The 227639-nt window shown below is 44.9% G+C and carries 252 protein-coding genes, 2 tRNA genes, 3 pseudogenes, 1 CRISPR repeat array and 1 riboswitch (2 of these 259 only partly in view); of the genes and pseudogenes, 195 read left to right on the top strand and 62 right to left on the bottom strand.

Annotation, left to right across the window (positions count from 1 at the left end):
• The 26 genes from DWV34_RS02405 to DWV34_RS02280 all read right to left on the bottom strand — a co-directional run.
• Positions 1–115 carry the 5' end (the start) of a head-tail connector protein gene (locus tag DWV34_RS02405; protein ID WP_118475229.1) on the bottom strand. It extends 221 nt beyond the left edge of the window, so the window shows 115 of its 336 coding nt (coding positions 1–115); it begins with the start codon at positions 113–115; its stop codon lies beyond the left edge, outside the window.
• A 19-nt stretch (positions 116–134) separates the two neighbouring features.
• Positions 135–1370: a phage major capsid protein gene (locus DWV34_RS02400; protein ID WP_009242871.1), complete on the bottom strand. Its 1236-nt coding sequence runs from the start codon at positions 1368–1370 to the stop codon at positions 135–137.
• 15 nt (positions 1371–1385) lie between these two features.
• A complete protein-coding gene (locus DWV34_RS02395; protein WP_031475236.1) occupies positions 1386–2114 on the bottom strand; it encodes a head maturation protease, ClpP-related in 729 nt (242 codons plus the stop codon).
• A complete protein-coding gene (locus tag DWV34_RS02390) occupies positions 2111–3439 on the bottom strand; it encodes a phage portal protein (RefSeq protein WP_118475433.1) in 1329 nt (442 codons plus the stop codon). Before DWV34_RS02390 ends, DWV34_RS02395 begins: the two co-directional genes overlap by 4 nt.
• A 16-nt stretch (positions 3440–3455) precedes the next feature.
• Entirely contained in the window at positions 3456–5057 is a 1602-nt protein-coding gene (locus tag DWV34_RS02385) for a terminase large subunit (RefSeq protein ID WP_118475227.1), read from the bottom strand.
• A gap of 123 nt (positions 5058–5180) precedes the next feature.
• Positions 5181–5429: a DUF7678 domain-containing protein gene (locus tag DWV34_RS02380; protein ID WP_031475233.1), complete on the bottom strand. Its 249-nt coding sequence runs from the start codon at positions 5427–5429 to the stop codon at positions 5181–5183.
• Between the two features lie 4 nt (positions 5430–5433).
• Positions 5434–5799: a DUF7698 family protein gene (locus DWV34_RS02375; protein ID WP_118475225.1), complete on the bottom strand. Its 366-nt coding sequence runs from the start codon at positions 5797–5799 to the stop codon at positions 5434–5436.
• Between the two features lie 131 nt (positions 5800–5930).
• Positions 5931–6107, bottom strand: coding sequence for a DUF5049 domain-containing protein (locus DWV34_RS02370; protein ID WP_118475223.1), 177 nt, complete (start codon positions 6105–6107; stop codon positions 5931–5933).
• 1 nt (position 6108) lies between these two features.
• Positions 6109–6333, bottom strand: coding sequence for a DUF4314 domain-containing protein (locus tag DWV34_RS02365; protein ID WP_118475221.1), 225 nt, complete (start codon positions 6331–6333; stop codon positions 6109–6111).
• Entirely contained in the window at positions 6324–6992 is a 669-nt protein-coding gene (locus tag DWV34_RS02360) for a virulence protein (protein WP_118475219.1), read from the bottom strand. The genes DWV34_RS02365 and DWV34_RS02360 overlap by 10 nt, the downstream gene beginning before the upstream one ends.
• Positions 6993–7138: 146 nt before the next feature.
• Positions 7139–8404: a site-specific DNA-methyltransferase gene (locus tag DWV34_RS02355; RefSeq protein ID WP_118475217.1), complete on the bottom strand. Its 1266-nt coding sequence runs from the start codon at positions 8402–8404 to the stop codon at positions 7139–7141.
• Positions 8405–8986: a P27 family phage terminase small subunit gene (locus DWV34_RS02350; RefSeq protein ID WP_118475215.1), complete on the bottom strand. Its 582-nt coding sequence runs from the start codon at positions 8984–8986 to the stop codon at positions 8405–8407.
• Positions 8987–9102: 116 nt separating this feature from the next.
• Positions 9103–9450: an HNH endonuclease gene (locus tag DWV34_RS02345; RefSeq protein ID WP_118475213.1), complete on the bottom strand. Its 348-nt coding sequence runs from the start codon at positions 9448–9450 to the stop codon at positions 9103–9105.
• A 162-nt stretch (positions 9451–9612) separates the two neighbouring features.
• Complete coding sequence (locus DWV34_RS02340) at positions 9613–10041, bottom strand: RNA polymerase subunit sigma-70 (protein WP_118475211.1); 429 nt, start codon at positions 10039–10041, stop codon at positions 9613–9615.
• Positions 10038–10262, bottom strand: coding sequence for a hypothetical protein (locus DWV34_RS02335; RefSeq protein ID WP_118475210.1), 225 nt, complete (start codon positions 10260–10262; stop codon positions 10038–10040). Before DWV34_RS02335 ends, DWV34_RS02340 begins: the two co-directional genes overlap by 4 nt.
• Positions 10262–11614 (bottom strand): DEAD/DEAH box helicase, encoded by a 1353-nt coding sequence (locus DWV34_RS02330; protein WP_118475208.1) that lies wholly within the window; start codon positions 11612–11614, stop codon positions 10262–10264. The genes DWV34_RS02335 and DWV34_RS02330 overlap by 1 nt, the downstream gene beginning before the upstream one ends.
• Positions 11595–11876 (bottom strand): VRR-NUC domain-containing protein, encoded by a 282-nt coding sequence (locus DWV34_RS02325; RefSeq protein ID WP_118475206.1) that lies wholly within the window; start codon positions 11874–11876, stop codon positions 11595–11597. Before DWV34_RS02325 ends, DWV34_RS02330 begins: the two co-directional genes overlap by 20 nt.
• Before the next feature lie 141 nt (positions 11877–12017).
• Positions 12018–14291 carry a phage/plasmid primase, P4 family gene (locus DWV34_RS02320; protein WP_118475204.1) on the bottom strand — a complete coding sequence of 758 codons (2274 nt, stop codon included), beginning with the start codon at positions 14289–14291 and terminating at the stop codon, positions 12018–12020.
• Complete coding sequence (locus DWV34_RS02315) at positions 14291–14620, bottom strand: hypothetical protein (protein ID WP_118475202.1); 330 nt, start codon at positions 14618–14620, stop codon at positions 14291–14293. Before DWV34_RS02315 ends, DWV34_RS02320 begins: the two co-directional genes overlap by 1 nt.
• Positions 14621–14624: 4 nt before the next feature.
• The gene (locus DWV34_RS02310) at positions 14625–15047 is read right to left on the bottom strand and encodes a DUF7768 domain-containing protein (protein WP_118475200.1); all 423 of its coding nucleotides are present in this window, start codon (positions 15045–15047) and stop codon (positions 14625–14627) included.
• Positions 15048–15133: 86 nt separating this feature from the next.
• Positions 15134–17122 (bottom strand): DNA polymerase, encoded by a 1989-nt coding sequence (locus DWV34_RS02305; RefSeq protein ID WP_118475198.1) that lies wholly within the window; start codon positions 17120–17122, stop codon positions 15134–15136.
• Positions 17123–17186: 64 nt separating this feature from the next.
• Entirely contained in the window at positions 17187–17429 is a 243-nt protein-coding gene (locus DWV34_RS02300) for a hypothetical protein (RefSeq protein WP_075714378.1), read from the bottom strand.
• 13 nt (positions 17430–17442) lie between these two features.
• Positions 17443–18015, bottom strand: coding sequence for a DUF2815 family protein (locus DWV34_RS02295; protein WP_075714380.1), 573 nt, complete (start codon positions 18013–18015; stop codon positions 17443–17445).
• A complete protein-coding gene (locus tag DWV34_RS02290) occupies positions 18008–19147 on the bottom strand; it encodes a DUF2800 domain-containing protein (RefSeq protein ID WP_118475196.1) in 1140 nt (379 codons plus the stop codon). Before DWV34_RS02290 ends, DWV34_RS02295 begins: the two co-directional genes overlap by 8 nt.
• The gene (locus tag DWV34_RS02285; protein ID WP_118475194.1) at positions 19137–19472 is read right to left on the bottom strand and encodes a DNA ligase; all 336 of its coding nucleotides are present in this window, start codon (positions 19470–19472) and stop codon (positions 19137–19139) included. The genes DWV34_RS02290 and DWV34_RS02285 overlap by 11 nt, the downstream gene beginning before the upstream one ends.
• A gap of 297 nt (positions 19473–19769) precedes the next feature.
• A complete protein-coding gene (locus DWV34_RS02280) occupies positions 19770–20276 on the bottom strand; it encodes a sigma-70 family RNA polymerase sigma factor (RefSeq protein WP_118475192.1) in 507 nt (168 codons plus the stop codon).
• Between the two features lie 340 nt (positions 20277–20616).
• Between DWV34_RS02280 and DWV34_RS02275 the strand changes: the two genes are divergently transcribed.
• The 5 genes from DWV34_RS02275 (at position 20617) to DWV34_RS17515 (ending at position 26587) form a co-directional block, all read left to right on the top strand.
• Positions 20617–21507 (top strand): hypothetical protein, encoded by an 891-nt coding sequence (locus DWV34_RS02275; RefSeq protein ID WP_147342247.1) that lies wholly within the window; start codon positions 20617–20619, stop codon positions 21505–21507.
• The gene (locus DWV34_RS02270) at positions 21500–22150 is read left to right on the top strand and encodes a hypothetical protein (RefSeq protein WP_118475188.1); all 651 of its coding nucleotides are present in this window, start codon (positions 21500–21502) and stop codon (positions 22148–22150) included. The genes DWV34_RS02275 and DWV34_RS02270 overlap by 8 nt, the downstream gene beginning before the upstream one ends.
• Positions 22151–22163: 13 nt before the next feature.
• Positions 22164–22388 (top strand): helix-turn-helix domain-containing protein, encoded by a 225-nt coding sequence (locus DWV34_RS02265; protein WP_118475186.1) that lies wholly within the window; start codon positions 22164–22166, stop codon positions 22386–22388.
• Positions 22358–24712, top strand: a complete 2355-nt coding sequence (locus DWV34_RS02260; protein WP_118475183.1) for an AAA family ATPase — start codon at positions 22358–22360, stop codon at positions 24710–24712. The genes DWV34_RS02265 and DWV34_RS02260 overlap by 31 nt, the downstream gene beginning before the upstream one ends.
• Before the next feature lie 63 nt (positions 24713–24775).
• Positions 24776–26587, top strand: a complete 1812-nt coding sequence (locus DWV34_RS17515; protein ID WP_118475181.1) for an N-6 DNA methylase — start codon at positions 24776–24778, stop codon at positions 26585–26587.
• Positions 26588–26643: 56 nt separating this feature from the next.
• Here the strand turns inward: DWV34_RS17515 and DWV34_RS02250 are convergent, their stop codons facing one another.
• Positions 26644–27282 (bottom strand): Crp/Fnr family transcriptional regulator, encoded by a 639-nt coding sequence (locus DWV34_RS02250; protein WP_118475179.1) that lies wholly within the window; start codon positions 27280–27282, stop codon positions 26644–26646.
• A 108-nt stretch (positions 27283–27390) separates the two neighbouring features.
• On the opposite strand from DWV34_RS02250, the gene DWV34_RS02245 reads away from it, so the two are divergent.
• The 13 genes from DWV34_RS02245 (at position 27391) to DWV34_RS17955 (ending at position 35664) form a co-directional block, all read left to right on the top strand.
• On the top strand, positions 27391–27705 hold the full coding sequence (locus tag DWV34_RS02245; protein ID WP_118475177.1) for a cupin domain-containing protein: 315 nt from the start codon (positions 27391–27393) through the stop codon (positions 27703–27705).
• Between the two features lie 20 nt (positions 27706–27725).
• Positions 27726–28208 carry a permease gene (locus tag DWV34_RS02240; RefSeq protein ID WP_118475175.1) on the top strand — a complete coding sequence of 161 codons (483 nt, stop codon included), beginning with the start codon at positions 27726–27728 and terminating at the stop codon, positions 28206–28208.
• A complete protein-coding gene (locus DWV34_RS02235) occupies positions 28208–28924 on the top strand; it encodes a permease (RefSeq protein WP_238483818.1) in 717 nt (238 codons plus the stop codon). Before DWV34_RS02240 ends, DWV34_RS02235 begins: the two co-directional genes overlap by 1 nt.
• A 252-nt stretch (positions 28925–29176) precedes the next feature.
• A complete protein-coding gene (locus DWV34_RS02230) occupies positions 29177–29449 on the top strand; it encodes a DUF5320 domain-containing protein (RefSeq protein ID WP_118475171.1) in 273 nt (90 codons plus the stop codon).
• Between the two features lie 63 nt (positions 29450–29512).
• Complete coding sequence (locus DWV34_RS02225) at positions 29513–29890, top strand: DUF134 domain-containing protein (protein WP_118475169.1); 378 nt, start codon at positions 29513–29515, stop codon at positions 29888–29890.
• Positions 29890–30291: an iron-sulfur cluster assembly scaffold protein gene (locus tag DWV34_RS02220; protein ID WP_330416949.1), complete on the top strand. Its 402-nt coding sequence runs from the start codon at positions 29890–29892 to the stop codon at positions 30289–30291. The genes DWV34_RS02225 and DWV34_RS02220 overlap by 1 nt, the downstream gene beginning before the upstream one ends.
• Positions 30266–30634 carry a NifB/NifX family molybdenum-iron cluster-binding protein gene (locus DWV34_RS02215; protein ID WP_118475165.1) on the top strand — a complete coding sequence of 123 codons (369 nt, stop codon included), beginning with the start codon at positions 30266–30268 and terminating at the stop codon, positions 30632–30634. The genes DWV34_RS02220 and DWV34_RS02215 overlap by 26 nt, the downstream gene beginning before the upstream one ends.
• A gap of 1 nt (position 30635) precedes the next feature.
• Complete coding sequence (locus tag DWV34_RS02210; protein WP_118475163.1) at positions 30636–31496, top strand: nucleotide-binding protein; 861 nt, start codon at positions 30636–30638, stop codon at positions 31494–31496.
• Entirely contained in the window at positions 31474–32358 is an 885-nt protein-coding gene (locus DWV34_RS02205; RefSeq protein ID WP_118475161.1) for an ATP-binding protein, read from the top strand. The genes DWV34_RS02210 and DWV34_RS02205 overlap by 23 nt, the downstream gene beginning before the upstream one ends.
• Positions 32355–33176, top strand: a complete 822-nt coding sequence (locus DWV34_RS02200; protein ID WP_118475159.1) for an MBL fold metallo-hydrolase — start codon at positions 32355–32357, stop codon at positions 33174–33176. The genes DWV34_RS02205 and DWV34_RS02200 overlap by 4 nt, the downstream gene beginning before the upstream one ends.
• Before the next feature lie 37 nt (positions 33177–33213).
• Positions 33214–33939, top strand: a complete 726-nt coding sequence (locus DWV34_RS02195) for a ZIP family metal transporter (RefSeq protein ID WP_199485871.1) — start codon at positions 33214–33216, stop codon at positions 33937–33939.
• Between the two features lie 55 nt (positions 33940–33994).
• Positions 33995–34843 carry an Mrp/NBP35 family ATP-binding protein gene (locus DWV34_RS02190; RefSeq protein WP_118475155.1) on the top strand — a complete coding sequence of 283 codons (849 nt, stop codon included), beginning with the start codon at positions 33995–33997 and terminating at the stop codon, positions 34841–34843.
• Entirely contained in the window at positions 34840–35664 is an 825-nt protein-coding gene (locus DWV34_RS17955; RefSeq protein WP_330416943.1) for a C-GCAxxG-C-C family (seleno)protein, read from the top strand. Before DWV34_RS02190 ends, DWV34_RS17955 begins: the two co-directional genes overlap by 4 nt.
• A gap of 96 nt (positions 35665–35760) precedes the next feature.
• On the opposite strand, the gene lgt is transcribed toward DWV34_RS17955, so the two are convergent.
• Positions 35761–36567 carry a prolipoprotein diacylglyceryl transferase gene (gene lgt / locus DWV34_RS02175; protein WP_118475153.1) on the bottom strand — a complete coding sequence of 269 codons (807 nt, stop codon included), beginning with the start codon at positions 36565–36567 and terminating at the stop codon, positions 35761–35763.
• A gap of 464 nt (positions 36568–37031) precedes the next feature.
• Between lgt and DWV34_RS02165 the strand changes: the two genes are divergently transcribed.
• The 14 genes from DWV34_RS02165 to DWV34_RS02095 all read left to right on the top strand — a co-directional run bounded on the left by DWV34_RS02165 (position 37032) and on the right by DWV34_RS02095 (position 46795).
• Positions 37032–37865 carry a GIY-YIG nuclease family protein gene (locus tag DWV34_RS02165; protein ID WP_009291065.1) on the top strand — a complete coding sequence of 278 codons (834 nt, stop codon included), beginning with the start codon at positions 37032–37034 and terminating at the stop codon, positions 37863–37865.
• Between the two features lie 41 nt (positions 37866–37906).
• Positions 37907–38098, top strand: a complete 192-nt coding sequence (rhuM, locus tag DWV34_RS02160; protein WP_009291066.1) for a RhuM family protein — start codon at positions 37907–37909, stop codon at positions 38096–38098.
• Positions 38099–38404: 306 nt separating this feature from the next.
• Entirely contained in the window at positions 38405–38851 is a 447-nt protein-coding gene (locus DWV34_RS02150) for a GNAT family N-acetyltransferase (RefSeq protein ID WP_009291067.1), read from the top strand.
• A gap of 11 nt (positions 38852–38862) precedes the next feature.
• Positions 38863–39348: a GNAT family N-acetyltransferase gene (locus DWV34_RS02145; protein WP_009291068.1), complete on the top strand. Its 486-nt coding sequence runs from the start codon at positions 38863–38865 to the stop codon at positions 39346–39348.
• Positions 39349–39471: 123 nt separating this feature from the next.
• Positions 39472–40239 (top strand): GNAT family N-acetyltransferase, encoded by a 768-nt coding sequence (locus DWV34_RS02140; protein WP_009291069.1) that lies wholly within the window; start codon positions 39472–39474, stop codon positions 40237–40239.
• Entirely contained in the window at positions 40240–40740 is a 501-nt protein-coding gene (locus DWV34_RS02135; protein WP_009291070.1) for a GNAT family N-acetyltransferase, read from the top strand. It begins immediately after the preceding gene.
• Between the two features lie 5 nt (positions 40741–40745).
• The gene (locus tag DWV34_RS02130; protein ID WP_009291071.1) at positions 40746–41387 is read left to right on the top strand and encodes an HNH endonuclease; all 642 of its coding nucleotides are present in this window, start codon (positions 40746–40748) and stop codon (positions 41385–41387) included.
• Positions 41388–41402: 15 nt separating this feature from the next.
• A complete protein-coding gene (locus tag DWV34_RS02125; protein ID WP_009291072.1) occupies positions 41403–41963 on the top strand; it encodes a DUF3795 domain-containing protein in 561 nt (186 codons plus the stop codon).
• 175 nt (positions 41964–42138) lie between these two features.
• Entirely contained in the window at positions 42139–42681 is a 543-nt protein-coding gene (locus DWV34_RS02120; RefSeq protein WP_118475151.1) for a dihydrofolate reductase family protein, read from the top strand.
• Between the two features lie 14 nt (positions 42682–42695).
• Entirely contained in the window at positions 42696–43490 is a 795-nt protein-coding gene (locus DWV34_RS02115; RefSeq protein WP_118475149.1) for a class I SAM-dependent methyltransferase, read from the top strand.
• A gap of 12 nt (positions 43491–43502) precedes the next feature.
• Positions 43503–43928, top strand: a complete 426-nt coding sequence (locus tag DWV34_RS02110; RefSeq protein ID WP_009291075.1) for a GNAT family N-acetyltransferase — start codon at positions 43503–43505, stop codon at positions 43926–43928.
• Positions 43929–43952: 24 nt separating this feature from the next.
• Positions 43953–44135 (top strand): DUF6440 family protein, encoded by a 183-nt coding sequence (locus tag DWV34_RS02105; RefSeq protein WP_009291076.1) that lies wholly within the window; start codon positions 43953–43955, stop codon positions 44133–44135.
• Positions 44136–44215: 80 nt separating this feature from the next.
• Complete coding sequence (locus DWV34_RS02100) at positions 44216–44851, top strand: endonuclease III domain-containing protein (RefSeq protein ID WP_009291077.1); 636 nt, start codon at positions 44216–44218, stop codon at positions 44849–44851.
• A 33-nt stretch (positions 44852–44884) separates the two neighbouring features.
• A complete protein-coding gene (locus DWV34_RS02095) occupies positions 44885–46795 on the top strand; it encodes a sensor domain-containing diguanylate cyclase (RefSeq protein ID WP_118475147.1) in 1911 nt (636 codons plus the stop codon).
• Between the two features lie 47 nt (positions 46796–46842).
• Here DWV34_RS02095 and DWV34_RS02090 read toward each other — a convergent pair whose 3' ends face one another.
• The 3 genes from DWV34_RS02090 to DWV34_RS02080 form a co-directional block, all read right to left on the bottom strand.
• On the bottom strand, positions 46843–48924 hold the full coding sequence (locus tag DWV34_RS02090; protein WP_022261218.1) for a right-handed parallel beta-helix repeat-containing protein: 2082 nt from the start codon (positions 48922–48924) through the stop codon (positions 46843–46845).
• A 153-nt stretch (positions 48925–49077) separates the two neighbouring features.
• On the bottom strand, positions 49078–49338 hold the full coding sequence (locus tag DWV34_RS02085; RefSeq protein ID WP_009291083.1) for a spore coat protein: 261 nt from the start codon (positions 49336–49338) through the stop codon (positions 49078–49080).
• A 12-nt stretch (positions 49339–49350) separates the two neighbouring features.
• Entirely contained in the window at positions 49351–49536 is a 186-nt protein-coding gene (locus DWV34_RS02080) for a hypothetical protein (protein ID WP_006567906.1), read from the bottom strand.
• A gap of 142 nt (positions 49537–49678) precedes the next feature.
• On the opposite strand from DWV34_RS02080, the gene DWV34_RS02075 reads away from it, so the two are divergent.
• The 7 genes from DWV34_RS02075 (at position 49679) to DWV34_RS02045 (ending at position 54250) form a co-directional block, all read left to right on the top strand.
• Positions 49679–50212, top strand: coding sequence for a GNAT family N-acetyltransferase (locus DWV34_RS02075; protein WP_009291084.1), 534 nt, complete (start codon positions 49679–49681; stop codon positions 50210–50212).
• 110 nt (positions 50213–50322) lie between these two features.
• Positions 50323–50934, top strand: a complete 612-nt coding sequence (locus DWV34_RS02070; protein ID WP_022261217.1) for a recombinase family protein — start codon at positions 50323–50325, stop codon at positions 50932–50934.
• 213 nt (positions 50935–51147) lie between these two features.
• Entirely contained in the window at positions 51148–51396 is a 249-nt protein-coding gene (locus DWV34_RS02065) for a hypothetical protein (RefSeq protein WP_009291086.1), read from the top strand.
• A gap of 53 nt (positions 51397–51449) precedes the next feature.
• A complete protein-coding gene (locus DWV34_RS02060; RefSeq protein WP_022261216.1) occupies positions 51450–52028 on the top strand; it encodes a hypothetical protein in 579 nt (192 codons plus the stop codon).
• Between the two features lie 107 nt (positions 52029–52135).
• Positions 52136–52483: an MmcQ/YjbR family DNA-binding protein gene (locus DWV34_RS02055; protein ID WP_009291088.1), complete on the top strand. Its 348-nt coding sequence runs from the start codon at positions 52136–52138 to the stop codon at positions 52481–52483.
• Complete coding sequence (locus DWV34_RS02050) at positions 52480–53205, top strand: nitroreductase family protein (protein ID WP_009291089.1); 726 nt, start codon at positions 52480–52482, stop codon at positions 53203–53205. Before DWV34_RS02055 ends, DWV34_RS02050 begins: the two co-directional genes overlap by 4 nt.
• 25 nt (positions 53206–53230) lie before the next feature.
• A complete protein-coding gene (locus DWV34_RS02045; protein WP_009291090.1) occupies positions 53231–54250 on the top strand; it encodes an NUDIX domain-containing protein in 1020 nt (339 codons plus the stop codon).
• A 52-nt stretch (positions 54251–54302) separates the two neighbouring features.
• Here the strand turns inward: DWV34_RS02045 and DWV34_RS02040 are convergent, their stop codons facing one another.
• The 4 genes from DWV34_RS02040 to DWV34_RS02025 are packed head-to-tail and all read right to left on the bottom strand — an operon-like array spanning position 54303 to position 57365.
• Entirely contained in the window at positions 54303–54878 is a 576-nt protein-coding gene (locus DWV34_RS02040) for a TlpA family protein disulfide reductase (protein WP_009291091.1), read from the bottom strand.
• A gap of 9 nt (positions 54879–54887) precedes the next feature.
• A complete protein-coding gene (locus DWV34_RS02035) occupies positions 54888–55559 on the bottom strand; it encodes a cytochrome c biogenesis CcdA family protein (protein WP_022261215.1) in 672 nt (223 codons plus the stop codon).
• Between the two features lie 8 nt (positions 55560–55567).
• Complete coding sequence (locus DWV34_RS02030) at positions 55568–56932, bottom strand: FAD-dependent oxidoreductase (protein WP_187115067.1); 1365 nt, start codon at positions 56930–56932, stop codon at positions 55568–55570.
• Positions 56919–57365 carry an RrF2 family transcriptional regulator gene (locus DWV34_RS02025; RefSeq protein ID WP_009291094.1) on the bottom strand — a complete coding sequence of 149 codons (447 nt, stop codon included), beginning with the start codon at positions 57363–57365 and terminating at the stop codon, positions 56919–56921. Before DWV34_RS02025 ends, DWV34_RS02030 begins: the two co-directional genes overlap by 14 nt.
• A 178-nt stretch (positions 57366–57543) precedes the next feature.
• On the opposite strand from DWV34_RS02025, the gene DWV34_RS02020 reads away from it, so the two are divergent.
• From DWV34_RS02020 to fucO, 3 genes are all read left to right on the top strand, one after another.
• Positions 57544–58506 carry a DUF1848 domain-containing protein gene (locus tag DWV34_RS02020; RefSeq protein ID WP_022261214.1) on the top strand — a complete coding sequence of 321 codons (963 nt, stop codon included), beginning with the start codon at positions 57544–57546 and terminating at the stop codon, positions 58504–58506.
• A 5-nt stretch (positions 58507–58511) separates the two neighbouring features.
• Positions 58512–59066, top strand: a complete 555-nt coding sequence (locus DWV34_RS02015; protein ID WP_006567893.1) for a TetR/AcrR family transcriptional regulator — start codon at positions 58512–58514, stop codon at positions 59064–59066.
• A gap of 126 nt (positions 59067–59192) precedes the next feature.
• Positions 59193–60341, top strand: coding sequence for a lactaldehyde reductase (fucO, locus tag DWV34_RS02010; RefSeq protein WP_006567892.1), 1149 nt, complete (start codon positions 59193–59195; stop codon positions 60339–60341).
• 65 nt (positions 60342–60406) lie between these two features.
• On the opposite strand, the gene DWV34_RS02005 is transcribed toward fucO, so the two are convergent.
• Positions 60407–61453, bottom strand: a complete 1047-nt coding sequence (locus tag DWV34_RS02005; protein WP_118475143.1) for a phosphatidylinositol-specific phospholipase C/glycerophosphodiester phosphodiesterase family protein — start codon at positions 61451–61453, stop codon at positions 60407–60409.
• A gap of 228 nt (positions 61454–61681) precedes the next feature.
• Here DWV34_RS02005 and DWV34_RS02000 point away from each other — a divergent pair, with 228 nt between their 5' ends.
• Positions 61682–62764, top strand: coding sequence for a glycerol dehydrogenase (locus DWV34_RS02000; RefSeq protein ID WP_006567890.1), 1083 nt, complete (start codon positions 61682–61684; stop codon positions 62762–62764).
• On the opposite strand, the gene DWV34_RS01995 is transcribed toward DWV34_RS02000, so the two are convergent.
• Positions 62761–63390: a TIGR01906 family membrane protein gene (locus DWV34_RS01995; RefSeq protein ID WP_009291097.1), complete on the bottom strand. Its 630-nt coding sequence runs from the start codon at positions 63388–63390 to the stop codon at positions 62761–62763. The genes DWV34_RS02000 and DWV34_RS01995 overlap by 4 nt on opposite strands.
• A 45-nt stretch (positions 63391–63435) precedes the next feature.
• Here DWV34_RS01995 and yaaA point away from each other — a divergent pair, with 45 nt between their 5' ends.
• On the top strand, positions 63436–64185 hold the full coding sequence (yaaA, locus tag DWV34_RS01990; protein ID WP_009291098.1) for a peroxide stress protein YaaA: 750 nt from the start codon (positions 63436–63438) through the stop codon (positions 64183–64185).
• On the opposite strand, the gene DWV34_RS01985 is transcribed toward yaaA, so the two are convergent.
• Positions 64182–64658 carry a TspO/MBR family protein gene (locus DWV34_RS01985; RefSeq protein WP_009291099.1) on the bottom strand — a complete coding sequence of 159 codons (477 nt, stop codon included), beginning with the start codon at positions 64656–64658 and terminating at the stop codon, positions 64182–64184. The genes yaaA and DWV34_RS01985 overlap by 4 nt on opposite strands.
• 94 nt (positions 64659–64752) lie before the next feature.
• On the opposite strand from DWV34_RS01985, the gene DWV34_RS01980 reads away from it, so the two are divergent.
• The 3 genes from DWV34_RS01980 to DWV34_RS17335 all read left to right on the top strand — a co-directional run bounded on the left by DWV34_RS01980 (position 64753) and on the right by DWV34_RS17335 (position 66846).
• On the top strand, positions 64753–65346 hold the full coding sequence (locus DWV34_RS01980; protein ID WP_118475141.1) for a hypothetical protein: 594 nt from the start codon (positions 64753–64755) through the stop codon (positions 65344–65346).
• A 152-nt stretch (positions 65347–65498) separates the two neighbouring features.
• Complete coding sequence (locus DWV34_RS01975) at positions 65499–66086, top strand: amino acid permease (RefSeq protein ID WP_009291101.1); 588 nt, start codon at positions 65499–65501, stop codon at positions 66084–66086.
• Positions 66087–66105: 19 nt separating this feature from the next.
• Complete coding sequence (locus DWV34_RS17335) at positions 66106–66846, top strand: helix-turn-helix domain-containing protein (RefSeq protein ID WP_022261212.1); 741 nt, start codon at positions 66106–66108, stop codon at positions 66844–66846.
• A gap of 54 nt (positions 66847–66900) precedes the next feature.
• Here DWV34_RS17335 and DWV34_RS01970 read toward each other — a convergent pair whose 3' ends face one another.
• Entirely contained in the window at positions 66901–67476 is a 576-nt protein-coding gene (locus DWV34_RS01970; RefSeq protein WP_009291103.1) for a xanthine phosphoribosyltransferase, read from the bottom strand.
• A 165-nt stretch (positions 67477–67641) separates the two neighbouring features.
• On the opposite strand from DWV34_RS01970, the gene guaA reads away from it, so the two are divergent.
• Positions 67642–69183, top strand: coding sequence for a glutamine-hydrolyzing GMP synthase (guaA, locus tag DWV34_RS01965; RefSeq protein ID WP_118475139.1), 1542 nt, complete (start codon positions 67642–67644; stop codon positions 69181–69183).
• Between the two features lie 225 nt (positions 69184–69408).
• Here the strand turns inward: guaA and DWV34_RS01960 are convergent, their stop codons facing one another.
• A complete protein-coding gene (locus DWV34_RS01960; RefSeq protein ID WP_024739121.1) occupies positions 69409–69942 on the bottom strand; it encodes a helix-turn-helix domain-containing protein in 534 nt (177 codons plus the stop codon).
• Between the two features lie 180 nt (positions 69943–70122).
• On the opposite strand from DWV34_RS01960, the gene DWV34_RS01955 reads away from it, so the two are divergent.
• The 8 genes and pseudogenes from DWV34_RS01955 (at position 70123) to DWV34_RS01920 (ending at position 75541) form a co-directional block, all read left to right on the top strand.
• Positions 70123–70311, top strand: a complete 189-nt coding sequence (locus tag DWV34_RS01955; RefSeq protein ID WP_024739120.1) for a transcriptional regulator — start codon at positions 70123–70125, stop codon at positions 70309–70311.
• Positions 70311–71402, top strand: a pseudogene (locus DWV34_RS01950) (tyrosine-type recombinase/integrase). Before DWV34_RS01955 ends, DWV34_RS01950 begins: the two are co-directional and overlap by 1 nt.
• Positions 71392–71727: a plasmid mobilization protein gene (locus tag DWV34_RS01945; RefSeq protein ID WP_118475137.1), complete on the top strand. Its 336-nt coding sequence runs from the start codon at positions 71392–71394 to the stop codon at positions 71725–71727. Before DWV34_RS01950 ends, DWV34_RS01945 begins: the two are co-directional and overlap by 11 nt.
• Positions 71717–72859 carry a helicase RepA family protein gene (locus DWV34_RS01940; protein ID WP_118475134.1) on the top strand — a complete coding sequence of 381 codons (1143 nt, stop codon included), beginning with the start codon at positions 71717–71719 and terminating at the stop codon, positions 72857–72859. Before DWV34_RS01945 ends, DWV34_RS01940 begins: the two co-directional genes overlap by 11 nt.
• Positions 72860–72956: 97 nt before the next feature.
• Positions 72957–73190, top strand: a complete 234-nt coding sequence (locus DWV34_RS01935) for a complexin-2 (protein ID WP_187115066.1) — start codon at positions 72957–72959, stop codon at positions 73188–73190.
• A gap of 76 nt (positions 73191–73266) precedes the next feature.
• Positions 73267–73527: a hypothetical protein gene (locus tag DWV34_RS01930; protein WP_118475426.1), complete on the top strand. Its 261-nt coding sequence runs from the start codon at positions 73267–73269 to the stop codon at positions 73525–73527.
• Positions 73528–73715: 188 nt separating this feature from the next.
• Entirely contained in the window at positions 73716–75146 is a 1431-nt protein-coding gene (locus DWV34_RS01925) for a MobA/MobL family protein (RefSeq protein WP_118475132.1), read from the top strand.
• A 17-nt stretch (positions 75147–75163) separates the two neighbouring features.
• Positions 75164–75541 carry a TnpV protein gene (locus tag DWV34_RS01920; RefSeq protein WP_118475130.1) on the top strand — a complete coding sequence of 126 codons (378 nt, stop codon included), beginning with the start codon at positions 75164–75166 and terminating at the stop codon, positions 75539–75541.
• 153 nt (positions 75542–75694) lie between these two features.
• Here DWV34_RS01920 and hcp read toward each other — a convergent pair whose 3' ends face one another.
• From hcp to DWV34_RS01900, 4 genes are all read right to left on the bottom strand, one after another.
• Complete coding sequence (hcp, locus tag DWV34_RS01915) at positions 75695–77335, bottom strand: hydroxylamine reductase (RefSeq protein ID WP_118475128.1); 1641 nt, start codon at positions 77333–77335, stop codon at positions 75695–75697.
• Positions 77336–77414: 79 nt separating this feature from the next.
• Positions 77415–77528, bottom strand: a complete 114-nt coding sequence (locus tag DWV34_RS18175) for a 4Fe-4S domain-containing protein (protein WP_330416940.1) — start codon at positions 77526–77528, stop codon at positions 77415–77417.
• 110 nt (positions 77529–77638) lie between these two features.
• Positions 77639–77971 (bottom strand): cupin domain-containing protein, encoded by a 333-nt coding sequence (locus tag DWV34_RS01905; RefSeq protein WP_009242442.1) that lies wholly within the window; start codon positions 77969–77971, stop codon positions 77639–77641.
• A gap of 13 nt (positions 77972–77984) precedes the next feature.
• Complete coding sequence (locus tag DWV34_RS01900) at positions 77985–78695, bottom strand: ATP-binding protein (RefSeq protein ID WP_118475126.1); 711 nt, start codon at positions 78693–78695, stop codon at positions 77985–77987.
• Positions 78696–78786: 91 nt separating this feature from the next.
• Between DWV34_RS01900 and DWV34_RS01895 the strand changes: the two genes are divergently transcribed.
• The 6 genes from DWV34_RS01895 to DWV34_RS01870 all read left to right on the top strand — a co-directional run bounded on the left by DWV34_RS01895 (position 78787) and on the right by DWV34_RS01870 (position 83936).
• Positions 78787–79434 carry a Crp/Fnr family transcriptional regulator gene (locus DWV34_RS01895; RefSeq protein ID WP_118475124.1) on the top strand — a complete coding sequence of 216 codons (648 nt, stop codon included), beginning with the start codon at positions 78787–78789 and terminating at the stop codon, positions 79432–79434.
• 341 nt (positions 79435–79775) lie between these two features.
• Positions 79776–80480 carry a BglII/BstYI family type II restriction endonuclease gene (locus DWV34_RS01890; RefSeq protein WP_118475122.1) on the top strand — a complete coding sequence of 235 codons (705 nt, stop codon included), beginning with the start codon at positions 79776–79778 and terminating at the stop codon, positions 80478–80480.
• Entirely contained in the window at positions 80443–81093 is a 651-nt protein-coding gene (locus DWV34_RS01885) for an MT-A70 family methyltransferase (protein WP_118475120.1), read from the top strand. The genes DWV34_RS01890 and DWV34_RS01885 overlap by 38 nt, the downstream gene beginning before the upstream one ends.
• A 429-nt stretch (positions 81094–81522) precedes the next feature.
• Positions 81523–81846: a helix-turn-helix domain-containing protein gene (locus DWV34_RS01880; protein WP_227051769.1), complete on the top strand. Its 324-nt coding sequence runs from the start codon at positions 81523–81525 to the stop codon at positions 81844–81846.
• 257 nt (positions 81847–82103) lie between these two features.
• Positions 82104–82481 (top strand): TnpV protein, encoded by a 378-nt coding sequence (locus DWV34_RS01875; protein ID WP_118475424.1) that lies wholly within the window; start codon positions 82104–82106, stop codon positions 82479–82481.
• A gap of 90 nt (positions 82482–82571) precedes the next feature.
• Positions 82572–83936: a KAP family P-loop NTPase fold protein gene (locus tag DWV34_RS01870; RefSeq protein ID WP_227051765.1), complete on the top strand. Its 1365-nt coding sequence runs from the start codon at positions 82572–82574 to the stop codon at positions 83934–83936.
• Positions 83937–84095: 159 nt separating this feature from the next.
• On the opposite strand, the gene DWV34_RS01865 is transcribed toward DWV34_RS01870, so the two are convergent.
• The gene (locus DWV34_RS01865) at positions 84096–84902 is read right to left on the bottom strand and encodes a helix-turn-helix domain-containing protein (protein ID WP_118475118.1); all 807 of its coding nucleotides are present in this window, start codon (positions 84900–84902) and stop codon (positions 84096–84098) included.
• A 277-nt stretch (positions 84903–85179) separates the two neighbouring features.
• On the opposite strand from DWV34_RS01865, the gene DWV34_RS01855 reads away from it, so the two are divergent.
• The 4 genes from DWV34_RS01855 to DWV34_RS01840 all read left to right on the top strand — a co-directional run bounded on the left by DWV34_RS01855 (position 85180) and on the right by DWV34_RS01840 (position 91057).
• The gene (locus DWV34_RS01855) at positions 85180–86202 is read left to right on the top strand and encodes a Gfo/Idh/MocA family protein (protein WP_118475116.1); all 1023 of its coding nucleotides are present in this window, start codon (positions 85180–85182) and stop codon (positions 86200–86202) included.
• A gap of 17 nt (positions 86203–86219) precedes the next feature.
• Positions 86220–86975 (top strand): glucosamine-6-phosphate deaminase, encoded by a 756-nt coding sequence (nagB, locus tag DWV34_RS01850; protein WP_118475114.1) that lies wholly within the window; start codon positions 86220–86222, stop codon positions 86973–86975.
• A gap of 146 nt (positions 86976–87121) precedes the next feature.
• On the top strand, positions 87122–90436 hold the full coding sequence (locus tag DWV34_RS01845) for a DEAD/DEAH box helicase (protein ID WP_118475112.1): 3315 nt from the start codon (positions 87122–87124) through the stop codon (positions 90434–90436).
• Positions 90437–90457: 21 nt separating this feature from the next.
• On the top strand, positions 90458–91057 hold the full coding sequence (locus DWV34_RS01840; RefSeq protein ID WP_009291122.1) for a class I SAM-dependent methyltransferase: 600 nt from the start codon (positions 90458–90460) through the stop codon (positions 91055–91057).
• Between the two features lie 274 nt (positions 91058–91331).
• Positions 91332–92088: a CRISPR direct-repeat array (repeat unit 31 nt; unit sequence GGTAATAATAGATCCACATTGGAATTTAGAG).
• An 890-nt stretch (positions 92089–92978) separates the two neighbouring features.
• On the opposite strand, the gene DWV34_RS01835 is transcribed toward DWV34_RS01840, so the two are convergent.
• Complete coding sequence (locus DWV34_RS01835; RefSeq protein WP_006567711.1) at positions 92979–94385, bottom strand: amidophosphoribosyltransferase; 1407 nt, start codon at positions 94383–94385, stop codon at positions 92979–92981.
• 162 nt (positions 94386–94547) lie between these two features.
• Positions 94548–94661: riboswitch (TPP riboswitch) on the top strand.
• A gap of 74 nt (positions 94662–94735) precedes the next feature.
• Here DWV34_RS01835 and DWV34_RS01830 point away from each other — a divergent pair.
• The 15 genes from DWV34_RS01830 (at position 94736) to DWV34_RS01760 (ending at position 107761) form a co-directional block, all read left to right on the top strand.
• Positions 94736–95032 (top strand): thiamine-binding protein, encoded by a 297-nt coding sequence (locus DWV34_RS01830; protein ID WP_006567710.1) that lies wholly within the window; start codon positions 94736–94738, stop codon positions 95030–95032.
• The gene (locus tag DWV34_RS01825; RefSeq protein ID WP_009291123.1) at positions 95001–95765 is read left to right on the top strand and encodes an ABC transporter permease; all 765 of its coding nucleotides are present in this window, start codon (positions 95001–95003) and stop codon (positions 95763–95765) included. The genes DWV34_RS01830 and DWV34_RS01825 overlap by 32 nt, the downstream gene beginning before the upstream one ends.
• Positions 95766–95793: 28 nt before the next feature.
• Positions 95794–96792, top strand: a complete 999-nt coding sequence (locus DWV34_RS01820; RefSeq protein WP_009291124.1) for an ABC transporter substrate-binding protein — start codon at positions 95794–95796, stop codon at positions 96790–96792.
• Positions 96793–96797: 5 nt separating this feature from the next.
• Positions 96798–97532, top strand: a complete 735-nt coding sequence (locus DWV34_RS01815; RefSeq protein ID WP_009291125.1) for an ABC transporter ATP-binding protein — start codon at positions 96798–96800, stop codon at positions 97530–97532.
• A gap of 290 nt (positions 97533–97822) precedes the next feature.
• Complete coding sequence (locus DWV34_RS01810) at positions 97823–98083, top strand: HPr family phosphocarrier protein (RefSeq protein ID WP_009291126.1); 261 nt, start codon at positions 97823–97825, stop codon at positions 98081–98083.
• Between the two features lie 6 nt (positions 98084–98089).
• A complete protein-coding gene (locus tag DWV34_RS01805; RefSeq protein ID WP_006567705.1) occupies positions 98090–100144 on the top strand; it encodes a BglG family transcription antiterminator in 2055 nt (684 codons plus the stop codon).
• Complete coding sequence (locus tag DWV34_RS01800) at positions 100141–100866, top strand: phosphoenolpyruvate-utilizing N-terminal domain-containing protein (RefSeq protein WP_022261250.1); 726 nt, start codon at positions 100141–100143, stop codon at positions 100864–100866. Before DWV34_RS01805 ends, DWV34_RS01800 begins: the two co-directional genes overlap by 4 nt.
• 12 nt (positions 100867–100878) lie before the next feature.
• Positions 100879–101286, top strand: a complete 408-nt coding sequence (locus tag DWV34_RS01795) for a hypothetical protein (protein ID WP_006567703.1) — start codon at positions 100879–100881, stop codon at positions 101284–101286.
• Between the two features lie 152 nt (positions 101287–101438).
• Complete coding sequence (locus DWV34_RS01790; RefSeq protein WP_006567702.1) at positions 101439–101894, top strand: PTS sugar transporter subunit IIA; 456 nt, start codon at positions 101439–101441, stop codon at positions 101892–101894.
• 15 nt (positions 101895–101909) lie between these two features.
• Positions 101910–102209 (top strand): PTS sugar transporter subunit IIB, encoded by a 300-nt coding sequence (locus tag DWV34_RS01785; protein ID WP_009291130.1) that lies wholly within the window; start codon positions 101910–101912, stop codon positions 102207–102209.
• Positions 102210–102250: 41 nt separating this feature from the next.
• Complete coding sequence (locus DWV34_RS01780; protein WP_009291131.1) at positions 102251–103678, top strand: PTS transporter subunit IIC; 1428 nt, start codon at positions 102251–102253, stop codon at positions 103676–103678.
• A gap of 40 nt (positions 103679–103718) precedes the next feature.
• On the top strand, positions 103719–104774 hold the full coding sequence (locus DWV34_RS01775; protein WP_118475108.1) for a 2-hydroxyacid dehydrogenase: 1056 nt from the start codon (positions 103719–103721) through the stop codon (positions 104772–104774).
• A gap of 13 nt (positions 104775–104787) precedes the next feature.
• Positions 104788–105468: an L-fuculose-phosphate aldolase gene (locus DWV34_RS01770; protein WP_006567698.1), complete on the top strand. Its 681-nt coding sequence runs from the start codon at positions 104788–104790 to the stop codon at positions 105466–105468.
• A 70-nt stretch (positions 105469–105538) separates the two neighbouring features.
• The gene (locus tag DWV34_RS01765; RefSeq protein ID WP_009291133.1) at positions 105539–106567 is read left to right on the top strand and encodes a zinc-dependent alcohol dehydrogenase; all 1029 of its coding nucleotides are present in this window, start codon (positions 105539–105541) and stop codon (positions 106565–106567) included.
• A 21-nt stretch (positions 106568–106588) separates the two neighbouring features.
• Entirely contained in the window at positions 106589–107761 is a 1173-nt protein-coding gene (locus tag DWV34_RS01760) for an iron-containing alcohol dehydrogenase (RefSeq protein ID WP_006567696.1), read from the top strand.
• A 195-nt stretch (positions 107762–107956) separates the two neighbouring features.
• Here DWV34_RS01760 and DWV34_RS01755 read toward each other — a convergent pair whose 3' ends face one another.
• On the bottom strand, positions 107957–109363 hold the full coding sequence (locus DWV34_RS01755) for an MATE family efflux transporter (protein WP_022261251.1): 1407 nt from the start codon (positions 109361–109363) through the stop codon (positions 107957–107959).
• A 122-nt stretch (positions 109364–109485) separates the two neighbouring features.
• On the opposite strand from DWV34_RS01755, the gene DWV34_RS01750 reads away from it, so the two are divergent.
• The 42 genes and pseudogenes from DWV34_RS01750 to DWV34_RS01545 all read left to right on the top strand — a co-directional run bounded on the left by DWV34_RS01750 (position 109486) and on the right by DWV34_RS01545 (position 148758).
• Positions 109486–110010 carry a PadR family transcriptional regulator gene (locus DWV34_RS01750; RefSeq protein ID WP_006567694.1) on the top strand — a complete coding sequence of 175 codons (525 nt, stop codon included), beginning with the start codon at positions 109486–109488 and terminating at the stop codon, positions 110008–110010.
• A 30-nt stretch (positions 110011–110040) separates the two neighbouring features.
• Entirely contained in the window at positions 110041–110310 is a 270-nt protein-coding gene (locus DWV34_RS01745; RefSeq protein ID WP_009291135.1) for a DUF3795 domain-containing protein, read from the top strand.
• 202 nt (positions 110311–110512) lie between these two features.
• Positions 110513–111358, top strand: a complete 846-nt coding sequence (locus tag DWV34_RS01740; protein WP_006567692.1) for a class II fructose-bisphosphate aldolase — start codon at positions 110513–110515, stop codon at positions 111356–111358.
• 14 nt (positions 111359–111372) lie between these two features.
• Positions 111373–112377 carry a zinc-dependent alcohol dehydrogenase family protein gene (locus tag DWV34_RS01735; RefSeq protein WP_009291136.1) on the top strand — a complete coding sequence of 335 codons (1005 nt, stop codon included), beginning with the start codon at positions 111373–111375 and terminating at the stop codon, positions 112375–112377.
• Positions 112378–112398: 21 nt separating this feature from the next.
• Positions 112399–114033 (top strand): PTS system mannose/fructose/sorbose family transporter subunit IID, encoded by a 1635-nt coding sequence (locus DWV34_RS01730; protein WP_006567690.1) that lies wholly within the window; start codon positions 112399–112401, stop codon positions 114031–114033.
• A 12-nt stretch (positions 114034–114045) separates the two neighbouring features.
• Complete coding sequence (locus DWV34_RS01725; RefSeq protein WP_009291137.1) at positions 114046–114480, top strand: PTS sugar transporter subunit IIA; 435 nt, start codon at positions 114046–114048, stop codon at positions 114478–114480.
• On the top strand, positions 114452–114928 hold the full coding sequence (locus DWV34_RS01720; RefSeq protein ID WP_006567688.1) for a PTS sugar transporter subunit IIB: 477 nt from the start codon (positions 114452–114454) through the stop codon (positions 114926–114928). Before DWV34_RS01725 ends, DWV34_RS01720 begins: the two co-directional genes overlap by 29 nt.
• A 14-nt stretch (positions 114929–114942) precedes the next feature.
• Positions 114943–115725, top strand: coding sequence for an SDR family NAD(P)-dependent oxidoreductase (locus DWV34_RS01715; RefSeq protein WP_006567687.1), 783 nt, complete (start codon positions 114943–114945; stop codon positions 115723–115725).
• A 33-nt stretch (positions 115726–115758) separates the two neighbouring features.
• Positions 115759–116493 (top strand): GntR family transcriptional regulator, encoded by a 735-nt coding sequence (locus DWV34_RS01710; protein ID WP_006567686.1) that lies wholly within the window; start codon positions 115759–115761, stop codon positions 116491–116493.
• A gap of 49 nt (positions 116494–116542) precedes the next feature.
• Complete coding sequence (locus DWV34_RS01705) at positions 116543–117154, top strand: AAA family ATPase (protein WP_006567685.1); 612 nt, start codon at positions 116543–116545, stop codon at positions 117152–117154.
• A 600-nt stretch (positions 117155–117754) separates the two neighbouring features.
• Positions 117755–118573, top strand: coding sequence for a DNA-3-methyladenine glycosylase family protein (locus DWV34_RS01700; protein ID WP_006567684.1), 819 nt, complete (start codon positions 117755–117757; stop codon positions 118571–118573).
• Positions 118574–118882: 309 nt separating this feature from the next.
• Positions 118883–119575 carry a cyclase family protein gene (locus tag DWV34_RS01695; protein WP_006567683.1) on the top strand — a complete coding sequence of 231 codons (693 nt, stop codon included), beginning with the start codon at positions 118883–118885 and terminating at the stop codon, positions 119573–119575.
• 14 nt (positions 119576–119589) lie between these two features.
• A complete protein-coding gene (gene garR / locus DWV34_RS01690) occupies positions 119590–120489 on the top strand; it encodes a 2-hydroxy-3-oxopropionate reductase (protein ID WP_227032204.1) in 900 nt (299 codons plus the stop codon).
• 13 nt (positions 120490–120502) lie between these two features.
• Positions 120503–121933, top strand: coding sequence for a four-carbon acid sugar kinase family protein (locus DWV34_RS01685; protein WP_022261253.1), 1431 nt, complete (start codon positions 120503–120505; stop codon positions 121931–121933).
• Positions 121934–121962: 29 nt separating this feature from the next.
• The gene (locus tag DWV34_RS01680; RefSeq protein WP_118475104.1) at positions 121963–122676 is read left to right on the top strand and encodes an MIP/aquaporin family protein; all 714 of its coding nucleotides are present in this window, start codon (positions 121963–121965) and stop codon (positions 122674–122676) included.
• Positions 122677–122843: 167 nt separating this feature from the next.
• A complete protein-coding gene (locus DWV34_RS01675) occupies positions 122844–123518 on the top strand; it encodes a GntR family transcriptional regulator (protein ID WP_006567679.1) in 675 nt (224 codons plus the stop codon).
• Between the two features lie 116 nt (positions 123519–123634).
• Positions 123635–124222, top strand: a complete 588-nt coding sequence (locus DWV34_RS01670; RefSeq protein ID WP_006567678.1) for a sce7726 family protein — start codon at positions 123635–123637, stop codon at positions 124220–124222.
• A 214-nt stretch (positions 124223–124436) separates the two neighbouring features.
• Positions 124437–125546: an iron-containing alcohol dehydrogenase family protein gene (locus DWV34_RS01665; protein WP_182483062.1), complete on the top strand. Its 1110-nt coding sequence runs from the start codon at positions 124437–124439 to the stop codon at positions 125544–125546.
• A 196-nt stretch (positions 125547–125742) separates the two neighbouring features.
• Positions 125743–126537, top strand: coding sequence for a CheR family methyltransferase (locus DWV34_RS01660; RefSeq protein ID WP_006567676.1), 795 nt, complete (start codon positions 125743–125745; stop codon positions 126535–126537).
• Positions 126538–126786: 249 nt separating this feature from the next.
• Positions 126787–129453 carry a translation factor GTPase family protein gene (locus DWV34_RS01650; protein WP_006567674.1) on the top strand — a complete coding sequence of 889 codons (2667 nt, stop codon included), beginning with the start codon at positions 126787–126789 and terminating at the stop codon, positions 129451–129453.
• 23 nt (positions 129454–129476) lie between these two features.
• Positions 129477–130010 carry a DUF6933 domain-containing protein gene (locus tag DWV34_RS01645; RefSeq protein ID WP_006567673.1) on the top strand — a complete coding sequence of 178 codons (534 nt, stop codon included), beginning with the start codon at positions 129477–129479 and terminating at the stop codon, positions 130008–130010.
• Positions 130007–130864, top strand: a complete 858-nt coding sequence (locus DWV34_RS01640; RefSeq protein WP_006567672.1) for a S66 family peptidase — start codon at positions 130007–130009, stop codon at positions 130862–130864. Before DWV34_RS01645 ends, DWV34_RS01640 begins: the two co-directional genes overlap by 4 nt.
• A 94-nt stretch (positions 130865–130958) precedes the next feature.
• Positions 130959–132047 (top strand): radical SAM/SPASM domain-containing protein, encoded by a 1089-nt coding sequence (locus tag DWV34_RS01635; RefSeq protein ID WP_009289395.1) that lies wholly within the window; start codon positions 130959–130961, stop codon positions 132045–132047.
• Positions 132047–132658: a TetR/AcrR family transcriptional regulator gene (locus DWV34_RS01630; protein ID WP_022261255.1), complete on the top strand. Its 612-nt coding sequence runs from the start codon at positions 132047–132049 to the stop codon at positions 132656–132658. The genes DWV34_RS01635 and DWV34_RS01630 overlap by 1 nt, the downstream gene beginning before the upstream one ends.
• A gap of 29 nt (positions 132659–132687) precedes the next feature.
• Entirely contained in the window at positions 132688–133185 is a 498-nt protein-coding gene (locus DWV34_RS01625; protein ID WP_227032209.1) for a flavodoxin family protein, read from the top strand.
• Position 133186: 1 nt separating this feature from the next.
• Positions 133187–133822: an NAD(P)H-dependent oxidoreductase gene (locus tag DWV34_RS01620; RefSeq protein WP_009289393.1), complete on the top strand. Its 636-nt coding sequence runs from the start codon at positions 133187–133189 to the stop codon at positions 133820–133822.
• 22 nt (positions 133823–133844) lie between these two features.
• Positions 133845–134315, top strand: coding sequence for a pyridoxamine 5'-phosphate oxidase family protein (locus DWV34_RS01615; protein ID WP_006567667.1), 471 nt, complete (start codon positions 133845–133847; stop codon positions 134313–134315).
• 110 nt (positions 134316–134425) lie between these two features.
• A complete protein-coding gene (locus tag DWV34_RS01610; protein ID WP_006567666.1) occupies positions 134426–134794 on the top strand; it encodes a nucleotide pyrophosphohydrolase in 369 nt (122 codons plus the stop codon).
• A gap of 10 nt (positions 134795–134804) precedes the next feature.
• Entirely contained in the window at positions 134805–136655 is a 1851-nt protein-coding gene (gene recQ, locus DWV34_RS01605; RefSeq protein ID WP_009289392.1) for a DNA helicase RecQ, read from the top strand.
• A 30-nt stretch (positions 136656–136685) separates the two neighbouring features.
• Positions 136686–137147 (top strand): peptide deformylase, encoded by a 462-nt coding sequence (gene def, locus DWV34_RS01600; RefSeq protein WP_009289391.1) that lies wholly within the window; start codon positions 136686–136688, stop codon positions 137145–137147.
• Positions 137140–137724 carry a GDSL-type esterase/lipase family protein gene (locus DWV34_RS01595; protein ID WP_009289390.1) on the top strand — a complete coding sequence of 195 codons (585 nt, stop codon included), beginning with the start codon at positions 137140–137142 and terminating at the stop codon, positions 137722–137724. The genes def and DWV34_RS01595 overlap by 8 nt, the downstream gene beginning before the upstream one ends.
• A gap of 42 nt (positions 137725–137766) precedes the next feature.
• Positions 137767–138438, top strand: coding sequence for a FadR/GntR family transcriptional regulator (locus tag DWV34_RS01590; RefSeq protein ID WP_022261257.1), 672 nt, complete (start codon positions 137767–137769; stop codon positions 138436–138438).
• A gap of 326 nt (positions 138439–138764) precedes the next feature.
• On the top strand, positions 138765–140423 hold the full coding sequence (ilvD, locus tag DWV34_RS01585) for a dihydroxy-acid dehydratase (RefSeq protein WP_039930278.1): 1659 nt from the start codon (positions 138765–138767) through the stop codon (positions 140421–140423).
• A 262-nt stretch (positions 140424–140685) separates the two neighbouring features.
• Entirely contained in the window at positions 140686–141162 is a 477-nt protein-coding gene (locus DWV34_RS17510) for a zinc-dependent alcohol dehydrogenase (protein WP_009289387.1), read from the top strand.
• On the top strand, positions 141163–141507 hold the full coding sequence (locus tag DWV34_RS17505; RefSeq protein ID WP_022261258.1) for a zinc-binding dehydrogenase: 345 nt from the start codon (positions 141163–141165) through the stop codon (positions 141505–141507). It begins immediately after the preceding gene.
• A gap of 24 nt (positions 141508–141531) precedes the next feature.
• Complete coding sequence (locus tag DWV34_RS01575; protein WP_022261259.1) at positions 141532–142686, top strand: pyridoxal phosphate-dependent aminotransferase; 1155 nt, start codon at positions 141532–141534, stop codon at positions 142684–142686.
• A gap of 23 nt (positions 142687–142709) precedes the next feature.
• The gene (locus tag DWV34_RS01570; protein ID WP_006567658.1) at positions 142710–144089 is read left to right on the top strand and encodes an APC family permease; all 1380 of its coding nucleotides are present in this window, start codon (positions 142710–142712) and stop codon (positions 144087–144089) included.
• 64 nt (positions 144090–144153) lie between these two features.
• Positions 144154–144915: an IclR family transcriptional regulator gene (locus DWV34_RS01565; protein ID WP_006567657.1), complete on the top strand. Its 762-nt coding sequence runs from the start codon at positions 144154–144156 to the stop codon at positions 144913–144915.
• Between the two features lie 102 nt (positions 144916–145017).
• Positions 145018–145781, top strand: a pseudogene (locus DWV34_RS01560) (SDR family oxidoreductase).
• Between the two features lie 13 nt (positions 145782–145794).
• Positions 145795–146763, top strand: coding sequence for a C-terminal binding protein (locus DWV34_RS01555; protein ID WP_009289382.1), 969 nt, complete (start codon positions 145795–145797; stop codon positions 146761–146763).
• Positions 146756–147718, top strand: a complete 963-nt coding sequence (gene eda / locus DWV34_RS01550; protein ID WP_118475100.1) for a bifunctional 4-hydroxy-2-oxoglutarate aldolase/2-dehydro-3-deoxy-phosphogluconate aldolase — start codon at positions 146756–146758, stop codon at positions 147716–147718. The genes DWV34_RS01555 and eda overlap by 8 nt, the downstream gene beginning before the upstream one ends.
• A gap of 11 nt (positions 147719–147729) precedes the next feature.
• On the top strand, positions 147730–148758 hold the full coding sequence (locus DWV34_RS01545) for a sugar kinase (RefSeq protein ID WP_006567653.1): 1029 nt from the start codon (positions 147730–147732) through the stop codon (positions 148756–148758).
• Between the two features lie 66 nt (positions 148759–148824).
• On the opposite strand, the gene DWV34_RS01540 is transcribed toward DWV34_RS01545, so the two are convergent.
• A complete protein-coding gene (locus DWV34_RS01540; protein WP_009289380.1) occupies positions 148825–150573 on the bottom strand; it encodes an ABC transporter ATP-binding protein in 1749 nt (582 codons plus the stop codon).
• 160 nt (positions 150574–150733) lie between these two features.
• Between DWV34_RS01540 and DWV34_RS01535 the strand changes: the two genes are divergently transcribed.
• On the top strand, positions 150734–150943 hold the full coding sequence (locus tag DWV34_RS01535) for a helix-turn-helix transcriptional regulator (protein ID WP_006567651.1): 210 nt from the start codon (positions 150734–150736) through the stop codon (positions 150941–150943).
• Positions 150940–151419, top strand: coding sequence for a hypothetical protein (locus tag DWV34_RS01530; protein ID WP_009289379.1), 480 nt, complete (start codon positions 150940–150942; stop codon positions 151417–151419). The genes DWV34_RS01535 and DWV34_RS01530 overlap by 4 nt, the downstream gene beginning before the upstream one ends.
• A 68-nt stretch (positions 151420–151487) precedes the next feature.
• Here the strand turns inward: DWV34_RS01530 and DWV34_RS01525 are convergent, their stop codons facing one another.
• Together DWV34_RS01525 and DWV34_RS01515 are read right to left on the bottom strand one after the other, a co-directional pair.
• Complete coding sequence (locus tag DWV34_RS01525) at positions 151488–152840, bottom strand: MATE family efflux transporter (RefSeq protein ID WP_009289378.1); 1353 nt, start codon at positions 152838–152840, stop codon at positions 151488–151490.
• A 341-nt stretch (positions 152841–153181) separates the two neighbouring features.
• Complete coding sequence (locus tag DWV34_RS01515) at positions 153182–154879, bottom strand: ABC-ATPase domain-containing protein (protein ID WP_009289377.1); 1698 nt, start codon at positions 154877–154879, stop codon at positions 153182–153184.
• A 317-nt stretch (positions 154880–155196) separates the two neighbouring features.
• On the opposite strand from DWV34_RS01515, the gene DWV34_RS01510 reads away from it, so the two are divergent.
• From DWV34_RS01510 to DWV34_RS01425, 18 genes are all read left to right on the top strand, one after another.
• Positions 155197–156027: a 4Fe-4S binding protein gene (locus DWV34_RS01510; RefSeq protein ID WP_009289376.1), complete on the top strand. Its 831-nt coding sequence runs from the start codon at positions 155197–155199 to the stop codon at positions 156025–156027.
• Positions 156028–156047: 20 nt separating this feature from the next.
• Positions 156048–156647: an HAD family hydrolase gene (locus DWV34_RS01505; protein ID WP_009289375.1), complete on the top strand. Its 600-nt coding sequence runs from the start codon at positions 156048–156050 to the stop codon at positions 156645–156647.
• Between the two features lie 79 nt (positions 156648–156726).
• Entirely contained in the window at positions 156727–158946 is a 2220-nt protein-coding gene (locus DWV34_RS01500) for a bifunctional diguanylate cyclase/phosphodiesterase (RefSeq protein WP_009289374.1), read from the top strand.
• A gap of 84 nt (positions 158947–159030) precedes the next feature.
• A tRNA-Pro gene (locus DWV34_RS01495) sits at positions 159031–159104 on the top strand.
• A 191-nt stretch (positions 159105–159295) separates the two neighbouring features.
• Positions 159296–160492 carry a dicarboxylate/amino acid:cation symporter gene (locus tag DWV34_RS01490; protein WP_006567643.1) on the top strand — a complete coding sequence of 399 codons (1197 nt, stop codon included), beginning with the start codon at positions 159296–159298 and terminating at the stop codon, positions 160490–160492.
• Positions 160493–160495: 3 nt separating this feature from the next.
• A complete protein-coding gene (locus DWV34_RS01485) occupies positions 160496–161836 on the top strand; it encodes an MATE family efflux transporter (RefSeq protein WP_118475096.1) in 1341 nt (446 codons plus the stop codon).
• Between the two features lie 344 nt (positions 161837–162180).
• A complete protein-coding gene (gene aroF / locus DWV34_RS01480; RefSeq protein WP_118475094.1) occupies positions 162181–163188 on the top strand; it encodes a 3-deoxy-7-phosphoheptulonate synthase in 1008 nt (335 codons plus the stop codon).
• A 65-nt stretch (positions 163189–163253) separates the two neighbouring features.
• The gene (gene pth / locus DWV34_RS01475) at positions 163254–163826 is read left to right on the top strand and encodes an aminoacyl-tRNA hydrolase (RefSeq protein ID WP_118475092.1); all 573 of its coding nucleotides are present in this window, start codon (positions 163254–163256) and stop codon (positions 163824–163826) included.
• A 26-nt stretch (positions 163827–163852) separates the two neighbouring features.
• On the top strand, positions 163853–167380 hold the full coding sequence (gene mfd, locus DWV34_RS01470) for a transcription-repair coupling factor (protein ID WP_006567638.1): 3528 nt from the start codon (positions 163853–163855) through the stop codon (positions 167378–167380).
• A 47-nt stretch (positions 167381–167427) separates the two neighbouring features.
• Positions 167428–168540: a peptidylprolyl isomerase gene (locus DWV34_RS01465; protein ID WP_006567637.1), complete on the top strand. Its 1113-nt coding sequence runs from the start codon at positions 167428–167430 to the stop codon at positions 168538–168540.
• A 73-nt stretch (positions 168541–168613) separates the two neighbouring features.
• A complete protein-coding gene (locus DWV34_RS01460; protein WP_006567636.1) occupies positions 168614–168802 on the top strand; it encodes a DUF951 domain-containing protein in 189 nt (62 codons plus the stop codon).
• 100 nt (positions 168803–168902) lie between these two features.
• Positions 168903–169190 (top strand): 30S ribosomal protein S6, encoded by a 288-nt coding sequence (rpsF, locus tag DWV34_RS01455; RefSeq protein WP_022261262.1) that lies wholly within the window; start codon positions 168903–168905, stop codon positions 169188–169190.
• A 27-nt stretch (positions 169191–169217) separates the two neighbouring features.
• A complete protein-coding gene (locus tag DWV34_RS01450) occupies positions 169218–169670 on the top strand; it encodes a single-stranded DNA-binding protein (protein ID WP_009289372.1) in 453 nt (150 codons plus the stop codon).
• A 16-nt stretch (positions 169671–169686) separates the two neighbouring features.
• A complete protein-coding gene (gene rpsR / locus DWV34_RS01445; protein ID WP_006567633.1) occupies positions 169687–169941 on the top strand; it encodes a 30S ribosomal protein S18 in 255 nt (84 codons plus the stop codon).
• A 113-nt stretch (positions 169942–170054) separates the two neighbouring features.
• Positions 170055–172121, top strand: coding sequence for a DHH family phosphoesterase (locus tag DWV34_RS01440; protein ID WP_009289371.1), 2067 nt, complete (start codon positions 170055–170057; stop codon positions 172119–172121).
• Position 172122: 1 nt separating this feature from the next.
• Complete coding sequence (gene rplI, locus DWV34_RS01435; RefSeq protein WP_009289370.1) at positions 172123–172569, top strand: 50S ribosomal protein L9; 447 nt, start codon at positions 172123–172125, stop codon at positions 172567–172569.
• Positions 172570–172574: 5 nt separating this feature from the next.
• Positions 172575–173915, top strand: coding sequence for a replicative DNA helicase (dnaB, locus tag DWV34_RS01430; protein ID WP_006567630.1), 1341 nt, complete (start codon positions 172575–172577; stop codon positions 173913–173915).
• Between the two features lie 101 nt (positions 173916–174016).
• Positions 174017–174556, top strand: coding sequence for a MerR family transcriptional regulator (locus tag DWV34_RS01425; RefSeq protein ID WP_006567629.1), 540 nt, complete (start codon positions 174017–174019; stop codon positions 174554–174556).
• Positions 174557–174612: 56 nt separating this feature from the next.
• Here the strand turns inward: DWV34_RS01425 and DWV34_RS01420 are convergent, their stop codons facing one another.
• Positions 174613–174783 (bottom strand): DUF362 domain-containing protein, encoded by a 171-nt coding sequence (locus DWV34_RS01420; protein ID WP_006567628.1) that lies wholly within the window; start codon positions 174781–174783, stop codon positions 174613–174615.
• A gap of 208 nt (positions 174784–174991) precedes the next feature.
• Here DWV34_RS01420 and DWV34_RS01415 point away from each other — a divergent pair, with 208 nt between their 5' ends.
• From DWV34_RS01415 to DWV34_RS01370, 10 genes are all read left to right on the top strand, one after another.
• Positions 174992–175201 (top strand): DUF1858 domain-containing protein, encoded by a 210-nt coding sequence (locus DWV34_RS01415; protein WP_006567627.1) that lies wholly within the window; start codon positions 174992–174994, stop codon positions 175199–175201.
• Positions 175202–175441: 240 nt separating this feature from the next.
• Complete coding sequence (locus tag DWV34_RS01410) at positions 175442–175906, top strand: PTS sugar transporter subunit IIA (RefSeq protein WP_009289369.1); 465 nt, start codon at positions 175442–175444, stop codon at positions 175904–175906.
• A 57-nt stretch (positions 175907–175963) separates the two neighbouring features.
• Positions 175964–176239 carry a PTS sugar transporter subunit IIB gene (locus DWV34_RS01405; RefSeq protein ID WP_006567625.1) on the top strand — a complete coding sequence of 92 codons (276 nt, stop codon included), beginning with the start codon at positions 175964–175966 and terminating at the stop codon, positions 176237–176239.
• A 52-nt stretch (positions 176240–176291) separates the two neighbouring features.
• Entirely contained in the window at positions 176292–177665 is a 1374-nt protein-coding gene (locus tag DWV34_RS01400) for a PTS galactitol transporter subunit IIC (RefSeq protein ID WP_009289368.1), read from the top strand.
• Between the two features lie 30 nt (positions 177666–177695).
• Complete coding sequence (locus tag DWV34_RS01395; RefSeq protein ID WP_009289367.1) at positions 177696–178700, top strand: dihydroxyacetone kinase subunit DhaK; 1005 nt, start codon at positions 177696–177698, stop codon at positions 178698–178700.
• Positions 178701–178727: 27 nt separating this feature from the next.
• Positions 178728–180806, top strand: a complete 2079-nt coding sequence (locus tag DWV34_RS01390) for a BglG family transcription antiterminator (RefSeq protein WP_009289366.1) — start codon at positions 178728–178730, stop codon at positions 180804–180806.
• Entirely contained in the window at positions 180800–181468 is a 669-nt protein-coding gene (locus DWV34_RS01385; RefSeq protein ID WP_009289365.1) for a class II aldolase/adducin family protein, read from the top strand. The genes DWV34_RS01390 and DWV34_RS01385 overlap by 7 nt, the downstream gene beginning before the upstream one ends.
• Positions 181469–181480: 12 nt before the next feature.
• The gene (locus DWV34_RS01380) at positions 181481–182488 is read left to right on the top strand and encodes a dihydroxyacetone kinase subunit DhaK (RefSeq protein ID WP_009289364.1); all 1008 of its coding nucleotides are present in this window, start codon (positions 181481–181483) and stop codon (positions 182486–182488) included.
• A 20-nt stretch (positions 182489–182508) separates the two neighbouring features.
• Positions 182509–183132 (top strand): dihydroxyacetone kinase family protein, encoded by a 624-nt coding sequence (locus tag DWV34_RS01375; protein WP_009289363.1) that lies wholly within the window; start codon positions 182509–182511, stop codon positions 183130–183132.
• A gap of 269 nt (positions 183133–183401) precedes the next feature.
• Complete coding sequence (locus tag DWV34_RS01370) at positions 183402–183701, top strand: Abi family protein (RefSeq protein WP_009289362.1); 300 nt, start codon at positions 183402–183404, stop codon at positions 183699–183701.
• A gap of 227 nt (positions 183702–183928) precedes the next feature.
• Here DWV34_RS01370 and DWV34_RS01365 read toward each other — a convergent pair whose 3' ends face one another.
• The 3 genes from DWV34_RS01365 to DWV34_RS01355 all read right to left on the bottom strand — a co-directional run bounded on the left by DWV34_RS01365 (position 183929) and on the right by DWV34_RS01355 (position 187302).
• Positions 183929–185332: an MFS transporter gene (locus tag DWV34_RS01365; protein ID WP_009289361.1), complete on the bottom strand. Its 1404-nt coding sequence runs from the start codon at positions 185330–185332 to the stop codon at positions 183929–183931.
• Positions 185333–185380: 48 nt separating this feature from the next.
• Positions 185381–186394 (bottom strand): inositol 2-dehydrogenase, encoded by a 1014-nt coding sequence (gene iolG / locus DWV34_RS01360; RefSeq protein WP_009289360.1) that lies wholly within the window; start codon positions 186392–186394, stop codon positions 185381–185383.
• Between the two features lie 212 nt (positions 186395–186606).
• A complete protein-coding gene (locus tag DWV34_RS01355; RefSeq protein ID WP_022261265.1) occupies positions 186607–187302 on the bottom strand; it encodes an adaptor protein MecA in 696 nt (231 codons plus the stop codon).
• 260 nt (positions 187303–187562) lie between these two features.
• On the opposite strand from DWV34_RS01355, the gene DWV34_RS01350 reads away from it, so the two are divergent.
• Positions 187563–187760: a hypothetical protein gene (locus tag DWV34_RS01350; protein WP_022261266.1), complete on the top strand. Its 198-nt coding sequence runs from the start codon at positions 187563–187565 to the stop codon at positions 187758–187760.
• Positions 187761–187805: 45 nt separating this feature from the next.
• Here DWV34_RS01350 and DWV34_RS01345 read toward each other — a convergent pair whose 3' ends face one another.
• Together DWV34_RS01345 and DWV34_RS01340 are read right to left on the bottom strand one after the other, a co-directional pair.
• Positions 187806–188492 carry an N-acetylmuramoyl-L-alanine amidase gene (locus DWV34_RS01345; RefSeq protein ID WP_006567613.1) on the bottom strand — a complete coding sequence of 229 codons (687 nt, stop codon included), beginning with the start codon at positions 188490–188492 and terminating at the stop codon, positions 187806–187808.
• Positions 188493–188655: 163 nt separating this feature from the next.
• A complete protein-coding gene (locus tag DWV34_RS01340) occupies positions 188656–190107 on the bottom strand; it encodes an alanine/glycine:cation symporter family protein (RefSeq protein ID WP_006567611.1) in 1452 nt (483 codons plus the stop codon).
• Between the two features lie 140 nt (positions 190108–190247).
• Between DWV34_RS01340 and DWV34_RS01335 the strand changes: the two genes are divergently transcribed.
• From DWV34_RS01335 to DWV34_RS01270, 15 genes and pseudogenes are all read left to right on the top strand, one after another.
• On the top strand, positions 190248–191303 hold the full coding sequence (locus DWV34_RS01335; RefSeq protein ID WP_009289358.1) for an L-threonylcarbamoyladenylate synthase: 1056 nt from the start codon (positions 190248–190250) through the stop codon (positions 191301–191303).
• A 12-nt stretch (positions 191304–191315) separates the two neighbouring features.
• A pseudogene (locus tag DWV34_RS18170) lies at positions 191316–191726 on the top strand (arsenate reductase/protein-tyrosine-phosphatase family protein); the annotation flags it as partial.
• Positions 191727–191768: 42 nt separating this feature from the next.
• Positions 191769–192197 (top strand): ribose 5-phosphate isomerase B, encoded by a 429-nt coding sequence (gene rpiB / locus DWV34_RS18165; RefSeq protein ID WP_039930273.1) that lies wholly within the window; start codon positions 191769–191771, stop codon positions 192195–192197.
• Between the two features lie 519 nt (positions 192198–192716).
• Positions 192717–192953 (top strand): AtpZ/AtpI family protein, encoded by a 237-nt coding sequence (locus DWV34_RS01325; RefSeq protein ID WP_006567607.1) that lies wholly within the window; start codon positions 192717–192719, stop codon positions 192951–192953.
• Entirely contained in the window at positions 192937–193368 is a 432-nt protein-coding gene (locus tag DWV34_RS01320) for a hypothetical protein (RefSeq protein WP_009289356.1), read from the top strand. The genes DWV34_RS01325 and DWV34_RS01320 overlap by 17 nt, the downstream gene beginning before the upstream one ends.
• 15 nt (positions 193369–193383) lie before the next feature.
• Positions 193384–194112 carry a F0F1 ATP synthase subunit A gene (atpB, locus tag DWV34_RS01315; RefSeq protein WP_009289355.1) on the top strand — a complete coding sequence of 243 codons (729 nt, stop codon included), beginning with the start codon at positions 193384–193386 and terminating at the stop codon, positions 194110–194112.
• A 61-nt stretch (positions 194113–194173) separates the two neighbouring features.
• Complete coding sequence (gene atpE / locus DWV34_RS01310; protein ID WP_006567604.1) at positions 194174–194437, top strand: ATP synthase F0 subunit C; 264 nt, start codon at positions 194174–194176, stop codon at positions 194435–194437.
• Between the two features lie 76 nt (positions 194438–194513).
• On the top strand, positions 194514–195029 hold the full coding sequence (atpF, locus tag DWV34_RS01305) for a F0F1 ATP synthase subunit B (RefSeq protein ID WP_009289354.1): 516 nt from the start codon (positions 194514–194516) through the stop codon (positions 195027–195029).
• Positions 195017–195562: an ATP synthase F1 subunit delta gene (gene atpH / locus DWV34_RS01300; protein ID WP_009289353.1), complete on the top strand. Its 546-nt coding sequence runs from the start codon at positions 195017–195019 to the stop codon at positions 195560–195562. Before atpF ends, atpH begins: the two co-directional genes overlap by 13 nt.
• A gap of 27 nt (positions 195563–195589) precedes the next feature.
• A complete protein-coding gene (atpA, locus tag DWV34_RS01295) occupies positions 195590–197101 on the top strand; it encodes a F0F1 ATP synthase subunit alpha (protein ID WP_006567601.1) in 1512 nt (503 codons plus the stop codon).
• Between the two features lie 14 nt (positions 197102–197115).
• Entirely contained in the window at positions 197116–197973 is an 858-nt protein-coding gene (atpG, locus tag DWV34_RS01290; RefSeq protein ID WP_009289352.1) for an ATP synthase F1 subunit gamma, read from the top strand.
• 19 nt (positions 197974–197992) lie between these two features.
• Positions 197993–199390 (top strand): F0F1 ATP synthase subunit beta, encoded by a 1398-nt coding sequence (gene atpD, locus DWV34_RS01285; RefSeq protein ID WP_006567599.1) that lies wholly within the window; start codon positions 197993–197995, stop codon positions 199388–199390.
• Between the two features lie 12 nt (positions 199391–199402).
• The gene (gene atpC / locus DWV34_RS01280) at positions 199403–199810 is read left to right on the top strand and encodes an ATP synthase F1 subunit epsilon (protein WP_006567598.1); all 408 of its coding nucleotides are present in this window, start codon (positions 199403–199405) and stop codon (positions 199808–199810) included.
• An 85-nt stretch (positions 199811–199895) separates the two neighbouring features.
• Positions 199896–200273, top strand: a complete 378-nt coding sequence (locus tag DWV34_RS01275; protein ID WP_009289351.1) for a hypothetical protein — start codon at positions 199896–199898, stop codon at positions 200271–200273.
• Between the two features lie 234 nt (positions 200274–200507).
• A complete protein-coding gene (locus DWV34_RS01270; protein WP_147342246.1) occupies positions 200508–201044 on the top strand; it encodes a GGDEF domain-containing protein in 537 nt (178 codons plus the stop codon).
• A gap of 69 nt (positions 201045–201113) precedes the next feature.
• Here the strand turns inward: DWV34_RS01270 and DWV34_RS01265 are convergent, their stop codons facing one another.
• Positions 201114–201557: a CYTH domain-containing protein gene (locus tag DWV34_RS01265; protein WP_009289349.1), complete on the bottom strand. Its 444-nt coding sequence runs from the start codon at positions 201555–201557 to the stop codon at positions 201114–201116.
• Between the two features lie 126 nt (positions 201558–201683).
• Here DWV34_RS01265 and trmB point away from each other — a divergent pair, with 126 nt between their 5' ends.
• From trmB to DWV34_RS17330, 10 genes are all read left to right on the top strand, one after another.
• Positions 201684–202319 (top strand): tRNA (guanosine(46)-N7)-methyltransferase TrmB, encoded by a 636-nt coding sequence (gene trmB / locus DWV34_RS01260; protein WP_006567595.1) that lies wholly within the window; start codon positions 201684–201686, stop codon positions 202317–202319.
• Between the two features lie 188 nt (positions 202320–202507).
• Positions 202508–202825 (top strand): thioredoxin, encoded by a 318-nt coding sequence (trxA, locus tag DWV34_RS01255; protein ID WP_022261269.1) that lies wholly within the window; start codon positions 202508–202510, stop codon positions 202823–202825.
• A 149-nt stretch (positions 202826–202974) separates the two neighbouring features.
• Positions 202975–204756 carry an ABC-F family ATP-binding cassette domain-containing protein gene (locus DWV34_RS01250; RefSeq protein ID WP_006567593.1) on the top strand — a complete coding sequence of 594 codons (1782 nt, stop codon included), beginning with the start codon at positions 202975–202977 and terminating at the stop codon, positions 204754–204756.
• 13 nt (positions 204757–204769) lie between these two features.
• Positions 204770–205708 (top strand): substrate-binding domain-containing protein, encoded by a 939-nt coding sequence (locus tag DWV34_RS01245; RefSeq protein WP_118475088.1) that lies wholly within the window; start codon positions 204770–204772, stop codon positions 205706–205708.
• 224 nt (positions 205709–205932) lie between these two features.
• A complete protein-coding gene (locus tag DWV34_RS01240) occupies positions 205933–206952 on the top strand; it encodes a Gfo/Idh/MocA family protein (RefSeq protein WP_006567591.1) in 1020 nt (339 codons plus the stop codon).
• Between the two features lie 84 nt (positions 206953–207036).
• Entirely contained in the window at positions 207037–208770 is a 1734-nt protein-coding gene (locus tag DWV34_RS01235; protein ID WP_009289346.1) for a cache domain-containing sensor histidine kinase, read from the top strand.
• 14 nt (positions 208771–208784) lie between these two features.
• Positions 208785–210362 carry a response regulator gene (locus tag DWV34_RS01230; protein ID WP_009289345.1) on the top strand — a complete coding sequence of 526 codons (1578 nt, stop codon included), beginning with the start codon at positions 208785–208787 and terminating at the stop codon, positions 210360–210362.
• A 131-nt stretch (positions 210363–210493) separates the two neighbouring features.
• Positions 210494–211393 carry a myo-inosose-2 dehydratase gene (gene iolE, locus DWV34_RS01225; RefSeq protein ID WP_009289344.1) on the top strand — a complete coding sequence of 300 codons (900 nt, stop codon included), beginning with the start codon at positions 210494–210496 and terminating at the stop codon, positions 211391–211393.
• A 127-nt stretch (positions 211394–211520) separates the two neighbouring features.
• A complete protein-coding gene (locus tag DWV34_RS01220; RefSeq protein ID WP_009289343.1) occupies positions 211521–211799 on the top strand; it encodes a hypothetical protein in 279 nt (92 codons plus the stop codon).
• Positions 211800–211943: 144 nt separating this feature from the next.
• The gene (locus tag DWV34_RS17330; protein WP_022261270.1) at positions 211944–212441 is read left to right on the top strand and encodes a hypothetical protein; all 498 of its coding nucleotides are present in this window, start codon (positions 211944–211946) and stop codon (positions 212439–212441) included.
• A gap of 175 nt (positions 212442–212616) precedes the next feature.
• Here DWV34_RS17330 and DWV34_RS01215 read toward each other — a convergent pair whose 3' ends face one another.
• Both DWV34_RS01215 and DWV34_RS01210 read right to left on the bottom strand, forming a co-directional pair.
• Positions 212617–213096 carry a C-GCAxxG-C-C family protein gene (locus tag DWV34_RS01215; RefSeq protein ID WP_009289341.1) on the bottom strand — a complete coding sequence of 160 codons (480 nt, stop codon included), beginning with the start codon at positions 213094–213096 and terminating at the stop codon, positions 212617–212619.
• A gap of 100 nt (positions 213097–213196) precedes the next feature.
• A tRNA-Lys gene (locus tag DWV34_RS01210) sits at positions 213197–213269 on the bottom strand.
• A 248-nt stretch (positions 213270–213517) separates the two neighbouring features.
• On the opposite strand from DWV34_RS01210, the gene DWV34_RS01205 reads away from it, so the two are divergent.
• The 5 genes from DWV34_RS01205 to DWV34_RS01185 all read left to right on the top strand — a co-directional run bounded on the left by DWV34_RS01205 (position 213518) and on the right by DWV34_RS01185 (position 218081).
• Positions 213518–214681, top strand: coding sequence for an AI-2E family transporter (locus tag DWV34_RS01205; protein WP_006567583.1), 1164 nt, complete (start codon positions 213518–213520; stop codon positions 214679–214681).
• Positions 214682–214692: 11 nt separating this feature from the next.
• Positions 214693–215511 carry a carbon-nitrogen hydrolase family protein gene (locus DWV34_RS01200; RefSeq protein ID WP_006567582.1) on the top strand — a complete coding sequence of 273 codons (819 nt, stop codon included), beginning with the start codon at positions 214693–214695 and terminating at the stop codon, positions 215509–215511.
• Positions 215508–216410, top strand: coding sequence for a LytTR family transcriptional regulator DNA-binding domain-containing protein (locus tag DWV34_RS01195; RefSeq protein WP_118475086.1), 903 nt, complete (start codon positions 215508–215510; stop codon positions 216408–216410). The genes DWV34_RS01200 and DWV34_RS01195 overlap by 4 nt, the downstream gene beginning before the upstream one ends.
• A gap of 97 nt (positions 216411–216507) precedes the next feature.
• Positions 216508–217353, top strand: a complete 846-nt coding sequence (locus DWV34_RS01190) for an ABC transporter ATP-binding protein (protein WP_009289337.1) — start codon at positions 216508–216510, stop codon at positions 217351–217353.
• A complete protein-coding gene (locus DWV34_RS01185) occupies positions 217350–218081 on the top strand; it encodes an ABC transporter permease (protein ID WP_006567579.1) in 732 nt (243 codons plus the stop codon). The genes DWV34_RS01190 and DWV34_RS01185 overlap by 4 nt, the downstream gene beginning before the upstream one ends.
• A 502-nt stretch (positions 218082–218583) precedes the next feature.
• On the opposite strand, the gene DWV34_RS01175 is transcribed toward DWV34_RS01185, so the two are convergent.
• The gene (locus DWV34_RS01175; RefSeq protein ID WP_009289335.1) at positions 218584–218994 is read right to left on the bottom strand and encodes a secondary thiamine-phosphate synthase enzyme YjbQ; all 411 of its coding nucleotides are present in this window, start codon (positions 218992–218994) and stop codon (positions 218584–218586) included.
• A 218-nt stretch (positions 218995–219212) separates the two neighbouring features.
• Between DWV34_RS01175 and DWV34_RS01170 the strand changes: the two genes are divergently transcribed.
• The 4 genes from DWV34_RS01170 to DWV34_RS01155 all read left to right on the top strand — a co-directional run bounded on the left by DWV34_RS01170 (position 219213) and on the right by DWV34_RS01155 (position 222960).
• Positions 219213–220436 carry an InlB B-repeat-containing protein gene (locus tag DWV34_RS01170; protein WP_158565665.1) on the top strand — a complete coding sequence of 408 codons (1224 nt, stop codon included), beginning with the start codon at positions 219213–219215 and terminating at the stop codon, positions 220434–220436.
• Between the two features lie 90 nt (positions 220437–220526).
• Positions 220527–221246 carry a class B sortase gene (srtB, locus tag DWV34_RS01165; RefSeq protein WP_006567575.1) on the top strand — a complete coding sequence of 240 codons (720 nt, stop codon included), beginning with the start codon at positions 220527–220529 and terminating at the stop codon, positions 221244–221246.
• 11 nt (positions 221247–221257) lie between these two features.
• Positions 221258–222022, top strand: a complete 765-nt coding sequence (locus tag DWV34_RS01160; protein ID WP_006567574.1) for a glycoside hydrolase family 25 protein — start codon at positions 221258–221260, stop codon at positions 222020–222022.
• Positions 222019–222960 carry a ketopantoate reductase family protein gene (locus DWV34_RS01155; protein ID WP_006567573.1) on the top strand — a complete coding sequence of 314 codons (942 nt, stop codon included), beginning with the start codon at positions 222019–222021 and terminating at the stop codon, positions 222958–222960. Before DWV34_RS01160 ends, DWV34_RS01155 begins: the two co-directional genes overlap by 4 nt.
• Here the strand turns inward: DWV34_RS01155 and DWV34_RS01150 are convergent.
• Together DWV34_RS01150 and DWV34_RS01145 are read right to left on the bottom strand one after the other, a co-directional pair.
• Positions 222951–223868: a CPBP family intramembrane glutamic endopeptidase gene (locus DWV34_RS01150; protein WP_006567572.1), complete on the bottom strand. Its 918-nt coding sequence runs from the start codon at positions 223866–223868 to the stop codon at positions 222951–222953. The two genes, DWV34_RS01155 and DWV34_RS01150, sit on opposite strands and share 10 nt — an antisense overlap.
• Positions 223869–223891: 23 nt before the next feature.
• On the bottom strand, positions 223892–224728 hold the full coding sequence (locus DWV34_RS01145) for a CvfB family protein (RefSeq protein WP_009289331.1): 837 nt from the start codon (positions 224726–224728) through the stop codon (positions 223892–223894).
• Positions 224729–224823: 95 nt separating this feature from the next.
• On the opposite strand from DWV34_RS01145, the gene DWV34_RS01140 reads away from it, so the two are divergent.
• The 7 genes from DWV34_RS01140 to DWV34_RS01110 all read left to right on the top strand — a co-directional run.
• Complete coding sequence (locus DWV34_RS01140; RefSeq protein WP_006567570.1) at positions 224824–225252, top strand: MazG family protein; 429 nt, start codon at positions 224824–224826, stop codon at positions 225250–225252.
• Positions 225253–225353: 101 nt separating this feature from the next.
• Positions 225354–225632, top strand: a complete 279-nt coding sequence (locus DWV34_RS01135; protein ID WP_006567569.1) for an HU family DNA-binding protein — start codon at positions 225354–225356, stop codon at positions 225630–225632.
• Between the two features lie 73 nt (positions 225633–225705).
• Positions 225706–225945, top strand: a complete 240-nt coding sequence (locus DWV34_RS01130) for an RNA-binding S4 domain-containing protein (protein ID WP_009289330.1) — start codon at positions 225706–225708, stop codon at positions 225943–225945.
• A 64-nt stretch (positions 225946–226009) separates the two neighbouring features.
• Positions 226010–226300, top strand: a complete 291-nt coding sequence (yabP, locus tag DWV34_RS01125; protein WP_009289329.1) for a sporulation protein YabP — start codon at positions 226010–226012, stop codon at positions 226298–226300.
• Positions 226300–226779 (top strand): spore cortex biosynthesis protein YabQ, encoded by a 480-nt coding sequence (gene yabQ / locus DWV34_RS01120; protein WP_006567566.1) that lies wholly within the window; start codon positions 226300–226302, stop codon positions 226777–226779. Before yabP ends, yabQ begins: the two co-directional genes overlap by 1 nt.
• On the top strand, positions 226754–227056 hold the full coding sequence (locus DWV34_RS01115; protein ID WP_006567565.1) for an FtsB family cell division protein: 303 nt from the start codon (positions 226754–226756) through the stop codon (positions 227054–227056). The genes yabQ and DWV34_RS01115 overlap by 26 nt, the downstream gene beginning before the upstream one ends.
• Positions 227057–227185: 129 nt before the next feature.
• Positions 227186–227639, top strand: the start of a protein-coding gene (locus DWV34_RS01110; protein ID WP_118475084.1) for a BglG family transcription antiterminator. It continues 1538 nt past the right edge of the window; the window shows 454 of its 1992 coding nt (coding positions 1–454); its start codon is at positions 227186–227188; its stop codon lies beyond the right edge, outside the window.

Raw genomic sequence — 227639 nt, 5'->3', positions numbered from 1 at the left:
CAATATCAATACATAAGCGAATTGCGGAGGCCAAGAGGATACCGACCGTGGCATCCTCATCCGACGAATCTACGCGCAGATAGGCCTTCGCATCTTCAGTTGAAATCAAAGCCACGGTCGTTCACCTCCCTGTCTTAAGAACCGGAAGTTGCCTTCATGTCGAGAATCTTGATGCCTTCGGAAAGGATCAGCTTGCCGTCAACACGCTCCGTGCAGGTAAAGCCGACCTGACCGTTGGTAGCGTAAAGCTCGTTGAGACGCTTGATCGTGCGACCGGCTCTATCAGCGATCCAGTAGCAGGAGAAGTCGCCGAATGCGATGGCTCTTGCGCCTGCGGCCATTGTAGGTACCTTCGGAGAGGTGTAGAGCGGATAGCCAAGCAGTCTGTCGGGCTCTCCGGCAGTAAGTGCAGGCTGCCATACATAGACGCCGTTCAGATCCTTGAGCTTTCTGATAGCTGCGACAGTGGCATCGTTCATGAGGAACTTCGCCTTGCTGCGATAAGGAGCCTTGAGAGAGTACACAAGGCTGATCAGCTCATCGGCGGTAATTGCCGTAGCGGAAGCTGCGGTAACGCCAGAAGGAGCACCACCAGCGGCAGAAGGGATGAACAGGCCAGTAGGTCTGTCGATAGCCGTCTGGCCGGTCTGCACAGCACCGTTGATGAAGGCATCCTCTTCAGCTTCACCGAAGGCGCGACCGAATTCCTCAGAGATGTAGCCCTCAATATCAAAGAAGCTGTCGGAAAGCAGCTCGTCGGACACCTTGATGAGGTCAGTCAGCTTGAAAGCGTCAATGCTGGTCTGAGCGAAGGTCGGATTGCTCTCGGTGTAGGCACCGTTCTCGGCAGTCCACGCCGCCTGCGTGTGGCCATTTGCCACAGGGATCTTGCGTTCGTTCTGTGTGGTAATGACCTTGCAGCCGATAGTACGCATGATGTTGTTTTCATTAAGCGCCTGAACAAGGGTGTGCTCGAATTCAATCGGAACAAGGTATCCGCCGTTTGCATCGGTTCCTTCCTCAAGTACATCGCGGATTGCAGGATTGCCGGGATGACGGATGTTGTCCCAGAAGGCCTTCTTGTAGGCTGCAGAAGCTCTGCCGGGCTTATCCTCCGGTTCATCCTTTACACCGGGCTTTCCGGTGAGCGGAGTAGAAGTCGGTGCACTCATCATCTTGTCGATCTGCTCCTGACGCTGCAGGCGCTCGATATCCTTGGTGAGGTCGGTGACTTCCTTTTCCATCTTGTCGTAGGTTGCGGCATCCTCCGCAGAAACCATGCCGCCGTTCTGAGAGTGGCTATTAAGAAACGCCTTAGCGGCCTCCCATGCCTTCGCTCTCTTGTCCATGAGTTCCATAATCTGAGTCATAGTAAAATTCCTCCTTTAATGTGCGAGAAGCGAAAGGCGCTTCTCAAGATCGGTTACTGGTACCATGTGTTTATTTGCTTCCGGCTTCTTCTTAGGAATCAGTCGGGAAAGCAGCGAATCAGTGACAGCCTTGCGGGAGAAAAGCATCTCCGCGTCAGCCGTATCCTCCGGGACAGATTTCTCACCATCCCTGAACAGAATCTCGTCAGCAAAGCCGAGCTTCACGGCCTCCTTGGCGTTCATCCATGTCTCAGCATCCATGAGCTGTGAAATCTTGTGGCGGGAAAGCCCGGACTTGATTTCGTAGGCATTCATAATGGATTCCTTGACTTCGTTTAACATGTCGATGGCTTTCTGCATTTCCTCGGTATCACCGATGGCGATGGTCGCAGGGTTGTGTACCATCATCATGGCCACGGGGCTCATGCAGACCTTTGTTCCGGCCATAGCAATAACAGATGCCGCCGAAGCAGCAAGAGCGTCAATCTTGACCGTCACATCATGCGGGTAATCCATCAGCATGTTGTAGATCTGCGCAGCAGCAAAAACATCACCGCCCGGAGAGTTGATCCAGAGGGTGATGTTTCCATCGCCTGCATGCAGTTCATCACTAAATAGCTTGGGTGTTACTTCGTCGCCGAACCATGTCTCATCGGAAATTTCCCCGTCGAGGTAGAGTGTTCGGTCGGAGCCAAAACTGTCCGGCTCCTCGTTTCGCACCCAGTTCCAAAACTTTCTGGTCATAGTGCCTCCTTCTTTCTGAACCGGGTGCGCCCGTCTTCGGGTTCCGGTTCGGTTTGTGTTTCCTTCGTTTCATCAGCTTCCTCCTGCGTCTGTGCCGAGACCGCAAAAATGCCTGCGTCCTTGAGCTTGGTCATATTGCCATTGATCAGGTACAGGTCGCCGCCTTCCTCCTCCGGAATACGGTCGAGGTTTTCAAGCTCCCTAATATCGTTAGCGGACATCCAGCCATTCTGACGTCCGACCGCATAACCGTTCATGCGGCTCTGGTAGTCGCCTCTGAGAAGCCCGTCCACATTGAACTTAAAGAAGTATTCCTTCTTTTCATCCAGAGAGAGCAGGGCTCTCTGCATGGACTGTTCCCAGCGGCATACCCACGGGTCGAGCGTGTATTTTACGAATTCCAGCGACTGTTGCTCGATATTTGAGAAGCTCGATTTCTCAAGGTCGCCGATCATGTGAGGCGGGATGCGGAAGATACGTGCGATCTCATTGATCTGGAACTTCCTTGTCTCCAAAAACTGCGCCTGTTCCGGTGAGATGGAGATAGGCGTATATTTCATACCTTCCTCCAGCACGGCTACCTTGTTAGCATTAGAGCTGCCGCCGAAGGCAGAGTTCCAGCTTTCTCTAACACGCTCCGGATCTTTAACCACACCGGGATGCTCCAAGATGCCGCCGGGAGTCGCACCGTTTGCAAAAAACTTAGCTCCGTATTCTTCGCAGGCTATTGCCATGCCGATGGCATTCTTAGCCATTGCAATCGGGCTGTAGCCCACAAGACCGTCAAAGCCAAGGCCGGGAACATGCAGTACGTCGGACGGCTGGAGCCTCACACGACTGCCGTTCATCGTGTGCGCTTCGTCCTGCGATGTTTGGTATTCGTAATAAAGCTCTCCGTTTTCATCACGGTTGACCGTCATACGATTTGGCATCAAAGGATAGAGCGCGACCACTTCACCTTTGCCGTTCCGAATGATCTGCGCGTAGGCGTTTCCCCACAGGAGTAGATGCGTCATCAATGTTTCCCGGAATACAAAGGATGTCATTTCCGGATTTGGCTCATCGTGAAGCAGGAAGTATAGCGGATGATTTATCGCTTTTTCCTTGCTGCCGCCTTCGCCGTATCGATAGAGGTGTATCGGCAGGCCTGCAATTGCCTCGGACAGAATCCTCACGCAGGAGTAGACCGCCGTCATCTGCATGGCGGAGCGCTCCGTTACAGCCTTGCCGGAGGTCGTCCCGCCGAAGAAGAAGCGGTAGGAGCTTCCGGTTGTTGAATTGGTAGGCTTATCTCTTGAACGAAACAGTCCTGAAAATATGCTCATATTGATCACCTGCCTTTCAGATAAATAAAATGCCTCTGTCGTCATAGACAGAAGCACCGTTGTCATTGCCGCAGCGGATCGCACGGTCAAGCGCCATGATGGTGGCGATGGCTCCGTCGATCTTCTCTGTAGATTTTTCCTTGTCAGCCTTGATATTTCCGGCTGGGTCAGTACGGATGAAGATGTTATCCATATTCCAGCGGAGAACAGGATGACCGCCGTGGGCGAGCTTTTGCTCAAGTGTCAGCTTCATGAGCTCCTTTGTGGGAGGACTCATATCCTTAAAGCCCTGTCCGAAGGGCACGACTGTAAAGCCCATGTTCTCCAAGTTCTGAACCATCTGGACTGCTCCCCAGCGGTCGAATGCGATCTCACGGATATTGAAGTGCTCGCCGAGGCGTTCGATGAATTTCTCGATATAACCATAATGGATGACGTTGCCTTCGGTAGTCTGCAGCACGCCTTCCTTCTCCCAAGTATCGTAGGGCACATGATCGCGTCTAACGCGAAGATCCAGCGTATCCTCTGGCACCCAGAAGTACGGGAGGATCACATACTTGTCGTCTTCATCCCGTGGCGGGAATACCAGCACAAAAGATGTAATATCCGTAGTGGAGGACAGGTCAAGACCGCCATAGCAGACACGGCCTTCGAGGTCATCCTCATTGACTGGAAAGGCACAGGCGTCCCATTTATCCATTGGCATCCAGCGGACAGCCTGCTTTACCCATTGATTAAGGCGCAGCTGCCTGAAGGAATTCTCTTCACCGGGGTTTTGCTTTGCCGATTCGCAGGCCGCTTCCACCTTGTCAATGCCGACCGTGATACCGAGAGAGGGGTTTGCCTTTTTCCACACTTCCGGATCAGTCCAGTCCTCGTCAGGTTCCGCACCGTAAATGACCGGATAGAAGGTTGGATCGACCTTCCTGCCGTCGAGGATGTCCTGCGCTTTCTGGTGGACTTCATAGCAGATGGTGTTTGTATCATTTCCGGCTGTGGTAATCAGGAAATACAGCGGCTGCATTCTGGCATCGCCGGAGCCCTTTGTCATTACATCAAAGAGTTTCCGGTTCGGTTGGGTGTGCAGCTCATCGAATACCACGCCGTGGATATTAAAGCCGTGCTTACTGTAGGCCTCAGCGGAGAGCACCTGATAGAGGCTGTTGGTAGGCTCATAGATGATCCGTTTCTGGGAGGCCAGTATTTTGACGCGCCGATTAAGCGCCGGGCACATCCTTACCATATCCGCAGCAACATCAAAAACGATGGTGGCCTGCTGTCTATCGGCAGCGCAGCCGTAGACTTCGGCGCGTTCCTCACCGTCACCGCAGCAAAGAAGCAGGGCGACCGCGGCAGCCAGCTCTGACTTTCCCATCTTCTTTGGAATTTCGATGTAGGCCGTATTGAACTGACGGTAACCGTTCGGCTTCAGGACACCGAACAGGTCGCGGATGATTCGTTCCTGCCAGTCGATGAGCTCGAAGGGTTTTCCTGCCCATGTGCCTTTGGTGTGGGTGAGCTGCTCGATGAACATCACAGCGAAGTCCGCCATCTGCTTGCTGTAGTGAGAAGTCTCTGCCATGAAGCGGGTCGGCTTATAGTTTTTCAGTTTTCGCATTGGCACGATGGCCGCCTCCTTTCAGGGCAAAATAAAAGACCGCCATAGCGATCCGGTATCAGTACGAGAGAAAGAGCCTTCTGGCTCAGTCTCCCGGAATATTCATATTCAGGGTTTTAATGCTTAGTTGTGGTTCTCCAGCAGGATGCAAAGCGCCATCTCTGCTTCCTTACAGGTGGGATGAATGTCCCAGCCTCTGTCGTAGTTGCAAACGGTCTCGCCGTCAATCTTGATCATGAGCTTGCTGATCCTGCCGCCGTTGATGCCGTAGGTCTCGCTTGGCTCATCGTAGTGCTTTACCCAGTAGTGACACTTGGTGTATTTTTCCTTGTCCTTGGCATCCGGGATGCCAATAACTCCTTCGCTCCACATTTCCTTACGCCTCCTTTACCGTCATCTTGAAGGCCGGGATGAGGGCGTGTTCGTCGCTTCCGAAGTGGGTGTAGCGCTCCTTGACCTTTACAATTCCGTCCAGTGTGCAGCCGAGCTCCTCAAACTTTGCAATGGTCTCGATAAGGCTTGAGAATGTGGAGCTGATGGTGAATTCCTTTACTCCGAGCCTCTGGCAATCTGCAAGGATCGCTTCGATGTCGTAATCCCAGATGACTTCGGCGAAGTTCGGCAGGTCGTTTCCGGCTTCCTTACTGTAAAGGTAGGCCTGTCCCAGTGTCCGCTGGCATCCGATCTCTTCCCAGCGCATTCCGGGCTTCGCGTTTTCTATGGCTTCGATTGTGTACTTCATGGTGGTTCCTCCTTGTGGTTGTTTTCCCTTTTGGTATGTACATATATCACTCTGAACGCCTGTAATAGCAAGCTATTTATCGAAATATATGTGACAATCCTGCGGGAACATTTGAGGCCTAATTGTGTAGTTTATGCCTCGCCGGACATGATGAATTTCACGTATTCAGACCGGTGATCCTCAAGGTATAAAACCAGCTCGTAGAAGTCTCTCTCATAGGCCAGCCGCTGCACCGTGTTCACATCGAACATATTTGTAAGGCCGGTATCCCGTATGGCGAGGATCTGCTCCTTTACCTTTTCATCCATATCAGTCCACCACCTTCCGCACACGGTCGATGCCGTAGATGACATTCAGGCCGGAGCCGTTGTCCCAGTTCACCATGAGGCTGCCGGTATCGTCGACTCCCGTAACGGTTCCCTTGGTGCCGATAGGCGGAGCCTGCACATCGTCCATCTGGAGAAGTTCCACGCGGGTGCCTGCCGGGTAGTGGGAGCGGAGCGCTTCAAGCTGCTCTTTTGTGATCATTCGCATGCTGCCACCTCCTTTTCCGGTGCGCCGTTCTTCCAGCTGGAGTTGCCGGAGAGATTCTTAAGGAGAATCTTGCGCTCTGCCTTATATTCGTTTCCGATGAAGCCAAGCCGCAGGAGAAAGCAGCGGAATGCGTACTTCTCGTTGTCAACTTCCTTTTCAGTGGCACTGATGCGCTTCAAATCCCGGCTCATCTTGCCAAGGGATGCAATGAAGTGGGTGTAGGCCTTGACCACGTCCGGCTCCGGCATCTCAGTAAACCAAGGAAAGCTGACCGTATCCTCTGTGACCTCGATGCCAAGGTCGTCAATGCCGAGTGCCTTCTTGATGAGGCTTTCCTTGGCTGTGAGGAGGTTGGTGAGGTTTCCGACCGCCACCTTGTCGATCGGGAGGCTGACTGTAAGGCCAGTGGCTTCATCGTCGCTTTCGATCTCTTCGGTATCCTCCGGTGTGAAGCCATCCGCGATCAGGCTGTGGATGATGCGCTCCAGCTTGTCTGCGTCCTCGCAGGTTACGCTGCCTTCCTTGTCGACCGTGACGTCGCCGATCTCGTAAGCGCAGGTCGGCATACGCATGTAGATCGCCTTGTCGCCGGTGAGGTTTTCGATGGCTGCGACCAATGCTTTTCTGTCGTTTCCGGTTACGTTGTAATTTGCTTTCATGAGTGTGTTCCTCCTTTGTGAAATTAAGGTTTTAGGCTGTGCCTTTTGGCATGTATATACATCACTCTGAAAGCCTTATTTATCAAGCGATTTCCGACATTTTCTGAGGTAGAAAATTGCCGAAGAATCCGGGCAGAAATTGTGTATTATACACCCGCCGTCGGAGAAGTCTCGACTTCCTTTGCCAGAGCGGAATAGAGGAGCTTTTCGCCGTTCCTTATTACATACACATTTTCCTCATCGCCGGTATCCTCCACGTAACGGCGAAGGATGACAGAGGCGTATTTCGGATCGAGCTCCATCATGTAACAGACGCGGTTCAGCTGCTCGCAGGCCATCAGTGTGGAACCGGAGCCGCCGAAGGTATCAATAACTACAGAATTTTCCTGAGAGGAGTTCTGGATGGGATAGCCCAGAAGATCCAGCGGCTTGCTGGTCGGGTGATCCTTATTGCGCTTTGGTTTATCGTAGTTCCAGATGGTGGTCTGCTTGCGGTCGGAATACCACGGGTGCTTGCCGTTTTGCAAAAAACCATAGAGCACAGGTTCATGCTGCCATTGATAATCGGATCGACCGAGCACGAGGCTGTTCTTTACCCAGATACACACACCGGCGAGATGGAAACCTGCGTCAATGAATGCCTTTCGGAAAGTGAGCCCTTCAGTATCCGCGTGGAAGCAGTAAGCGGCTCCGCCTTTTTCGAGGTGGTCAGCCATGTTCTTAAACGCTGCCAGCAGGAACTTGTAAAATTCCTCGCCCTTGAGAGAGTCGTTCTTGATCGTAAGACCATCCGAGGCTTTGAAGGATACGCCGTAGGGCGGATCGGTCAGAACAAGGTTTGCATTCTTGCCGTCCATGAGCTTTTCCACATCTTCCGGAGAGGTGGCATCTCCACACATGACTCTATGCTTGCCAACCGTCCAGATGTCGCCGGGCTCTACGAAGGAAGCTTTCTCAAGGGCAGCGGTGAGGTCAAAATCATCATCGGCGATGTCCTTTTCGCTTCCGGTGCCGAGCAGTTTATCCAGCTCACCGGCATCAAAGCCGAGGAGAGATAGGTCAAAGGACTGATCCTGCAGATCAGACAATTCGACCGACAGCATTTCCTCATCCCAGCCTGCGTTGAGCGCCAGCTGATTATCCGCAAGGATATACGCACGCTTTTGTGCTTCCGTCAGGTTTTCTGCAAAGACGCAGGGCACGGTTTCATATCCTTCCTCGCGGGCAGCCGTAATGCGACCGTGGCCGACGAGGATGTTATAGTCCGCATCAATGACAGCAGGACTCACAAAGCCGAACTCCCTGAGAGAAGCCCGGAGCTGTGCGATCTGCTCCTTGCTATGTGTCCGGGCATTCCGGGCGTAGGGCACCAGTTTATCAATAGGTACCTGTTCTAATTTCTGTGTGTTCATTTACATATTCCTCCTGCTTCGAAGCAGCTGCTCCATCACGCTGTCCTGCGGACTACCTTCAAATGGCTCGGTGCAGTTTTGCTTCACAATGTCGTAAATCTCATACCAGAGCAGGTTGGCCTGCTTCTGAAAATTCATCAAAAGCTGTGTGAATGGGCTCGCAATTGCAGCGCCGGTGGTCGGGTGCTTTCCGAGCATGCCGTATTTGCTGACAGCTTCGGAGCACTGGATATACCGGGCAAAGGCCTCAGAGTAGCTTTCAAGCAGGCGCTTGTTTACCAGCCTCTCGCAGCCGCGCTCCTTGAGCCACAGCCATGTTTCCTTATAGATTTCATCTGCACCGAGGGGCTTACCGTCCTTCTGAAGAGCAGAGAGGTAATCATCCGGGCTTGGCATATCCATGCCTTCCAGCTCCACGCCGTCACCGATGTCGTCAACATCGAAGTCGGTCATGTCGTCAGTGAAGTCCGGCAGCTCCATACGCTTTGCAGGTGCGCCTTTCATAATTTTGTCGGCGAGGGCGTCCGGCTTGGAGCCAGCTTTGACACGCCGCCCGCCGCGATAGGTTCCGTCTTTCGCCATGTCGATCACTTCCATTTCTGTGGTGCAGGGTTTAATACCCTGTTTGAATTGCAATTTTTGCGTAAAAGACCCCGCGCCGTTTTCCGGGGAAAAGGGTCGTAGAGATTTTGACCGCCCTACCGGTCGCCGCGCTCGCGGTGAATCTTCTCGTGACACGAACGACAAAGACTCATAAGGTTGGACTCGTCATTCGATCCTCCGTCAGCAAGCGGCACGATGTGGTGGACTTCCTCGACCGCGACGTAGCGTCCTTCCTTTAAGCACTGCTCACAAAGCGGGTGCTTGTGAACGTAGCGGTCACGGATTCGTTTCCATGCTCTGCCGTAGCGTTTGCCGGTAGAGTAGCCACGCTGGAACTTCTCGTAGTGTTGATCCATGATCTTTGCGTGCTCTTCACAATAAACGCCGTCCGTAAGGTGTGGACATCCGGGATAGCGGCACGGTCGTTGTGGTTTTCTTGGCATAAGCCGTGCCTCCTTTCAGGGCATAAAGAAAGCCCTGCAGGGTGTTCCCGCAAGGCTCGTGTGCTGCGTGTGCAGCTGTTCTTTATTCTGTTTTGCTGATTATATACTATCATAAAGGACGGGTGGACATCTTAGGACAAAGCAGGACATTTCGGGCGCATTTCAAATGATAATCGGATCATCCGGAAGCGTCACATGAAGAAGCGCCTTGCCATGCCAGCGGCGAATGGTACGGGCATCTGCACAGAGCTCCACCCCGATTTGCTCCCATGTATAGTTATGGATGTACCGGTACTTGAGTACCATGCGCTCGTCGGTATCAGGAACTGCCTCAATGACCTCCCGTATCTGTTTCTTGAGGTCTGATAGCATTTCCAGCTCACCGGCGATTTTCTTTTCCAGTGTCCACAGTTTCTCAAGCGTCCGGACAAAGGGAGCTTCCGTATTTCGTGATGTTTGCACGCGGTCTTTATCATATTGGATAGCCGACACGCTGCCTGCCATCTCACGCAGGTTTTGTGCTTCTATCGTGTCGGACTTGATTCTCTGATCAAGGCGGTAGGCCTGATGGAGATATTCTTTTACTGTCATAAGGGCTTCGCCTCCTCTCGTAGTTTTTGTATGAGATACTCGCCGTCTACACTTGTTAAGGTCTTGTACCAGCCGGAGCGGAAGAACCGTTCACATTCCATTGCGTCCAACATGGCAGTTTGATTACCGGGCTTCTTTTTCAGGCGCTTCAGGGCGTCCCGGTAATCCTTTACTGCCTGTAGCACGATGGCGTTGGCGAGATTTTCATAAGGATCGGCCATCACACCACCTCAAGGTCAGCCTTGACTGCATCAATCAGTGCGGTCTGCGTCATTTCTTTCTTGGATAGCGCCTTTACGATCCTTTCGTCGATGGTGCCCTTGGTAATAATGTGTTGGATCACGACAGTGCCGGATTCTTGACCTTGCCGCCAGAGACGGGCGTTGGTCTGCTGATATAATTCCAGAGACCATGTAAGGCCGAACCACACAAGGGTGGAGCCTCCGGCCTGAAGGTTCAAACCGTGACCGGCAGAGGCCGGATGGATGACTGCTACAGGAATCTTTCCCGCATTCCAGTCAGCAATATCGCGGCTGGTCTTGATCTCCCGGACATTGAAGCGGTTCTTGATGCGGCTAAGGTCATGCCGGAACCAGTAGGCCACAAGGAGCGGTTTTTCATTGGCGGCCTCGATAATATCCTCCAAAGCGTCCAGCTTCCTATCGTGGAACTCGATGACCTCACCGGTATCGGCATATATGGCACCGTTCGCAAGCTGGGAGAGCTTGCCCGTAAGTGACGCGGCATTGGCAGCAGTCACCTCACCATCAGGGAGCTGCAATATGAGCTCCTGTTTCAAATCATCATAACGGCTGCGCTCGGAATCGGAGAGCTGCACTTCATATTCTGTTGAAACCAGCTCCGGCATCTTCAGATGGTCGGTAGATTTCATGGAAATCGTGATATCCGAGATCCTCCGATAGATGGCGTCCTCCGCATAGGGCAGTGGCTTATAGGAGTAGATGATCTCGCCATTTCTCTTGTCTGGCATGAAGTAATTTGTCCGGTACTGCGTGATAAAGCGTCCGAGGCGCTCGCCCATATCCAGCACTTTAAACTCTGCCCACAGATCCATGAGACCGTTGGAGGAAGGAGTGCCGGTCAGGCCGATAATCCGGTGAATCCGTGGCCGTACCTTCATCAGCGACTTGAATCGCTTGGATTTATGATTTTTGAAGGACGACAGCTCATCGATAATCACCATATCGAAGTCAAAGGGAAAGTCGGACTCGTCAATGAGCCACTGCAGGTTCTCACGGTTGATGATCGTGATATCCGCTTGCTGCATGAGAGCGGCTTTTCGCTCCTTCGGTGTCCCGACTGCGACCGCATAGGTTAGACCGGCAAGGTGCTCCCATTTCTGGATTTCTGCTGGCCATGTATCGCGGGCGACTCTTAAGGGAGCTACCACTAAAGCGCGATGCACTTCGAAGCTGTCAAACAACAGGTCATATACTGCCGTCAGACTGATGATCGTCTTTCCAAGTCCCATATCTAAAAGGACTGCGGCCACAGGGTGTTTTTCAATATAGCGGATGGCATAGTCCTGATAATCATGTGGATTGAAGTTCATCGATCATCCCTCCAATCTGCTCCGGATCGTCAATGACATATACCGCAAAGCCCATCTCCCGCAGCAGCCTGTGGCGAGAAAGCTGGAGTGGGCGTGGCTTTTTGCCGGGTGCCTTCAGCTCTGCGAAGCCGATATGGCCGTCAGGGAGTAAGATCAGGCGGTCGGGCATTCCTACGAAAGAGGGACACACCAGCTTAAGTGCAATGCCGCCGTTCTTTTTCACCGCCATAGTTAACTTGTTTTCTATCTGTTTTTCTATCATTGCAAACCTCCGTCAGGCGTTAATTTCAGGGGATGTGCAAGGTGTATCAATGGTATTTACCAAACTTTTTCTTAGAGCTATTTTTTTAGGCCTAAGAGAGTTTTTATATAAGACCTTGATACACCTTGTCATAGTCCCGGATTACTGCAGAAAATCTTCCTCTGCGCCGCTGTCCTCATGAATCTTTAAGCCCTTGAAATAGCGCTTCCGATTCAGTGTCAGCCGCTCGAATCCGGCTTTCTCCAGCGCAAAGTAAAAGTCTGCCGTGCTGCGAACATACTCATTGCAATCCAGCGAGTAGTTGCGGTATGCCTGATAGAGCGCCGAGGAGCTTTCCTTAAAGGACTCATCTACATCGCACTTCTCATCCAGAAAATGTCCGAACCAGTCGTTCTGGCTGCGATATTCATCGATGGCCTTCGTCACGCAGTCCGGTACCGGAATCTGGTAGTCCAGCGCGATGACCTTTTTAGCTCCTTCGATGATCCATGCCAGAATGCTTTCACCGGCATTTTCATACAAGTACTCACCGTAATTTTTGATGTCGGCCTTGCCTTCGATCTTGGCATTGAACGGGATCACGATAAGCCTGCGCCAGATACCGTCATCGGAGGCGGAGACGCGAGGCAGGTGGTTCGTATACAGCACCAGCGTGTGGCAGGGCTTGAAGGAAAACGGATCTTTATATTTCTTCTCTGCAAATACATCATCCGTAGAGCAGAGCTGCTTGACGGTGGAGTCGTTGAGCCTTGCGCCTTCCTGCATTTCCGCAGCGATCAGCAGGCGTTTGCCTTTGACCTCAGCCATTTCCGGCTTGATGTTCCTGCGGCAGCCGACAGTCAGAGTGTCTGCGGATATATTTCCGCTGTAGAGTCCCAGCACGCGGGAGATGGCATTCCAGAAGGTGGATTTGCCGTTGCGCCCATCGCCGTATGCGATGATGAGCGCCTCCACAAAAACTTTCCCGATAGCAGCAAGGCCACAGATCATTTGTACATAGTCAATAAGCTGCTGATCCTTCTGAAAAATCAGATCCAGATTATCCTGCCAGAGCTGCGCTCCTTTGCTGCCGGGTGACACGGACGTGATTTTTGTAATAAAGTCATCAGCAGAGTGCTCGCGGGCTCCGGCCATACCTTTGCGAAGGTCGTAGGTCGCCTCCGGTGTGCAGAGCAGAAAGCAGTCTGCGTCCAAGTCTCTCGGCGAGATTTCCAGCATCGGGTGCGTCTCTTTGAGGGTAGATGTAATGTTCTTGGAGTCGCGTCTGCGGACGGCAAAGCTCTGGTAGGCCTTGGCGGCAAGGAACTCCTGATAGGCCTCCATCTGTTCGTCGCTCATCAGCTGTTCAGCTTTGGCCTTGGATGTGTTATCAAGGATTTCCTGCGCTCCGCAATTTTTGAGCTTCTGCAGAGCCTCCATCATATTTCGATTGGCTTCTGTGAGCTGCCTGCGAGTAAGTTCATGAGCGACGGCCTGTGCGCCGGGTTCTGTTTCCTGCCAGTAGTGATCGCTGTATCGGATAAAGTGTGTGGCCGGTGAGTAGCGCAGCTCGTTTGCAAAATACTTCGAGAGCATCTCGGCCTGCCCGACGTCGGAAAAGTCCTCCGGCTTATAACTATTCTCGTCGTTATAGACTTCCGGAGGGACATATCCGTCCTCACGGCTGATCTTGGAATAAAAACGCTGGGCGCTGTGCCAGATTGTATTAAGCTCGCTGTTATCCAGAGGTGGCACGCAGGTCGCGGCCTTTTCCAGAAAACTTTGGTAGGCTTTTTCCGTATCGCCGTATTTTTTTATGACGATACCGGCAAAGCGGGACATGGTAGCGTTGCGGCTTCCTTCCGGGATCACGACGTCTTTCTCGTGGCCACCGGGCAGGTCTGCATCGAACTCGTCGTCATTCAAAAATTCCGTGAGGTTCATGCGACCGGGATAGAGCTCCACATTCGGCTCCTGTGTTCCGAAGAAGAAGCGAGCAGCATCCAGCGCTTTCGTATCGAAATACGGAAATATGGAATTGACCAGCTTCTTCATATCGCTATAGAGGGCAGCATCCGTCACCCGGTCGATGGGAAAGAGCACATGGAACTTTGGCCTTGCCGGTTTGCCGTTTTTCTCGCGCTGATTAAAGCGGCTGTAATGGATGGCGAGGCTTACTCCCGGAAATGCCTCCAACACGTCTGCCGGTGTGATCCAGTCTTTCGGATCTTCTGAATGGTCATTATCACAATCCACGGGAAGACAGTCAGCGGAGAGAAAGTTGTCGCTGTTGCGGTAGTGATTTTTGTACTCCGCGCACACATAATCGTGACTGACTGCGTCTCTCATTCTGTCCGCGTCCATGACAACGGTCTTATGCGGATAGGAGCAGTTTCCGGGATTGCCGATAAAATCGGCGCTATACAGGGTAAACATCAGTCGTACACCTCCTCCGATTCTTCCTCCAGCACCTTTGTGATAAATTTCAGGGCGCGGATCATGGTTTCCAGTTCGCAGTCGCCGCCAAGGATAACTTCAAAACCGTTGCAGCCGAATCTGTCCATGAAAGGTGTGACATGGATATCTGTGCTGGATTCATCGGAAATGCGGAAATAGGTGCGTCCGCCGTGGCCGGTGTCGCCACCTTTGTAACCGGTTGTTCCGGCTTCGACCTGCAGGATATTGGCACTTACCACATCGCGGGTGTAGGTAGTGATCTCAGTGCCATCAAAAAGCTCTCTGCGACTTTCTTTAATTTCATACATAGCGTTAAACCTCCTGACATTCTTCTGTGAAATAGCGCAAGTGGTAGCCTTTCCACTTGGCGCGTTTGATTTCTGCTTCCATACCGGATGAGATGCGGCTGCCGAATACCCAGATCTCAGCGCACTTGCTCATGAGGGCATTTCCGAAGAAAAGACCAAGCTCACGTTCTTCCGGATTGTCATCATCAAGGAACTGCGGAAATAGCAGGTGCGGTGCGATAGGGATATATCCCTTGTCCACGGCATAGCGGCTGTAGCGTCTGGCGTTGGCTACGTTTGTCTCCACATCTCCGGAAAACGGAGAGCAGATGTAGACGATAGGCCGGAAAGCACGAAGGGACTGCTTTTCATTTGCAGCAATCCGGGAGAGTGCTTCACCTGCAGTTGGGTCAGGATAGCCTTCGCTGTTGCGATAATCGTTGCTCACTCAAAAGTCCTCCTTTCCGGGCAGACTTAAAGGCGTCCACCTCCAATTTCCACTGGAGATGAACGCCTGATTTGAGCGGACGATTTTTAATCTTTTTTGTAGAAGGGCGTGGTGTAACCGTCTGCGTGGAGCTTCAGGCCTTTTGCCCACGGTGGAGTCCTGCCCATCTGTTCACAGAGAACGTCAAGTGACATGCGAGGGTCTGCTTCAATGACCAGTTCGTCGTGAATATGCATGACGATGGAGCAGCAGCGCAGCGTCTTCATGGCATAGCAGAGAATGTCGCGGGAGGTTGCCTGCACGATATTTTCCACGAATTTCGGCCCGTATGAATCGAGCCGTTCCCATTTTTTCGTGCTGCCGATGCCCTCATAGGTAATACACTCGCCTCCGAATTTATTCGTACCGACCTTTGGCTTTACATAGGCGAGGTTCCGTCCGGAGGGTAGCGTAATAAAGAGCATCCCGGAACGGCAGGAGAAAGTAAGCCCATAGCTGCTGGTTGTGTGTTTATACTTCACGGCCTCCATGACAGCGCTGTCGACATCCCACCAGAATTTTACGATGTTGGGATTTGTCTGACGCCACGCATCCACCAGCGGAGGAAGCTCATCTTCGGAAAGTCCCATCTCTATAGCGCCCATTGCCTTTAAGGCTCCGACCGAGCCGCCGTAGCCGAGCGCGAGTTCCGCAATTTTGCCCTTTTGACGCAGATGGCCGTTAATGCCATGCTTCTCAACCGGAACATGGAACATCTGACTGGCACTGGCGCAGTAGATGTCACCTCCGGTTTCAAAGACTTTTTGACGCCACGTCTCACCGGCATACCACGCGATGACTCTTGCTTCGATGGCGCTGAAGTCGGAAACATAAAACTGCGTACCGTCTTTCGGGATGAACGCTGTCCGAATCAGTTGAGAGAGGGTGTCCGGGACGTCTTCATATAAGAGCTTCACGGCGTCAAAATCTCCGGATTTTACAAGAGCGCGTGCGTCGGCCAGATCCGGGAGATGATTTTGCGGGAGATTTTGTAATTGTATAAGCCTGCCTGCCCAGCGTCCGGTACGATTGGCTCCGTAAAAAGCGAACATGCCGCGAGCCCTGCCGTCATCACAGACCGCACGCTCCATAGTCTGATATTTCTTGACGGAGGATTTGGCAAGCTGTTGTCGGAGTTCCAGAACGGTCTGAAGTTCTGGAGGAGCGGTTTTGATAAGCTCTGCCACGACTTTCTTTCCAAGACTGTCAGTTTCGAGCCCGTTATCGGAGAGCCACTGTTTCATTTGCTGGACGGAGTTTGGATTATCAAGTGCTGTCATATCTTTCATGGCAGCAGTCAGTTCTGACTGGGAGCGGGAGTCCATCTCGATGGCTTCCTTTACCAGATACATGTCGAGCCGGACACCTCTGTCGTTGATTTCCTGATCGATGTGGTATTCATCCCAGACCTCCTCCGGTACAGGGAATTTGACAAGACGATCCTTAATGCCGATCTCGGTTTCTACATCGCGGATATTATATTTTTTGAAGGCCTCCCACTTGTCCGGCGCATGGAAAGGGTGATTCCTCGTGCGACCGCCGTTTGCTTTCGTCGGAGCGCAGGGCACGGAGAAGTATTTGATCAGATCTTTTCCCTCAGTGAGTTTCTGCTTTTCAAGACCGAGGACAGAGCCTACGCCTTCCAGAGAAAGCGGCAGTCCCATTGTGGCCGCCCAGACCATAGAGCAGCGCCAACTTTCCGGATTTAAGAAGCGTGCGCATTCGGTCGAGAGAGGGTGGTTATCATGGAAGGGGTCGAGGCTTACTCCAAGATCGCGGAGATATCGGGATAAACACACCCGTTCAAAATTTGCATTGAAAGCCCATTTGATGACAGTATCATCAGTCAGGGCATCTATAATTTCCTGCGGCAGGCGCTCTCCCTGTGCAAGGTCGATGACCGTTACCTCGGAGCCGTCGACGCTGTAGCCAAACAGCAATATTTCAAAATCCGGTGACTCGGCATATTTATATACGCCGCACTTGGATAGATTCACGTCGCTGTAGGTTTCGATATCAATACTGAGTGTTTGCATAGATTTTCACCTCAATTCAAACAAGCGGCTTAAGATCGCTCCTAAGCCGCCTGCCGTTTATGATTTACTCCAAGGACTTCATGCGCTTCTCGTGGTATTCACGTTCATGTTCGGCCTGTTCCTTTTCGCGCTTCATGCGTTCCTCGTGGTACTTGAGGTCACGGGCGGCAGATTCCTCCTCACGCTTCTCACGCTTGCGGTCATTGAAGAAACTCTGGATGGACGAGATCAGGAACACGATGCTGAATACCAGCCAAGTGGCGATCAGCGCAGTAATCAGGATTGTCTGTAAGGTAGTCACTGTCATAATCGCACCTCCATCAATTCAGGAAGTCTTCATCGTCATCGCTGGCGAAGTCAGACTCTGCACTTGCCTTGCCGCCGAGAGGCTCACCGTCACGGATCTTCTGCAGGTTGTTGAGCCCGCAGGCGATTCCCTTGTTGCCGGAGCTGTTGAAGGCGTAAAAGGTGATGCTGGCACGGCCATACACACCGGAGTACACCTCGGAACGGTTGAGGATCGGGTTCAGGTCTGCATCCACGATGCCGGGAGCAGAGGTGGCATTGGCATTCACGAAGTAGGCGTTCTTGTAGGCCTCGTCATCCGGACGTTCAGCGTCGCCGTCACGAAGAGGAGTTTTCAGAACAGAGAGCGCCGGTACAGACTTGCCGTTGCCCTTGAGCTTGGCTTCACCCTCCTTGTAGGCAGCTTCGATGGCGGCCTCGATCTTGGCGATGGTCTTGGTATCGGACTTCGGGATGATAAGGCTCACGCTGTACTTGGGAGTGCCGCCGTTGATGGATTTCGGCTCCCAGACATTTGCATAGCTCCAGCGGGTGTCGACACCGGTGATAACCTTCATGGGATTGCTGATTTTTACATTCTTACTCATTGTCGTTTTCCTCCATAAAATCATTTTTGGCTGTATTCATGGCCGGGCGCTTGTCGCTATCCGGCACAAGTGTGGGTTTGCCTTGCGGCTTTTCGATATAAGCCGTCAGGAGTTCATCAAAGCGGGACTTGCCGAGGAGCTTCTGCATGGCGGTGATGCCGAGCAGCCTTTTCTCATACGGGTCAAAGCCTGCTTTCTCGACCGCGTCAATGACGGCGGCCTCATTGCTGTATCTGCGGTTGCTGCGTCCTTCGACGAGCTTGAAGCCAGTCCACTCCTTACCGGAGAGAGCTTGCTGCAGGGCATATTCCTTGATGTCGGATGCCCAGCTGACCAGCTCATCCACTTTGCCGAGGATAACCTCGATCTCGGTGTCCGTGAGCAGTGGCGGGAGCTTGAAATCATGCTGCGCGAGTTTCAGGTTAGCTTCGGCTCTGGCTCGGCACTCGTTCTTGGCCTTGCAGAAGCCGCACCATTCACCACACAGGAAATTCCCATCTCCGGCGAAGGCCAATTCTGCGGTGGGCTTCAATACTTCGTCTGCCCAGCGGTAGAGCGCGTCTTTGTTGATCTCGAACGTGCTGATGTTTTGCCGTCTCGGCTGGTAGATGGTCATGGAAACCTGATCGATGTCGTAGATGCCATCGAAAAGCTCCAAAGCGCCGAGCGCGTAACACTGCATCTGCGGGTTTTCATCTGCTGAGACCAGAACGCCGAGACCGTGTTTGTAATCGATGATCCTGAGTGTGCCGTCTGCAATGATGATGCAGTCGGCTGTTCCGAAGCCCTGTTCTACCCAGCGGGAGAAGTCCACACGCTGCTCGATCAGGACGACCGGGTCGCTGCATGTTTCCTTGGCGGCTTCGACTTGCTCCAGAACGTATTCGGCATAGCCGCTGGCGCAGTTCTCCATCTCTTCGGAATACCATTTGAGGCTTTTGGTCGGGTCTTCTGCGGGAAGTCCAAGAGCGGACTTGATCTTGAATTCGCCAAGCGCATGGGCGTCGGTACCTTCCGCAGCGTAGTCGCTTCCTTTATCCTCATAGGTTTCGCAGAGCCTTGCTGATGGCGGGCAGTGCAGCCACCTATCGGATGAAGATGCGGAGAGGATCGCGTGTGCTTTAGCTGCCATTGCCGATTACCTCCGCGTCCTTCAACAGGGCTTCATAATTTGCCGGGTCTACGGCTGAGAGCTTTGCGGCACCGTACTTCTGGAGCAGGGTGCGAACCTCTGCGGTATGACCGGCACGGGACTTCTCGGCAAGGACGGCTCTTACATCCTCCAGCTTGATCTCTGGCTTGGGTTCCTCCTTCTTAGCAGCACTTTTAAAATGTTGCTGCTTAGAATTGTCGTCTCCAGAAAACTGCTGGTAGAGCCAGTCGGCTGCGGCATTAATAGAAGCAGCAGCGGTGCGGAGCTCTTCGATGGTTTGTGCCATTTCTGCCATCTTTGACATTTTCTTTTCCTCCTTCCTCGGATTGGCTTGCGGCAAGTACCCGGAGGTTCCTTGCCAGTCTGGCGGATACGTGACTGATGGAATTCAGGAGTTTGATCTCCTCGTTCACGTTGCCGCCGGTGTCTGCATAATTGCGGTACATCATGTTCACCTCGCTTTCTGAAGGCTGTGTTCTCTTGCCTTCATCTTCCACTGGAGATGAACTGCCGATTTGAGCGGAGGATTTTATAAAAAAATTCCGACCATCATCCCAAGGTGGGACAATGGCCGGAAATGGTGTGGTTCGTGGTTTTGGTATTACTTGTCGCCGGTAATCCTGCGCAGGTCAGTGCGATACTTCTTCATCTGATCCGCGAAGGTCTTCTGCGGGCGACCGAGCTCTCTGGCGATTGCCCGATCGAAGATGCCCTCCGGATGATCCTTCCAAAGCTGAATGATGGTATCGGCCTCCGGATCAAGCTCACGCAGTCTGGCAAAGAGCTGCTCTAAGAGCATGCGGTCGGCGATAACCTCGTCCATCGGCTTACTGCGGTCGGGAATATAGTCACCGAGGGTGCCGTTGCCATCAGGGAGAGGCTGATCCAGAGAAGTGACGTCACCTGCCGCGTGATATTCGCAGCCGATACAGTCGCCGTCGCATTTCCAGATGAAGCGGTAGGGACACATGCACCTGCCGTGATTCTGCTCCTTGTGGCGGATGCGGTCAGCTTCCTTATAGAAGGCGTCGTGCTGCGCCTTGGTGACCGGTACCTTTTCGCCGGTGCTGCGAACGTAGATGAAATAGGTCTTTTCTTCTGTTGTCATAAGATTTCCTCCTGTGATTTGCTTTTTAGTGAGCAATCACAGTGGGGAAATTCATGGCCTGTTCATTGGAAATACATCTGGATATCTTGAATTTCACATGTATTTCTGATATAATAGGAATTGATGGGAATAAATCGGAAACACCACGAACCACTGTACCCGTATATCCAGCCTCTTCCCGGACGCCATATTGCCCTTGTGACTACTCACAAGAGCTATCCAATCGTTCGGTAGGTCGGCTACTATAGTTCGTAAGGTTCTTAGGGTTCGACTTTGAAAATTGGAGAGAAAATCAATGACAAAAGGTGACAATCCACGGTTATGTGGCGGCACCTTCTTTGTGCTTGTGTTGCAGGCGCTAAAACAACGCGTTAAGGCAAGACAGCACTATAAAGGCGAGAGGGATGGCCTCTCTGATCCGGAAGTTCTGATTGGGCTGATTAAGGTAATCAATCCCGACTATCAAGAACCGAAGGAAGGTGCGCTGAAAGGAAAAACAAACGACTTCAAATCCTGCAAGACCTCGACCGGTCAGTATTTGCCATTTGGCGAGACACTGGAGATCGAGGCGTTTGATGAGCGCATCCGGAATGAGTATCAGGATGCACTGGGTGCGATGACGGAGTTCGTTGCGCTGTTCCTTGAAATCGGAACAAAGGTAAAGAAAGACGAAAGACTCGTGAAGGCGCTGATCGACCTGATTGAGCAGGACGACAGCATCAAGCCGGATGAGGGATTTTATATTGAAGAAACCGGTCAGAAAATAAAAAAGACCGCACTTGGCGGACTCGACGATGTCTGTCTCCCTGCATTCCTGCTGGGTGTATGGCACTATGTGGTTGTTTATAGAAAGGACAACAGCGTAGGCCGTGATACCTATGACATGTGGTGCCCGAAAAATGGCAGAGCACCAAGAACATATTCTGGTGGCATGGGTAAGAGTATCACAAAGACAATAAATGTTCGTATGCCGGGAACAGCTCTATCCGAGGATGATGAGATATTCGACTTCGGAGACGAGGATGCAGAACAGCCATCAGATAAAGCAGAGGCAGATTATGATTTCGACTTTGGAGATGAGGATGCAAAAACTGGCACGCCTCCTCCCATTCAGCAGATCATAAATAATCCGCTGTTTATTTCGCAGACCGGAGACAACAGTAATGTCATCACGAATTACGGAACGATGAATTTGACACTGGGTAAGCACGGAGGTGGCTCTAATGAGTAATGAAATAAGAGTAATATCCGCTGCGAATCTTCCGGCAAACGGGAAGCCGCAATATTCCCAGAGTGGAAACGATGCTGTGATGATCCCGAACTACGGCACCATCAATATGCAGATTACGCAGCAGACTGTGTCAATGCCGTATTTCGGAGGAAATATCTATCTCCCGCCAAAGGTGGATCGGGAGTATTACAACATTTTCGTGCTTGCTGGTGAGGAATTCGACAGGCCATACATTAAGATTCCGCGTGACCGAGCCTTGAATCAATGCATGACACAGGAAACTATAGATAAGTTTGCTCCGATGACTGAGGAGAATCGCGATCAAATTAAAACCATGCCATCGCTATTTATGGCTGAGAACAATCAGTATGGCAAAGCAGATGAGAGCCAGAATGTGATCTACGGGTTTGTGCCCGATATAAAGGTCTACGACAATTACGTGAAAGTCTACTATTGCGGATACAAACTCGATGTTCCGCAGTGGAGACTGAACGAGTTGTTAGAGGAGCTTCAACTTGTAGGCAATGATAAATTCAACGAACTGAACCGGACTCACTGGTCAATCAAGCGCTGCGACCTGATTCAGGAGCTGCTTGAAGGCGGAGTCCAAATTCCCGTATTTACCATTGGGGACTCACATTGATGGAGGAGAGTACATGAGCAACGAAAACGAGAATATTACATCTGAAACAATACAAGAAGCAACACCAGAAAAATGGGTAAACCTTGAGGATATAGCTGAACACCTCAGCGTTAGTACGGATACCGTCAGGAATTGGATAAAAGACGGAAAACTGCCATTCTACAGAGCTGGGAAACGTTATAAGTTCAAAATATCCGAAGTGGATGAATGGTTACGTGGTGGAAAAATCACGGATTAAATGTCGCACGCAAAAATGTGGCAGAAGGGAGAATGCCTATGCAGGACAAGATGAAGTCCCTCATAACAAATATAAAATTGGACGCTGCCACTTTTCACGGTGAGACGGTAGACCCTACATATATCAATTTCTTTTTTGGAAAGAACGGTGCGGGTAAGAGCACAGTTGCTTATGCCTTTGAGCACCCGGAGTGCCTTGAATGGCAGAATGGTGTAAATCCTGCCGACTACACGATTCTTATTTATAATCAAGAGTTTATTGACCGTAATCTGGCTAACTATGGCGACCTCAAGGGTGTGTTCACGCTCAGCGAAGAAAATGCCGAAACAAGGAAACAGATCGACGATAAGACCGAGGAAAGAAAAGGTGTCGTTGCTGACGGTAAACAGGCTGCTGAGGATCGTGATAAGAAGAGCAGTGAGCTCAAGCCGTTACGCGATACGTTTGAAACCACTTGTTGGGATGAAACCGAGGATATCAGAAAGAGCTTCGATCAGACGCAGGGTGGTAAGAAAAAGAAGCTCCAGTTTGCAGACGAGGTTTTATCCGGGAAGCATTCAGCTGTCGAACACAAAAAGGAAGATATCCAGAAACTATACGATATCGCCTATGATCCAAAGGCACGGAGGTACCCATTGTTCAAAATCTCTGGCGAGTTGGAAGGTGAATATGATCTTTCCGGTGCAAGCTATCTTGGCGAAGAAGTGACGAGCAGGAGTGAGACACAGTTTGCTCAGTTCATGAAAGCGCTCAATGCGACCGAATGGGTGAAGCAAGGTCATGCTGATTATGTGGTCGGTCACGAAGAAGGTAAATGCCCGTTCTGTCAGAGAAAGTTACCGGATACCTTCGAGGAAGACATCGCAGAGGCTTTCGATGAAGGTTACCAGAAGGCGCTTGATGCACTTGAAACCTTCGAGGCAGAGTACAAAAGGAAAATGGAGGCTTTACTTGAGCTACTAAAGAATAACCTAAACGACGTTTTCCCGAAGGCAAAGACTGCAGAATATGAGAAGCTGGTGGCACAGCTTGAGACAGTCATTACAGAGAATGAGCAGCTGATAGCAAAGAAACGGACTACACCGGGTGAGGCCGTGGCGCTCAAAGATACAGATACCATTCTCTCTGATATTGATACAGTCGTAGCGGGTATCAATGAACTGATTCAGGAGAATAACGACATCGTAGCTACCAAGCCGGACAAGCAGCTTGAATGCTTCAATATGGTATGGGAGAAAATCGCATTTATCCTGAAGGATAAAGTGGCGGCCTATACAAAGAGCAAGAGCGATATTGAGGCTGAGGCTAAGAGACTGGACGGAGAGGTCAAAAAGCTGCAGGAGAAATATAAAGCTCTGTCGGCTGAAATTAATAAACTCAATGCCAGCGTGATCAACACGGCGACTACGGTGGAAAGCATCAATGCCCATCTGAAGGATTCTGGATTTGAAGGATTCCGGCTCCGCGAAAAGGAAGGCGTCAAAGGTACTTACGAGGTCATCAGGGAGGATGGCAAGGTTGCGGAAAAGCTCAGCGAGGGTGAGCGTAACTTCATTGCTTTCCTGTACTTCTACCACTTGGTGCGCGGCAGCCAGACCGAGACGGACTCCGGCAAGGATAAGATCGTGGTCATAGATGATCCTGTTTCCAGTATGGACTCCAGTGCGCTCTTTATCGTCAGTGCACTGGTGCGTGAAATGTTGGGCGTATGCAGCAATAACGTCCGACTGGAAGACCACGAATATAAAGGAAAGTATATTCAGCAGATATTTATCCTGACGCACAATGCCTTCTTCCACAGAGAGATCACATACAATCGGGTTAGCCATTACCGGTACGTGTCGTTCTTTAAGGTAAACAAGAAGAACAACATCTCGACTGTGGAGAAATGTGTAATCGAGGCCACAAAAGTCTCTGAGAAGGATAGGAACTTCAATCCGGTTCAGAATTCTTATGCGGCACTCTGGCGAGAATATGAAAAGCTGGATGCACCGATTCCGCTCATGAACGTGATCCGGAGAATCCTTGAATACTACTTTTTACAATTGTGTGGCTTTGAAAGCACTGTTCTTAGCACTACAGTGCTTGAAGCGATAAAGAAGCAGATCATGGATGAAGCTGCCGGTGGCGTTCCAGATTATACAAAATACCATCTGGCACAAGCTATGCTGTCTTACATCAATAGGTCGGATGCTTTCAACGATGGACTCCACTTTGTAGATGAGAGCATCGATTGTGACCAGTACAGAAGCGTTTTTTATTCCATCTTCGAGGTGATGAATCAGGGACAGCACTTTAAGCACATGATGGAGGAATTGGAATAAGTCCTGATTATTGTACCGATGGCTTGGTAGAATAATGAAAAAAAGAAAAGTGAGGTAAACACAATGGCTGAAAAGAATACTGCCAATATCGGCTTTGAAAAACAAATCTGGGATGCGGCCTGCGTTTTGTGGGGACATATTCCGGCATCCGAATATAGAAACGTAATAATTGGGCTGATTTTCCTGAAGTATATCTCTACGGCATTTGACAAGAAGTATCAACAGCTTGTAGCCGAAGGAGATGGCTTCGAGAATGATCCGGATGCATATCTTGAGGATAACGTATTCTTCGTGCCGGAGGATGCTCGTTGGGATAAGATTGCGGCAGCAGCACATAAGCCGGAAATCGGAACGGTTATTGATGATGCTATGCGTGCAATCGAAGCCGACAACAAGAAACTCAAGAACGTGCTTCCAAAGAATTATGCCAGTCCAGATCTGGACAAGAGAGTCCTCGGAGATGTCGTTGACCTCTTTACCAACATGGATATGGGAGAGACCGAAGGTAACCGAGACGTTCTCGGTAGAACTTACGAATACTGTATCGCTCAGTTTGCCGAAAAGGAAGGCAAAGGCGGTGGTGAATTCTATACGCCGTCAAGCATCGTAAACACACTGGTTTCAATCCTGAAACCATATTCAAACTGCCGCGTATATGATTGCTGCTGTGGCAGTGGCGGTATGTTTGTACAAAGTGCGAAGTTTATTCAAGCACATTCCGGCAATCGTGGCTCGATTTCAATTTATGGTCAAGAGGCCAATCCGGACACTTGGAAGATGGCCATCATGAATCTTACGATTCGTGGCCTTGATGCAGACCTTGGTGCTTATCATGCCGATACATTTACGAATAATCGCTTTATGGGATACACCAAAGACGAAGATGGACACCTCATCATAGAGCCTGCCGAGGCAGAAATCGTCAAACGAATTTACCGTGAATACCTACAGGGCGCAAGCCTAAAGCAAATCGGAGATGGCTTGATGGATGATGGAATTTTAACAGCCGCCGGAAAGGCAAAGTGGCGTCCTGAATCGGTCAAGAAAATCCTGAAAAACGAAAAATATATTGGTGATGCCCTTTTACAGAAGACATATACCGTGGACGTTCTTACCAAAAAGAGAGTGAAGAATAACGGCATCGTTCCGCAGTATTATGTGGAGAACAGCCATGAACCGATTATTCCCCGTGACCTCTATATGCAGGTGCAGGAAGAGATGCTCAGACGAGCTAACCTTCACAGTGGAGCGAATCGGAAGAAACGAGTTTACAGTAGCAAATACGCACTTTCCAGTATTGTGTATTGTTCAAAATGTGGGGATATTTATCGAAGGATTGCTTGGAACAACCGCGGGAAACATTCCACGGTATGGCGATGCGTAAACCGTGTGGAGCATGGCCCTGACTGCTGCGATGCACCAACTGTACAGGAAGAAGAATTGCAGAACGCTGTGGTAAAGGCAATCAACACGGCGCTTGGTGGCAAGGATGAAATGCTTACTGCCTTGGAAAAAAATATAGCGATGGTGCTTGCTTTGGAAGATGAGACTTCGATGGAAAGCCTTGATGCCAAGCTGGAAGAACTGCAGCAGGAGCTTCTAAAACGAGCAAATGCCAGACAGGATTATGAAGACCTTGCTGATGAGATAGACCTTTTGCGAGAACAAAAGCAGAATGCTATGGCGGAGAATGCAGAACGAGAAGGTTTGAAACAGCGAATTGCTGAAATGCAGCAGTTCCTTGCCGAGCAGAGAGGTACAATACAGGTGTATGACGAGCAGGTAGTACGCAAGCTGATAGAAAAGATTACGGTACATGATGAGAAAGTAACTGTTGCCTTTAAATCTGGGATGGAGATTGATGTGAAAATGTAAATTTTAATTATGGGGAATCCCCCTAGACTTATAAAAGCTAGGGGTGCTTTCTAATGTTAATCATGAATTGTAATATTTCTATTATCGATTTCTATTAACCCTTCATCTTTCATTCGTTTTAATTCACGAAAAAGCGATGGTCTTTGAACACCAAAATGGTCAGCAAGCTGTTTTTTTGAAATAGGTAAAATGATAGTTTTAGATTTCTGAACGGCAGAAAGTGCAACAAGGTAATCCATCAGGTTTTCTCTTAAAGATTTCTGAGTATACATAGCTATTTTTTTATTCATCCATTGGGAGTTTAAGGATAGTGACTTCACAAAGGACATAACAAAACTATATTCTTTTAGCAGCTTGCTAACTGCTATTTTTGAAATATGGAAAAGGGTACATCCAGCTGTACAATAAATATTCATTGGATATCTATTTTGCTCCCCGAATAAGAGATTTGCCCCAATAATACTGCCTTCGCAAAATTTAAATACAATAGTTTCAGAACCGTTAGATGCTAGAGAATAGGCTATTAAATTGCCTGAAAGAACTATATCCATTCCATAACACTCTGAATATTGCTCATGCACAGTTATTCCTTTGTTATAAGAACGCTTAATAATTTGATTGCTTAAAATTAAACTTTCTAATACTTTTTGATCTACATCTTTAAAGTGAGGTAGATTTTTTAAGTCTTCAACCATAAAATCACCTTTTTATTTTTATTATATCAAAAAGAAACTTATGTGTCTATTTAGTTATAAAATATAATGTTAATATGATTACAACGAATAAAAAGGAGGCAATTTATTATGATAGAAAAAGTATTTGAGTTATCTAAGAAAAATGAGAAAGCAGTGGAGAAGGTTGTTTTTGATGAAAACCTACATTATTTGCACATGGTCTTTAATAAGGGTGAGGGGTTGCCTGAACATTTCTCCAACTCTAATGTTTATATGACCGTTATGAAAGGAACTCTGTCTATCGGTCTTGATGAACAAGAAGTTCACGAGTATTCGTATAATACTTTGATAAAGATTCCAGTTAATACAAAAATGAATGTAAAAAATCTTAATGATGATACTCTAGAATTAATTGTTGTAAAATCACCAGCACCAAAGATATAAACAAGATGGAGGAATTATAAATGGATATTTTTACAATCGGCATATGGATTGGAACTTTAATTTTTCTTGGAGTTTCTTTTGCTAAAAATAAGGGAAAGACAAATCAAGCACTTAAAATGGCATTTAATATGGGAAAAGGAATGGCTATAAGTATATTTTCAATCATTTTTGCAATTGGATTAATCCTGACACTACTTCCACCGGCAGATATTGCATCTTTTGTGGAAAAACAGTCAACTGCAATTGCAACAATAGCATCGGCTTTGTTAGGAACAATTACACTAATTCCAGCCTTTATCGCTTTCCCGCTAGTAGGGACACTGGTAGATGCGGGAGTTGGGATAGTTCCTTCCGTGGCATTTTTAACAACTTTAACAATGGTCGGTGTTGTAACCTTCCCTCTTGAGAAAAAGGAATTCGGCGTTAAGTTTACAGCAGTTCGTAACGGACTTAGTTTTCTGTTCGCTATAATTATTGCACATGTAATGGGGGTGATTATATAATGGTCTTAAAAAAAATAAAGGATAATTTGTTCTTTTTTATAATTATTTTGGCATATGCAATTATGACTACCATTAATCCGTCTATGGGGATAGAATCAGTTAAAAACAGTGGCTATTACATTAAGGAAATGCTTATGATTATGCCAGTTATCTTCGTGCTTACTGCGCTTTTAGATATGTGGGTTTCAAAAGAAAAAATAATGAAATTTCTAGGTAAGGACGCCAAAGCCAAAGGTGTTTTTCTAGCTTTTGTAATTGGAAGTATTTCAGCAGGCCCAATATATGCGGCATTTCCAATGTGCGTTATGCTTCACAAAAAAGGTGCATCAATTAGAAACATCATTATTATTTTAAGTTCTTGGGCAGTCATTAAGGTTCCAATGCTTTTAAATGAAGCAAAGTTTCTAGGCCCTAAGTTTATGGTTATTCGTTGGATATTAACTGTTGTGGCAATTATCATTTTTTCGTGGATTGCAGACAAGATAATAAAGGATAAGGATTTGCCAAGCGAGGAAACATCACAAGTAGGATTAATAATTAATAAAGGTGCTTGCATGGGTTGCACTTTGTGTACTAAGAATTATCCAGAACTCTTTGAAATAAAGAGTAAAAAGGCAGTCATTAAGGCACATGATGCAACTACAATAGATAAGGAAAAACTTCAAACTACAATAAATGCTTGTCCTGTTAAAGCTATAGAATATATAGAAGATTAACGATGCTAATTTTGTGTCACAATTAAAATATAACACCCTGTAGGCTATAAGAGTCTATGGGGTGTTTTTTACTAAATCAGTTTACTTTTTAATTGAAATGAGAAACTTAATCAATCAAAAAGTGAAGCTTTGCAATTGAGTTATAGCATATTTTTAAAATAAAATTTAAAGAGTTATTGACATATGCCATTAACAGAGGTATACTAATGATAGTAAATGGCATATGTCATAAACTACAAGGAGGTGAATGGTATGCCTAGAAGAGATGGAACTGGCCCAATGGGTGCTGGAACAATGACTGGACACGGTTTAGGCTTTTGCACAGGGAAAAATGCAGTCAAGCGTGGTGCTGGACTTGGATTAGGTCTTGGATTTGCTTGCAGACGAGGTTTTGGTAGTGGATTTGGGAGAGGTTTAGCAATAAATCAATATGCGACAAAAACACATAAAGACTTCCTTCAAGAACAAAAAGAATTACTGCAAAGCCGAATCGAAGTCATTGATAAACAATTAAAGTACCTGTAACGGGTATTAGAGGTAACTGGAGGACGCTCTGGTTATTTCTGATTAGAAATGGGGTGATAGATTATGCCAAGACCAATGAAATGGAGAAAAGTTTGTTGTCTGCCAGAAAGTAATAAATTTGGCCCTCTTGATTCAGTGTTGGACGATCAAGATCATGTAAACATGACAGTTGATGAATATGAAACAATAAGGCTTATAGATTTGGAGGGTTTTACTCAGGAAGAGTGTGCAAAACAAATGAATATTGCCCGTGCTACCGTTCAGGGAATATATGTAGAAGCCAGAAGAAAGTTAGCTGAATCATTGGTGAATGGTAAAGTGTTAATAATTGAGGGAGGCGAATACCGTCTTTGTGATGGATCGGGAAATGGATGTGGCCGAGGCTGTCATAGGCATGGACGTGGCAGATTCTTTACAGATAATGAGAATCGAGGTGACTAATTATATATTCCGAAAAAGTAATTGAACATTTTATGTGCCCTCAAAATGCTCATAGCATGCCAGATGCTGACGCTGAAGGAAGTTTTGGAGACCCTTCGTGCGGAGATTATCTTACCGTTTATATAAAGGTGAAAGACAATCATATAGATGACATAAGTTATCTTGTGTTTGGCTGCAGTGCATCAATTGCAACGTCCAGTATGACATCGGTGATGGCAAAAGGAAAAGGCCTGGATGAAGCATTAAGAATTACAGAAGAGGATATAATCGAAGCTCTAGATGGGCTTCCTGAGAACAAGGTTCATTGCTCTAATTTAGGCGTTAGCGCATTACGAAATGCGATCAATAATTATATTAATAGAATGGAGGATTCTCATGAAAATAGCAATTCCGGTAGATGAAAAAAGTTTGGAGTCGAATGTATGTGTATCCTTTGGGCGTGCTCCCTATTTTCTAATTTATGATACTGAAACTAAAGAGAGTATATTTCTTGATAATGGTGCAGCAGCAAGTACAGGCGGAGCAGGAATTAAGGCAGCACAAACAATAGTGGATAATAAAGTGAACGCTTTACTTACTCCCCGATGTGGCGAAAATGCAGCTAATGTGCTCAAATCCGCTGATATTAAAATATATAAAACAGCGGGTATTTCCGCTAAAAAAAATATTGATGACTTCATCAGTGGAAAGCTATCCTTACTCGATGAAATTCATCCTGGTTTTCATGGCCATGGAGGGAACTAAAATGAGGATAGCTGTGCTAAGTGGCAAGGGCGGCACAGGAAAAACACTGGTGTCGGTTAATTTAGCTGCGGCTGCAAAAATATCAACGTATATTGACTGTGATGTTGAAGAACCAAATGGCCACCTTTTTTTTAAGCCCGAAAATATTCAGGAAGAAGAAGTACATGTACGAATTCCAAAGGTGGATGGCAAGCTATGCAATGGATGTCGAAAGTGTGTTGACTTTTGCAAGTTTAATGCCCTTGCCTATATAAAAGATAAACTGATTATATTTGAAGATGTATGTCACTCTTGTGGAGGTTGTATCTTGCTTTGCCCTGAGAAAGCGTTAACAGAGAAAGAAAAGGTTATTGGCAAGATCCAAAAAGGAGCTTCGGACCAGGTAACAGTATATACAGGAATATTGAACACCGGTGAACCTTCGGGTATACCAATTATAAAAAAGTTGCTTAATGAGAACAAACCTGAAAGGAACAAGACGATATTTATCGACTGCCCTCCCGGAAGTGCCTGTATAGTCATGGAAAGCATTAAGGATGCAGACTACTGTATATTAGTAGCTGAGCCTACATTGTTCGGCGTTCATAACCTTAACATGGTATATGAACTGGTGAAGTTATTTAACAAGCCGTTCGGAGTTGTTCTTAACAAGTGCCTTGATGGTGAAAATCCATCAGAGCAATTCTGCATAGAAAAGAACATAAAAATTATAGGTCGAATTCCATTTGACAGTGCACTCGGTATGCTAAATTCAAATGCAGAAATCGCTGTAAGGAAAAGTGAAAGATACCGGACGATTTTTTCTTTTTTGCTGGAGACTGTGAAAAAGGAGGTGCATCATGAAACAACTTCTAATTCTTAGCGGTAAAGGCGGTACTGGTAAAACTACAATAGCCAGTGCTTTTATCAAGCTTTCAAAGGCTAAGGCTTATGCAGACTGTGATGTAGATGCACCTAACCTGCATCTTATAACAAAGCAAAACTCCCTGCCAAAGAAAACAGACTATTATGGTTTGCCGAAAGCCGAGATAGATATCGAGCTGTGCATAGAGTGCGGACAATGCATGCAAAACTGCCGATTTGAAGCTATATCAGCAGACGGGAAATACAAGGTAGATCCTTTTGCCTGTGAAGGTTGCGGGGTTTGCGAGCTTGTTTGCCCTGTTGAAGCTGTGACTTTAAAACCTGCTGTAGCTGGTGAACTGCTGTTATATACAGATGGAGAAAAAGTATTTTCTACAGCGCAGCTAAAAATGGGCAGCGGAACCTCCGGAATGTTGGTTACCGAGGTAAAGAAGCAAATGAAGTCAGCAGCCGCTGATGTGGAGTTTGCCATTATTGACGGATCTCCCGGTATAGGCTGCCCGGTTATAGCGTCTTTGAGCGGTGTTGATATGGTGTTAATTGTGGCCGAGCCATCCATATCCGGAATTAGTGACATGGAGCGGATTATAAATACAGCTGCGAAATTTGGCGTAAAGACGGCGGTATGTATCAATAAGTTTGACACAAATATGCAAAACACAGAAAAGATAGAAAACTTCTGTAAAGGTCAGGGAATTAGCCTTTTGGGTAGAATACCCTTTGATTTGGACGCGGTAAAAGCAATTAATAATGGGCAGACAATTGTTGATATAGACTGTGCCTCAGGTGCAGCAGTGAAAGCAATTTATAGCAAGACAATGGAACTGCTGTTTGAAGAAGGTGGTGGGCTGAGGTCATGATTATCAAAACACTAGTTGAGAATACAGCGCTATCCGAAAACTTCGGCAGCGAACACGGACTTAGCCTTTATATAGAAGCAAATAGTCACAAAATTCTTTTTGATGTTGGCGCTAGTGAGTTATTTCTTGAAAATGCAAAGAAGCTGAATGTAGATATCTCTGAGGTTGATTATCTGATTATTTCGCATGGGCATTATGATCATGGTGGCGGGCTAAGAGCTTTTTTGCGTGAAAACACGAAAGCCGAGGTATTCCTACACCGACTAGCATTTGAAAAATACTATGCTTTGCGTTCAAATGATGAACCGGAGTATATTGGCTTGGATGAAGAATTGAAGCAAAACAAGCGAATTGTATTTACATCAGACCGTTTCTTTGTCAGCAAGGGGGTTCAAGTGTTCTCAAATATTACCAGGAAGGAACCTCTACCAAAGTCAAATGACAGTTTGCTTATGAAACATGACGGCAAAATAGTACAGGATACTTTTGCGCATGAACAAAACCTCATTATAGAGGAGGCAGGAAAGACGCTTTTGGTAACAGGCTGCGCCCATAATGGTATTGTAAATATTCTTGAATACTTCCATGACTTAAAAAGACGTATGCCTAACTATGTGATAGGTGGATTTCATCTTTCCAGCCGTTCTGGCGGAAACGAGGCCCATGAAATGATAGATAGAATTGGTAAATACCTGGTGGATACAAAAGCAAAGTTTTACACATGTCATTGCACTGGTCTGGAGCCTTATAAAAGGCTGAAAACTATTATGGGTGATAGCATCGATTATCTGTCAGCAGGCAGTGAAATACACATATGAATTATTTGATAGTGCAAATCAAGGGAGATGAATGCCTGTGAAAGATATTAATACATTTATTTTTATTTCTGCTTTTGCAATGGGAGCAATGATAGTAAACAGTTTGGGAATCTGGACTCTTTATAAAAATCGCGAATGGGCAGAAAAAATTAAAGACTATTGTATGTGTTTTGCTGCGGGAATACTTATCTCTTCCCCGCTGATAATGACTTTACCTCAAGCTATACAAAAAACCTCCTACGCAGGATTTACTGCGCTCGCAGGATTTTTATTTATGTATTTCAGCAATGAGATCATCAAATACAAAACAAAGCAAAAAGAACTGGCCTTTGGCATAACTGCAATTGAAGGTATCTTAATTCATTCACTTATAGATGGCGTTGTATACACAGTTACTTTTAGTATCAGCACAGTAGTTGGAATTCTTACTGGAGTTGGGTTGGTTGTTCATGAGTTCGCCGAAGGCGTTATAACTTTTTCAATGTTACTTAAAGGTGGATATAGCACAAGGAAAGCTGGGATTTATGCTTTTCTTGCAGCAGCATTAACAACTCCTATCGGTGCCTTTATAGCATATCCAATTGTTCAACATCTTAGTAACAATGTTTTAGGACATATGCTTGGATTTGTTGCTGGTGTTTTAATATACGTTTCGGCATCGCATTTATTGCCTGAAGCAAGGGAATATGAGAAAAAGCACTCTACCCTAGCATTTATATTGGGAATTGTTTTCGCACTGCTTATTATGTTTACCGAACACTAAAGTTATTACAGCATAACAACCATGCATGAAAAATATACAGGAAGGAGCTAATATTATGAGCGAAAATTGCAACCAAAGCTGCAGCAGTTGCTCGGAGGACTGCGCAGAAAGAAAAGAGAAGAAAAATGATTTCTCCGTGAAACCACATGAAATGAGCAGCATTAAAAAGGTTATTGGTGTTGTCAGCGGTAAAGGAGGGGTTGGAAAGTCACTGGTAACTTCCATGCTAGCTGTTACCATGAATAGAATGGGTTATCATACCGCTGTTCTGGACGCTGATGTAACCGGGCCTTCTATTCCTAAGGCATTTGGTATCAAGGAAAAAGCCACAGGAAGTGAATTTGGCTTATTCCCAGTTAAAAGTAAGACAGGTATTGATATAATGTCTGTTAATTTGCTTTTAGAGAATGATACCGATCCAGTTGTGTGGAGAGGACCCCTGATCGGAAATATGGTAAAGCAGTTCTGGTCAGATGTTATCTGGAGCGATGTGGATTTTATGTTCATCGATATGCCACCGGGCACCGGCGATGTTCCCCTTACTGTATTTCAATCCATTGCTGTTGATGGGATCATTGTTGTAACCTCGCCTCAGGAGCTTGTATCCATGATTGTATCAAAAGCAGTCAGGATGGCTGAAATGATGAATATTCCTATCGTTGGTTTAGTAGAAAATATGTCCTATTTTAAATGTCCGGATTGCGGTAAGGAACACAAAATTTTCGGCGACAGCCATATTGACGAAATTGCCGAAAAGCATAATTTAAAAGTGCTTGCTAAGCTTCCGGTCAACCCCAAAATTTCTGCCGCCTGTGATAAGGGTATGATAGAACTTTTTGACGGCGATTGGCTTGATCCGGTGGCAAAAGTATTGGAGGAAATCATTGAGGAAGATAATAAATGAGTGCACATTCAGATTTGGCAAGAAAATTGTTTAAAAAAGGCTACAATTGCTCTCAATCTGTTTTTGCTGCTTTTTGTGATGAAACAGGGCTGGACATGGAAACAGCATTAAAAATTGCATCTTCTTTCGGAGGAGGTATGGGTAGGTTGCGGGAAGTATGTGGTGCTGTGACAGGAATGTTTATGGTGGTCGGCATGAAATATGGTTACACAGATCCATCCAGCAAAAATGCGAAAGCAGAACATTATGAGCTAGTTCAAGATTTGGCAAAACAATTTGAAAATGAAAACGGATCAATCATATGCAGGGAACTGTTAGGTATTTCAATTAAGCATGATAAACCTATACCCGAGACCAGAAATGATAATTATTATAAAAAGCGGCCTTGCGCAGAACTTGTTGAGCAAGCTGCAAGGATACTTGATGAATATATTCTAAATAAAGAATGGAGGAGACCAGCTATGATTAAAATTGCTGTAGCAAGTGATAACGGAATGGTGACTGAGCACTTTGGACATTGCGAAGGGTTTATAATTTTTGACACCGAAAACAACAAAATTGTTAAAAGTGAAACCATCGCTAACCCCGGGCATAAACCTGGATTCTTGCCTAATTTTCTTGCCGATCGTGGAGTAAACGTCATCATCAGTGGTGGTATGGGAGGAGGTGCAGTTGACATTTTTAATGAAAGGAACATTGAGGTTATTGTTGGGGCAAGAGGTGATGCCAAAGCAGCAGTAGAAGCATACCTGCAGGGTTCTCTTAAATCTACTGGTTCTGTTTGCCATGAACATGAGCACCACGATGAATGTGGAGAATGAAACAGGACTTTGAATTATAATTTCCTATACTTTGATTATTACACTGTGCAAATAAAAAGACACCGCTTCAGTACAAATACTGACAGCGGTATCTTTTTATTTAATCATATATTTACCCGTATAATCAGTGGTTTTTTTGAAGAGTTTATTGTGGAATACGATTATAATAATTCCGAAAATGATCAGAACCAATGACAGTGCTTGCGATATTCTAAGTCCCGGGACCAGATAAAGACTATCTGAACGCAATCCTTCAATCCAAAAACGACCTAGCCCATATCCGATAAAGTAAGTTGCCAAAAGCTGACCGTTAAACTTTGTCCTTTTGCGGAAATAAACCAGTACAGCAAATACACACAAATTCCACATGCTTTCATAAAAAAATGTAGCTTGATGCCATTCTTCCAACCGTTCTATGAATACAGCATAGGGGAAGAATTGAAGATTTGGGTTTGCAACGAGATTGCCGAAGGCCTCCTGGTTCACAAAATTACCCCATCGACCAATTGCCTGTCCTAGAATTAAGCTTGGTACAACCATATCAACAAGTCGGAAAAATGGGAATTGACTGCGTTTTGAAAAAATAATCGCAGCTATGATTCCACCAATAACTCCTCCATATATAGCAAGACCACCTTCCCAAATAGCAATCATCTTTGTAAAGTTGCCGCTATACTGTTCCCATTCAAATACAACGTAATAAATTCGCGCGCAGATGATTGCGATGGGGAGCGCTAAAAAGAGAAAATCAAAGATTATTTCACTTTTAAGGTTCTGTCTTTTAGCTTCACGACAGGCAATCAAAACACCAAGTAAAACCCCGAATCCAATAATAACGCCATACCATGCAATATTTAAACCATTAATGCCAAATAGGTTTTTTATTAAATATCTATCTATCATAAAATCCGCCTTTCTAATATCAGCGTATAGAGGTAACTTTAATAATAGTATCACGATGAGGTATTTACGTAAACCATTTAAACATGTATATTAGGAAGAAAGGCTTGTTGATATGTTCCTGCGAACGACGATTTTTCAAAAAAGACCGAAAAACCCATTGACATGTTCCCGTAGACGTAAGGTTCAAAAAATCAGTCCAAGACATCAATCCAAGCCGCTCAAGCCATGTGGAGACGGTATGTTTATTATCCAAACTTCATTGAGACCAACATATCGATGTAGAGCTTGAGATGGATGAGATTGATTTGACAGCTGCGAAGAGCAAAGTAGTGCCTAATCTTTCTGCAATGAAAAAGATCAAATTATTTTGTGATCGTAATAATATTTAATATGGTGCTATCGAAGATGCTTGGCTAAATTGCAAGATAACTTCCGATAAATCATAGGAATTGAGAGGTTTTTTTATGGCTATAAGTAAGAAACTTGAGACGATATATTACAACGGACAGCCGGATGGAATACGTTCAATTCGTAGACATCTTTCGACAATGACAACATATGTTATTCCTCGTCCGTTGTTAGCCGAAGCAAAGAAAATATCAAATACAAATCGTCCCGGAATATATTATCTTATCAGTGAAAATGATAATAATAAAATTGCCCAGCTTTATGTCGGACAAACACGGAATGGTATAATCCGTTTAGATGATCATAATCGATCAAAAGACTTTTGGAATAAAGCAATTATGTTTCTAGCAGATAGCAAAACTTTTACTTTAGATATGATAAGTGGACTAGAAGCTTACGCTATTAATAAGGCAACAGACGCTAAACGATATAAAGTGGAAAATACAGTTAATTCGAAATATGAAATCGATGAATATGATCTTCCATTGATAGAAGAAGTATATGAAGAGATCCGATTTATAATGGCAACACAAGGATATAAGATGGAAAGTTCAGAGAATTCAATCAATGAAGCGAATACATTACATACAACAAGAAATGGAGTAAAGGCATTTGGAGCTTACGATGGTGATCATTTTGAGGTTTTGGAAGGCTCTCAAATAGATTTCAGTAGAAGAGTAAAGTTAGAAAAATATAATGCTCAGAGAGAAAAATTGCTTAATGATGGGGATATTATTGCAGACAAAAACGGAGTATATATTCTGAAAGTTTCTCTTGAATTTAATACACCAAGCGGAGCGAGTGATTTTGTACTAGGTGGTTCTACTAATGGGTGGATAGAATGGAATAATAGAGAAGAGAAAACTTTGGATGAGATATATAGAAAATAATTTTTTCGTATCAATTTCCGATAATATATTGTTATCGGAAGTTGAATACAGAATATAAGGAGGATTGGGCGAAGCGCCTGAATGGCTTCTTGGAGTTCAACGGAAATGAAATCCTCACAGATGCAGGAAAAATCAGTGCAGAGAAGGCAAAGCTCCATGCAGAAACTGAATTTGAGAAATATCGGATTGTACAGGATAGAATGTTTATGTCTGACGACAATAAATTTTATTAGCGATATCGATATTAAAAAGGGAAAAGATACAATGACTGCATTATTCAAGCAGGAATTGAAAAGAAATAAATTTTGGAGCCTGGACAAGAGAATATAAGGGAGATAAGAAGAAAACTAGAGTTCAATTAGAAATGAGCCAATAGAATCTTATTTACAACATTATCTTACTTATGAACGAAGGTGCAATTGGTTTTGAAGATCCTGAGGAATTTAGTGATCAGTTGAAAGAAACAGTAAGATTTTTTGTTGACAGATAATTTGTAGTATATGAAGATTTGAATTGTTAGTTGGGGATGTGAATTTACCATGAGAGAATTAAAAGAAATAAATATTAATAACATAGAGGAAATCAAATCATTATTTGCAGAGATTTTTACAAAAGAACCCTGGAATGATGATTGGAGTGACTTGACACAACTGCATGAATATATCATGGATTTAATAGGAAACAGCAATTCTTTAACATTGGGTCTGTTTGAAAATGATGAACTCATTGGACTTTCAATGGGAAGCATCATGCACTGGCATATAGGAACAGAATATTACATTTTTGAATTCTGTGTGAAAGAGCAGTATCAGTCTAAAGGCATTGGTACGGAATTTTTACAAATGGTTGAACAATATGCCAAAAGCAGACAGATCACGCATATTTTTTTACAGACAGAGAGAACTGTACCTGCTTTTAATTTTTATAAGAAAAATGGTTTTATCGAATTAAAAGACCATGTATCCCTTTTTAAAGAATTTAATTAAAGGAAAGCCCAATGGAATATAAGATCAGACAAATGTATCCAAATGAATACCCTTATCTAAAAGAGTTTTTATATGAAGCAATTTTTCAAAAAGACATGGGGAACCTTCTGCCAAAGGAAATCATCAATAAACCAGATTTAAAAATATACATAGAAGACTTTGGACAAAAACACGATCATTGTCTCTGTGCCGAAGCAAGTGGAGAAATCATTGGAGCATTGTGGACACGGATCATTCCCGGATACGGGAATATCGATGACAAGACTCCCGAATTTGCAATTTCTCTTTACAAAGAGTACAGAGGAAAGGGAATCGGTACAAAAATGATGCAGGAGATGTTGTCTCTTTTAAAATCAAAGGGATACAAAAAGGCTTCTCTGTCAGTACACAAAGAAAATTATGCATTTAAAATGTATCAGAATCTGGGTTTTAAAATCATCGATGAGACAGAGGAAGAATTTATTATGATGTATGATTTGACAAATACAGTGATCTAGCCGCCAATGTAAGGGGAATCAGGTGATGAAAGAAGAAAATAAAGCCTGGAAAGGGTATCATTTTCAGGCTTTGGATGACTGAGCAGACAACAAGCAATATTTAAGAAGAGAAAGGACTATGGCATGCCTGTTAAATTGAAAGATACAATGAAAGCAAAAAAACTGTTCGGAGACTGGCAGGAAACCTTAATCTGGTCCTGTCTTCAAAAGGTCATGGGAGACATCTATGTGGACAATGCTTCAGACCCACAGTCTGCCATGGCTGTTCTTGGTGACTTCTGTTTTTTTGCCGGAAATGCAGAGGAAGATATCGTCTCTTTCAAACCGGAAAACTGTTTCCAGGACTTTATCATTATGGTGCCGCAGTCTGAGGAATGGGCGGAACTGATCGTCAAAAATTATGGGGACAGAGCAAAACCGGCAACACGTTATGCCATAAAAAAAGAACAGAATATTTTTGATAAAGATACTTTAAGGTCTGCCGTTAATTCATTAAAGCCGGGATATATCCTGCGAATGATTGATGCAGACCTTTTTGCGCTGTGCAGATCAAGTACATGGTGTCAGGATCTGGTCTCACAGTTTAGGGACTATGAGATGTATAAAAAACTTGGCATCGGATTTGCCGTTTTGAAAGGGAAATCACTCGTGGCGGGAGCTTCTTCTTACGCAAGATACAGAGAAGGAATTGAAATAGAAATTGACACGAAGGAAGAGTTTCGGCGAAATGGACTGGCCTATGCATGTGGAGCAAAGCTGATACTGGAGTGTCTGGACAGAGGACTTTACCCAAGCTGGGATGCCCAAAATCCAGCATCCGCTGCACTTGCAGAGAAATTAGGATATCATTTTGACTATGAATACAGAGCATTTGAAATATGGGGATATTAAATGGAAATAAGGTTATTGGAGGAAGACGATATCGATGGTGTGTGTGGTATCTATGCGGCCAGTTGGAAAAGTGCATATAGAGGCATCATTCCTAAGGAGTTTCTGGATAACATTGATAAGGAAAAATGGCGTGAGGGAATTGAAAATTCTGAATTGATTTCATTAGTCATGATGAATGGTGAAAAGATAATCGGCACGGCCTCCTACTGTGCTTCCAGATTCATCAGTCTTAAGGATTTTGGGGAAATCGTCTCGCTCTATTTGCTTCCGGATTACTATGGAAATGGATATGGCAGACAGCTTTTGCAGGCGGCAGTTGACGGACTGGCTGAGCTGGGGTATACTTATGTCTTTCTGTGGGTTTTAGAAGAAAATATGAGAGCCAGAGCCTTCTACGAGAAGTTTGGTTTCCAGAACAGTGGAGACTGTCTCACGGATTATATCGGAGGAAAAGATTTAAGAGAACTGCGTTATATCTATAAAATAAAGTCAGAGGTGTAAATATAATGGGATTTTCAGAAAAAGTCAAGGAAGAAGCAAGGAGAAAATCAGGTTTCAGGTGCGTCATCTGTCAGGAACCATTTGTTGAAGTACATCATATCATTCCTCAAAGTGAAGGGGGAGAAGATACGATTGAAAATGCTGCACCCCTTTGTTCCAGATGTCACGATCTATATGGAGACAACCCTGCAAAAAGAAAACAGATCCGTCAGATGAGAGATTATTGGTTTGAGGTCATGGAGAAGAGAGATAAAGAGGGCTTGGATGAGTTAGGGCCGATTGCACCAGATCCTGACAGAGTGAATGCCTTGCGGGACAAAGGGATAGCAATCCAGCATACTGTTTTTGCAGAAGAAAATTTTCAGACGGCTGCCAGAATGATATATAAATTGATTTACACTGCACAGCAGAATTTTCCGAATCAAAAACGTATTCTGTATTTGGATATTGAAGGACATCGAAATGGCGCAGGAGGCTATGATCACGACATGATGGAACTTCAGAAAGACTTTATTTTAGGTTTTCTAATGCCCTATATTACGGCCGTACATATGCCGTTGATCAGTGTTGAAAATAAGAAACTGCAGAAGAATGAACTAGTTGAAGATTTGGCGATTTTTGCAGAAGAGGAAGGAACCAAAGGATGAATAAAGGAGACAAAAATGAAGAATTTTAAAAGAGATAACCTTCTGTTCTCCCTCTGCGGCCTAAACTGCGGACTTTGTCCGATGAAAATAGACGGTTATTGTCCGGGCTGCGGCGGAGGTGCTGGAAATCAATCCTGTAAGATTGCCAGATGCAGTATGGAGCACGGAGGGATTGAATACTGTTTCCAGTGCGGGAAATATCCATGTGAGAAGTATGAGGGTATCGATGAGTTTGATTCATTTATCACACATCAAAAGCGCCGGACAGATTTTGAAAGAGCCGAAGAAGCCGGTATAGATTTTTATAATGCAGAACAGAAACAGAAAGCTGAGATGCTGTGTGATTTATTAGATCATTATAATGATGGACGGAGAAAAAGTTTTTACTGTACAGCAGTCAATCTTCTGGATCTGGATGATGTCAGAGCAGTGATGGCAAGTATTCATGACGGACTTAAACCGGATGAATCAACTCTGAAAGAAAGAGCTGCGGCTGCGGTCAAGATTTTCCGGGAAAAAGCCGGGGAGCGGCAAATCGTGCTGAAACTGAAGAAAAAGCCGAGGAAAAAGAAATAGATGCTTTTAGTAAAGGCAGCGTTTATCTAATATTTTACCAGCGAACCACTGCCCGGTTTAACATAATAATATAAGGGACATTTTGTACATTGACAAAAAGACTTCTGCTTGCTAAAATCCCAGTTAACATTAAGAAGACGGCACCATAAAACAAAATTTTCATGGGCAAAAGGCGGTGAATGAGATAAGAAAAACGATATTGTATACTGCAGTGAGCCTTGACGGCTTTATTGCAGACAAAAACGGCGGGATAGAGTGGCTGGAAAAGCAGGACATAGGACCCGAAGGCCAGGAAAGTTATGAAAATTTTATCCAGACAGTGGATACGGTGGTCATGGGTTATACAACCTATCATCAGATCACCACGGAACTCTCAGCAGGGTTTTGGCCATATGAAGGAAAAATGACTTATGTGATGACACACAGGGCTATGGAGGATAAAGAAAACATTAAGTTTGTAAATTCTCCATTAGACCAGTTTATCTCAGCCTTGAAGGATCGGCCGGGAAAAGATATCTGGATCTGCGGAGGAGCGGACCTGGTAAACCAGCTGATAAAATCAGGGCTGATCAGCCGCTTTCATATTTCTGTGATTCCGGTTATTTTAGGAAACGGAATCCGGCTGTTTCACGAAGGCAATCCTGCAAACCAGCTGAAACTGATATCAGCTGATAATCTTCACGGAATGACGGATTTAGTTTATGAAACATGTGAATAGCAGGAGAGGGTACTATGATTCAGAAGAAGGAGATTGACAGCGGAACTGGATTTGACTGGGGACGTATATCAGGAGACTATGCTAAATACAGAGATATTTATCCGGAGGAGTTTTATCAAAGGCTTCTCGACCGGGGCGTCTGCACTCTGGGTCAGGATGTCCTGGACATAGGAACGGGTACTGGGGTAATTCCCAGAAATTTACATTCCCATGGGGCAAGATTTACCGGCATTGATATATCCGGCCAGCAGATAGAACAGGCAAAGAAGCTTGCGGCGGCCGGTCACATGGATATCCGCTTTCTCTGTACTCCGGCAGAGGATGTGCCTTTTTTACCAGGTTCATTTGATGCGGTGACAGCATGCCAGTGTTTTACATATTTTAACCATGAGGTATTAGCGGCCAAGATCAGCAGCCTGCTGAGAGATCAGGGAAAATTTGCAGTATTGTATATGGCGTGGCTGCCGCAGGAGGACGAGACTGCCGGAAAGAGCGAGGAGCTGGTGCTTAAATATCATCCGCTGTGGACCGGATGCGGTGAAACAAGACATAAGATTCAGATTCCGAAGGTATATATGGATTACTTTGACATTGAATCCGAAGAGGTGTTTGATCTGGAAGTGCCTTTTACGAGAGAAACATGGAATGGAAGGATGAAAGCCTGCCGGGGGATTGGTGCTGCTTTGCCGGAAGAGGAAGTGGCGGCTTTTGAAGAAGAGCATATGAGACTTCTCAGACAGACTGCTCCGCAGGAATTTTGTGTTCTTCACTATGCTGCAGTGACGGTGCTGCGAAAAAAGGCGGAATGACAGGAGGAGAAAGTGGGAATTACATTTGTAACAAAGAAGGAACTATTTGACGATGCAAGAGCTATCCGGGAAGAAGTGTTCGTAAAAGAGCAGGGATTTGTTGAAGAGATTGACGAAACGGACGGAAAAGCAGTTCATGTTGTGTGTTATGATCAGGAATATCCGATTGCAGTGGGCCGATATTTTGAAGATGACCAGGAAGGAATCTATCACATAGGCCGGGTTGCCATCCGAAAGAAATACAGAGACCGGCACATCGGCAGGAAGATCATGGAGTTTATGGAGGAGTGCATTCGGCAGGAGGGAGGGAAGACAATCCATCTCTCAGCCCAGGCCAGGGTTAAGGAATTTTATGAGAAACTTGGGTATCAGAAAAGAGGAGAATCTTACATGGAAGAACACTGTCTGCATATACCTATGGAAAAGCATATAAAATAAAATTAAAAAGGAGTTCATGGGATCATGAAATCAGATGACAGATTTAAGAGGATTTATAAACAGGGCAAAATGACAATCACAGAAATATGGGTAGACCGCGTCACGGGAGTAAATTATTTATATCATGAAGATGGTTATTCAGGCGGGCTGACTCCGCTTCTTGACAGAGACGGAAAACCCGTAGTTTCGCCTGTTGTAAACGGTTAATCAACCGAACCGAAGCATATACACAACAAAAGCTGTCCTCAGTGGGCAGCTTTTGCTATAATAGAGAAAAGGAGTACAATATGACAAAAGACAAATTAGCGTTGGAGATCATAGAGCGGCTGAAAAAAGAATATCCTGATGTAGGGTGTACTTTGGATTATGACCAGGCATGGAAATTGCTGGTGAGCGTGCGTCTGGCGGCACAGTGTACAGATGCCAGGGTAAATGTGGTCGTCCAGGATTTATATGAGAAATATCCGGATGTGAATGCTCTGGCAGAAGCAGATCCGGCGGACATAGAGGCGATCGTCAGACCATGCGGGCTTGGGCGGAGTAAGGCAAGAGATATCAGTGCCTGTATGAAGATATTGAGAGACGAGTATGGCGGCGGAATTCCGGATAACTTTAAGGATCTAATGAAGCTTCCGGGAGTAGGACGTAAGAGCGCCAATCTTGTGATGGGTGATGTTTTCGGGGAACCGGCAATCGTTACGGATACCCACTGCATCCGCCTGGTAAACCGTATGGGTCTGGTGAACCAGATCAAAGATCCAAAAAAAGTGGAGATGGCACTCTGGGAGATCATACCTCCCGAAGAAGGAAGTGACTTCTGCCACAGGCTGGTATTTCTCGGAAGGGATATCTGTACTGCAAGGACGAAACCGCACTGTGAGAAATGCTGTCTGCGGGATATATGTCCTAAAGAGGGAGTATAGAGTCAAGACAAAGGTCTGAAAGGAGGAGCCGGTATGAAGAATCAAAAGTTATTCAAAACCAATGCTGCGGTAAGCATCATTCTGATCATCGGTTTTCTTCTGACATCCATATTCAGCTATAAAGCTAACTATAAAGCGTCTTTGGACAACATTGAGCAGGTGTCCTCCCTTACATCAGAGGGCATATATTATCAGATGAGAACGATTTTTGCAAAGCCGGTCAATGTCTCCCTGACCATGGCACATGACAGCCTGCTCATCGAACATTTATCAGACCGGGCGTCCCGGGAGGACAGCGGGCGCTATGAGAAAAAGACGATGGATTACCTGCGTTCGTATCAGGAGAAATATAAATATGACTCTGTTTTTTTAGTCTCGGCATCTACAAAAAAATATTACAGCTTTAATGGGCTTGACCGGACGCTGGACAAGGGCAATCCAGAGAATCAGTGGTACTATGATATATTGAAAAGTAAAAGCGAGTATACCATAAAAGTGGATAATGATGAGGTGAAGGGCGCAGATAATAAAATTACGGTTTTTATCAACTGTAAGATCCAGGACAGCGGCGGAAAAGTTATCGGAGTCGTCGGCGTCGGAATGAGGGTGGATTCCCTCAAAAAGATTCTTCAGAAATATGAGAAGGAGTCAGAAATCGGGGCATACTTTCTTGATGATGAGGGGATCATCCAAATCTCTACCGCATATACAGGATATGAAAAAACAGACTGGTTTAAGATCCGTGGGAATGAACACATCAGGGATAAAATACTGGGGTGGAAGAAAGAAACATCCGATTTGGATATCTGGACCAAACAGTCCAAAGACGGCGTCGGAAAAAGTTTTATATCCACCCGTTATATACCGGAATTGTCATGGCATCTGGTGATTGAACAAAAGACCGGAAAATTGATTGATGAGATGAAGCAGGAGATTTACGGGTCAATATTTATGATCATAGCCATTATTCTTGCAGTGTTATTTATTATCACTTCAGTGATTAAGAATTTTAACAGTCAGCTGACTTATTTAATGACAGAGAAGCAGACCCTGTTTAAAAAAGTCACAGAACAGCTCTATGAAAATATCTATGAACTGAACATTTCAAAAAACTGTCCGGCAGGAAAGAGTACAGAGAGATACTTTGAGAGCCTGGGGGCAGGAGACATACCGTATGATCAGGGGCTCAGAGTGATTGCGGAAAAGCAGATAAAAGAAGAGTTCAGAGACGGGTATGTAAACACCTTCACACCGGAAAATGTTTTAAGAGAGTATAAAAACGGCAATCATCATCTGCAGTATGACTTTATGATCTCGGAGGACGGGGCGCATTATTTTTGGATGAGGATTGATGCATATACGTTCTTATCCTCAGAAGATAAATGTATTCATATGTTTACTTACAGAAAGAACATTGATGAGGATAAGAAAAGGGCCCTTCAGATGACAAAAAGGGCAGAGACAGATGAAATGACTGGATTCTATACAAGAGCCGCTGCGGAAAGGTGCATCGGAAAGGTTTTATCAGAAAATGAAGATGCCATGTACGCTTTTTTCCTGTTCGATATTGATAACTTTAAGCAGGCGAATGACCGGTTCGGCCATGTGTTTGGTGATATGGTCATCAAAGAGTTTACAGCAGTTATACGAGAGCATTTCCGTGAAAATGATATTTTGGGGCGGATCGGCGGCGATGAATTTGCGGCATTTCTTCCGGCAGAGAATTTAGAGACTGTGGAGGCAAAGGCAAAGGAGATTTCTCTCAGTCTCAGCAGGACCTTCACAGACGGGGTGTCCAGCTGGAAGATGTCGGCCAGCATCGGTGTCGCTGTCGCTCCCAGGGACGGAAAGGATTTTGTCTCTCTGTATAAAAATGCGGATGCGGCTCTCTACGAGACAAAGCAGAGAGGAAAAAACGGATATACAATTTCCGGACGATTATAACCTGTATGGAAAAGGGAGTAAATCATGCTGTGATTTACTCCCTTATTTTAATGCTTTCTTTTGTTCAGAAGAGAAAGCGGAAATCGTTTCCTGGGAAGGGGCTTTAACTGGGCGGGCGCTGGTTTCCATCTGGCATAGAGAGTGTAATGCTCTGTGCTTCCATGGTGGATCGTGGTTACCTGTTTTCCTCCGAACGGGTCATCATACCATCCGAGAAAAGCAAGGCCCGGAAGTTCTTCCGGAGGATTCAGGATGAGATCAGGCGAATCTGCCGTATAAAAAACCGGGTTGGTGTTCTGGGATTCCAACAGGTTTTCACAGCGTATCCTGAAACGGACGGGAGCCAGAAGAACGAAAGTCCGGTCAGGATTTAAGCGGAATTCCCAGCCATTAAATCCACGGGAAGGCATTCGGAATTTTTCTGCGTCTGAAGGCTGAAGACCGAAATATTCGAATAAAGGGGCGCAGATGACAATTGGATCTCCTTTCGTATTTGGAGAAATATATTTGGAAGTCTCAAGACGGATACAGGCATTGGGATGAAGGGTGTTCTGCAGGTAGAGATGTGTATCCGCATCTTGGAGAAAAAAGCCGTCATATAAATTTTGTCCTCCCTCAAGAATAAGGGAACTGCCGTATTCAAGAGAGATGCCGACGCCTGCTTTCTTGGCAAGGTTCTGTGAAAGCCGTGTGGTGCCTCTTAAACTTACAATGCTGCCGGAGCCATGGGAGAGGATTCCGCCGCCGCATCCAAAACGAGCCGTATTGTCCTCGATGATACAGTCATATAGGTTTGCATCCGCAGGACCTTCTTTGGAATCAAGAAAGATTCCTCCGCCTGATCCTGCCTGATTTTGAATAAATTCTGCGGATGTCAGGGAAAGATTTTTTTCACCGGAAGAAGACTCAGACAGAAAGGCCAGCCCGCCGCCGGATTTTTCTGCGGTGTTTCGGGAAAAAGAAGTCTGTGACACATTGACATTTCCTCTGCCGGATGAACTCATGGCAATGCCGCCGCCGTCTGAAGAAGAAATATTTTCAGAAATTGTGCTGTCTGTAAGGTGAAAGGTAAATTCTCCGCTGCTTGCACTAAAAGCAATGCCGCCGCCGCAGGAAGCCGCCTGATTTTTCTTTATATCAGAATTCATCAGTGCCAGGCGGACAGATCTTTTTGAAGAGAAGTTTGTAAGGGAAATGCCTCCGCCCATTCCATTGGCTTTGTTACTGGAAATACAACATTCATTTAATGTAACTGAGGCCCCTTTTTTGGAAACCAGGCAGAGCCCTCCTCCATTTTCCTCTGCACTGTTTTCAGAGAGGACAGAGTCCTTTTCGATATCCAGCTGATCTTCTTCACTGCATCCAAAGAAGTAAATGCCTCCTCCGTAAGCGGAGGTGTTTCCGGAGATCTTCACATCACCTGACAATGTAAGGGAAGAAGGGACTCCCGTATCTTCACGGAAACCTGAAAAATTAATGCCGCCGCCGTATCCCAGGGCAATGTTATCAGTTATGGCAGCCGTGTCAGAAACGCTGAGGAAACTTCCCGCTTTTCTTTCAAAAGAGCGAAGGTAGATCCCGGCACCGTGGGCCGCAGTATTGCGGGTAATCAAAGCGCGTCCAAGGACTGCAAATTTATCATCGGGATGTTTGGCGGCAGCCATGACAGCGCCTCCGCAGAGTCTGGAGGAGCAGTCACAAATCTGCGAGTCTTCGGTCATCAGGAAATGGCTTGAAAGGGAACAGCTGCCTGAAAAATAAACGCCTCCCCCTTCTGTATAGGAATGGTTGTTCCGGAGAACTGCGCCGTGTTTCAGAATAAGTGTACCGCCAGAAACTAATATTAAGGAACGGTTCAGAGGATCTCTGACGGAATGAAGTTCTTTTTGACCGTCTAATACAATGTTTTGAAGAGTGAGGCTGCCTCCTTCTGAAACATGAAACATAGCAGAGGGAAAGGAAGCGTCTTTATAAAGGGTGACCGTACATTCTTCGGAGCGGCCGGTGAGTATCAAGGGAGTATGGACTCTGATTTGTCTGGTAACTGTGAAATCTGAAACTGCCTGTATGTGAGTTTCTTTGGATTCCACAGCGTTCAGCAGCTCGGTTTGATTGGAGACTGGAGTCAAAATATCACCTGCTTTTTTCAGTTCAATCTTATATTTAGTATATGCAGAATTAACAGGAAGGGGGAAAGATATGGGTTGATATAAAAATAATAAATAAATAGAAAAAGCGGCATCCAAACCTAATATTTTGGACGCCGCTTTTAAAAAAATTACTTAAAACATTTTATCCTGCGGGAACAGAGATTTTACATGATCTACTTCTTCCTGAGTGGCAGGTGCTGCAGGAACATAATACTCACGTTCTCTTGCAAGCTTATAAATTTCTTCCTGAGACATTTCACACTGGTTTCTCATCTGTTTTAATGTCTGCTTTAATTCCTGGTTTTCTGACTGTGCGATCATTCCGCCATACCTTGTCAGCTCTCCGTTTACGCCGGCAAGCGTATCGGCTACCATAGTCTTATCATCTAACATTCTGCTTCCTCCTTACTTAAGAAACTGCATTAATTTTTGTTTGCTGTCCATTGCTGACTGAGCGGATTGCTGAAAGAATTTTTTTAATGCGGGATCTGTTGCCTGGTCTGCATAAGCCTGCATTTTGCAGTGTGTGGTGTCAAAACCGCCGATTAAGTGACGAAGGTTCTGTAAATCTAACATAGATATATTTGCCATTGTAATGCCTCCTTTAAAATTTATTACCTCTTTAGTATCCCAAACAATTTTTATAGTATGCGAAATGAAAACAGCTGTATAAATTTGATTGATTTTGTAATAAAATTAAATTAAAAAATGAATTTAGACTGGAGGCATTAAATTGAATTATATATATCAGTGGGAAAAGGCGGAAACAGAAGATTTTTCAAAGATTTACGAATTGATGACGGAAGCATTTCCGCCGAGTGAAATAAGAAATGAAGAAGGTCAGAGAAATCTTCTGAGCCGTTCGGCGTATCAGCTTTATACAGTGAAACAGGACAACGAAATACACGGACTGCTGGGCGTGTGGGAATTTGACACTTTCATTTTTATTGAGCATTTTGCGGTTGATGCATCTTTAAGGGGAAATGGAATCGGGGGAATGCTCCTGAATGATTTTCTGAATCATATGGAAAAAACAGTGTTTTTGGAAGTAGAAGAGCCGGGAACAGACCTGGCAAGGAGAAGGATAGGATTTTACGAAAGAGCCGGGTTCTGTCTCAATGATTTTGATTACATACAGCCGGACCTCCAGCAGGGACAATCTTCTCTGCTGCTGAAAAACATGACATATCCTATGAAACTATCAAAAGAAGATTTTGAACGGATGAAACAGCAGATTTTTGAGACGGTATATCAAATAAAGGCTTAAAGATACGGTGTGCCCTATGGGTAAACCCTGCAGGTATAAGATTGATTCTTTCTTGTGATACTTTATAAGAGTAGATTTTTAAATTACAGTATATAGGAGGGAATGAATTTATGGAATCAGGAAAACCTCGTGTGTTTGGATACGTCAGAGTGTCTGCAAGAGACCAGAATATTGACCGGCAGATGATCGTGATGGAAAAGCTGAAAATACCCAAAAACAATCTGTTTATTGACAAGCTTTCAGGAAAGGATTTTAACCGGCCCAGCTATAAACGGATGGTAAGGAAGATGAGAGCGGGAGATGTGCTCTACATTAAATCGATTGACCGTCTGGGCAGGGATTATACTGAGATAATAGAGCAGTGGAGAATCCTCACGAAAAAAAAGAAGGCAGATATCGTCGTCGTAGACTTTCCGCTGCTGGATACAAGGAAAAAGGACAAGGATCTTACCGGTACTTTCATTGCGGATTTGGTTCTTCAGATTCTATCTTATGTTGCACAGACGGAGAGGGAGAATATCAAGCAGAGGCAAAAGGAAGGGATCACTGCCGCAAAAGCAAAAGGTGTTCGGTTCGGGCGTCCCGCAAAGGATGTACCGGAAGATTTTTTTGAAATCTATGAGATATGGAAGAAGAAAAAAATCAGTCTCAGAGAGGCATCAAGAAGGCTTCAGGTAGACCACAACACATTTAAAAAATGGGCTTCTCAGTTCACATGCTGAACTCTGCATTGGCAGCAGTGTGTGGTGAAAAATGTAGACTTTTTTCCACGGTCTGAAAAATACATAAAGTTCTTTCAATAAAGCCCTGTTTTCCGCGGCTTCCGCTTTTGCAACAAATTATAGCATATGCTTGGAAAAAAGTCTGCTTTAATCACCAGGCGTACTTTACGCAGAAAAGTGCAGGGAGATATAGAGGATGGGAGGATATAGAAAATGGCAGAACAGGGACTGTTGGATTTTTTAGCAGAGAAGAGCAGATGTGCATATCTTTCGGAACTCAGAGACAGGCAGAAAGACAGAGAAATAAGCCGGATTTTGAAGAAAATTAATGCGGAAAGCTTCAGTACAAAAGACTGGCAGGATGCATTGGAGTATTTTACAGATGTAAGAGAAGAGATTCAGGATAAAAAAAGTGCAAAAGCGTATCTGGAAGCTTATTTTTCAGGAAAATACAGTAAATAACTTCACAATTTTATATTTCTGCATAATATAAAAGAAAAAGGAACTGTATAAGCATGAGCTTTTGTGAAAATATATGGGATTCGGATCAGGGAGAAACAATCAAGATCCAGGGCGGAACCATTGAAAATATTATGCACTCAGCTGACGCAGATTACGTTAAAACAGTGTGCAGGCTTCAGAAAGACAGCAGAATTCAGTCCGTTGTCGTTATGATTGTGGATGAGCATACATTGATCCACTGCAGCGACGGGAAAAGAATTACTTCCAGGGATCTGAAGGAAGGCATGACGGTGGATGCCTGGATCTCAAAGGCTATGACAAAAAGTATTCCGTCTCAGGCCAGGGCATACAGGATTATTGTGAAAAGCAGTCCCTGCGGGACTGCGGTTACGGACGGGAGAGTGGCAGGGATTGATCTGCACAACGGTTTTTTGTATACAGGAATACCCGGAAAACCGGAAAGCCAGATCCGTTTTGTAGTCACAGAGAACACTCCGATTCTGGACCGCCGGGGAAGCAGGATACGGCTTAGAGATTTAAAACAGGGCGACCGGGTACGGGTAGAACATGCTGATTTTATGACTGCAAGCATTCCGCCCCAGACAACCGCGTTTGCGATAAAAAAATATTAGCAAATACTAAGAAGCAGACAGGATTTTACTGTCTGTTTCTTCTTTTTTCGGGCAAAAATCAAGGATCAGTGTTATAATAAAAAAGCTATGGAAAGGAGGCCCGGGGTATGAGAACAAGAAAAGAAGTAATTGAATTTTGTATGTCTCTGAAGCAGGTTTATGAAGACTATCCGTTTCAGGACAGTAACTGGACGCTGATGAGACATGAAACGAATAAAAAGACATTTGCTTTTATTTTTGAACGGGACGGACATATCTGGGTCAATATAAAGTGTGATCCGGAATGGATCTTAGTATGGAGAGAGACTTATGATTCTGTTGTGCCGGCTTATCATATGAATAAAAAGCATTGGAATTCTATCATTCTTGACGGCTCAGTGCCGGATGAGGATATCAAACGCATGATCGGGGAGAGCTACGATTTGATTCGGGCGGGCATAAGGAGGCAGAAATGAATACGAGAGAAGCAATCAATATAAGATGTTCCAGGAGGACGTACCTTCCGGAATATCTAAGGGAAAAAGATGCGAAACCATTGTTTCAGATGATCCGGGAAATCAATAAGGAACAAGGGCTTCATCTGCAGCTCATCACAGATGAGGGCAACATTTCCAAGATTAAAATGAGCTACGGCATGTTTAAAAACGTGCATGGATTTATAGCAATGGCCGGAAGAAAAGACGATCCGCATTTAAAAGAAAAGCTGGGTTATTACGGTGAGAAGCTGGTCCTTCTGGCTACCACAGCCGGGCTCGGCACATGCTGGGTGGGCGGTACATATAAGAAGGACAGCTGTGTGTGCGGCTTAGAACAGGGAGAGAGCCTTGAGGCGGTCATTACGGTTGGATATGTAGAGGCGGATAAGAGGACGAAAGAAAAGATGATATCTTCTTTCGTAAAGAAAAAAGGAAAAAAAGCAGACCAGATGCTAAGGGCGGAAGAGCAGGTTCCGGACTGGATCATGCAGGGGATGGAAGCGGTTGAGAAGGCGCCGTCTGCCCTGAATGCACAGCCGGTGGAATTTCAGTGGAAGGATGGAAAGCTCACGGCCCATGTTACGATTAAAAACGGATTTGAAGAGATCGATATGGGGATCGCAAAGCTTCATTTTGAACTGGGAACAGAAAAAGCAGGATACTGGGAACTGGGAAACGGAGCAGAATTCCGATATTTATAGAAAATAAAAACAGGATGGATGATCGATGAGCGAGACAAAATTTTCAACACTGTGCTATATAGAAAAAGATGAGAAATATTTAATGCTTCACCGGACCGTGAAAAAGAACGATGTTAATAAGGACAAGTGGATCGGCGTGGGAGGACATTTTGAGTATGGGGAAAGCCCGGAGGACTGTCTGTTAAGAGAGGTAAAGGAAGAGACGGGACTCAAGCTTACATCCTGGAAGTTCAGGGGAATCCTTACGTTTCTCTGTGACGACTGGCCGATGGAATATATCAGCCTTTTTACGGCAGACGAATTTGAAGGAGAGATAACCGCCTGCAATGAAGGTGTCTTAGAATGGGTGGACAAGAAAGATATTCTGAGCTTGAACCTTTGGGAAGGGGATAAGATCTTCTTTAAGCTGCTGGCTGAGAATGAACCTTTCTTTTCGCTGAAGCTTGTCTACCGGGGAGACTGTCTTCGGCAGGCTTGTCTGAATGGCAAAGACATGGAGCTCTTTGATATATTGACTCCGGACGGAAAACCCACAGGGATCGTAAAGGAACGATCGATTGTGCATACGGGCGGTGATCTCCACGGGACTTCCCATATCTGGCTGGTGCGCAGGAAACAACACGGCTTCGATGTTCTGCTGCAAAAGCGCAGCAAAGAAAAGGATGCTTTTCCGGGGTGCTATGATGTGTCATCGGCAGGCCACATGGCAGTAGGGGATGATTACCTTCACACCGCGGTGCGGGAACTTTCCGAAGAACTGGGAGTAACGGCAGAGCCGGAAGATTTTAAGTTTATAGGGATGAGGGACTCCGTCGTAAAGGATACTTTTCACGGAAAGCCGTTCCACAATCATGAGCTGAGTGCAGTTTACGTATATGAGACAGATCTTTCCGAAGAAAAGTTCCGGCTGCAGAAGGAAGAAGTAGATTCGGTTCTCTGGATGGATTTTCGGGAATTTGAAGAAAAAGCCCGAAACGGCGGGATCCGGCATTGTATTTTTGCAGATGAAATCAAGATGCTCGGAGAGTTCATGGGGTGTAAATAATAAGAGGAGCGATACTGACAATGGATGAGTCAGTTCCGCTCCTTTTATTATGCTATTTTATCAGCTTTTTGATCTGTGCCTCCAGGGCACTCTCTTCCATAGCGCCCCTGGCTCCGGAGACAATTTCTCCGTCCCGGTTGATAAAGTAGGTTGTGGGGAGAGATTCTGCCTGATAGTTATAGGCAGCTTCCTGTTCCGTGTCATAGTAAACAGGGAATGTATATCCCTGCTCTTTGATAAAGGAGGACGCTTTTTTCTTTGTCTCCCTTGCCCCATCGGTCATGTTGACCATGACAAAATCGACTTTGCCGGAATATTTCTTATACATGGCCTCAAACCCGGGCATCTCCTGTTTGCACGGCGGACACCAGCTGGCCCAAAAATTTAACACAATTGGTTTTTTGCCGGTCAGAGAAAAGAAGTTTATCGGCTTTCCGCCGGCATCCTCTGCGTTGAAGTCCGGGGCAGTGACAGCTTCCTGTTCTTCTGTATCATTTACGGAAGATGTTTCTTCGGATGCAGTATCTGCCTTATATTTTTTGCTCAGGTTCTGGTAGAGAACAAAAGCTCCTGCTAAAAGTGCGATGAGTATGACAAGAATCCCTATCAGTTTTGTTTGTTGTTTCATAGATCCCTCCTAAAATGTCAAGATTGATAAAAAGCGGTCCATCATTCCCAACATCATCATAAGCCCCACGATAATCAGCAGAATTCCTGATACTTTTGTGATGATGCCATAGTGCGATTTGATCCAGCCGAAAGCCCCCATCAGACGCTCAATGAGCACGGCGCTGAGAATGAACGGGATGCCGAGGCCCATGGAGTAGAGAAACAGCATGAGGATGCCTTCTGCCATGGAGCCCTGCTGTGACGCCATCATCAGTGCAGAGCCAAGGAATGCCCCTACACATGGGGTCCAGCCAATGGAAAAAACAATTCCAAATAAGAAAGATGATGCAAGGGTATGTTTTTTCACTTCCATAGAACTGCGTTTTGTCCTGTTTAAAAAGCTTATGTTAAGCGCTCCGGTAAAATTCAGACCAAAGATGATGACGATCAGTCCGGTGATTATGTTGACAATCATTTTATGTGAGGTGAGCAGCCCTCCGAGAGTTCCCGCGAAGGCACCCAGAAGGATAAAAACCAGGGTAAATCCCGCAACAAACGTTATGGCATTAGGCAAGGCTTTGTGTCTTGGGCGGTCTGTTGTCTCTCCCGCAAAATAAGAAATATAGATAGGGAGCATCGGCAGCAGACAGGGTGATATAAAGGTTACGATACCTTCTAAAAATGAAATTAAATACTGCATAAAGTCTCCTAGATGTTAAATAAGTCGTTGAGTGCCTCGCTCATGGTCGGATGGGTGTAGATTGTATCTCTCAGCACAGTATATGGAAGATGTACATCCATAGCGAGTTTGATCAGGTTGATCATTTCGTGAGATTCGGCACAGAACAGATGAGCGCCTAAAATCTCGTTTGTCTTCGTATCAATCACGGCTTTTAAAAGCCCGGTTTTTTGTCCGAGGACATTTGCCTTTGGGATGGCAGCAGCGGGAAGTTTCGCAATTTTATATTCATAACCCTGCTCAGCGGCCTCGGTCTCGCTCAGTCCCACTCTGGAAAACGGAGGATCTAAAAAGACACTGTACGGTACGGCGCCGCGGTTCTTTATGGTTCGTTTTTTATCTCCCAGAATCTGTGATTTTACAATGCGGAAATCATCCAGGGAAATGTAAGTGAACTGAAGTCCTCCGACTACGTCGCCCATTGCATAGATGCCCGGAACATTTGTCTCAAGAAATTCGTCTGTTTTGACTGCACTGCGGGGAGTCAATTCCACACCGGCAGCGTCAAGGTTCAGATCATTTACGTTGGGGCGGCGTCCAGTGGCGATAAGAACGGCGTCCGCTGAAATTTTTTCACCGCCCTCCGGCGTTTCCACAGACACAACCGTTTCAGTCTCTTCATCACGGACGGAATTTATTTTTGTGGAGAGCAGAAGTCTTACTCCGCGTTCTTTCAAGCTTTCTGCGACAGCATCGGCAATATCCCGGTCTTCTCTCGGAAGAAATACTTCCCCGTCCTGGATGACAGTAACTTTAGAGCCGAAGTTGGTGTAGATAGAAGCAAACTCCATGCCGATATAGCCGCCGCCGATGATGACAAGACGCTTTGGCAGTTCCTCCAAAGAAAGTATAGTCTCACTGATATATGCCCGGCGGCTGTCTGAGAGACCCTCGATCAGAGGGACAAACGGGCGGGCTCCCGTATTGATAAAAATCTGATCTGCTTCCAATTCCAGTGTTTCACCCTGTAAAGCCACGGCCACATGCCTGCTGTCCAGAAAGGAAGCAGTTCCGTTATAAACATCTGCATTCTCAAGGTCTGCGACCTTGTGATAGTTTTTATCTCTTAATGCAGCTGTCAGCCTTGTCTTTTTTTCAACAGCCTTCCGGTACAGCTTTGCCTTTTCTTCAAAAGAAGAATCAAGCTTTGCAGAAAAAGCTGCGCTCGTCACAAATGATTTGGATGGGATACATCCAACATTGATGCAGGTTCCTCCGTACATGTCAGCATCCTTTTCAATAAGAGCGACGTTCTTTCCGTTTGCTGCAAGCGTGCCTGCCAAAGTTTTTCCGCCTTTTCCGAAACCAATGATCACTGCGTCATATTTTTTCATTTTCATTCTCCTTTACTGTGGATGAACCGAAGATCTTTTGATCGATGGTTTGAATGGTTACTTGTTTCAAATAATCTTTGCATAACTGATCCAGTGTGCCGTAAATATCATCCATAATGCCTGCCATGCCGGAAGCCACCAGACAGGGCAGATCGCTGCCGCCGCTCCGCCAGGAAGAAGAGACAAAGGGAACATCCAGGGCACTGCTGACATCATAAAGAGTTACTTTGGATGGGTCCAGGTCAAACAGATATCCTCCCACCACCCCTTCTTTTGTAGAAATCAGCCCCTTTTTCTTGAGTTTTCCCATGATCTTTCGGACTCTGGCCGGGTTCGTACAGATATTGGCGGCCAGCTTGTCGCTGGATACGCTTTCTCTTTTATGGTTTAAAAAAACGAGTGCGTGGACTGCTATCGTAAATTCGCTGTTCATCGGCTGATCTCCCCTCTGTCTTTTCGGATGTGTAATATTTTGAGTTACAGTTTATATTGTAATCATAGCAGTTACAGTTCTGAGTGTCAAGAAGAAAATATGGAATCTCCCCGAAAACCGTGGTACAATGAAGCCAGTGAAAGAACCAGTGGTAATGAATCTGACAGGGAGACTGCTTATGATATTGAGTGTCAGCAGAAGGACCGATGTTCCGGCTTTTTATGGAGAATGGTTCATCAACCGGCTTCGGGATGGTTTTGTTCTCGTGAGGAATCCGGTGAATCCAAAACAAGTCAGCAAAATTCTGCTTTCCAGAGAAAACATTGACTGTATCGTGTTCTGGACAAAGAATCCTGAAAATTTTATGAAGTATTTAGGAGAGCTTTATGAGTATCCATTTTATTTTCAATTTACACTCAATGGATACGGAAAGGATATAGAACCGGGAATGCCCGATAAGAAAAAAGAATTGATTCCCCTGTTTCAGGAGCTGTCCGAAAAGATCGGGAATGAACGGGTTATATGGCGCTATGATCCTGTGCTGATCAGCAAAGATTATTCTATAGAATGGCATATTCATACGTTTGAATCCATGGCAGAAGCCCTGGAGGGATATACAAAACAGGCGGTGATCAGTTTTTTAGATATGTACCGGAAAATAAGCAGACGGATGACACAGGAGGGAATACGCCGGCCCACCGAAGAAGAAGTCTTTCAATTTGCTCAGAGAGCAGGGACCTCCGCGGGAAATCATGGTATGACTGCGGTGACCTGTGCGGAGCACTATGACCTTTCCGGCTTCGGCATCAGACCGGGCAGCTGTATCGACAGAGTACTTGTGGAAAAGCTTATTGGAATGAAGATTTCTGTGGATAAAGATAAAAATCAAAGGCCGGAGTGTGGATGCGCAGAGAGTATTGATATCGGAAGTTATGATACCTGTCCGGCAGGCTGTCTGTACTGTTATGCCGGCCACAGCAGAGAATTTGTAAATCAAACTGCGGCACAGTACCGGCCGGAGGCTCTGATGTTATGCGGAAAGACGGATCAGTTCGATAAGATAACGGAAAGAAAAGCCGAGTCCTGCGTCATTACACAGCTGAGTTTTTTTGAGGGAAGCACTGGCGGACAAATGAGGTGAGTTTCATGGATGCATCGGAAAAAACAAAATACAAACTGGCAGGTGCCGTCAGGGAACTGATGGTTTTTACGCCTGTGGACCGGATCACGGTAAAACAGATCGTAGAGCGGTGTGATGTGACAAGACAGACATTTTACAGGAATTTTAAGGACAAGTATGATTTGATCAACTGGTATTTTGATAAACTTGCCATCGTATCTTTCCGACAGATGGGTGTGAGCCTTACACTCAGGGAAGGACTGATCAAGAAGTTTGAATTTATCAAAGGAGAGCGCTGCTTCTTCACGGCGGCCTTTAAATCAGAGGATCATAACTCACTGCTCCAGCATGATTTTGATTTTATCTATGAATTTTACAAGGATATTATAAAAAAGAAATATCAGAAAGAGATCCCGCCGGATATCAAATTCCTTTTGGAAATGTACTGCCGGGGATCGATCGCCATGACGGTTCAGTGGGTAACCGGCGGAATGAAGCGGAGCACGGAAGACATGGCAGAGCTTCTGGTCAGGGCTCTGCCTCCGGAACTTGCAGAACTTTTGAATGACTTTAAAAAGTGACACTTTTAGGGAAGTGTCACTTTTTTGACATTATGGGAAATGTGTCACTTGTCCGCCTGTTCCGCCCGGAGGTAAACTGATAATGAAAGAATCACGATAAATCAAAGGTATCTTAAGGAGGTTGTTATGGCAAAGCGTATTGTATTGAATGAAACGTCCTATCACGGAAAAGGTGCAGTCCGGGAAATCGCAGCAGAAGTCGGAGCAAGAGGCTTCAAAAAGGCATTCATCTGTTCGGACCCTGACCTGGTAAAGTTCGGCGTTACAAAGAAAGTAACAGACGTGTTGGATGAGGCGGGATGCGAATATGAGGTTTACTCCAACATTAAACCAAATCCTACGATCGAAAACGTTCAGACAGGTGTGGCTGCATTTAAGGAGTCAGGTGCAGATTATCTGATCGCCATTGGAGGCGGATCGTCTATGGATACTTCCAAGGCTGTCGGAATCATCATTGCAAATCCGGAATTTGAAGATGTGCGGAGTCTGGAAGGCGTGGCGCCAACTAAGAATCCGTCTGTTCCAATCATCGCAGTTCCGACGACCGCGGGAACCGCAGCTGAGGTTACGATCAACTATGTCATCACAGATGTGGAAAAGAGACGCAAATTCGTCTGTGTAGACACCCATGATATCCCGGTCATTGCCGTCATCGATCCGGATATGATGTCCTCTATGCCGAAGGGCCTGACTGCCGCAACCGGAATGGATGCCCTTACCCATGCGATCGAAGGATATACTACAAAAGATGCATGGGAAATGACAGACATGTTTCATCTGAAAGCGATTGAACTGATCGCACAGAATCTGCGGGGTGCAGTGGAAAATACAGAAGAGGGCAGAGAGGGAATGGCTCTCGGACAGTATGTGGCAGGAATGGGATTCTCAAATGTAGGACTGGGAATCGTACACTCCATGGCTCATTCACTGGGAGCAGTCTATGATACACCGCACGGTGTTGCAAATGCCATTCTTCTTCCGGCTGTCATGGAATACAACGCTGATGCCACAGGGGATAAATATAAGTACATCGCCAAGGCCATGGGTGTGGAAGGCACAGAAGATATGAGTCAGGAAGAATATAGGAAGGCTGCCGTGGACGCGGTGAGACAGCTCTCCATCGATGTGGGAATTCCACAGGATCTGAAAGAAATCGTCAAAGAAGAGGACATTCAGTTCCTTTCAGAGTCAGCGGCCGCAGATGCGTGTGCACCTGGAAATCCAAAGGATGCAAGTTTAGAAGATATTATTGCAATCTATAAATCTTTGCTGTAAGAATTTACGCAAACGAAATGAAAGGACTGGCACACGGAAAAAGTGCGCCAGTCCTTTTTGCAGGATTATTTGCCGTTTTGAAGTTTATCAAAGAAATCTTTTGTCTTCAGAGAAAAAGAACATTTTTCTACCTCGGCATTTGTCAGAAAATCTGTATAAACCCCGTAGACACCGAGTTTCATATATTCTTTGGCTTCATATACACTGTTGACAGTATGTGTGAAAGAATACAGGCCTGCGTCACTTAGAAGCTTCATCCGGTAATCATTGACACTGCTCACAGGGACAGTGACAGCTTCAATGCCGTTGGCAGTGCAGAACCTGATCATTTTGCTGAACGCCACATCCGTCTGCTGATAAGTGGTATAAAGGAAGTGACGGAACGGATGAACCTGTTTTATGGCGTGATACATTGGCTGATTGTAAATCTGTACGATTAACCGGTCCAGAAGGTATTCTTTCTTCATTTCTTTTGCTGTCTTTACAATGACAGAGAAATCATTTTTTGCGGCTGCGGAATCACTGTCTTTGGTGTCTGTTATAATATATGTATCGGGATATTTGTCCATCAGTTCAAAGAGTTCTTTCAATGAGACAGAAGTGTATTTGCCGTACAGCTTAATATTTTTAAACTTTGCATAGGAAACAGGTTTGCCGCCCTTGCTCTTCGGATCACTCAGGTCTTTTCCCCAATAATGCCTTGCGACCATGACATGATCCGTAGTCTGCATCAGGTCAGCTTCAAAAACCCTGAAACCGTTTTGATAGGAATTTAAAAACGCATCTTTGGAGTTCGTATACTCCTTACCATCGATCTCTCCAAGAGCATGTGCAACCGCACGGTAGTCATACCACTGCTTTGACTCCTTCTTTGTCTGTGCGGAAGCTTTTTTATGATCAGACTGCTGTTTGACTTCATTTGCGGCATTCACATTTTGCTGCCGGCCCTGATAAAAACGGAACCCAGAAAAGAGTATGCTTCCAAGAAGGGCAAGAAAAGCAAGGCGCAGGGTGACCCGTTCAAATACTGCTCGGATATATTTAGGCTGATGTTTTGCTTTTTTAACGGCATTTTTGATGGATTTTGTTTTTATCTTTTTATTGTTCAGCATGAAACCTTCCTTTGTAAAAAAGACGTAATATAATTGTAACAATTATGTTAAAAATCATTATAACATAGGAAGACCAAAAAATCAAAAGCATATCAGCAGTCTGTGTGATAAAGTTTTAACATTCAACGGTGGATTTTGAAAGGAACTTCATGGTATAGTAAATGTATTGACGCTGGTTAACTTTTCAAATGATTCATAAGAATCAAAGGATTCAAGGAGGAAATTACTATGGCAAGTATCATTGCAAGTCCAAGCCGTTATATCCAGGGAAAAGGTGAGATGGAAAACCTTTGTACATATGCGGAAAACTACGGAACCAACCTTTTTGTTCTGACAAGTCCGTCAGGAAGAAAAAGAGTGGAGCCTTTCATCGCAAAAGGACAAAAAGATGCCAAGATTACATATGAGGCTTTTAACGGCGAGTGCTGTATGACAGAGATCAATCGTGTCATGGACATGTGTGAAAAGGCAGGAAGCGAAGTCATCGTGGGAATCGGCGGAGGAAAGATCCATGATACCGCAAAGGCAGTGGCTTATTACATGAAAAAGCCAGTCATCATTGTGCCGACCATTGCATCTACCGATGCGCCGTGCAGTGCACTGTCTGTGATCTATACGGATGACGGTGTATTTGAAAAGTACCTGTTTCTGCCGGCAAGCCCGAACATGGTGCTGGTGGACACCGATATTGTCAGCAAAGCTCCGGAACGCCTTTTAGTAGCCGGTATGGGAGATGCTCTGGCAACTTACTTTGAAGCGAGAGCCTGTCAGCAGTCTGACGCATCCAACTGTGTGGGAGGAAAGATCACACGCGCGGCCATGGCACTGGCTGAACTTTGCTATGAAACTTTGATTGATGAGGGGATTGACGCGAAACTTGCTGTCCGTGAAAATATCTGCACGAAGGCAGTAGAACATATCATAGAGGCAAATACTTATCTTTCAGGAATCGGATTTGAGAGCGGCGGTCTGGCAGGGGCACATGCCATCCATAACGGCTTGACAGCAATTCCGGAAACCCATGAATTATACCACGGAGAAAAAGTAGCCTTCGGAACGCTGGTACAGCTGGTTCTGGAAGGAGCGGATCAGGATGAGATTCAGGAAGTCCTCGGATTCTGTCAGGAAGCAGAACTCCCGACTACCCTTGCAGATTTGGGAATCAAGGAAGTAAAAGAAGAACAGATCATGGAAGTAGCACGCCTCGCATGCTCTCCGGACGACACTCTCGGCAACATGCCGTTTGAAGTGACACCGGAGGACGTATATGCGGCGATCATTGCGGCGGACGCACTGGGAAGATACTATTAAGATTCCTGTCTGCGGCACAGATGTCTTCCTGTGAGGAAGCAGACGGCACATAACAGAATAAGGACTGCGGCCATCAAAAGGGCGCAGTGAAGAAAAAAGGCATCCGGCAGGATGGTGATGACAGGGTCGAAAGCCTCATCGAAGATCCAGTAATCATTGGAGAAGGCCAGCTCGTGAAATGTCACGAAGGACTTGTCCCATCCGGCCGCCCAGACGAGAACTCCCAGAAGGAGCGGAAGCACGGCGGCAGAGACGGATGCCCTTTTTAAGAAACGGAAATCCTTTTTTTCCCGCTTCCATAAAAGGCCTGCAGGGATTATGATAAATGAGATGATACAGGCGTATTGGAGACCGGAGAAAATACGCTTCACATCCTGAAAGTGAATCCTTCCTTCCTCAGACATGGGAAGAGAGGGAAACTTCAGGTCTTTTTTATAAAATACTGAATTATAGTCAATGAGCCGGTCATAGTTTTCTCTGATCTGTTGTTCAGAGAGTCCGGATTCCCGGCTGATATGAAGAAGTTTTATATCGGCGTAGTAAAGAGGCCGGAAATTCAGTGTAAATATGACCGAAAATGATATCAGGAATATAGATAAAGAAACCGTAAGCAGAAATTGTTTCATGATGCACCGCCTTTCATGAAACCCATTATAACACAAGGAAGTACCATGATAGCGATTATTTCACCTGCAAAAAACATGAAAGTCAGGAAAGAAAAACAGCGAAGGCTGACACATCCTGTGTTTTCAGAAAAGACAGGACAGATTTATGAAGAATTGAAAAAACTGAAGCCGTGGGAGATCGAATCTTTGATGAAGGTAAATGAAAAGATCGCCCTTCAGGCTTTTTTAGATATACAAAATTTTGAGAACGGGGACGGCAGTGCTGCTCTCATGACTTATGACGGCCTTGTATTCCAGAACGTGGGCGCAGGAGATTTTACCGGATGGGATATGAAATATGCCCAGAGGCATGTGAGAATCTTAAGTGGACTGTATGGGGTGCTGAAACCTTTGGATGCGATTCATCCGTACCGTCTGGAGATGGGCTGCAAAGTAAAAACAGCAGGACAGGGTCTGTATCAATTTTGGGGAGATGCGATTTATAAGGAACTTTATAAGGAACAGGATCTGATCCTGAATCTGGCTTCTGAAGAGTATGCCAAAACCGTGAGAAAATATCTGGATGGGCCGGACCGTTTTGTGGATGTGGAGTTTCTCACCATGAGAAACGGAAAGCTCCGGACCATCGTGGCATGGGCCAAGATGGCCAGAGGTCAGATGATCCGCCATATTGTAAAGAACAGGATAGACCGGCCGGAGGATATCAAAGAGTTTGACTGGGACGGATATGAGTTTGAACCTTCCCTGTCTTCGGAATCCAAGTATGTATTTATCCTGCGGGAGACAAAGTTTTAGTTGACGATCAGGAATCCAAGGTTTAACAGCGCCGCAAACAGGCACCAGATAATGTACGGGATCAGAAGTAAAGCAGATTTTTTGCTGTACTTTCGGAATACATAGAACATCAGTGCATTGAGCAGGTTTAGAGCCAGGATCCAGACAAAAGAGAAAAAAACCAGCCCGTATTCAAAGAAAATGATGGGCCAGAAGAACAGAAAGAAGGACACGGCGAGAAAAAGCTTGATTCCCTGTTTTTTCTCCTGTTCTGTGATGTCCGAGGTCAGCAGGGTGTAAAGGCTCAGTCCGAGCAAAATATCGAGGATCAGCCATACGACGGAAAAGATCCACGGGGCAGGAACGAATGGAGGCTTATTCAGCTGACGGAAGACCTCATCCATCCGGGGTGTCAGGAGTCTGGAGAGCAGACTGACTAAAATGGGAAAAATGATGCAGAGTTTTAAAAGCTGCTTCTTTGATAATTGTTTCATAACACACACCTGGGGCTTTTTACATAGTCTATGCTGCAAGGGTTGTATATCTTGACAAAAAAAGATATTATAATGGGAAAAGGAGTGATATGAAATGGAATTAAAGTGTCCTAAAATATATAGAGACGGAAAATATCTGGCTTACGGCGGCAATCAGGAATGGTTCCCGGGCACGTTCCAGCGGCGTGCGGGATGCGGAAGCGTCACCGGCACGAATATCGCCGTCTGTGAAGGCTTATTTTCGCAAGAAGTAGAAAACTCAGAGTCCATACCCTATGAATCATATCTAGAACTCATGGAGGGCATGTATCAGTATATGACGCCCGGTTTCATGGGCTATCCGCTGATCGGAAAATTTAAGAAGGACTTTTTAAGCTTTGCATCCGGCAGAGGGAAAGACCTGAAGGCTAAAAGTATGTTTCTGCCCAGAGATAAACAGGGATGCCTGGAATTTATCAGGGAAGGGCTGTATCACGGACACCCTGTGGCGCTGCTGATCTGGCGGCATTCCAGGAAGGAATTCAGGGAAGACAACTGGCACTGGGTGACCATCACAGGATATGAAGAGGAACGGGAGATTTTGATCTGGTCCAACTGCGGGGAACGGGAAGAGATCCCTGTGAAAGTCTTGCTGGATGACTCGGCTAGATATTATATCGGACTGGTCCGTTTTGAAGAAAAGAATTAAAGAGTTCCGATTTTTACAATTCATATGAAGAGAAAGAGAGTAAGCTGTAACCCATCAGCAGGAAACAAAGTAAATAAGAGAGATGGGAACAAAGGCGTTCACCGGAGATATATCCGGCGGACGCCTTTCTTTTATAAAAAGGAGTGATATGTATGGAGAGAACAAAAAAATTGGGACTCGGAAGTGCGATATCCGTCTGTGTGGTATTGATCGTAGCCACCAGCTGTCTGCTTTCCCTCGGGCAGGGCATGGGTCTTGCAGGCAAAAATTTTATTATCGCACTGTTTGTCGTACTGATACTGAACGGGTTTTTGGCTTTAAGTTTTTCAGAGCTGCATTCCATGATGCCGAAAGCAGAAGGGGGCCTGGGACAGTACACTTTGGTGGGTTTAGGACCGGTGGCATCTATGGTATCTACGTTATCCGCTTATGTGATCGTTGATATTTTATCCGGTTCCGTAGAAATCGCCATGTGCGGAACGGTGCTGAATCAGATTTTTCTTCCCCAGATTCCGGCACCGGTGATCAGTGTGATCGTATTGGGGGTTCTGTCCTATGTAAACTATAAAGGAGTTGATTTTTTTGCCCGAATCCAGAATATTGTCGTATTCCTTCTGCTGGCATCTTTTCTGCTCATGGGTATCATAAGTTTTTTCCATCTGGGTACCGGCGAGATAGTGACGGCTGCACAGCAGACGAAGCCTCAGATTACCGGTATCAAAGGATCTAAAGAACCCTAAAAGAGATGTACTTTTGGCTATGATTATTGGCATTGTCGTCCTGTTCGGAGTGCAGGCACTGCTCGGTGTGGGAATGACACAGTATGTCACACTGCAGGAACTGGCAGCAAAGATTATCCTTACGCTAGTATTATATATAGGCACCAGGCTGAAGGCTTCCCCAATGATCGGAAAGCCGGGAGATTACTTTTTCGGCATCCGGTTTATGCCGGGAAAGGTGATACTGCCTGACACGGTGAATCCGAATGAACTGGTCGAAGGGGAAGCAGCGCTGATGGAATTTATGAGGGCAGAGCAAGTATTTGACAAGATCATTCAAAGCCGTGACTTCCGGGCACAGATACAGGTTTTTTTAAATTTTTATGTGAACTGTAATCAGGAAAAGCTGGAGCACTTAGAAGACAGAAATCTTGGAAATTACCTGATTGATGAGATCACCAGGCGGGCCGGAAATGTAAAGATTGAAGAACTGGGTGAATTGACAGGGTATTCTGTCCGTTATGTAAATAAAGTGTTTAAAGAAAATATGGGAATTTCACCGAAAACGTATTGTAAGATCGCCCGGTTTCAGACCGTTTTAAACAGCCTGAAATGGGAAGAGGACGAAAAGGACCTGCTGGCCATTGCCATGAATGCCGGATATTATGACCAGTCCCATATGATGAAAGACTTTCGAAAATATACGAATATGACGCCGGTGCGGTATATCAAGAGTTTGGAGGAAGCGGAATATAAAAACAGGCTGATTATTTTAGGGTGAGTATTAAAAAGAGCTGATGCATAAAAATCATCAACTCTTATCTTATATGTATCTTTATTGTTCTCTAAAACACAATTTACCGTCTTTCGGGTCTTCCACGATTGCAAGAGATTCTAAATGTACGCCCTTATCCCTAATAATCTGTCCGCCGTCTTGGAAGCCTTTCTCGATCACGATACCGCAGCCGATCAGGTTAGCGCCGGAGCCGTTGACAAGATCGATTAATCCGTTTAATGCCTGTCCATTGGCAAGGAAGTCATCGATGATTAGAATATTGTCATTCGGGGACAGGAACTTTTTTTCTACAAAAATATCAAATTCCAGCCCTTTGGTATAAGAAATTACCTTAGAGGTCAGCAGGTCTCCGTCCAGATTCTTGGACATGGATTTCTTTGCAAATACAACCGGGATATTGTCAAAATACTGTGCGGCAATCGTCGCGATCCCAATCCCTGAGGCTTCAATGGTCAAGATTCTGGTGATATTTTCCGGAAACAGTCTTCTGAATTCTTTTCCTATTTCCTGAAGCAGCCCGATGTCCATCTGGTGGTTTAAGAAACTGTCAACTTTGAGGATTCCCCCATCCTTTAATACGCCGTCTTTTAAAATGCGCTCCTCTAATAATTTCATAAATTTCTCCATTTCATTCGACTTTTTTATCATTCTAGCACCAAAAGCTGTCAAAATCAATGAGATCAGGCAAGAATTGAGTTGTAAAAACACCATGCCTACCTTATAATATATAAGAATATAGGTTATTTTATAAAGATATATAGGAATATAGGAGGAACGCCCGTGAACCACGAGAAATTTCTTGTCCTTGATTTCGGGGGACAGTACAATCAGTTAATTGCAAGGAGAGTCAGAGAATGCAGCGTTTACTGCGAAATTAAACCTTACACTGCCTCACTTGAAGAAATAAAAGAATACAATCCAAAAGGAATCATTTTTACCGGAGGACCCAACAGTGTTTACGGAGAAGATTCCGCCACATATGAAAAAGAAATATTTGAACTGGGAATTCCGATCCTGGGTATCTGCTATGGTTCCCAGCTGATGGCCCATGTCCTCGGCGGCAAGGTGGAAACCGCCCCTGTCAGCGAGTACGGGCACACAGAAGTGGATCTGGACAATTCATCCAAGCTCTTTGACGGCGTGGGTGATAAAACAGTCTGCTGGATGAGCCATACCGACTATATCGCCGAAGCGCCGGAAGGTTTCAAGATTACCGCAACAACTCCGGTATGTCCGGTGGCTGCTATGGAAAATGCGGATAAGAAGCTTTACGCAACCCAGTTCCATCCTGAAGTTATGCATACAGAACAGGGCAAAGAAATGATCTATAATTTCTTATACAAAGTATGCGGCTGCAAAGGTGACTGGAACATGGATTCTTTCGTGGATGATATGATTAAATCTATCCGTGAAAAAGTTGGAGACGGAAAAGTGCTCTGTGCATTGTCCGGAGGCGTGGACTCCTCTGTGGCAGCCGTTATGCTGGCGAAAGCAGTCGGAAAGCAGCTGACCTGTGTGTTTGTAGACCATGGACTGCTCCGCAAAAATGAGGGTGATGAAGTAGAAGCAGTCTTCGGACCGGAAGGACCGTATGACTTGAACTTTATCCGAGTGAACGTTCAGGATAGATTTTATGAGAAATTAGCGGGAGTGGAAGAACCGGAACAGAAACGTAAGATCATCGGGGAAGAATTCATCCGTGTATTTGAGGAAGAAGCAAAGAAAATCGGATCTGTGGACTTCCTGGTACAGGGAACCATTTACCCGGATGTGGTGGAAAGCGGCGTCGGTAAATCTGCCACCATCAAATCCCATCACAATGTGGGAGGCCTCCCTGACTATGTAGATTTCAAGGAAATCATCGAGCCTCTCCGTGATCTATTCAAAGATGAAGTAAGACAGGCCGGAAGAGAACTTGGAATTCCGGAATATCTTGTCATGAGACAGCCATTTCCAGGACCGGGACTTGGAATCCGTATCATCGGAGAAGTAACAGCGGAAAAGGTTAAGATCGTGCAGGATGCCGATGCAATTTACAGAGAAGAAATTGCAAAAGCAGGAGTGGACAAAGGGCTAGGACAGTACTTTGCAGCATTGACAAATATGAGGTCCGTGGGAGTTATGGGGGATGGAAGAACCTATGACTATGCCATTGCGCTGAGAGCTGTTAACACTTCAGATTTTATGACTGCAGATGCGGCACAGATCCCTTGGGAGGTGCTTGGGAAAGTGACTACCAGGATCGTGAATGAAGTGGAACATGTCAATCGGGTGATGTATGACTGTACGGGGAAACCGCCGGCTACGATTGAGTTTGAATAAGTTGGAGTGTCATAAAAATCCAGTGTTTATGCGGGTTTGCGGCACTTTCAAAAGTCTTTTGATAACAAATTGATAACAGTTGCATAAGAGCCATTATTCTTGTAATCCAGTGGTTTTATGGTTAGAGAATGATTGACAGGCGGTTGTGCAACAAATAAATCCATATTATAAACTAAGCCCTTAGCTGTGGGTATGAAACTCATGGCTAAGGGCTTTTTGTCGTCTTTATTTATCTGGTTTGAGTTGATCTTTGAACATTTCAACTAAGGCGTCACTAAGTTCCTGTGATGGCACTTTCGCCCATCTTTGTGTGGTATCGAACTTTGGATAGTGGTAACGCCAGTTATCGTATTCTTCTTTACTGATTTCTTCGGAAGATAACTTGTCCGCCTGTTCTTTCCAAGCATAGAGCATTTTCAGTAGTTCGTGAGCGTCTTTTCCTTTGTTCTTGTTGACTTTCAGACAGACTTCTCCGTCTGCTTCGCTGACAGTCAGACCATATAAATCTTCAAGGGTAAACAAAGTGTGCATCAGTCCGATATAGCTGTCAATATCGGGTACATCGAGGGCATGAGGGGAAACATCAAGTGCCTGTGCCAGTGCAGCAGTAAGTTCCGCTTTCGGTTTTCTTGTTCCTGTTTCATATTGTGCTAAACGTACATCGGCACTTCGCTCAGGGAAGCCAACAATCGTACCAAGATATTTTTGTGTCATTCCACGCAGAATGCGGAAAAAATGTATTCTCTCTCCAATCGCCATAATCATCGCTCCTTGTATATGTAGTGTAATCAGTATAGCAGATATGTTTAGGCGAAGTCAAGATAATACAAAACAAAAAAGTTTAATATTTTTCCGAAAACCACTTGACACAAACAAATATGCTTAGTATAATAGGCTCAAAATTAAACAAATAAGTTTAGAGAAAGAGGAGGACAATCTATGGAGAACAAATTTATTCGTGCCGAAGAAGTGGCACAGGAACTAAGCGTATCAAAGCCTTATGCCTATAAGTTAATCCGACAGCTGAATGAGGAGCTGAAAGCTAAAGGTTTTATTACGATTACAGGGCGTGTGAACCGCCAGTATTTTTATGAAAGGCTCTACGGAGCAGGAAAGGAGGAAAAGTAATGCCGGTATTTAAGAATGAGGACAATGGAACATGGTATGTGATGGCAAGGTATGTGAACTGGAAAGGCGAGCGTAAACAGAAATGTAAGCGTGGTTTTGCTACCAAGAAAGAAGCTCAGGAATGGGAGAGAATGTTTCAGTTACAGAATGCGTCTGACCTTGATATGAGCTTTGAAGCCTTTACCGAACTGTATATCCGGGATGTGAAAACCCGTCTGAAGGAGAACACATGGCTGACAAAGGAGCATATCATCCGCACGAAGATACTTCCATATTTTGGCAAGTTAAGAATCAGCGAAATTTCCACAAAGGAGATTATCACATGGCAGAATGAACTGCTTGCCTATCGGGATGAGAAGAAAAAGCCATACTCACAGACTTATCTAAAAACGCTGCACAATCAACTGTCAGCCATATTTAATCATGCGGTACGTTATTATGAGTTGCGTTCCAATCCTGCCGCAAAGGTGGGAAATATGGGAAGTGAGGAACACAAGGAGATGCTGTTCTGGACAAAAGAAGAATACAAGAAGTTCTCTTTTGAGATGATGGACAAGCCAGTTTCCTTTTATGCCTTTGAAATGCTTTACTGGTGAGGTATCCGAGAAGGGGAATTGCTTGCACTGACCGCAGCGGATTTTGATTTTGAGAAAGAAACGGTCAGAATTAATAAATCTTATCAGCGACTACACGGAGAAGATGTGATTACCACACCGAAAACAAAGAAAAGCAACCGCATGATCAAAATGCCGAAGTTCCTTTGTGAAGAAATGCAGGAGTATTTGAAAATGCTCTACGGATTGAAGAAGAAAGATCGCATTTTTACAGTCACAAAAAGTTATCTTCATCACGAGATGGACAGAGGGGCAGAAGCCGCAGGCGTAAAGCGTATCCGCATTCACGATCTCAGGCACAGCCATATAAGTTTGCTCATTGATATGGGATTTTCGGCGGTGGCGATTGCAGACCGTGTGGGGCATGAAAGCATTGACATCACTTACCAGTACGCTCATCTGTTCCCGTCAAAACAGACGGAAATGGCAGATAGATTAGATGATTTAGGGAAAGGAGAGATTGCAAATGTCAGCTAAGAACAGGGATAACAAAAACCGATGGAGAAACATCACAGTAGGATTTCGGGTATCTCCCGAAGAAAATGAACGCATCAACAAGGCGGTTGCCTTATCGGGGCTGCCCAAACAGGAATACTGTTACCGCCGCTGTCTGAATCAGGATGTGGTGGTACAGGGCAATCCGAGAGTGTATAAGGCACTCAAACTGGAACTTGCCGCTGTCCTTACAGAGTTAAAGCGGATTGAAGCAGGGAACAGCGTGGATGAGGAACTGCTGAATGTAATTGAACTGATTGCCATTATTCTTGGCGGTCTGAAAGGAGAGGATGAAAATGGAGAATAAAAAAGAAAAGACTACTCCGAATGTATCTGTTGGCGCAGATACGGAGCAGCCAATTCAAAAAATCGCTGAAAATAGTATATCCGAGTATGAGAAAAATATCAAGAGTTTTGAGGAAATGCAAAGAGAAATGCAGTTGAGTTTAGACCCATCCTATCTCAAAGCAGTTTCCATGAATGAACTGTTTGACACCCAGTATCAGAGCAAGCCGCCGCTGATCGATGGTCTGCTCTACCCCGGCACATATATTTTTGCAGGTTCTCCCAAACTGGGAAAGAGTTTTCTGATGACACAGCTTGCCTATCACGTCAGCACAGGAACACCGCTTTGGAATTATACCACCCGAAAAGGAACGGTACTGTATCTTGCCCTTGAGGATGATTACCGCCGCTTACAGGAACGTCTGTATCGGATGTTTGGGACAGAGAGTACGGACAATCTTTTCTTCTCTGTTTCTGCCAGTCAGCTAGGGAAAGGGCTGGATGAACAGCTTGCAAGGTTTGTGGCAGAGCATACAGACACAAAACTGATTATCATTGATACACTTCAAAAGGTGCGTGAGGTTGGTGGAGATAATTACAGCTACGCCAATGATTATCAGATTATGGCAAGGCTGAAAAGCTTTGCAGACGCCCACGGTCTTTGTATCCTGCTCGTACACCACACAAGGAAACAGACGGCGGATGATAAGTTTGATATGATTTCGGGAACAAGCGGACTGCTCGGTGCAGCGGATGGGGCGTTTCTCCTTCAGAAAGAAAAACGGACAGGGAATGCCGCAACTTTGGAAGTATCGGGCAGAGATCAGCAAGACCAAAAGCTATATCTTATCCGCAATACAGAAACGTTATTGTGGGAACTGCAAAGGGCAGAAACTGAACTGTGGAAGGAACCGCCAGAGCCTTTACTGGATGAGATTGCCGAACTTGTTATGAAGGATAAATCCTTTTGGGAAGGCTCAGCAACGGAACTGGTTTCGCTGATAAAGGTAGAAATTCAGCCCCATGTCATCACACGAAAACTGAATGTTCTTTCAGGGCGATTGTATGCAGAGCATGGCACTTATTATAAGAGCAACCGCACCCACGATGGGAGAAAAATACGGTTTTGGAAAGACGATACGGAAACAGCGTGACAGTTGGTGACGGTTGTGACGGTATTTTTGACAGCGGGGGCGGTAGCGAAATAACCGTCACAACTGTCACATACCGTCACGGAAAGGATGGGATACGATGAGAAACGTGCAAATATCACAGGAATTATTTATGCAGCTGCTCCGTTTTCACTTGATGGAAGATGAAAGCTGTGAGAGAGAAATCAAGCAGGAGTTGGAGAAAAAGTTGGACAGGATGGTCATGCGTGACCTGTTTGGAAAATCAAAAACTGCACCGACAAAGGAAGAACGGGAACAGGCAAGAAAAGAATATCTGGACAGGCGGGGAGTGCCGGAGGGTTTCCGTTGGTAATTCTTCCTTGATGATAAGGACAGGGGTGTGCCACACCCCTGTGAATAATAGACAAGACAGGAAGGGAGTGTTGCAGATGCTAAAGCAGCCGGAAAGAGGAAGCAGAAACGTGAATGATTTCTTTTATGAGATGGAGGGCAGACAGCTACAAAAAATGAACAAGGTACTGGCAGGTGTGGAACTGACGAAAGCAGAGGAAAGAACCCTGATATGGCTTGCCGGATGGGAAGAAAGTACCGTAGATCATCTGCTGTCAGTCATAGAAAAAGCAGCCCGGATACGGGCAGATAAAAAGGGCGGATACGCCCATAAATCTAATCGTGAGTCCGAGAAGTAATCGGACTTTGTTAAACAAAAACAAGCCCTCGGCGTTTGAGAGCGAAATACACCCATCGCACAAACCTAAAGTTTTATGCTCTTTGTATTTCGCCCTGCCGGGAGCAAACCGCCGACAGGCGGATAGGTTCGTAAACAGGTGCCTATGCACCTACTCACAATAAAGTCGGCGAGAGTCGAGGAAGGAGGATGCTTATAGGTAGACATTCATTTATCAGACAAAGCAAGCTGTCCGATGTAGCTGGAAGGATTGATTATATCTCCAATCCGAAACGACAGGAATATCTCTATGCGACCTATCAGACAGAAGGAGCAACACCGGAGTTTTGGAAAAATCTTGCAAGAGAAAATCAATTGGACTTTAAGGCGAGTGGTTCAGTAGGGAAATGTATTGAAGGGCGTGAGTTTATCACAGCACTTCCCGAAAGTTTTGTTCAGTACAGGGCAGATGATGTGGTAAGACTTTTTACGGAAACTTTTCATAAAAGATATGGTGTGGAGTGCAGTGCTGCCCTTCATCACAACAAGGCAAAGACGAATTATCATATTCATCTTGTATTCAGTGAACGGAAAATGCTGGAACAACCCGAAGTGAAAATCGCTATCCGAAATATGTTTTACGATGAGCAGGGGAAGCATAGACGCACGAAAAAAGAAATTTTAGACGAGCAGGGCAATCTTCGGGCGGGGTGCAGTATTATCCCCAAAGGGGAAGTTTATGAAAGCCATATCTTCACGAAAAAGGATGAATGGTTTAAGAACAAAGCCTTTACCAAAGAAGTCAAGGAACTGTTTACCGATACGATCAACCGATATGTAAAAGAAGAATCAGAAAAACTATCCGTATTCCAACAGGGCGGCGTATATCTGGCGACCAAGAAAATCGGAAAGAACAATCCGAAAGCAGAGGAGATAAAGGCGGACAATGCGGCAAGGCAGGAATGGAATCGGACAGTTGATGTGGCATTAGTCGAGGGTGTTCCCGAAGAAGATATTTTGAAGATCAAGCAGGAAAAAATCACAGATAAAACGTTGCAATCTATCAGGACATACGGCTGGATGCCGGAGATGTTCCGTCAGATTATCCGAGGTGCGAAAGACTTTTTACAGGAAGTAATTTTCAAATTCAAACTACTGCCTAAACCTGTGCCAAAGATTGATTTGCAGGAATGGAAAGATATGCAGAAGCTCATGTATGAATTGCAGAGACAGTCCATGGAGATAAAACGCACACAGCAGGATATTTCTTCTTTGAAAAAGCAACTGTCACAGTTACGGGGGCTATTTAAAGGCAAAGAGCGAAAATCTCTGGAAGGGCGAATTGAACTGTTAGAAGATTTGGAAAAGCGTCTGCACAAGAGTTTGGAACAGATAGTAAAACGGGAAGGCTATCCCAATGAGCAAGCCTTTCAGAAGATTTATAACAAGGCAGAAGAACTGATTATAGAATACAATGAAGAACTGAGAGCATGGAAAAATCAGACGGAGCAGAAGAAAGAAAATCCGTTAGAACAACCGAAAAAAGCAAGCGTACTGGAAAAGCTACACCGCTATCAGCAGGAAGGAAGACAGCAGCCGAAACGGTCAGTCAAGAAGAAATCAATGGATAGAGAACGATAAGAAAGGTGGAAACGATTATGAAGAAAACAATATTTGAAGAAATGGGCGGCACTTATATCAGACACGGGGATTATCTTATCCCCTGTCTTACCTTGCCGGAGGAAGAAGAACAAAGATTTATCGGCGTATGGGGACAAAGACATAAATACTATTTGAAAGAACATAAGAGAGCGGTTTATATTACTCTGCTTACAAGTGACAGGCTGAATAGTTATCTTGCAGATATAGAAGAACAGGCGCAGGAACGCTTTGAAAGGATTGTAGAGCAGATGAAACAGGCACAGGGGATTACAGAACAGTTAAAGGCAGAAAATCAGAAGGAATGGGTAGCGAGAATGAATAATATACAAGCGTGTGCGAGGGAGATTGTGGATAAAGGGATGATTTATCAATAAGAAAAGGTGTATGGTGGAAAGCAAGTCTGAAAACAAAATGATTAGGCGTTGTCAGATTCGAATAACAGACAGAAAACCTCGGATGCCCATTTTATAAGGGTTTCCGAGGTTTCTTTATGCCTGTTGAATCTATTTCTTTTGACGGAGTATTTTTTATGCGTTAATACCGAAAAACTTCTCCATATCCTCTTCCACAGTGCCAATTCCTGCAATGCCGAAGTTCTCGATCAAGACCTTTGCAACATTCGGGCTGAGAAATGCCGGAAGTGTAGGGCCAAGGTGGATATTCTTCACACCAAGATATAAAAGAGCCAGAAGAACGATAACTGCTTTTTGCTCGTACCATGCGATATTATAGATAATTGGCAGATCGTTAATATCGTCAAGCCCAAAGACCTCTTTGAGTTTCAAGGCGATTACAGCAAGGGAATAGGAATCATTGCATTGACCTGCATCCAGAACACGTGGGATGCCATTGATATCGCCTAAAGGCAACTTGTTATATTTATATTTTGCACAACCGGCAGTAAGGATGACAGTGTCCTTCGGCAGAGCCTTAGCAAATTCTGTATAGTAGTCGCGGCTCTTTGCTCGACCATCACAGCCCGCCATAACCACAAACTTTTTGATAGCACCGCTTTTTACAGCTTCTACAACTTTATCTGCCAAAGCCAGAACCTGTGCATGGGCAAATCCGCCGATGATTTCACCGGTTTCGATTTCACTCGGAGCGACACATTTTTTTGCATGCTCAATAATCGCAGAAAAATTTTTTTGTTCGCCAATTTCTCCCGAAATATGTGTACATCCCGGATATCCCGCAGCGCCGGTAGTGTAAAGCCTGTTTTTGTAACTATCCTTAGGAGGAACAATGCAGTTGGTTGTCATTAGAATAGGACCGTTAAAGGATTCAAATTCTTCTTTTTGTTTCCACCAAGCATTCCCATAATTACCAACAAAGTTAGGATATTTTTTGAAAGCGGGATAATAATGAGCTGGCAACATCTCGGAATGCGTATACACATCCACTCCAGTTCCCTGTGTCTGTTCTAACAGCATTTCCAAATCGCGCAGGTCGTGGCCGGATACCAGAATGCCGGGGTTCTTTCTGACACCGATATTTACCTTTGTAATTTCGGGGTTTCCATAGCTGTCTGTGTTAGCCTTATCCAGCATTGCCATACCGGATACTCCGTATTTTCCTGTTTCCATTGTTAGAGCAATCAGATCTTCTACACTAAGGTTGTCATTCAGCGTGGCAGCCAGTGCTTTCTGAAGAAATGTGTCAACTTCATCATTGTCCTTCAACAGCACATTTGCGTGCTTCGAGTAAGCGGAAAGTCCCTTCAAACCGTAGGTGATTAACTCGCGCAGAGAGCGAATATCCTCGTTTTCGGTAGAAAGAACACCGACAGTTCTGGCTTTTTCTTCCCAGTTTTCAGATCCGTTCCATTTTGCGGCTTCAGGCAGAACAGTCAGATTGGTAACTTGCTTTAGCAGAACTTCCTTTTCGGTCAGTGTAGCACGGATTCTTGATTCAATGCTCTCTTTATCAAAATTTGCGTTGGTAATGGTAGTGAACAGATTCAGAGTAATCAAGTGATTGATTTTGGCAGATACCTGCTTACCTTCCTGACGCAATGCAGTCGTAATAGCCGAAATTCCTTTTGTGACATAGACCAACAGATCCTGCATGGCCGCTACATCAGGTTTCTTTCCGCATACGCCGGACATGGTGCAGCCCTTGCACCCGGCGGTTTCCTGACACTGATAGCAAAACATTTTTTGTTCCATAATATGCCTCCTAAAAACTATTAAAATTTGAAATAATGTGGTTTCTTCTCAATCAAAAAAGCATATAGACGCGTTTGAATTAATCTTCCCAGGCGATTGCAGACACAGGACACGAGTCGATGGCCTCCTGTACAGCACCTTGATCTTCAGCGTTTGCTGGTTGATACGCTTCTGCCTTTCCCTGCTCGTTCATACGGAAAACCTCGTCGCAGATCCACAGCAAAGCCCACAGCCAATGCAGAGATCCTTATCTACTTTTGTTGCTTTCATAAAATCACCTTCCTTTGTCAATTTTGCGTTTGATTAAAATACAACTACTAAAAGCATCTTGAACGCTTCCTGCCCATATACCGCATGGGGATGGCCTGCTGGCATGACAATAGATTCTCCTTCGTGCAGCAGATATTCAACGCCATCAATCGTGATTTTTCCGATACCATCCAAGCAGGTGACGAAGGCGTCCCCACCCGATTCATGGGTGCTGATCTCTTCGCCCTTTGCGAATGAGAACAGGGTAATACTTACTGCCTGGTTTTGTGTCAAAGTTTTGCTGACAACCTGCCCCTCCTGATAAGAAATTTGCTCTCTCAGCGTCAGTACTTCTGATTGAGCAATGTTTTTCATTTTTTTACTCATAGTATCTCTCCTTTTATTCCAAAATTTTACCACCCAACGAAATCGTAACAATCTGCCAAGGAATGAATTTTCCGCTTGCCTGCAACGCTTTTTTGGCAGCTAATTCCAGTCCGCCGCAGCAGGGAACTTCCATGCGTACAACCGTCACACTTTGAATGTTGTTGTTTTGAATGATCTGCGTCAGCTTTTCGCTGTAGTCTATGCTGTCAAGCTTTGGACAGCCGATAATCGTAATTTTCCCACGCATGAAATCCTCGTGCATTCTGGCATAGGCGTATGCACTGCAATCCGCTGCAATTAACAATTTTGCGCCGTCAAAATATGGTGCATTAGTCGGTACCAGTTTGATTTGGCAGGGCCATTGTCCCAACTGTGATTCTGTCTGTACCCGGGCAGAAGGAGTTGTTTCTTGTGAATGTTGAATACCCTGCATTCGACTGCCGGGGCAGCCTGTATGGGGAACAGCGGCATGATTGCTTTTCGCTTTTTTCCTCATATTTTCCTGCACAGCTTTTTCATCATAGGCGGCAGCTTCTCTCTCCACAAAGGAAATTGCACCTGTCGGGCAGGTTGGCAGACAATCTCCCAAACCATCACAATAATCATCTCGCAGAAGTGTTGCTTTGCCGTTTACCATGCCGATTGCACCCTCGTGACAAGCTTCGGCACACGCACCACATCCGTTACATTTTTCTTCATCTATTTGGATAATTCTTCGAATCATTTTATACCATCCTTTCTCTTGTCTTTCTGGGCATAGTATATTATAATTAAAAATAAAAATCTGTTGTTATAACAACGAAAGGGTAAAAAATATGAAATTATCCGATATTCAGCTATTCCGTGGGTTAGAAGAAGATGACATCTCCTCGCTTTTAAGCTGTTTGAATAGTGTAAAACGCAATTATAAAAAAGGAGAAGTAATTCTTTCAGAAGGGAGTATTATAGAGAATATCGGCATTGTACTGTCAGGCATGGCAATGATATCTTGTAACGATATTTGGGGGAATACCAGCATTTTAGGAAGTGTTGCACCTGGTTCTGTATTTGCTGAGGTATATGCCTGTATTCCGGGACAGCCGATGCTGGTTACAGTGTCTGCCGTGGAAGATACCTCTGTGTTGTTTATGAATGTGGGACGTGTTCTGACTACCTGCACAAACGCCTGCCCTTTTCATACAAACCTTGCACGAAATCTACTGACTGTCTGTGCTCATAAAAGTCTGCAACTTTCACAAAGGATTTTGCACACCAGTTCCAAATCCATACGAGGCCGATTGATGTCTTATTTTTCAGAATGCGCAAAACATGCCGGAAGCAATTCTTTTCTGATTCCATATAACCGCCAGCAATTAGCAGATTACTTGAATGTTGACCGCAGTACTATGTGCAACGAGCTTTCTAAAATGCAGAAAGATGGCATGATTGAATACAAAAAAAATCGTATTTTGCTCAAAGACTGAGATTTAAGGAATGGTATGAATTTGAATAGGGATTGATTTTTTAAGCAAAATCGCTTATGATCTGAAATAGAATATAGTGCTATTATCCACAGTTACAGAGCAAGTGTTATCAACACCGATAACAAAATGATAACATTAGCCTGTATAGGCAGGATAATATGGATAAATCAAATAATCAAAAGAACTGTAAACACGACAGAGAATAATCTCTAAACAAAATTGATTAGTAATTGTCGAGTTTGAGTGATTTAAGATTCGATTGAAAGGCATGCGATATCAAGTTGTTCGATGGATGAAATAGTAGAAATATTTTCAGAAAAAAGAGGAAAGGAATATACGATATGAATATAGATAAGTATGTAGATAACGATCTATTATCTAGATTTGAATTTTTTAATTATGGCCATGCCTTAGAGATACTTCATAACGCTTTTCCGATAGAGTGGGATGAGTTACAAGACTGTTTGCGAAAACTGAAACTTACTTTGGCAGACATTAAAAAATCTGGCGGAAACGAATCACCAATACCTAAAAAATTTGATGACGTTTTATATCCGTATGGGTGGAGAGAAATCAGAATAAGCGGAGATTTGACAGTAAAAAAATATCCAAGGCAGACTGCACAGAGAAGGGGGCGTTTTGCAGATAAGCCTTATGATGTTGAAACAATAGAAGGGTATATTGATGGCCACAATATAGATTTTTTGAAAAACAAAGTTGCTTTCGACCTTGAATGGAATAGTAAGGATCAAACTTTTGATCGAGATTTATTGGCTATGAGAACTTATTTCGATTGTGGACTGATTGAGGTAGGAGTAATTGTAACGAGAGCGGAAAAACTTAATGATATTTTTAAGCAAGAAACGGATGACAATGGTCAATTGTTAATAAAAAAATATGGAGCGAGTACTACATGGATGGGCAAATTGCGTTATAGACTCGATTCCCGGCGCAATGGAGGTTGCCCCATTTTAGCAGTGGGGATTGGAAAGGAATGTGTTGAAGAATATGGCAGATTTAACGAGTACAATACAAAACTTAATTAAATTTACGAACGGAAAGAAATATAATACAATTTATGCGGATCCACCGTGGCAGTTTCAGAATAGGACAGGTAAAGTGGCCCCAGAACATAAACGATTAACACGGTATGAGACGATGACAATCGCAGATATTAAAGCGTTACCTATTGCAGATATTACAGGAGAAAAAGCGCATTTATATTTATGGGTTCCAAATGCGTTGCTCCCGGATGGATTGGCAGTAATGGATGAATGGGGTTTTGATTATAAGGGTAATATTGTGTGGGAAAAAGTCCGGAAAGATGGAGGACCTGACGGCAGAGGAGTTGGTTTCTATTTTAGGAATGTTACAGAATTGATTTTGTTCGGCATTAAGAAAAAAAGTTCACCAAATAGAACATTGCAGCCAGCACGATCTCAAGTTAATATCATTCGGGCTATGAAACGAGAACATAGCCGTAAGCCCGATGAGATTATTCCAATTATTGAGGCATGTAGTCAAGGACCCAGAATTGAGCTTTTCGCAAGAGGAGTTCGAGAAGGTTGGGACATGTGGGGCAATCAGGCAACAGCAGATTATGAACCGACATGGGAGACTTATTCAAATCATACAGTTGCGCATGCAAAGCAGTTTTAGATTATGTGAAGAAGATTTCAAGTATTAAAAATAGTTGGAATATAAGAGTGAAAGCATGAAAATTGTGCTCTTAAAAATAAAAACTATAGATGGTTATTAAAGAAGAAATAAATTACTATTCAATGATCTGACGGTGCCTACAGAAAAATCTATATTATTTGTGGAATCGAATGTTCTTTCATTAAGATATAGGTACTGCTGAAATTGATATTTTTAGGCATGATGAAAAATATAAAAATTTTCAGAATCGAGACTAAATTTATCACATATTTTGTTAATTATAATACTTTAAAACATGCAAGCCGATATAAATGTCAGTTTGCATGTTTTTCTATGAAACCACATTCCCAAGTGACAAAATCCCACCGCCATGCTATATTTCTCTTATAAGGAAATCCAACCACAAATCCAATGGCACAGGAGAGATCAATGGGAAAACCAGGGAACAAAAACAACATCATAAAACTTCTTCAGGAGAGCAGAAATAAGCAGACTGCAGAGGAAATTGCCGATTGTCTGGGTATTCAGAGGAACACAGCCAGTGCTATCTTAAATGAGCTTGCCAGAGACGGTATCGTTCGGAAGGAGAAAACACGTCCGGTGATGTTTTCTTATATTGAAAAAGATTCGGCATTTTCCGACGATCCGTTTGCGTCCTTTATCGGTGCGGACAAAAGTCTGAAGGAGACGGTGGAAAAGTGCAAATTGTCTGCGATCTATCTCAAACGGGCATCGGTTCGATTCCTTATGTAAATCAGGGCGTTGAGATTACATCGGATAAAGGGTCAGTTCAGTATCTTCTGACGACAGAGCAGATCCATGTGTATTTTCCGGCAGAGACCATTGTCACGGCAGGATTTACTGTTCAGAATAAAAAGTCTCAAATCGTCTTAAATACTTCTATAAATAGCCGTTCTTGTGTTCCATTCTCAATTTTACCAATGATTTACCAATATTTCTGGAGAGCCAGACTTGCAAAAAAAATGAGCCAGAATGAGGAGATTAAAAATATGAGCGAATTGAAACCAAGAATAACGGAGAACGAAATTGATTATATCCTTGTCGGAGATTACTACATCCCAGATTTGAAGCTGCCGGAAGAACACCGCCCCATCGGAAAGTATGGACGGATGCACCGGGAATATTTAAGAGAAGTCCACCCAGCCAGATTGAACATATTGACCTTGACTGGGGAGTTATGGACATATCTTGCAGATCTGAATGAACAGGCACAGGAACGGTTAGAGACCATCATGGAGCAGATGAAAGCTGCCGAGGGTGTGACCGAGGAATTGAAGCGTACCTGTCAAATGGAATGGGTGCAACGGTGCAATAACATTCACAACCGGGCAGAAGAAATTATTTTACATGAGATGATTTATTCATAACGATATGATAGAATGAATATTACAAATCCGAAAGTTGCAAAGAAGAAGCTTACATAATTTAGAACAGTTTTTTATTAGAAGAGGTAGATTATGGAAAAATATGAGATGTTGCCGACAGAAGAAAATTTGATTGAAACTTTATATAAAGATACTATTAATAGAAATAAGGATATTGTCTATTTTTATAATATCTTGCAAGCTCAGGAATTTGCAAGTGCTATGGCAATTGATGGAAGATGGGGCAGTGGAAAAACCTTTTTTGTCCGCCAAACAAAGATGGTAATTAATGCATTAAATCCATCAAGTGTTATGGACGAGGAAAAGAGAGCAAAAGTTACAGCCAGACTTTCATTTCCGAATAATGGACAAGATAGAGATAATTGTAGCATAGCGGTATACTATGATGCCTGGGAGAATGATAATGATACAGAACCTATTCTTTCGTTAATTTATGAGATTACAAAACAGCTATGTGTGGATTTTTCATTATCAGATAAGAGTATTGTTAAGATTGCTGGTGCAATTGTAGAAGCGATTAGTGGACACAATATTAACGGAATTAAAGACGCTTTGTCATCAGATGATCCATTTACAAAATTTAAGGAGCAGAAAGATATTGAGGCTAAAATAAAAGATTTTTTAACGGGATTATTAGCTGAAAGAGGAAATAGATTAGTTATTTTTGTTGATGAATTGGATAGGTGTAAGCCAACTTTTACAGTTCATCTTCTTGAACAAATAAAGCATTACATATTTGACGATAGAATTACTTTTGTTTTTTCTGTTAATTTGGAACAGCTACAACATACAATAAAACATTATTATGGAACAAATTTTGATTCGTGTAGATATTTAGATAGATTCTTTGACTTGCGAATTACGATGCCTCCTGCTGATATGGACAAATTTTATACTCAAATCGGACTTGAATCCAGATATTATGTTGATATTATAACAAAGAGAATAATAAAAATGTTCAATTTTGAATTGCGTGAAATCACAAGATTTTATTCACAGGTTAAGGCTGCTGTATATGAACCAACGCATGATAGTGGAAAATATGATTTTTCTTTTTCTGATGGAAAAGGAAGACAAATTATTATGATTTACATTGTTCCGTTACTGATTGGTTTGAAAATTGCAGATATTTCTAAATATGATGATTTTATTAATGGGAAAAACAGTGATCCTTTAAAAAAACTATTTGATACAGACAATCAAAACCGTGTGTTAGAAAATATGTTAAATCATGACGAATCATTTGAACAGGAAGATGGAAAGAAATTAGTAACGCAAGAAGAAGTAATTATACGGTTTTATGAGGCTATTTTTGTAACACAGTATACGGGAGGTAGATATTATACGAATTTAGGACAATATGAATTTTCGAAAGAATCAAAGTCATTTGCTCTTAATACATCGAACATGATGTCAAATTTTGCTGTATTGTCATAATTTGAATAAAATATTCCATAATTGCAACTAATATTATCCTATCAGAACCAAAAGAAGAAATAAAAAATTTTTAGATTGTTATTCGGGTTTTCAACTGAATAACCACAGCAAAACCGCTGCTACATGGAAACCAACAAACCATGCAACAGCGGTTTTTTGTTACCGTTTTTTCCTCTGGCTGATTGGCGTTCCCATTTTCTTTGATTTTTTGAGAATCCTAATGAGCCAGCGAAATTCTTCGTCTGACAGATTTTTATAGTTGATACCAAGCTGCTTGCAGTAAAGGACAACCAGCTTTTCATCCCGACTGCCCTTGAAATTTTCGACCGCTTCCAGATTTTCTTTCAGTTCATCGGCAACGGTGGTCTGGGGCGCACTTTCACTGTCTTTTTTATGAGCTTCCCGAATATCCCGGATAATGAGATTGAGGTCATTCAGAACCATGTGGCTGAAATATTCATCATCGCTGATATGGGCGGCTTGCAGCACTTTCAAATGCGGGTCATCTTCGCCGGGGCGATACCGTTCAATGATTTCATGCCGGACAGTATCGACAAGGGCGTTGAGGTTTTGAATCTGCATGGTGGCAATCCCATCCACATAAATCTCAATGTCCGCAAGAAACTTGATAAAGTCCTTATGAGTGGCAAGCTCACAGAGCAGACGGTTGTTAATCCGACCGCTTTTCAGAAGTGCCACCATCTCATCATTCAAATGCAGCTCCGTCAATGGCGTGTTGATCTGCTCTCTGTTCTCTGTCCGGCACAGCAGATAATCAACAGAAACCCCATAGAAGTCTGCCAGCGTGATAAGGTTGCCATGATTGATTTCCTTAAAATCCTCTTTTTCATAACTTCCAAGAGCTGATTTGGAAATGCCCGTCAGCTTTGATAGTTCTTCCAGATTTAAGCCTTTGTCCTTGCGGAGTTCCCAAAGGCGTTCCTGTATGCTTGTTGCTCCTTTCATGGGCGCACGCTCCTTTCTAACGGTTTCACTGCTGCCGCTTATCTGAATTATATCACACTTTCCGCAATCGTGGAAATTTCTGATTTTTACCCTTAATTCCTACTTTGTGGACATACGGCACAGGGCACAAAAATGTTCTATGATACAGGTAGTTCATCGATGGATTATTCCAATCGAATGACCAGCCTCGGCATCATTGCAGTTTCTATCTTGTGTGCGTTAATAGGTATTTTTTAAAAAAGTAATACACTGAAAAAAATCAAAGAAGATTATGAAGATGAAAGTTATGAATGTAGCTGTTGTTGGAGCTGGAATATATGGAATTAACCATGTGAATGCCTATACATGGAATCCGAACACAAATCTCGTGGCAGTATGTGATCTGAATAAAGAAATCACGGATAAAATAGCCAAACAGTATGAGGTCAAGACCTACAATGATGTCAATGAAATGCTGGATAAAGAAGAAATCGATGCGGTGTCTATTGCGACTCCCGATGCCTTTCATATGGAGCCGGCGCTGGCGGCTATCCGCCATGGGAAACCGATCCTGGTGGAGAAGCCTTTGGCTACGACTTCAGAGGACGCAAAAAAAATTCTTGCGGAAGCTGAAAAGTATAAGGTGCGTGTTGCGGTGGATTACCATAAGAGATGGGATCCGGCGGCGATCAATGTGAGAAATGAACTGCAGAAAGCGGAAACAGGAGCTCCTGTCCGGGGGTATATGAACATGGACGACATCATCGACGTCCCGACAGAGTGGTTTGGCTGGGCGGACAAATCGAGCCCGGTTCATTTCCTCGGAACCCACTGCTATGATCAGATCCGCTGGTATATGGGATGTGAAATTGAAGAAGTATCTGCAGTGGGAACAAAAAAAGTTTTAAAATCAAAAGGAATTGATACCTATGATTCTATCCAGGCTACTTTGAAGAAGGAAAACGGATGCTACTGGACAGTGGAAAATTCCTGGATTCTCCCGAAAGGATTTGCAAAAAACAATGACGGAAGGACACAGATCCTCTGTGAAAATGCCATGTTCCGAATTGATTCACAAAACCGTGGCGTGGAAATGTTTAATCATGAGAAACAGCGCACGCCAAACTCATATTTTATTTTAAATAACTGCGGCAGGCCAAGCGGATTCGGAATTGAGCCGATCAATGACTTTATCTATTGTCTGCAAAAAGACATTCCTTTCATTGCAGACGGCAACGACGGGCTGCAGGCGGAATTGGTAGCGGAGGCTGTTCACGAAAGCCTGGAGACCGAGAAGAAAGTTCAGATTAAAAGAGATTAAAACACAGGAGTTATCTTATGACAATTTATGAAGGAAAAGATTATAAAGAAATCTGTGAAAAAGCGGCAGAGATCATTGCCTCCGAAATAAGAATGAATCCCAGGGCAGTCCTCGGACTGTCAACGGGGTCTACGCCGATCGGAGTCTATGACCGGCTTGCAAAATGGTATGAGCAGGGCCAGCTTGATTTTTCAAAAGTGACCACCATCAATTTAGATGAATACAAAGGACTTGGGGAAGAGCATGAGCAGGGATATCGTTTTTTCATAAACCAGTACTTATTTGATCGTGTAAATATTCAAAAATCCAGGACGTTTGTGCCGGATGGGACTGAGATGGATTCTGATAAAGCATGCCGTGAGTATGAGGAGATCATTGCAGAAAAAGGAAGGATCGATCTTCAGCTTCTCGGGCTGGGAGCCAATGGACATATCGGTTTCAATGAGCCGGGGGATGCTTTTATTGCGGATACCCACTGTGTACAATTAACAGAGAGCACGGTCGAAGCGAACTCCCGGTTTTTCCGCTCAAAAGAAGAAGTGCCAAAAGAAGCATATTCTATGGGGATTAAAGGGATCATGCAGGCCAGACATATTATTTTGCTTGCGTCAGGGAAACAGAAAGCCCAGGCACTGTATGAGGCTGTTTATGGTGAAATTACGCCGAGAGTCCCGGCATCTATCCTTAAACTGCATCCCCATACTGTCGTATTTGCGGATGAGGATGCCCTTTCTGTGATCAAAGAAAAACATAAGCTTTCGGAGGCATCATAAAGAAATTTTATAGGATGAAGCCAAAAGTTCCCAAAGAGGGTTTGTCTTTGGGGACTTTTATTTGATTGTAAATACCTTATGGCATATAATGAATCTGAGAGTCATTTTGCATATTTTGTATAAAAGAGAAGGGCGGTTGCGGTAAGATGTTGGATCAATCAGAAATACGGGCATTGGCAGATCAAAATGCTTATAAGAGAGGAAGAAACCTTTATCGTTCAGATGCTGTTCAGGAATATTCCGTAGAGGAAGACGGCGGAATTGATTATATATACGCCGCCGTCCAGGGCAGCGGCAGAAATATGTACGATGTCGATTTGGAATATAATATGGAAGAAGGGTGGCTGGAAAATGCGCACTGCACATGTCCGGCGTTCAGAGAATATGAGGGGTTATGCAAGCACTGTGTGGCTGTCTTGTTTGAATATACAGATTACCTGGAAACACAGGAAGCCGCCTGGCAGTATGAACAGAAGAAAGAAGAAAGCCTTGCAAAACTTCAGACAATGAAAGGCATGCAGAATAAACTTTCGGCCAGTGAGGAATGGAGGCCAAAGACGACTCCGGCGATCAAGGCATTTCTTTCACAGCAGCAGCTTAAAAGCACCCTGCCGATTGCCCAGGAGTCTATTTATGGGAAGGTACATCTGGAACCACTTTTGACATGTATGGATAATTTTATTCAGGTGGAGTTTAAGATCGGTACTTCCTATCTGTATGTTTTAAAAGATGTTTTTGCCTTTGCAGATGCTTTGCAAAATAAACAGAAATTCGCTTATGGGCAGAAGTTAGAATTTATACATGATATCCAGGTATTTGATCGAGATTCACGGAAACTGGCGGAATTTTTACAGTCGTGGACTGCCCAAAACAGGATCAAGTATATGCAGGTGCCTTATTATGGATACTCATATACGGATTCAACAATGAAAGTAAGAAAGGTCCCGCTGACAACCGGAGAGCTGGAATTGTTTTTGGAAGCGGTGGGAGACCGGGAGTTTCCGGCGGAAATCAATGGGATGCCGGAGAAACTCTGGCATGTGACAGAGGATCCACTGTCCAGGACCATGAAGATCAAAGGCCAGGAACAGGGAATTAACGTAGAGGTCAATTATTTGTTTGGATTTCAGGGCATCAAACATAATATTTATTTTTCCAAAGGAAAGATCTACAAAGTGAGCAGAGCGTTTTTGGAGCCTGTCCACGATTTTTTATCCTGTATGGAAAATCTGCCGCAGCGGAAGGTTTTTATAGAAACAGCAGATGTGCCTGTGTTCTGCAGGGAAGCCCTGCCCGTGCTGGAAACGTATTTTGAGTGTACAAGAGAGAGTTTTGACGAGAAGGACTATGGGGTAGTGCCGGCCGCATTTGAAATATATCTGGATGCGCCCCAAAAGGACTTCATTACATGCAGGCTGGATGCGGTATACGGGGAACAGAAGTACCATGTTTTTGAAAAGAAGCAGAAAACAGAGGGGCGGGATCTGAAAAAAGAAGCAGAAGCTGCCAAGATCGTTTCCGGCTATTGTAATGCCTACGATGAAAATGAAAAAATGATGGTTCTGGCCAATGATGAGGATATGCTCTATGAACTGCTGGTCTACGGGATACCTGCTATGCAGCAGTTTGCGGAAGTATATATTTCCGACGCCCTGAAAAAAATTAATATTGCGCCTGCACCGAAAGTGGCGGTGGGTGTATCTCTCTCCGGTGATCTGCTGGAGTTAAAGATGACCGCGGGAGATATGCCGAGAAGCGAACTATTGGAGATCTTATCAAAGTATAATCGGAAAAAGAAATTTTACCGTTTAAAGAGCGGTGATTTTGTAAACATGGAAGGGGAGGGGATCAACGCTCTGCTGGAAATGAAAGAAGGGCTTCACCTGACAAAAAAGCAGCTGGAACAGGAGCAGGTGGTCCTTCCGAAATACCATGCCCTTTACCTGGACGAGGAGCTGAAAGAATGGCAGTCAGTTTCCGCCCACAAAGATAAAGAATTTAAGGCACTGATACGGAACATGAAAACGGTGGAGGATAATGATTTTGAACTCCCTGCCGAGATGGAACCTATCCTGAGAGAATATCAAAAAAGAGGATTTTTGTGGATCAAGACTTTAAAATACAATGGATTCGGCGGAATCCTGGCAGACGACATGGGGCTTGGGAAGACACTTCAAGTAATCGCATTTCTGTTGTCCGAATACCTGGAGGAGGAAGGAAACAGGCCAAGCCTGATCGTGGCGCCTGCATCGCTGGTATTTAACTGGCAGAGCGAGATCCGGAAGTTTGCCCCGGCCCTTCCGGTCCAGATGGTTGTCGGCAAGGCCGGAGAAAGAAAGTCCATCATTGAACGTGCAGACAGCCGGGACATCCTTGTCACTTCCTATGATCTATTAAAGCGGGATATTAGTCTCTATGAAAATATGACCTTCAGCAGCCAGATCATTGATGAGGCACAGTATATTAAAAATCATAATACTCAGGCTGCCAAAGCGGTCAAGATGGTAAATGCTGGATTTAAACTGGCCCTTACCGGAACTCCGGTGGAAAACCGCCTGAGTGAACTTTGGAGTATTTTTGACTATCTTATGCCGGGATTTTTATATTCTTATCAGAGGTTCCGGGAAGAACTGGAGCTTCCGATCGTACAGGATAACAGCGAGAATGAGATAAAACGTCTTCAAAAGATGATCAGGCCGTTCGTGCCGCGGCGCTTAAAAAAGGATGTGCTGAAAGATCTGCCGGACAAACTGGAAAAAAACTATTACGCCAGGATGGAAGGAGAACAGCAGAAGCTTTATGATGCCCATGTAAAACGGATGCAGCTGATGCTGGATAAGCAGTCGGAAGAGGAATTTAAAAGTTCCAAGATCCAGATACTGTCGGAACTTACCCGGTTAAGACAGCTTTGCTGCAGTCCGGAATTGGTCTTTGATCAATATACAGGAAAATCTGTCAAATCCGATCTGTGTATTGATCTTATAAAAAATGCAGTCAGCGGAGGACATAAGATTCTCCTTTTTTCTCAGTTTACATCCATGATTTCTATATTAGAAGAGCGGCTGCAAGCTGAAAAAATTTCGTTCTATACGCTTATCGGATCAGTAAATAAAGAAAAACGGGCCCGGATGGTGGAAGACTTCAACAACGATGATACTTCGGTTTTCTGCATTTCCCTAAAGGCTGGAGGCACTGGATTAAACCTTACTTCTGCGGATATCGTGATTCATTATGATCCGTGGTGGAACCTGGCCGTACAGAATCAGGCTACGGACAGGGCACACCGGATCGGACAGGAAAACGTGGTTATGGTCTACCGGCTGATCGTTGAGGGAACCATTGAAGACAACATTGTGAAGCTTCAGGAAAAGAAAAAGGAACTGGCAGACCAGATTTTGGGCGGAGAAGGAATGGGAAGCGCAAGCTTTACCAGAGAAGAACTGAAGGAATTGTTGAAATAGACAGACGTAAGCGGAGGAGCTATGCACTCTAAAACAATCAAGTATTACAACGAAAATGCCGGAGAATTTGTCTTTAATACAGTTGGAGCAAATATGGAGTATCATCAGAAGCGTTTCTGTGAAAGGCTTCCGAAAGGGGCATTGATCCTTGACTTTGGCTGCGGATCCGGTCGTGATACTAAGCATTTTATGAGTCAGGGTTATCAAGTGGATGCGATGGACGGATCAGAGGAACTGTGCAGGATGGCTTCGGATTTTACGGGAATCGAGGTGAAGCACGGTTACTTTCATGAACTGGATGAGGAAGATAAGTATGATGGGATCTGGGCCTGTTCTTCTATTCTTCATTTGCCGATAGATGAGCTGAAAGAAGTTTTTTCTAAGATGGCAAAAGCGTTGAGGGATCAGGGTGTTGTATATGCCTCTTTTAAATATGGAGAATTTGAGGGAGAGCGGAATGGAAGATATTTTACGGATTTGAATGAGGAGCGATTGCACAGATTGATAGAAGATACAGGAGTTTTTATTGTTGAGGAAACATGGATTACGTCTGATGTAAAACTGGGGAGAGATGAAGAAAAATGGATGAATATGATTTTGAAGAAGAAAGAATTATATTAAGAGTTGATTCAGAAGGTCCTATCGAGTTTTAGACCATAGATGTTATTAGGAAAATAATTAATTAGGGAGCGATTGATCTGTAAGGATAAGGGACATACTGTCGACCTGTTATAATGTAAAAACACCAGGGGGTCGACAATAGGCGGAATAGAGCCGTGAAATGTAAAAATTATCAGCATGGTTGAAGGTTATAGTTATAAAACATGCTGTAATTTTTGCAGGTCGACAAATGGGGGTTGAAAAATGCTTATTTTTGCTATATTGTGAATGTATGGGTAATAATAGATCCACATTGGAATTTAGAGCAGATATTTCTGATCCAAGGCTAAAGTCATTGGTGGTAATAATAGATCCACATTGGAATTTAGAGGCTCAAGGATCTTCGCCCCAAGTGTTACAAATCCGGTAATAATAGATCCACATTGGAATTTAGAGGGAGGCGGTTGATCTCTATGGATGGATCTACGAAAAGGTAATAATAGATCCACATTGGAATTTAGAGAGCAGAATTGACGGGTGCTTTCATATTGTCGTTTTGGTAATAATAGATCCACATTGGAATTTAGAGTTGTGTCAGAGTAGAGATACAGGCCCATGCCGTCCCGGTAATAATAGATCCACATTGGAATTTAGAGGAGACAGACGCTTTATTCTTCTCAAGGGTTGCGCAGGTAATAATAGATCCACATTGGAATTTAGAGATAGGCCACAACTTGTTTGTCACCGCATCCATCTCTGTAATAATAGATCCACATTGGAATTTAGAGACGCTCCTTCCAATTTCGTATCAGGATATCCGCATAAGTAATAATAGATCCACATTGGAATTTAGAGACGTGTAACACCCCTTACACGCAGGAGGGGGACGTAGTAATAATAGAACCACATTGGAATTTAGAGGAATATGCCGGGTACAATATCTTTAACGGAGAGTTAGTAATAATAGAATCACATTGGAATTTAGAGTCTGCAAAACCTTTATTATATTCATACTTGTATGTGTAATAATAGAACCACATTGAAATTTAAAGGCTTTATAAAAAACGTTGTGCGTTTTTACTTCCTCATCTTAATAGAAACATAGTGGAATCTAAAGATCACTGTTTTTTGCAATTCCAACCATTTTTAAAGAGTAATAATAGAACCCATTGGAGTCTAAAGATTTCTTTTACATATTTAATGTGGAAACAAGAACGGTGATAATAGAAACATATTGGAATTTAGAGGCTTTTCCCTTTACTCAAAATTTCTACCTTTGCCCCATCTTAATAGAAACATAGTGGAATTTAGAGTGCTTATAATTGCTAAACGACATCATGTCATTTGCCATCTTAATAGAAACATAGTGGAATTTAGAGAACAGACAGTTGTTTTCTATAGCGACTCCGCCTTCTGATCTTAATAGAAACATAGTGGAATTTAGAGTGTAGATGTGAACAGTTTTTATCCATCTATCATGAATCTTAATAGAAACATAGTGGAATTTAGAGATAAAGATGAAAAAGATGTAGATGCTGGAGACAAATCTTAATAGAAACATAGTGGAATTTAGAGGAAAATGTGAGGATTTAGCCCGACGTTTGGCCGATGAATCTTAATAGAAACATAGTGGAATTTAGAGGATAGTGTAGAAATACAAATGGCCGCCGATGTCGATCTTAATAGAAACATAGTGGAATTTAGAGGTTTCAGTACTAGAAGTACCGATTAATGGTTTTGATTTTAATAGAAACATATTGAGTCTTAGATTGTCGACGTTATGCCAGAATTCATTGCAGATTAAGGCCTTAATAAAACTGTATGGTTACTCTGTCAAGAGTTTTGTATAAACATAAAAATTTTATAAATTCTAATTAATTAAAGAAAAAACACAGCATTTGACAATCAATCTCATCAAAAGCTGTGTTGTTTTTTATGTTATCTACTCTTTCCCATCCCAACAATAAGTACAGAGTTTCTTAGGATCCAATCCCACAGACTCAATCATATCATCCAGCCTGTGATACCGGAGCGATGTGAAATTCAGCTGCTTACAGATTTCATCGATCATACCCTGATATTCCGGAGAGTCCGGATTTGAAAACTTCTCCAGATGTACATTCTTGTAATCTCCGCTGATCTGTTCAATGATCCGGCGTGTGATCAGATCCATTTCAGAAGTAGAGCGTGAGAAGTTTAAATATTTACATCCATATAAAATCGGCGGACAAGCCGGGCGGACGTGTACTTCTTTTGCACCGCTCTGATAAAGGAATTCGGTTGTTTCCCGCAGCTGGGTTCCTCTTACGATGGAGTCGTCGATCAACAATAGGCTTTTATCCTGGATCAGTTCATGAACCGGGATCAATTTCATTTTGGCGATCAGGTTTCTCTTACTTTGGATAGTCGGCATAAAAGAACGCGGCCAGGTTGGTGTATATTTAATAAACGGTCTGGAAAACGGTATCCCGGATTCGTTGGCATAGCCAATGGCGTGAGCGATCCCTGAGTCAGGTACACCTGCGACTCTATCGGGAGTAGCATCATCACGCTGAGCCAGCTTCTTTCCGCATTCATAGCGCATTTCCTCGACACTGATTCCTTCATAAGAGGACGAAGGATAACCATAATAAACCCAGAGGAAAGTACAGATCTTCATATCTTCGCCGGGTTTAGCCAGAGTCTGGATACCTTCAGGTGTAAGAATCACGATCTCTCCCGGACCAAGCTCCCGGTCGGCCACATATCCGAGATTCAAATAGGCAAAACTTTCAAAGGAAATACAGTAGCCATCGTCTTTTTTGCCTACAGCAACGGGAGTGCGGCCCATTTTGTCTCTGGCGGCATAGATGCCTTTTGGTGTCAGCAGTACGATCGTCATGGAACCGTCAATGACATCCTGTGCATGCTGAATTCCTTCCACGAGATGTTCTTTCTGGTTGATGATAGCGGCAACCAGCTCCGTTGCATTGATATCTCCGCCGCTCATTTCAAGGAAATGTGTGTGGCCTGAATCAAACATCTGCTTTATAATTTCATCCGTGTTATTGATCTTTCCTACGGTCATGATCGCGTATGTGCCGTGGTGGGAGCGAACGATCAGCGGCTGCGGTTCGTAGTCGGAAATACAGCCGATGCCCATATATCCATGCATCTTGTTCACGTCTTTGTCAAACTTTGTCCGAAACGGAGCATTTTCTATGTTATGAATGGCACGGTCAAAACCGTCGTCTTTACTGTAAACTGCCATACCGGCACGCCTTGTCCCAAGATGGGAATGATAGTCTGTCCCAAAATATAAATCAAAAACACAATCCTGTTTTGAAGTGACACCAAAAAATCCGCCCATAAATTCCTCCGATTTGTAAATAAGATTATACTGCTGTATTTATTATAACCAAACGGGAGGAACGGGACAAGGAAAGATTGGCATTCTTTCGAAAAGGGAATTGATTTAATTCAGTATATTCATTATAATACAAACATACCGTGAAACCGAGACATAAGAAAACTTTATATACAGGGGTGCTGGCAGACTGCCGGCTGAGAGTAAGACGAGAAGAGGTCTTTAACCCTTATACCTGATCTGGGTAATGCCAGCGTAGGAATAAAACAGTACAGCTGTACATGAGACTATTTCCCCGTTGGATTTGCCAGCGGGGTTTTTCTATGGAAACAGATTTATGAGGAGGAAGAAATATGAATGCAAGCGTAGCGATCCAGACACTGCCGGAGGCGGCCAATGATGAAGAATTGATCCGTATTGTGGACGAGGTAATTGATTATATTAAGAGCACGGGACTGAATTATTATGTGGGACCGTTTGAAACTGCGATCGAGGGTGATTACGATGAACTGATGGATATTGTGAAAGAGTGCCAGCATATTGCTGTCCGTGCCGGTGCACCGTCGGTTGCGGCTTACATTAAAGTGTCTTATAAGCCAGAAGGGGATGTGCTTACCATTGATAAAAAAGTTACAAAACACCACCAATAAACTGTGGCCGGCAGCGGCGATTCTTGTGATTCTGGCGATATGGCAGACTGCCAGCGGGACAGGGATGGTTTCAAAATTTCTGCTTCCGTCGCCGGTGGATGTGGTCAGGGCATTTGTAAATGATTTTCCACTGCTGATGGCGAATGCGAGAGTGACCATACTTGAATCATTTATCGGTCTGCTGATGGGTGTTGTTATTGGTTTTTTAATGGCAGTGCTCATGGATCATTTCGATAAACTGTATAAGGCATTTTATCCGCTGATCGTGCTGACGCAGACGGTGCCCACGGTGGCCATTGCGCCGCTTCTTGTATTGTGGTTTGGATATGAAATGCTTCCGAAAGTAATTTTAATCGTTATCGTGACGTTTTTTCCGATCACCGTGAGCCTGCTGGATGGTTTCCGCTCGGCGGACAAGGATACGATCAGCCTGATGCGTTCTATGGGTGCGTCAAAGCTGCAGATATTCCGGTATGTGAAATTTCCGGGATCTCTTAGTCAGTTTTTTGCCAGCCTGCGGATTTCAGCTTCCTATGCAGTTGTGGGAGCCGTCATTTCAGAATGGCTGGGTGGATTTGAAGGTCTGGGTGTCTATATGATCCGGGTTAAGAAAGGTTTTGCCTTTGACAAAATGTTTGCGGTGATCTTTATGATTTCTGCGATCAGTCTCCTGCTGATGTGGGCCGTGAATCTTCTGCAGAAAAAATGTATGCCGTGGGAGAACCGGGAATAGCCGAAAAAGTGAAAAGAGGATGATAATTATGAAAAAGAGAATGTTAGCTGTATTACTTTCTGTGTTATTGATCACAGTAATGACTGGCTGCGGATCAAAGAAAGAAGAAGCCGGGGACGGAAAGCTTAAAAAGATTACATTTGTTTTGGACTGGACACCGAATACCAATCACACGGGTATTTACGTGGCAAAGGAAAAAGGATATTTTAAAGAAGCCGGACTGGATGTGGAAATCGTACAGCCGCCGGAAGACGGAGCAGAAGTGCTTGTGGGCTCCGGGAAAGCACAGTTCGGTATTTCATTTCAGGATACGATGATGCCTGCTGTCGTTGGGGATGATGCTCTTCCGATTAAGGCAGTGGCAGCGGTTTTACAGCACAATACTTCTGGGATCGTATCCAGAAAGGGTGACGGAATCAAACGTCCGAAAGGGCTGGAAGGCAAAAAATACGCCACTTGGAATCAGGATATTGAAAAAGCGATCTTAAAACAGGTGGTAGAAAAAGATAAAGGGAATTTCAGCAAAGTAAACATGATTCCGAGCACTGTCACAGATGAGGTCTCTGCATTAAAGAGCAAAAAAGTGGATGCCATCTGGATTTACTATGGATGGGCAGGGATTGCCACGGAGGTGGCCGGACTTGATACAGACTACTTTGCATTCAAAGATATTGATCCGGTCTTTGACTATTATACGCCGGTGATCATCGGGAACAGTGAATGGATGAAAAAGAATCCGGAAACGGCAAAAGCATTTTTGTCAGCCGCAAAAAAGGGCTATGAGTATGCCATTGAACATCCCAAAGATGCAGGAGATATTCTCTGTGAAGCATCACCGGAACTGGATTCTAAAATGGTACAGGCCAGCCAGAAATATATGAAGGATCAGTATAAGGCTGAAGTGAAGCAATGGGGCTATATTAATCCTGAAAGGTGGAATGCATTTTATAACTGGATCAGTGAGAAAGGTCTTTCAAAAACAAAGATTCCGGAAAACACCGGATTTACCAACGACTATTTGGAGTAAAGAAAATGTCGGATTTGACTGTAACGGGTGTTACGCTTGCATATGAGAATACAAATATAATAGAAGACATTAATATAGAGCTGCATGACAATGAACTGGTCTGTCTGCTGGGTGCCAGCGGCGGAGGGAAGACGACTCTGTTTAATGTGATTTCCGGACTGAAAAAACCTGATCAGGGAAAAGTCATGCTGGACGGCAGGGATATTACGGGACAGCCGGGGAATATCAGTTATATGCTTCAGAAAGATCTGCTGCTCCCTTATCGGACAATCGAGGATAATGTAGCACTGCCGCTTTTGATTAAAGGTGAGAACAAAAAAGCTGCCCGTCAAAAAGCCGGGGAACTTTTTCAGGAGTTTGGCCTCGAAGGCACTCAGAAAAAGTATCCGAAACAGCTTTCGGGAGGTATGCGCCAGAGGGCTGCGCTTCTGAGGACCTATATGTTTTCTAAGAATGTGGCTTTGCTGGATGAACCTTTCAGTGCATTGGATACACTGACGAAAAGTGATATGCATCGGTGGTATTTGGATGTGATGGACAAGATCCATCTGTCTACACTGTTTATCACCCATGATATTGATGAAGCGATCCTGCTTTCAGACAGGATTTATCTGCTGACCGGAAGACCCGGAAGGATTACGGAAGAAATTGTGATCCGGGAGCCTAAGTCCCGGAGAAAAGATTTTAATCTGACGGAAGAATTTCTGGAGTATAAGAAAGATATATTGAAAAAGCTTTAGACAGATATGATTATATTAATACAGGCCTTTGGAAAAAATTATATATTGTTTTCCAAGGGTCATTTTTTATAATTTTAATTAGAGGGATAACATATATAAACGGGTGCACAGGGCTGCATCCGTATTTCATTTTTAAAGAGAAAACTTGCTGTCGGATTAAGGTTCCATTTTCAGTACAATATTTGCACAAAACAAGAAAAAAAGAGTGACAACAACTGCTATTTTCTGAAAAAACGAAAGAGAATATAATGAAAGCACAAATAAAATTGAAACAATCAGGAGGAGCAGACATGTACGAAAAAGAAATGATCATTAAGAACAAAACAGGACTTCATGCCAGACCAGCAACGGATTTATCTACGTTATGCCAAACTTATGAAAGTGATATAAAAATCAGGACAAATGATACGGAAATTGATTCCAAGAGTATTATCAGCATTTTGTCAGGAGGGATATGTAAAGGAACAAAAATTAAACTTGTAATAAACGGAACAGATGAAAAAGAAGCAGGAGAGAAAATCAGTGAATTTATTGAAAATTTAAAGGAGTAGATTGCTTTGGAATTAAAAAGCAGACCGGCATATATTTTAAAAATTATACTAGAACAAAAAAACGGTTATACGGTTGACCGAATTATTGAGAAATTAAACATTACAAAGAGAACATTTTACTATGATTTTGAACTGATCAATGACTGGCTTAAGAGCAGGGAATTAGGCAGGCTGGAGATACAGTCAAAAATTATCTGTGTCAAATCAAAGAAAATTGAAATACTGGAAGCTGAGATGAGGAAGAACGGAAGCTACTATTATTCTGTACAAGAGAGAAGAATACTGGAACTCTTAATGATACTGCTGTCTGCCGAGGTTGTAACAATAGAGAAGATGCAGAACCTTTTTGATGTCAGCAAAAATACAATCTTAAAAGATATTAAAGAGTGGAAAAAAATTTTGGGTAACCAGAATATTTCTATAGCCAGTTCGATCAAGTTCGGATATGTACTCCAGGGAGAAGAATTTGCAATCAGAAAAATTGTGGGAAAGGAAATTAAGAAATTACAAAATTTTCAGCCTAAGGATATATTGAAAAAATGGATGCAGCAATCTTTGGTTACGATAACCGGAGAGGACTACGATTACCTGGAGATTGCCAGATGTCTGATAAAGCAGTATGAACAAGACGAAAATATCAAACTGGTTTTGGAAAATGAAGAACTGGAATGCAGCATGATCCTGATTTCCTGGATCAGAAGCATGGATGGCTACACGATGAATCTTCATACAGAAGAAAAAGTAACTTTAGTTGAAACAAAGCCGTATCAATCACTGAAACAGAGTTTTGAAAAATTAAAAGTTTATAACTTAGAAATTCCTGAATCGGAAATATATTATATTGCAACTCTCTTGTTAGGGATAAAGGTTGCACAGTTTGTTTCCCAGGATCAGGAAGATCTGTACATATCTAATTTTACAAAAGCGCTGGTTGTAAATTTTGAACGGATTGCCTGTATTTCTTTTGATAATAAAGACCGCTTAATGACAAGGTTAAAAGGGCATATCAGACCATTGTATTATAGATTGAAATATGGAGTGCAATCGACAAATCCCCTGGTTCAGGATGTCATGAGAATGTATCCCGAAATATATGATTTCACTGGGAGAGCCGTGAGGGAGATGAAAGATGATCTTGCCAAAATGTTAACATCAGATGAGATTGCATACTTAACAATCTATTTTATAAGCGATGAGAAGTATCAGACAATTCAAAAGAAAAGCAATGTCTCTAAGGTCTTAGTACTCTGCGCAGATGGAATGGCAACTTCAACTTTAGTAAAAGAACAGCTGAAAACACTGTTTGGCAGCACCGCCGACATTAAATTGGGCATTATTTCTGAGGCTAAAAAATATAATTTGGACGATTTTGCGCTGATCATTTCCACGGGATATTCAGAGCTGCTGGCACACCGGAAAAATATTGTGTTTACCAATGTTATTTTGGAGGATTCTGATAAGAAAAAAATCATCCAGGTCATGAATCAGTGCGGGGTCATCGGTGAGTATAACAAAACAATTCAAAGGATCATATCGGCGGCCGTTCAGAGTACAAATGGCATTGTTGATGAAAATGAACTATATTTTGATGTGCTGCGGATATTATTTGAATCTGATAACAGAAAGATAGACAAAAAATTAAATTCTATTGCAAATTATATTCAAAATCAAAGATACAGCGTACTGCCTGCACGCAGCACCAAAGAAGAGCTGCTCATGCAGGGATGCCAGAAAGCGGTTGGCGAAAAAGCGTGGAAGCGTCTGTATAACAGATTATGCAATATGATGAACCATAACAAAATCAAATTTTATGAAATTTCTCAGGATGTCGTAATACTCCATTGTCCTATGCGCGGAGATTTAAATGTAGAAATAAATTATGAAATTGTTGTTTCAGAAGAAAGAATCAAAATATCTGAAGAGATAAAAGGAAAGATATTCATCTTCTTTGTGACCGTAGATCAGAATACACATTTTCCTGTGCTGGAAGGTATTTATCGTTACTGTGAGAGTGAAAAGGGGAAAAGTTTTATAGTTGACATGAAAGGAGTTAAGAAATGAAAAAACGGAAAGGAACCGGAGGTGCTGAAGGTAAAGCTGCTGGCACCATTCTGGTTTTAAACAATTTGGCTTTTGAAGCGAGAGCTGAAAAGTCTGAAGATGCAGAATACGAAATCAGCCGTTTTGAAACGGTAAGAAAAGAATACAAGGAGGAGCTGAAGCAACTGTATAGAGAGGCAGAGATTTCAGCAGGAGAAGAGCCTGCAAACATTTTTCTGGCTTATATTGAAATGGTAAATGACGATGCTTTTTTTGGGAAAATTATCAGGAGGATACAAAATGAAAAATTGAACCTGGTTTATGTTTTAGAAGAGGAGAAAAAAGCGGCGGCTGTAATATTTCAAAGTATGGATGATCCATATATGCGGGAGAGGGGGACCGACATTGAAAATGTGTGTGATGCTTTGATCAGGAAGATGGAAGGATTAAATTCCCCAATGGATGAAGTTTCAAAAACAAAAGAGGACATTGTGATTGTCGCGGCGGATCTGACGCCGGAAGACATCATGCGGATGGACACAACACATGTAAAAGGGTTTGTAACTGAAAGAGGAGGGAACACATCTCATACGGTGATTCTTGCAAAAGCATTAGGGATACCGGCTGTTGTGGGTGTGAAAAATATATTGGAGGAAGCCGGTTCTAAAACTAATATTTATATGGATGGCGGGGAAGGTACAATAATTTTAGAACCGGACCAGGAGGTATCAGACATCCTTTGAAAGGAGGTTTCTATGGAAAAAAGGTGTATATACTGTGGGCAGCCAATCACTAAAAAGCCGGCAGCTGTTTGGCTGAAAAGGGAAAAAGAAGAAGTCCAGTGCTGTAGTATGGACTGTTATAACAAAACGTCCAGATTTATTAAATGGGATCAAGCGTCAAGGCTCAAAGCATATGTCATTATTGGAATATGTGCTGCTGTTAATTTAATAAGCATTGGTTTCTCAATGGAAGGCTGGTGGACACATATACCGTTAGTTGTCATAGGGATGTGTTTATGTAAGTGGCCTCTGGTATTTATGCATTTTCATAACTATGAAAAATTCGGAATCCCCAAAACACTCAGGTATGTCCGTTTTGCCGCAGGGGCGCTTATTGTGTTCGGAGCAGCCATTACGGTATGGGATATATTTTTCTTATAAAACAGGTATAAAAAATGTAAAACCGGCGAAATAAAAAGTGAAAGAAACTGCTCTTTTTGATAAAAAACATTGGTGTTATAGTGTATTTAGAAATTAAGTTATCGATAACCAAATATTCTATAAAAGTCTAAAAAAGAAAGAGGTGACCATTTTTGAAACTGCTAGATGAAGAACTTGTAGTTATGGATGCAGAAGTTAAAACGGCAGAAGACTGCATTCGGCTCGGCGGAACGATTTTTTATGAAAAAGGGTATGTAAAAGAAGGATATACACAAGCTGTGATAGACCGGGAGAAAGTATATCCCACCGGTTTGCCCGGAAAAGGAGTTGCGATTGCGATTCCCCATACAAATAATACATATGTAAATAAACCGGCGGTAGGTGTCATCATACCCAGAGAACCTGTAAGATTTTGTGCAATGGGAACAAAAGATGTGTGGCTGGATTGTGAAGTGATCATTCCTCTGGTGATCAAAGACTCAGATATGCAGATCAGTATGCTGAAGCAGATGATGAAGATCATTCAAGACGGAGAGCTGTTGAAGAAAATCAGGGATTCTAAAGACAGATCAGAAATCCTGGATTGTTTAAAAATTTTAGAAGATTAGAAAGGAAGAGAAATTATGAGAGCAATAAAAGTATTATCAGTGTGCGGTTCGGGAACGGTGAGCTCAGCAATGCTTTCTTCAAAATTAGCAGATATATTTGAGGAAAAAGGATATGAGATGGAAGCTACGGAAGTGAGTCCCGGAGGTGTTCCGGGTGCCATGCAGGGAGGCGGTTATGACTTGATCGTTTACACAAGCCCTGTGGAAGGAAACTACGGGGTTCCCATTTTGAATGCCACAGGTTTCCTTGTGGGCATTAATGAAGAGGAATTTATTGAAGAATTAATGCAGGAGGTAGAGAATCTGGAACTGTAGCTTTGAAAAGCGGGAAAACATTCATACGAGGAGGTTGAAATATGTGGGATACACTGAAACTGTTTTTTGATACATTCGGAAACTATATAACAGTGCCGATTATCATCTTTATTATTTGTTTAATATTCAAAGCGCCGGTAAAAAAGGCTTTTATGTCTGCTGTGCTGATCGGTGTCGGTTTGAAAGGTATGGCGTTTATAACCAGTGCGTTTGGCAGCGTATTATCAGCATTAGTGACAAAATTGATTGAACAGACGGGAATCAATCTGCCGGCGCTGGATGTAGGGTGGCAGGCCGTTGCTTCGGTGGCTTATTCGACAGACATCGGAATGATGTTTATCGGAGTCGGGCTGATCTTCCAGATTGTAATCTTCCTTGTAAAAATTACAGATATTTTTCAGCCGTCGGATCTTTGGAATAATTACTCAATCATCGTATGGGGATCGCTGTTATACCAGATCAAAGGAAATCTTGTGATGTCATTTGTTCTTATGCTTTTTGTCAATTTGGTTGTCTTGCTGCTTGCGGAGATTGTTCAAAAGAGATGGTCAACATACTACCACTATCCAGGCTGTGCAATGATAGCACCTCATCACATGGGGGATGTACCGCTGTATTTAGTCTTAGACTTTATACTCGGGAAATTAGGAGCAGATAAGATTAATTTAAGACCAGACGCGATCAAGAAGAAAATCGGATTCCTGGGTGAACCAATGTATGTAGGCTTGATCGTGGGCCTGATCCTCGGAATTGTCGGAAATATCTCCACTTTAAATGAGATGACTTCATGGGGACAGGTTGCAGATGTTGCAGTCACCTGTTCAGCGGTAATGGCAATCTTCCCTAAAATTGCGGGATTGTTTGCCTCAGGATTTACGGTCATTACGGATTACTCAAGAAAGACATTAAAGAAATCAAAGTATGGAAAGGACCGGGAGTTTATCATCGCAGTAAATGATGCATTGGGATATGGAGAAGCGGCTACATTGACAACAGGCCTGTTAGTTATCCCGGTCGCCCTTCTGTTAGCCTTCATTTTGCCTGGAAATGTCGTTCTTCCGGTGATGGTTTTACCTTCTCTTCCATATATGGTAGAAGTACCGGTATCTCTGTCAAACGGCAATATCTTTAAATCCTGGATTGCAGCCTGCATTGTGTTCTGCGCAAAGCTGTTAATGGCATCCTCCTGGGCAGCTGTATTTACTGAGATCGCAGTAAATGCCGGATATGAAGTGACTGCAGGAACCGTTTTAATTATCGGATTTATCTTGTCAAACTGTACGGCAGGACTTATTACATACGCATTCCTAACCATGAACCCAATCATTATTGGACTGGTCATAGCTGTCTATCTTTTGTGCTTCGTATTATTTAAGAAGAATAAACAAAAAGTATGGGATTATTTAGAACACAATGCGATGGGAGGAGCACAGGCAGCCGCAGGAACATCGGGCGGAGAAACTGCATAAGACCCAGTGTGAAAGATAGTTTGAAACGAAAGGGGAAATTATGAAGATTGCAGTAGTAGGGGACATCATCGTGAGCAGCGGATTGCTGGCAGAAGCCGCAAAAAGCCTGAATATTGATGATGAACCGGAAATTAAAGAGATTATATGGAATGCAGATGACCGAAAGGATTTTCATAAAAAGGCTTTAAACATAGAAACAAGGGGACCGGAGGCAGAAGAGATCCCGGAAGAACTTTATACTGAGATAAAAGATACAGATATTCTGCTGGTACATTTTTGTCCCGTTCCGAGAAAATTAATTGAGAGGGCTCAAAACCTAAAATTGATCGGAACATGCCGCGGGGGTCTGGAGCATGTAGATGTGGAAGCCGCGACTGAAAAAAATATTCCAGTGATGCATGTGATCAGAAATGCGGAAGCTACATCAGATTTTGCGGTCGGTTTAATGTTTGCAGAGACAAGAAACATTGCAAGAGCCCATGCGGCAATGAAACAGGGCATCTGGAGAAAAGAGTATGTTAATTCAGCATATACCACTGCAATGAGAGAGATGACAGTAGGGATCATAGGTCTGGGACATATCGGACGTTTAGTGGCGGAAAAAGCTGCCGGGATCGGCATGAAAATCATTGCTTATGATCCTTTTGTGACGCAGGATGTCATGAATGCCAAAGGCATTGCTGTAACAATGAAAGAGAGAGAAGAAGTGTTCAGAGAAGCAGATATTATATCGCTTCATTTAAGAGTAACACCAGAGACTGAAAACAGTATTAATGAAGAAGTTATCAGTCTTATGAAACCGACGGCGTATCTGATCAACACATCCAGAGCAAAGGTCCTGGATAAAGAAGCATTTATAGAAGCATTAGAGAATAAAAGGATTGGCGGAGCAGCATTAGATGTGTATTGGAATGAACCGCTGGATAAGGATGATCCGTTACTGAAACTGGATAATATTACTTTAACGCCGCATAACGCCGGAAACGTTGTCGATGCTCTTCCAAAATCTCCAAAACTTCTGACAGACACGATTAATCGTTTCTGGGAAACAAAAACCGGTGATATGATCGTCAATTTAAACCAGATCACATTTTAAAAAGGGGAACAATATGCTATTAAAAAAAGAAAGAGAATTGGTAGTCGAGTACGGCAAAAAAATGAGTGCAGCCGGTCTCAGCAAAGGGACAAGCGGAAATATCAGTATCTATAATGCAGAAGAAAAGCTGATGGCAATCAGTCCGTCCGGCGTAGGCTATTTTGAAACTGTCCCGGAGGATGTCGTTGTGATGGATTTAGAAGGAAATGTGGTTGAAGGTGATAAAAAGCCTTCCAGTGAATGGGGCCTGCACACAGTCTTTTATGTAAATAAACCGGATGCAGGGGCAGTCGTACATACACATTCTGCTTATTGTACAACGTTTGCATGTCTTAATATGCCGATTAAGGCACTGCATTATGTCATCGGAGGTGCAGGAACAGCAGAGGTACCGTGCGCACCATACTGTACATTCGGAACTCCAGAGCTTGCGGAGGCAGCAATCAAAGCCTGCGGAAAGGGAAAAGCTGTTTTACTTGCAAATCACGGGCTTTTGACCTGCGGACCGGGGATTGAAAAAGCGTTTGGGCTGGCAGTGAATATGGAATTTTGTGCGGAAATGCAGTATCGGGCGATGTCAGTCGGCGAACCGGTCGTTTTAAGCGACGAAGAAATGGACGTGGTTATGGAGAAATTTAAATCATATGGACAGCCTAAGAAAGACAAAGAAGATCAAACATCTAATTGTTACTGATGTTCCAATCCCGGTTTTCCTTTTGGAACCGGGATTTCCAAGTTAATTTAAAGAGGAGCAGAGCCCAGGAATGAAAATGAGAAGAGCAGTTTTGTATGAACAGGAAGATCTTCGGATTGAAGAATGTGAAGTCCCTGAAATCGGGGAAGGAGATGTTTTAGTAAAAAACAAGATCTCTGCTACGTGTGGGACGGATGTAAAAATATATAAGAGAGGATATCCTTTATTGAAACCACCGCATCCATTCGGGCATGAATACTCAGGAGTGATTGCCGCAGTGGGGAAAAAGGTCAAGAATTTCAAAGAAGGAGACCGGGTTGCTGTTCACAATACAGCCCCATGTAATCATTGCTATTTCTGTAAAAAGGGATTTCCGTCTATGTGCGAAGACATGTTATTTAACAGAGGGACATATGCAGAATATGTAAAAGTACCGGAGAGAATCGTAAAACAGAATATGTTTTTGCTGGATGAATCAATTTCTCATAAGAATGCTTGTCTGATGGAACCATTTTCCTGTGCTGTATACGGTATTGAGGAATGTCCCATTCACTTAGGCGATGTGGTAGCGGTAAACGGTGCAGGTCCGATCGGCCTGATGTTTGCGAGGCTTGCAGTGTTAAAAGGTGCCCATGTTATTGTTACGGATAAGGCACAAAATCGATTGGAGCTTGCAAAGAAGCTTGGGGTTCATGAGATATTAAATATTACAAACATTGAGGACAGCGCATTTGCAGTAAAAGCGATGACAGAAGGAGGCAGGGGTGCAGATATTGTAATTGAGGCCACCGGTCTGATCAATGTATGGGAAAGCAGTGTTAAGATGGCCAGAAAAGCCGGTTTTGTTCTTTTGTTCGGCGGAACAAAGGAAAAAAGTATCCTTTCTCTTGATGCAGCTCTTCTGCACTATTCACAAATAACGGTCAAAGGAGTATTTCACACAACGCCGAGACATGTTCAGACTGCGTTGGAATTGTTAAAAATGGGAGTGATCCAAAGTGATGATTTTATTCAAAAGGAATATCCGCTTGAGGAGCTGGAAGAGGCGATACTTGAACATGCGGCCCAAAAAGTAATTAAAAATTGTATTGTTTACTAGAGAGTAAAGGATGGTGATCACGTGTATTCTATTAAATTGGGGTGCGAAAAAGTATTCTGGGGGAAGAATGCGGTACAGCAGCTTAAGACATTGGAAGGACCCAGGAAAAGAGCATTTATTGTCATGAGCGGAAATGTTCTTATCGATGTCGGCTCCTATAAAAAAGTTACGGATGTTTTAGAAGAAGCCGGTTTTGAATACGAGGCCTACACAGAAGTTGAACCGGAGCCAAGTTTTCAAACAATTTTAAAGGGTGCAGAAAGAATGAAAACTTTTAAACCGGACTGGATTATTGGATTTGGCGGCGGGTCAGCAATGGACGCAGCAAAAGCTATGTGGGTGTTTTATGAGAATCCTGCGTATCGGACACTGGAAGAGACAATGCCTCCGAATATCATAGAGAATTTAAGAGTGAAAGCAAAAGTCTGCTGTATTGCTACGTCTGCCGGAACAGGAAGCGAGGCAACCCGCGCAGCTTTAATTAAGGATATGAAACAAAAGAAAAAATATTCTGTCAGAGACATGAATGGAAGGCTGGTTCCGGATGCCGCTGTTTTAGATCCTGAATTTACGGCAACAATGCCCAAGAGTTTAACGGCAGCTTCCGGAATGGATGCCCTGACACATGCAATAGAATCTTATGTAACGCCGACTGCAAATCCATTTTCAAAGGCGATGTCCCTGGCCGCTTTTCTTTATGGATATAAAAGCCTGGAAAAAGTGTACGAAAATCCGGAAGATGAAAATGCGGGAGCAGAGATGCTGGCCGCATCCTGTATGGGAGGAATCGCATTTTCTAATTCCGGATTAGGAATTGTTCATGGGATTGCTCATTCTTTCGGGGCGGAATATGGAGTGCCTCATGGGCTTGCCAATGCGATTGTGCTTCCATATGGATTGGAATATAACAGTCGGAATGATGAAGTTAAAAAAATGTATGATGAACTTGCAGGATTTATTGGGAAAAAATCATTGGCGGATGCAGTTGCTGAGCTGAGTGAGAAAATTAATATTCCAAAGTCAATGAAAGAGAAGGTACAGGAAGACACTTTTATTAAAAATTTGGATAAATTAACAGAGAAAGCAATGAGTGACGTGGCAACGCCATTTAATCCGATTCAGCCGACGGCAAAAGAGATGAAAGAATTAATTCTTAAGGTATACTATGGAAAAGATACTGTGAACAGCTTGTAAAGGCTTAATTTTATATTTTGTCAAAGCTAACCTTTGATAGTAATCGATTTCAGAGGTTAGCTTTTTGAAAAAAAGCTTTAAAAAGAATATTAAAATTACTTAGAAAGAAATATACATAATATTTTTTTATGAGCGAGAGAGAAAAATCCCCGTTCCGTCAAACCGCATGGAAACGGGGATTTTGTACAGACAGGATTAAGACTCATATTTCATACTGTCTGGTTGGGGATTCCTGCTGATTTGGACAGCAATGTCTGCTGTACTCTTAAGTTCCCTGTGAAGATACAGTGCCATGAAAATTGTGACAAAAGCAGAGATCACATCAGCAATGGGCTGGGCATAAAGGATTCCGTTGATGCCCCAAACCGCAGGCAGTAATAAGATGACAGGGACAAAACAAATTCCTTGCCTGCATGCACCAAGGATAAAACCTTCCTTTGCTTTTCCGAGGGCAAGAAAAAGGGATGAGTATACAGTATAGAAACCAAAGAGCAGGAAAGAAAATCCGTTTGCCCGCAGTGCCGTTTGCCCGGCCTGGATCATCTCTATATCGCCTGCTGTAAATCCTGATATAATGGATGAAGAAAATAAAGCGGCAGCTGCTCCGAAGATAAAACAGAAGATTGTGGACCATAAGATAGATGTCTTGATCGCTTCATGTAAGCGGTCATATTTTTTTGCACCATAGCTGAATCCTGCAATCGGCTGAAAGCCTTTGATAAATCCGAAGACCATGAGACTTCCCATAGAAATAACTCTTGTGACCACGCCCATAGCAGCAATAACAGAGTCTCCATATACTTTTGTCTGTTTGTTGATTAATGCAATGGAAAGGCTGGTCAGCAGCTGAAAGACCAGTGTGGGTATCCCTATTTTCATAATTTCTGACATAATCTTTTTAGAGAAACAGCAGTCTTTTATTTTGAAATTAAATACACTTTTCTTTCTGAATACATAACATAAATACACAGCAGTAGAAATCATCTGTGAGATGGCCGTAGCGATCGCAGCACCGGCGACACCCAGATTTAGAACATAGATAAAAATTGGATCTAACACTATATTCAGTACAGCACCTGTCAGCAAGGCACACATCGTTGTCTTAGCGGCTCCTTCACTTGTGACAATATTATTCATTGTTACATTAAAGATGTTGAAGATTGATGAAATGATATAAATGCTTGTGTAGGTTGCTGCATAGGGAAGAATGCTTTCTGTTGCACCTAACATCTTAAGGATTGGAGTCAGAAAAATAATGGAAAAAATTATGATTATAGCTCCCACAAATATACTGCTGTAAAGGGCAGTGCTGGCGACTTTATTTGCTGTTTCTTTTTCCCCTCTTCCCAGAAGCCTTGAAATATAGGATGCTGCCCCATTTCCGAATAACAGACCTAAACCTACCACAATCTGTCCCAGAGGAAATGCCACAGAAATCGCACCCATTTGGCTGGTCCCCAGCCCTCCCACAAAGTATGCGTCTACCAGGTTGTATAAGGCATTGATCATCATTCCGATCATAGTCGGCAGCCCCATGGCTAAAAGCGCTTTTGGTATCGGAGCACTTCCTAACAGTTCTATCTTTTTGTTTTGTTCACTCATAATGAACTCTCCTTTCGGTTGACATAAAATATAAAATATATTACTATAAATTATAGTGATTTTATCGGCGAAGCACATACTACTATAAATTATAGTGGTTGTCAAGCGAAAAGGGGGAAATCATGGCAACTATTGATCTTATCGTGCTGGGAATTTTGAAAAAGGAGTCTTTGAGTGCATACGATATTCAAAAGATCGTAGAGTACCGCAATATATCCAAATGGGTAAAAATCAGTACGCCTTCCATTTACAAAAAGGTTATTCAGCTGGAAAAGAAGGGCTATATGAAAGGGGATGTTGTAAAAGAAGGAAATATGGCGGAGAAAACGGTTTATTCTTTGACAGAGGCAGGAGAGAAGCAATTTGAAAAGCTTATGCTGGAGATTGCCTCAAAGCCGGTCCGGATATTTCTGGACTTTAATGCCGTCATTGTAAATCTGGACAGTCTGCCGAAGGAAAAACAGAAGTCCTGTTTGACAGAGATCGAAAACAACATGGAGACTTTAAAAGGATATATCGAAGAAAATATAAGCCTGAAAGAACATCTGCCGGAGATTCCGAAAACAGGAATGGCTGTCTTAGAGCAGCAGCTTATCTTGGCACAGGCACTGGAAACGTGGATTGAGGAATTAAAAGAAACTATGTAACTGCAGGATAAAATTTTTAGGAGGATAATTATGTTTGAATCAAGATGCGGTGTCTGCTGCAATTCATGTGAGCGAAAAGAGGAGGTCCACTGTACGGGATGCACAGAAATGAAACAGCCGTTTTGGGGCGGTGAGTGCGGAGTGAAGTCCTGCTGTGAGGCAAAAGGATTGGACCACTGTGGAGTCTGTCCGGATTTTCCGTGTGAGATGCTGTCTACCATGGGAGTAGAAGAAGGATTTGACCCGGAACCGAAGATTGCACAATGCAGGATTTGGGCGGGAGAGAGTACTGTTAAATAAACAACAGAATATGAGAATGACCTTAAGCCAGAAGATTTTTTCATCTTCTGGCTTAAAAATTGTTTACAAATCGAAAAAAGAGTTGTATAATACATTCAAAAGTACAAACGTCCGTACATTATAACGTTAGGATAAAATGATGGGAGGTGAAGTAATAGAATTTTAAAACAAAAGGCAGCAGTTAATATTTGAGGAGGTTAAGATGTATACAAATTTAAAAAAGGTTTTGAAAAAAGCAGATGAACTGAACATGGCAGTGGGGGCGTTTAATACCCACAGTCTGGAAATGCTTCCAGCGATTATCCTGGCAGCAAAAGAACAGGGAACACCGGTGATCATTCAGACGAGTGTCGGAACTGCTAAATATGTGGGACATAAAAATCTGGTATCTGTGTGTAGGACCATGTCAGAGGAAGCAGGAATCGATGTGGTGCTTCATCTGGACCATGCAAAAGAGTATGATGAGATCAAAGAGGCGATCGATGCCGGTTACAGTTCTGTCATGTTTGACGGATCATCCCTGCCGCTGAAAGAAAATATTTTAAAGACACAGCAGATCATTGAATATGCCAGAAAGTTTGATGTCTCTGTGGAAGCAGAATTGGGGATCGTCGGGGGAACAGAGGACGGAGTAGCCGTATCAGAGGCAGAAGTACGCTATACAGACCCAAAAGAGGCAGTGGACTTTGTGAAGAAGACAGGGATTGACGCGCTGGCAGTGGCGATCGGCACCAATCACGGACAGTATAAGTCCAAGACAAACATTAATTTTGAAAGACTGAAAGAGATTAAAGAGGCGGTAGACCTTCCTCTGGTTATTCACGGCGGGACCGGAGTAAAGGATGAAGATGTGAGACAAGTGATCGATCTTGGAATTCGGAAGTTTAATGTGGGTACAGAACTTCTGGTCACCTGGACGAAAAAGTCCAAAGAGCTTTTTGGACAGACATCAGAGAGCAGTTCTCTTAGAAATAATGTAATGCCGTGTATAGAAGCAGTCAACCAGGTAGTACAGAGGAAAATAGAACTTTTTAAAAATCTCAATTAAGGCGGGTGATGCAGATGAGAGCAGGATATTATACAGGGGACCGGACCTATGAAGTGAGAGAAATACCTGACCGGGAACCGGAAGATGATGAAGTAAAAATCGAAGTGGCATGGTGCGGACTGTGCGGCACAGACATTCACAAGTTTGAGGGGAAAAACGGTGCCAGTCCGGTGATTCCGCCGATCATCCTCGGACATGAGTGTTCCGGGATCGTGACGGCTGTGGGTCCGAAGGTTAAGTATTTTAAGCCCGGAGACCGGGTCGCGGCAGATCCCAGTTACGGATGCGGGAAATGTAGCTACTGCCAGCAGGGGCTTCCGAATTTCTGTCTTGAAAGGCACGGTGTGGCAAAAGGATTTTCTGACTATGTTTACCCTCCGGAGCAGAACGTCTATAAAGTGTCGGAGAAACTGGATCTTAAAAATGCGGCATTCGCAGAGCCTTTGTCCTGTGTGATCCACGGACTGGATCTGATTCAGATCCGAAGCGGCTCGGCAGTGGTAATTTACGGTCTGGGTTCTATCGGAAGCCTGATGCTTCAGATGGTGAAACTCTCAGGGGCCTCTGTCATTATCGTGGTTGAGAGGGAGAAAGAGAAACAGAAGCTGGCTCTTGAGCTGGGAGCCGATTATGCAGTGGACGACAAAGAGATAGAAAAGCTGGCTGAGACATTTAATATTGACTATGTTATCGAATGTATCGGATTAAAAGCGACCATGGAGCAGTCTCTAAAGATTGCGGGAAAAAACGCCAGGGTACTGCTGTTTGGGCTCGGAGATCCGGATGAGCCGATTTCCATGAACCAATTTGAGGCGTATACAAAGGAACTCAGCATCTATACTTCTTATTTAAATCCAAATACAACGAAACGGGCGGTGGCGCTTTTAGAGAGCAGAAAGCTTGATACCGATGCGATCATCAGTGCCAGTCTTGACCTGGAAGAGATGGGCGAGGAGCTTAAGACACAGAAGTATGCAAAGAAAGGAAAAGTGATGGTCCGTTTAACCGGAAAACACTAATCGAAAAGAGGAGGATTTAAGATGGTAATTTCAGCGATTTTAGTAGCTTTGTTGGCAACGATGGGCCAGTGGTGGTTTTTCGGTCCGGTGACAAAATGTCTGGTGTATCCGCTGACCACAGGTCTGCTGACCGGTATTTTTATGGGAGACCCGATGACAGGTATGCTGGCGGGAGCCAACATTCAGTTAATCTATCTTGGATGGATTTCCGCAGGGGGAACCATGCCGAGCAATACGATCGTAGCGGGGATCTTCGGCACGGCGATGACGATTCTTTCAGGCGCAAGCCCGACCATGGCGGTGACATTTGCCATTCCGTTCAGTATGTTCGGACTCTTACTGAACCAGGTTTATATGACCGTAAACTCTTTCTGGATCCACAGGGCTGATGGAATGCTTGAGAAGGGAAATATCAGAGGGGTGAGGCTCATGAACTTTGTCCCGTCTTTCCTGGTGGCCTTTGCTCTGTATGGGATTCCCGCCTTTGCCCTCGTGATGTCCGGGAAGTCCTGGGGCACGGCCCTGATCAATGCGATTCCGAAGAGTCTTGTATCTGCGCTCCAGGTCGTCGGAGGGATCATGCCCGCCCTTGGAATCGCCATGCTTTTAAACTATCTTGGAAAGAAAAAGCTGATTCCGTATTTCTTCGCCGGATTTTTCCTGACGATCTACTTAAAACTGGATATTATGGCCGTTGCGATTTTCGCGGCAATCATTGCAATTATCATGTTTATGGCTGATAATAAAAAGGAAGAAAAAACGAAGAAAGTGAAGCGCCTGACTCTGAAGAAAAATGAAGAGCGCACAGACTATACAGACGAAACGCAGGCAAGAGATTATGAGAAAAAACTGTCAAAAAGAGATCTTGTAAAGACATGGCTTGCCACTACCAGCACAGAGGCATGCTACAACTATGAACGGCTGCAGGCACTAGGAATCGCCAACCTGATGATTGGGCCGATCAGACGTCTCTACGAATCCAATGAAGAACGGGTCAGAGAGCTTAAAAAGTATATGGTATTTTATAACTCAGAAGTCTTTACCATCGGGCCGATCATTAACGGGATCACGGTTTCTATGGAAGAGGCCAGAGCCAACGGAGAAAGCGTATCTGCAGAGGACATCAATTCTGTCCGCACCGGACTGATGGGGCCGGTAGCCGGTATCGGAGACACCGTTATGCAGGGAATCCTGTTTCCGATTTTAGCAGGTATCGGCTGTACCATGGCTCTGGACCGGAATTTCGTCGGACCGGTATTCTTTACGGTATTGTTTGAGATCCTGATTTTTACATGCGGATATTTCATGTTCATGAACGGCTATAAATACGGAAAATCTACTCTGCTGAAAATTCTTAAAAACGGCGTGATCGATAAGGTGACCAATGCGTTCAGCATTGTGGGCCTTATGGTTGTGGGATGCATGGCTTCCACAAGGATTACGGTGAATACACCGTTTAAAATTGCCGTGGGCAGTGGTGTCGTGAAGTTTCAGGAGATCTTAAATTCCCTTCTTCCGGGACTGATTCCTTTGGCTATTACCCTGATCGTATGGAAGCTTGTTTCAAAGAAGATCAATGTCACATGGATCGTTATCGGCATCTTCATTGTAGGAATTGCGGCATCCTATCTGGGAGTGCTGGGATTTGTAGGATAGAGGGGTGCTGTTATGATACATATTATATTAGTAAGCCACGGGCGTTTCTGTGAAGGTCTCTTAGAAAGCCTCCAAATGGTGGCAGGAGAACAGGAGGGGATATCAGCTGTCCCTCTCATGCCCGGAGAGTCGCCGGAAGCATACAGAAACAGACTGGAAAGTGAGATAAAAGAGTACGAATCAGAGGAAGGCACTTTGGTTCTTACGGATGTGACAGGGGGAACCCCTTTTAACAGTACAGGATACCTGGCGAAAGACCATAAGATCGGTCTGGTTTCAGGTATGAGTATGCCGATGCTGATCACTCTGATTTTTGCAAGGACGGAAAAGAGCACACTGGATGAGCTGATACAGGAAGCGGTCTCTCCGGGAGCATTGGCAGTAAAGGGAATGAATTTAAGCGAAGGAGGCAGGAAGCATGGAAAACTTAGTCTTAACAAGAATTGACGACCGGCTGATCCACGGGCAGGTGATGACGGCATGGATCAAGCAGAAAAATGCAGTGCAGGTTGTCGTGGCTGATGATGAAGTGGCAGAAGATGAATTTATGATCAATGTGCTGGAAATGGCAGTGCCCGATGAGATTGCCATCGGAATCTTTAACAGGGATGACGCGGTGGAATTTATGAAACAGGGGCTGGAGGCTCCGACCATCCTTCTTGTGAAAGGACCGGAGATTTTAAATTACATGGTGGATCACGGAATTGAAATCGATGAGATTGACGTGGGAGGAATGGGTGCAAAAGAGGGGAGAAGTGTTTTGTATAAAAACATTTCCACCAACCCGGAAGAAAATAAAAACTTCCTTGATTTAATCCAAAAGGGAGTCAATGTTTTTGTCCAGGTGATGCCTCAGGATAAACAGGTCAATGTTGCGGAGTATATCAAAAAGTAAAGGAGGCTTTTAAAATGAATGTGGAGAGATTAGATGACAAGGTAACCGTCATCACCGGAGGCGGAAGCGGTATGGGAGCCGCTATGGCAAAAGAGTTTGCAAAGAGAGGAGCCAAAGTTGTGATCTTTGACTTGAATGAAGAAAAATCCATGCAGGTTGTGGATGAAATAAAGGCCGGTGGCGGTGAGGCCTGCTTTTTTAAGACGGATGTAACGAAGAAAGAGCAAATTGATGAAAACACATGTAAAGCAGCCGAAAGATATGGTAGAATCAATTCATGGATTAACTCTGCCGGATTTTCCAAAATGGCGCCGTTTCTGGAAAGCAGCGAGGAACTTTGGGATACGACAATCAATGTGAATCTGAAAGCTACCTTTTTATGCTGTCAGGCGGCAGTGAGGCAGATGCTTGACGGAGGCGGAACGATCATCAATATGTCTTCACTTTCAGGGAAAAAGCCAAGTTCCTGGCAGACCATTTACTGCGCAAGCAAATACGGAGTTCAGGGATTATCCCAGTCTATCGCAAAAGAGTTTGCGGACAAGGGCATACGGGTAAATACCATCTGTCCGGGAATCGTCCCGACAGAGATGTGGCAGAAGTTAAAATATGAATATGCAAAGAAAAGAAATTTAGATCCGGAAGAAGTGCTCCCGTATTTTGAGAAGAATATTCCGATGCATAAGCTGGTAGATCTGAAAAATGTAACGGATGCGGCGATCTTCTTATCTACGGACAGTTCAAGTTATCTGACCGGACAGTCCATCAATCTTGTGGGCGGGGAGCTGATGGAATAATTTTAGGAATATAGTTACAGAGAGGTGTAAGCGATGAAACACGAATTGGATTTCAGCGGAAGGGAACAGCTTTATTACCAGATATATGATTATATGTACCAGGACATTGTCACCGGAAAGTATCAGATCGGGGATCTGATCCCTGCGGAGAGTGAAATGATGGCATATTACAAGGTCAGCAGGGCTACGGTCAGAAAGGCGATGGATATGCTGGCAGATGAAGGGCTGATCGAAAAAAAACGCGGCCATGGGACTTATGTAAAGAACTTGAAGGCAAAAAGCGATAACCAGAAGATCGTCAATTTTTTACGGGAACACAGCGACGGCAAGAGAGTGGCGAGCAAAAAGGTTCTGGACAAGACGGTCATCAGTGCGGATCAGGAAGTTTTGGAAAATCTTCAGCTTGAAGAAGGGGCAAAAGTGATCAGGATTGAGAGGGTCCGGTATGCAGATGAAAAGCCCATGTATATTGAGACCAACTATCTGGATTATCAGTGGGTTCCGGAGGCCCTGGAGAAAGACTTTTCCAAGGAATCGCTGAGAGTGTATTATGTGAACCATTGCCATATCAAGCTGGCAAAAGCGGAAGAAAAGATTTATTCTATTCTGGCAGATGAGCGGAGGGCCAGGCTGCTTCAGGTGGAAGAGGGAGCCCCGCTGATCTATGTGAAACGTGTTTCCTATGATGAAAATAAAATTCCAAGAGAGTATGTAGAAGCTTATTACCGGGCAGATACTTATTATCTGACAGTTGAATTAGCATTATAATAGGAGACTGCCGCTTTGCCGCGGCAGTCTGTTTCTTTGGGAGAGATGTATGAAAAAAGCAATGATACTCCTTGCCGGTTATCCGGCGACAGGGAAGACATTTCTGTGCAGCCGTATTTTGAAGCGGCACAGTGAATTTATTGTAGTTTCTCAGGATGAAATGAAAGAGAAGCTGTGGGACCGTTTTGGATTTGAAAATATCGAAGAAAAGACTCGTCTGGAAGATCAAAGCTGGGAGTTGTACTATGAAACGCTGGAGGAACTCATGAGCGGGGAGCACTCGGTAATTTCGGATTATCCGTTCAGCGAGAAACAGAAGGGAAGGCTTGAAAGTCTGTCTTTGACTTATGGATATCAAGTGCTCACGATTCGCCTTACCGGAGACATTGATGTTCTGTATGAGCGTTCAAAAAGCAGAGACCTGGAACCGTCCAGACACCTGGCACATCTGGTGACACGATATCATGAAGGGGACGTACTGGAAGACCGGACGAAGGCGGATGCTCTGGTGACTTATGAAATATTTAAAGACAGGTGTTTAAATAAAGGTTATGATAGGTTTCAGCTGGGGAGCCTGATTGAACTGGACGTGACGGATTATGAGAAGGTTGATTATGAGGCGGTGTTGGATCGGGTGGATGAGATAATTGATAGAGACTGAATTGTGAAAAAATTTGTTTTTAATGATTATCGGAAGTATAAAATGTGATGAATTAAATACTGCAGTTTTTTCTCCTAATAACTTCAGAATTCGTTTCTGAGGCTATTAAAACATTTAGAGGATTGTACCAGTATTTTTTATAAATTTTTAAAATATATGGGAAAAAGGCAGTTGTTATAGTATGATATTTAATAAAGGTCGACCTATGATAGCGTAAAAAGTATGGGGGATCGACCGTTTTAAAAAATACGAGTTTATACGGGATGTAGAGATATATGAACTTTTTGGTAAGAATTGTTGTTTTAAAAGAATGACTATTTTATGCGGAAGAAATGGGTATTAGAAATAGCTATAGGCGATTGAAATCCCGGTGTCCCCGATCGTTCAAGTATCAGGCTTAGTGTATTAGAGATAACTATAAGTGATTGAAATCCTGCATCCAAGTCATCCCACCGCTTTGGGTATACGTATTAGAAATAACTATAAGTGATTGAAGCTGCTGAAATACAAGAGATGTAAGTTAGATAATTTCGTATGAGGCAAAGAGAAAATGTTGAAGTATAAAAAGAAAGTTTATATATCTACAGTATAAGGAGTACTATGATAACAAAAGAATTAGACTGTTTTAACATTGCACAGATCTGCGATTCCGGTCAGTGTTTCCGCATGAGGCAGAAGCGTGACAATCTATATTCAGTAATTGCAGGAAATGAATATTTAGAAGTGACCCAGAATGGAGGCCAATGCACATTTCACTGTGATGAAAATAAGTATGAGACATTTTGGAAGAAGTATTTTGATCTGAATGCAGATTACAAAAAATACATAGAATCCATAGACGAAGAAGACAGTTACCTTAAAAAAGCCTCGGAATTTGGTTTTGGCATCCGTATTTTGAGGCAGGATTTGTGGGAAATGATCGTCTCATTTCTAATTTCACAGCAAAATAATATTGTCCGTATCCGCCGGTGCATTGACAATATTTGTGAGCGTTATGGTGAGAAAAGATCTGACGGGTGCGGGAATTTTTACTATACATTTCCCAAAGCAGAAATATTGGCGGAGCTTCATGAGGATGCTTTAAAGGACTGCAACCTGGGGTACCGGAGCAAGTATGTAGTGCGGACGGCAAAGAGTCTGACCGGAGGAGAGGTATCTTTGGAGGCAATAAAACAGATGCCTTATAAAGAGGCAAAGGCCGAATTAATGAAACTGTATGGTATCGGGGAGAAAGTGGCAGATTGTATCTGCCTGTTTGCGCTGCATCATTTTGAGGCATTTCCGGTGGACACCCATATCAGACAGGCTCTGGAAGGCCATTATCCTGACGGGTTTCCGGCAGAGAGATACAGAGGGTGTGAGGGTGTGATGCAGCAGTATATTTTCTATTATGAGCTGTTGGGAAAGAAATTAGGATGATTTCAGTTTTGCTTTGGAAGCAGACTGCTCAGGGAATTAATAAGTTATTGAGTTCAGATTAAAGTTTTAAGATAACCTTAGAAAGAAATTTACATCAGAAGTCTCTTTATGTTTTTTAACGTAGAGAGACTTCTTTTTGTTAATAAAAAGAAAAACTATTATAATTATGCACAATAAATAATTGATAATAATATATAAATTATACAAAATGTCAAGAAACCATTGACTGATATACCGATATACCGGTATACTAATCGTATCAAAAGTATAGGTTCATTTTAGGTTTTTAGAGAGAAGGAGGTAGCTGCAATGTATTTATTTTTATCACACAAATTAGACCCTGAAGGATTCGCATGGCCGGGAGAGCCGGTTATTAAGGTGGAGCAGATGACGGATGTATCAGAGGATTGTCCGTTTTGTTCCTTTATCAGTACTTTGCCCAATCACTTTGGAACTCACATGGATGCTCCACGACACTTTGTTAAAAACGGGATCAGTATCAATGAACTGCCGATAGAATATTTCTTTCACAAGGAAACCGCACTTTTAGAAATACCAAAGAGCGATGCCCAGGGAATCACCAAAGAGGATATAGAACCTTTTGCGGATGTTTTATCACAGGTATCTTTTGCCCTGATCCGTACAGGATTTGAACAGTATAAGTTTACAGAGCCGGAGAGATACCAAAAGGAAGGACCGTATATTGCACCGAGTGCGGGTATTTACCTCTCCGAAAATTTTCCGGATTTAAAGGGAATCGGAATGGATTTTCTCGCTATCGGATCGCCGTCTGACAAAGTGCCGGAAGGAGAACTTCCTCCGGATTGTCACAGAAATATTTTGGGATTCTATACAGGGAAATTTGTGACAGGGATTGAAGACATGCATCTTTCAGAAATTCCAAAAGGTGCGAAAATACTGAATTTTATCAATGCGCCACTGAGAATTGAAGGACTGGATTCCAGCCAGGTTGTATGCATAGCGGAAATTGAAGAGAAATGACAGGAGACAGAAAAATGACAAAAGTAGGATTTATAGGTCTTGGGATCATGGGACTCCCAATGGCCATTAATTTAAAGAATGCAGGGATAGAACTGATGGTGAATGATCTGAATCATCAGTCAGTAAGACAGATGACAGATCTTGGAGCTTTAGAAGGAACAAAGGCGCAGATTGGAAAGGAATGCGGCATTATTTTTATGATCCTTCCAAATGGTATGATTGTGAAGGATGCTGTTTTCGGGAAAGACGGGATTGCATCTGCGGTCAAAAAAGGGACGGTCATATGTGATATGAGTTCTGTGACTCCTGTACAGTCGAAAGAATGCTATAACAGATTGGAAAAGATGGGGGTCAGTTTTGTGGATGCTCCTGTCAGCGGCGGGGAGCCAGGGGCTGTTTCAGGAACACTTGCCATTATGGCGGGAGGCGATCAGGACGCTTTTGACAGACTGATTCCATATTTTGAGATCATGGGATCTTCGGCACTTCTGATTGGAGGAAGCGGAAGCGGCAGCATTACAAAGCTTGCCAATCAGGTGATCGTAAATATGAATATTGCTGCCGTTTCAGAAGCTTTTGTGCTTGCATCAAAGGCCGGGGCAGATCCATCCAAAGTGTATGAGGCTATCAGAGGCGGACTGGCCGGAAGTGCTGTCTTAGATGCAAAAATGCCGATGATCCTTGAAAGAAATTTTAACCCGGGAGGGAAGATCTCTATCAATCACAAGGATATTAAAAATGTAGTTGAGACAGCCCATGAAATTGACGTGCCGGTGCCTTTTACCAGTCAGCTTTTTGAGATTTTTCAGGCTCTGAAGGTAGCGGGACATATGAACGACGATCATGCGGGGATCGTGCAGTATTTTGAGAAACTTGCACAGACAGTAGTAAAAAGTACAACGAAAGAATACTGAGAGGTGATGAATCATGGCTGAATATAGGAAGACAGAAGTTTTAAAGCAGTACAGTCCTGTAAATGAAGGGGTAATCGATCGTCTGTTGAACGAAGAAATTAATAAAAGTCAGACAAAGTTTGTTGTTTTGGATGATGACCCTACCGGAATACAGACTGTTCATGATATTTCGGTATTTACAGACTGGTCAAAAGCCAGTATGAGAAAAGGTTTTATTGATGAAAACAGACTATTTTACATATTAACCAATTCCAGGTCTATGACACCGGAACAGACAAGACAGGTGCATGAAGAAATTGCCCGAACAGCAGAAGAAATCTCCCGGGAATTAAATCAGAAATACGTGTTGATCAGCAGGAGTGACTCCACGTTAAGAGGGCATTATCCTTTAGAGACAAATGTTTTAAAGGAAGTCATGGAAAAGCAGGGCGGTCATTCTGTGGACGGGGAGATTTTGTGTTTCTTTTTCAAAGAAGGCGGAAGATATACCATTGATAATGTCCATTATGTAAAAGATAATGAAATGCTGGTGCCGGCCGGAGAGACGGAATTTGCCAAAGATAAAACGTTCGGATACAAGAGCTCAGATCTGAGAGAGTATGTAGAAGAAAAAAATCAAGGGTTGTTTAAGGGTAAAGATACCGTCTGCATTTCTCTTGAAATGCTCAGAAACTGTAACTATGCACAAATCGAGCAAAAGCTGATGACTGTTAGAGATTTCAATAAGGTGATTGTCAATGCAGTGGATTACTGTGACCTTAAAGTATTTTGTACTGCGCTTTACCGGGCTATGGGAAAAGGGAAGACATTTTTATTCCGTTCGGCAGCATCCCTGGTAAAAGTGATCGGAGGGGTATCAGACCGGAAGCTTTTGACCAGAGAAGAGATGATAACTAAAGATACAAACCATGGGGGAATTGTAGTAGTGGGTTCTCATACCAATAAGACGACAGCGCAGTTAAAAGAACTCCTGACACTAGACGAGGTAACAGGGATTGAATTTGACTCGGATCTGGTGCTGAAGGGAGATCAGATTTTTGACGGCGAGATCAGCCGGGTGGTCAGTCTTAGTGAACAGATCATAGCATGCGGAAAGACTGCTGTATGTTATACAAAACGCAGGCTGCTGACGGTTGACAATGACAGCAAAATGGAAGCGCTGCTCCGGTCTGTAAAGATATCACAGGGGGTACAGGCTCTGGTGGGAAGACTGAAAATTGTTCCTGCCTTCGTGGTTGCAAAGGGGGGCATTACATCCAGTGATATTGGGACGAAAGCACTTTCAGTGAAAAAAGCAAATGTTATGGGCCAGATCAAACCGGGAATTCCTGTCTGGCAGACAGACGAACAAAGTAAATTTCCGAAAATCCCATATATTATCTTTCCGGGTAATGTAGGAGAGACTTCTACACTGAAAGAGGCTGTTGAGGAATTGATCCGCTGATAAAACGGCGGTTCAGGAAGGAGTGGCAGATGGAACATATGAATCTGTATCTTGCAGAACTGGTTGGAACTGCATTATTTATGGTGTTAGGATTGGGGGTCTGTGCCAATATTTCTTTGAGTAAATCCGGTATGTGCGGGGCCGGAGGTATTGTAGCGGCTCTTGGATGGGGTGTTTCAATGGTGACGGTAGCAGTGTGTTTTGGACCTGTATCCGGAGCTCACTGTAATCCGGCGGTGACGGTAGGTTTTTGGGCAGCAGGAAATTTGAGCGGAAGCCTTGTTCCGGGATACATCATCTCACAATGCATCGGGGCATCTGTCGGAGCTTTGATCATCTGGCAGCTGTATAAAGATCATTTGGATGAAGAAGAGTGTCCGGGTACCAAGCTGGGTGTATTTACCACAGGTCCGTCAATTCAGAATTCCTGGCGGAATTGTCTGTCAGAGATCATGGCAACCTTTTGTCTCATGTTTGTCCTGCTTTCCCTTGGACATCAAAATCCGGCAAATGGAGTGGCAATGTTCTTTGTATTCTGCGGAGTGGCAGGAGGGGTCATGTCTTTTGGGGGACTGACCGGTTATGCCATTAACCCGGCAAGAGATCTTATGCCCCGTATTATCTATACACTTGTCCCTATAAAAAATAAAGAAGGATCAAATCGGGGATATGCATGGGTTCCCATAGCAGGTCCTTTGATGGGAGCATTTCTTGCGGCAATGTTGTATAAAGTGATTTTTTAGCAATTTAAGATTTCAGCAGACATCCTTTTTTCAGAGAGATTAGAAAAAAGGATGTTTTTTTGTTCCATAATAATCTGCGGTGGATGAAAGATTCTGAAAGATATGCTATAGTATTAGGTAATTGTTAACAATATGAAGAGGCTTTTTATAGAAGATGAGGTAGTAGTATGAAAAGTACACAGCTGTTGCAGTCCAAAGCATATGATTATCTGAAAGATCTGATACTGAACGATAAGTTGGAGCATGGGGTCATCTATTCCCAGAAAAAAGTGGCGGAAGAACTGGGAATTTCAAAAACACCTTTGAGAGATGCTGTTTTACGGCTGGAGCAGGAACGATATATTGATGTCTATCCAAGCAAAGGCTTTATGATTCATGAAATGATGGAGGATGATATCAGGGAGACCTATCAAATACGGAATGCTATCGAAACCTTTTGTTTAAAGCAGCTGGTTGCAGATTTGGATTCAGCTAATGCACAAAAATGTCTGATTGATCTGCGGACAAAGATTAAACTGCAGCAGAATCTGATCGAAACAAATGGTTCCAGCGAGGAATTTGCGAGGATCGATTATGAGTTTCATAAAGGTATTGTAGAATTTCTGGGAAATGATGCAATGCTTCATTTATATAAAGAATATATGCACCGTATCTTTTGGCAGAATGTTCTTTCTTTTACACGGGAAGGAAGGATGCAGGAGACAATTAGGGAACATCAGGGGATCATGGATGCTCTGGAAAAGCAGGATGGAGCAGAGCTTGAGAAGCTGCTGAACCGTCACTTATCAGTAGCTGAAAATATTAATCTGGAGCTGATAAAAGAAAAACCAAGGATGTTGTAATGGATAAAAAAGAAGCGATTGTTTGGCAATAGAGAATAAAATAAACGATAGTTTGAAGGCAGAGGAAGAAGAACGAAGTATAAAGGTTTCTAAATCATAAAAACGAAAAGGAATTTATGCTGTACGATAAAGACATACGCGATCCTCTGTTTGATTTTCTGGAGGAGCGCTACCATAAAATTAGGATTATAGAAGAAAAACAGATGGGACGCTCCAGGGCTGATATTGTCATGGTTACAGAAGATTCTGTTTTTGGTATAGAGATTAAGAGCGATGCGGACAGTTATACACGGCTGAACAGACAGGTCAAAGATTATGACCGGTTTTTCGACTATAACTATGTAGTAGCAGGCACCAGACATGCACTGCATATAGAGGAAAAGGTCCCGGAATGGTGGGGAATCATTACGGCAGAAGAGATAGGTGATCAGGTGGATTTCTATCTGCTCCGGAGTCCGGTCAAAAATCCGAAACTCGTGTGGAGAGATAAAATGAAATTGCTATGGAGGCCGGAACTGGCTCATATACAGCAATTAAATCAGCTTCCTAAATACAAACAGAAGAGCAAGGCATTTGTTATTGATAAAATTATAGAGAGGGTTCCTCAGGCTGTATTAAAGACCCAAATCAGTGATGAGCTGTTTGAGCGGGATTATCACGCAATCGAAGATACTATCCGTCTATATAAATCTAGGAAAATTTGACAGGTGTAAAAGGTACTTGCATATTATTTTTTTGAGGATTATAATGACTTCAATGTATCAGCAGCAGTCCGAAAATGAATAGCGGATGATTTGGTCTCTTTATGTTTATCGACATAAGGAGACTTTTTAGTCCGTTATGAAAGCAAAGAAATTCCTCGGCGGAATAAATGAATATTCTGTGAGGCTGCATAAAATGAGAAAGGAAGGACAATATATGAGTTACTACAGTGTAAATCTACCCAGGTATACCATTGGAGAAGGCTGTTATCGGGAAATTCCGGAGAAGGCTCGTTTTCTTGGAAAGACAGCAGTTGTCATCGGAGGAAAGACGGCAATGTCAAAAGCAAAAGAGAAGCTTTTGGAGGGGGTGAAGGATTCTGACGTGCAGATTTTGGACTTTATCTGGTACGGAGGAGATTCTACATACGAAAACGGGAATGCTCTGATGGAGCAGGATGTGGTGAAGCAGGCAGATATGATTTTTGCCGTTGGAGGAGGACGTGCCTGTGATACAGGTAAATATCTGGCCAATGAGCTGGACAAACCGCTGTTTTGTTTTCCTACAGTTGCATCCAACTGTGCGGCAGTGACTGCGATTTCAGTGATTTATCATCCGGATGGTTCTTTTCGCGAATACTACTATCCCAAAGCAGCGGACCATACATTCATTGAATCATCAATTATAGCCGATTCTCCGGGACAGCTCCTCTGGGCAGGGATCGGAGATGCCCTGAGCAAGGAATGTGAGGCCGTGTTTGCGTCCCGGGAAGATGAGTTATCTCATACGCCTATGATGGGAGTCCAGCTGAGCCGTATTTGTACAGCTCCGCTGATAGACTATGGAAAAAAAGCGCTGGAAGATTTAAGGAAGAAAAGAGTTTCCTATGAACTGGAACAGGTGACGCTGGATATTATCATCAGTACAGGACTTGTTTCCAATATGGTCAGCAGTGCGCCTGATTACTACTATAATTCAAGTCTGGCACATTGTGTATATTATGGATCAACGGTTACGGAGGGAGGGCACCGTCATCTTCATGGGGAAGTAGTGGCCTTAGGAGTACTGTGTCTGCTCACATTTGCGAAAGAGTTTGAAGAACGTGATAAAATCGCAAAATTCAATCTGAGTATGGGGCTTCCGGTTTGTTTTGATGATATAGAAGTGTGTGAGAACGAATTTTATGCAATGGCAGATAAGGCTCTTACAACGACAGAATGGGAGTTTCGTCCAAAGAAAAGCGGAGTGACAAAAGCAAGTTTTATTCAGTGCATGAAAGAAACAAATATTTACGGAAGAGCATTGAAAGAATGTCTTACTTCATAAATTTGGTGAAATTATGTCTATATCTGAAAGAATATCTTGAAAAGAGTCTGAAACAGTTGTAAAGTAAACCTTATCGTGCGAAGCGCGCCAAGCCCCAAGGGCATAAAATACGGTGTGCCCTGTGGGTAGAGCTTATCGCGCAGAGCGTATTTCACTGAAAAATAGATGATCTCTGTAAAACCTAGGAGTAAAGAAAATGATTGAGATGAATCAAGATGAGTTTGATGCCCTGACAGAATACATTCAGAAAAGATATGGGATGAAGCTTTCCAACAAAAGAAATTTAATTCAGTGCAGGATTCAGCATGAGCTGGAACGGCTGCATCTGGAGAGTTTTTTGGAGTATGTAAAGACAGTAAAGAAAGATCCGGAGACAGAACAGAATTTAATTGATCTTACAGCCACGAATTATACATATTTTATGAGAGAAAGCGGGCAGTTTGAGTATCTTGAGCATGAAATATTACAGAGATTAAGAGATAGAGAAAACGTATTTCGCATATGGAGCGCAGGCTGTGCCACTGGTGAGGAATGCTACACGATTGCCATTACAGCGGAGGAATGCCGCAGACGGGGGTGGAAACTTCCCAAAATTGAGATTACCGGGACAGACATCGCAAAACACGAACTCACACAGGGAGAGGAAGGAAAGTACCTGCCCCGGCAGCTTATAAAAGTTCCGGTGGACTGGAAGATGAGATATTTTAAGAAGGATGGAACTGTTTATGCAGTGACTCAGCTGATTAAGGATATGGTGCGGTTCCGCTATCACAACCTGGCAGAGCTTCAGTGGCCGGATGAGCAGTATGATGTGATTTTCTGCCGGAATGTGATTGTGTATATGGATATCCAAAAGAAAAAAGAGATTTTGCAGGGTCTTTATCAGTCTTTAAAACCGGGAGGATATTTATTTCTCGGGAACGGAGAAATTATTCGGCCGGGGCACGGGAAGTGGGAGTTTTTAGGACATTCTGTTTATCAAAAAAAGTAATATGGACAGTCTCAGGTTTTTGATCTGGGGCTGTTTTTTCATGTATTAGATAAAGTAATACCTATATTGTTTAAAGGGTATTTGTTATAATATTTTAGATCAAAAGATATCTTTACATGGCAATGAGCAATTATTTGCAGCGAAATATAAATTGTATTTGCCCACATGATGAAGAGTTGAGAGCGGAAACAGAGAGTCAGAAAGCAATAAATTTTTACAGCAGAAGGAGAAAAAGGACGAGGAATTATAATGGAAGCTACATCTGAAAGCAAACCAAAGAGATATACTTGTATAGGAATTTTAGCCCATGTGGATGCGGGAAAGACAACCTTGTCGGAAGGTCTGCTCTATGAGAGCGGCAGCATCCGGAGCATGGGAAGAGTTGATAATAAAGATGCGTTTTTGGATACCCATGAGATTGAGAGGAACCGGGGGATTACTATATTTTCAAAGCAGGCAGTGTTCCGGTTCGGAGAAATGGAAATTACACTCCTGGATACACCGGGTCATGTGGATTTTTCTGCCGAGATGGAACGGACTCTGCAGGTTCTTGATTATGCGGTCCTTGTGATCAGCGGTGCCGACGGGGTGCAGGGTCACACGCAAACGCTGTGGAGCCTGTTGGAGAAATACAAAATTCCGACCTTTTTATTTATCAATAAGATGGATCAGCCGGGTACTGACAAACAATGGATTTTGACAGAATTAAAAAATCGGCTCGATGAGGGCTGTGTTGATTTCAGCAGGGAGTGCGGTGAGGATTTTTATGAAGATATCGCAGTTTGCGACGAAGGACTGCTCAACACATACTTAGACAGCGGAAGGATTGGCAGCAGGGATATTGCAGAGATCATTGCAGAGAGAAGGGTATTTCCCTGCTATTTCGGGTCTGCATTGAAAGCAGACGGAGTCCGGGAATTTCTGCAGGGAATTGGGTCTTATACCCGGCCTGTGGATTATCCCGAAGAATTCGGAGCAAAGGTGTTTAAAATCTCCAGGGATGAGCAGGGCAGCCGCCTGACTCATTTAAAAGTCACAGGAGGTGTGCTGAAAGTAAGATCGGCGCTGATACAAAAACCCAAAGAGGAAAAGGTCAGTCAGATCAGGATTTATTCCGGAGAAAAATATCAGACGGCGGAGGAAGCACAGGCAGGAATGATCTGTGCGGTCACAGGGCTTGCGGATACCCGTCCGGGAGATGGGTTTGGTATCGAGGATACCGGGTATGAGCCGGCGCTGGAACCGGTGCTTACTTATCAGGTCATACTGCCGGAAGGAGTGAGTGCTGGAGTAATGCTCCCAAAATTGAGGCAGCTTCAGGAGGAAGAACCTGAACTTCATATTGTTTGGAATGAGCAGCTTCAGGAGATCCAGGTGCAGATCATGGGGGAAGTGCAGCTGGAAATACTGAAAAGCCTGATTGCAGAACGGTTTGATACAGAAGTTGAATTCGGGACTGGAAATATTGTCTACAAGGAGACTATTAAAAATACAGTGGAGGGTGTTGGGCATTTTGAACCTTTGAGGCACTATGCGGAAGTACATCTTTTCATGGAGCCGTTGGAGCCGGGAAGCGGTCTTCAGTTTGATACTCAGTGCAGTGAGGACATGCTGGATAAAAATTGGCAGAGGCTGATCCTGACTCATCTTCAGGAACGGGAGCATTCCGGAGTCCTCACCGGTTCGGCGATAACTGATATGAAGATCACGTTAGCGGCGGGCCGGGCACATTTAAAACATACCGAGGGCGGTGATTTCCGGCAGGCTACTTACCGGGCGGTGCGCCAGGGCCTGAAACAGGCGGAGTCGGTCCTTTTAGAGCCGTACTATGAGTTTCGCCTGGAAGTGCCTCAGCAGATGGTGGGACGGGCTATGTCGGATATTGAGCGGATGTACGGAGAGTTTGAGAATCCTCAGACAGAGGGAGAGATGTCAGTTCTGACCGGAAGTGCTCCGGTCTCAGAGATGAACGGCTATCAGAGAGAAGTCATAGCTTACGCGAAGGGAAGGGGCCGTCTTTTTTGTGCCCTTAACGGTTACAGGCCCTGTCACAATGCAGACGAAGTGATCGAAAATACCGGCTATGATTCTGAACGGGATACAGATAATCCGACGGGTTCTGTCTTCTGCTCACACGGGGCAGGATTTACAGTGAGCTGGGACAAGGTCAAGGATTATATGCATGTGGACAGCCAGCTTACAGATAATGAAAAAGAGACAGAGGAAGAGAATGCGGTGCGCCGTTCTTATACCGAAGAAGAATGGATTGATACGGAGGAGATCGACCGGATTCTGGAACAGACTTATTTTGCGAACCGAAAGAAAAAGACCGGATGGGCCAAAAAGAAACTGGAGAGGACAATAGATGATTATAAGAGTTCGGCTTTCAGGGCTTCAGTGAAGAAAAAGCCGGGTGAAAAATATCTGCTGGTGGACGGCTATAATATTATCTTTGCCTGGGAGGATTTAAGAGAACTGGCAGAGGCAAATATCGACGCTGCCAGAGGAAAACTTTTGGATATTATGAGCAACTATCAAGGAATCAGAAAATGTCAGCTGATCGTTGTTTTTGATGCCTACCGCGTTGTGGGCCATGATACGGAGATACTCGATTATCATAATATCCATGTGGTATATACGAAGGAAGCGGAGACTGCAGATCAATATATAGAGAAGTTTGCGCACGAACATGGACGGAAATATGATGTTACGGTGGCCACCTCTGACGGCATGGAACAGATCATTATCCGGGGCCAGGGGTGTTCTCTGCTCTCAGCCAGGGAACTGCTGGAAGAAGTGAATCTCGCCAATCAAACACTCAGAGAAAAATATTTAGAAAAGCAGCAAAAGGACCGCAGTTATTTGCTGGACTCTATGTCTGAGGAGGAGCTGAAAAAGATAAGAGATTTAGAATAAGCCAAAAGCGAGGAGGAGAACAAATGCAGCTGGGGATTACGATTACGTTACAAAAGCATCTGAAGGTAAAACAGCCGCCGTATGGGCAGCCCACCGACTTGTTTTTTTGCTGGGAACTGCATGTTATACGTTTTATGGGAAAAAGAGCATTGGCTATGGTCAATGCAAACAATCGGTTCTTTGTGATGCTCGCGGGAATGAAAGCAGCGGACTGGAAAGTGCTGCCCGAAAGGGCAGAAGAAGCCATAGAGGCCGGTCTGCGCAGTGAGGGATATAAAGAGGAGCAGATCAATGCTTACTTTAATCTGGCCGGAGCGCTAAAGATCACAAAGACTCACGGGCGGAAGCCTGTGGCGGGGCTTAATAAGGCAATAGAACGCCTGGATTATACAGATGAGCCCTGGAATCTGGGAGAGATGTATCAGGAGGATATTTGTCATTGGGTGAACCGAGATATTTGTTCGCCGGCCGGTTTTGAGACATATGATCATCCGTGCGCATTATTGGAAGAGGATATGAAACGGGTTGGAATTGTTAAGAGAGGGAAAGGGCAATGATGCTTAGGAGACAGGATAAGGTTGGAATAGTATGCTGTTCCAACGGACTTTCAGACTCGGCCCGGCCCGCTGTGATGCCGCTGGAAAATGCCCTGAAGGAGCTGGGATTAAAACCAGTCTTCAGCCGGTATCTTTATGCCGGTTCCTCAGTTTTTGACAGAACCGGGAGGCAGCGCGCAGGGGAACTTATGGAGTTTTACCGGAATCCCGGAATCAGGGCGGTCTTCGATATTTCGGGAGGAGATCTGGCCAATGAAGTTCTGACGAATTTAGACTTTCAAGTCATAAGAGAACATCTAAAACCATTTTTCGGATACAGCGATCTCACTGTAATCGTAAACGCAGTCTTTCAGCAGACAGGCCGGAAATCTTATTTGTACCAAGTCCGGAATCTGGTCATGGATCACTCAGAAGAGCAGAAAAAGAATTTTAAAGATTCACTGCTTGGAAACGGTAACGGCCTGTTTCAGTTCAGGACCAGGCTGATCAGAGGAACATCAATGGAAGGCATGGTGGTGGGAGGAAATATCCGCTGTCTGCTGAAGCTGGCAGGAACCCCGTTCTGGCCGGATATGCAGGATAAGATCTTATTCCTGGAGAGCAGAGGAGGGGAGGTTCCTCAGATGGTCACGTATTTAAACCAGTTAAAACAGATTGGAGTCTTTGAGCAGGTCAATGGAATTTTACTCGGAACATTTACAGCAATGGAAGCCGGAGGATGTCTTCCAAGGATGGAGGAGTTGGTGAAGAATACGGCTGGTCCGGGAATTCCCATTGCAAAGACGGAGGAAATCGGTCATGGGACAGATTCAAAATGTCTGATTATTGGAAAGAAATATAGATTCGGCGTATAAATACTTGACAGGCTAGTGTTCACTACCCTATACTGAAGATGACAGAAGCTAGCAATTACTAGCCATATATGGCGTGTCAAAGGAGGGCAAGAGTATGCAGGATTTTCGGCTGGAGAAGTATTTAAGTGACGGGGTTGAACGTATCCTCCGCGGTATTTTGAGAGTTTCAGATCCAAGGGGAAGCTTTTTTATGCTGAAATTTATGGCGGCGGAAAAAAGAGCACGAAGATTAAGAGAAATTGCAGAAGAAGAGGGCGGGCATATTCCGCCATTTTTAATTGCAAGTATTACGAGTCAATGCAATCTTCACTGCAAAGGATGTTATGCCAGGGCCAGCGGAGCCTGTGCTGAAGGTCAGCCTGAAGGAGAGCTTTCCGGCGCTCAGTGGAATGATATTTTTGATCAGGCAGAAAAACTGGGCATAAGTTTCATCTTGCTGGCCGGAGGGGAACCTTTGATGCGCAGGGATGTGATAGAATCTGCAGGCAGACATAAAAAGGTGATCTTTCCGGTGTTTACGAATGGGACTTTAATGCAGGAAGGCTGCCTTACATTGTTTTCGGAAAACAGGAATCTGCTTCCGGTGCTGAGCATTGAAGGCGGCAAGGAACAGACGGATGCCAGGAGAGGAAGCGGAGTCTATCAAAGGCTCAGACAGGCCATGGGAAGTTTAAAAAAATGGAGCCTTTTATTCGGCGCATCGGTTACGGTGACAAGGGAAAATCTTTACGAGGTCACGTCGGAAGAATTCCTCGGTGAACTTGGAACAAATGGCTGTAAGGCGGTCGTTTATGTGGAATATGTACCGGCTGACGGAAAGACAGAGTATTTAGCTCCGGGGGAAGAAGAGAGAGAAGCGTTGGAAAAAAGGATCCGAAAGCTCAGAGAGGAACAGGAGGATATGGTGTTTATATCGTTTCCGGGAGATGAAAGGGCTTCGGGAGGATGTCTGGCGGCAGGCAGGGGATTTTTCCATATCAATGCATCCGGCGGCGCAGAGCCCTGTCCGTTTTCTCCCTATTCAGATACCAGTTTGGTACATACAAGCCTCAAAGAGGCACTGCAGTCTCCACTTTTTTCGAGACTGCAGGAAAGCGGAAGCCTTGAGAAATTTCATACCGGAGGCTGTGCCCTGTTTGAACAGGAACAGCTGGTAAAAGATTTATTACAGGGAGAGAGATGATGAATACAAAAGAACGGATTGTGAAAGAAGCGCTCACGCTATTTTCTAAACATGGGTATCAGGGGACCAGTGTGAAAAACATTGCGGATGCGGTAGGCATAAAAGACAGTTCCTTATATAAGCATTTCAAAAGCAAGAAAGAAATATTTGATACGATTGTTCAGGAGATGTCGGTTCGGATGGAGCAGATGTCCAAGGAGTACGGCCTGCCCGATGAACACGATATGGCAGAAGCCGCAGAGCTTTATGGAAGCATCAGCGAGGAAGGGATTCTTGCTCTCAGTGAAAAGATTTTCCTGTTTTATCTGAAAGATGAATTTGCGTCTAAGTTCCGCAGGATGCTTGTGATCGAGCAGTACAGGGACAGAGAGGTGTTTGAAGTGTACCGGGGGCTTTTTATGGATGCGGCAGTGTCCTATCAGACAGAATTGTTTGCGGAAATGACCGCCAGGGGCATTTTCCATGGGAAAGACCCAAAAGCCATGGCAGTTAATTTTTATGCCCCGATTTTTTTCCTGCTGAACCGATATGACCAGGAACCGGACAAGGAAGAAGAGGCATTGGAGGCGTTGAGAAAACAGGTAATGGAATTTTCGAGGCTGTATAAATAGACAGAACTTATACTATGAGAGGGGGAAATATGAAATTAATCATTCATGATCTGGACGAAGAAGAATTCAAAAATATATTTTCTGAACCGGACGAAGATGTAGTCCTGATAGGAAACAGCGGGGAAATCCTTAATTGTATCGGCTGTTTCGGATGCTGGATCAAGACTCCGGGCAAATGTATTATAAGAGACCAGTATGGTGATATGGGAGAACTGCTTGCCCGGTGTGAGGAGGCCCGGATCATCAGCCGGTGCTGTTACGGAGGCTACAGTCCTTTTGTGAAAAATGTGCTGGACCGGAGCATCCCTTATCTGCATCCGTATTTTAAGATTAAGAATGGCGAAATGCACCACAAACAGAGATACGATAAAATATTAAAATTAAAAGTGGGATTTTACGGAGAATGTATATCAGAAGATGAGAAGCGGACTGCAGAGGAGCTTGTTAGAGCTAATGCGGTCAATCTGTATGCCCAGGTGCAGGGAATACGGTTTGTGAAAACACCGGATGAGTTAGGAGGAAGGTAACATGAAGATTGTATGTATCAACGGAAGTCCTAAGCCTTCAGGGAGCAGTTCCGGGGTTATTTTAAAGGAACTCAGAGATTTGCTGAAAGGGCAGGACATAAAAGAAATTTCTGTCCGAAAGCCGGAATTGACGGAAGAAATGAAAGCAGCAGTCATGGACAGCGAGTGCCTTGTATTTGCGTTTCCTCTATATGTGGACAGTGTACCTTCTCATCTGACGGCTGTACTGCAGCAGATGGAAAAATTGTTTCAGGAATCTGAGACTGACAGGATGGTCTATGCGGTTGTAAACTGTGGATTTTACGAAGGATATCAAAATCATATTGCCCTAAACATTATGAAGTGCTGGTGTAAGAAAGCAGGTCTCTCATGGGGACAGGGCCTTGGCATCGGCGGGGGAGGAATGATCCCCATGCTTTCTGATATACCGGAAGGAAAAGGAATCAAGAAAGATTTCTCCGCTGTGCTGAAAGAGATGGCGTGCAGTATCAGCACCGGGCGGAAAGCCGAAGACCGGTTTGTTTCTCCGGGGATACCGAGAATCATGTATAAGCTGGCTGGTCAGATGGGATGGAGAAAACAGATCAAAGAAAATGGACTTTCAGTAAAGGAACTGTCCAGAAGGATTTTAAAATAAGTATTTTACGGGGGACTGGATCATGAGAAGAAAAGACAGGGAAATCACAGATCCTGCGAAGATCAGGGCAATTATTTCGGCGTGCAGCTGCTGCAGGCTGGGATTTGCGGATGGAGAAAGCGTCTATATCGTGCCTTTAAGTTTTGGATACTGTGAGGATGGCGAAAAGAGGACTTTTTATTTCCACAGTGCAGGTGAGGGCAGAAAAATTGAATTGATCTCCAAAAATCCCTGTGCAGGGTTTGAACTGGATACAAATTATAAGCTGAATGAGAGTACAAAAGCCTGCGGCTATTCCGCCCGGTTTCAGAGTGTTGTAGGAAGCGGAAATGTATCATTTGTGGAAGATACGAATGAAAAAAGAAAGGCGCTTTTGGCTATTATGTATCAAAACACCGGGAAAGAAGAGTGGGAGTTTTCAGAGGAAATGTTTGACGCAGTGTGTACTTTTAAGCTGGAAGTGAGTGAGATGTCCTGTAAGGAGCATTCCTAAAACGAAAAATGTAAAATATTTCTAAAATTTAAAGAAGGGTATACCACACCCGGGGAAATTGTTATATAATAGCAGTATTCATGAAAACCAGATGTTGATGGAGAAGGTATATGGACACTTTAGAATATTTAACAAAAGAGGTACAAAAGTTTTGTGAGGACAGAGACTGGGATCAGTTTCACGGGCCAAAGGATCTGGCCATCGGGTTGTCAACCGAGTCCAATGAGCTTCTGGATCTGTTCCGGTTCAAATCAGAGGAACAAATGGGGGAGATGATGGATCGGGATACAGCACGGGAACGCATATCGGAAGAACTTGCGGATGTGTTTTTCTTCCTTCTCCGCTTTTCTCAGATGTATGAATTTGATTTGAAAGATTCTCTCCTTGCTAAAATTGAAAAAAACGGAGAGAAGTATCCCGTGGATAAAGTAAAAGGAAAGAATTTAAAGTATACGGAGTTAAAAACGACTACAGAATGAAAGGTTACATATGGAGGATGCACGCGGATTACTGAAACAATATTTCGGATTTGATGACTTCCGGGAAGGCCAGAAGCCTTTAATCGACGCGGTTTTAGACGGGCGGGACGTTTTGGGTATCATGCCCACGGGTGCCGGGAAATCGCTCTGCTTTCAGATCCCTGCGCTGATGATGCCGGGGATTACGCTGGTTGTTTCCCCTTTGATCTCTCTGATGAAGGATCAGGTGGGAGCATTGAATCAGGCCGGGATACATGCAGCTTTTCTGAACAGTTCATTGAGCATGGGACAGTATAGAAAAGCCCTGGATCTGGCACGGGAAGGCAGGTATAAGATCATATACGTGGCTCCGGAGCGGCTGGAGACAGAGGGATTTTTACGGTTTGCTCTTTCGCCCGGCGTGGATATTTCTTTTTTGGCTGTGGATGAAGCACACTGTGTATCTCAGTGGGGACAGGATTTCCGTCCCAGCTATTTAAAGATTCTTTCCTTTTTGGAGAAGCTGCCGAGGCGTCCGGTTTTAGGGGCGTATACGGCTACGGCCACTGTGGAGGTAAAAGAGGATGTCCTGGATATCCTAAATCTGAGAGACCCGCTGGTCGTGACAACAGGATTTGACCGGGCAAATCTGTTCTTTGGAGTTAAGAAGCCCAGAGATAAATACCGGGAATTAGAATCCTATTTAAGAGAGAAAGAAGAAAAAATGCCGGGAAGCAGCGGCATTGTGTACTGCCTTTCCAGAAAAAGTGTGGAAGAAGTATGTTATCAGCTCAGAGAAGCAGGATTTTCGGTGACCAGATACCATGCGGGACTGTCGGATACAGAACGGCGTGAGAATCAGGATGACTTTATTTATGACCGGAGACAGATCATGGTGGCAACCAATGCGTTCGGCATGGGTATTGATAAACCGGATGTGCGTTTTGTCATTCATTATAATATGCCGAAGAATATGGAAAGCTATTATCAGGAAGCCGGAAGGGCAGGACGAGACGGAGAGCCAGCAGAATGTATCCTGTACTTTGGTGCCGCCGACCAGAGGACCAATCGTTTTTTGATTGAACACGGCGAGGATAATCAGGAACTGGACGAGGAGACCCGCAGGATCGTCATGGAAAAGGATCTGGGGCGGCTGAAACAGATGACATTCTACTGTGCAACCAGCAGCTGTCTGCGGCATTATATCCTTGATTATTTTGGAGAAGAAAGCAGCGCGGAATGCCAGAACTGCAGTAACTGTTTAGAAGAATTTGATCTTTTGGATGTGACAGAGCAGGCAGAGGCAGTTGTCAGATGTATCGAAGGCTGTCAGAGAAGTTTTGGAGTCAATCTGATCGTGGATGTCCTGAGAGGGGCAGACAATCAAAAGATTCGTCAGAGAGGACTGGAGGAAAATCCGGAATATAAGGCATTGCCGGATATGACAGTTCCGAGACTGAAACAGCTGATCAATGAGATGATGATGCAGGGATTTTTAAACCTGAGCAATGATGACTATCCGGTAATAGAATTGACAGACCGGTCCGAAGAGCTTTTGAGCGGTGAAAAACTTGTTATAAAAGTTCCGAAGAGAGAAGAAAAACAGGCGCCGAAAGCCAGGAAAAAGAAGGCCGGAGCTGCTTCTGCTCTGGAAGAAAAAGATATGGGTCTGTTCGAAGAACTCAGGAAGCTTCGGATGGAGATCGCAAAGGAGGAGAAGATACCGCCGTATATGGTATTTTCGGATAAGACGCTGGCAGGCATGAGTGAGGTAAGACCGCAGACTCTGGATGAGATGCTTAATATAAGCGGAGTGGGACAGTTTAAGCTTGAAAAATACGGGGAGAAGTTTCTTGAGAGTATTAAAAAGTATGAAGAATAAGAAAGACAGAGAACTGAAGGAGGAGATGAAATGGCTGTCAGAAAGATCCGTACCGGAAATGATCCGATATTAAAGAAAAAGTGTAAGACGGTGCCTGAGGTGGATGACAAGGCAAGACAGCAGCTTGACGATCTCATGGATACTCTGCACAGTGCAGAAAACGGGGCGGCACTGGCTGCGAACCAGGCCGGTATTCTAAGGAGAATGATCGTCATTGACCATGAAGGGTATTATTTAAAACTGGTAAACCCTGTGATCGTTGAGAGCAGCGGGTCACAGGAGTGTGTGGAAGGGTGTTTAAGTTTTCCGAACCGTTTCGGTAAAACTATTCGTCCGGCCAAAGTGACGGTAGAAGCGCTGGATGAACACGGACATGAAGTATCTTATACGGTGGTAGGTGAGATGGCAAAGTGTTTCTGCCATGAGATCGATCATTTGGATGGAGAAGTATTCATAGATAAAGTATATGAATACGTAGGAATCGATGAGTAAAGAAAAGGTCCTCGTTTTGTTCGGTGACTCTCTCACCGACTACTTTCCTATGGAATTGTTTAAAGATGTGGAGGCGCAGGTTTATAACAGAGGTGAGGCGGGCAATACAGTGCCGGAGATGGCTGCCAGGGCAGAGATGGATGTGGTTTCGCTGAGACCGGATTTAGTTCTAATGCAGGGCGGGGCCAATGATTATCTGCTTCCTTTTTACCGGGGCGCAGAGGTGATAGCCGGTCAGCTGTTGAGGACGGCAGAGCGGATTTTGGAGAAACTCCCGGGGACAAGGATTTGTATCGAATCACTGTATCCAATGTATACGAAAAAAACAGGAAATGGAATTCCTTTCTGGTCAGAAGGGAAGTCAAACAAAGAGATACAGGCTGTTAATTCAGAAATTGAGAGACTTTGCGGGGAAAAAGAAATACCATATGTGGATGTTTACCGGGAATTAATCGGGGAGGATGGAGAACTGCCGCTTTCTTATACGGTAGATGGTGTTCATCTCAGCAGAGAGGGATATAAACAGGTGTGGAAGGTATTGTCCCAAGTGTTGACAGCGGAAAAATTCCTGAGATAGAATTGTGGATAAAATGTGCCTGAGACGGAAAAGGAGAAAAATATGGGAGAAAAAAGGCTTTCAGACAGTGCGGCAGAGGAGATCCTTGCGATGATCACGGTTGAAAAACGGTTTCTGCCCGGTGATAAACTGCCCAATGAAAACGAACTCTCACAGGAGATGGAGATCAGCAGGACGACACTTCGGGAAGCGGTCCGGGCCTTGGTCGCCAATGGTATTTTGGAGATTCAAAGGGGCCGGGGGACATTTGTGAAACAGGATATCGACACGGATGATGTGAAGCTGCTCACGCCTTTGAAAGATGTCAAGGTGAATGCTAGGGAGCTCTATGAGATGAGATTGATCTTCGAGCCGGAAGTGGCCTATTATGCGGCTTTGAGAGCCAGTGACAAGGAACTTGACCGGATTCTTTCTTTCGGGCGTCAGGTGGAAGAAAAGATCCGGAAGAAGGAAGACCGGACAAATGAAGAGCAGATGTTTCACAGATCCATTGCGAAGGCTACTCACAATGAGTTTATGAATCAGCTGATGCCTGTGATCTATCAGGGAATCGGAGAGGGAGTCACGCTGTCCAGGCAGAAAGAGATGGCGGTACAGGATACCTTAAAGGATCATCAGCTGATCATGGAGTTTCTGGAAGCCAGAAATGCGGAGGGAGCCAGGAGCGCTATGAGGATTCATATCCTACATGCAATGAAAGAATTAAAAATATAAAGTTCAAGAGAAGGCGCAGGCCTTCTTTTTTTATTACTTAGGAAAGACCTTGTCACGCTAATGTGTGAAAGTGTTTCCTGAGTAATAAAAAACGCTCCGCGGGTTGTACACAGATGCGCAAGGAAATCATTTGACTACGTCAAACCGCATCTGGTACGCAAAGTTGTCAAGCCCTTCAAAGAGGTAGTGTTGGGGAGCTGAGATAGGCTTGCCCACTTTATTCTTTAGAAAATAGATACTATGTATATATTGACATAAGACATCATATGAATTATAATACGACAAACAAGAGGTATGATGTCTTAAATTAAGAGGAGGTTATTATGATGAGAAGTGACCGCATAAAACAAGGTGATAAATCAGCCCCGCAGCGTTCTCTGCTGTATGCTCTGGGCTTCACGGAAGAAGAAATGGAACGGCCGCTGATCGGTATTGTCAGCTCAAAAAATGAAATTGTCCCGGGACACCGAAATTTGGATAAAATTGAGGAGGCAGTTAAGCAGGGGGTGGCTTTAGCAGGAGGAGTGCCTGTTGTATTTCCGGCTATCGCCGTATGCGACGGCATTGCCATGGGACATGAGGGAATGAAATATTCTCTGGTGACCAGAGAACTGATTGCCGATTCCACGGAAGCTATGGCCGAGGCCCATCCTTTCGACGGACTTGTGATGATACCAAACTGTGATAAAAATGTGCCGGGACTTTTAATGGCGGCGGCAAGGCTTAATATTCCGTCTATCTTTGTAAGCGGCGGGCCGATGCTGGCAGGAACCATGAAGAAAAAGAGGATCAGCTATTCCACGGTATCGGAAGCAGTGAGCAGACATCAGACAGGTGAGATCACAGCAGAGGAACTCAGGGTGTGTGAACAAAAGGCATGTCCCACCTGCGGTTCCTGTTCCGGTATGTTTACGGCCAACAGCATGAACTGTCTGACCGAAGTGCTGGGTATGGGACTACCGGGAAATGGAACGATACCCGCTGTTTACTCTGAGAGGATTCGTCTCGCCAAGAGAGCGGGCATGCAGATTATGAAGCTGGTGAAGAAGGGGATCAGGCCATCGGATCTTATGACTGAGAAGGCATTTGAAAATGCCCTGGCAGTGGATATGGCTTTGGGATGCAGCACAAACAGCATGCTCCATCTTCCTGCTATTGCCCATGAGTGCGGAATCCGAATGGACTTAACCATGGCGAATGCTATTTCGGAAAAAGTACCGAATCTGTGTCATCTGGCGCCGGCCGGAGAGAGCTATGTTGAAGACCTGAACGAAGCCGGCGGCATTCCTGCAGTTCTGCATGAGCTGGATAAACTGGGACTGATCCGCACGGATCTGCTTACCTGTACTTTAAAGACAGTGGCTGAGAATATCAAAGGAAAAGAAATAAGGGATAAAACGGTGATCCGGCCTGCAGAGGACCCATACAGCAGGACCGGAGGGATTGCTGTTTTAAAAGGCAATCTGGCGCCGGAAGGATGTGTGGTGAAGCGGTCTGCGGTGGCAGAAGAGATGCTCTGCCACAGTGGAAGAGCAAGAGTCTTTGATGGTGAGGAAGCAGCCCTTGAAGCAATCTATGCCGGCAGGATCGAACCCGGAGATGTAGTGGTCATCCGGTATGAGGGTCCAAAAGGGGGACCAGGTATGCGTGAAATGCTGAATCCTACTTCTGCTATTATGGGCAGCGGTCTTGGAGACAGCGTGGCACTGATCACGGACGGCAGATTCTCAGGCGCTACAAGAGGAGCGGCCATCGGCCATGTTTCGCCGGAGGCAGCCGTAGGAGGAACCATTGCACTTGTGGAAGAAGGGGATCTCATTGAAATCAATATCCCTGACCATAAAATCCAGCTTCTGGTAGATGAGGAAGAGATCAAAAACAGAAAAAGCAGATGGCAGCCAAGACAGCAGAAATTAAAAAACGGATACTTGAAAAGGTATGCCAGAAGTGTCACATCAGGCAGCACAGGCGCCATTTTAGAGTAATACTATTTGGGAAATATAAAGATGACAGAGGTTTTTTGGAACCTCTGTCATCTTTTTTGCGTCTATAAAAAGAGATGACGCACAAAAGTTAATTAGAGGAATTAACCAAATATTAGATTGAAATGAAGCTATTGTTCCTTAATGTCTTGGTTAAATTGTGGAAAATGAACTTAATGATTGACAGCCTGAAATGATTCTTCTATGATGTAGTTGCAATTAAGAAACAGTGTTCCGGATAACGGAACAAGTGAAAGGAGGCAGTATGAAAACATTAGTTTATGCCGGACCTGGAAAGGTGGAAGTTCAGGAGAAACCTTTTCCTGAACTAAGGCCGGGACAGGTGCGCATAAAGGTGCATTACTGTGGTATATGCGGTTCTGACATCGGGATTTTTTCAGGAAAACATCCCAGGGCAAAGGCACCGCTTGTACTGGGGCATGAATTTATCGGCATCATAGAAGAAACTGCAGAGGACAGCAAAAAATTCAAAAAGGGTGACAGGGTTGCGCCGTATCCGCTCTTATCCTGCGGGGAATGCTTTGCCTGTGCCAATGGGATCCCTCATGTGTGCGATACTTTAAAGCTGATCGGAATCGATGTGGACGGGGGAATCGCGGAGTTTATCTGCTGCGATGAGGATGTATTGTTTAAGCTTGATGACGGTATCACGGATAAGGCGGCAGCAGTGATTGAACCTTTGGCAGTGATCATAAGGACGATGCACCAGGCAGATTTTTAAATGCTGAATACAGCGGCGGTCATCGGGGCAGGACCGATCGGAGTACTCACTGGAATTGTACTAAAACATGCGGGAGCTTCCAGAATCATTATTTCTGACGTAGATCAGCAAAGGCTGGACATCTGCAAAGAATTCGGACTTGAAACGGTGAATGTACAAGATCATAACCTGGAAGAGTACATAGAACAACAGACAGATGGAGCCGGTGTTGATACAGTGTTTGAGTGCAGCGGTTCTGCTCAGGCGGCGGCACAGATGACAAAGATATGCCGGATCGGAGGCAGGATCTGTCTGACCGGCGTACATAAAGAGCCCCATGCAGTCAATCTGCAGTATGAAAAATGAAGGTTGATGACAGGGGGTCAGAAAATGAAGAAGTTATCAGATGCAACTTTATTGCCGCAGTCAGGCATCAGGAGGATGTTTGACCTGGCAAAGAATAAAGAAAATACCATCAGTTTTGTTCTTGGAGAACCGGACTTTGACACACCTAAAAATGTAATAAAGGCGGCACAAAAAGCACTGGAAGAGGGACAGACCCATTACACGGACAACTCCGGAATTCTGCCTTTAAGACAGGCTATTGCCAGAGAAACAAAGAAGTATGATCATGTGGCCTATAATCCGGAAAATGAAATCCTTGTATGTACTGGAGGCATGGAGGCCCTGTATCTGAGCATGGCTACCCTCCTGGATCCGGGGGATGAAGTGCTTATTTCAGACCCGTGCTATGCAAATTATTATGGGCAGATCAGCATGAATCACGGGGTGCCGGTGCCGGTTCCCGTGTACGAAGAAAATGGTTTTAATTTTACCTATGAGGGGCTTTCAAAAGCAGTGACAGACAAGACAAAAGCCATACTGCTCAATTCTCCGTGCAATCCTACGGGGGCAGTGGCAGGACGGGAAGTCATGGAAGATATTGCAAGAGTGGCTCTGGAACACGACCTGTATGTGGTCTATGATGCGGTTTACAAACATCTGCTGTATGAGGGTGAATATGTGAATATCGCATCTCTGGACGGCATGAAAAACAGAACAATTTACATTGATTCCTGTTCAAAGACCTATGCTATGACAGGATGGAGGATCGGATATCTGGCAGGACCGAGGGAGATTGTGAGTCTGATGCCAAAACTTCAGGAAAATGTACCTTCCTGCGTCACCACATTTGCCCAGTACGGTGCGGTAGAGGCGATCAGCAGCGGGCAGGAATCCATAAAACAGATGCATGACCAGTATGCAGAGAGAAGAAAGGTACTTCTGGAATGTATTGAGAATATCGAAAAGATTTCCTGCAGACCGCCGAAGGGAGCCTTCTATGCTTTCATTAACATTAAGAAGACAGGACTTGGATCTGAGGAGTTTGCAGAACGGCTGCTGAATCAGGAGGGAGTCGTGGTTGCACCCGGATCTGCATTCGGAGAGCAGGGAGAAGGTTATATAAGGATCTCCTATGCGACTTCCGTGGAGACGATCAGAAAAGGAATGGAAAGAATACAGAAGTTTGTAGAGAGCCTGTAAAGGGGAAAGGAGGATATTGAATAATGAAAAATGAATCAAATACACAGTTAAAAAGAAGTCTTGGACTTAGTACGGTTATGCTGTCGGTCATCGGCATGGTCATTGGCTCCGGAGTATTTTTCAAACCGCAGGCAGTCTATACGATTACCGGCGGAGCACCGGGGATCGGGCTTCTGATCTGGGTGTTCGCAGGGCTAATTACACTGTTCGGAGGACTAACTACCGCAGAGCTTGCCGCATCCATTCCAAAGACGGGAGGGCTGGTATCCTGGGTGGAAAAATGTTTCGGACAGGGACTCGGCTATCTGCTTGGATGGTGTGAATCCGTTGTTTTCTGGCCGGCCAATGTAGGAGCTTTAGGAACCATTTTTTCTATACAGGCGCTGAAACTTATCGGGGTTAGTGATAAATATACGATTCCGTTCGCCATCTTCATGGTATTTTTCCTGATCGTCTGCAACTGCCTGGGGGCAAATGTAGGAGGCATGATCGGAAATGTATTTACTGTTGCAAAACTTGTGCCTCTGGCTGTCATTATCCTGATGGCTTTTACATCCACACAGAGCAGTCCGGAAAATCTGACGCCGTTTATTCAGAGAGGAGACTCGTTTATTGCCATCTTTGCCACCGGAATGCTGACTTGTATGTATGCCTATGACGGGTGGATTCATGTGGGAAATGCGGCAGGTGAAATGAAGAATCCGAAAAAAGACCTTCCAAAGGCCATTGTGCTGGGACTCAGTATTGTCATACTCGTATATGCAGTTATCAACATCGGTTACCTTCTCGTTATACCGGCAGACCAGCTGGCAAATACGGCTACACCGGCAGCAGACGTTGCAGCTAAACTGATGGGAGGCAATATGGGTGCCAAGCTGATTACAGTGGGCATTTTGATTGCAGTATTTGGTACTTTAAACAGTAATATTATGATGGGTATGAGAATCCCCTATGCCATGGGAGTGCAGAATAAGCTGCCGTTCAGCAAACAGTTTGCCTATCTGCATCCGAAGTATGCAACTCCGGTTGTAAGCGGTATTTTCCTGCTGGCAGTGACCTCTATTATGATCATTTCAGGTTCTTATAACTCTCTGACCGATATGTGTATGTTTGTTATCTGGATCTTCTATACGATAGCATTTTATGGCGTGATCAAGTTAAGGAGGGATGAGCCGGACCTCAAGAGGCCTTATAAAACCCCGCTTTATCCGCTGATTCCTATTCTGGCTATCCTGGGAGGACTGTTTGTAGTAATCATTACAGTCTTTACACAGCCGGTCAATGCGCTGATAGGCGTAGGACTTACTTTGCTGGGCCTTCCGATTTATCTGTCCAGAAAGGATAAATTTAAGGATCTGAGTCATTTGGATGAAGACAGCAAAGGAGAAACCGGGGATCTGTGATCTGTGTAATGAAACTGCAGATTGTGGTATAATAGCTGTAATAGTCGAGAATTAGGAGGGTATTATGGCGAAAGAAACAGTACAGTCTGTGGAGAGAGCATTTCAGATCATAGAGCTGATGGCAAAGAATGAGACCATGGGGATTCGGGAAATCCACCATGAGACAGGACTTACGGTGACGGTGGTCCACAGGATCATCAACACTTTAGCAGAGCTTGGATATGTAAAGCAGGAAAAAGAAACAGAAAAATATTTTCTCACATACCGTCTGCTTGTGATGGGCAACTATGTGCAGGAAAGAAACAATGTAGTTCGTTTGGTGCACCCTTATTTGAAGCAGCTTTCAGAGGACTGTAAAGAGACAGTACATTTTGTCCAGAGGGCGGGAAATAAGATCCGTTATATCGACAAGGTACTTCCGACGGCAAACATTTTTGCCACAGGATCTTACATAGGACTGGAGCTTGAGATGTCAAGCACCGCAGTGGGAAAGGCAATCCTCGCGGAACTTCCTGAGGAGGAAGTCAGGAAGATCTGGAATCAGGGAGAAAATGTCATCTTCACACCCCATACTATTCAGAGTCTGGACCAGCTGTTAAAAGAGCTGGAGGAAGCGAGAGAAACCGGATTTGCGTATGACTGGGAAGAACGGGAAGCGGGACTGTGCTGTGTCGGCGTCAGCGTCCGGGATTACAGGGGAATCTATAATTATGGAATCAGTATTTCAGCCCCGGTCACCAGGACAAAAGAAGATAATTTGACACGGATACAGGAGAAACTCTGGGAGACAAAGCAGATCGTGTCAGAGCTGATCAGCGGAAATTAAGAGTAAGGTGCTGTGAAAAACGCGGCACTGTGCACCTTTCGGATGTAAAAAACATGTAGAAAAGATATATTTTGTATGTTGACATGTGCGGAAGGAGATAACATGGGATATTTAGATTTGACCGGGAAACGCGCCATCGTGACGGGCGCGGCAGGAGGACTCTGTCTCGGTATGGCAGAGGGATTGATGGAAGCAGGGGCATCTGTCTGTATTATAGATATTAATCCCGGGGCTGAAAAGACGGCTCAAGAGATGACAGACAGAGGATTTCAGTGCAGTTTTGTGATCGCAGACATTGCAGATGACAAGGAGAGGGAGCAGGCATTTTCAGAAGCGGTGAAGCTTCTCGGAGGAACATTGGATATTATCGTCAACGGAGCGGGAGTACAGAGGCGGCATAAGAGCGAAGAATTTCCCATGAAAGACTGGAAGTTTGTGCTGGATGTGAATCTGACGGCGGTATTTTCCCTGTGTCAGATGGCAGCAAAACAGTTTATGGTCCAGCAGACAAAAGGAAAGATCATTAATATTGCGTCGATGCTTTTTTTTTCGGAGGGTATACAGTGTCGGCCTATGCGGCATCTAAGGGGGCAGTGGCACAGATCACAAAGGCATTCTGCAATGTGTGGGCCGAGAAGGGGATCAATGTCAATGCGCTGGCGCCGGGTTATATGGCTACGGAGATGAATACGGCGCTTCTGGACCCTGAAAATCCGAGAAACAAAGAGATCACGGACAGGATTCCTGCCCACAGATGGGGGACCGACGAAGATATGAAGGGACCGTGTGTCTTTTTGGCATCGGAGTGTTCCGATTATCTGAACGGCGCGGTGATCCCGGTAGATGGGGGATATTTGGTGAGATAGGAGGAGACTGATTATGAAGGTGATTATTACAGACTGCGATCATGAAAACATTGATATCGAGACGAAAGTCCTGTCTGATGCGGGGATTGAATTTAAACTCACATGTGCCAGAACAGAAGATGAAGTGATTGAACAGTGCGCCGGGGCAGACATATTTATCGTTCAGTATGCCAATATTTCGGAAAAGGTTATGAAGGCACTGCCGGAGCTTAAATATGTGGTGAGATACGGGGTCGGCGTGGATACTGTGGATCTGAAAGCGGCAGCGGAGTATGGGATACAGGTTGGAAATGTACCGGATTACGGAATGAATGAGGTGGCAGACCACGCACTGGCTCTGCTTCTCATGATGCTCAGAAAAACTGATCAGATGAACCGGTTTACAAAGACGACTGGCTGGGATTATACGCAGTCGATCCCGATCCGCCGGTTTTCTGAACAGACCGTGGGGGTTGTCGGTCTGGGCCGTATCGGAAGAAATTTTGCTGAGAAAGCAGCAGCTCTCGGATTCCGGGTGATCGGATATGATCCCATGGTAAATCAGGGTGAACGGATCGGAAATGCAGAGGCCGTCAGCTTTGAAGAACTGCTGAAGCAGTCCGATGCCGTTTCTCTTCACTGTCCGGCAGACGGAAACCAGAATCTGTTTGATATGGAGGCATTCAGGGTAATGAAGGATTCAGCGGTCATCGTCAATGCAGCCAGAGGAGGGATCATCAATGAAGAAGACCTTGACCGTGCACTAAAGGAGAAAGTGATCGCAGGGGCAGCTCTTGACTGTATGAAATCGGAGCCTATGATGACGGATTCTTCCATCTTCGAGAATGAGAATCTGATCGTGACCCCGCATATGGCGTGGTATTCTGAGGAGGCGGCTATGGAACTTAAGCGAAAAGCGGCCGAGGAGGCCGTGCGGTTTGCAAAGGGAGAAGCGATCCATTACCCGGTCAACCGGATCGAAGGAGGCAGATACCATGAATGAGCTGCTGCGCGAGATTGAGAGTATCGGAATTGTGCCGGTGATCAGCCTGAAAGACGCTGAGAAAGCGGAACCTTTGGCAAAAGCCTTATGTGAGGGGGGTATACCTTGTGCCGAGGTGACTTTCCGCACCGATGCCTGTGTGGAATCGATCCGAAGAATGACAAAAGCCTGCCCGGAGATGCTTGTGGGGGCAGGTACGGTTATTATGAAAGGACAGGCAGAGGAGGCAGCCAAAGCCGGAGCAAAGTTTATGGTCAGTCCGGGTTTTAACCATGAGGTCGTTGAATACGGTATAGGGCATAACATTGCTGTGATTTCGGGATGTTCAAGTCCTACGGATGTAGAGCAGGCAATGAAGTATGGACTTCATCTTGTGAAATTCTTTCCGGCAGAGGCTGCAGGAGGGGTCAGGATGTTAAAATCTCTGTCAGGACCTTATTCCGGGATGAAGTTTATGCCTACCGGAGGAATTACGGAAGCCAACATGGGGGAATATCTGGAGCTTAAACAGGTTGCGGCCTGTGGAGGTTCGTTTATGGTACCGGAAAACCTCATCGAGAAAGGCGATTTTATCACAATCAGGGAAATGGCTAAAAAGGCGGTCCATGAGATGCTTGGTTTTGAACTTGCCCATATAGGGCTGAACATGAAGAATCGGGATGAAGCCATGCTCGCCGCCGGAATGTTTGAGTCTGTTTTTGGATTCCAGAAGAGTGAAAACGATAATTCCATTTTTGCGGGAAGTTATATTGAGGCTATGAAGAGCCCGTTTTTTGGGGAGAAAGGCCACATTGCGGTGAGGACGAACGATGCCGGAAGGGCACTAAGTTATTTTAAAAGAAGAGGTTTTTCATTCAGGGAAGAAAGCGCAGTGTATAAAATGGATGGGACCCTTGGAGCTGTCTATTTCAGAGAGGAGATCGGGGGATTTGCAGTCCATCTGGTCCAGAAATAAGGGGTGATACAATGGGAAAAATAATGACGTTCGGGGAGATCATGCTGAGACTCTCGCCTCCGGGAAACCAAAGATTCATTCAGGCCTCTTCATTTGATGTGACTTACGGCGGTACGGAAGCCAATATTGCGGCAGGGCTGTCTAATTTTGGACATGAGGTCTCCTACGTGACAAAGCTTCCGAACAATGCCGTCGGGGAATGTGCGGCAGCCGTGCTGAGGAAATCCGGAGTGGACTGCTCCGGGATCAGTTACGGCGGTCCAAGACTCGGCATTTATTTTCTGGAAAACGGAGTTTCTGTGCGGCCGTCCAGTGTAATTTATGACCGTGCAGGTTCTTCCATGGCAGAGGCGGTGCCGTCGGATTTTGACTGGAAATCCTTGCTTTCGGATGTATCCTGGCTGCATACATCGGGGATCACTCCGGTTATCAGCAAAAATGCGGCGCAGATCACTCTTCAGGCACTGAAAACAGCCAAAGAGATGGGGATTACGGTTTCCTTTGACCTCAACTACCGGGCCAAACTCTGGACAGAGAATATCCCAGAAAAGCAGGGTATCATGCGGGAACTGATGAATTATGTGGACATTTGTTTTGGAAATGCAAGGGATGCGGCGCTGGTGCTCGGATATGAAGAGGCAGGCATGGATTTTATCAGCGGAGACTATGAGGACTGTGTAGATGAAGAACATATGCAGAGAGTAAGAAGACAATATGGATTCACGTATCTGATCAGCTCTCTCAGGGAGAGCATTTCTGCTTCTGATAACAGTTATGGAGCGGAAGCTGCGGGGGATTTCGGCCTTTACCGGGGAAAACGGTATATGGTACACATTGTTGACCGGGTAGGATCAGGAGATGCGTTTGCCGCAGGGTTCATCCACGGGATCACGGAGGGCTGGACACCTCAGCGGGCGCTGGAATTTGCCACGGCATCGGCGGCACTCAAACATACGATACCCGGAGATATGAATTATGCCCGGGCAGCAGAGATTGAGACTCTGGCATCGGGCGGGGGCGCCGGCAGAGTCGTGAGATAGCATATTCATTGCCATGTGGATATATAAAATGAGGCTGGACGCTTTGATGCGTCCGGCCTCATTGTTTTATATTTCAAAGGTTTCCAAACCTTCAAACTGCATTTTATAATATTTTGCGTAGATTCCGTCCTGTTTTAACAGTTCTTTATGGGAACCCCGCTCCTGAATGGTGTGGTCATCTATGACGAGGATCTCATCGGCATGTTTGATCGTGGATAGACGGTGGGCGATGGTGATCGTCGTCCTGTTTTTAGAAAGCTCTTCCAGACTTTTTTGAATGTGGCGTTCACTTTCATTATCCAATGCACTGGTTGCCTCATCGAGAATCAGGATCGGAGGATTCTTTAAAAATACACGGGCAATCGAGATCCGCTGTTTCTGCCCGCCGGAAAGCCGGGTGCCCCGCTCTCCCACAAAAGTGTCATAACCGTCGGGAAGTTCTGTGATAAAATCGTGGATGTTTGCTTTTTTGGCAGCCTCAATGATCTCTTCCATGGAGGCCTCCGGTTTTCCGTATGCGATATTATCCCGGACAGTCCCGCCGAACAGGTAAACGTCCTGCTGAACGATGCCGATGGAATTTCTCAGGCTCTGAAGAGTCATCCTGCGAATATCCTGGCCTCCGATTGAAACGGTGCCGCCGCTCACATCATAAAATCTTGGGAGCAGGGAACAGATCGTGGTTTTTCCTCCTCCGGACGGTCCGACCAAAGCCACAGATTTTCCTGCTTCAATTTCAAATGAAACGTGGTCCAGCACTACCTCATTGTCTTCGTAGGAAAAACTTACATCCTGATAAGAAATGCTGCCGTCCGGATCGGTGATCGGTTCTGCACCCGGCAGATCCACGATCTCAGGTTCTGTCTCAATAATATCCAGGAACCTGCGGAAACCGGACAGGCCTTTCTGCATCATTTCCGTGAGTTCCACGAGGATCTGGATCGGGCTGATAAAGATACCGATGTACAGGGCATACATCGCCAGGTCTCCGGGCGTCATCTGCCCGGCGGCGATGAAGCAGCCTCCCGCTACGAGAGTCACCAGATACATGATACCCTGAAAGAAGGTATTGCCGCCCTGGAAGGTTCCCATGGCTTTGTAGTTATCCCGCTTGGACGTGAGAAAGCCTTCATTTCCCTGATGGAACTTTTCCCGTTCAATATCTTCGTTGGCAAAGGACTGTACGATCCTGATGCCGGCCAGAGAATCCTGAAGGGTTGCATTGATATTCCCGATTTTCTTCCGGTTATCCAGGAAGGTGGCCTGCATCCGTTTATTCTGGCGGGCGGAAAAGAGGATCATCAGAAGGACTACGGCTGACAGGATCAGAGCCAGCTTCCACTGGATGATGAACAGAAAGACAAATGATCCGGTGATCTTTACTACGGAAATAAATAAATTTTCCGGACCGTGGTGCGCAAACTCAGAAATATCAAATAAGTCGGACACTAACCGGCTCATCATCTGTCCTGTGTTGTTCTGGTCGTAATAGGAAAATGAGAGATTCTCATAGTGTTCAAACAGTTCCCTTCGCATATCCCGTTCCATCTGGGCGCCCATGATATGCCCCTGACAGCTTACATAATACTTGCATAATGCCTGGAGGATATAAAAGACCAGCAGAATTCCTCCAATGATAAAGATGTTTTTAAGGATCACGGAAGATTCCTTTAAAAACAGTGTATTTGTAAGGGTTCGGAGTATCTGCGGGTATGCCAGATCTACGATGCTGATGAAGGCGGCGCAGAGCAGGTCAAAAAAGAAAACAGTCTTGTAAGGACCGTAATATTTGATGAATTTTTTATAAGTATCCATAATATAAGACTCCATTCTCATAGTTAATTTCAGTGATAGTAAAGATTCTAACACAGGACAGAAAACATGTAAACAGAGAAATGTAAAATGCACTTGACATTAGATGTAAAGCGAGCTATACTAAAATTGTAAAGCAAACTATACAAAAAAGGGTGTGCATATGAAAACAAGAATTCAGGAATTGAGAAAGGATCAAAAGGTGACGCAGATGGAGTTGGCCGAATCCGTAGGAGTGACCCGGCAGACCATTATCTCTCTGGAAAACGGCAGATACAAAGCCTCGCTTGTGCTGGCCCACAAGATTGCGCAGTTTTTTGGAGTCACAATTGAGGATATTTTTATATTTGATCAGGAGGAGGAAAACTTATGATAGGATTATTTTGTGCAGGAAATGCAAGAAACGATGAGGAATACAAAAATTCAGTCAGGAAAAAACAGAGATATCTTATTTTACTGTTCATAGCGGGAGCTGCAGCGCTGGCTGTTTCACTTTTAGCGGACAGTTATTGGGAGGTTAACATCAATGAACATATGATTTCAACGTATGCGGGAGTGGGGTCCGGAGTTATGGCAGCGGCCTTGGTCCTGTGGATACGGTTTCAGCGCATATTAAAAAATCCGGAAAAGCTGAAAGCAATGCGGCTTTCCAATACTGATGAGAGAAATAAGGAGATCGGGGGAAAAGCATACAGGTTTGCATCCACGGTACTGCTCATTGGGCTGTACGGCATATGCCTGATCGGAGGCCTGTGGTACCCGATATTGATCAAGGTGGTAGGAATTCTCATGTGGATTTTCCTGATCACTTATATCATTTCCTACAAAGTATTTGAGAGGAAAATGTAAAGCAAAAGAAACATCCGGGAACAGCGGATTTGCTGCGGTCCCGGATGTTTTTTATTTGTTTTTCCCTGCTATGCAGCAGAGGTTTTTCGTTCCCATTTGCTGCTCTTAAAATAGCAAAAACCGAAAATGGCAGGCAGCAGGGAGGACAGAGCCTGCCCCAGACAGATTCCGGGAAATCCCAGTCTCAGAGGAAATGCAAACAGCCAGCTCAAAGGCAGGCGCACAATGACAGCATCGAAAAGAGCATTGATCATGGCAATATGGGAGGAACCTATACCGATGGCAAAGGAGTCAAATGTATACATTACGGCATAGGCCAGGCTGTTTGCTCCGCAGCACATCCGGAGGTACAAAATCCCGCTTTCCAGGACCTCCGGGCTCGAAGGGTCAAACAGCATAATGATGGGCTCAGCAAAGATCTGGACGATCAGGATAGAAAGCAGTGTCACCGTGACATTGAGACGGAGACCGGTCAGGGTAGTTTTTTTCACGCGCCTGATGTTATCTGCACCTATGTTTTGTCCGGCCATGGCTGTGACTGCCTGTCCGACAGCCCAGCACGGCATGCCTGCAAAAGTATTGATTTTCAGCCCGACACCGGATGCCGCTGCGGCAGCCGTGCCGAAATTGTTGAGCATGCCTGTGATCAACAGATAAGAAATATTGACAATGATCATCTGGCCGGCCGCCGGCAGACCGATTTTCATAATAACTGCCAGCTTATCGGCTTTGACCGCAAAGTGTCTGATTTTAAAATCAAAGACAAAGTTTCTGCGTTTCAGATAAATGACCGCGGTTACAAATGAAATTCCCTGAGAAAAGACGGTAGCGTAAGCCGCACCTTTCGTTCCGATCTTAAGATAAGATACCAAAAACAGATCCAGTATGACATTAACGGCAGCAGCCACTGTGACAAAACAAAGCGGACTCCTAGAATCCCCGAGGCCCTTCATGACGGAGCAGACTGCGTGATATCCAAATATAAAAATAGTTCCACAGCAGATAATCTTCATGTATGCGCATGCATCCTGCATTGCAGCGGCAGGAACCTTTAATAAGATGAAGAGAGGCCTGCAGAAAATAAGCCCCGATATAGTTATAACAAATGAAGCGATAAAGGTAACAAGAAAAAGCGTTCCGACTGTTTCCGTCTGTCCTTTTCTGTCACCGGCCCCTTTCAGCTGAGCAATCAGAACAGTCCCGCCCATAGTGATTCCCAGACAGAAAGAGTTGATGATAAAACAGATCATTGAGGCATTGCTCACAGCGGCAAGCCCTGATTGGCCCACGGTCCTTCCCACGACAAACATATCCGCAATGCTGTAAAAGGATTGGAGCAGATTAGCCCACAGGAGAGGGAGAGCAAACAGAACTAAATTTTTTGTGATATTTCCACTGGTCAGGTTTTGTTTTTCTTTCATTTTCATGTTCCTTTCAAAAACGCAGAGGACAGAACCGCAAGGTGTGCCCTCTGCTTATAAAGTCAAAAAATACAAAAGGCAGCAGACAAAACATTGTCCGCTGCCCAAATATCCTTTAATTTTTGTTTATGAAAGCATAGAAAGAAATGCCAATGAATTCATCAGCGCTTAAAATGCGTGTTCATATTTTAAGGCTCCGTACAATGTTTTGAAGAAATAAATTGTATGGAGCTATCATCAATACATAATTTTCCGAATATCATTGTACTCACCCTTTCTTTCCACTGATAAGATAACTATAAATGTCTCAGCTTTCTGTGTCAAGAGCTTCACAAAAATGCCTAAAGCTTTCGGTAACGGTTAAATGCTGCATAGATTTCCTGTTTTCGCGGCATTGCCAGATTGGATTTTACATATCCGCTGTCAAGGATCGCCGCAAGCCCTTTGTCATTGATGAGAGCTAAAAGTTCCTCTGCGATTTGGCACAGGTCTCTTTTGCCGTCGATCAGATGCAGCTGGGCATAAAGCATAGCATAGGCGAGAGCTGTTGTCTGTTCAGAGTCACAGATCTGTTCTGCATACCGCAGGTCCACGGTCTCTTTGTTGATCTGGAAGGCATCTTTTCCGAGAGTTTTTATTTTATTCCGGCCGTTTTTTGGGGATGTACGGCTGGGTTTTACGACACGGTGAAAAGAAGGGCTGTCCGGCTTTTCATTCGGAAGTGTTACCAACGGAAAGGCTTTGGACTCCTCTTTTGCAAAGTCTGTAATTTCCTTTGGCATATAACGGTCCATCTGTAAAATGTGGTCGGCAACCTGGAAATAGGCCCCGGAGCTTCCCGCCACGATGATGGAAGAAATACCGTGGTCTTCATACAGGCCCCGGACCCGCTCGATAAACGGTGTGATAGGCTCATGATCCCTGTGGACCACTCTCTGCATCAGTTCATCACGGATCATAAAGTTGGTAGCGCTGGTGTCTTCATCAATGAGGAAGAGAGAAGTTCCGGCCTCCATACTTTCAATTACATTGGCCGCCTGGGAGGTGCTGCCGCTGGCATCTTCCGTTGAGAAAGAAACTGTATCTTTTCCATTGGGAAGATTGTTGATAAACAGAGATATGTCTGTATTTTTGATGCTGCGTCCGTCTTCTGCGCGGAGTTTTACCGCTGTGTCATCGGTGATGACATATTCGCGGCCGTCACCTCTTATATGGTTGTAGACACCTAATTCCAATGCCTTCAGCAGCGTTGATTTCCCATGGTATCCCCCGCCTACGATCAGGGTAATGCCTTTTGGGATTCCCATACCGGAGAGGGGGCCGCGATGAGGAAGATTTAATGTAACTTTCAGGGAGTCCGGCGAGTGGAAGGCCACAGCCTGCCTCATCGGACGGGAGGATACACCGCTCTCCCTTGGGAGGACAGAACCGTCGGCCACAAAAGCACATAGATTCAGCTTGGGAAGCTGGTCCCGGATATATTTTTGATCTTCGGCAAGGCTTAACACATCTTCGAGGGCGCCTGCGTTAAGCTTCTTATAATAGAAGGAAGACAAAACGCATTCGGGGAGAAAATCAAACAGGATTTTGATCAGCTCAAAAGCGGCGATGGTCCGGCCTCTGGCGGGAAAGCCGATCTCAAAATGGACAGAGATATCACCGGACTCGGGATGGATGGACAGGGCGGTCCGTTCCAGAATCTCCTGTCCGCATCTGCTGACGGAAATGAGTCCGCTTTTTCCAGAACCCTTTGCCTTAAAATTATAGGATTCCAGTTTCCCTCCGAAAACGCGGGTCAGATAGTCCTGCAGTGCGATCCGCTTATGGGGCAGATCAAACAGCCGGGAAGGAAATCCCGCGTTTCTGCCGGAAATACTGATGCTCACTTTGGAAGGGGAGGCAAAGGGATCTCCCTGTACATGGTCAATATGCAGGGTATAGCCGCCGAACCGGTAGCTCCCTCTGGTGTCTTTATAGGCAGGATAGCCTTTATGGTCGATGCGCTCTAACAGCGATCTTAAATCATCTGAAGTCTTCATACGTTCTATCACCTTTCAAAATATGAGTTTTTCTCCATTATCTCCAGTCGGCTCTTAACAGGCCGCCTTCCGATAATAAAGAAAAACTATCGCAGATGGCACCTTTTGTCTCGATGTAGCCTGCTCCAGCAGACATTACATCCATTTTCTACATGATTGGAGTGAGGCATTCTAAGAGCCGAACGGAAATCATGTGGAAAATGTCATCATAAGTATCCCACGATTATTTCAGTCAGTCAATCTGGTCCAAGTATTTTTTTCTTTCAATGGCAAACACTGTGTGCAGTTGATATAATAGATGAAAGGAGGATTGGCCAATGGAAATTGATAGAGTCTGGGCAGTTTATTTCAGCGCCACAGATACAACAAAAAAAATTGTGACGGTTTTAGCCGGGGAGGCGGCCCGGACACTGCGTGCAGAGTACTGTGAATATGACTTTACGCTGCCTGCTGCAAGAAAGGATCTTCTTGTTTTTGGACCGCGTGATCTTGTGATCTTCGGGACACCGGTATATGCGGGCAGAGTGCCCAATGTTCTGCTTGGCTTTCTGCAGGAGCATCTCAAGGGCAGTCATGCCTGTGCGGTGCCGGTTACGGTTTACGGCAACAGAAACTATGACGATGCCCTGATCGAGCTTCGGGATCTTTTAGAGCAGAGCAGGTTTCATACTGTGGCAGCGGCAGCCTTCGTGGGTGAACATTCTTTTTCGGAAATCCTGGGCAGTGGACGGCCGGACAACAGGGATGTGAGCCTTATAAGGGAGTTTGCATTTGGACTCTGTGAACGTTTGAGGAGGACTGAAAAAGAAGATTACAGCTGTCCGGTATACGTGAAAGGCACCCGGAAGCCATACAGGGGATATTACCAGCCCAGGGACAGAAAAGGAAATTTCATTGACATCAGAAAAGTAAAGCCCTTAACCTCCGGGGAGTGTGACGGCTGTGGGATTTGTGCAAAAGTCTGTCCCATGGGTTCTATACGGCGTGAGGATGTTGGCACAGTGGACGGGATCTGCATCAAATGCGGGGCCTGTATCAAGAAGTGCCCGAAACATGCAAAATATTATGAGGATGAAGGATATCTGTACCATAAGACGGAATTGGAAGAACAGTATACAACAAGGGCTGAGCCTGAGATTTTTTTCTGAATACATAACGGGAGGAACGGATGATTAAAAATGTGATATTTGATATAGGAAATGTTCTTGCAGATTTTGGGTGGGAGAGATTATTTTTGAGGCTGGGTTTTGAAGGAGAAGTATTTGAGCGTATGGCTGATGCGACCGTGAGAGGGCCGTACTGGGTAGAGTTTGACCGGAGCCGCATGCCGGACCGGGAAATTATAGAAGGATTCTATTCGCTGGCGCCGGAATATAAAGATCAGATTGACCTGCTCTATGAGCACATTCATGAGATGACCGAAGAATACTCTTATGCATCAAGCTGGATCAGGGAGTTGAAAGCGGCGGGTTATTCCGTGTATATTCTGAGCAATTACGGAAAGACAGCCTTTGAGAATAGGGAGAAGCCATTTTCATTTATCACAGAGGCGGACGGAAAGGTCATATCCTTTGAGGCATTGTCTGTAAAGCCGGAGCGGAAGATTTTTAAGGTTTTGGAAGATAAATATGGAATCTGCCCGGAAGAGTCGGTTTTTATTGACGACCTGGAAGAAAATATTCTTGCGGCAGAAAAATATGGATACAAGGGGATTGTATTTGAAAGCAGGGAACAGACGAAAGAGAAACTTGCAGAACTCGGTATCTGAAAATAAGGATTGTGCCGGGTATACAATATGATTTATAATCATATAACAATAATCTGCGATAAGAGAGGAGGAGCCTTAGATGAAAGATAGTTCTGTGATGAAAAGAATTCTGCTTTTTATAGTTGTGCTGTCTTTGGGTTTGTTTTCTTCTCTCTATGTGTATTCCCGTGTACTTCACAGCAATCTGGAAAATGAAGTGATAAGTTCACTTCACGAGGTATCAGGCCAGAGTGTCAAGATTCTGAGAAAAGAGATTCTCAGTGAGATTAATCTTTTGGATGGGATCTCCAATGAGATCAGTGAAAAGAGGCTGAAAGATCCGAAGAAGCTCGCAGAGAGCTTTCAGAAAGTTACAGAGAAGTATCAGTTTAAGCGGATGGGCATCATCCTTGTCAATGGAAAAGTCTACACAAGTGACCGCAAAGAAGGCAATCTTTCAGACAGGGAATACTTTCAGTCAGGATTAAAGGGGATTTCTTCGATTTCCGGGACGCTGACCGACCGTCTGGACCCCCAAAGGCCCAAAATCAACGTTTACAGTACCCCGATCATCCGGAACAAGAAAGTACTGGCCGTACTGTATGCGGCTTACCGTACGGATGACTTTAAGAAAGCTCTGTCGATTTCCACCTACTACGGGGAAGGATATACATACGTTGTAAAAAGGGACGGAGATGTAGTGGTCGACTCAGACAACAAGAATAGTTTTCAGAGAATGACCAATATTTTCAAAGCCCTTCAGTCCGCTTCAGACCAAAATATACAAGCTTCTCATAAGTTAAAGTACGCATTAAAAAAGCAAAAAGAAGGTTATATTGAGTTTATAAACAAAGAAAAAAAATATATGTATTATACCCCCACCGGGATTAATGACTGGTATCTCCTGACAGTTGTGCCTATGGAAGTTGCCAACACAAAAACTATGAACATCATGAAGCTGAACTATGTGCAGTCAGGAATCGTTGTTGCGGTCTTCCTTCTTCTTTTGATTTATATTGTCAGATCTGAAAAGAAGAAACAGACAAGACTCATGGAAATCGCCTACACGGATGTCATAACAGGTGGAGATAATTATAAGGCCTTCTGTCTGAAAGCAGAGAACGCACTTGAAAAGGATACGGCAAAAATGGCGCTTCTTTGCATGGATATTGACCGGTTTAAGCTAGTCAACGACCTGTTCGGATTTAAAATGGGAGATGAGATCATACGTCTCATATGGAAATTATGGGGCGATATGCTCTGCGAAGGTGAGCTGGCTGCACACAGGGAAGCAGACCGGTTTGTGGCACTCATGCATTATCACTCCGAAGGAGAACTGCTCAAGAGACTGGATAAGTTCTGCAGCCAGATCCGGAAGATAAAGAATATGAACTACAAAATAAAGCCGAGCATCGGTATTTATCTTGTGTCTGACCGGAGCATGTCCGTGGATTCCATGTCAGATATGGCGCTTATTGCTCAGGCTACGGTAAAAAATCAGATCCACAGCTACTACGCTTTCTATAATGAAGAACTGAAAAGCAGGATCATTCACAACAAAGAGATGGAAGACAGGATGGAGACTGCTCTTGCCCATCATGAATTCTGTGCTTATTTCCAGCCCAAGTATGATACAGAGACAAAAGAACTGGCAGGAGCGGAGGCACTGGTGCGGTGGAACACCGGGGACGGCAGGATTATTCCGCCGACGGATTTTATTCCTGTGTTTGAGGAAAATGGACTGATTGTGGGACTGGATGAATTTATGTTCCGGGAAGTCTGCCGGCAGCAGAGGGAGTGGATCGACCAGGGACGAAGGGCCGTGCCGGTATCGGTCAATCTGTCCCGGTATAATATTTTTTATAGTTCGTTTATTAACAAATATCAGGATATCCTCAGAGAGTATGAGATCTCTCCGAAGCTGGTCCCGCTGGAGATTACGGAAAGTGTCATGTCAGAGGATGAGGTGCTGCTGAGAAATATTATAGATGAACTTCACAGTATTGGTTTTTCTGTGCTTATGGATGACTTTGGAACGGGCTACTCTTCCATGACAATGCTTGGCTCCATGCCGATTGATGTGCTGAAGCTTGATAAAAGCTTTGTGGACGATATCGGGGACAGCAAAGGAGAGAAGATCATAAGAAGCATTATCGATCTGTCGAGGGGCCTGGGCATCCGTCTCACGGCAGAGGGAGTCGAGACAGAGGAGCAGTATGAGTTTTTGAGGAAGATGAAGTGCGATGAAATCCAGGGCTATTATTTTGCAAAGCCAATGCCGGGCTCTGATTTTCAGGCATTATTGAATACGGAAAAATAAAGTACAGAAAAATATACAATAATTTTAAAAAAAAATGAAATTTCCTCTTCCATTTTGGGGCCAGACGTAATATAATAGCAAAAGCGGGGCATGGCTCAGCTTGGTAGAGCGCGTGGTTCGGGACTACGAGGTCGCAGGTTCAAATCCTGTTGCCCCGACTGCTGAAAGCATCAGACGAAGGTCTGGTGCTTTTTCATTTTCAAAGAAAAGTTCTGAGCCTTTCCCACTTTGTTTTTTGAAAATCCTGGTGCCCCTTGTTATCTTTTTTTTCACGTCGTATAATAGTATTTTGTGGGGCAGACTGTTTTCTGCCGTTCAGAACAAAGAAAAATAGGGAGAATTATTTTATATGAAGAAGAAAAAATTAGGCCTGCTGACCCGGCTGCTGATCGGAATCACAGCGGGTATGCTGATCGGCTCTGCCGGAGATATATTTGGCGTCGGGGATACGTTTATCTTTAAAGGCGTAATCCGTCTTTTTGTTACTTTTACTACATTATTCAGTACATTTTTAAATTTTATTATTCCGCTGCTGATCCTTTCTTTTGTGGCCGTAGGACTGGCCGACCTGGGTAAGAAGGCCAACAAGCTGTTTGGGGTAACTCTTCTGCTCGCATACGCATCTACGGTGATCGCAGGGATCAGTGCTTTTTTTGTGGGAAAGGCACTTCTTCCTTCACTGATTCACCGGATCACTGGCAGTGAGATTCAGACCAGATCTTTTGAAGCCATTTTTGCGATCCAGGCTGACCCGGTGTTCGGAGTTATGACGGCTCTGATCCTGGCATTCCTTTTGGGACTTGGAATCGCAAACAGTAAAAATGATACGCTGCTGCTCTGTTTAAAAGATCTTCAGGAGATCATCACCAAGACATTAAACAAGATCATCATACCAATGATCCCATTTTACGTGGCAGGGCTGTTCAGTAAAATAGCAGCCGAAGGGAAGCTGCTTCCGACCATAAAGATGTTTGTTAAACTGTATGTGATGATCCTGATCTTTCAGTGGCTTTACATTGCATTTCAGTTTTTGATATCCACACTGTTTACGAAGGAGAATAAGTTTAAGAATTTAAAAGGCATCGCGCCGGCGTATTTTACGGCACTGGGTACACAGTCTTCTGCATCCACGATCCCGGTAAACCTTGAAAGCAGTAAGGACAGCGGTGTTTCAGAAGATATTGCAGACTTTGTCATCCCGTTATGTGCAACGATCCATCTCTCCGGAGATACGATCTGTCTGGTGATCGGTTCCATGGGCATAATGCTCGCCAACGGACTGACACCGACATTGTCCATGTTCCTGCCGTTCATTTTTATGCTGGGTATTACTATGGTGGCAGCTCCGGGAGTTCCCGGAGGCGGAGTCATGGCGGCTCTGGGCCTCATCAAATCTATGCTTCATTTTACAGATCCGATGAGCCAGCTGATCATTTCTCTTCACTTTTCCCAGGACAGCTTTGGGACGGCCTGCAATATAACGGGAGATCAGGCAATCGCTTATATGGTCGACAGCATCGACAGAAAAAACGGAGAAAAGAAATAGGGGATGGAAAAAAGAGAGGTACTTTTTACCAACAAGGATTTGAAAAAACTAATCATTCCGCTGATCATCGAACAGCTTCTGACGGTGACCGTGGGTCTTGCCGATTCCATTATGATCTCCAGTGTGGGAGAGGCGGCGGTCTCAGGGGTATCTCTGGTGGACAGCATCATGATTCTTCTCATCAACATGTTTTCGGCACTGGCCACCGGGGGAGCCGTGGTGGCAGGCCAGTATCTGGGACAGAAAAAGCATGTGATGGCCTGCAAGACCGCAGATCAGCTGATCTTATTTATCTCAGCTCTGGCTTTGGTGATCATGGCGGGTATTTATGCTATGAGAGGCTTTATCCTTCACGGAGTTTTTGGGGCTATTGAGCCGGCCGTTATGCACAGTGCGGAAGTTTATCTTCTGATCGTGACAGCGTCGATTCCGTTTCTGGCAGTTTACAACGGATGTGCGGCCTTGTTCAGGACTATGGGGAACTCAAAGACAGCCATGCAGATGTCACTCTTTATGAATGCCATTAATATCATAGGCAACGCTGCCCTGATCTACGGTGTGGGAATGGGCGTGGAAGGAGCGGCAATTCCTACGCTGGTATCCCGGGTAATCGCTGCGGCAGTGATTCTTGTGCTTTTGAAAAACAGGAATCAGGCAGTCCATATCAGCAGAAATTTTCATTTCAAATTCAAAGGCTTTTTGGTCAGCAGAATTTTGAAGATCGGCGTCCCCAACGGAGTGGAAAACAGTATGTTTCAGCTTGGAAAGATCCTTGTTTTAAGTCTGGTGGCCGGGTTTGGGACCGCATCTATCACGGCCAATGCGGTTAGCAACATGGTGGCTATGTTTGAGATCATCCCGGGAATGGCCGTAGGGCTTGCAGTGCTGACGGTTGTATCCAGATGTGTAGGTGCCAGCGATTATGAGGCGGCCCGGTATTATACAAAAAAACTGTTAAAGATCGCATACGCTTCCCTGATTGTGTTTAACCTGTTCATTGTTGCCATGCTTCCCGTGATCATCCGGGCATATCATCTGTCGCCGGAGACCGCGGCCATTACGAGGAAGATCCTGCTGTACCACACGCTGTGCTGTGTGACAGTCTGGCCGGTTTCCTTCACTTTGCCCAATACTCTCAGGGCGTCCAATGATGTAAAGTACACGATGGTCACCGCGATTATTTCCATGTGGATCTTCCGGATCTTTTTCAGCTTTGTCCTCGGCAAATGGCTCGGATGGGGAGTGTTTGGAGTCTGGGTGGCAATGACACTGGACTGGGCTGTACGGGCCGTGCTTTTCTTTATCCGGTACATAAGAGGTAAGTGGCAGTACAGGACGATTTAACTTGACAAGGATGAGACAATCGTGTAAATTAATAGATATAAGCTATTGGTTTGATAGACAAAAGTTATTAATTCAGAACGAAAGCATCAATATCAGGAGATTCTCATGTCAGCAAAAGGTAAAATGACAAATACATATGGTTTTTCATTTTATTTCTGGGGTTATTATTTTAATCCCGGCTTTTTGCGCTACAATGAATCATCTCCTGAAACCCGGTAGAAACATCGTCGGTAAAGTTCATTTTTAGGACCTGTATTCTTGTAGTGGGATACAGGTCCTTTTTATTTACCGTATTGCAGCAGTCAAGGCAAATATCCATTTTATTTTCAAGGAGGAAAAATTCAATGATCATTATTTTAAAGAGTGACGCCAGGAAGCAGCAGATAGAGGCATTAAAGGAGGAGATGGTATCCCAGGGTTTTGCCATTCATGAATCCGCAGGAATTAATACACAGCTTTTAGGGCTGATTGGGGATACCTCCAAGGTCGATGTGGACCACGTGATGGCAAATGACATTGTGGAGACCGTGCAGCGGATTCAGGAACCATACAAGAAGGCAAACAGGAAGTTTCACCCGAATGACACGGCTGTAGATATTGGAGGAGTAAAGATAGGCGGGGGAGAGTTTCAGGTGATTGCCGGGCCGTGCTCTATTGAAACGAAAGAGCAGATGACAGAAGTGGCACAGAAGGTAAAGGAAGCAGGAGCAGGTCTTCTGCGCGGAGGAGCATTTAAGCCGAGGACGTCACCTTACGCTTTCCAGGGACTCCACGATGAGGGGCTCAAGCTTTTGCTGGAGTCTAAAAAAGCCACGGGTCTTCCTGTGGTGACAGAGATCATGGATGCCAGCCACCTTTCACTGTTCGAGGACGTGGACCTGATCCAGGTGGGAACAAGAAATATGCAGAACTTTGAACTGCTGAAAGAACTTGGTAAGATTGACAAACCGGTTCTTTTAAAGAGAGGGATGGCCTGCACCATAGACGAATGGCTTATGAGTGCCGAGTATATCATGGCAGGGGGAAACGAGAATGTGATTTTGTGTGAGCGGGGGATCAGAACTTACGAGACTGCGGTGAGAAACACACTGGATCTGTCGGCTATTCCGATGATTAAGAAGAAATCTCATCTGCCGGTCATCGTAGATCCTTCTCACGCCACAGGCATCCGTTTCATGGTAGAGCCTATGGCTCTTGCCGCCATCGCAGCGGGTGCTGACGGCCTGATGGTAGAGGTACACAATAATCCGGCGAAAGCGCTCTGCGACGGACCGCAGTCACTGACACCGGAAGAATTTGACCATATGATGCAGAAGGTGACGAAAACAAGAGACTTCTTTCAAAATTTATAATCTTTTGTTATACTGGTTCCAGACTTATTTGAAAAGAAAAGGAATCAGGACAAAGGAGCAGCAAAATGAAAGTAATCGTCGGACTGGGCAATCCCGGAAGGCAGTATGAACGGACCAGACATAATATCGGCTTTGCAGCCATTGATTATATTGCCGGGAAAAACCAGATAGAAATTTCTTCAAAAAAGCATAAGGCACTCATCGGAAGCGGATACTTAGGAGGGCAGAAAGTACTGCTTGTAAAGCCGCAGACCTTTATGAACTTAAGCGGGGAGAGCCTCCGGGGAGTCATGGACTTTTACAAGCTGGAGCCTTCAGACTTTATCGTAATATTCGATGACATTTCTCTGGATGTGGGGCAGCTCAGGATCAGGAGAAAGGGAAGCGCCGGAGGCCATAACGGGATCAAGAGCATTATCAGCCATCTGGGAAGCATGGATTTTCCGCGGATAAAAATAGGCGTGGGAGAAAAGCCCAAGGGATACGATTTGACAGATTATGTGCTGGGCCATTTCTCCAAAGGTGAGATAGAAATTTATGATGATGTGTTTCCGGATGTGGACGATGCGGTAAAACTTATGGTGATGGATGACATATCCGGGGCAATGAACCAATATAATAAAAAAGCGAGGAAGTAACCGCAGCAGAAAGTAAGGAATGAGACGTGTTAGATCATATTTTTGAGAATGATGCAGTGTTTGAACAGATAAAAACAGGCCTTGAGAACAATCAGGGCCCTGTTTTAGTGTCCGGATGCACGGACGGGGCAAAAGCCCATCTGGTCAGTGCACTGAGAGGAAAAAAGAAGCGCGGCAGCTATAAAGTGATCGTGACAGCAGATGAGAATAAGGCCAAGGAGTGGGTGGAAAACTATCGGTTCTTCGGAGAAGACGCCGTCTACTTTCCTGCCAAAGACCCGCTGTTTTACAGCGCTGACGTCCACGGAAATGCCATCGCAAAAGAGCGGCTCAGGGGGATCGAGAGTATTATCAAGGGACAGGGAGGCGTCTTTGTCCTGTCTGTCGACGCCCTGATGGACCGGGTTGTACCTCTTGCGGAGATCAAGAAAAACCGGGTGATGATCAGCCTGGAGACAGAGGTTTCCGAACAGGATATTACGAAAAAATTTACCGCTATGGGGTATGAGAGGACTCCGTTTGTAGAGGCGGCCGGAGAATTTGCGGTCAGAGGCGGGATCGTCGACATTTATCCGTTTACTTCGGACTGTCCGTACAGAATTGAACTCTGGGGGGAAGAGGTCGATTCGATCCGCAGTTTTGATGCCCAGAGTCAGCGGTCCATTGAAGAAGTAAAGAGTCTGACTGTCTATCCTGCCACGGAGATTGTTTTAAGCGAAGAACGGATCTCACAGGGACTGAAAAAGATCGAGGCCGAATATCAGGATTTGAAAGAGACGTTTCATAAAGCCTTTGAGACGGACAAAGAGGTCAGACTCACGAAGGAATACCAGAGGATCAGAGAAGAACTCTCGGAACTTTCCATGCTCATCGGAGTGGAAGGATATCTGCCGTATTTTTATGACCGGCTGGTGTGTTTTCTCGACTATTTCCCGAAAGATACCGCGGTCTATGTGGATGAGCCGCAGCATGTGGAAGAGAGAGGACGGGGCTTTTTCCTGGAGTTTACGGAGAGCATGAAAAGCCGTCTGGAGGCCGGATATCTGCTGCCTGGACAGATGGACACGGTAGCTTGTTTTGAGGAGGCGCTGAACCGTCTGCTGAAACAGCCGGTGGCCTTTTTATCTTCACTGGCATCTGAAGTGAAGGCAGCGAAGGTGACAGACACGTTTTTCATAGAGACAAAGTCGGTACAGTCCTATAACAACAGCTTTGAACAGCTGATCAAGGATCTGAAAAGATATCAGAAAAAAGAATATCGGATTCTTGTTGTCTCCCCTTCGGTAACCAGGGCAAAGCGCCTGGCCGAGGATATGAGAGACAGCGGGCTGACTGTCACATACGATAAGAAACCTTCAGAAGATATGGTTCCCGGACAGATCGTTATCACGCCGGGCAAATTAAAGAGCGGCATCGAATATCCGGAGACGAAATGGGTGCTGATCTCCGAGAGTGATATCTTCAGCGGAAGGAAAGAAAAACGCAGGAAGAAAGCCGCCTTTAAGGGAAAAGGAGAGAAGATAAAGAACTTCGCGGATATTTCCATCGGCGACTATGTAGTTCATGAAAAGCACGGCGTTGGAATCTACCGGGGTATTGAAAAAATCACCGTAAACAACGTCGAGAAGGATTATATCAGCATCGAGTATAAAGGCGGGGACAATCTATTCATCCTTGCCTCTGCTCTGGACCAGATCGCAAAATATGCCAGCGCCAATGCAAAGAAGCCCCGGCTTAACAAGCTGGGAGGCAATGAGTGGAAGAAGACTACCAAGCGGGTCAAAGGCCAGGTGCGGGAAACCGCCAAAGAGCTGGTGGAGCTGTATGCGGTCCGCCAGGCCAAAGAAGGGTATGTCTATGATAAAGATACAGTTTGGCAGAGAGAGTTTGAGGAAATGTTTCCTTATGAGGAAACGCAGGACCAGCTCAATGCCATAGAGGATGTGAAGCGGGACATGGAGAGCACCAAAATCATGGACCGGCTCATCTGCGGGGATGTGGGATACGGAAAGACGGAAGTTGCCATCCGGGCGGCTTTCAAGGCTGTAACCAACGGAAAACAGGTGGCATATCTGGTGCCCACTACGATCCTTGCCCAGCAGCACTACAATACATTCTGTGAGCGCTTTCAGAATTATCCGATGACTGTCAGGGTGATGTCCAGATTCTGTACTCCCAGGGAACAGAAAGAGACGATGGAAGGCCTGAAAAAAGGAATCGTGGATGTGGTCATCGGGACACACCGGCTTCTTTCCAAAGATGTGAAGTACAAAGACCTGGGACTTTTGATCATCGATGAAGAACAGCGTTTCGGCGTGGGACATAAAGAGAAGATCAAGACAATGAAGAAAGATGTGGACGTGCTTTCTCTCTCCGCAACACCGATTCCCAGGACGCTGCATATGAGTCTGATCGGGATCAGGGATATGAGCATTTTGGAGGAACCTCCCCACGACCGGAGAGCGATCCAGACTTATGTGATGGAGTATAACGAGGAGCTTGTAAAAGAGGCAGTCCACCGGGAAATGACGAGAGGCGGTCAGGTATACTATGTATATAACCGGGTCAACAACATTGCGGAGATCACGAGTGAGCTACAGAAACTCCTGCCAAATGCAAAAGTGGCCTTTGCCCACGGACAGATGCGGGAAAGAGAGCTTGAAAATATTATGATGCAGTTCATGGAAAAGGAGATCGACGTACTCGTCTCCACGACCATCATTGAGACCGGGCTGGATATACCGAACGTGAACACGATGATCATCCATGATGCCAACCAGCTGGGACTTTCCCAGCTATATCAGCTCAGGGGGCGTGTCGGACGCTCCAACAGGAACGCATTTGCATTTTTAATGTACAAAAGGGACACTTTATTAAAAGAGACAGCGGAGAAAAGACTCCAGGCGATCCGGGAATTTACGGACCTGGGATCGGGATACAAGATCGCCATGCGGGATCTGGAGATCCGGGGAGCAGGAAATCTTTTGGGAGAAGAGCAGTCCGGCCATATGGAAGCGGTGGGATATGATCTGTACTGTAAGATGCTCAACGACGCGGTGCTGAGGCTGAAAGGAGAACTTTCAGAGGATACTGATTTTGACACGACACTGGATCTGAACATCGATGCCTTTCTTCCATCTGCCTATATCAGAAACGAAGTGGAGAAGCTGGAGCTTTACAAGCGGATATCTGCCATCGAGACGAAGGATGAGCTGGAAGATATGCAGGATGAGCTCCTGGACCGTTTCGGGGATCTGCCGGCAGCGGTAGTCAATCTGCTCCATATCGCCCTGCTGAAGTCGATGGCTCACCATGCCTATATGACCGATGTAAAACAAAAGGGAGAGAAAGTATCCTTTGAGATGAATCCGGAGGCAAACGTGCAGGTAGAGAAGATCCCGGATGTGCTGAGCGAATTTCCGAAGGAACTCTCCGTCAGTGCCGGGGAGCATCCCGTATTCGTACTGGATCTTTCATCCGCGAAGAAAAGCGCATGGCTATCAAAGATTGAACATTGTGTGAACTCATTGGATGCGTTGATTATCAGATCGTAATGTAGTATAATCCAAAATGGAAATAAATTAAACGGAGGAAACGAAGAATGAAACGTGTAGCGAAGAAGATCGTATGTCTTGCGGCGGTTATGGCTTTGTGCGCGGCCTTATTAGCGGGCTGTAAGAAGCAGGATGACAAGACGCTGTTTGAATATGCAGGAAATGAGGTGACCTATAAGGAAGCCCATGTATATGCCAGAATCATGCAGTACAGCGCAGAGCAGCAGTACGCATCTTATCTGGGAGATAAACTGTGGTCTACCCAGGTCGGCACCGACAAAAAGGGCAAAAAGATCACAATGCAGGATTCTATTAAAGACAATGTCATCAACCAGATCAAGACTGTAAAAGTACTGGCTGACCACGCAGATGACTACAAGGTAAAGCTAACTTCCGATGAGAAGAAACAGCTGGACGAATCCGTCAAATCTTTTACTAAAAATGAACTTGGAAAACGTGTGATGAAGGTGACCGGGGCAGATAAAGATTACATCAAAGAGATCCAGCAGGAAAACCTGATTGCCCAGAAGGTTATGAATGCGATCATCGAAAAGGCAGATGTGAAAGTGACAGACGACGAAGCGAAGACCGTAAAAGTATACAAGCTTGTTTTTACAACGAAGAAAACAGACAGCAAGACCGGCAAAGAAGTAAATATGACTGCAAAAGAAAAGGCAGCTCAGTTAAAGAAAGCCAAAGAAGCATTAAAGGCGATCAAGAAAGGCCAGAGCGTCAAGGCAGTAGCCAAAAAGTATAAAGTCGATACAGACAACGAAGAAAGCTACACAAAGGGAAAAGCAGTTCTCGGAACAAAGTTTGAAGATGCGGCTTCCAAATTAAAGAAGAATCAGGTCAGCGGCGTAGTCGAGACAGACGATGCGTATGTCATCATCAAGATGCTCAACCCGAATGTAAAGAGTGAGCTTGCCACATCCAAGAGTACGCTTCTGCAGGAAAAACAGCAGGAAGCATACCAGAAGGTATATAAAAAGTGGACGAAGGATGCAGACAAGAAGTGGGACGATGACAAGAGCATCGATCAGGAACTGTGGAAAAAGATCACATTTAAGTATAAGGCAACGACCACAGCTACCGAAAAGACGACCACAGAAGCCACAACCACAGCAAAGCAGAAAGCAACGACAGAGAAGAAAAAGTAATACAGCTCTTTGTGAAAGGCAGCCCATGATCCGGCTGCCTTTTTCGTAAAGATTTGAGAAAAGGAGGCAGTGTATGGAATTTCAGATCGGTGATGTAATCAAGATGAAAAAACCTCATCCGTGCGGGAGCAGCGAGTGGGAGATATTGAGGGTCGGCATGGATTTTCGGCTGAAATGTATGGGCTGCGGACGTCAGGTGATGGTGTCCAGGAAGCTCGTGGAGAAGAATTTCAGGGGATTTGTGAAAAAAGCTTGCGGTTAAAAGGAATTTATGGTAACATATCAACTTGTGATATATAAATTTATCCTTGCTCTTGGCAGAAGATCAAGAGCCGAAAAGACCAGAAGGAGGTGCAGATAACATGAGTAAATATGAACTCGCATTAGTCGTGAATGCTAAGATCGAAGACGAAGCAAGAGCGGAAGTAGTGGAAAAAGCAAAAGCTATGATTACAGAAGCAGGAGCTGAAATCACGAATGTCGATGAATGGGGAAAGAAGCGTTTAGCTTACGAGATCCAGAAGATGAAAGAAGGATACTACTACTTCATCCAGTTCGATGCAGAGACAGAAGTTCCGGCTGTTTTAGAAGAAAAACTTCGAATTACAGAAAATGTATTACGTTATTTAGTCGTAAAACAGGATGCCTAACACTTTGGTAGGCAGGAGGAATCCAATATGAATAAAGTGATTTTGATGGGCCGTCTTACCAGAGACCCGGACGTGAGATACTCACAGGGTGAGAGAGCGACGGCAGTTGCAAGATATACTTTAGCTGTAAACAGGAGATTCAAGAGGGATGGCGAACCGGATGCAGACTTTGTCAACTGTGTCGCATTTGGACGTGCCGGCGAATTTGCCGAGAAGTATTTCCGCCAGGGAATCAAGATTGTCATCTCAGGAAGAATCCAGACAGGCAGTTACACCAACAAGGACGGAATCAAGGTCTATACCACCGATGTTATTGTAGAAGAACAGGATTTCTGCGAGAGCAAAGCGGCAACGGACCAGTATAACGGAGGAGGAATGCAGACAGCAAATCCTTCGAAACCGCCGCAGCCGAGCCAGGCCGCAGGAGACGGTTTTATGAACATTCCGGACGGATTGGAAGAGGAACTGCCATTTAGTTAAATTAGGAGGTTTAATCATGGCTTATAATAGAGGTGATTCTCCGAACAGGAGAAGAGGCGGACGCAGAAGAAGAAAAGTATGTGCATTCTGTACAGAAGCCGATGCCGTTATCGATTACAAAGACGTAGCGACATTAAAGAAATATGTTTCTGAGAGAGGCAAGATCCTGCCGAGACGTATCACAGGAACATGTGCAAAGCATCAGAGAGCTGTCACAAGCGCGATCAAAAGAGCAAGACATCTCGCTTTAATGCCTTACACACAGGACTAATAAAAGACAAGCCGCCGTATCCCTATGGATATGGCGGTTTTTTTGACCTTGCCTGCCAGTCATGCTATAATGAAAAATACAATATTTGAATCCGAGGTTTAAGGAGCCGTATCATGAAAAATAAGAATACAAGTATAAGCGTCAGCAAAGATATTGTCTGGCCCGTTCTGGCCGGACTGTTGTTTTTGATGGCAGACATTCTGGTGTTTTCCATTGACGTGAAGTCCGGGATCATCCTGGCCTGTTTTGTACTGATCTTCTTTTTGTTTTCCGTGATCTATTATCCGTATTATAAGAAGAAGATGACACAGGAGACGATGGACTTTCTATTTGAGCAGAGCCGGGTCCAGAACCATTTGATCAAAGAGCTGCCTCTTCCCTATGTGCTGATCGGCGGGGACGGGGATATCATGTGGTATAATCAGGCATTTGAAAAGATTTTGGACGGGAAGAACATTTCCAAGCTTCAGCAGATGTTCCCCGAACTGGACAAGAACCTGCTTCCGTCGGAGATGAATCACGCAGTCTCCCATGTGAAGAGAGAGAGCCGGGAAAAGGATCAGGATAAGACCTGCTTTTACAAAATCGAATTCGTGAGGATCCAGATGGACAGTCTCATTGATGAGGAGACAGAGAGCAAGTCAAAACAGTGGCTCAGAGACCAGTCGATGATTGCCGCCTATATCTTTGACCAGACCATGCTCAAGATGTATATGGAGCAGAACGAAAATCAGCGGATGGTGGTCGGACTGATCTACATTGATAATTATGAGGAACTTCTGGACAACGTGGATGAAGTAAAACAGTCCATGCTTCTGGCGCTGACAGACCAGAAGATCAATAAATTTATTCAGAATATTTCCGGCATTGTGAAAAAGACGGAGAAAGATAAGTATTTGATTATCTTTCAGCAAAAGTATCTGGAGAAAGTCAAGGCAGGGAAGTTTCACATTTTGGAGGAAGTTAAGAGTATAAATCTTGGAAGCAGCGGTAATATGACGCTGAGCATCAGCCTTGGGATCAATGGTCAGAGTTACCAGGAAAACTATGAGGCCGCATGCACGGCTATGGACCTGGCTCTTGGACGGGGCGGCGATCAGGCGGTGATCAAAGACGGCGAGGATATTTCCTATTACGGGGAGAACGCCGCCGTAGTTGAGAAGAATACGAGAGTTAAAGCCAGAGTCAAGGCCCACGCATTGAGAGAACTTCTTGAGTCGAAAGAAAATGTAGTTATTATGAGCCATAAAATACCCGACCCGGATGCCATGGGGGCTGCGGTGGGATTATACCGCCTGGGGCTTTCATTGGGCAGAAAGGCCCACATCGTCATGAACGAGGTGACAATTTCCGTGCGACCGATCATGGAAGAACTGCTGTCGTGTGAGGAATACGACGAGGACATGTTTATCTCCAGCGATACGGCCAGGGAGATCACGGATGACAACACCCTGCTGATCGTTGTGGACGTAAATCACGCAAGCTACACCGAGTGTGAAGATCTGCTGGAACAGACCAATACAATCGTCATCCTGGACCACCACAGAAAGGGAAAAGAGACGATCAAGTATCCGGTTCTCTCTTATATTGAGCCTTACGCTTCTTCCACCTGTGAGCTGGTGGCGGAGGTGCTTCAGTATATCACTACGAAACCAAAACTTCTCCCGGTGGAAGCCAATGCCATGTACTTCGGCATGCTGATCGATACCGATAACTTTGTCAATAAGACAGGGGTACGGACATTCGAGGCGGCGGCGTTTCTGAAGCGGAGCGGGGCAGATTTAAATAAAGTGCGGAAAATGTCCAGGACCAGTATGGATTCTTACAGAATCCGAGCGAAGGCGGTGAGTGATGCTGAGATTATGTATGGTTCCTTTGCCATTGCCACTCTGGTGGGGATTGGCATCGACAGTCCGACGGTGGTCGGGGCCCAGGTGGCCAATGAACTTTTAGACATTGACGGGATCAAGGCATCCTTTGTGCTGACCGGCGTGGAAGAGCGGGTCTATGTCAGTGCCAGATCCATTGACGAGGTGAATGTACAGAAGATTATGGAGCAGTTCGGAGGAGGAGGCCATCTGACCGTGGCTGGTGCCCAGATGGTGGATGTGTCCCTGTATGACGCAAAACAGATCATCAAGGGGACTCTGCAGTTTATGAAAGAGGAAGGAGACATATAAAATGAAAGTGATTTTATTGCAGGATGTAAAAAATGTAGGAAAGAAAGACGATATTGTGGAAGTTAACGACGGATACGCAAGAAATGTGCTCCTGCGCAAGGGACTCGGTGTGGAAGCGAGCAAAAAAGCGGTCAATGATCTGAAGCTTAAAAAGGCCAATGAAGACAGGGTGGCAAAAGAGAAGCTTTTAGAGGCGAAGAAGTTTGCAGAAGAGCTCAGGGAGAAGGAAGTCATCCTGAAGATGAAAGTGGGAGAGGGCGGCAGAACTTTTGGTGCCGTATCCACGAAGGAGATTGCGGAGGCCGCCAAAAAACAGCTGGGTTATGATCTGGATAAAAAGAAGATGCACACAGAGCCGATCAAAACACTCGGGGTACACAATATCGAGGTGAAAGTGCACCCGAAAGTGACTGCCACATTAAAGGTAAAAGTACAAGAGGATAAATAAAGACAATGGATGAGGCATTTATCAAGAAAATACAACCCAACAGCATGGAGGCGGAGCAGTCTGTCATAGGTGCTATGATCATGGACAGGGATGCCATCGCTGATGTTTCCGATATTGTCACCAAAGAGGATTTTTATCAGAAGCAGAACGGGATTCTGTTTGAATCGATGACAGAACTGTACAAGGAGGGGAAACCTGTAGATCTGGTTACTCTCCAGAATAAGCTGAAAGAAAAAGATGTGCCGGAATCCATGAAAAGCCTGGAGTTTATAAGGGATCTTCTGGAGGCGGTTCCCACGTCTGCCAACGCCAAGCAGTATGCCCAGATCGTGAAGGAGAAGTCCACCCTGCGGAAGCTGATCAGGGTGACGGAGGAGATCACGAAGGACTGTTATCTCGGAAAGGAAGAGGTTCCGCAGATCCTGGAAAAGACGGAAAAAGACGTGTTCGGACTTTTGCAGGAAGCCAGCGGCCGTGAGGATTTTGTCTCTATTGACCAGGTTGTGTTAAATACGCTGGAGAGCATAGAGGAGGCAGCGGCATCCGATGGAAGGATCACCGGGGTTGCCACAGGGTTTGATGACCTTGACTTTAAGCTGACCGGCCTTCACCCGTCGGAGCTTATCATGGTGGCTGCAAGACCTGCCATGGGTAAGACTGCATTTGTCTTAAACATCGCCCAGCATGCTGCGGTTAGGAAACAGGTTCCCACAGCGATCTTCAGCCTGGAAATGTCCAAGGAACAGCTGGTGACCCGTATGATCTCCATGGAGGCCATGGTGGACTCTCAGGCGATCCGTACCGGAGAGCTTCAGGAGACTGAGTGGGAGAAGATCATGGAAAGTGCCGGGACCATCGGGCGTTCTCCTCTGATCATCGACGATACCCCGGGTATTACTGTGGCGGAATTAAGGTCCAAATGCCGCCGTTATAAGCAGACCTACGGGCTGGGCCTGATCATCATCGACTATTTGCAGCTGATGTCCGGAGGGAAAAAGTCTGAGTCAAGACAGCAGGAGATCTCCGAGATCTCCCGTTCCCTAAAGGCGCTGGCCAGGGAGATGGATGCACCGGTCATCGCCCTTTCGCAGCTGAGCCGTATGGTGGAGCAGAGGAAACCGCCGAAGCCTGTCCTTTCCGACTTGAGGGAATCCGGTTCCATCGAGCAGGATGCCGATGTCGTTATGTTTATCTACAGGGATGACTATTACAACGAAGACTCTGAAAAGAAGGGTCTTGCGGAGATCATCGTGGCAAAACAGAGAAATGGTTCCACAGGAAGTGTGGAACTTGTCTGGTTAGGACAGTATACGAAGTTTGGAAATAAAGAGAGAGTCAGGATGTAGCCTGCAGATTATGATAGAAACCGTCGTCTTTTAGAGGGCGGTTTTTCTTGTCCCGCAAAGAGCCCCCACCTTATAATAAATAAGAAGAAAGGAAGGGACTTATGAAGGAAAAAAGACGAATGATTTCTGAAGCAGCCAAAGAATTGGGGTTAGAAACCTATACTTTAAGGGCCTGGGAGGAAGAGCTGAAGCTTAACATTCCGCGGAATGACAAGGGCTACCGTTACTATGGGGAAAAAGAATTACATACATTTATGAAGATCCGTGATATGAGGGATGAGGGCATGAGCATGGATGAAATCAAGGAGGCTCTGCCAAAGAATGTCATTCCCTTTCCCGCAGGCGGGAGCAGTGTGGGTCCGCAGGATAAAATGGAACAGTTCCAAAATGTTATGGTTAAGATTATGGGACGGGCCTTAAACGAACAGAAAAATCAGCTGAGCCGGGAAATCGGCGATCAGGTTACCAGACAGGTGGCAAAGGAAATGGATTATCAGTTCCGTCAGAAGGAGGAATCGGAAGAAAAGAGATTCCAGAAGCTGGACGAGCTGATCCGTCTGCAGCAGCAGAGCAGAGAAGAGATTGCAGCTACAAAAGAGAGAGGATTCTTTTTTAAGAAGAAAAAAAGAAACCGCGATTAATAAAATTTTCTTAAACAAAAAAGAGATGCCGTTCGGCATCTCTTTTTATGTATCGATTATTCCTGGCTGATAGCGCCGGTTGGACATCCGTCTGCGCAAGCTCCGCAGTCTAAGCATGTATCTGCATCGATTACGTACTGTCCGTCCCCTTCGCTGATAGCTCCTGCCGGGCAAGTACCTTCACAAGCTCCGCAAGAGATACAAGCGTCTGAAATTACATATGCCATATCTATATTCCTCCTTTAAAAAGTTGTGTATGAAATGGCGGGTGACCCGCCTTCCAGGTACTTTTCATTTTAATATACTTAATATACAATATCAAGGGAATTCCGGTGAATTATTGTATTTTTAATTATAATGTATTATACTAAATAAGATTCTTCTTCAGGGATTTATGAAGAAGAACGGCGACTGTTAAGAATGGAGGTATTATAAATGAATACAATCACAAAGGACATGGTGATCGGTGACCTGCTTGCCATCGATGAAAACTTCGCGGCTATTTTAATGGCATCCGGCATGCACTGTGTGGGCTGCCCGTCTTCACAGGGAGAGACACTGGAAGAAGCTGCTTTTGTGCACGGAATGAATGTAAATGAACTTCTCGGCAGACTGAATGAATATATGGAGACAAAACAGGCCTGACACCCTGTCACCGTAAGATTTAGAGGACAACCCTCAGATGAGATTCTGGGGATTGTCTTCTTTTTTTGCACGGATTTATATTGTTCAGTGCGTTGCGCAATCGGATTGCGCATGCTTGTGATGAGCAATTCAATGAGCAACTTTGGGACCCAATTCAGATTGTTTTAGTGGGTATTACAGGGTTACAATTTAAGAGTACTAAGAACGAAATGAAAATAAAAAGAAAAGGAGTGATAATGTTTGAAACGCGACATGATTTACAAAGACCTGATCCAGCTGGATATGGAAGCGGCAGACACCGATGACTTTTTTGACAAGATGGCCGCAAAACTTGAAGAACTTGGTTTTGTAAAGAGCTCATTCGTGGATGCGATCAAGACAAGGGAGAAAAACTTCCCGACGGCATTGGCAGTAGAGCCGTATCCGGTGGCGATCCCTCATGCAGATCCGGAACACATCTTAAAGCCATTCATTGCGCCGGTCAGATTAAAAGAACCGGTCAAGTGGTGTGAAATGGCAGCAAACGATGTGGAACATGATGTGAAGTTTGTCTTTATGCTTGGTTTTAAGCGTTCTGATGAGCATGTGGAACTGCTTCAGATCCTTGTGGCAAACTTCCAGGATGAGTCCCTGATGAAACGCCTTATGGATGCAAAAACCGAAGAAGAGTATATGGAAGCAATTCTTTCCATGAAAGGACTCTAAACACTGAATGAAAGTAAATGAAATTAAGGGTTTATCTCAAGAAAGGAAATAAAAATTATGAAAAAGATCATTGTAGCATGCGGAAGCGGAGTAGCAACATCTCAGACAGTAGCAAGCAAGGTGAACCGTTTATTAAAAGAAAATAAGGTAGACGCTCAGGTGGAAGCGGTAGATTTAAAATCCGTAGACCGCTATATGGATTCCAGCGTGGCATATATCGCGATCACTAAGATTGACAAGGAGTATCCGATCCCGGTGATCAACGGAATCGCATTCTTAACCGGAGTAGGCCAGGATGCAGAACTGAAAAAGCTGATCGAGGCATGTAAATAAGAGGAGAAAAACTACAAAAGACACATCATAAGAGGATGAAAGGAGAGATTGTATGCAAGTATTGAGTTCAGTTGTCAATTATCTGTTAAGTTTGGGGGCCGCGATTTTTGTACCGATCATTATCATCATCGCGGGACTGATCGTTCGGATGAAAGTAAAAGATGCGGTTTCCGCAGGTATCACACTCGGTGTTGCGTTTACTGGAATGACCATGCTCATTTCCTTTATGACAGACACCATTAGCCCGGCAGCACAGGCTATGTTAAAGTCAACGGGTATTTCACTGCCGATCGTTGATGGAGGATGGACCACGATGTCAACTATCTCATGGTCCTGGCCGTACGCATTCTTAATGTTCCCGCTGCTGATTATCGTCAATGTCATTATGCTGGTAATCAATAAGACCAATACATTCAACGCCGATCTTTGGAACGTATGGGGAAAGATCTTTACGGCGGTTGCCGTTGTAGCAATTACAAAACCGCATTTCGGAGCGGCAGGTTCCGTTGCATGCGCATTTGTGGTAGCAGCAGTTCAGATCATATTTGAGCTGAAAGCCGCAGATATGCATCAGCACAGGATCGAAAAGCTTTCCGGTATCCCGGGAGTTACCTGTACTCACAAGATGACCTTTTTAGGCGCTGTGATGTATCCGATCGACTGTATTTTAAAGAAAGTACCTGCACTGAACAAACAGTTTGACGCTGCCGCATTGAAAGAAAAAGTCGGTATTTTTGCTGAGAACCATATCCTTGGATTTATTCTCGGTATCATCTTTGGTGTTCTCGCAAGATACAGCGTGGCAGACACTTTGACACTGGCCATCAAAGCCGCAACTGCGCTGACCCTGTTCCCGGTTATCACAAAATACTTCATGCAGGCCCTGGCTCCCATTTCAGAGGCAGTCAGTGACTTCATGAACAAGAAATTCTCAGGAAGAACTCTTGTAGTAGGCCTTGACTGGCCATTCCTGGGAGGGTCCAATGAGATCTGGCTGGCAGTCATTTATTCTGTGCCGATCACACTGTTGTTCTCTATGTTCCTTCCGGGCAACGAAATCCTTCCGTTTGCGGGAATCATCAACATCGCCCTTGCTGTGCCGGCATTCCTTGTAACAGGAGGAAACCTGATCCGTATGATTATTCTGTGTACTATTTTCGCACCGGTCTTCTTATGGGTTGGTACTGCATTCGCGCCGTTTATGACAGATCTTGCACGTACTACCGGAGCCGTATCTCTGAAAGCGGGAGAAATGATCTCCAACAGTTCCATCGACGGACCGATCCAGACCTATGCCTTCTCACATGTGTTTAAAATACTGGACGGAGATTTTATTCCGCTGGTAATCCTGATCGTTTGGGTCGTATGCTTCGTAATGTATTACAGAAGCCTTGTCAAAGAGGCAAAACAGGAAACAAACAACTAATTTGAAGGACATAGAAGAGGAGATAGAAATATGCAGAGGTTTGTGAATGATCCGGATTACGTCGTAGAAGATATGCTGAAGGGGTTTTTAAAGGCTCACGGGGATCTTATCGTCAAGTCTGAGGCCAACGACCGTGTCGTAAAATACATAAATACGCCGGTAGAAGGGAAAGTCGGTCTGGTGACAGGCGGCGGAAGCGGACATGAACCTGCTTTTCTTGGCTATGTCGGAAAGAATATGGTGGATGCTGTGGCAGTCGGCGAAGTTTTTTCTTCGCCGTCAGCCCAGGCATTCTACGATGCATTTATGGAAGCAGATGCAGGGAAAGGTGTCGCCTGCCTGTTTGGCAACTATGCCGGAGATAACATGAATGTAAAAATGGCTGTCCGAAAAGCGAAAAAAGCCGGTGTCACTGTAAAGTATGTAACCGCAAACGATGATGTGGCTTCATCTCCGAAAGAAACGAAGGAAAAACGCCATGGGATCGCAGGCGGCGTTTTTATGTGGAAGATCGGGGGAGCCAGGGCAGCAAAAGGCGGAGACCTGGATGAGGTCATTGCATCTGCCCAAAAAGCAGTGGACAATACAAGAAGTATCTGTGTAGGATTAAGTCCATGTGCCATACCCGCAGTTGGTCATCCTAATTTCCATATTGAAGAAGGAAGCATGGAGGTGGGGATCGGACACCACGGGGAGCCGGGCATCAATGTGCAGGACCTGGAGCCTGCCGCAAAGATTGCGCAGAACATGGCTGAGACAGTAGTAAACGACTTGGAACTCGGAGAAGGGGAAGAGGCGGCGGTGCTGCTTTCCGGTCTCGGGGCGACACCGGTCATGGAACTGTATGTACTGTACGATGAAATTGAAAGATACCTGAGAGAAAAGGGAATTTCCGTTTATAAGACTTTTGTCGGGGACTATGTGACTTCCCTTGATATGAACGGAGCTGCGCTGACGGTTATGCGCCTGGATGAGGAATTAAAGGAACTGCTGGATTACGAGGCAAAATCACCGGGTATTGAGGTTACCAGATAGCAGCAGAACGATGAAAGAGGGATTCTAGTGTATTTAGACGAAAGAGGCTATTTAGTATTAAAAACAATTGTAAATAATCCGTCTATAACTGGAAAGGAAGTGGAGCAGTCATTAGATTTGTCCAGGAAGCAGGTCAGCTATACGATGGATAAGATCAACCAGTACCTGGCGGATAACGGACTGCCCAAGATAGAAAGACTGCGCACCGGGAAATTTGTGATACCGGTTCCTGTGCTGGAACAGTACCAGACCGAGGATATCGGGATCAAAGACAGTACCTATGTGTACTCTGATAAAGAACGGGGAGCTTTGATCTTCCTGATCCTTCTGTGCGCAAGGGAAGAGTTATCAATTTACCATTTTACATCAAAGCTGGATATCAGCAAGAATACATTCTTGATCGACGTAAAGAAACTGGAGGAAAGGCTGGCGCCGTACGGCCTTGGAATCCATTACAGCAGGCAGGACGGATACCATCTGGCGGGAAGTGAATTCTGCAAACGGGAGGCCATGATCCCGATTGTTCGGCAGATTTTAAATATGCCGAACGGGCAGGAAGCCATTCTGGAGATTTCCCAGGTCGATCCGGAACTCATGGAGCAGGTGCGGGGGCAGATCAGTGAGATTGAGAATAAGTTAAAGATCCGTTTTACCGATGAAAGGCTGAGGGAACTTCCTTATATTCTCTGTCTGGTGCTGATCCGCATCAAGAAAGGGAGAATCCTGGAAGATCTTCCTGAATCCTTTCAGCATATTGCCGGGACAAAAGAGTATTCTGTCATGGTGGAATTTGCAAAAGAGCACGATGTGGCATGGCAGACAGAAAAGATTTTTTTTGCAGCGCAGATTCAGATTTCCAACTATCACAGGTTCCAGTCGGATAATCTGAGAAGTGAAGTGGAGATCATGGAGGCGGCCAGGCAGGTCATCGACAATTTTGAAAAGATTATATGCGTCAACATCAAGGAGCGGGATATCCTTCTGGAAGCTCTGTTTCAGCATGTGAAGCCGGCGTTTTACAGGGTCAAATACCACTATCATATCGAGCAGAGTATTGTAGACATGGTACTCCCCAGATACAGTTCCCTGCACGCCATGGTAAAGCGATCCATGAAACCTCTGGAGGAACTGGCTGGAAGTGAATTTCCTGATGAAGAGCTGGTTTATATTACAGCACTCTTCGGGGCATGGCTTCAGAGAGAAGGAATCCTGGACATAGAAAATCAGAAAAAAAGAGCTGTAATTGTCTGTGCCAATGGGGTGTCGGTTTCCAACTTCTTATTTTTTACACTGCGGGAGCTGTTTCCGGAGATCGAGTTCCTCACATGCCTTTCTATGAGAGATTTTACCGAATACAAAGAAGAATTTGAATTAGTCTTTACTATGGTCCGTCTGGAGACGGATAAACTTCAGTTTCTTGTAAAACCATTTCTCGATGAAGCTTCCAAGCATAAGTTCAGAGAAAAGGTATTGAGTGAGATTAATGGTATTATGCCTCACGAAGTCGATGTGACAGAAATTGTAAGGGCTGTGGAACAGCACGCAGTCATTAAGGACCGGGACGCGCTGGTCAGAGAGATCAACAGAGTTTTAAACCCTGTAAATGTTCAGGGAACTGCAGAAAGAACGGCGGAGATGAAAGAACAGCCTATGCTGGCAGATGTACTTACAAAGGAAACGGTCCAAATATCAGAGGAGCCCATGGAATGGGAAGATGCCGTAAGGGCAGCATCGGCGCCGCTGCTTGCACGGGGAGATATCGAACAGCGCTATGTGGAGCGGATGGTCCAGATCATCCGGGAAGACAAGCCATATATTATGATCGCAGACGGAGTCATCATCGCCCATGCGGGAGTGGAGGACGGAGCCGGACGGATCTGTATTTCATTGTTAAAGCTTCCGGAAAGAATTGACATCAACGGGTATTTAAACGCGGACATTGTCATAGTTCTTGGGACTCCGGATGCCACCAATCATTTAGGAGTATTATTTCAGCTGAATGAGATCCTGGAGGACCCTTCTGCATTGAAGAAGCTGAAGCAGGCAAAACAGCCGGAAGAGATCCTTACCATTGTTCAAAAAGAAAAGGAGAAATCATTATGTTAGAATCATTAAAAAAGGATGTAGTCCAGATTGCAAAAAGAGCACAGAAGGACGGATTATGCAAACATTTGTCCGGAAACTTCAGTGCCAGGGATAAAGAAACAGGCTATGTAGTCATTACACCGACTCAGGTGGACAGAGAGCTTTTAACGGCAAGAGATATGGTTGTCTTAGACTTGGATGCCAATGTCGTTGAGAATCTTTCCGGACTGCGTCCTACCAGCGAGTCCCTGATGCACTTACAGATCTATAAGACAAGACCGGATGTCAATGCGATAGCACATACACACTCAATGTATGCCACCACATTTGCAGTGCTGAAAAAACCGATTCCGGCTGTTGTATACGAAGTTGCAAACTTAGGAGTGAGCAAGTCAAGAATTCCGGTAGCTCCATACGGACGCCCGGGTTCCACGGACCTGTCTGACAGTGTTATTGAACCGGTTCAGGAAGCAGACTGTTTCCTTCTGCAGGGACACGGCGCTGTTGCAGTAGACGGCAGAGAAATTTACGATGCTTACCTGAAAGCTTCTTACATCGAAGAACTGGCTCAGTTATACTTCAACTGCCTTGCTGCCAATGGAGGACAGGAGCCGGATTACTTCCCGCCGGAGGAATTACAGAGCTGGGAATATCCTTCACAGATTAAATTCCCAAATAAATAAGGAGTGTGAGAGATGAAGAAGATTATCAACGAGCCGGACAATTATTTAAAAGAGATGCTCAGCGGCATCTATATCGCACATAAAGACATGGTGACCTGCACAGACGGCGATCTTCAGTGCCTTGTGTCTAAATACAAGAAAGAAGGAAAAGTAGGCATCGCTACAGGAGGCGGTTCCGGACACCTTCCTCTGTTTCTTGGCTATGTTGGAGAGGGCATGCTGGATGGCTGCTGCGTGGGTGATGTATTCCAGTCACCGAGTGCAGAACAGATGCTTGCCGTGACAAAAGAGATTGACAGCGGGGCAGGCGTGCTCTATATCTATGGAAATTACAACGGAGACATCTTTAACTTTGATATGGCGGCCGAGATGGCGGACATGGAAGAGGATATCCGCGTGGAGACCGTTCTCGGGGCCGATGATGTGGCTTCTGCCGGTCCTTCCGCACCGGGTGAGAAGAGCACCCGCCGGGGAGTGGCAGGTATTTTCTTTGTATTTAAATGCGCAGGGGCTGCCGCAGACAAGATGATGGATCTGGATAACGTGAAAAGAATCGCCGACAAGGCAAATGCCAATGTGCGGACTATGGGAGTCGCCCTGACCCCTTGTGTCGTGCCGAGAGTCGGAAAAGCCGGATTCTCCATTGGGGAAGATGAGATGGAGATCGGCATGGGCATCCACGGGGAGACTGGTATCAGACGTGGGAAAATTGAGCCGGCAGACCAGATCGTAGATGAGATGTTAGGTCAGATCGTTGCGGATCTTCCGTATGAGAGCGGCGATGAAGTGGCTGTCCTCGTCAACGGCCTTGGAGCCACCACTTTAGATGAACAGTATATTGTGACCCGTCACATTGACGAGGTGCTCTCAGAAAAAGGAATCAGTGTTCACAGATATTATGTGGGAGAGTATGCCACTGCACTGGAGATGGCAGGATTTTCAATCTCTCTGCTGAAGCTGGATGACGAGCTCAAAGAAATGTTGGATAGTGATGCGAAGACACCGTTCTTCCGCCAGTAAGTGAGGAGGCAGAATTAAGGATGGATAACAGTTATTTAATCAGGCTTTTGAAAGAGATCAGTGATATCATGTCAGAAAACAGGGATCATCTGATCGAGATGGACAGCATCGTGGGAGACGGTGACCTGGGACTGACCATGGGGGACGGATTTAAGGCCGCCTATGAGAAAGTCGCAGACGGTTCCATTACGGATGCCGGAAAGCTTTTATACCAGGCCGGAAAGGCCATGGCATCTGCGGTGCCGTCTACGATGGGCACACTGATGGCTTCGGGACTTATGCAGGCGGGCAAAGTCCTGAAGGGTACGGAAATGCTTGAGAATGCCGATGTGGCAAAGCTTTTTGAGGCCTATGAAGCAGGTGTTGCAAACCGCGGAAAAGCCAAAGTGGGAGAAAAGACGTTTATTGACGGTATCCACCCGGCGGTGGAAAGTCTGAATGCCGCTGCGGCATCGGGTGCTTCTCTGGAAGAGATGGCAGCCGGTGCAGTAAAGGCAGCAGAGGACGGTTTCAAGAATACGACCACCATGCTTGCGGTTCACGGACGCGCCGCAACCAGGGGAGAGGCTTCCAGAAGTCTTGAAGATCCGGGGGCATATGTGGCGGTGCTTATTATGAAGGCATTTGAGAAGAGTACAAAATAACTAGCATAAAATTACAATAAGAGAGCCAAAATTTCTATTTTATAATAAATTTTGGCTCTCTTATTTATAATGTAAATTAAACAATTTAATAAACAAATATTTGTAAATATGATTGAAATTGTATAATGATATTAACAGAGCCCACCACGCCTCTGATTTTTATGCGCAACCCGGTGGGACTTTTTTCATTTATAGAGTGTTTCATGTATTAGTATCCAAAACAAATATTAACGATAACGCAGCAAATACAATCGTACATTGATTCAGATATGGAGATTGTCTCTCAAGAGGATGCAGAAAAAGCATTAAAAATAATTGGTTATTATCGGCTGAGGGGATATTCGTTTCAATTATATAATAACTCTACCCAAAAATATATTTTGGGAACCAAATTTGAAGATATTCTGACATTATATCGTCTCGATCGAAAGCTTTCTGACCTGATATTCTCAATGATATCTAAAATAGAGGTTGCATTAAAAGCTCATTTAGTAGAAGCTTTACTAATTCATGGAGATGCATTGATTCTGAAGGATTCTTCAATTTTCAAAGAAAAGAAGATATATTAGAATAATATGTCGGCAATAGCTTATTATTTAAAAGAAACAGAAATATTATTAGTCTTCATACAATGAATTTTACAATGGATTGGAAAGAACATCTCAGTGTATGAATACATAAAATAAAGGACAGAACTAATCAAGTATATTATGCACAAATCGCTTAGGCTTCTGGCGGAGTGTTGTGATAAAAACCCCGCCATTTTATAGCCTGTTTTTTATTTTATAAGAAGTCGCTACAATTCACCTCTGGCTTCACGGTCGATCAATTCTTTCATAATCGAATCGTACTGTTTATCCAGTTTGTAGAACGAAAGCGTGATGACCGCTAATGCCGCAACAATGACCGGCCCTACTTTATAAATGTTGATGATCATGTTCAGTGCAGACCCTGGCTGTGTCACAGCACCGGCAGCAGAACTGATATATCCTGACAGAGAGAGGAGTCCTGTCATGGCGGCAGATGCCACACCTGCGCCGACTTTTGTGCCGATGGAGCCTCCTGCAAAGATCAGGCTTTCCTGACGGATATGTGTCTTCCACTGACCAAATTCCACCACATCGCCGATCATTCCGAAGACAACTGCATTTAATGGAGCGAGTCCGACAGCACGAGTCACACAGCTCATGACCATCCACGGAAAGCTGTAAGGATTCAGGAAGAACAGAAGCTGCCCGGCCAGTGCGATAAATGCTCCGGCAAATGCAACGTTTCTTTTTCCGAATTTTCCGATCAGAGGCGCACAGGCAAAGATGCAGGCTACCAAAGTAAGAGTTTCCGTCAGATACAATGTACTGTACATCCAGGTATCGTTGTGGAAAATGTATTTACAATAGTATGGAAGGATGGTCCCTGAGATACCAAAGGATACACTCTGAAGCATCCATAATACGAGAACTGCCCAGAAGTATTGATTTGTGACAAGGGCTTTCAGGCCCTTTTTCAGAGGGATACTTTTTACTTTATCTTTGGCCGCAATGACAACGGTCTCTTTGCATTTGAGGAAACAGTTGATGAGCAGGATCAATGCAAGAACCGCCCAGATAGACATTGTCTTAACCCATGCAGCCTGATTATCCCCGAAGATCTTTACTAACGGAAGAGTAAAGGTAACGGCTACGATACGTCCGATCGGTGACAATCCCATTCTAACGACACTCAGCATATCTCTCTCAGAAGAGACGCGTGTCATCATGGCAGAAAGGCTTCCATATGGAAGATTAATAGCTGTATAACAGACTGTGGTACAAAAATTATATGTAACAAACAGGTAGATTCCCTGAACGATTCCGGTTGTATGAGGCACAGTGAAAAGCAGTACGGCTGAAAGAGCATAAGGGATGCTCATCCATAAGATCCACGGCCTTGATTTTCCCCATTTTGAGTTGGTGTGCTCAACGATGACACCCATGATTAAGTCAGACACTCCGTCAAACAGCCGGGAAATCAGCATGACCAATCCGACAGTTGCCGGATTGATTCCAACATAATCAGTATAAAAAAGCGTAAGCAATGTACCGATCATTCCGAAGATTACATTACATGCCACGTCCCCGCCTGCGTAGGAGACCCGGGTTCCCCAGGTGAGTTTGTGGCCTTTGACATAGTTTTTATCCATTTTTCTTCTCCTTAATTTCATATGGCATGACAGCCTGCCCGCCGGGAAAACCGGCAGGCTGGTGTTTCTTTACACCGTGATTTCAGAAATTTTTACAGGGCGGTGTTCTTCCAGTGATTTCTTAGCTGCAAGCCCCATGAGTACCGGCTCAAGTCCGTCCATAACTCCCAGAGGTGTGTCTGTGTCTTTTTCAATGGCGTCGATAAAGCATTTAATTTCTTTTGCGTAAGCGGCCATATAGCGCTCCAGGAAGAAGTAAAGAGGTTTTTCTCCGGTTACACCGTCTGCATTGCTGATCACGGCTGAGGATACGGAATCATTTGCGGTAGCAACCATTCCTTTTGATCCGAATACTTCGGCTCTCTGATCGTATCCGTAAACAGCTTTTCTTGAGTTGTCGATGACTGCGAGCGCGCCGTTTTTCATTTTTAAAGTAATGACTGCAGTGTCCACATCCCCTGCCTCACCGATGGCCGGATCTACTAAGACGGCTGCTTCCACATATACCTCTTCGGCATCACATCCTGCCAGGAAGCGTACCATATCAAAGTCATGGATCGTCATGTCAAGGAACATTCCGCCGGAGACTTTTACATAATCAGCACTTGGCGGTTCAGGGTCTCTGGATGTCACTTTGATGATCTGTGTCTCACCGATCTTTCCGGCAGCCACGGCATCTCTTACTGCTTCAAAGTTGTGGTCGAACCGGCGGTTAAATCCTACCTGATACTTTACATTGCTTTTTTTCAGAGCGTCTACGACTTCCTGGATTTTCTTTACGTCATGATCGATCGGCTTTTCACAGAAGACATGTTTTCCTGCCTCGATGGCTTCCACTGATATTGTAGAATGTGTATCTGTGGAAGAACATATTAAAACAGCATCAATCTGAGGATCATTTAAGATATCTTTGTAATCTCTGGTTGTTTTTTCAACACCCATTTCTTTTGCCCATGCCGCTGTATCCTCTGTCATAAAAGGATCTGCAAGTGTTTTCACCTTTGCGTTGCTAACTTGTGTACAGATGCTTTCTACATGTACTCTTCCGATTCTTCCTGCTCCAATAATACCTACATTTACCATAATAAAAACGTCCTTTCTTATATTCAACTGGTCTGATTTCTTTATGAGTTAATCATATCAGGACAAAGATATTACCAAAACTAGTACTTTTTTTGGATTATGTAGTATTTTTATATAAAATTATGGGTGAATTATTTTTTGTGTCTTTTTTTTGGAACAAAAAAAGAACCCGCATCAATAAACACAGGTTCTTTCCTTTTTATTATGTTAAGTTAAAATTCGGCTATCTGCCGGATCGCATCCTCAGAAAGGATGGTTTGAAAATGTTCATCAAATAAAGCCTTAGTCGCATAAGTATTTGGGATACGTTTGCTGTACTCTGAAAGTCTGCTGCGGACTTTTGTAAAGTCATACTTGTTGTCCTCGGCAGACAGGCAGAGATAATAACAGTTATTTTCGGTATCTTTATATAAGCGGCTTTCATGCGGAAAGCTTATCACCAGTTTTGCTGCATAAGCTACTTCTTCCAGGGAAGAAAAGCAGTATACGTCACAGTTGGAATCCATAATGGCCAGATGCATTGCATCAGCCAGTTCGGACAGATCGCTGTCAGAAGCATCGTCGAGGAAATTGAGAACTCCGTCGGAATCTTCCAGGTTCATATTGCCGGATGAAATCTTTGAGTTGACTAATTTCTCGTAACGGTCATTAAACTGATCGGCGTCTTCCACTTTCGTGACGACGAGTATCAGACATTCCTGGGAGACCGGGATCGCTTCTACCATAAGAGGAATGTTATTGGTCTCAAAACCTAATTCCTGAGAAGCTTTCTTCATCAGTTCGCGGAACAGTCCTTTGGCCTTATCGGAACCAAATGCCAGTTCGTTGAGCAGTGTCTCTTTTCCAGCAAGGTCAGCTTTATTCAAAGTACATCGGATTTGATTGTCACTAATTCGTTCTATCTTCATAGTCATCACTCCCTTACTTTATATTATAGTATAGTATCTGAATGCATATGTGTAAAGTGTTTCTGAATAACTTACAAAAATATACAGAAATACTTGAAATAATTTACAGAATTTGCTATTATAAACTTACAGCATATGGAAATGAGCTCTTTCCTTCGCTGAGGCGCCGCATCTTCGCTGCCTTTTCGGCAGTGTCTTAAATTTATATATCATAGCACTTTTCTGGCTCATTTCACAAACACTTCAGAATGGAGATTATCATGGGACATCGCAGTGATTTATTGGATTATTTAGAACTTGGATTGGCAGTCCAGGTCGATGGAATACCCGTAGACAACAGCAATCAGGAACAAATGGATCTTATGCTTGAGGAAGATGATTCCTACATGAAAGACTTCATTGATGATGAGAAAGGGGAGATCTGTGCCGTCTATTATCAAAAAGTAACCAATCATTAAACAATGCGTCATCTATACCAGTAGTATCTCAATTAAGCCAAGGGATTATTTCTCTTGGCTTAAATAGGATTGAATTCCCTTATAGATGGCCTGTGCTGCTTTTTCCTGATAAGCTTTATCCTGAAGTTTCTGCTTTTCTTCTTCATTGCTCAGAAAACCGCACTCTGCGATGACAGTTACATAAGGATTATCCCGAAGAAGAAAGTAATCGCTGTTTGCTTTTGCCACTCTGTGGTTGTCTGGATCTAAATTTTCAACCAGGGAACTTTGCAGGCAGTCAGCAAGCTGTTTCCCTTTTTGAGACCCCTGATAGTAAAATACCTGTGCACCGTGTACTTCACCGCTGGGATAGCTGTTCTGATGAACACTCACCACAAGAACCGGCTCGGCATCAAAGATAATCTGCTTCCTGTTGGAAAGATCGGAAACTTTTACATTGGTCGTGCTGGTGGCCAGATTGTAGTCGCCGTCCCTGGTCATTTTTACCTTGAATTTTTTCTTTTCCAGGATCGTTTTTAATTTTTTTGATATGGCCAGATTGATGTCTTTTTCCAGCACATCTCCGCTGCCGACTTTTCCGGGATCATTGCCGCCGTGTCCGGGATCGATGATGATGACATTCTGTTTTCCGATCGTCTGGTTTACAAAGATCGGAAGGGTGATCGAGGAAATATAGAGCAGGACGATGATACAGAAGATCGCGCCCCCTAAAAGTTGTTTACGATATTTCATTTGGAGACCTCAGGACTTTTGTAATATTATATTCAGAACAAGGCCTGATATATGAATGACATTTTCCGCATGATTTCCGCTCGGCTCTTAGAATGCCTCACTTCAATCATGCAGAAAATGGACATAATGTATGATTTGTTAAAAGTTCTGATCTGTGATTTGGTCATTTTGGAAATTTTCTTTTGATGTCGTGCCGTCCCAGGTATTCGCCGGTCATTTTTACGACCTGGCCAGACAGCAGTGTGATGGAGATCAGATTCGGTATGGCCATCAACCCGTTAAAGGTATCCGAAAGGTTCCAGACAAAGGATAAGTGCAGAATGGAGCCTAAAAATATAAAATAGAGAAAAACAAGTTTATAATTGGTGACGGCTTTTCTGCCAAATAAATAGACGGCTGCCGTCTCACCGTAAAAGGACCATCCAATGAGGGTGGCAAATGCAAAGAATACGATGGCGATAGATACGAAGGCGGAGCCCCAGGAGCCGAAGACTGTGGAGAAGGCAGCGCTGGTCAGGGGGACTCCGTTGGGCAGTGAATCAAAATGAATCGTGGTGCCCTGGGCCGCGTCCAGAGCCATAGCCTTGAGATAGGTTCCCTCGTCATAGACACCGGAAGTGAGGATCGTAAGGGCTGTGATGGTACACATCACAACCGTGTCGGTAAATACTTCAAAGATACCCCACATGCCCTGGACAACGGGTTCTTTTGTGTCGGAGTTTGTATGTACGGTGACGGAACTTCCCAATCCTGCCTCGTTGGAAAAGACCCCGCGGGAGATTCCTTTTTTCATAGCAATGGTGATCCCGTAGCCAAGGACACCTCCTCCGGCAGCTTTTGGTGAGAAGGCACCGTGGAGGATCGAATGGATTGTGGATGGAATCCGGTCCATGTGGACAAAAATAATTACAATACAGCCCAGTGTGAATAAGGCAGCCATGACCGGGATGATTTTTTCTGTCACGCCGGCGATCCGTTTGATGCCTCCCATTATGACAAAACCTACCATGAACAGGGTGACGAGACCTGTGATCACCGGGGAAATTGAAAAGGTGGAGGAGAGCGCGGAGGCCATAGAGTTTGCCTGTGCCATGTTTCCGATCCCGAGAGAAGCGAGAATACAGAATGCGGCAAAAAGAGAGGCCAGCCATTTTGCGCCGAGGCCCCGTTCCATATAGACCATGGCACCTCCGGCCCATTTTCCGTTTTTGTCCCGATAACGGTATTTCATTCCGAGTGTGACTTCCGCATAATGTGTCATCATTCCCAGGATCGAAGAAATCCACATCCAGAAAATAGCCCCGGGTCCTCCGGCAGTGATGGCAGTGGCGACTCCGGCGATATTTCCGGTTCCCAGGGTCCCGGCCAGGGCGGTGCAGAGGGACTGAAACTGTGAGATGGAAGCCGAATCCTTTGTTTTTCTTACCTCAGATTTTTTCAAAGAGGACAAGAGCGTGGAAGAGATCCACAATCTGAAATGTCTTAACTGGAAGCATTTTGTCCTAAGTGTAAACATCAGGCCGACACCTAAGAAACAGGCCAGCATAGGAGTTCCCCAGATAAAGGAATTGAATGCATCATTCAGACGGCTGATCAGAGAAAATATTTGAACCATATATCAAACCTCTTTGCGGCAATTAAAGTATTATATTCAGCCAGGCAGCAGGTTTATGATTTTTGGCGGAAAACTCCCTGCTTTATTTTTTAGGAAAAGTTTGTTATAATGATTGCTAATGGGTTTTTCTCAGAAGAAGGATGGGTTTTATGAAGACAATAGTGAGAAACGTTGAAAACAAGGACAATAAGGAAGCGATCCGGGAAGCTGCCGGGCTTCTTCGGGAGGGGAAGCTGGTAGCTTTTCCCACGGAGACAGTCTATGGACTTGGAGGCAGCGGCTGGATGGAAGAGGCCGCATCCAGAATCTACGAGGCAAAAGGGAGACCCTCTGACAATCCTCTCATCCTTCATATCGGGAGCATGGAGATGATCGATGAGATCACATCTTGCGTACCGGGGCCTGCCAAAAAAGCGATGGATGCTTTCTGGCCGGGTCCGCTGACCGTGATCCTGCCCAAAAGCGACAAGGTTCCATACCGGGTTACCGGGGGACTCGATTCCGTAGCCGTCCGGATGCCCAGTCATCCTGCAGCGCTGGCCCTGCTGAGAGAGGCGGGTGTTCCTGTGGCCGCGCCCAGCGCCAACACTTCGGGAAGGCCCAGCCCCACAAAGGCGGAACATGTGGTAGAGGACCTGGACGGCAAGATCCCGATGGTATTGGACGGGGGAAAAGTAGAAGTGGGCGTCGAATCGACGATCGTTGATTTTACCGGAGAAGTACCGGTCATTTTAAGGCCGGGAAAGATTACAAAAGATGAACTTGAGAAGGCTCTTTCGACAGAGGTGCTGATGAGTACTCTGTCAGTGAAAGAGGATACAGTGCCCAGGGCACCTGGAATGAAGTACAAGCACTATGCGCCGAAAGCTCAGCTGGTCCTTATCCTTGGAGAGGACAGAGAGAAAGTAGCAGAGGAGATCACGAAAAGGGTCCGTGACTGCCGTAAACAGTGCATGAAGACCGGAGTTATCGCCACGGAAGAGACAATGGACCGTTATGATGCAGATGAGGTAATCTCTGTGGGGAGCCGCAGCCATATGGAGACAGTGACGGCAAACCTCTATGACGTGCTGAGAGAATTTGACCACAGAGACGTGGATGTGATCTTTTCAGAGGGATTTGAAGGTGAAGAGTATGAAGAAGCGGTGATGAACCGTCTGGTGAAAGCAGCGGGACATCAGATGATCCGTGTTTAAAAGGAGATTAGTTTGAAAAAAATTATATTTGTAAGTACGAACAACACCTGCCGCAGTTTTATTGCGGAATCGGTGCTGCGGAAATATTTAAAAGACGCTCACAGAAGAGACATCCAGGTGGAGTCCAAGGGACTCGTCGTATTATTTCCGGAGCCGGTACACACAAAAGCAGCAGATCTGGTCAGGAAGAGCGGGATTGAGATCATAGATTTCAAAGCGTCCCAGCTCACACAGGAAGATGTGGAGACCAGTGATCTGATTCTCACCATGAATGATAAGCAGAAAGAAAAGGTACTGGAAGACTATCATGGATATAAGGAAGTGGCCACCATCAACGAGTATGCTAATGATGAGGGGGCAGTCATCGACCCTTACGGGATGGATGATGAAGACTATGAACATTGCTTTGTACAGATTACACAACTAATCCATAAAATCTGGAACCATAAGTTAGGAGGAAATGAAATGATAGGTATTGGAAGCGATCACGGCGGATATGAGCTGAAACAGGCGGTTATTAAGCACCTGGAGGAGAAAGGGCACGCAGTAAAAGACTACGGATGCTACTCAGAGGAGTCTTGTGATTACCCGGTATATGCAAAAGCGGTGGCTGAGGGCATACTGAAGGACGAAGTGAAGCAGGGAATTCTGATCTGCGGAACAGGAATCGGTATTTCCATTACTGCCAATAAGATCAAAGGTATCCGGGCGGCACTGTGCGGAGACACATTCAGCGCAAGAGCAACAAGAGAACATAATAATGCCAACATACTGGCACTGGGGGCAAGAGTCACCGGAGAAGGCCTGGCACTTGATATCGTGGACACATTTTTAGAGACAAAATTTTCTAACGATGAGAGGCATATCCGCAGGATCAATATGATCGAGGACTAAATTTTAAGAAGATATTATACGGCATGGACAGCACTCGCGGCTTCTGTGCCGTATGACATTTTCCACATGATTTCCGTTCGGCTCTTAGAATGTCTCACTCCAATCATGTAGAAAATAGACATAATGTCTGCTGGACAAGTATTATTCGAATAAAATGGGCTATTCAATGTAAGATTTCTTTATTCATTAGCCTTCTCCAGAAGATATTTCGTGTATTTCGTGCAAAAAGCTGCCGCACCTTTTTAGTGCGACAGTTTTTTAGAGTTTTTTAAACCACTATTTCCGTCACGCTTTGAAATGCGCACTTCCAATAGTGCTAAAAATATCGTTGGATAGCTTCTTGTGTTCAAGGAATACTTGTCCGGAAAACAAGAAAAAGAATAAATACCAGATAAATATGGAAATAATAGCTACTGTAAAAGGAATGCCCTCGGTTACAGATCTTTTTTTCCTAGCCATAATATGCTTTGGATGATATAATTACAAAGTGTGAGTAGAAACTTTTTCAAGGAGGTCTTTATGAAGATCAATAAGGACATTGTCCGTTCGTTATCTCTGATAACACAGCTGGGAATTACGATTCTGACATCGACATTTCTGTGCATGTTTTTAGGCCTCTGGCTGGACCGAAAGTTTTCTACCCATTTTTTTATCCCGTTATTGATTCTGGGCATTGGCGGAGGACTGAGCGGTGCCTGGAAACTCATAAGGAATGTCAGTGAAGACCAGGAGGGTGATGATGACAGAAGAATTTAAAGAAATCAATCCCGTTCTTTTGGAATTGCTGGCCGGATTGGGGATCTACGGTGCGGCGGCCGGTGCAGCCGGCATGGTCACATCAGGGGGATCTCTGTACTTTCTGGCAGGGATTCTTGCGGGCCTGTTTTTTGCAGTCTGTCTGATCCTGAATATGTATCTGACCATTGATACTGCGCTGGATCTAGATCCCGAGTCTGCAAATAAGTATATGGTAAGGCGGACTCTGGTCCGCAAGGTTCTGACTGTCCTTGCGGCAGCTGTTGGGATTAAGATCCATATGCTGACATTTTCAGGGATCATACTTGGAGTTTTGGGGATTAAAATAGCTGCATATCTGCAGCCGCTGATCCACCGCCGTGTATCGGAAAGACGATCCGGCAGGAACGAAGAAGTAGAAAGTAAAATGAATTAAAAAGGAGGGAATGCTATGGGAATGATTCAGGCCCCCATGTTGGCTGCCGCATCGGGAAGTGATGTGGACTTCATGGTGCATGGGCTGATACCATTGAATTTTTTCGGGCATAAGGTATGGATCACCACCACTCATGTGACAACACTGATCGTCATGCTTTTTATCATGGTGCTGGCACTGATCGCGAGGCGGAGTATCATGAAAGATTATGAAAAGCCCAGCGGTCTTGCAAATGCAGTGGAACTGGTGGTGGAAATGCTGGATAAGCTGGTGAAGAGCACCATGGGAAAACACTGGAAGCCGTTTGCCAATTATATCGGAAGCATTATGTTTTTCATCTTTATTGCCAACACATCGGGGCTGTTCGGGCTTCGGGCGCCGACAGCCGATTACGGGACGACGTTGTCTCTGGCACTGATCACCTTTGTGATGATCCAGTACAGCGCATTTAAGACGAGGAAGTTCCGCATGTTTACGGACCTGTTTCAGCCGATTCCGGTGCTGTTTCCGGTCAATGTCATCGGCGAATTTGCGACTCCGGTGTCGCTGTCGCTGCGTCTGTTCGGAAACATCATGGCGGGGACCATTATGCTTTCGCTGTGGTACGGCCTGCTTCCGATCTTTGCGAAGCTGGGGCTTCCGGCATTTCTGCATGTATATTTTGACTTGTTTTCCGGTGCGATCCAGACCTTTGTCTTTGCCATGCTGACCATGACATTTATCGCAGACAAGAGGAATGCATAAACCGGAAGAAACTATCAGGAGCAATAAAAAGAACAATTTTATTTTTTAGGAGGATTTTCTTATGAATATTTCAAGTGAAGCATTTGTATTAGGTTGTTCAGCAATCGGAGCGGGACTTGCGCTGATCGCAGGTATCGGACCTGGTGTAGGACAGGGATACGCAGCAGGACAGGGTGCGGCAGCCGTAGGACGCAATCCGGGCGCCAAGGGAGATATCATGTCTACGATGCTTCTCGGACAGGCAGTTGCAGAGACCACAGGTCTTTACGGATTGGTTATCGGCCTGATTCTGTTATACGCTAACCCGTTATTCGCTAAATTATAATCCGGGAGATAAAACGGCGGCAGAAGCCGTCGGAAAATGACAAACCGGAGAGAATTCAGGGAAAGGAGGACAGGACGTGGACAGAATCTTTGGACTTGATATCCAGCTTGGATTTGACGTTTTATGCCAGGCAGTCGCGGTCTTCATCATGTTTGCATTTTTATCTTATGTATTATTTGAACCGGTCAGGAAACTTCTAAATGACCGCAAGAATAAAATCGCAGATGATCTGGATACTGCGGCGGCCGACAAAAAAGAGGCGGCCAGACTGAAAGCTGAGTATGAAGAAAAGATCAGGGATATAGAAAAAGAAGCCGATGAGATTTTAAGCCAGGCCAGAAAGAAAGCCCTGAAAAGGGAAGACGAGATCATTTCGGAGGCCAGACAGGAAGCGCTGAAGATCACAGAGCGGGCGGAAAATGAGATCGCGCTGGAAAAGAAAAAGGTCCGGGATCAGGTGAAACAGGAAATGATCCAGGTGGCAGTGGCTATGGCAGGCAAGATCATAACGGATAAGATCGATCCGGCAAAGCAGGATGCCCTTGTGGAAGAGACCTTAAAGGAGATGGGTGATCAGACATGGCGAAGCTAGTCAGCAAAACATATGGAGATGCCTATCTTTCGCTGGCAGAGGAAAAAGGAAATCTTGACTCTGTCAAAGAAGAAGTCCTCAGTGTGCGCCGGGTGTTTTCGGAGAGCGGGGAGCTCAATCAGATGCTTTCTCACCCCAAGATCGTAAAAGAAGAAAAAATGCGGATCCTGGAAACAGCATTTAAAGGCAGGATTTCTGAGGACATGATGGGCTTTTTGTTGGTCATTGTGAAAAAAGACCGATACCGTGACATAATGTCTGTTCTCGACTATATCATCGGCCGGATGAAGAAGAGAGAGGGGATAGGGAGCCTTTGGGTTGCCTCCGCTTTTGAACTGTCAGAAGGGCAGAAAAAGGACATTGTGGATCGTATGAAAGAACTGACAGATTACAGGGAGTTTGAAGTGGACTATGAGATCGATGAGCAGCTGATCGGAGGGCTGGTGCTCCGGCTCGACGACAGGGTCATCGACAGTTCCATAAGGACGAAGCTTCAGACCATGGGGAAAAGTCTGTCAAAAATACAGTTGTGATTATAGGCAAGGAGGCAAAAAAGCAAAATGAATTTAAGGCCAGAAGAGATCAGTTCTGTCATTAAAGAGCAGATCAAACAATACTCTACCAAGCTTGAAACCTCTGATATTGGAACCGTGATTCAGGTAGCCGACGGAATTGCAAGAATCCATGGCCTTGATGAGGCCATGCAGGGAGAACTTTTAGAATTCCCGGGGGAAGTATACGGAATGGTGCTGAACCTTGAGGAAGACAACGTCGGAGCCGTACTGCTGGGAGACCAGAAGAACATCAGTGAAGGAGATGTCGTAAAGACCACCGGAAGAGTCGTGGAAGTGCCGGTAGGTGACGCGATGACCGGACGTGTTGTGAATTCTCTGGGACAGCCGATCGACGGAAAAGGTCCGATCGAGACAGAAAAGTACCGTCCAATAGAAAGAGTAGCATCAGGAGTTATCTCAAGAAAATCCGTAGATACTCCGCTTCAGACAGGAATTAAAGCGATCGATGCCATGGTGCCGATCGGGCGCGGGCAGCGGGAACTGATCATCGGTGACCGCCAGACGGGTAAAACTGCGATTGCAGTGGATACGATCATCAACCAGAAAGGCCAGGGCGTCCATTGTATTTATGTGGCAATTGGTCAAAAATCGTCTACGGTTGCGAACATCGTAAAGACATTTGAAGAGTACGGAGCCATGGATTACACCACAGTGGTGGCATCCACAGCCAGTGAGCTGGCACCGCTCCAGTATATTGCCCCATACGCGGGATGTGCCATCGGGGAAGAGTGGATGGAAAACGGGGAGGATGTTCTTGTCATTTATGACGACTTGAGCAAACATGCAACCGCATACCGTACCCTGTCCCTTCTGCTTCGGAGACCTCCGGGACGTGAGGCTTATCCGGGAGACGTCTTCTATCTTCACTCAAGACTTCTGGAAAGGGCAGCCAAGCTGTCCGATGAACTGGGAGGAGGTTCTCTGACAGCCCTTCCGCTCATCGAGACCCAGGCAGGCGATGTATCTGCCTATATTCCGACCAATGTTATTTCCATCACGGACGGACAGATTTATCTGGAGACCGAGATGTTCAATGCGGGATTCCGTCCTGCGATCAATGCGGGTCTCTCCGTATCCAGAGTAGGCGGTGCGGCACAGATCAAAGCGATGAAAAAGATCGCCGGGCCGATCCGTACCGACCTTGCCCAGTACAGGGAGCTCGCCGCTTTTGCCCAGTTTGGTTCAGAACTGGACGATGATACGAAAGAGCGTCTGGCACAGGGTGAGAGGATTAAGGAAGTTCTCAAACAGCCTCAGTATCAGCCGCTTCCGGTAGAACAGCAGGTGGTGATCATTTACGCGGCTACCAGAAAATATCTCCTGGAGATCAAGGTGGATGACATCTTAGCCTTCCAGAAGGAGCTGTTTGAGCTGATCGACACAAAATATCCGGATGTGTTCCGGTCGATCCGGGAGACGAAGGAGCTTGGAAAAGAGACGGAAGAAATGCTGATCACTGCGATCAAAGAGTGCAGGCAGCAGTTTGAGGCAAAGTAAAGAGGTGAGCTTTTATGGCATCAATAGTTGATATAAAAAGAAGAAAAGCCAGTATCGAGAGCACCGGACAGATTACAAAGGCGATGAAGCTTGTCTCAACGGTAAAGCTTCAGAGAGCAAGAGCGAGGGCCGAGGAATCCAGGACTTATTTTGACAAGATGTACCGGACCGTATCTTCAATCTTAGCCCAGTCAGATAATATCGACCATCCGTATTTAAAGTCTAACGGTTCGCAGAAGAAAGCAGTGATCGCTGTATCCTCCAACCGGGGACTGGCCGGCGGTTACAATAACAATATTGTAAAAATGATCCGTGACAGCGGACTCGCAAGGGAAGATGTAATGATCTACGGAGTCGGACATAAGGCTATGGACAGTCTGGCAAACAGGGGTTATCATATTGTCGCCGATGACTCTGAGATGATCGACGAACCGGAGTACGAAGATGCCGTCAATCTGGGAAACCGTGTCTTAAAGGCCTTCGAGGACGGGGAGATCGGTGAGATCTATCTGGCATATACCAATTTTAAAAATACGGTAGTTCATGAGCCGACCATGATCAAACTGCTTCCTGTGGAGATCGATCAAAATGAAAAAGACGGGGAAGACTCCAAGACACTCATGAATTATGAGCCGGAACCGGAAGAAGCTTTATCCATGCTGATTCCCAAGTACGTCTGCAGTCTGATCTTCGGTGCGCTTGTCACATCGGTTGCCAGCGAAAACGGTGCCAGGATGCAGGCCATGGATTCGGCAACGACCAATGCCGAAGAATTAATTGACAACTTAAGCCTTGCCTATAACCGGGCAAGACAGGGCGCTATCACGCAGGAATTGACAGAAATCATTTCAGGAGCGGAGGCGCTGGAATAGAAGTAGGAGGAATTATTAAATGGCAGATAATCATACAGGGAAGATCACCCAGATTATTGGTGCGGTTTTAGATATCAAGTTCAGTGACGGGCATCTGCCGGAGATCAATGACGCCATTGATATTATGACAAAGCAGGGCGGGAAGCTGGTTGTAGAGGTTTCCCAGCATCTGGGCGATGACACCGTGAGATGTATTGCGATGGGACCGACGGACGGTCTGGTCAGGGGGATGGAGGCTGTCTGCACAGGCGGGCCGATCTCCGTCCCGGTAGGAGAGCAGACCCTGGGAAGAATGTTTAACGTTCTTGGAGATCCTATCGACAATAAACCGGCCCCTGAGAATGCAAAACGCCAGCCGATCCACAGAAAGGCTCCGGCTTTCAAGGACCAGTCCACAGAGACTGAGGTGCTGGAGACAGGCATCAAGGTCGTAGACCTTTTATGCCCGTACCAGAAAGGCGGAAAGATTGGACTGTTCGGCGGTGCCGGCGTAGGAAAGACGGTCCTGATTCAGGAACTGATCCGAAACATTGCCACAGAGCACGGCGGATATTCCGTTTTCACCGGAGTAGGAGAACGAACCAGAGAGGGAAATGACCTTTACCATGAAATGAGTGAGTCAGGAGTTATCGACAAGACTGCTATGGTATTCGGTCAGATGAATGAACCGCCGGGAGCGCGTATGCGGGTCGGCCTTACCGGACTGACCATCGCAGAAAACTTCCGTGATGAGGGCGGAAAAGATGTCCTGTTGTTTATCGACAACATCTTCCGTTTCACCCAGGCGGGCTCCGAGGTGTCAGCACTCCTTGGACGTATGCCGAGTGCGGTTGGATACCAGCCGACTCTCCAGACCGAGATGGGTGCTCTCCAGGAGCGGATTACTTCGACCAAAGACGGTTCCATCACATCCGTGCAGGCAGTCTATGTTCCGGCCGATGACTTGACGGACCCGGCACCGGCGACAACCTTTGCCCATCTGGATGCCACAACCGTACTCTCCCGTGCCATCGTGGAACAGGGAATTTATCCGGCAGTGGATCCCCTGGAGTCCACATCGAGAATCCTGGACCCGAAGATCGTCGGGGAAGAACACTACCAGGTGGCCAGAGGGGTGCAGGAGATTCTTCAGAGATATAAAGAACTCCAGGATATCATTGCAATCCTCGGTATGGATGAGCTTTCTGATGAAGAAAAGCTGATCGTAGACCGGGCCAGAAAGATTCAGCGGTTCCTGTCCCAGCCGTTCTTCGTGGCAGAACAGTTTACGGGTACAGTTGGAAAATATGTAACCTTAAATGATACGATCCAGGGCTTCAAAGAAATATTAGACGGAAAGCATGACGACATTCCGGAGGGTATGTTCCTGAATGCGGGAAGTATTGATGAGGTTGTGGAACGTGCGAAAGCAAAGTAGGCAGGTGATCCTATGGCTGAAAATCTGATGAAACTGGAAGTAACGACTCCGGACCGCTCTTTTTATGCGGGAGAGGTCCGGATGGCTGAGTTTACGACCACAGAAGGGAATGTGGGAATCTACCCAAAACATATTCCGATGACAATGATCATAGCTCCTGGTATCCTGACCATCACGGAGTCAGACGGAACGAAGAAACAGGCTGCTTTGATGAAGGGGTTTGTGGAGATCACGAAGGAGGCTGTCAATATCTTAGCAGAGGTTGCGGAATGGCCGGGTGAGATCGACTTAGAGCGGGTGGAGCGTGCCAAAAGGCGTGCCCAGGAACGCCTGAAACACAAGAGCGATACAGACCTTCACAGAGCTGAAATGTCTTTGAGGAGAGCTCTGGTCAGAGAAGAATTATCAAAAAGGATGTAAACAGAACATATTTCTGGACGGGCAGCTGTGAGAGCCGTGTTCAGAAATATGTTCTTCCTGTTTTATGGAAAGGGGCTGTAAAGACATGAGGAGGTTATATCAAAAGCTTGGGCCTGCAGTGACCGCTTCGGTTGTGGCAGCCGTTGTGATTCTCTGCAGTCTTTTTAATTTTAACTGGCAGATCCGGTCTGATTTAAGAGGCGGCCGGGAGGATTCGGCACAGTCACATCTGGAGCTCGTTGAAAAAATGGGGAGACTGCTCACTGCTGAACTGGTAGGCACCATGTCCGTTTTGCTGGCAGTTGTGGTGACGGAGCGAAAGAAAGAAAAAAAGCGGCTGGTTCTCATGAAAAATGCCTATCACACGGCGCTCAGCAAGTCCAGTGACCTGTTTTTTGAAGTGGATCTGTCTGCGGACCGGTTAAAGATTCATTCCTGCCGGGTGGAGGGTGTCTGGGAGTAGAGAGATCTGCCGTACAGCGAAATTGTATCATGTTCGGCAAAGAAGTGTGCGCCTCAGTTTCAGGAAGCCTTTGCAAAAACTTTCAGCCTGGAGTATATATGGGACGCGATCAAGAAAAGCATCCCTTCTGTCTGTTTTGAGTATGAGGCCGCCGTAAAGGAAGAGGAACGCTGGTATTCTGCAACTCTGGTCCCGGTGTTTACCGGGGACAAGGCTTCGGCAAGGCTGTTTTGTATGGAAAGAGACATCACAGAGCTGAAACAGCAGCAGATCAAGCTGAAGACGTCGGCTATGCTGGATGGATCTACGGGGCTCTATAATAAGAAAACATCAGAGCATATGATCAGGCAGCGCCTGGGAAAACAGAGTGAAGGCCAGAAATATGCGCTCTTTATGATAGATATCGATGATTTTAAAGCAATCAACGACAGCTACGGACATATGGAGGGAGATGCTGTCATTGCCCAGACTGCCCTGCAGCTGAAAAAATTGTTTAGTCCGGCTGATATTACAGGGAGATTCGGCGGCGATGAGTTTATTGTTTTTTTCGATGAGATTTCAGACAGAAAAGAGATAGAGGAAAAGGCAGAGAAAATAAAAGAAATGCTCCGTTCCGCGGGCATGAATGTTTCTTTCAGTGTAGGGATTGCTGTCTCCGAGGGCAGAAACATGACATTTGAAGTACTTTATAAAAAGGCAGACAGTGCGCTATATGCCACAAAACAGCGTGGAAAAGATGGATATACGATTTATACGGTGTCTGAAGTCTGACACTGCAATATTACATAATAAAAACCCTTCCTGCGGTGAGTGCAGGAAGGGACATCATATCAAAAGAGTTCATCGGTTAGCCAAATTGTTATTCTGATACCGTGGATCCAATGTTACTTCATCTTCAAACCACTCAGGCCCTTCGTAATCCAGAGCGGCTTCTTCAGACGGAAATTCAACTTCGGCCATCATTAGTCCTTCGTGGTCTCCGTGGAAGATATCCAGTTCAATGGTAAGAGAGCCTGAGGCAGGGATCTGGTAGCGCGTCTTATAGATGAGGATACCGTCGATCTTGCTCTTCAGGTGCTCATAGGCCTGCTTTGTCAGAGGAAATTCATGCTCGGCCCGTTTCATCAGCCCTTTGGACTTATAGGTCAGGATGTAATCATGGTCGAGTCTGCGGATCCGGATCACCGGTTCCATGCACAGATATCCCTGCTCGATCTCGGAGTGGGGATAGGAATCAAGGTCTTTCGGCGGGTCGGTAACAATAAACTTGCGTTCTATTTCCATAGTGCGTTCCTCCTTTTTCCTCATTATATACGCAGCGGAGACAGAATGCAAAGGAAATTGACAACTGAGCAGAAAGCTTTTAAAATGTTTTAGAAACATGAATACAGAGAAGGCGAGGAAGATACAATGCGTTTAAGGAATGTGCCGGGAGCGGCGGATATGATAGCGGCCAGTCCATTTTCCGTCAATCAACCGGAAGAATGGAAAGGCAAGTGGAGGGAATTGTTTGGCAATGACAGGCCGGTTCATATAGAGATCGGTATGGGGAAAGGAAAATTTCTTTTGACATTGGCAGAAAAGAATCCTGACATCAACTATATTGGGATCGAAAAGTTTTCCAGTGTTCTCGTGAGAGCGGTAGAAAAAACGGAAGAGTTCGAGGGGAATAACTTAAGACTGATCCGCATGGACGCGGAGAATCTCCAGGATGTTTTTGCCGAGGGAGAGATTGACCGGATCTATCTGAATTTCTCCGATCCGTGGCCGAAAGAACGCCACGCAAAGCGGAGGCTTACTTCTACGAGATTTTATGAGAGGTATGACCACATCCTTGCGAAGGACGGACAGGTTATTTTCAAAACAGACAACCGCGGGCTGTTTGACTTTTCCCTGGAACAGACGGAGGAAGCCGGATGGAAACTTCTTGACTGTACATTTGATCTGCATCACAGTGAGTTTGCAAAAGACAATGTTATGACAGAATATGAGAAGAAATTTTCTGAAAAAGGCAGTCCAATCTGCCGCCTTACAGCCTGCCGTTAATATTTTTATCCGTATTGCATACTATAATAAAAAAGTGGTAAGATAATTATGAAACAGAAAAAGTGTCAAGTAAAGGTAAATCAATTTTTCTACCAGCATCCAAAGCACAGGAAATGGTTCTGCCGCCTGCTGGCATCGCTGGAAGAGGCAAAAGATTGTTTATGCCGGTCAAGATAAGGAGAATGATTATGGAGTATACGTTTACGAATGAAAATTTCCAGGCAGAAGTGTTAGACTCAGAGCAGCCGGTACTTGTCGATATGTTTGCAACATGGTGCGGACCGTGCAGAATGATGGGGCCTGTTGTGGAAGAACTGGCAAAAGAGTACGAGGGAAGCGTTAAAGTCGGAAAGCTGGATATCGATGAGAACAGTGATATCGCAGGGCAGTACGGCGTGATGTCGGTACCTACGTTCCTGGTCTTTAAGAACGGCCAGGTGGCAGCAAAAGTTGTAGGAGCTGTGCCTAAGGAAGAGTTAAAAGCAGCCGTGGATAAAGCGCGTTAGGGGTCAGGAAATGACTGTATAAAGACGGATGGACGGAACGTAAACCGGCCATCCGTTTTTCTGTGGGTCTGCACCGGGATTTCGTTTGACAAGATGTAAGACAGCAATTAAACTAAAAAACAGATAGTCAAGGAAGAAAAGGTGGATCCATGAATATATTAAACATAGAACATATCAGTAAAACTTTTGGAGATAAGACCATATTCGATGACGTCTCTTTAGGAGTACATCAGGGAGATAAGATCGGAGTGCTGGGCGTCAACGGGACAGGAAAATCAACTCTGTTAAAGATCATTGCAGGACAGGAAACGGCTGACGAGGGAGAGGTGATCTTCGGCAGAGGTATCCGCACGGCTTTTCTCCCACAGAACCCGGAGTTTCCGGACGGGGCAAAGGTGCTGTCTTATGTGACGGAAGGGAAACATGATCCGGATGGGAATGAGCCGGTGAGTGAGGCCAAGACGATTCTTACAAAACTTGGAATCTGTGATTTCGATGAATCTGTGGATCATCTGTCCGGCGGGCAGAAGAAAAGAGCCGCGCTGGCCCGGACCCTTGTGGACCCGGCGGATGTACTGATCCTGGACGAGCCAACCAACCATATAGACAATGACATGGCCCTCTGGCTGGAAGATTATCTGAACCGGTTTAAGGGAGTCCTGATCATGGTGACCCATGACCGCTATTTTCTGGACCGCGTAACCAATAAAATCGCAGAGATAGACGAGGGAAAGCTGTACACCTATGACTCCAACTACTCAGGATTTTTGGCTTTAAAGACACAGAGAGAAGAGATGGAACTGGCCACGGAGCGCAAACGCCAGAGTCTTCTGCGGACCGAACTGGAATGGGTGAAGAGAGGGCCTCAGGGCAGGGGGACTAAACAGAAAGCAAGGCTTGACCGGTATGAACAGCTGAAAAACATGGAAGGCCCCAGGGAAGTCCAGAACGTTGAGATGGATTCTGTGGGCACGAGACTCGGAAAGAAGACGATTGAACTCCATCGGATTTCCAAGGCATACGGGGAGAAAGAGCTCATAAAAGACTTTACCTATATCTTGTTAAGGGATGACCGGCTGGGAATCATTGGGCCGAATGGCTGCGGCAAATCCACTCTGATGAAGATCATAACGGGACGTCTGGCCCCGGACACCGGAGAGGTTGTGACCGGGGACACAGTAAAGATCGGATATTTTGCACAGGAAAATGAAGACATGGAGGACGGCATCCGAGTCATCGACTATATCCGGGATGTGGCTGATTATATTCAGACACCCGGCGGGAAGATCAGTGCGTCTCAGATGCTTGAACGTTTTTTATTCACGCCTTCCATGCAGTACACACCTCTGTCCAAACTTTCGGGAGGAGAAAAGAGGAGGCTCTATCTGCTCAAAGTTCTGATGGATGCGCCGAACGTGCTTGTACTTGATGAGCCAACCAACGATCTGGACATAGCAACTCTGAGAATCCTTGAGGATTACCTGGATTCTTTTCAGGGGATCGTTTTGGCTGTCTCCCATGACCGCTATTTTCTGGACCGCATCGCCGGCCGGATTTTTGCATTTGAGGGCGGCGGTGAGATAAAGCAGTATGAGGGCGGGTATACAGACTATCTGAGAGCAGGAAAACCGGCGGAGGAGCCAAAGCCAAAGGAAAAAACGGATAAGAAATCATGGAAACAGAAAGATACCAGGCTGAAGTTTTCATATAAAGAACAGAGAGAATATGAAACTATAGATGAGGACATTGAACGGCTGGAAGAAAAAATCATATCTGTCGGACAGCAGATGGAGGAAAACGCCAGCCAGTATACAAGGCTCGCAGAACTGACGGAAGAAAAGTCGAAACTCGAGGAGCAGCTCAACGAAAAGATGGAGCGGTGGGTTTACCTGAACGATTTGGCAGAGAAAATTGAATCCCAGAATTCCTGAGAGGTGGATATGAATGAAGAAGAGTAAAAAACATAGCAGGGTAAAGTTTCTGTGTGCGGTTCTTTTGTGTGCTTTGCTCGGTGGAAGCCTGTCTGCCTGCCAAGTGCATGAGTCTGACGAGGCAGAGAATCCTAAGTATGTGATCGGTGTCGTGACAAAATCACGGAGCAGTGAATACTGGATGTCAGTCTGTTCCGGCATGGAAAAAGCGGCTTTAGACCTGGGGGTAAAGGTCATTATTATGTCTCCGGATACGGAGACGGATGAGAAGACTCAGCAGCAGATGATCGGCAGCCTTCTGAAAAAAGATATTGATGCCCTGGCGGTATCCCCAATCAACTCACATAATGCAAAGGGCTACTTAAAAAAGGCGGAAGAAAAAGGGATTCAGGTTGTATCCTATGACACAAAGATTCTCGAGAAGGGAGTTCCTTATATTGGAATCGACAATGAAAAAGTAGGCAGAGAACTGGCCCAATATATGGCGGCACAGATGAAAAAGAAAGGGCTTATGGGCATTATATCAGGGAATCTGAAACAGAGCTCCCATGCCTCAAGGCTGAAAGGCTTTCGGGACTATATAGATAAAAATACAGACATAAAGATTGCCTTTACCGAAAGCGGATACAGCAATCTGCGGATGCCGGAGAAAGAGATTTCAAGGCTTATGAGAGAACATCCGGATTTAAACGGAATTTTTGCTACGAGCGCCGTGACCGCACTCGGAATCATGGAGTACCTTGGAGACCGGCCGGTGCTGATTGCCACAGTGGATGCCCAGGAGGATGCGCTGGATGCGGTCAAGAAGGGGAAAATCGGGGCTTTGGCTTATCAGCCGGGTTATGAAATCGGCTATGAGACGGTACGCTATATCGTAAACCAAAAAGAAGGAAAAAAGCAGCCTGAACAAAAAATCATTCAGGCAGATCTAAAAATAAAACCACAAAAATAAAAATAGTACATATATCTGAGGACCTTTGGCAGACCAAAGGTCCTTTACTTTCATCTATTAAATAACAGCCGGAATGCGTTACAAAAATATAATATCAAATCTAAAAAAATCCATGGATACGACTTCGGATACCGGAAGGTAAAATAGAACCAAAGGTACAGATTATAAGAGATCAAATAGGAAGCTATTGGAAGGCGAAATATCAAAAAAGGAGGGAATATATCATGGGAAAAGTAAAAGTTGGTATTGCAGGGCTGGGGAGATTAGGAAAGCTGCATGCAAATAACCTGGCATTTAAAATCCCGGATGCGGAACTTACGGCAGCCTGTTCGATTGTTCCGGCGGAGCTGGAATATGCAAAAGAACAGCTGGGAGTTGCAGATGTCTATGCAGATTACCGTGAAATGCTGGAAAAAGCAGATATCGATGCAGTTGCCATAGTGACGACGAGCGGGGAGCACTGCTGGCAGATCGAAGCTGCTTTGGATGCGGGAAAGCATGTGTTTTCCGACAAGCCGCTGGGAATAACGGTAGAGGAATGCAGGACAGCCGAGGCTGCTGTGGAACGCCACCCGGAACTTACATTTTTCCTTGGATTTATGCGGCGTTATGATCCGTCTTATGCATATGCAAAGGAAAAGATCAAAGAAGGAGCCATTGGTACACCATATATGGTGAAAGCGGCAGGAATCGATCCGGAAGCCCTGGCAGAAGGAGCGATTAAATTTGCAGCGACCAGCGGCGGGATCTTCATTGATATGGCCATCCATGACATCGATCTGATGCGCTGGTTTCTGGAATCCGATCCCGTGGAAGTATATGCGGCAGGAGCCACATTCAAACATCCGGAGTTTAAGGAAGCAGGAGATGACGAGACCGGTGCGGCAATGTATAAATGCGAAAACGGTGCACTTGGATTTGTGCATGTCGGACGTACTGCGGCACATGGATATCACGTTGAGACAGAGATTGTCGGCACTGAGGGTTCTCTAAGGATCAGTCCGGTACCGGAAAAAAATCTGTGTATGATCTATGATAAAAATGGGGCTGTGAAAGAATGTGTCAGCGGCTTTCCGGAGAGATTTGCAGAGTCTTATCAGCTGGAAATGGCAGAATTCATTCACTGTGTCCAGAAAGGTGCGAAACCGGATGTCACCGTATATGACGGTACAAAATCAACACAGATCGGTTTTGCAACTACAAAAGCCTGGAAAAAGGGAGGCATTGTAAAGATCGAATATTAAAAATCGGTTAGCTTGACACTCTTTGGGTGTCACGTATAATTAGAAAGAGAAGAAGATATCAGGGAAGGGAGAGTGAAGTCTGATATGATACGCAGTATGCGGAGTAAAGTTTTCTTAGCCATCATCAGCATCACATTTTTGACTGCCTCGGCCATCACCCTGATATTTTATTTGAAATCTACTCAGATGATTGAGGACAATTACGGGACAAATCTCTATGGCCGCATTGAGCAGGTAGGGAATGCTTTCGATGATGCCATGAAAGAGATTTATTACATTACGGTACAGGCATCCAACGCAGAAGGGCTTTCCCGGCAGGCAGAAAGCTATCTGAGAACAGAGGATGCAGGACAGCTGGAGAAGATGTCCGGTATGCTGGGAGGATTCAAGAAACGAAACAGTGATATCGGATCAGTCTGTCTGGTTCTTCCGGAACAAAAAGTCATTGTTACATCGGAAGATTATCCGGTTTATGTAAAGAAAGTAGAGGACTCTGTATTAAAGCATATTGCAGAGGTTTCTCTGGAAGACCATCCGGTTATTATCAAAGATCCGGTGAGAAAACAGAATAAAGTGCTGTCTTTTATTGAGCCCGTCATAAAAGACGACGGAAGTGTCCTTGGATTTGTCATGTGTAATGTTGAAGAGAGGGCTGTCTATTATAAGTATCTGGATATTTTAAATGACGGCAGATCTTCAGACGCGGTCCTCCTCAATAAGAAAAATGTCATTGTCTCTACGAAGAATGCCGAATCCATGGGCAAAATTTACAGGAACAGCAATTTCCCCGATGTCCAGCAGAACGGCATTTATAATAAAAGTAACCCGGCGGTCATAGGCATCAGCTATAAAACGGCATTCACGGGCTGCAGTTTTTTTATTACGGCGGAGAAGAGTGTCGTATTGAGCGACCTGAATCAGCTGAAATATTTTTTGCTGGCATTTTTATTTCTGTTTCTGGGCATGTCACTGATTCCCGCCTATTTTGCCACGAGGGCTATGTATGAGCCATTGAGGAATTTGACGGCGGCGATGGATGAAATCAGCGCCGGAGAGCTGGATAAAAGGGTTCAGGTCCGCACCAGAGATGAGATTGGACGGCTTTCCAATGACTTTAACAACATGCTGAACCAGATTGAAAAGCTGATCGAAAAGCTGATCAAAGAAGAAGGACTCAAAAAAGATGCAGAGCTGGAAGCACTTCAGTATCAGATTACCCCGCATTTTATGTACAATACTTTAAATTCCATTAAGTTTGCGGCACTTCTGAAAGGGGAGAAGGAACTGGGAGGCCTGATCGGTGATTTTGTGGAGCTTCTGCAGGCAAGTGTCAACAAAAAAGGTACGTTTGTCACAGTCTCAGACGAGATACATATTTTAAAAAATTATATTCATCTCCAGAAAATGAGATATGACGGTCATTTTCATGTGGATTATGAGATAGGGAAAGACGCGGGCAGCTGTTTTGTCCCGCGGCTGATCCTTCAGCCTCTGGTGGAAAACTCTATTTTGCATGGGCTGGATATGAAGATGGACAGCAGCCGGATCGAGATCAGGGCCGTGATCGAAGAAGACTATTTATGTATCAGTGTCAAAGATAACGGAAGAGGAATGACACAGGAACAGATTTATGAGCTGCTGACAAAAAAGACAAAGAAAACCAGCGGCCTGAGCGGGATAGGAGTTGTCAATGTCCGTGAGAGGCTGGAACTGTATTACGGAAATAATGCCGGCCTGGGCTATGACAGTACTTCCGACGGAACAACAGCATATCTGTATCTGCCGGCTTACAAAGACCAGAATCAGTATGCAGTGTGAAAGGAGAAAACGCCATGTACCGAACAATGATTGTCGATGACGATTTTTTAGTGCGAAGTTATCTGAAGCAGCTGGATGCCTGGGAGAAAGCGGGTTACGAGATCACTGCCGATGTAAGGGATGGGGAAGAGGCCTTACATGCAGTCAGGGAGCAGGCTCCCGACGTGATCGTAACCGATATCTCCATGCCGCTGATGGATGGGATCGAACTGATACGCAAGGTACGGGAAATGGGACTTTCTGCATATATCATCGTACTGAGCTGTCATGATGATTTTAATTATGTGAAAGAAGCTATGCGCCTTGGTGCAAATGAATATGTGCTGAAAAATTCTCTGGACGAGGATTCCCTTTTTGAGGTGCTGAAAAATGCGGAACACCATATGAACAGCCTAAAGAAACGAAACAGTGAAGAAGAACGGACAAAAAAGCTGATCGAGGCCGGAAGCCAGTCTTTGAAGATACGATTTTTTAACGAGATTGTGGCGGGAGATATGAGCTCTAAAGAGCGGGAAGAAAGGCGCATCGAGGCGGGGATTAAAGGAAAATATATCAACAGTGCGGTCGTCAACATGTTTATCCCTGCCTGGATGGTTATCAAAGACAGCCAGTCACCGGCTGAGTCGGAACAATACGCCGCAGGGTTCATAGAGCGTCTGTCTGCTCAGCTTCAAATGCTCCTGGGAGAGGAGCACAGCAGGGCCGAGACAGTTTCTCTGGGAGGAGGCATCTTCTGCTGTTTTCTGGATCTTTCTGATCTGAGCAGGAGCAGTGTAATGAAGCAGAAACTCACGAGTGTGGCCTCTGCCTGCTTCAAGTGCTGCCGGGAGGAGATTTTTGACTACGATATTGCAGTCAGCAATATCTGCATTGGAGAAGGGGGCATACGTCAGGCATATCAGCAGGCAAGAGAGACCATTAAGCTTAGTTTTTATGAGGACAGAGATATTTTATATTTTGACAGCCAGAAGACCATTGGGACCAAGATGCCGGAGTGCGCACAGGAACTTTTAAATCATGTGAGGGATTATGCGGCAGGAAGAAAAGAAAAAGAGATGAAAGAAGAGTTTTTTCGTGTGATAGAAGCATGCCGGGAGACAAGGACGGACCCAAAGATCATTTTCCGGTGGATTCGGAAATTAGATACGGCAGTGGGGACAGAGCACAGTCAGGAAGAACTGTTTAAACTCACTCATGTGGATCAGCTTTCTGATATCTTTAAGGATTACAGAAGCAGAATATTTTTGGGTACAGGAAAAAAAGTCCCCGAAAATGCGGGGACACAGACGAGACAGGCAGTGCAGTATATTCGTGAACACTTCAAAGAGCAGATCGGGCTTCAGGAGGTTGCAGATGCTGTAGGACTGAATTTTGCCTATCTTAGTTATCTGTTTAAACAGGAAATGGGGATCGGCTTTTCGGGATTTCTTCTGGAACTCCGTGTAGAGTATGCAAAAGATCTTCTCAAAAATACAAGCTACAAGATTAAAGATGTTGCAGTGGAATCGGGATTCAACGATTACCACTATTTCTCAAAGGCTTTTAAACGGTTAAATGGGGTCAGCCCGGCAGAGTACCGCAGGAAGTTCTAAAAATAAGACACGAAATCGGGAACATCTATTTTTAGTACAACAAAGCTAAAAATATTCCCGATTTTTTTGAGCTTCTTCCATGGTATCCTTTATTCAGATCATATAAAGAACACGGATAAAGGAGAAGTGCTATGTTTAACAAAGAAAAAGTAAAATTAGGAATTGCCCCGATCGCATGGACAAACGATGACCTCCCGGATTTGGGAAAAGAAAACACGTTTGAACAGTGTGTCAGCGAGATGGCTTTGGCAGGATTTACCGGCTCAGAGGTGGGGAACAAATATCCGAAGGACCCCGAAGTGCTGAAAAAAGCTTTAGAGCTGCGGGGAATTGAAATCTGCAATCAGTGGTTTTCGTCTTTCCTGATTACGAAACCATTTGAAGAAGTGGAGAAAGATTTTCGTGCACAGCTTTCCTTCTTAAAGGCTATGGGAGCAAAGGTCATCGGAGCATCCGAGCAGAGCCACAGTGTACAGGGAATGACGGACACGCCCATCTTTGGACATAAGTATGTGATGAATGATGAGGAATGGGAGACATTCTGCACGGGTATGAACAAACTTGGGAAAATCGCAAAAGAAGAGTACGGCATCAGCCTTACTTTCCACCATCATATGGGAACCGTGGTGCAGGACCCGGATGAGGTTGAGCGGATGATGGCAGATACAGATCCTGCATATGTCAGCCTTTTATTTGACACAGGACATTTTACATACTGCGGCGCCGATCCTCTGGAAATGGTGAAAACTTATGTGGACCGCATCAAGCACGTACACTTAAAAGATATTCGTCCGGAAATCGTAGAAAAAGTAAAGGCAGAAAACCTGAGCTTCTTAGACGGTGTGCGTATGGGAGCATTTACTGTGCCGGGAGACGGATGCATCGACTTTGATCCGATCTTTAAGGTGCTGGAGGACGCAGGATATGAGGGATACATGCTTGTGGAAGCAGAACAGGACCCGGCAAAGGCGAATCCACTGGAGTATGCGCTGAAAGCAAGAAAGTTTATTGCGGAGAAAACCGGATTATAAAAAATAAAATGATTTATAAAATACTGCTGGATGGCATCCGGCAGTATTTTTTTTGCCCATAATGTCCGGTAGAGCTGTGGTATGGTTTCTAATATAGAACATATTGTGGAAAGAGGGGTAATAAATTATGAAACTTTGGGAGAATACAGCGCTTACGGAAAAGGGTACAGCGCTGCAGAATAAACTGTTTGACGGACAGACGTTAAAAATTACAGGGGCAAAGGCCGGAGCAGGAGAGGTGCCTTCTGTGAATCTGAGGCAGCAGACACAGATCACCGACGAACGGCAGGAAATTACACTGCAGCCGGTACGGACAGAGGACGGCAAAGCCGTGATTCCTGTACTGCTGGAAAATATAGAGGTGAAGGAAAGCTATGAACTGCAACAGGTAGGATTTTATGCATAAGATCCGGAGGAGGGAGAAATTTTATACTGCATTGCACAGACTTCGGAGGGAAAGAAAATTCCATCAGCGGCAGAAAGTCCGGGATTTTCCATCACATGGAACTTTTGTTTTCAGAATTCAGATACGGCACCGTTTGAGGTCGTTTTGGACTCGGCGGGACTGGTTGGGGTTGAGCAGCATGAACTTCATTCGAAAGCAATTGAACAGATTGGAAAGACAGTTGAGGATCTTGAAAGTCAGACATCAAAAGATATAGCAGGATTGACAGCAGCAGTAAATGAGGCAAGGAATGAAATCAGCCGATTACGTGAGGAGCTGAATACAAAAGCAGGTCAGTCAGGCTTAAATGATACAAATACAAAAATGAAAGATATTGTGAGAAGCCAGATTTTACAAAGATCCGATATCAGTATACCGGCGGGAGGAACACCGGAGTATCAATTCGCATATGATTTGCCGGCAGGCTATAAGGTTTTAGGTCTTGGAGGATTTGCGTGCACCACGAGTAATCTGTCCGTATACAATGCATATGTGGACGAGGCAAACAGGCGGGTGAGATGCTATATCAGGAATTATGCTACTTCTGCAAATTACAACAATCAGACAATTAAATTTTATATTTATTATATAAGAAATATATAGATTAGGGAAATAAAAGACCCCGCATGCCTGCGGGGTCTTTCAATGAAAAGAGAGGATTAAAATATATATGAAAAACTATGTCTTAAGTATATCAGCTTTATGTGCGAATACAATGTATAGAAACTAAACAATTCTAAACATCCTATAAACAAATATTAAGGAAAACTTGTGATTCTTATGAAAGGATCGGGTGATTCCTGATATATTCTTCCATAATGTAAGCAGCACAGCCGACGATCTGTTCGCATGGGCGCTTCCGGTAATAGTCTTTTGTGCGCTCTTCCGGAACATAAGATTCTTTTTTTTGATCAAGTCCCAGCAATTCACGGCATACGATGGAACCGTTTAATTCTTCAAATGAGCGGGCGAGTTCCTGAATCCGTTTGTAGTGCTCTGTCTTTGAGGAACGGTCTTTCGGTGAGTCGTATCCGTACAAAATTCCCGCAGTGAGAAACATACCGCTGACAGAGCCGCATACTTCCCGGAGTCTTCCCATGCCTCCGCCAAAAGAAGAACTGAGCTTGAGGGCAGTGTGCCGGTCTATGCCGTACAGATCTTTGAAAGCCAGAAAAACTGACTGAGAACAGTTGTATCCTTCTTTAAATAAATTCATCGCCTTTTGGGCATATTGACTGGAAGTGAGATCAATGTTCATAGGGGGCTCCTTTTCTTTTGTGCCGGTTCATACAGTTTTCATTTTACGAAATAAAAAAACACCATCCCCAGCCCCAAACAAGCCAAAAATAGTGTTTTAATACGCGATGAGGGGCTCGAACCCTCGACACCCTGATTAAGAGTCAGGTGCTCTACCAACTGAGCTAATCACGCTTATTTCATGATGCGCTGCATTTTCAACGCAAGAATTATTATATATGATGTTTTCCATAATTGCAAGTAAAAATTGAAAATTTTTTTGTATCTTTTTGTCGATGACAATAATAAATGTATTTGTGATGCAGAAGTCATTGAAAAGACCGGGTTCAAAAGGCGCCGGACCCTATACTTTTCTGTGTCTTTGTGCTAGAATAAAGCCAAAATTCGATTGTGACCTGAGGATAATAGAAGGAGTGTAAGAATTGAAAAACAATAAATTTGAATCCAATAAAAAATATTTTACCATATCGATTTATTCGATTGTTGTAATCCTTATTGGGTGTATAATATTCCGCCTGGTCAATAACTGGGCGTCTACGGTCGGGATTCTCACGGATCTATGGAATACGATTTTCCCATTTTTTATTGGTTTTCTGATCGCATATGTGATGAACCCTGTCGTTACCTTTTTTAACGAAAAAGTCTTTTCATCATTATTCGGTGAAAAACGAAAAAGATTATGCCGTGCATGTGCGATCCTCACTACTTATATCATATTAGTCGGAGCACTAACGATCTGTCTGATCTTTATCGTACCTCAGCTTTATGACAGCATTAAGGAACTGTCCAGCCAGATTCCGGTCATTTCAGACCAGATCATGGGACTGCTGGATCACTACAAGGAAAGCGGTTCCGGAGTATTCCCGGCCGAGCTGATGGAAACACTGGAGACCAAGAGTCTGCCGAAGCTGGTGCAGCTTTCCAATCAAATGCTCACAGAAGCCATTCCGATGCTGTACAATTTTTCGGTTTCATTTGTAAAATGGCTGTTTAATCTGTTTATTGCTTTCGTAGTGTCCATCTACATGACGGCCGATAAGCAATTATTGAAAAGTGCCTGCCGAAGACTTATTTTTGCAGTATTTCCTTATGATGCAGCGGTTCCGGTCATTCATGGGCTGAAAGAGTGCCATAATATTTTTTCCGGCTATATCATTGGAAAGTCACTGGATTCCCTCATTATCGGGTTCCTCTGCTTTTTGCTTATGAGTCTTTTAAACCTGCCGTATACCGTGCTGATCAGCGTTATTGTCGGGGTAACCAATATGATTCCTTATTTTGGACCTTTTATCGGGGCCGTTCCGGGCGCATTTATTCTTTTTATTGTAAGCCCATATAAAACACTGATTTTTCTTGGAATGATCCTGGTGCTGCAGCAGTTCGACGGACTGGTGCTGGGACCGAAGATCCTCGGTAATTCTACGGGAGTCAGGCCGATCCTGATCCTCTTTTCCATTACAGTCGGAGGAGCGTATTTCGGACCTTTGGGTATGTTTTTAGGAGTGCCGTTTTTTGCGGTGGTCCAGTATCTGGTCAACAACTGGGTCAATTACAGATTATACAAAAAGAATCTGGATATCGAGTAGGAGGCATATATATGAAATCCATTGCTGCCATTGCTCAGTGCAGAGCTTCACAGGAACCGGAAAAAAATCTCTGTAAGGCAGAATTCTTCTGCCGGGAAGCCAGGGAAGAAAGCGCATGCTTTGTCATATTCCCGGAGTATTTTATGACGTATTATCCTATAGAGGGAAGTGCTTACTATGAAAAAGCCCAGACTCTCGACGGACCCTTTGTACAGGGAATGAAAAGACTGGCCGCAGCACATGGGCAGTGGATTTTATTTGGAATGAGCGAGAAGCCCGGCAGGGATTCAGGAGGGAAATGTTTCAATACGGCGGTCCTTTTAGACGACAGAGGTAATCTCTGCTCTGTTTACAGAAAGACTCATCTATTTGATGCATTTTCATGGAAAGAATCGGACAGTACGCTGCCCGGGGAAGTTCTGCATGAACCGGTGAATACACCGCTTGGAAAGGCAGGACTGGGAACCTGCTATGATCTCAGATTTCCGGAACCGGCCAGGATACAGGCACTGAAGGGTGCAGAGGTTCTGATCTATCCTTCAGCATGGGTAGACGGTCCGGATAAATTTATGCAGTGGGAGGCTCTGCTTCGTGCCAGGGCCATTGAGAATACAGTGTTTACGATTGGCTGCTGCCATTACAGTGAAGAACACTATATGGGCAGAAGTCTCGCCTTCGATCCCTCCGGCAGAAAGCTTGCAGAAGGGGAAGCAGGAGAGGAACTGATTGTCCTGCCGGTAGACACAGACCAGAGAGATGCCATTATACATCAGGTTCCGGTAATGAAAAACCGCCGGACAGATCTTTATGACATAAGGACAGGAAAATGAAACTCAGTTTGGAAAAAATACTATATAATTCAGCATCAAACGGAACTTCTCTTCTGCATTTTGAATGCCGGAGTGATATCAGTGAACTTTTGCTGGAAACATTGATCAGTCTCTGTAAAGATGTTGGGGCTGTTCTCCAGAATGAAGGATACTATGACTATATGACCGTGAATTCCTATCTCAAATTATTTGCGGGATTATCGGGTTCTGATGTCACACTGGATTCTGCAGTCCGCACCATGCAGCTTGATGGATTTCTTTACTGTAAGATAAAATCGCTGACACCTTCCCAAAAGTACCGAGTTTCATTGGCGAGGGAAATCATTATGGACCGGGATATCTTATTCCTTCAGGAACCTGTCCTCGGGACAGACAGAGATTCTGTACAGCCGATGATACAGTGGATCGAATCGTGTGGTGATCAGGGGAAAAAGGTTATTACTACTTCTCAGTCTTTAAAACATGTGTATATGCTTCCGGGAAGGCATTTTTTTGTGGATGAGGAGCATGCGGAAGAACTGCCGGAAAATATTTTTTCGAAACAAGAACAGAGCGGGCCTTATATGGCGGAAAAGATTCCGGCCAGGATGGGTGATAAAATCCTGCTTTTTGATCCGGACGAGATCGATTATATTGAAAGCATGCAGGGAAAAAATTATCTGCACGTCAGACAGGCCAGGTTCCAGTGTTCTATGACTATGGACGAACTCTGCAGCAAGCTGAAGAAATTTGGTTTTTTCAGGAGTCACCGTTCTTATATCGTCAACATGCAGAGAGTTTCGGAAGTTATGAAATGGACAAAAAATTCTTATTCCCTCAGGATGAAAGGCGGGGAAGAGGAAAATATCCCTCTCAGCAAAGGAAGGATTGAAGAATTGAAGGAATATTATGGATTTTAGGGGCTCTTTTCATGGACCTATATCTCCGTTCATCCGTTTTTCCTTGTGAAAACCGGGAGAATCCAATAAAATGCATGTATTACGAGGAGGTATTTACATGAATCAAGACTGCATAACAATGGAACATGTCGGCATTTCATTTCAGAAGAAAATGGCATTGGACGATGTGAATATCCGGGTATCGGAGGGAGAAATCTTTGGTTTTTTAGGGCCCAGCGGAGCCGGAAAAACAACGACGATCAAATTATTGAGTGCACAGCTTCGCCAGGACTGCGGTCAGATCTCTGTCATGGGAATGGAACCGTTTGAAGATGTCAGCAGGCTGTATCAGAACATCGGAATTTTATCCGACAACAGCGGCTTTTATGAAAAAATGTCTGTGGAGGAAAACCTTAAAATATTTTCTGAGATTTACAGGCTTCCGAAAACAAGAATTCCGGAGGTGCTTGATCAGCTTCATTTAACCGAGGACGGGAAGAAAAAGGCGGAGAAACTCTCAAGAGGAATGAAACAGAGGCTTTTGTTCGCCAGGGCGATCTTACATAAACCAAAGCTGCTCTTTTTGGATGAACCTACGGCCAATCTGGACCCATCTACAAGTGAGGATGTACACGATATCATCAAACAGCTGAACCGGGACGGAACGACTGTTTTTCTTACGACTCATGATATGGAGGAAGCAGACGAACTCTGCAGCAGAGTGGCATTCTTAAACGAAGGGGTCATCAAAGAGGTCGGAGTACCGGAAGAACTGAAGATCAAATATGCAAAAGACAGGGTGAAGATCCTTTACACGGACGGAACTGTAAAAGAAATTCCCAAGGATAAAACGGCTATAGCAGAGGAACTTTTAAGTGCAGACAAAGAGGTTGTGACGATCCATTCAGTGGAACCCGACTTGAAAACGATATTCTTGGACTTGACGGGGAGGGAATTAGCATGAAATTAAGAGCGAGAATCATAAAAGCACTGATGAAAAAGGATTTCCGGATGCTTGCGGGCAATAAAAATACTTTTTTTATTTTACTGCTTCCGATCTTATTCTGTGTCCTTTACACAAAGGTACTGCCGATCGGAAAAGAGACGGGGATGTTATACCCCCTGCTTCTCTGTGAGGTGCTGAATCTGATCTGTGCGCCGATCTCACTGCTGAGCATGATGGTGGCGGAGGAAAAAGAGAAAAATACCCTGCGGACTTTGATCATGTCCGATGTCAGGGCTATGGAGTTTCTGGCCAGCAAGATGTTTGTTGTACTTTTATTGATGGAAGTGATCTCCGTGGCGAATTATCTGCTGGTGGGACTTGATATGAAGTTTTTTGCGGGTTATATGCTCATCTCCACTTTGGCTTCGGTCGGTATCCTGTTTTTAGGTGCAGCTGTGGGAATTTTGTCTGAAAATCAGATGTCAACCGGAACGATTTCCACACCGCTGATGCTTCTGCTGATGCTGCCGCCGATGTTTGCCGGAATGAACAAGGTACTGGAAAAGATAGCATTTTGTCTTCCCACAAACGCCTTTATGGAGATTATGAACGGAGAATACCAAAATAAAGCTGCCTTTCTCTCCGGAGCCAATATGAAACACTATGCGGTCTGCCTTGTATGGATCGTTATAGGCATTGCGGTGTTTAATATCGTCTACAAGAAAAGAGGGGTAGACAGCCAATAGTTTATAATATGTTTAGAATTGTTTATTTTCTATATATTGTTTTTAAAGGAAAAGTTGTTATAATGAAGACATAGTTTTTCATATATACTTAATCCTCTCTTTTTAAAAATGCTCTGCCGGTAACAGAGCACATATTGCAAGCAGGCAGGTGCCGGAAGAAATTCCGGCACCGTTTTTCTGGCATTTTGACCAGTTTTCCGGCTTGCTGTCTCAGAGATGTAAGATTTTCTAACTTTCAGCAAAGTCTCTCCGGCGGCCCGTTCGGAACTCGCTGACGCTCAGACAGCCTCACTGTGCGATGCACACCGCCTCCGAGCCTTTGCTGAAAGAAGAAAAACTAACATCTCTTCGAATGCAAGGCCTCCAAACTGGTCAAAATGGACGTAATATCTGCTGGAGCAGGCTGCTTAGAGACCGAAGATGCCATCTGCGATAGTTTTTCTCTATTGTCGGAAGGAGGCCTTTCCAGAGCCGACTGAAGATAATGGAGAAAAACTCATGCTTAACACTCAACAATTTTCACGTAGAATCTCCGGTTTCTGGGTCCGTCGAATTCGCAGAAGTAGATGTCCTGCCAGATTCCGAGTACCGGTTTTCCGTCAGAGATGATGATTGTCTGTGACGGGCCGACGGTTGATGTCTTCAGGTGGGCATTGGAGTTACCCTCTGCGTGGCGGTAATTTTTGTCATGCAGTGGATATACCTTGTCAAGCCCGAAGAGCATATCGTGGACCACATCCGGGTCCGCATTTTCATTGACTGTGATCCCTGCCGTCGTGTGGGGAGAATGGATGACGGCGATGCCGTCTCTGATCCCAGAAATTCTCAGGTCTTCTTTCAGGAAGGAAGTGATTTTAATCATATCTTCCCGTCCGGTGTGATTTAAATGATGTTCAAAAAAAGTCTGTTTCATCTGATCTCTCCTTTCTTTTATTCCCAGTATACCTCATCAGCCAGACCATGCCAACTTGCTGCAGATCTCAAGTTTTTTCGATTCGATTATATTGTATTTTTTGGAATTTTCTGTCGTATATTCTTGTTCTGTGACAATATTTGTGATATTATGAATAAGGTTTAACGATAATATTACAGAAATCTTACAATAGAATGAGTTTCCGGAGGATAAGAGAGTTGAGGAACTATAAAAAATATATCACAGTCTGGGCCATGGCATTGACTATGGCAGCAGCATCTGTGCCGGTTTCAGCGGCACCAAAAGAGGGCGGCAGAACAGAAGATATTCAGGAAGATATAGGGCAGAGAGAGACATTTCAGGTCAGGTTTGACGGAGCGGGCGGCACGGTGAGAGAGGCCGTGCGTCAGATGGAAGCAGGAGAACTTATTTCTGAGCCGGAGACACCTGTCAGGGACGGATATGTATTTAAGGGCTGGAGTGATCAGAGCGGAGGACAGACGGGATACTGGAATTTCAGCGCCGATGAGATGCCTGAAAAAGATCTGACCCTCACGGCTGTGTGGGAAAAGGAATATACGCTTGACCGTTCACAGGTGACTGTGGCAGTCTCTGCACAGGCAAAGGTGGGAGTCAGAGAATCTTCGTCTCCCAGGGCTGTGTGGAAGTCAGGTGACGAACGCATCGCAACTGTGGACAGCAGCGGAAATGTAAGAGGAAAAGCGGCGGGAAGGACTTATGTACAGGCCGTAGTGGGCAGCCAGGTCGTGACAGCAGGCGTACAGGTTACAAATCCATATCTGTCAAAAAGCAGCGGAACTGTGGCAAAGAACCGGACTGCGAAAATACCGATCAGGGGGCTGAGTTCTACCAGCCAGACATCTGTCTCTGTGAGCGGCAGCAGGGCGAAAGCTTATATTCAGGACGATCAGCTGGTTATATATCCAAAAAAGAAAGGCATAACCAAGTTTTATGTCAAGATAGACGGAAAACAGAAAACCTATAAGGCGGAGGTCACTTCCTATAAGGCGGTCAAAGCCATCGCGAAGGCAAAAAAAGCGAAGGGATGCCGATACAGCCAGCCAAGGAGAATGAGGAAGGGATATTATGACTGCAGTTCTCTGATCTGGCGCTGCTACAAGCCGTACGGCATACATTTCGGAAGCCGTTCTTACGCTCCGGTGGCGGCCAGTGAAGCCAAGTACATGAAGCGCCATAAAAAAGTCGTTTCTTATAAGAGGGTGAAGGCCAAAAAGCTTCTCCCGGGAGATGTGATCTTTTATTCCTACACAAGAAACGGGCGGTACCGGAATATTTCCCACGTGGCTTTGTACATAGGAAACGGCAGAATCATCCATGCGGCCAACCGAAGAGTAGGGGTTGTGGAGGCAAAATATAAGTACACCAAGTGCATCAAAATGATTGCACGTCCGGCTAAATAAATATTAAGAAAAGAATCGGCTTTCTTTAAGGAAGACCGGTTCTTTTTGTGTTATACTGATAAAAAATAAGGTTCAGGGGAGGGAAGCTGCATGAAAAAAGTAATATCTAATCTTCTTTTGGCTGTGTGCATCGTCGTCTTTTTATTCAGCGGATGGAAACTTGTGGGGTATTATCTGGAATATAAGAAGGCAGATGATGAATATGATAAGATAGCACAGGAAGTGGTCAAAACAAAAGGGAAAGAACGAATCATTGATTTTGAGAAACTCAGGAAGATCAATCCGGATACCATCGGCTGGGTCTATGCCAAGGGAACTAATATCGATTACCCGGTCGTCCTTGGGAAGGATAACGATTATTACCTGCACACCACGTTTGAGGGGACAAAAAACAGCTCCGGAGCAGTCTTTATGGACAGCCACGGGGATAAGGATTTCCGCGCGGAGCACAATATTATATACGGGCACCATATGAGAAACGGATCGATGTTTGCAGACCTTATGGAGTTCCGCGAGCAGAGCTTTATCAAAAAACAGGATACGATCACCTTGTATACTCCGAGTGGGAAGAAGGATCTGAAGGTCGTTGCTTCTTACGCAAGAAAGGCCGACAAGCTGATTCCGATCACATTTGGGGACAGGAAGGACATGAAGAAATATCTGGAGGAGATTTTGTCCATGAGTGATATCCAGTCCAGGATACCGAAGAAGACTGTGATGAAAACAAAGAAACTGTATACGTTTGTCACATGCAGTTATGAACAGGAAGATAACCGTACGTTTGTACATGCGATTGAGAGCAAAGATTAACGAGGACTTATATGTTCAAATTTACAAGGAAAAATAAAAGGGAACTTGCAGTGATCTGCACGTTTCTTTTTATTGTCACTTTTATTTTTATATGGATCATCCAAAATATCGGGCTGCCGATCGAGACGAAAGTCGAAAACGGCCATATCAAGGTGATCGATGTTTCAAAATATAACCATAAAGTCAACTGGAAGAAAGTAAAGGACAGCCAGATCAACCACGCTGTCTTAAAGATCGGCTCCGGTGCGGGAAAAAAGAAAAAGGGCACAGAAGATCCAATGTTTATTTCCAATTACCGGAACGCAAAGATCTCATCCATTCACTGCGGAGTTTATTATTATTCTTATGCCAAAGACGCGAAAGCGGCAGTGAAAGAGGCAAAACACTGTATTTCCCTGCTGAAAAAGCATGATATTGACCCGGAAGATCTGAAGCTTCCAGTGGTATTTGACATTGAGGAAGAGGAAGTCATGAAAACCGGAAAAAAGAATGTGACGGCGCTGACAAGAGCTTTCTGTGAAGAGATCAAACGGGCGGGTTACGTGCCCATGGTCTATTCCAACGCTTACTTTTTGAAACACTATTTTGATTATGAAGGCATTAAAGCATATAAACTGTGGGTGGCCCATTACACGAAAGAAGAGGAGCCGGATATTCCATTTCAATACCACATGTGGCAGTTTACGGATCAGGCTTCTGTTCCCGGGGCAAACACGGAAAGCGGCCACTGCGATCTGAATTACTATTTAACAGATAAGGAAGGAAACCTGTTATGAGAGAAATCAAAAAAGCGGCATTGATAGGACTTGGGGCGATCGGAGGATTCGCGGCACCGGGGATTTGCAAAGCGCTGGGCAGTGAAAATTTCTGCGTCATCGCGGGAGGAGAGCGCAGAAAGCGTCTGGAAAGAGACGGAGTTATCATTAACGGAAAACAATGGAAATTCCAGACGGCCGAGCCCTCATGGGAGAGAGAGCCGGCGGATCTTGTTATTTTGAGTGTGAAATATACGGCCCTTGACCAGGCCATCAAAGATATCAGGAATCAGGTAGGGGAACACACTGTCATCATGTCTCTGCTGAACGGAGTGGAAAGTGAGGAGAGGATCAAAGCCGCCTACCCTGATAATGAAGTATTATATTCGGTGATACGGGTTCCGGCCCTCCACCATGGAAATGAAATTTCCTTTCCGGAGGGGTCCGGCAAAATTTCTTTCGGCCATGCGTATAATGATACATGGTCGGAGACCGTGTGTTCTGTGAGGGAGGTATTTGAAAAGGGAGGTATTTCATATGAAGTGCCCAAAGATATGCTGAGGAATATGTGGCATAAGTTTATGACGAATGTCAGCGAGAATCAGAGCGCTGCCATTCTCCGTGTCCCCTACGGCATCTGGACCATCAGTGAAGACGCCAATGAGCTGAGGGAGCAGGCGGCCAGGGAAGTCATCGCTATTGCCGGAAAGAAAGGTATTCATCTGACAGAGGAAGATCTTATGGAACACAGGACCTATTTTGAGGGCGCTCCGTTTTACGGGAAACCTTCGACTCTTCAGGACATCGAGGCCGGAAGGAAGACGGAGGTGGAGATGTTTGCAGGAGCGGTCATAAGAATGGGAAAGGAGCTGGGTATCCCAACTCCTTATAATCAAATGTTTTATCACTGTATCAAGACCCTGGAAACGTGGAATGACCACCAAAAGGATCACAAATAAGATGACGCATAGGATACAAGTTCCAGTAAAACCGCATATCCGAAACTGATGATCAAAGCCGCATAGTAGGAGATACCGGCGGCTTTTTCATTTGGCCAGCTTCGGCGGATATCCTTGTTAAGCCACGTCTTCAGATAGCCGGAACGGCCGCACAGGCGGGAAATGGCTATGAGGATCAGAACACTCAGCACCAGAAAAGCAATGCTTACAGGAATCAGGACTGCGATGGCCTGAAGCCTCTGGGCTGTGGATACGGTCTGGTTCATAAGCGAAGAATTGCCGGTCAGTCCGTAGATGATGCTGGTTATGACGCTGACGCCGTTAAATGCGGCGTGGAGCAGCATACAGGAATAAATACTGTCGGAGGCCTCCAGAAGCAGACCCAGGACCAGTCCCAGGACAAAGGCATAGCTGAACTGATTAAAATTCATGTGTGCGATGCCGAAAAACAATGCGGTCAGCAGGATTCCTTTGATGGGACGAGCTTTCCGAAGACCGGAATAAAGAACGCCTCGGAACAGCACTTCCTCCACGATCCCCGGAAGTACAGACAGCGCCAGGATAGACAGCCAGGGATTCTGTGAGGCCGTGGACACACTGGAAGTAATGAAATCCCGGAAAATCAGCTGGCTTACATTGTTGATCAGGCTGATAAAAGGCAGGATTGTAAACGCCAAAAGGACGGAAAGCAAAGCAGCCGCCGGTCTCAGAGGCTTCAGATGAAGTCTCTTTTTTACATCTTCTCTGCAAAGCTTCAGATAACCGATGCCAAGTCCGAGCAGCACCAGATAAAACACGATCATAAACAAGTATCGGTCCTGTACTGCAAACTGCAGCAGAGGGGAAATAAAAAAGTACACAAACAGATACATCAGGCAGAAACAGCCCGGTGTCTTAAAATATTTCATACAATATCCAGCTCCTTGTAAGTTTATTTTGCACGAATGGTTCCGCCGGTGATCTCGATTTTATTCTGCTTTAGTAATCGTCCGACGGCCCGCTTAAAGGCATTTTTGCTGAGGCCCAGCTCTTTGTCGATCATGGCAGGACTCGCCTTGTCGGTGAATGGGAGTACCCCGTCGTAGCTTTTGATCGTTTCCATGACCAGTTCGCTGTCTGCATCCATCTGAAGATATGCTTTCTCTCTCGGGGAAAGATCCAGTTTGCCGTCTTCCCGGACGCGGACTACCCGGACATTTACAGAGTCCCCCACAGAAAGTCTGATGTGGCATTCGCTGAGCGGGATCAGGCCGAAATACTGGTCATCTACGGCCACAAACGTACCGATCTCAGGGTTGATGCTGTATACGGTGCCTGTCACCCAGTCATCCTTCTCATAGTCATGTTCACTGCTCAGTGCCTGATAAATCTTCATGGAAGCACAGAGACGCCGGCTTTTGTCGATATAGAGCCTGACCAGATAAGAATGATCCGGCCGGATCTTGGAGGTCTGCTCTTTAAACGGGAGGAACAGGTCTTTTTCCAGTCCCCAGTCCAGAAACGCGCCGATATCTGTGATTTCTTTGACTTTGAGGACAGCCAGATGTCCCATCGTAATGAGAGGATGGGAAGTCGTGGCGATCGGACGGTCTTTTGAATCCTTGTAGACGAAGACGGATATGCGGTCTCCGACTTGGGCTCCCTCCGGAACCTGTTTTTTGGGCAGAAGGATGCTCTGCTCTGTCACACCTTCCTCATCATTTAAATATGCGCCGAAATCGGCAAATTTTACAATATAAAGTTCTTGGTTTTCTCCTAATTTAATCATAGTTCTTCCTTTCTTTGTTTCATTATTATAGCATAAATCCCTTTTCATTTGCAGAAAATGTGATACCATAAAAAGAAAACGGAGGGAGTCTTAAAATGCAGGAAAAAGAATACTATACAATCGAAGATTTTATCCAGGTAGTAAAAGAACTGCGGGGAGAAAACGGATGCCCGTGGGATAAAAAGCAGACACATGAATCCCTGATTCCCTGTCTTGTGGAGGAGAGCGGGGAAGTGGTGGAAGCCATAGAACATCATGACATGCAGAATCTGGAGGAGGAGCTTGGAGACGTTCTCCTTCAGGTGGTGATGCATGCAAGGATTGCCGAGGAACGGGGAGATTTCAATTTTTCGGATGTGGTGGACGGAGTGTGCAGGAAAATGATTCGAAGGCATCCTCACGTGTTTGGAAATGAGACATTTTCCACTCGGGAGGAACAATTATCCAGCTGGAGGAAGATTAAGGAATTAGAAAAGATAGAAAAGAAGCGCAAAGCCCGTGAATTGGCTGAAAATAAGGAATAAAGCGCATTTTGGCTTGACATGCTGTCACCTTAATTATACAATGAACTCATGTAATCGAAGAGCAGAAAATGCTTATGACGAAATTAGGAGGAATATAATCAATGAACAAAACAGAATTAGTTGCGGCTATCGCAAGCAAGACTGAATTATCTAAAAAAGATGCAGAAAAAGCTTTAAAAGCTTTCACAGATGTCATTGCAGAAGAATTAAAGAAGGGTGAGAAAATTCAGTTAGTTGGTTTCGGAACTTTTGAAGTTTCTGAGAGAGCTGCAAGAGAAGGAAGAAACCCAAGAAGCGGTGAAGTGATGAACATTCCTGCATCTAAAGCTCCAAAGTTCAAAGCCGGAAAAGCTCTGAAAGATATCGTAAACGAAAAATAATCACAGAACGACAAATCAAGCTGCCCTTCTACATTGTATGGGCGGCTTCTTTTATATTAAGGAGTTATATGGAATGAGACTAGACAAATTTCTGAAAGTATCCAGGCTGATCAAACGCCGGACCGTTGCCAACGAAGCGTGCAGCGCCGGGAGAGTGACCGTCAACGGCAAAACTGCCAAAGCCGGGACAGATGTAAAACCGGGGGACGAGATCCGCATCCAGTTCGGGAATAAAGAGGCGGCCGTGGAAGTCCTCCGGGTGGAAGAAACCGTAAAAAAAGACCAGGCGGCAGAATTATACAAATACATTTGATGTTTTTCACATGATTTTCGTTCTCCTTTCATATAGTGTATAAACTATGAAAGGAGATTTTTTCATGATAGAAGATAGACAACCTATGAAAACACATAAAGTGGATCTGCTGAACCGCTCTCTGGGTGTCATTACGGGAGTGAGGGATGTAGTGTCCTTCGACCTGAATGAGATCATACTCGATACGGAACAGGGACTCCTGATGATCAAGGGGTTTAACCTGCATGTGAAAAAGCTTTTGGTGGAAAAAGGCGAGGTGGAGATTGACGGCAAAGTTGACAGTTTCCTGTATTCAGATGTGGATGACCATAACGGAGGCAAAAAAGAAGGGCTGCTCGGAAGGCTGTTAAAATAATGCAGGAAGCAGTGTTAGGCCAGCTTTATTTCTTCCTGGGGGCTGTCTGGTTCGGGGCATGCCTGCTCCTTGTCTATGACGGCATCAGGAGTTTCCGCATCGTATTCCGGCACAAATTATGGATCGTATCAGTGGAGGATGTGCTCTACTGGATTTTTGTGGGCTTCTTGTGTTTTCGGTTTCTCTGCTGGTATAATTGGGGAGAGCTCCGCGGATTTTTCTTTTTAGGACTGATCATCGGCATGGCGGTCTATTATATGCTCATCAGCCCGAAGGTATTAGAAGGCCTTGTGTTTTTATTACATAATATCAGAAGGGTTTTTGGGAAAATATTTCGTATTATCCGCCATCCCTTTGCAAAAGCGGGAATAAATATGAGATGGAGATTGAAACAGGAGAGAAAAAACGTTAAAATAGCCTTAATGAGGAAGGGGCACAAAAGAGGTGAGACACATGGGGAGAAAGATAAGCAGTTATAAAAAGGGACTCAGGAAGCGCACAAGAGTGATCTTATTTGTCGTCATTGTGTTTGTCATTGTGATGTCCATTGCTTACCGGAGGCTGTGGGAAAAGTCGGCGGCGCTTCAAAAAGAGGAGGCCCAGCTGGAACAGCAGATAGAAAAGGCGAAAGATAAAAAGCAGGAGCTGAAGGATAAGAAGGAATATATTAAGACCAAAGAATTTATAGAAAAGACTGCACGTGAAAAATTCGGACTGTTTTATCCGGATGAGTATGTAGTTAGACCATCAAAATGATGGAACCAAAAGAAGTCTGACATGGATGTCAGGCTTTTTTTTTGCCTTTCTTTCCGCTTCAAGCGGAAATTTACGAACTATCATCAAAAATGCCATATACCTATAATGAATAACAAAGAGGAGGAAACTATGGAGAGATACAACAAGAGGCTGATCAAGATTCTGCGCTTCTTTTTGGAAAATGAAAAATGGATTACCGGGGCAAGCATTGCACTGTCTGTGGGCGTTTCCACAAGGACAGTCAGGAATGACATCAAAGAGCTGAATCAGATGCTTGCGGACAGGGGAGCAGAGATCACGTCAGAGATCGGGCAGGGATACAAGCTTACTGTGAGTGACAGCCGGAAATTTGACCTCCTGAAAAAAGAGATCCGAAAAGAAGAGAGTTCAAAGCCCTTTCAGAATATCATTCCCTCGGATTCAGAGGAACGGGTTCATTATATTATTTCCAGACTTTTGCTGAATTCTCTGAACAGCGGGGAGAGGATCGACTTCTTTGATCTGGAGGAAGAACTGTTTGTGAGTACTTCCACCCTGAAAAAAGACCTGAGGACCATCGACGGAATACTCAAAAAACATGACC

It is taken from the genome of Anaerostipes sp. AF04-45, from assembly GCF_003461725.1.
Classification (GTDB): Bacteria; Bacillota; Clostridia; order Lachnospirales; family Lachnospiraceae; genus Anaerostipes; species Anaerostipes caccae.
The sequence above is the reverse complement of the archived record's forward strand: the minus strand, read 5'-3'. Positions and strand labels throughout refer to the sequence as shown.

Bases quoted from the DNA above. Each gene is read 5' to 3' on its own strand.
- DWV34_RS02400 (WP_009242871.1), bottom strand. From the start codon at position 1,370: ATGACTCAGATTATGGAACTCATGGACAAGAGAGCGAAGGCATGGGAG.
- DWV34_RS02395 (WP_031475236.1), bottom strand. From the start codon at position 2,114: ATGACCAGAAAGTTTTGGAACTGGGTGCGAAACGAGGAGCCGGACAGT.
- DWV34_RS02390 (WP_118475433.1), bottom strand. From the start codon at position 3,439: ATGAGCATATTTTCAGGACTGTTTCGTTCAAGAGATAAGCCTACCAAT.
- DWV34_RS02385 (WP_118475227.1), bottom strand. From the start codon at position 5,057: ATGCGAAAACTGAAAAACTATAAGCCGACCCGCTTCATGGCAGAGACT.
- DWV34_RS02380 (WP_031475233.1), bottom strand. From the start codon at position 5,429: ATGTGGAGCGAAGGAGTTATTGGCATCCCGGATGCCAAGGACAAGGAA.
- DWV34_RS02375 (WP_118475225.1), bottom strand. From the start codon at position 5,799: ATGAAGTACACAATCGAAGCCATAGAAAACGCGAAGCCCGGAATGCGC.
- DWV34_RS02370 (WP_118475223.1), bottom strand. From the start codon at position 6,107: ATGGATGAAAAGGTAAAGGAGCAGATCCTCGCCATACGGGATACCGGC.
- DWV34_RS02365 (WP_118475221.1), bottom strand. From the start codon at position 6,333: ATGCGAATGATCACAAAAGAGCAGCTTGAAGCGCTCCGCTCCCACTAC.
- DWV34_RS02360 (WP_118475219.1), bottom strand. From the start codon at position 6,992: ATGAAAGCAAATTACAACGTAACCGGAAACGACAGAAAAGCATTGGTC.
- DWV34_RS02355 (WP_118475217.1), bottom strand. From the start codon at position 8,404: ATGAACACACAGAAATTAGAACAGGTACCTATTGATAAACTGGTGCCC.
- DWV34_RS02350 (WP_118475215.1), bottom strand. From the start codon at position 8,986: ATGGCGAAAGACGGAACCTATCGCGGCGGGCGGCGTGTCAAAGCTGGC.
- DWV34_RS02345 (WP_118475213.1), bottom strand. From the start codon at position 9,450: ATGCCAAGAAAACCACAACGACCGTGCCGCTATCCCGGATGTCCACAC.
- DWV34_RS02340 (WP_118475211.1), bottom strand. From the start codon at position 10,041: ATGACAGTAAAAGAATATCTCCATCAGGCCTACCGCCTTGATCAGAGA.
- DWV34_RS02335 (WP_118475210.1), bottom strand. From the start codon at position 10,262: ATGGCCGATCCTTATGAAAATCTCGCCAACGCCATCGTGCTACAGGCA.
- DWV34_RS02330 (WP_118475208.1), bottom strand. From the start codon at position 11,614: ATGAACTTCAATCCACATGATTATCAGGACTATGCCATCCGCTATATT.
- DWV34_RS02325 (WP_118475206.1), bottom strand. From the start codon at position 11,876: ATGATAGAAAAACAGATAGAAAACAAGTTAACTATGGCGGTGAAAAAG.
- DWV34_RS02320 (WP_118475204.1), bottom strand. From the start codon at position 14,291: ATGTTTACCCTGTATAGCGCCGATTTTATCGGCAATCCCGGAAACTGC.
- DWV34_RS02315 (WP_118475202.1), bottom strand. From the start codon at position 14,620: ATGTATGAAATTAAAGAAAGTCGCAGAGAGCTTTTTGATGGCACTGAG.
- DWV34_RS02305 (WP_118475198.1), bottom strand. From the start codon at position 17,122: ATGCAAACACTCAGTATTGATATCGAAACCTACAGCGACGTGAATCTA.
- DWV34_RS02300 (WP_075714378.1), bottom strand. From the start codon at position 17,429: ATGACAGTGACTACCTTACAGACAATCCTGATTACTGCGCTGATCGCC.
- DWV34_RS02295 (WP_075714380.1), bottom strand. From the start codon at position 18,015: ATGAGTAAGAATGTAAAAATCAGCAATCCCATGAAGGTTATCACCGGT.
- DWV34_RS02290 (WP_118475196.1), bottom strand. From the start codon at position 19,147: ATGGCAGCTAAAGCACACGCGATCCTCTCCGCATCTTCATCCGATAGG.
- DWV34_RS02285 (WP_118475194.1), bottom strand. From the start codon at position 19,472: ATGTCAAAGATGGCAGAAATGGCACAAACCATCGAAGAGCTCCGCACC.
- DWV34_RS02280 (WP_118475192.1), bottom strand. From the start codon at position 20,276: ATGACAACAGAAGAAAAGACCTATTTCATCTACGTTCGCAGCACCGGC.
- DWV34_RS02270 (WP_118475188.1), top strand. From the start codon at position 21,500: ATGAGTAATGAAATAAGAGTAATATCCGCTGCGAATCTTCCGGCAAAC.
- DWV34_RS02265 (WP_118475186.1), top strand. From the start codon at position 22,164: ATGAGCAACGAAAACGAGAATATTACATCTGAAACAATACAAGAAGCA.
- DWV34_RS02260 (WP_118475183.1), top strand. From the start codon at position 22,358: ATGGTTACGTGGTGGAAAAATCACGGATTAAATGTCGCACGCAAAAAT.
- DWV34_RS17515 (WP_118475181.1), top strand. From the start codon at position 24,776: ATGGCTGAAAAGAATACTGCCAATATCGGCTTTGAAAAACAAATCTGG.
- DWV34_RS02250 (WP_118475179.1), bottom strand. From the start codon at position 27,282: ATGGTTGAAGACTTAAAAAATCTACCTCACTTTAAAGATGTAGATCAA.
- DWV34_RS02245 (WP_118475177.1), top strand. From the start codon at position 27,391: ATGATAGAAAAAGTATTTGAGTTATCTAAGAAAAATGAGAAAGCAGTG.
- DWV34_RS02240 (WP_118475175.1), top strand. From the start codon at position 27,726: ATGGATATTTTTACAATCGGCATATGGATTGGAACTTTAATTTTTCTT.
- DWV34_RS02235 (WP_238483818.1), top strand. From the start codon at position 28,208: ATGGTCTTAAAAAAAATAAAGGATAATTTGTTCTTTTTTATAATTATT.
- DWV34_RS02230 (WP_118475171.1), top strand. From the start codon at position 29,177: ATGCCTAGAAGAGATGGAACTGGCCCAATGGGTGCTGGAACAATGACT.
- DWV34_RS02225 (WP_118475169.1), top strand. From the start codon at position 29,513: ATGCCAAGACCAATGAAATGGAGAAAAGTTTGTTGTCTGCCAGAAAGT.
- DWV34_RS02215 (WP_118475165.1), top strand. From the start codon at position 30,266: ATGAAAATAGCAATTCCGGTAGATGAAAAAAGTTTGGAGTCGAATGTA.
- DWV34_RS02210 (WP_118475163.1), top strand. From the start codon at position 30,636: ATGAGGATAGCTGTGCTAAGTGGCAAGGGCGGCACAGGAAAAACACTG.
- DWV34_RS02205 (WP_118475161.1), top strand. From the start codon at position 31,474: ATGAAACAACTTCTAATTCTTAGCGGTAAAGGCGGTACTGGTAAAACT.
- DWV34_RS02200 (WP_118475159.1), top strand. From the start codon at position 32,355: ATGATTATCAAAACACTAGTTGAGAATACAGCGCTATCCGAAAACTTC.
- DWV34_RS02190 (WP_118475155.1), top strand. From the start codon at position 33,995: ATGAGCGAAAATTGCAACCAAAGCTGCAGCAGTTGCTCGGAGGACTGC.
- DWV34_RS17955 (WP_330416943.1), top strand. From the start codon at position 34,840: ATGAGTGCACATTCAGATTTGGCAAGAAAATTGTTTAAAAAAGGCTAC.
- lgt (WP_118475153.1), bottom strand. From the start codon at position 36,567: ATGATAGATAGATATTTAATAAAAAACCTATTTGGCATTAATGGTTTA.
- DWV34_RS02165 (WP_009291065.1), top strand. From the start codon at position 37,032: ATGGCTATAAGTAAGAAACTTGAGACGATATATTACAACGGACAGCCG.
- DWV34_RS02150 (WP_009291067.1), top strand. From the start codon at position 38,405: ATGAGAGAATTAAAAGAAATAAATATTAATAACATAGAGGAAATCAAA.
- DWV34_RS02145 (WP_009291068.1), top strand. From the start codon at position 38,863: ATGGAATATAAGATCAGACAAATGTATCCAAATGAATACCCTTATCTA.
- DWV34_RS02140 (WP_009291069.1), top strand. From the start codon at position 39,472: ATGCCTGTTAAATTGAAAGATACAATGAAAGCAAAAAAACTGTTCGGA.
- DWV34_RS02135 (WP_009291070.1), top strand. From the start codon at position 40,240: ATGGAAATAAGGTTATTGGAGGAAGACGATATCGATGGTGTGTGTGGT.
- DWV34_RS02130 (WP_009291071.1), top strand. From the start codon at position 40,746: ATGGGATTTTCAGAAAAAGTCAAGGAAGAAGCAAGGAGAAAATCAGGT.
- DWV34_RS02125 (WP_009291072.1), top strand. From the start codon at position 41,403: ATGAAGAATTTTAAAAGAGATAACCTTCTGTTCTCCCTCTGCGGCCTA.
- DWV34_RS02115 (WP_118475149.1), top strand. From the start codon at position 42,696: ATGATTCAGAAGAAGGAGATTGACAGCGGAACTGGATTTGACTGGGGA.
- DWV34_RS02105 (WP_009291076.1), top strand. From the start codon at position 43,953: ATGAAATCAGATGACAGATTTAAGAGGATTTATAAACAGGGCAAAATG.
- DWV34_RS02100 (WP_009291077.1), top strand. From the start codon at position 44,216: ATGACAAAAGACAAATTAGCGTTGGAGATCATAGAGCGGCTGAAAAAA.
- DWV34_RS02095 (WP_118475147.1), top strand. From the start codon at position 44,885: ATGAAGAATCAAAAGTTATTCAAAACCAATGCTGCGGTAAGCATCATT.
- DWV34_RS02085 (WP_009291083.1), bottom strand. From the start codon at position 49,338: ATGTTAGATGATAAGACTATGGTAGCCGATACGCTTGCCGGCGTAAAC.
- DWV34_RS02080 (WP_006567906.1), bottom strand. From the start codon at position 49,536: ATGGCAAATATATCTATGTTAGATTTACAGAACCTTCGTCACTTAATC.
- DWV34_RS02070 (WP_022261217.1), top strand. From the start codon at position 50,323: ATGGAATCAGGAAAACCTCGTGTGTTTGGATACGTCAGAGTGTCTGCA.
- DWV34_RS02065 (WP_009291086.1), top strand. From the start codon at position 51,148: ATGGCAGAACAGGGACTGTTGGATTTTTTAGCAGAGAAGAGCAGATGT.
- DWV34_RS02060 (WP_022261216.1), top strand. From the start codon at position 51,450: ATGAGCTTTTGTGAAAATATATGGGATTCGGATCAGGGAGAAACAATC.
- DWV34_RS02055 (WP_009291088.1), top strand. From the start codon at position 52,136: ATGAGAACAAGAAAAGAAGTAATTGAATTTTGTATGTCTCTGAAGCAG.
- DWV34_RS02050 (WP_009291089.1), top strand. From the start codon at position 52,480: ATGAATACGAGAGAAGCAATCAATATAAGATGTTCCAGGAGGACGTAC.
- DWV34_RS02045 (WP_009291090.1), top strand. From the start codon at position 53,231: ATGAGCGAGACAAAATTTTCAACACTGTGCTATATAGAAAAAGATGAG.
- DWV34_RS02040 (WP_009291091.1), bottom strand. From the start codon at position 54,878: ATGAAACAACAAACAAAACTGATAGGGATTCTTGTCATACTCATCGCA.
- DWV34_RS02035 (WP_022261215.1), bottom strand. From the start codon at position 55,559: ATGCAGTATTTAATTTCATTTTTAGAAGGTATCGTAACCTTTATATCA.
- DWV34_RS02030 (WP_187115067.1), bottom strand. From the start codon at position 56,932: ATGAAAAAATATGACGCAGTGATCATTGGTTTCGGAAAAGGCGGAAAA.
- DWV34_RS02025 (WP_009291094.1), bottom strand. From the start codon at position 57,365: ATGAACAGCGAATTTACGATAGCAGTCCACGCACTCGTTTTTTTAAAC.
- DWV34_RS02020 (WP_022261214.1), top strand. From the start codon at position 57,544: ATGATATTGAGTGTCAGCAGAAGGACCGATGTTCCGGCTTTTTATGGA.
- DWV34_RS02015 (WP_006567893.1), top strand. From the start codon at position 58,512: ATGGATGCATCGGAAAAAACAAAATACAAACTGGCAGGTGCCGTCAGG.
- fucO (WP_006567892.1), top strand. From the start codon at position 59,193: ATGGCAAAGCGTATTGTATTGAATGAAACGTCCTATCACGGAAAAGGT.
- DWV34_RS02005 (WP_118475143.1), bottom strand. From the start codon at position 61,453: ATGCTGAACAATAAAAAGATAAAAACAAAATCCATCAAAAATGCCGTT.
- DWV34_RS02000 (WP_006567890.1), top strand. From the start codon at position 61,682: ATGGCAAGTATCATTGCAAGTCCAAGCCGTTATATCCAGGGAAAAGGT.
- DWV34_RS01995 (WP_009291097.1), bottom strand. From the start codon at position 63,390: ATGAAACAATTTCTGCTTACGGTTTCTTTATCTATATTCCTGATATCA.
- yaaA (WP_009291098.1), top strand. From the start codon at position 63,436: ATGATAGCGATTATTTCACCTGCAAAAAACATGAAAGTCAGGAAAGAA.
- DWV34_RS01985 (WP_009291099.1), bottom strand. From the start codon at position 64,658: ATGAAACAATTATCAAAGAAGCAGCTTTTAAAACTCTGCATCATTTTT.
- DWV34_RS01980 (WP_118475141.1), top strand. From the start codon at position 64,753: ATGGAATTAAAGTGTCCTAAAATATATAGAGACGGAAAATATCTGGCT.
- DWV34_RS01975 (WP_009291101.1), top strand. From the start codon at position 65,499: ATGGAGAGAACAAAAAAATTGGGACTCGGAAGTGCGATATCCGTCTGT.
- DWV34_RS17335 (WP_022261212.1), top strand. From the start codon at position 66,106: ATGATTATTGGCATTGTCGTCCTGTTCGGAGTGCAGGCACTGCTCGGT.
- DWV34_RS01970 (WP_009291103.1), bottom strand. From the start codon at position 67,476: ATGAAATTATTAGAGGAGCGCATTTTAAAAGACGGCGTATTAAAGGAT.
- DWV34_RS01960 (WP_024739121.1), bottom strand. From the start codon at position 69,942: ATGGCGATTGGAGAGAGAATACATTTTTTCCGCATTCTGCGTGGAATG.
- DWV34_RS01955 (WP_024739120.1), top strand. From the start codon at position 70,123: ATGGAGAACAAATTTATTCGTGCCGAAGAAGTGGCACAGGAACTAAGC.
- DWV34_RS01945 (WP_118475137.1), top strand. From the start codon at position 71,392: ATGTCAGCTAAGAACAGGGATAACAAAAACCGATGGAGAAACATCACA.
- DWV34_RS01940 (WP_118475134.1), top strand. From the start codon at position 71,717: ATGGAGAATAAAAAAGAAAAGACTACTCCGAATGTATCTGTTGGCGCA.
- DWV34_RS01935 (WP_187115066.1), top strand. From the start codon at position 72,957: ATGAGAAACGTGCAAATATCACAGGAATTATTTATGCAGCTGCTCCGT.
- DWV34_RS01930 (WP_118475426.1), top strand. From the start codon at position 73,267: ATGCTAAAGCAGCCGGAAAGAGGAAGCAGAAACGTGAATGATTTCTTT.
- DWV34_RS01925 (WP_118475132.1), top strand. From the start codon at position 73,716: ATGCTTATAGGTAGACATTCATTTATCAGACAAAGCAAGCTGTCCGAT.
- DWV34_RS01920 (WP_118475130.1), top strand. From the start codon at position 75,164: ATGAAGAAAACAATATTTGAAGAAATGGGCGGCACTTATATCAGACAC.
- hcp (WP_118475128.1), bottom strand. From the start codon at position 77,335: ATGGAACAAAAAATGTTTTGCTATCAGTGTCAGGAAACCGCCGGGTGC.
- DWV34_RS18175 (WP_330416940.1), bottom strand. From the start codon at position 77,528: ATGAACGAGCAGGGAAAGGCAGAAGCGTATCAACCAGCAAACGCTGAA.
- DWV34_RS01905 (WP_009242442.1), bottom strand. From the start codon at position 77,971: ATGAGTAAAAAAATGAAAAACATTGCTCAATCAGAAGTACTGACGCTG.
- DWV34_RS01900 (WP_118475126.1), bottom strand. From the start codon at position 78,695: ATGATTCGAAGAATTATCCAAATAGATGAAGAAAAATGTAACGGATGT.
- DWV34_RS01895 (WP_118475124.1), top strand. From the start codon at position 78,787: ATGAAATTATCCGATATTCAGCTATTCCGTGGGTTAGAAGAAGATGAC.
- DWV34_RS01890 (WP_118475122.1), top strand. From the start codon at position 79,776: ATGAATATAGATAAGTATGTAGATAACGATCTATTATCTAGATTTGAA.
- DWV34_RS01885 (WP_118475120.1), top strand. From the start codon at position 80,443: ATGGCAGATTTAACGAGTACAATACAAAACTTAATTAAATTTACGAAC.
- DWV34_RS01880 (WP_227051769.1), top strand. From the start codon at position 81,523: ATGGGAAAACCAGGGAACAAAAACAACATCATAAAACTTCTTCAGGAG.
- DWV34_RS01875 (WP_118475424.1), top strand. From the start codon at position 82,104: ATGAGCGAATTGAAACCAAGAATAACGGAGAACGAAATTGATTATATC.
- DWV34_RS01870 (WP_227051765.1), top strand. From the start codon at position 82,572: ATGGAAAAATATGAGATGTTGCCGACAGAAGAAAATTTGATTGAAACT.
- DWV34_RS01865 (WP_118475118.1), bottom strand. From the start codon at position 84,902: ATGAAAGGAGCAACAAGCATACAGGAACGCCTTTGGGAACTCCGCAAG.
- DWV34_RS01855 (WP_118475116.1), top strand. From the start codon at position 85,180: ATGAAAGTTATGAATGTAGCTGTTGTTGGAGCTGGAATATATGGAATT.
- nagB (WP_118475114.1), top strand. From the start codon at position 86,220: ATGACAATTTATGAAGGAAAAGATTATAAAGAAATCTGTGAAAAAGCG.
- DWV34_RS01845 (WP_118475112.1), top strand. From the start codon at position 87,122: ATGTTGGATCAATCAGAAATACGGGCATTGGCAGATCAAAATGCTTAT.
- DWV34_RS01840 (WP_009291122.1), top strand. From the start codon at position 90,458: ATGCACTCTAAAACAATCAAGTATTACAACGAAAATGCCGGAGAATTT.
- DWV34_RS01835 (WP_006567711.1), bottom strand. From the start codon at position 94,385: ATGGGCGGATTTTTTGGTGTCACTTCAAAACAGGATTGTGTTTTTGAT.
- DWV34_RS01830 (WP_006567710.1), top strand. From the start codon at position 94,736: ATGAATGCAAGCGTAGCGATCCAGACACTGCCGGAGGCGGCCAATGAT.
- DWV34_RS01820 (WP_009291124.1), top strand. From the start codon at position 95,794: ATGAAAAAGAGAATGTTAGCTGTATTACTTTCTGTGTTATTGATCACA.
- DWV34_RS01815 (WP_009291125.1), top strand. From the start codon at position 96,798: ATGTCGGATTTGACTGTAACGGGTGTTACGCTTGCATATGAGAATACA.
- DWV34_RS01810 (WP_009291126.1), top strand. From the start codon at position 97,823: ATGTACGAAAAAGAAATGATCATTAAGAACAAAACAGGACTTCATGCC.
- DWV34_RS01800 (WP_022261250.1), top strand. From the start codon at position 100,141: ATGAAAAAACGGAAAGGAACCGGAGGTGCTGAAGGTAAAGCTGCTGGC.
- DWV34_RS01795 (WP_006567703.1), top strand. From the start codon at position 100,879: ATGGAAAAAAGGTGTATATACTGTGGGCAGCCAATCACTAAAAAGCCG.
- DWV34_RS01785 (WP_009291130.1), top strand. From the start codon at position 101,910: ATGAGAGCAATAAAAGTATTATCAGTGTGCGGTTCGGGAACGGTGAGC.
- DWV34_RS01780 (WP_009291131.1), top strand. From the start codon at position 102,251: ATGTGGGATACACTGAAACTGTTTTTTGATACATTCGGAAACTATATA.
- DWV34_RS01775 (WP_118475108.1), top strand. From the start codon at position 103,719: ATGAAGATTGCAGTAGTAGGGGACATCATCGTGAGCAGCGGATTGCTG.
- DWV34_RS01770 (WP_006567698.1), top strand. From the start codon at position 104,788: ATGCTATTAAAAAAAGAAAGAGAATTGGTAGTCGAGTACGGCAAAAAA.
- DWV34_RS01765 (WP_009291133.1), top strand. From the start codon at position 105,539: ATGAAAATGAGAAGAGCAGTTTTGTATGAACAGGAAGATCTTCGGATT.
- DWV34_RS01755 (WP_022261251.1), bottom strand. From the start codon at position 109,363: ATGAGTGAACAAAACAAAAAGATAGAACTGTTAGGAAGTGCTCCGATA.
- DWV34_RS01750 (WP_006567694.1), top strand. From the start codon at position 109,486: ATGGCAACTATTGATCTTATCGTGCTGGGAATTTTGAAAAAGGAGTCT.
- DWV34_RS01745 (WP_009291135.1), top strand. From the start codon at position 110,041: ATGTTTGAATCAAGATGCGGTGTCTGCTGCAATTCATGTGAGCGAAAA.
- DWV34_RS01740 (WP_006567692.1), top strand. From the start codon at position 110,513: ATGTATACAAATTTAAAAAAGGTTTTGAAAAAAGCAGATGAACTGAAC.
- DWV34_RS01735 (WP_009291136.1), top strand. From the start codon at position 111,373: ATGAGAGCAGGATATTATACAGGGGACCGGACCTATGAAGTGAGAGAA.
- DWV34_RS01730 (WP_006567690.1), top strand. From the start codon at position 112,399: ATGGTAATTTCAGCGATTTTAGTAGCTTTGTTGGCAACGATGGGCCAG.
- DWV34_RS01725 (WP_009291137.1), top strand. From the start codon at position 114,046: ATGATACATATTATATTAGTAAGCCACGGGCGTTTCTGTGAAGGTCTC.
- DWV34_RS01720 (WP_006567688.1), top strand. From the start codon at position 114,452: ATGGAAAACTTAGTCTTAACAAGAATTGACGACCGGCTGATCCACGGG.
- DWV34_RS01715 (WP_006567687.1), top strand. From the start codon at position 114,943: ATGAATGTGGAGAGATTAGATGACAAGGTAACCGTCATCACCGGAGGC.
- DWV34_RS01710 (WP_006567686.1), top strand. From the start codon at position 115,759: ATGAAACACGAATTGGATTTCAGCGGAAGGGAACAGCTTTATTACCAG.
- DWV34_RS01705 (WP_006567685.1), top strand. From the start codon at position 116,543: ATGAAAAAAGCAATGATACTCCTTGCCGGTTATCCGGCGACAGGGAAG.
- DWV34_RS01700 (WP_006567684.1), top strand. From the start codon at position 117,755: ATGATAACAAAAGAATTAGACTGTTTTAACATTGCACAGATCTGCGAT.
- DWV34_RS01695 (WP_006567683.1), top strand. From the start codon at position 118,883: ATGTATTTATTTTTATCACACAAATTAGACCCTGAAGGATTCGCATGG.
- garR (WP_227032204.1), top strand. From the start codon at position 119,590: ATGACAAAAGTAGGATTTATAGGTCTTGGGATCATGGGACTCCCAATG.
- DWV34_RS01685 (WP_022261253.1), top strand. From the start codon at position 120,503: ATGGCTGAATATAGGAAGACAGAAGTTTTAAAGCAGTACAGTCCTGTA.
- DWV34_RS01680 (WP_118475104.1), top strand. From the start codon at position 121,963: ATGGAACATATGAATCTGTATCTTGCAGAACTGGTTGGAACTGCATTA.
- DWV34_RS01675 (WP_006567679.1), top strand. From the start codon at position 122,844: ATGAAAAGTACACAGCTGTTGCAGTCCAAAGCATATGATTATCTGAAA.
- DWV34_RS01670 (WP_006567678.1), top strand. From the start codon at position 123,635: ATGCTGTACGATAAAGACATACGCGATCCTCTGTTTGATTTTCTGGAG.
- DWV34_RS01665 (WP_182483062.1), top strand. From the start codon at position 124,437: ATGAGTTACTACAGTGTAAATCTACCCAGGTATACCATTGGAGAAGGC.
- DWV34_RS01660 (WP_006567676.1), top strand. From the start codon at position 125,743: ATGATTGAGATGAATCAAGATGAGTTTGATGCCCTGACAGAATACATT.
- DWV34_RS01650 (WP_006567674.1), top strand. From the start codon at position 126,787: ATGGAAGCTACATCTGAAAGCAAACCAAAGAGATATACTTGTATAGGA.
- DWV34_RS01645 (WP_006567673.1), top strand. From the start codon at position 129,477: ATGCAGCTGGGGATTACGATTACGTTACAAAAGCATCTGAAGGTAAAA.
- DWV34_RS01640 (WP_006567672.1), top strand. From the start codon at position 130,007: ATGATGCTTAGGAGACAGGATAAGGTTGGAATAGTATGCTGTTCCAAC.
- DWV34_RS01635 (WP_009289395.1), top strand. From the start codon at position 130,959: ATGCAGGATTTTCGGCTGGAGAAGTATTTAAGTGACGGGGTTGAACGT.
- DWV34_RS01630 (WP_022261255.1), top strand. From the start codon at position 132,047: ATGAATACAAAAGAACGGATTGTGAAAGAAGCGCTCACGCTATTTTCT.
- DWV34_RS01625 (WP_227032209.1), top strand. From the start codon at position 132,688: ATGAAATTAATCATTCATGATCTGGACGAAGAAGAATTCAAAAATATA.
- DWV34_RS01620 (WP_009289393.1), top strand. From the start codon at position 133,187: ATGAAGATTGTATGTATCAACGGAAGTCCTAAGCCTTCAGGGAGCAGT.
- DWV34_RS01615 (WP_006567667.1), top strand. From the start codon at position 133,845: ATGAGAAGAAAAGACAGGGAAATCACAGATCCTGCGAAGATCAGGGCA.
- DWV34_RS01610 (WP_006567666.1), top strand. From the start codon at position 134,426: ATGGACACTTTAGAATATTTAACAAAAGAGGTACAAAAGTTTTGTGAG.
- recQ (WP_009289392.1), top strand. From the start codon at position 134,805: ATGGAGGATGCACGCGGATTACTGAAACAATATTTCGGATTTGATGAC.
- def (WP_009289391.1), top strand. From the start codon at position 136,686: ATGGCTGTCAGAAAGATCCGTACCGGAAATGATCCGATATTAAAGAAA.
- DWV34_RS01595 (WP_009289390.1), top strand. From the start codon at position 137,140: ATGAGTAAAGAAAAGGTCCTCGTTTTGTTCGGTGACTCTCTCACCGAC.
- DWV34_RS01590 (WP_022261257.1), top strand. From the start codon at position 137,767: ATGGGAGAAAAAAGGCTTTCAGACAGTGCGGCAGAGGAGATCCTTGCG.
- ilvD (WP_039930278.1), top strand. From the start codon at position 138,765: ATGAGAAGTGACCGCATAAAACAAGGTGATAAATCAGCCCCGCAGCGT.
- DWV34_RS17510 (WP_009289387.1), top strand. From the start codon at position 140,686: ATGAAAACATTAGTTTATGCCGGACCTGGAAAGGTGGAAGTTCAGGAG.
- DWV34_RS17505 (WP_022261258.1), top strand. From the start codon at position 141,163: ATGCTGAATACAGCGGCGGTCATCGGGGCAGGACCGATCGGAGTACTC.
- DWV34_RS01575 (WP_022261259.1), top strand. From the start codon at position 141,532: ATGAAGAAGTTATCAGATGCAACTTTATTGCCGCAGTCAGGCATCAGG.
- DWV34_RS01570 (WP_006567658.1), top strand. From the start codon at position 142,710: ATGAAAAATGAATCAAATACACAGTTAAAAAGAAGTCTTGGACTTAGT.
- DWV34_RS01565 (WP_006567657.1), top strand. From the start codon at position 144,154: ATGGCGAAAGAAACAGTACAGTCTGTGGAGAGAGCATTTCAGATCATA.
- DWV34_RS01555 (WP_009289382.1), top strand. From the start codon at position 145,795: ATGAAGGTGATTATTACAGACTGCGATCATGAAAACATTGATATCGAG.
- eda (WP_118475100.1), top strand. From the start codon at position 146,756: ATGAATGAGCTGCTGCGCGAGATTGAGAGTATCGGAATTGTGCCGGTG.
- DWV34_RS01545 (WP_006567653.1), top strand. From the start codon at position 147,730: ATGGGAAAAATAATGACGTTCGGGGAGATCATGCTGAGACTCTCGCCT.
- DWV34_RS01540 (WP_009289380.1), bottom strand. From the start codon at position 150,573: ATGGATACTTATAAAAAATTCATCAAATATTACGGTCCTTACAAGACT.
- DWV34_RS01535 (WP_006567651.1), top strand. From the start codon at position 150,734: ATGAAAACAAGAATTCAGGAATTGAGAAAGGATCAAAAGGTGACGCAG.
- DWV34_RS01530 (WP_009289379.1), top strand. From the start codon at position 150,940: ATGATAGGATTATTTTGTGCAGGAAATGCAAGAAACGATGAGGAATAC.
- DWV34_RS01525 (WP_009289378.1), bottom strand. From the start codon at position 152,840: ATGAAAGAAAAACAAAACCTGACCAGTGGAAATATCACAAAAAATTTA.
- DWV34_RS01515 (WP_009289377.1), bottom strand. From the start codon at position 154,879: ATGAAGACTTCAGATGATTTAAGATCGCTGTTAGAGCGCATCGACCAT.
- DWV34_RS01510 (WP_009289376.1), top strand. From the start codon at position 155,197: ATGGAAATTGATAGAGTCTGGGCAGTTTATTTCAGCGCCACAGATACA.
- DWV34_RS01505 (WP_009289375.1), top strand. From the start codon at position 156,048: ATGATTAAAAATGTGATATTTGATATAGGAAATGTTCTTGCAGATTTT.
- DWV34_RS01500 (WP_009289374.1), top strand. From the start codon at position 156,727: ATGAAAGATAGTTCTGTGATGAAAAGAATTCTGCTTTTTATAGTTGTG.
- DWV34_RS01490 (WP_006567643.1), top strand. From the start codon at position 159,296: ATGAAGAAGAAAAAATTAGGCCTGCTGACCCGGCTGCTGATCGGAATC.
- DWV34_RS01485 (WP_118475096.1), top strand. From the start codon at position 160,496: ATGGAAAAAAGAGAGGTACTTTTTACCAACAAGGATTTGAAAAAACTA.
- aroF (WP_118475094.1), top strand. From the start codon at position 162,181: ATGATCATTATTTTAAAGAGTGACGCCAGGAAGCAGCAGATAGAGGCA.
- pth (WP_118475092.1), top strand. From the start codon at position 163,254: ATGAAAGTAATCGTCGGACTGGGCAATCCCGGAAGGCAGTATGAACGG.
- DWV34_RS01465 (WP_006567637.1), top strand. From the start codon at position 167,428: ATGAAACGTGTAGCGAAGAAGATCGTATGTCTTGCGGCGGTTATGGCT.
- DWV34_RS01460 (WP_006567636.1), top strand. From the start codon at position 168,614: ATGGAATTTCAGATCGGTGATGTAATCAAGATGAAAAAACCTCATCCG.
- rpsF (WP_022261262.1), top strand. From the start codon at position 168,903: ATGAGTAAATATGAACTCGCATTAGTCGTGAATGCTAAGATCGAAGAC.
- DWV34_RS01450 (WP_009289372.1), top strand. From the start codon at position 169,218: ATGAATAAAGTGATTTTGATGGGCCGTCTTACCAGAGACCCGGACGTG.
- rpsR (WP_006567633.1), top strand. From the start codon at position 169,687: ATGGCTTATAATAGAGGTGATTCTCCGAACAGGAGAAGAGGCGGACGC.
- DWV34_RS01440 (WP_009289371.1), top strand. From the start codon at position 170,055: ATGAAAAATAAGAATACAAGTATAAGCGTCAGCAAAGATATTGTCTGG.
- rplI (WP_009289370.1), top strand. From the start codon at position 172,123: ATGAAAGTGATTTTATTGCAGGATGTAAAAAATGTAGGAAAGAAAGAC.
- dnaB (WP_006567630.1), top strand. From the start codon at position 172,575: ATGGATGAGGCATTTATCAAGAAAATACAACCCAACAGCATGGAGGCG.
- DWV34_RS01425 (WP_006567629.1), top strand. From the start codon at position 174,017: ATGAAGGAAAAAAGACGAATGATTTCTGAAGCAGCCAAAGAATTGGGG.
- DWV34_RS01420 (WP_006567628.1), bottom strand. From the start codon at position 174,783: ATGGCATATGTAATTTCAGACGCTTGTATCTCTTGCGGAGCTTGTGAA.
- DWV34_RS01415 (WP_006567627.1), top strand. From the start codon at position 174,992: ATGAATACAATCACAAAGGACATGGTGATCGGTGACCTGCTTGCCATC.
- DWV34_RS01405 (WP_006567625.1), top strand. From the start codon at position 175,964: ATGAAAAAGATCATTGTAGCATGCGGAAGCGGAGTAGCAACATCTCAG.
- DWV34_RS01400 (WP_009289368.1), top strand. From the start codon at position 176,292: ATGCAAGTATTGAGTTCAGTTGTCAATTATCTGTTAAGTTTGGGGGCC.
- DWV34_RS01395 (WP_009289367.1), top strand. From the start codon at position 177,696: ATGCAGAGGTTTGTGAATGATCCGGATTACGTCGTAGAAGATATGCTG.
- DWV34_RS01385 (WP_009289365.1), top strand. From the start codon at position 180,800: ATGTTAGAATCATTAAAAAAGGATGTAGTCCAGATTGCAAAAAGAGCA.
- DWV34_RS01380 (WP_009289364.1), top strand. From the start codon at position 181,481: ATGAAGAAGATTATCAACGAGCCGGACAATTATTTAAAAGAGATGCTC.
- DWV34_RS01375 (WP_009289363.1), top strand. From the start codon at position 182,509: ATGGATAACAGTTATTTAATCAGGCTTTTGAAAGAGATCAGTGATATC.
- DWV34_RS01370 (WP_009289362.1), top strand. From the start codon at position 183,402: ATGGAGATTGTCTCTCAAGAGGATGCAGAAAAAGCATTAAAAATAATT.
- DWV34_RS01365 (WP_009289361.1), bottom strand. From the start codon at position 185,332: ATGAAATTAAGGAGAAGAAAAATGGATAAAAACTATGTCAAAGGCCAC.
- iolG (WP_009289360.1), bottom strand. From the start codon at position 186,394: ATGGTAAATGTAGGTATTATTGGAGCAGGAAGAATCGGAAGAGTACAT.
- DWV34_RS01355 (WP_022261265.1), bottom strand. From the start codon at position 187,302: ATGAAGATAGAACGAATTAGTGACAATCAAATCCGATGTACTTTGAAT.
- DWV34_RS01350 (WP_022261266.1), top strand. From the start codon at position 187,563: ATGGGACATCGCAGTGATTTATTGGATTATTTAGAACTTGGATTGGCA.
- DWV34_RS01345 (WP_006567613.1), bottom strand. From the start codon at position 188,492: ATGAAATATCGTAAACAACTTTTAGGGGGCGCGATCTTCTGTATCATC.
- DWV34_RS01340 (WP_006567611.1), bottom strand. From the start codon at position 190,107: ATGGTTCAAATATTTTCTCTGATCAGCCGTCTGAATGATGCATTCAAT.
- DWV34_RS01335 (WP_009289358.1), top strand. From the start codon at position 190,248: ATGGGTTTTATGAAGACAATAGTGAGAAACGTTGAAAACAAGGACAAT.
- rpiB (WP_039930273.1), top strand. From the start codon at position 191,769: ATGATAGGTATTGGAAGCGATCACGGCGGATATGAGCTGAAACAGGCG.
- DWV34_RS01325 (WP_006567607.1), top strand. From the start codon at position 192,717: ATGAAGATCAATAAGGACATTGTCCGTTCGTTATCTCTGATAACACAG.
- DWV34_RS01320 (WP_009289356.1), top strand. From the start codon at position 192,937: ATGACAGAAGAATTTAAAGAAATCAATCCCGTTCTTTTGGAATTGCTG.
- atpB (WP_009289355.1), top strand. From the start codon at position 193,384: ATGGGAATGATTCAGGCCCCCATGTTGGCTGCCGCATCGGGAAGTGAT.
- atpE (WP_006567604.1), top strand. From the start codon at position 194,174: ATGAATATTTCAAGTGAAGCATTTGTATTAGGTTGTTCAGCAATCGGA.
- atpH (WP_009289353.1), top strand. From the start codon at position 195,017: ATGGCGAAGCTAGTCAGCAAAACATATGGAGATGCCTATCTTTCGCTG.
- atpA (WP_006567601.1), top strand. From the start codon at position 195,590: ATGAATTTAAGGCCAGAAGAGATCAGTTCTGTCATTAAAGAGCAGATC.
- atpG (WP_009289352.1), top strand. From the start codon at position 197,116: ATGGCATCAATAGTTGATATAAAAAGAAGAAAAGCCAGTATCGAGAGC.
- atpD (WP_006567599.1), top strand. From the start codon at position 197,993: ATGGCAGATAATCATACAGGGAAGATCACCCAGATTATTGGTGCGGTT.
- atpC (WP_006567598.1), top strand. From the start codon at position 199,403: ATGGCTGAAAATCTGATGAAACTGGAAGTAACGACTCCGGACCGCTCT.
- DWV34_RS01275 (WP_009289351.1), top strand. From the start codon at position 199,896: ATGAGGAGGTTATATCAAAAGCTTGGGCCTGCAGTGACCGCTTCGGTT.
- DWV34_RS01270 (WP_147342246.1), top strand. From the start codon at position 200,508: ATGGAAAGAGACATCACAGAGCTGAAACAGCAGCAGATCAAGCTGAAG.
- DWV34_RS01265 (WP_009289349.1), bottom strand. From the start codon at position 201,557: ATGGAAATAGAACGCAAGTTTATTGTTACCGACCCGCCGAAAGACCTT.
- trmB (WP_006567595.1), top strand. From the start codon at position 201,684: ATGCGTTTAAGGAATGTGCCGGGAGCGGCGGATATGATAGCGGCCAGT.
- trxA (WP_022261269.1), top strand. From the start codon at position 202,508: ATGGAGTATACGTTTACGAATGAAAATTTCCAGGCAGAAGTGTTAGAC.
- DWV34_RS01250 (WP_006567593.1), top strand. From the start codon at position 202,975: ATGAATATATTAAACATAGAACATATCAGTAAAACTTTTGGAGATAAG.
- DWV34_RS01245 (WP_118475088.1), top strand. From the start codon at position 204,770: ATGAAGAAGAGTAAAAAACATAGCAGGGTAAAGTTTCTGTGTGCGGTT.
- DWV34_RS01240 (WP_006567591.1), top strand. From the start codon at position 205,933: ATGGGAAAAGTAAAAGTTGGTATTGCAGGGCTGGGGAGATTAGGAAAG.
- DWV34_RS01235 (WP_009289346.1), top strand. From the start codon at position 207,037: ATGATACGCAGTATGCGGAGTAAAGTTTTCTTAGCCATCATCAGCATC.
- DWV34_RS01230 (WP_009289345.1), top strand. From the start codon at position 208,785: ATGTACCGAACAATGATTGTCGATGACGATTTTTTAGTGCGAAGTTAT.
- iolE (WP_009289344.1), top strand. From the start codon at position 210,494: ATGTTTAACAAAGAAAAAGTAAAATTAGGAATTGCCCCGATCGCATGG.
- DWV34_RS01220 (WP_009289343.1), top strand. From the start codon at position 211,521: ATGAAACTTTGGGAGAATACAGCGCTTACGGAAAAGGGTACAGCGCTG.
- DWV34_RS01215 (WP_009289341.1), bottom strand. From the start codon at position 213,096: ATGAACATTGATCTCACTTCCAGTCAATATGCCCAAAAGGCGATGAAT.
- DWV34_RS01200 (WP_006567582.1), top strand. From the start codon at position 214,693: ATGAAATCCATTGCTGCCATTGCTCAGTGCAGAGCTTCACAGGAACCG.
- DWV34_RS01195 (WP_118475086.1), top strand. From the start codon at position 215,508: ATGAAACTCAGTTTGGAAAAAATACTATATAATTCAGCATCAAACGGA.
- DWV34_RS01190 (WP_009289337.1), top strand. From the start codon at position 216,508: ATGAATCAAGACTGCATAACAATGGAACATGTCGGCATTTCATTTCAG.
- DWV34_RS01185 (WP_006567579.1), top strand. From the start codon at position 217,350: ATGAAATTAAGAGCGAGAATCATAAAAGCACTGATGAAAAAGGATTTC.
- DWV34_RS01175 (WP_009289335.1), bottom strand. From the start codon at position 218,994: ATGAAACAGACTTTTTTTGAACATCATTTAAATCACACCGGACGGGAA.
- srtB (WP_006567575.1), top strand. From the start codon at position 220,527: ATGAAAAAAGTAATATCTAATCTTCTTTTGGCTGTGTGCATCGTCGTC.
- DWV34_RS01160 (WP_006567574.1), top strand. From the start codon at position 221,258: ATGTTCAAATTTACAAGGAAAAATAAAAGGGAACTTGCAGTGATCTGC.
- DWV34_RS01155 (WP_006567573.1), top strand. From the start codon at position 222,019: ATGAGAGAAATCAAAAAAGCGGCATTGATAGGACTTGGGGCGATCGGA.
- DWV34_RS01150 (WP_006567572.1), bottom strand. From the start codon at position 223,868: ATGAAATATTTTAAGACACCGGGCTGTTTCTGCCTGATGTATCTGTTT.
- DWV34_RS01145 (WP_009289331.1), bottom strand. From the start codon at position 224,728: ATGATTAAATTAGGAGAAAACCAAGAACTTTATATTGTAAAATTTGCC.
- DWV34_RS01140 (WP_006567570.1), top strand. From the start codon at position 224,824: ATGCAGGAAAAAGAATACTATACAATCGAAGATTTTATCCAGGTAGTA.
- DWV34_RS01135 (WP_006567569.1), top strand. From the start codon at position 225,354: ATGAACAAAACAGAATTAGTTGCGGCTATCGCAAGCAAGACTGAATTA.
- DWV34_RS01130 (WP_009289330.1), top strand. From the start codon at position 225,706: ATGAGACTAGACAAATTTCTGAAAGTATCCAGGCTGATCAAACGCCGG.
- yabP (WP_009289329.1), top strand. From the start codon at position 226,010: ATGATAGAAGATAGACAACCTATGAAAACACATAAAGTGGATCTGCTG.
- yabQ (WP_006567566.1), top strand. From the start codon at position 226,300: ATGCAGGAAGCAGTGTTAGGCCAGCTTTATTTCTTCCTGGGGGCTGTC.
- DWV34_RS01115 (WP_006567565.1), top strand. From the start codon at position 226,754: ATGGGGAGAAAGATAAGCAGTTATAAAAAGGGACTCAGGAAGCGCACA.